Genomic DNA, 165,973 nt, shown 5'->3' on the forward strand with positions numbered 1-165,973 from the left:
AGTGAAGCTTATTCTGAAGAAACCGTTATTCCACTGGGGTTTGATGTCAACCCCAACACGCTTTATGTAAAAGCTTACCATGAAGACTTTTATGCCGTTTTCAAAGTGGATTTAACTGACCCTAAATTAACGAAAAAATTAGTGTATAAACAAGATAATGCTGATGTGAATGCCAGACTTATCCATTCGAAAATAACTCGTCAAGCCATTGGCATTGCGACCGGCACTGACAATGAATATCATTTTTGGGATAAAAACTATCAAAAGCTGAACAAGCGCTTAAAAGCGGCGTTACCCGATACCCAAAACTACCTGACTCAATTCAGTAAAAATGAACGCCGCTATATGGTGTTCGCCACCAGCCCCACTCAACCCGGATTGTTTTTGTATGGCGATCGTGATGCCAACCGACTGGAAGTGATTGCAGCTAAATATTCTCAATTAACACCCGCGCTATTAGTTGAGCCACAACAAATCAGCTATGAATCGAAAGATGGTTTAGAAATTCCAGCTTATCTCACCCTGCCGAAGGGCATTGAAGCCAAAAAACTGCCTACGATCATATTTCCACATGGTGGTCCTCATAGTTATGTCTCTGACAGTTTTGATTATTGGACTCAGTTTTTTGCCAACCGAGGCTACGCGGTATTGCAAATGAACTTCAGGGGGTCTACAGGCTTGGGCTATGAATTCAAGAAGGCGGGTATGCAAGGTTGGGGTAAGGCCATGCAGGGCGATGTTGATCAAGGCACACGCTATTTAATCAACCAAGGTATCGCAGACCCTGACAAAATTTGTATTGTTGGTGGCAGTTACGGCGGTTATGCAGCCATGATGGGCGCAGCCATGAACCCAGGGCTTTATCAGTGTGTCATCAGTTTTGCTGGTGTCGCTGATGTAGAGAATTTAGTAAAACTATCGCGTTTTTATACGACCCATGAATTAACTAAGAAAACCCTTGGTGATGATTATGATGAACTTTATGAATACTCACCTATTCGCCATGCTGACAAAATTAATGTGCCTATTTTATTGATCCACGGCGACAACGATAAAGTGGTTCAAGTCAGTCAAAGCCGAGATATGTATCGCAAGTTAGACGCATTAGATAAACCAGTTGAATATGTTGAAATTGAAAATGGCAATCACTACCTAAGCAATAATCAACATCGTTTAATGACTTTCAAAGCGATTGAGAAATTCCTTGCTACCAACCTATAAAGTGAGCTTAGCCCTCATTCTTGCTTTGCAGTATTTATCTAAATAAAAAAAGCCCTAACATCATCGCTGACGTTAGGGCTTTTCACTAAAACACGGTTTACCTGAAAGGCTGTTTTACACTTATCTTAGAACTTTGCTTCAAACGCTAAGCTAAAGTTTCTACCTTCACCCACAGTGACATCAGTGTTAGTACCACCACCTAAGTAGTCAGTATCAAATAGGTTTTTAACGTTAAAACGAACACTCATATCAGTGTTTTGCACGGCAAATGTATATGCTGCACCAAAATCAAAACGAACATAGTCATCTTTAACAATGGTGTTTTGTGTATTAGCAAAACGCTCACCCACATAAATTGCACCAATGTTAAACGCTAAATCTTCAGTGACTTCGTAACGTGTCCAAATATTAGCTGACCACTCAGGTGCATCAACAGGTGTTTTACCATCAAGCTGTGCAGTATCTTCTGCGCTAGTAATGTATTGCGCATCTAAGTACATCATTGAGCTCGTTATGAACACATTGTCGCTAACTTGACCTTGTGCACCCATTTCGAAACCACGGTGTTGCTGCTTACCACTTTGAGTTGTGATGTATTCTTTATCGCCAATTGGTTGTTCAAGTTGCTCTTGCACAGTCACGTTTGTCACAGTGGTATCGAACACCGCACCCGTTAACAATAAGCCACCATCAAACAGTTCCCACTTAGTACCGATTTCATATTGCTCACCGTACTCAGGCTCTAAGTTCATGCCTTCATTGACATCGTTATCACTACTCACGATTGATTGAGGGTTGAAGCTCTTTGAGTAGTTAACATAAATACTGCCATTCTCAGATGGTGAGTAAATCACACCAAACTTAGGTGATACGGCATAACTGTTCTCACCTTCACCATCTTTCTTTTGTTCATCATAACGAACGCCAGCAAGCACTTGCCACTCATCGTTGATGGTCATTAAATCTTGAACATAGAAACCATAATGCTTGTAGCTAGATTCTGACTTGGTCGGGTCATTGTTGTAATCAAGATCAGGTCTTGGAACATCTTGACCAGGCACGACAATTTGCGCATCGCCACTGTCTCTTAGCTGACCGTAGTAATAATCAAGAATGTTAGCACCGACTAATAATTGGTGCTCCATACCAAAGGCATTCACGATACCCGTGAAATCCATATAAGCTGTTTTGTGTTGCCAATCATCGTAACGGTCAAAGGCTTTAATTTGGTAACCTTCGGTCACAGGATCCATACCCGACACCATAGAAGGAGACGAATCTAAACGTTGGCGAGTAAAGGTTTGGTGGTTATAACCTGTGGTCATTTTCCAATCGTCAGAAATATACCAAGTTAAGTCAGCACCTAAGTTTTCTACGTTGTTGTCAGTGAATGCCCAAGACATATCCCAGATATCTTCACGGTCGCCAACTAAGTCACCGTTATCGTCTAACCAACCACCTCTATCGATACCTGTTTTGTCATCGGTGTAGTCATATTTAACCGACAGCATCACGTCATCGTGTAAGTCAAATTCAAGGTTGATGTAACCTAAAAAGCGGTCACGTTCTTGTTCTTGCTCACCGTTACCGTCTTGGTATTCACGCCAGTATTTCGTATCTTGCTTCACTAACACAGTGCGGTAGCGAATAGATTCTGCATCGTTTAACGCGCCGCCTGCATCTAACTGAAAACGAGTAGAACCGTGAGCATCGGTATCAAATGCGACATCAAATAGCGTGTCATAAGTTGGCTTTTTAGTGACCATGTTAATCAAGCCACCAGGACCTGACTGACCGTATAACATACTTGATGGACCTTTCAACACTTCAACTTGTTGTAGCGTTTCAATTGGCTGTACGTAGTGAGACCATTGTTGCTGACCATTAATTAAAAAGCCGCTACCTGAATCTAATTCAAAACCACGAATATTGAATACTTGGCGGTTCCACTTTTCACTACCACCGGTCACACTTGAATCGTTAACAAGTACTTCTGATAAGTTTCTTGCTAACTGCTCGTCGGTAACAAAATCAGGGATCACATTCACAGACTGCGGCGTGTCCATTAAGTCGATATCGCCACGCATTGCGCCAGAAGAAGAACCCACTTTGTAGTTGTTGAAGTTCATCCCAGTGACTTGAATGCGCTCAATTTCAGCGGTAAACCCCTGACTTGACTCAGTGTTATTCGCAGCTTCTTCTGCTGCAACTGATGCTGACGCTAAGCTTGCTAGAACAGCGAACGCAATTGGTGAAATTCTCATACAAAATAGCCCTTAATTTGGCAGTTATCGTTAATGAGATGGATTATCATTTGCGTTCTTTGTTTTGTGAAGTTTTATTTATGAATGGTGTTAAGAACTGTGAACAACCGCACTAATGAGAACAAATCCCATTACGGTTGTTGAATAAATATTGCGTATTAACTGTTTTTAATGTTAACAGAATAAAAAATTTTACTTTTCATCACAAAACCACCGAAACCCAAAACAAACCCAACAATCGATTAAAATCAACAATTAACAAAATCATAACAAAGCATGTAGGCTCGTATCTCTTATACAAAAAGGCTTTAATTGAAATAAGCGTCTTTTACCCACGTGAATAAATAGAGAATAGTTATGCACTTGTTAAAATACCCAATATTTAACATTCATTAAAAACTGTGACCTGTTTGGCAATCTTTCTGATTAAGTTGCGTCTTTACATTTCTTTAATTGTGTAAAGAAATGAGATTAATTATCATTCCCAAAATTTTTTGCTTTGACGGTCATTTATTGGCAGTGAAGCAGGCTTATCAATCTTTGACTGGCCATTAATAACGTACTTTGAGAACTTCACTATGAATGTAGTCCCTGCTTTAAAATGGTTTCATAACTGGGTTGGTTTCGTTATCAGTGTTTCTATGCTGATTGTGTTAACGACAGGTGTTTATCTTGGCGGCATGGATATGCTTAAAAGAATGGACGACAAAGGGCAGCAATATGTGCCGTTAACGTCTGAGCAAAAAGCGCACGTTACCGAAACACTTTTTGAACGTTACCCTGAAATGAGCACGGTTCGCTTTCCAACTGAATACTCTCCGTATGTCGAAATCGCTGCAAGAGGCCACTCCATTGCTTTTGATAACGATTTAAATGAACTATCAACCTATAAAATGAGAGATATTCCACTCTATAGCACCATGTTCTGGCTACACCGCAACTTCTTATTAGGTGATTTTGGTAAATACCTTAATGCATGGGCATCGATGATCGGTGGTGTTATTACCTTAGTGGGTATTTATCTTTGGTTGCGTGTTCGCAAAACATTCAGGTTAAAGCATTCAATCCCAAGCAATACTAAGTCAAGCAGCTTAGTAAAAAGCCACATTCAACTAGGACTTTTCATCTCAGTTCCTTTATTTTTACTGTGTATTACTGGCTTTTTAATTACTTACAAAGGGTTGTGGACAGGCGCACTTAAAACAACGCCAGATAGCAGTATTCAATACCCAATCAGCCAAGCAAAAGATTGGCAAAGCCAAATTCAAACGGCACAAAGTGTATGGCCAGATTCTGAGTTAGTATCAATCAGCAAGCCACGTCAGCCTAGACCGGATCCAAAAGCGAAGGCAGAGGCACCTAAAAAGCCTGTTGACGCAATTTATAGCTATCGATTTAATACCCATAATGACGTTTGGTTACGTCAAGCTGATAGTATCAACATGAACTATGATAAAGGCACAATTACGTCGGCACTGCTTCACAGCGATAGACCACTTTCAGGCCAAATCGCTACGTTTGTTAGACCTTTGCATGACGCAATGAATATGCCGTTTAAGTATGTGGCATTTATCACTGTCATCGCATTGATTGGCACAGTAATCTTAATATTCAGCGCGGTGACTTTTTACCGCCGAATCTTTAAAAAGAAACGCTAGTTACCGCTAAAATGACAACAAAAAAACGGCTTACTGGGAACAGTAAGCCGTTTTGTTTTATTAAACGTTGAAATGACACCTAACTCTCCCTGTGGAGTACGGGTTAATCTTCAATGAAAGGAGTGACAGTCCCTGCTACCGAATCATAAACAATCTTGATTTCTGCGCGATTTCGTCCTCTGGTATCTCCCAGTGTTCTTAATACATAAGTACATTGCGTCGCACCAGTACCGCCATCTGCACTGTGGCGATAGGATTCAAAATCAACTTCATCAGATGTATTTCTAATGGCAACGCTAGGTGGGTCTTCTATCAATGCATTCCACAAATCCACACACCCAGCCTGGCCTTGGCCAATATTAACTGGGTTCCCCATTGGATTACCTTTGCCTGTGCCTAATGGATAGCCAAAGGCATTCATATCTAAATCGTTATCAGCAAAATCAGGCAAATCATTCATTGGTTCACTTCCACCAATAATTTGCCAGCGAGTATGCGCAAAGGTAACTGACTGCTCAAACGAAGCCGCCACTGCTTTTACGCGGCTGATTTCAGCATCACGTTTCACATCAATGAACTGACTCGCTGCGATAACAGCTAAAATGGCCAACACAATAATCGCAATAACCAGTTCGATTATGGTGAAGCCTTTAGCAGAAGAAACATTACGAGTGTTTACAAAAAACGCCATTTGTTTCTCCTTAATAATACTTTCAGGTATAGCGCAAGTTTAATACTCATCAGCCATTACATCAAACAAAAGCATTACAAGTGTAACAAGGTAAAGAATAAGGAAGGGTAAATAACTGGCTATATTCAATGGCATTCAGCTTGAAAAAGCCATAAAAAAACGCGACATATATTGCCGCGTTTTTAGTATCAATATTGCGTTAACGCTTATTGATAAGAGTGAGCACCATGTTGGTGATCAGTCACGTCTTTAACGCCTGTTAGTTCACCTGGGAACATGTCTAATAGCTGCTTTTCAATACCATCTTTTAAGGTGATATCGACTTGAGAACAACCATTACAGCCACCACCAAATTGAAGAACAGCGGTTCCTTCTTCAGTGATTTCAACTAGCATGATGTTACCACCATGGCTGGCTAACTGTGGATTGATTTCTGATTGAATCACATACTCAATACGCTCTTTTAGCGGTGCATCTGCAGCCACTTTACGCATTTTAGCGTTAGGGGCTTTTAGCGTGAGTTGCGAGCCCAGCTGATCGGTCACGAAATCAATGCTAGCTTCTTCTAAAAATGGTGCACTCTTTTCATCAACCATGGCACTGAATCCATTAAAAGGAAGCTCAGTATCATCTGCTTCTACAGCATCTGGCGGACAATAAGATACACCGCACTCAGCTTGAGCGGTGCCTGGACTGATGACAAACACACGGATATGAGTGCCTTCAGGTTGATCGGCCAGTAATTTTACAAAATGCGCCTGAGCCGTATCAGTAATGTTGATCATATAACTGCTCCGTTGAAAAACTTAAAAAAATGCTACTTAGCTCAATCAGTACCCGTACAACATGGTGCACCATCTAAATAGTACTTGAGTGATTTACTAAGATTTAGCGCTATGATACTCCTACTTGCTCCTGCTTTATAGCCCTCATCTCGCAAGTGTGACAAAAAATATCCTATTTAAGCGGGTTTTTAATGGAGATTTAAGCTTAATCACTTTATGGTAATTGCATTGTTTTATTTTATGATGTTGTTTCTCCTATGATTAGTTTACCAAGCCACCTTGTTCGTCTACTCATTACTGTGATGGCAAGCTTGCCACTTTTTGTTTCTTTAAGCGCATCTTCACAGACGAGCGCGGCAGACACACGAATTAATCAACGATTACTCAGCGAAGACATCAACGCTGATATTACCTTACCAGCTGAATACTTAGGTTATCCGCTGGGTGAATGGCATTTAAGACACGATCAAATTAATCAGTACTTGCAGATTCTGGCCACTGAGAGCGAGCGTGTGTCGTTGGACTCAGCAGGTTATAGCCAAGAAAGACGTCATCAGCTCACTGCGGTAATTACCTCTGAAACCAACCAAAAAAATCTTTCTGATATTTTAGCTTATCGCAGTAATGTCAAATTCGGCACCATGCAAAATAGCCGCAGTAACACTCAACCTCTCGTCGTTTGGCTTGCCTACTCAATTCATGGCGACGAAGCCAGTGGTGCCCATGCGGCAATAGCATTAAGCCATTACCTTGCTTCTGCCAATGCGCCTTGGGTTAAAGACTTGCTTGAAGATACCGTGATTCTAATTACCCCAACACAAAATCCTGATGGCTTTGATCGCTTTTCAAACTGGGCCAATAATAACAAGGGCCAAGTGGTCGTCACCGATAACAATCATCGAGAACATAATCAAGATTGGCCTGGTGGCCGCTTTAACCATTACTTAGCGGATTTAAACCGTGATTGGTTATTTCTACGTCATCCAGCGTCTCAAGGCCGAGTTGCCTTCTTTCACAAGTGGCAACCGCATTATGTCGGTGACTTCCACGAAATGTGGCATCAACAGTCTTACTTTTTTCAGCCCGGAGTGCCTGATAGGGTTAACCCGCTTACCAGTAAAGCCAACCAGCAATTATCAAATGAACTGGCAGCATTTCATCGCCAAGCATTAGATCAGGTGAAGCAGGTGTATTTTAGTGAACAAATGTTTGATGATTTTTTCTATGGCAAAGGCTCAACCTATCCTGATATTAATGGCGCTGTAGGCATTTTATTTGAACAAGCCAGCTCTCGTGGACAAGCCCAAGCATCGCCAAATGGTGTAGTGACGCTAGCAAATAGCATTGATAACCAGTTCGCTACTTCAATTTCGAGCTTGCAAGGCGCGCATAACTTGCGCGAGAAACTGATGAAGTATCAAACAGACTTTTTCTCAAGCAATGCTAAGCGCACACGAGATGGCAAGCAAACGGGGAGATTGATTAAAGCTCATGGCGGTGCAGCTCATATATCACAACTAACAGATATCCTAAATCAGCATAAAATCAGCTTTAAATACCTTGCTAAACCAATAGAAGATGACGACATTATCTTCTCGGAGCAAGACAGTATCTTTATTCCCAAAAGTCAGCCACAGCACGACTTAGTTGAAGCCTTATTTGATAAGCGAACCGAGTTTAAGGATGAAACCTTTTACGATATTTCCACATGGAACTTTGAGTCGGCACTGGGGTTAACATTGATTGAAGGTGCTAAGCCGAGTATTAAATTCCTTGCAGATAAACCGGTAGCGAAAGCACTAACACTAAGTGCTAACACCACAAAAACCGTGTTCCCTGATGAGGCGGTTGCTCTTATTATAGATTGGCAACAAGCAGCTGCAGCCCCTTTTTTACAGCAATTATTGCATCAAGGAGTATTAGTAAAATATGCCCTCAAGCCATTTAGTCTCAGTGCAGCTAACAGTAAAAACTTGCCCGTTGAATTTGTCGCGGGAAGCTTACAAATTCCATTAAAGCAACCTGTATCAGAAGAGCAAGTCCGACAAATTGTCAGTGAGCTTGCCGCTCAATATCAAGTCAATATTGTGGCTGCCAGTTCATCGCATACTGCTGCAGGTATGGATTTAGGTAGCGATGACTTTATTAAAGTTCAGCCCGTCACACCATTATTGGTCACCGGCTCCGATACCAATGCTTCAGAAACAGGCCAGCTTTGGTACTACCTTGATAAGACCTTAGGCATCCCTGTCACTATGGTGAACAGTGAACGACTGACTTCAATCGATTTGTCCGCTTATAGCCATATATTTATGGCTGATGGACCTTATCATGTCATTAGTGATGCAACATCGAGACAGCTAGGAAAATACGTTTCGGATGGGGGGACTATTGTGGCGCAAAAACGTGCCTTAGTTTGGCTTAAAAAGCGCAATATTTTAAAGTCAGAGCCTAAATCTAAGCGTGAGCTCAATAATCTATTTAGTACTTCAGGACTTAAGTTTGGCGACAAGTCAAAGTTAGATGCTCGTCAGTCAATTGGTGGCGCTATTGTGTCGTTAACGTTAGACCAAACTCACCCCATCACCTTTGGCTTACCAAACCCATTACATGTGATGAAAAATCGCGAAATCAGCTTTGGCCCAACGTCCACACCATTTATTGTGGCGGCAGAATACGATAATGAACTACTGGTCAGTGGCTTTCTAGCAAAAGAATATCAACGCTCTTTTGCCAACACGCCGGCTATGATTGTCGAAAAGAAAGGTAAAGGTGAAGTGGTTGCCTTAACGGATAATTTATTGTTCAGAAACATCTGGCTAGGCACAGAGAAAGTGTATGCCAATGCCCTGTATTTTGTGCCATCAGCGATGTAATTTTATCTGAGCCTTCAGGGCATAATCTACAAATAAAAAAGAGCGCAAGTCGCTCTTTTTTAATATCAAAATATAAGCTAATTCAGTTTATGCTGTAAGTCAGGATCTTTATGTGCAAACTCAACTTGGGCTATTTTTTCTTCTGCTTGCTCTTTGGTGATCACATTTTGCTCTGCTAACCATCTAAATTTGTTTATCTCGCTTTCAGGGTCATTATCAGCATTAATATCACCATACCACTGCAGGAGTTGTGCTTTTTTCCGTTTTGAAATTTCGTCAATGATGTGATCATGCTGCGCATTTTGAATCACAAATATATTGCTGGTTTCAGTTTTAAATACCGAATACCTGACCTTAGTCACTGCAAACCAAATTAAGCAAATAATGCCTAGAAAAAGCCATAAACCAGTACCGGTAAGAGGATTATCACTGAATACCGCACGGCCAATATTCAATGCTCCCAATAAAAACCAAAGAATACCTACATTTCTTAGCCAATCATTTTGCTCAATGAGTAAAGATGATTTATCAGGAAAAGTCCCATATTCGACATCCACATCTTCTGCGCCCGATTTATTTTTAAAAGCAAAATTTAGGCTATGTTCATTGAATGTAAATGTGTGCTGATTTGATAATTTTTTCTGTTTAATTTCCATTTTTATCAGTAACTTCCATGTTTAGACGATATGTTTCGTATAAAAGGCTTATAGTGAATAAGGCTGTAAGATACTTTTATTATCAGTATTTAACAACTCCGCCATTGAAGCGACATACATTTATAATGCTCAATTTAAATCAGTGACTTACCTATCTACATTACAGCAGGCCTGGCGCTTCAGCTCGTGCTAAACACCAAGCTTGAACATGTACATAATCTGCCGCAAATAGCTTTCCAATTTCATTGACTGTCGTCCCTGTCGTTACCACATCATCAATTAATGCCACCCGCTGATAAGGTATGGCTTTTGTTGTATTAAAAGCATCGGCGCAATTGCGTCGCCTAGCTTGCCCATCTAGCCCTGCCTGAGCTTGGGTATCGATGCTTCGCACTAACAAACTGTCGTCCATAGGGATCCCCAATTGACGGCTTAATTCATCTGCAATTAGCCACGCCTGATTGAAGCCACGTTGCTGTAAACGGTTCTTATGTAATGGCACAGGCACGATCACTTGGGGCAATGTAATCACTCCTCTGGCAACCAGATCCATAACCCGAACCGCCAGCACATTCACTAACGCAGTAAGAGGCGCACATTGCTGTTGGTATTTTATTCCTGAAACTAACTCACCAAGACTTTGATGATAACTACAAGGTGCGATGACCATCATAGGTTTGTGTCGCAAACAGTGACCACAATAGGCTTGAAGTTGCTCCATACGCTTACCACAACCTAAACACACTTCGTGCTGATATAGCCCAGCAACTAAACAGTGGTGACAAATGCCCGTTTGAGGTTTCCCAGAATCAAACTGACGTATGTCTTGGCGGCATAATAGACATCGATTTGGTAAATGACGTCGAAGCCAATGGGCAAACGACGTTAAACGATGACTATAGGCTTGTGGGAGTTGCCAATCCATATAATATCCTTATCCTGTATGGCACTTACTTGTCTGTATCGTGATGATTTGAGGTAACCTTTGCAGCCCACTTTTTCTAAGCTACACGTTCACACTGTTGGTGAAGGCCAAGATCTAATACTGCTTCATGGCTGGGGAGTTAACTCAGCCGTATTTCATCCTTTAGCAACGGCTTTGGAACAGTATAGAGTGCATTTTGTCGACCTGCCGGGCTTTGGCGATAGTGAAGCCAACGAAGGCGATATCAACGCATGGGCTGAACAACTTGCTCACCAATTACCGCAGCAGGCAATTTGGTTAGGTTGGTCACTGGGTGGGCTGGTAGCCACTCAGGTTGCAATTAATCACCCTCACTCAGTTAAAGCCTTAATCACGGTTGCGTCATCACCTTGCTTTATGGCGCAGCAACTAAATAACGATGAGCAAAGCTGGCCAGGTATTGCCCCTAAGGTGTTGGCACAATTTTCGGAGCAACTCAGCATAAACTTAGCGAAAACCGTGGAGCGCTTTTTAGCGATTCAAGCAATGGGAAGTGATTCAGCCAAAGATGATATTGGGATGATAAAGAAACTGGTATTAGCAAAACCCTTACCCAGTCAGCCAGTGCTTGATCAAGGTTTAGGGATGCTTCGTACCGTAGATTTGCGTTCGCAGTTACATCATATTCAGCAGCCATGGTTACGAATTTGGGGCAAATGTGACAGTTTAGTTCCAAAAAAGATCATCTCTATTTTGCCGCAAGCAACAAGTATAAAAGACGTTATTCACAATAAAGCATCCCATGCGCCGTTCATTTCACATACAGATGATTTTTTGAACGAATTATGTACTTGGATCAATAAATATACAGACTAGCGCTATAAAACCACTTTAATATTGACTATAATTTGTACGTTATTATTCAATATCTAAGTGAGTTTTATGCTGGTTGTCACTAATTATCCCCAAGTACCGATAGCAACAAGTAATGTTGCGACGGATCTTGCGCGCGCGGATAATCAGCAAGCCAAGCCTATTCTGCCACCACAAGAGTTGTCTAAAGCCTTCCAAGAGCGGGCTTATAATCAGCAAAATGAACGGTTAACTCGCCACGAATTACTCGATCAAAAACAGCAGCAAAAACAATCTGCCGAGCAACAGCAAACGCAGCAACAAACCTTGGGACCTAAAGGTATTTTTCCACAACTATTACGAGTGGCAGCCAATAGTAACCCAACGATTCAACGTCGTGATATTCAGCAAAAAAGCCCAAATAACCCGAATGTTGAAACAGATAAAATCAGCGACAAGAATAATAGCCGAGCGATTCAAAGCTTGTTGCTTCATGATGCTAGCCAAGAACAAGAGCAAGCATTTTATGAGCAACTAGGTGAACGAGTCGGTCAGTTTTATCAGCAGCAAACAACGCCTGCTGAGCAAAGCCAACTATTCGCGTTAGTCTAAATCCTGCTTTACCTACCTTAGCTTAAACGCAACAACATGACCTGGTAGCGCCATGAAATATTGATCGTTATCAAGCAAATTTTGCTTTTGTATCTTGTAAATATTGAGTATTGGTAACTATTTAATTATATTGAATAAGCTAATATTCTGAAGGACTCAGTTAAGGCACTCTTTTGTCATTATTTAAGTACATACTCGTCATTGTTGTTACTTACCTATTTAGCTATTTCACAATAGCTCCCTTTGCTGTTGCCAAAGATATTATCATTCTCAATCAGCCAGCCTCTGCCAATGATATGCGTTACCATTACAGCTATGAGTTAATGCAGCTGATACTTGAAAACACCGAAGATGATTTTGGCGAATGGGAAATCACCCACTCTCCAATCTTTATGACCCGTGATCGGATTTTGACAGAAATGGTCGATGGCGAGCTCATTAACGTCATTGCAGAAGCCATAAAACCCGCTTGGAATGAAAAGCTGATTCCGATAAGAGTGCCTATTCGTAAAGGTATCCAGGGTTTTAGAGTTTTCATTATCAAAAAACAAACTCAAGCCCAATTTTCCAAGATCAAAACCATTGAACAACTCAAACAAATCCCAACAGGCAGCGGCATACATTGGTCAACAAGACTGGCATTTGAAAAGGCTGGGTTTGACGTGGTTGTCGGTTCAAGTTACGACGGTTTATTTCATATGCTAGACAAAGGCCGCTTTGAAAGTTTTGGCCGTGGAGTTAATGAAGCGCCAGCCGAGTTAAGTTCATTTAAAGTTAAATTTGCAGATTTAGTGCTAGATGAAAATGTGCTGCTACATATTCCGTTAGCGACCTTCTTTTATGTTTCACCCGATGAACCACAACTGGCTAAGCGAATCGAGGTCGGCATTAAACGTATTATGGCAAACGGCCAATTCGATAACACATTTTACCGCCAGTACTGCCAAGAGTTGATCTCATCAAAGCTCAGTGAACGACGCATATTCAGTATCGAAAACCCGTTAATGGATCCCAAGCTTCTAGCTGAAATGCAACAAGCTAACTACTTGTTATCGCCATACACTCATTTTGATGAAGCCTGCTCAGGTTACCTTCCATAAAAAAAGCCCTTAACCTAAAGCTAAGGGCTTAATCATTGATTTTAAATCGTTAATACATCAGCTAATTTACTTTTTTAGCTTAGCAAAGGCATCAGCAAATGCATTACCCATTGCCGCATTGGCAGGCGCTTTATTTTGTTTACGCTGACCGCCATTATGCTTGTTTGCAGCATGTTTAGCGCCACTTGGCTTATGACCTGAACCCGTCTTAGCGTTAGACTGAGGTTTAGATTTATTCGCTGCTTGTAATGGCTCGTCTAATCGCATACTTAACGCAATACGGCGACGTTCAACATCCACTTCCATGACCTTAACTTTAACCACATCACCCGCTTTCACAATCGTGTGTGGATCGCTGACAAACTTGTCTGTCAATGAAGAGATATGCACTAAACCATCTTGATGAACCCCAACATCCACGAAAGCACCGAAGTTGGTCACATTGGTCACAACCCCTTCGAGGATCATTTCGAGTTTAAGATCTTTTAGCTCTTCAACCCCTTCTTTAAAGCTCGCTGTCTTGAACTCACCACGAGGGTCCCGTCCAGGTTTATCAAGCTCAGCTAAAATGTCGGTAATGGTCGGTAAACCAAATTCCTCAGTGACAAATTCAGCGGCATTAAGCTGCGCTAATAATTCACTGTTACCCATTAGCTGTTCAACCGTCTGCTGTTTAGCTTTAGCAATGGTTTCCACTAACTTATAGGCTTCAGGGTGAACTGCTGAGCCATCTAATGGATTTTTTGCATGACGAATGCGTAAGAAACCGGCTGCTTGTTCATAAGCTTTAGGGCCTAAACGAGCCACTTTTAGCAACTGTTTACGCGACTCAAACTGACCGTTCTCATCGCGGTAACTGACCACATTTTTAGCCAAGGTTTTATTCAAACCTGCCACTTGAGTCAGTAATGGCGCAGACGCCATGTTCAAGTCGACACCAACACCATTTACACAGTCTTCTACGACGGCCTCAAGTGAACTTGATAGCTGGCTTTGGCTCACATCGTGCTGATATTGACCTACACCAATAGATTTAGGCTCAATCTTAACTAACTCAGCTAGCGGATCTTGCAAACGACGAGCAATTGAAACTGCGCCACGAATCGAGACATCAAGATTAGGAAACTCTTCCGATGCTAATTCAGAAGCAGAATAGACTGAAGCGCCCGCTTCGCTAACCATCACTTTGGTTAAACTCGGGTGTGTTTCTTTCATAAAGCTAATCACTTCAGCAGCAAGTTTATCGGTCTCACGTGACGCTGTACCATTACCAATAGCAATGATGTCCACTTTATGCATTTTTATTAAGTTAGCCAGCGTACGGATAGACTTATCCCAGACATTTTGTGGAGCATGAGGGAATATCGTCGTGTGTGCGACAAATTTACCAGTGTTATCAACAATCGCTACTTTAACACCAGTACGAAGTCCAGGGTCGAGACCCATTGTGGCTTTGGCTCCAGCAGGTGCAGCCATCAATAAATCACCCAAGTTACGAGCAAATACATTAATCGCTTCCGCTTCAGCACGTTCACGCATTTGGCTAATGAACTCGGTTTCCATTTGCAAAGCAATTTTAATTCGCCAAGTGGCTGTCACCACTGTTTTAAGCCATTGATCGACACTCGAATCAGATAACTTCAAATTGAAATGATCAGCAATGATAACCACGCAATAACTGCTTTGTGCCACTTCTGCTTTAGGGTCTGCATTCATCGACAGACTCAGCACGCCCTCATTGCGCCCTCTCAGCATCGCTAATGCGCGATGTGATGGCACCTTAGTTATGGCTTCAGTATGCTCAAAATAGTCACGGAATTTGGCACCTTCTTTTTCTTTACCTTTAACCATGCGACTTTCAAGCACGGCTTGTTGACTAAGGTGTTTACGAATTTTTTGCAGTAAGTCTGCATCTTCAGCAAAGCGCTCCATTAATATAAATCGAGCACCATCTAATACGGCTTTGGTATCCCCAAAGCCAGCCTCTGCATTCACAAACTCAGCGGCTTTGCTTTCTAAATCCGCTTGGCGATTCGTCAATAAAAAATCAGCTAGCGGTAGCAAACCTGCTTCGATAGCAATCTGGCCTTTAGTGCGTCGCTTAGGTTTGTAAGGTAGGTAGAGATCTTCAAGACGCGTTTTACTGTCAGCAGTATTGATCGCTTGTTGCAAAGCAGGCGTAAGCTTACCTTGGGTTTCAATGCTAGAAAGAATCACTTGCCTTCTTTCTGCCAGTTCACGTAAGTAGCCTAAACGACTATCGAGTGTTCTTAACTGAGCATCATCTAATCCCCCTGTCGCTTCTTTACGGTATCGAGCAACAAACGGGACGGTGGAGCCATCATCAAGTAACGCAATGGTATCTGAAACTTGTTGCTCACGGACATTCAATTCCTGAGCGATAATCTGAGCAATACTTAGCATAAAAGGTCTTATTCGGCGTTGAATAACAAATATCGCCCAAAGATAGCATAACCTGCTTAAAACGTTTATTGAGAAAGTGAATTTTTACAGGGTATTTTCAACCTAAATAGGATGACAGCTCAGTTTAACGGTAACTTAGCTCGGTTTTTTAGGCATTAGCAAAGCGACACAATGGACTAAATTCTTAAAACAGAACAATCACAATACAGGTTCGTATCAAATTTTAATTTAACACTAGTAGACTTACTTTTAGCAGGGTTATAAAAAACAATGAGTTATTATAGTTAATGAAAATTTAAAACGAGGAAGTTAATAAATAAAAATTAATTTATACCCATAAAGAGGTGTCCCGATTATCTTTATTTATTTGGTATTTTTTAAAATAAAAAATATACTAACAAAGGGCCGTAAATGATAACCATTATCAAATGTAACATTTGATACATTTATTTATTTACAAAAAATAAACTTATTTATCGTTAATTCGACTGACATATTCAGAAGGGCAACATCCGACATTATTAGAAAAGTGACGACTAAATATTGCCAAGCTTTTAAAACCACACTCATATGCAGTAACTTTTATATTATCTTGGTTCTTCTTTAATACTAATTTTAATCTATTTGCTTTCACTTCTTTAATGATATCTTTAACACAAAGACCCATAGATTTCACTTCTCGCTGCAAACTTCGTGTCGACATTCCTAACGCAATAGCTAATGTATCAACAGATAACTCAGCTGGAATCATACTCTTAGCAGCCGCATGAATCCTGTCCAAGCTAGTAATCGTTTCAATGCATAATGGCCTAATATCATACTGCTTACCTGGCGTTTTTTTGGCAAAAATTGACAGGTTCTGACAGTTGAATTTAACATTTTCTAAAATGGCAACATTGTAACCGTAAAAACCACACTCAAACGGTAACTCAATGATTATATTACTATTTACCTCTTTGTAAAAATTCAATATTTGCATCACTGAGAGATAAACAAATAGGTCATCATACTTAGAAGCACGTTCAATAGGATTACGCTTAGCCACTAGGCCAATGTAATCCCCCGCATCAATAGTAACCCAATTTAGATCAGATACCTGGCTATAAAACATTGTGAAATCAATCAATTTCTGAGCGATATCGACATCATCAGATAAGTCTATTTTAGTAAACTCAGTTACCCTTTTAACAAAATACTTCGCTAAATTCAGAAAGAAATAAGGGTCTTCAATATTATTCTCAATATAATTTAATAATTTGGTTATTATATTTATGCCAACCCATTCTGTGTCATTAAAATATTTAAAATGGGCAAATTCCACCGGCAAAAGAAAATCAATACTATTACAGTATTCACAAACAAGTTTTGTGTGAATTGCAGGTCTGCATTTATATTTTATCATTTTGGGAACTTTTTAAATAAAGGAACTATTGGAAAATATATTTTAGTTTTTTTTGCTACCTATGATGTAGATTCAGATCACAAATGTCGTTTTTTGATAATCACTATTCTTAGATCTGAAATCTCCCCTTCTTTAAAATACCTCCAATTGATTACTCCATTTTTATTTAAGATTTAATAAGGTCAGGTGACATTATGAATTGGTGTCGAAACTTAATCGCATCTATCAGTGTAACCCTTTACTTGTGCTCATTTGGTGTCGCTGCTGCGCCATGGGATGACATGACAGGTGAAGAGGTTTCTCAAAAACTCGTTGAGAAGTTCGCTGAAGGTAAGTATTCCCCTAAAGGAGCAGACAGCTGCTTAATGTGTCACCAACGTACCGAAGGTGTTACCGACATCTTTAAAGGCGCACATGGCGACTTAACCAGTAAAGACTCACCAATGGCTGGACTGCAATGTGAAGCCTGTCATGGCCCTCAAGGCAACCACAATCGTGGCGGCAAAGAGCCCATGATCCAATTTGGTAAAGACAGCAAATTAGATGCACCAACGCAAAATACTGTTTGCCAAGGTTGTCATAACGACCCAGAGCAAATGGCATGGCATAGCAGCACCCACAATCTTGAAGAGATTGCTTGTGCCGATTGTCACGTGGTACATGCAGCTAAAGACCCTGCCTTAGACAAGTTAACCGTTAATGACACCTGTACTAGCTGCCACACTCGTGAAAAAGCTGACATGAACAAGCGCTCATCTCATCCAATGAAATGGGATCAAATGACCTGTATTGATTGTCACTCTCCACATGGTTCTATGTCTGAAAGCGCCCTAAACAAGCCGACGGTTAATGACACGTGTTACAGCTGTCATGCTGAAAAACGTGGCCCAATGCTATGGGAACATGCACCAGTGACCGAAAACTGTGTCACCTGTCATAACCCACACGGCAGCGTTAACGAAGGCATGCTAAACAATCGTGCACCACAACTATGTCAGCAATGTCACGCTGATGACGGTCACGCAAGTCGCGTTGTTCTTCAACCTGGAATGGATGCCTTTGGCGGCGGAAAAAGCTGTTTGAACTGTCATAGCCAAATCCATGGTTCTAACCACCCAGCCGGCAGCTTACTGCAGCGCTAATTAGGAGCCATAACATGAACTTTAAACTGAATTTAATCACTGCTTCTTTATTACTGGCTTCAGCCCCTGCAATGGCTGCTGACTTTGCTGTTGGCAATGCCAATACTGAAAACCTTAATCAAGAAAAGTATGAGTGTAAGCGCTGTACTAACACTATGGGTTACAGCGGAAACGTTAACGTCTCTGCAGGCTACATCGACAGTGATGATGTCCATGCTGCCAATGCCTTTGGTACTGACCAAGACGGGTTTGTCACAGCAATCAGTGGCGACATTGAATACCAAGACGAAAACGGCTACCAAGCCAGCATTCAAGCGCACCAACTTGGCTTTGAAAACAGCACCGCTAACATCAGTGTTGGCCAAAAAGGCTTATTCAATGTTGATGCGGATTACGCATTAATCACCACGTATCAATCTGGTGATGCCCAAAGCAACTTATACTACGACGATGGCATGATGACGCCTGATGTACCGTACGTATTTGAGTTATCTCAGCAACGTGAAAAAGTGGGTATCGGCGCCGATTTCAAACAAGACTTTTATCAAGCCTATGTGCGTTTCGACTCTGAAGATAAAACGGGTTATAAAAGCAGTAGTTTAGTCAGCCCAGGCCCAATTAACTTTGGTCAACGTGTTGATTCAACCACTGACTCATTCACCGCTGGCGCAGCACTCACCGGTGATAACTGGTTAACTGAATTAAGTTATTTTGGCAGTCAGTATAAAAACAATACTGACAACCTAAGCTTACCAACTGAATACGATGTGTATGCTGCAACCCCAGATAATCAAGCGCACCAAGTCTCATTATCGGGTCAGTACCAGCTAGACCGCACTGTCATGTCTGGTCGTTTCATTGTCGGTCGTATGATCCAAGATGACGATTTGATTCAAGTGGCAGGCAACCCAATTCAAAACTGGGATGGCGAAGTCGATACCACAGATGCAAACTTCCGCATCACTTCTATGCTCAACAACCGTTTACGCCTTGGTGGTAGTTACGACTACAGCAATCGTGAAAACAACAGTTCAGTCTTTGAATTCCAACAGTACAACTTCGATGGCGTCAGTGGCACATTCAAAGAAAACGTCGCCACGGATATTGAGCGTTCAACCTTTAAGGTTAATGCCAGCTACCGTATTGCTAGCGGCTACCGCTTACAAGCCGGTTATGACCGCAAAGACATCGAACGCACTTACAGCGAACGTGAACAAACCAATGAAGATAGCTTATGGGCAAAACTGTCTATTCGTGCCATCGACAATTTCACTATCGATCTAAAAGCAGGTCACAGCAACCGTGGCGGCTCTGAGTATCAAGCAACAGAGCTAACGTCGAGCGAAGAAAACTCACTGATGCGTAAATACTATTTAGCAGACAGAGAGCGCAACGAAGTTGAACTGCGTGTTAGCCACACTCCCCTTGACTGGTTAAGCATCGACTTAACAGGTCGTTATGCCAAAGACGATTACGATGACACTGTCATTGGCTTAACAGAATCAGAAGATTACAGCTACGACATCAATCTTAATATGCAACTAACCAAGCAGTTCTCTGCTTACGGTTTTGCAGGTCAGCAATGGATTAACTCTGCTCAAGCAGGCAGCCAAAGCTACAGCAGTCCAGATTGGTACGCTGATATTGAAGATAAGTTTATCAACCTAGGTGCTGGCGTAAGTTATGGCGGCCTAATGGAAGACAAGCTGACACTTGGTGCTGATTACTTATTCAGTAACTCAAGCAGTGACACTTATGTCACCGCAGATGGCACCAGCCCATATGGGGATTACTACTCCTATAACCATAGCGCGAGCCTTTACGCTAATTATGCCTTGAGTGATGACATGGCATTAAAGCTGACCTACCGCTACGAACGCTATTACGACACCGATGACGCTCAAATGACCCCTGACCAAGTGCCAGGCATGGTTACCCTGGGCGAGCTTAATCACAATTATAACGCCCATCAAATCATGCTGAATTTCAGCTATGTGCTGTAGTCGTTTAACAAACGTGCTGAATTTATTTTAGTAAGAGGAAATAATAATGGAACGCAGAAGTTTCTTAAAAATGAGTGCTGCATTGGGTTGTGCTGCAACAGTAACGGGCTGTAATTCAAGCTCAAAAGATGCTGAGCCACTACCGCCGCAACCACCTGTTGATGAAACACTAACTTGGTCTGCATGTTTAGTTAACTGTGGCTCAAACTGCCCAGTTAAAGTGTACAGTCGCGACGGGATGATCACCCGCGTTGAAACTGACCATGAAGTAGAAGATGTTTACGGTATGCACCAAGTTCGTGCTTGTGCCCGTGGCCGCTCACTACGTCAACGTACATACGCATTAGACCGTTTAAAATCACCAATGAAACGTGTTGGTGAGCGTGGCGAAGGCAAATTTGTTCCAATCACTTGGGATGAAGCTGCAGAAACGATTGGTAGCAAACTAAACTCAGTGATCGCTGAGCACGGTAACAAAGCGATTTTCAGAAGCTATGGTTCTGGCGCTTACTACGGTTTTGCATCTAACGGATGTTTTAACCGTTTATTCAACCTAGTTGGTGGTTGTTTGCAATACTACGGTAACTATTCTTGGGCACAACAGATTGAAGCCGCTGCACATACTTTTGGTACTGGCAGTACATCAGGTTCAGCAACTGTCACATTAGAAAGCAGTGACTTTTTACTGGGTTTTGCTTACAACCCAAGCGAAATTCGCCAATCAGGCTCTGGCGAAGGTTATGACTACTTACAGGCATTGCAACGTGCAAATGGCCTTAAAGTCACCATGATTGACCCGCGTTACACTGACTCAATGACGGGTAAAGAATCATCTTGGTTACCAATCCGTCCAGGTACGGATGCTGCATTAGCAGAAGCAATTGCTTACTTAATGATCAGCTCAGGCTGGGTTGATGCAAACTCCATCGACTTCATCAACAAGAACAGTGTCGGTTACGACGCAGCGTCAATTGAAGCACAAAAGCAAATCTTCTTAAACAGTGGCGATGCGAAGAAAATCGAATACGCTGCTGCGATGGATTCAGAAGAAAACTACCACGATTACATCATGGGCCAAGGCAAGTTCGCTGACCGTGAAGCCCGCACTCCTGAGTGGGCAGCAAAAATCACGGGTATTTCTGAAGCTAACATCAAGAAAGTCGCTGATGACTTAATGGGATCTGAAAAGCCATACATCATTGCTGGCGCTGGTGTTAACCGTCAAGCTAACGGTGAGCAAACCGTTCGTGCTATCTACATGCTAGGTGTATTAGCCGGTAAATTAGGGCGTGAAGGTTCATCAAACGGTGAGCTACCCAACATGACTAACATGTTCCGTGGTTCTCTCCCAACCGGCACTAACCCAGTGAAAGAAAAAATCTCTTTCTTCACTTGGTCAGAAGCGATTCACAATGGCGAAACCATGACGGCACGTACCCACGGTATTACGGGTACTGATGACTTAGATACGCCACTTGGCACTAACATCAAAGTGATCATTTCAGCATCAGACAGCTCGCTATTAAATCAGCATGCTGACATCAACGGCACTGCAGAAATCTTAAAAGATGAAAGCGGCGTTGAGCTGATTGTTTCTTGTGATTGTTGGATGACACCAGGCACTAAATTTGCCGACATCATCATTCCTGATACCTCTTGGTTAGAATCTAACGACTTAGTTGATGATTCTTACGCTTCAGGTGCAATGGGTTACATCACAGCAATGAAAGCTGCAGTAGACCCAATCTGGGACTGTAAGTCTATGTACCAAGTATCAGCATTAATCGCTGAAAAAATGGGTGTTGGCGCTGAGTTTACCGAAGGTAAAACTGAAGACGAATGGCTAGAAGAGCTATACCAACAAACCCGTGAAAACAGCAAAAACTTAGGTGTGAGCCCTGCGTTCCCGTCAACTTACAAAGAAGCACAAGAGATTGGTTTCTTCCGTAAGAACATGGAAAACCGCAACGTTGCACTACAAGGTTTTGTTAACGGCGGTGAAGCACTAGGTACGCCATCAGGCAAAATCGAAATTCATTCTGCAGAACTTGCATGGCGCGCAGCTAACTGGGAACAAAACAAAGTTAAAGGCGACACCATCACTGCTATCCCTCAGTACACAGTAACGTGGGACGGTTATGAAGATGAAGACACTAAAGAAGATTACCCACTGCAATTAGCGGGCTATCACACTAAAGGTCGAACTCACTCTAGCTACCATAACGTACCTTGGTTACGTGAAGCAGTTGAAGATGCAGTATGGATGAACGCAATTGATGCACAACAATACGGCGTTGCTTCTGGCGACAAAGTAGAAATGTATAACGATCGTGGTTCAATTGAAGTTGTAGTACGTGTTACTCCTCGTGTTGTACCGGGTGTTGTAGCCCTTGGTCAAGGTGCTTGGTTCTTACCAGATCCAAACGGCCGTACTGGCTCAACAGGTAAAGTGGTTGATATTGGTGGCGCAATTAACTCGCTAACCAAATACATGCCTAGCCCAGTGGCTAAAGGTAATCCACAACACACTAACCGTGTTCAAATTCGTAAAGTTTTATAAGGGAGCGCTACAATGAGCGATGCTATCCAATATAGTTTTTATGTCGATTCGACTAAATGTACAGGGTGTAAAGCCTGCCATATCTCTTGTAAAGACAGACAAGGCGAGCAAATCCGTAATGCCACTAAGCCAGTTGAAAATGGCGTACCGAGCCTAAACGGCGTTAACTGGCGTCGTGTTTACGAATACGGTGGCGGTACATGGAATGTTGACCCTGCAACAGGTACTTTTGAGCAAGACGTATTTGCTTACTACATGTCTGTAGGTTGTAACCACTGTAGCGAGCCTGTTTGTGTTAAAGCTTGTCCTACTGGTGCGATGCACAAACGTCGTGAAGACGGTTTAGTGCTTGTAGCAGAAGAGCTATGTATTGCATGTGAAAGCTGTTCTCGTGCTTGTCCATACGATGCGCCACAACTTGATCAAGAACGTAAAGTGATGACCAAGTGTGACGGTTGTTATGACCGTTTAGCTGAAGGCCGTAAGCCAGTGTGTGTTGAGTCTTGCCCATTACGTGCACTAGACTTTGATACAACAGAAAACATTCAAGCTAAGTATGGTTCAGGTGACGGTCATATTGCACCATTACCAAACCCATCAATCACTACCCCGAACTTGATCATCAAAGCGAATCGCAATGGTCAACCAGCAGGTGGCGGTGCGGGTAATATCTTGAACCCGAAAGAAGTCTAATCAGATCTGGCAGTGGTCATTGACCACTGCCCTTTTTGAGGAAAAGTAACATGAGTATTGAACAGTCAGTTGAACAGTTATGTGAATACCAAGCCGTAGCCCGTATTCTGCATAACCTTTTTTGTCATTATCCTGAAGCAGAGCTTATTGCAAACTTCAAAGACAATGACGTTGCTGCTACTTGGCCTGAATTTGTCAATCGCAGTGGCAATCAACAAGGACGTGACGCTCTAACAGCGTACCTCAATCAATGGGATGAATCTGAGCACCTAATGGACTTAAAAGTTGACTATGGTCAGCTATTTTTTGGTCCAGGTGAACCTAAAGCGATACCACAAGGCTCTGCTTACTTAGGTGAAGATCAAGTACATTTTGATGCATCAACTATCGCATTAATTGATTTTTACAAGCAGTACGGCGTGAGTTTCGAACTTGAGATGCCACAACCCGTTGATCATATTGGCTTGTTCTTTAGCGTATTAGATTCAAGTTTTGCCCAACTCGTTGAGGCTAAAACCAATCCTGAATCTGATGTCGATGAGCAGCAATTAACCCAGTTTATTCAGGTGTTGTTACAGCAACACATGCTACCTTGGGCGGGTCGCTGTTTAGAGCTTGCAAAAATCAATGCTGAAACCGATTTTTATCTGGCCATTGCGTTATTGGCTAATGACTATTTAGCTGAGCTTACTGACGCATTTAAGGTTATACCAATGCCAAGAAAGCTATTCAGATAAACGCGTTTTACACTCATGTCATGTTGTTTTCGTAGGAGTTGTTATGTCAGTCATTCACGCAATGGGCGCACAGTGGGATAAGGCCGAGTGGTCGCATCAACTGGTCGCATTCTGGCAGCAAGATACCTACGTTAACAGCCTTTTTGCAGGCGCAACGAATGCCACGACCACTGCTAATCTAGTCGCCGCATTAATCGATCCATCTCGTCGTATCGCTTGCGAACAAGCTAAGTTCGATACCCCAGCAGTGTTTAGCGCATTATTCGACTGTTTTTTGCTGTTATTTGTCAAAGAAATCAACAGTAACAACCTGACTCAAGCAGAAGCCTTAATCATTCAAATTACAGAGCACTACGCCAAGCAGTGTCTCAAACAAGCTGACGAATTAGCCGCCAAATCACACCCCGACAACGATGCTTTGCAAAACAACCAACAAGCTCAAGGCACTGATACTAGACTCGCGGTGATATGTCATCAAAGTCAAAAAGTCATCTCTGCAATGGATCAGTTAGCACAACTGCGTCAACAACGTCGTAGTCAAAGCCGCAATATGGGCAGCTAACAACTGACTCGTATCGACTTAAGTGTCGACAACGGCATTCCTTTTAGGTAATTTCACTCATAAGCAATAACTCACCATCAGATTGAGTACACACCCAAGTGAAAACCAACCTCATCACCCCTGAAGGGATGACCAAACTCAAAAAAGAACTGAATTACCTGTGGCGAGAATACCGCCCAGAGATCACCAAAAAAGTTACCTGGGCAGCCAGCCTTGGCGATCGCAGTGAAAATGCAGATTACAAAGAAAATAAACGCCTGCTTCGCCAAATAGATGGCCGAGTTCGTTTTTTACGTAAACGTATCGAAACGTTGAAAGTCGTCGAATATGCCCCCGAACAAGAAGGAAAAGTCTTCTTTGGAGCCTGGGTTGAAATTGAAAACGATGACGGCAAACTACTCACTTTTAGAATTGTCGGCCCCGACGAAATCTACGGCGATGCCAAAGGCTATATCTCAATTGACTCCCCCATGGCACGCGCCTTACTGAAAAAAGAAGTCGACGACGATGCTGTCGTTCCAACACCAACAGGCCCACAAGATTGGTATATCAACAAAATATCTTATACAGCTTTATAGGTAGAGCTAATAACCATAAAGAAATAGAACAAAGCCCCATTTAGGCGCATCCACCAAGATTAATAAGACTTTGAGTCGATTTAGCTGGCATAAGTTTGCGCAATAGCGCTCATTTACTAAACTTGAGATCCTGTTTTTTATCTCTATTGTTTTTTGAGTGGCATAAAAATGGAGCTTTTATGTATGGGCAATGGTTAGTGCGATTTAACAAGAGCATCGTCTGCATATTGCTCATTTGTTGTGGGGTGGCCAACGCCTCGCCGCCGTCTCATATTGTGGGTAATTGGCTTAGTCAACAAACCGATCACATTGAAATTTTACAAATCAACGATGACCACAGTTACTTACAGATTGGTTTAGACCTGCAGGCACCAGATAACAGTTTTGCCGAATGGGGTTACTTTAATTTGTCTAACACGAAAGCGTTTTCTGAATTGCCGCTTTCTATCAGCTTTAATCCGACATTTAGCAATAATCCAACCAAAGGCTTTATCACCTTACTCACCCAACGAAATCAAAGCCATGTGTACCTCAACAGTGATGCCTCTCGCTTACAATTAAACATGGACACCTTAGGTGATAACTCAATTGATAACGTGATTGAGTACCAACAATTAGAACCAAGAGAAATTGAAGGCTATTGGTACAACCAAGACTATGACGACCTTTATGCAGTGCTAATGCTAGAAAACGGCCTTTATGTGCAACTGCAAATCAACTTTGAACATGATGACGAACTGACAGGGATGGAGTGGGGCCAATATCAGCACCAATCAGACTCTGGGGAAGTGTATTTTCAAACTCAATATGACGACAATCAACAAACAGGCTTTAGTCGTTATGGAGAAATCGCCTCAGCGGCTTTTAATGTCAAATTACATGACGACCAATTAATCTTTCTACTGGATCACAACGAAGATGGCATCATAGATACTTTTTCACGATTAATGCGCAAAAACTGATTTAGTTACAATTTCAAAAAATCAAATCCACTTCATTATTTATAAATAATTTCATAGACTTAATTATCATTATTAGTCATATTATCCTTGTTCTGCCATAATCGACAGTAACACCTCTTGTTTGCACTCTAATAAACTCGCTATATTGAACTGATTAATGGTATTTAGCGCCGAAATTTAGACTAAAGGATATTTCATGGGCCAGGAAACATCTAAAATTCTCGTTGTCGATGATGACATGCGACTCAGATCATTATTGGAACGCTATTTACTTGAGCAAGGGTATCAAGTGCGAAGCGCTGCCAATGCTGAACAAATGGATCGTTTATTAGAACGTGAAAACTTTCACCTTTTAGTGCTTGATTTAATGCTTCCGGGTGAAGATGGACTCTCTATCTGCCGACGTTTACGTCAGCAAGAAAACCCTATCCCTATTGTGATGCTGACAGCCAAAGGCGATGAAGTAGACCGCATTATTGGTTTAGAGTTAGGCGCAGATGATTACCTGCCAAAACCATTTAATCCTCGTGAATTACTTGCCCGTATTAAAGCCGTTATGCGCCGTCAAACCACGGAAGTACCTGGTGCACCAGCTCAGCAAGAAGAAGTCATCAGCTTTGGTGATTTTTCATTGAACCTTGCCACTCGTGAAATGTTCCACGACGATAAGAGTATTGCACTGACTTCGGGTGAATTTGCTGTGCTTAAAGTATTGGTATCACATCCAAGAGAGCCATTATCTCGCGACAAACTGATGAACCTTGCTCGAGGCCGTGATTACTCTGCACTCGAGCGCTCCATTGACGTTCAAGTCTCAAGATTACGTCGCTTAATTGAAGTCGACGCGGCTAATCCACGCTATATTCAAACTGTGTGGGGCTTGGGTTATGTGTTTGTGCCTGATGGCACCGCAAGAGGGTAACTCCCCATTAGCCAGAGTAAATCCATTAGCCAGCCAACGGCAATTAAACTGAAGTGGTGGCAGCGTTTTCTGCCACGCAACTCTTTCAGTCAAACCGTTCTCTTGATTGGCAGCTTGCTGCTTATCAATCAGCTAGTGTCTTACTTATCTGTCACTGTATATTTCATCAAACCTAGCTACGAACAAATTAACCAACTGATTGCCCGTCAGATTAATTTGTTGTTCATCGATGGCGTTACGATTAGCCGTGAACACCTCACCATGGTCGACGCCCTCAATGCAAAAGTACGCCACGATGAAATGAAAATCTACAATCAACAAGATGCCATCAAAGCAGGGCTTGATAGTGCAACGTATTATGGCTTCTTGTCTGAGCAAATGTCGCAATACTTAGGTGGCGAGGCTGAAGTTCGCTTTTCCCAAGGAACGCAATTACAAGTTTGGATCCGACCACCACAAGCACCCACCTTGTGGATAAAAGTGCCGCTTACTGGCCTCAATGAAAATGATCTCTCTCCCCTGACTCTATACTTATTAGTGATTGGTGCATTAAGTGTCGCTGGAGGATGGATATTTGCGAGGCGATTAAATCGACCGTTAAAACGCCTACAACAAGCAGCGGTGACAGTTTCCAAAGGTGAGTTTCCAAAACCTTTACCATTAAGCGGCTCATCTGAAATCGTTGAAGTGACCCACGCCTTTAACCAAATGTCTCATAGCATGAAGCAATTGGAGCAAGACAGAGCCTTGTTGATGGCAGGGATCTCGCACGATTTACGCACCCCGCTGACACGCATTCGTCTTGCCTCAGAGATGATGGTCGATGAAGACAAGTATCTTCAAGAAGGTATTATTAATGATATCGAGGATATGGATGACATCATTAAGCAATTTATTGCTTATGTTCGTCATGATCAAGAAAGCGTGCGCGAACCGAATCAGATTAATCGCTTAATCCAAGAAATTAGCCAGCAAGAGGTTAATCGTGATGGTGAAATCGAGTTAGATTTACAAGATTGTCCATTGGTGCCTTTTCAAAGTATCGCTATTAAACGAGTACTGAGTAATTTAGTCGAAAATGGCTTTCGCTATGGCGGCGGCTGGATAAAAATCAGCTCTAAACATAAGCCCAAATACGTCAGCTTTATTGTCGAAGACAATGGCCCTGGCATTAACGAAGCTAAAATCGATGAACTATTTCAACCATTCACCCAAGGCGACAGCGCCCGTGGCTCAGTGGGCTCTGGCCTAGGTTTAGCGATAGTAAAACGGATTATTGACCGCCACCACGGAAAAATTGAATTGAGTAATCGTCCAGAAGGCGGCTTAAAAGCACAAGTATGGTTGCCAATAGATAATAGTTAATGCTATTGAGCTTGTTGACTGCCCAAAGTTTGATACCAAAAAAGCGACTGCTATAGCGTAAATAGTGAGTCGCTTTTTCAGATTGGTTATTACTCAGTTTATAAGTCTGAATGTGGGCCAAACACTTCGTAATGAATTTGCGACTCTGGCACATTAAGCGCGAGTAACTGCTGCTTAATCGCCTTCATAAACCCAATAGGGCCACAGAAATAATACTGTGCATTTGGCACAATACGCTCAGCGATATTTTCCAGTGCAACTGTCCCTTCAAAATCAAAGTCTTCAGCGGGTAAATCTGTCGCTAACGGTTGACGATACCACACATAACTTTCAAGGTGAGTATTGGCATTGCGCTTAGCTTTTATCGCATCTTTAAAGCCATGCTGCGCACCGTCTTCACAGGCATGAACCCACGTAATATCTGCTTGGTGAGATTGAGACAATAACTGATTAAGCATACTCTTCATTGGTGTCACCCCCACTCCAGCAGACAGTAATACCACTGGCGTATCAGCTTGTGCAGAAAGTACAAAATCACCAGCTGGGGCTATAAGCTCAATCACATCACCAACATGATAATGATCATGCAGTAAATTTGAAGCTTTACCTTCCGCTTCACGCTTCACGCTAATGCGGTAGCTACTCCCGTTTGGCGCATCCGATAATGAGTATTGACGAATTTCAGTAAACTCAAGCTGTTCATGCTCAAGCGACACGCTTAAGTACTGTCCAGGCGTAAAATCGACAACCGATCCACCGTCCTCAGGCGTTAATAAAAATGAAGTAATCACTGAAGACTCTACTGTTTTAGCCTTAACAACAAAACGGCGCTTACCTTCCCATCCACCCGTTTTGGCAGCGGTTTGCTGATAAAGCTGCGCTTCACGATTGATAAAAATATCCGCTAAAAAACCATAAGCATTGCCCCATGCCGTCAATACTTCTTCGGTTACTGCATCACCGCCAAGTTCTTTAAGGGTCGCAAGTAGGTGACCACCAACAATGGCATACTGCTCTGGCTTGATTAAGAAACCAGTGTGTTTATGGGCTATACGCTCAACGGCAGCGCCAAGTGCTTCTAAGTTATCTATGTTTTTGGCATAGGCTGCCACGGCATTAAATAAGGCAACTGGCTGACCGCCAGTGTGTTGATGAGCCAAGTTAAATACATCTTTTAACTCAGGATTATGTTCAAACATACGTTGATAAAAGTGTGTGGTTAGCGCTGGGCCTGCTGCTTCTAATAACGGAATCGTGCTCTTAACAACGTCTTTGGTATGCTGATCTAACATAAACAACCTCTAATATGTATTTGAAATGCATGTTTTAAAAGGATACTAAACATGTATTTGACTTAGATCAATGTATTTCAGATTAATTTGAATTTATCTTGTTCGTAAATATCATACTGGTAGCTGAAAGAGTTGACTCGATTGCACCAAGATCAAGAATCAGTGATGACCCTAAAAATAAATCAATACAGTTATACGTTTACGACGCAACTCTTGGATAAGGTGGGTTAAATTTGAATAAAAAAGGCGACTATATCAGTCGCCTTTAAAAGCTAATCTCTCTCGTAATATTTACAAAACCGCTAATATCGCTTCTGCAGTACTGACTTCAAAAGATTTCGGCGCTTCCACATTCAAGGTCGTCACAACACCATTATCAACAACCATGGCATAACGTTGCGAACGAATGCCACCAAACCCAGCAGTATCCATATCTAAGCCTAGTGCCTTAGTGAAACTCGCATCACCATCAGCAAGCATGGTCAGCTCTGAAGCATTTTGCGCCTCTCCCCATGCTTTCATTACAAAGGCATCATTCACTGAAACACAGGCAATGACATCAACTCCTTTGGCTTTAAGCTGATCGGCATAAATCACAAAACCCGGTAAATGGGATTCTGAGCAAGTTGGCGTAAATGCACCAGGTACTGCAAACAACACCACTTTCTTATCAGCAAAAAAATCACTCACATTGTGATTGAGCATTCCGTCTGGTGTTAACTCAGATAAGATGCCTGCAGGTAATGTGTGTCCTTGTTCTATCATGGGATATCCTTAATCAAGTGAAATGATGATTAACATAATGACTAGCATAAAACGAAATCCTTCAAACAAACACCGAAGAATTGTATGGTTAATTTATCCAATAAACGTGAATGTAGCCACTAAAGCACTCGCTACTATTCTGGTATGCTCGCTATGCTTCACTTAACTTCTCGTGGCTCTTTATTACTCAGTATTCATCTTAGCTTTAGGTTTCATCGCCCGATACGCATGTCGGCATCCTTTACCGCAGCCCACAAGACATAATTCACACGCTAGGGATAATATAAAGCCAATGACTAAGCCTATAGCAATCGCTCTGGTGTCCAACATAATGGTATGGCTAAAATTTTGCCAAACCTCTTGGCGAATATCCTCTAATGGCTCGAAAGCCACTTGTTCAAAACCGCTGTAAGCGGTTTGGTTAAATTGATTTAAGGCGCCATTGAGTAATTGATACCGTTGATAAATGGCTTCAATGCTGTCTCCGCCGGCATTGACAACTTGATCAGGGTTTTGTTGATAATGCTGAATAAGCCGTTGGATATCACCCGCAAAAAACCGATCAGCATCTCGCTGAAATTGATCCAGACTTAATTTGGCTTCTTGAGTATGCGCTTGTAAACGTTGACCGTACTGATCGACAAAAGCAGGCACTTGCACCCCAAGCAGTACGCCACTAACAAACAAAATGAGCCGCAAATAATCCATTATCGATTTCATGTAAATGCCTTTAAAAAGTGTGAATGGCTTGGCTTATAACGTTAATTTAGGTTGGATAAAGTCAATGAAAGCAGAAATGCGCTTCGCCACAGAAGATGATTTATAATACACAGCATTGACCTGACGACAGCCAGCATTGACCAGTTTTTCAGACTCAAGCAAGGTCACCAACCGCCCTTCCTCAATATCTTTGTTCACCATAAACCCAGATAAACAGCCAATGCCATGGCCGGCTAACACCAATTGTCGAATGGTTTCTCCACTACTACATGTCATCGCAGGCACAGCTGTGTACCCGCCCTTTAGCGGCCATTGATTCAGCACTTTAGGCTCACTAAAACCGATTAAATTATGATAATATAACTCACAAACCTGCTTTGGAATATCACGCTTTTGCAAGTATTCAGGTGTCGCCACGAAATACAACATACTGTGACCCAATAAGCGGGCATGCAAAGTAGAATCAGCAAGTTCACCAATACGAATAGCGACATCCGTGTGCTTTTCTAATAAGTCGACATAACCCTCGTTAGAGGTGATTTCTAATTCAATATCTGGATATGCCTCTTTGAATTCATGAATTAATGGGATTAATTGATGAAATACAAATGGACTAGCTGCGTTAACTCGCAATCGTCCTTTGGGTAGATCGCCACGGCAAATCAAGTCATGTTCTGCTTGATTAAGGCATTGCAGCCCATTGCGAATAGACTCAACAAACTGACGACCTTCATCGGTTAAATCAACTCGTCGAGTGGTGCGGTTTAATATCGTCACACCAAGTTGTTGCTCTATTCGACTAACAGAACGTGATACTCGTGCCACTTGAATATCCAAGTGCTCTGCCGCAGCTGAAAAACCGCCACTATCGACAACAGTAAGTAATATTTCTAAATCATCTGAACGTGTCAGCATGTCGTCTCCAGCAAGATTAACCGAATGGCAGATACCGTTTACAAATTGTGATAGCCATTAATAACGGCTTGGTGAATGTCTACGATTGTAGCAAGCCCATTAAAATCAGCTAGTAATAACGCTTATGTTATTAGGCTATACTGTGTAGTTAGCGCTATAGCATTAGCGATCAATATGGACATTACATTAAAGGATTAATACATGAAAGCCGCGATTATTGTCACTCTGTTACTGTCATCATCTACAATGGCAAGCTCCCCCCTCTCAGAAGAGCTCACCGCTGAACAATTAGATATGGTGATTCAAATGTCCGTGAATCAAATGAAAGCGGATGATGAATTTACCAAAATGGCCAGCTGTGTAAATCAATCAGAAGCAAAAGTAGAATCGGTATTTCGCGAGGTGATGCGGGCATGTGTTGAGAAACATATGCTAGAGGAAGATGATGAGAAAACCACGGCTTGTTTGGTATCTAATTTTTCGGAAAAACTCGGCGTATCAGCTGAAAAATTTACCGCCTGCTCCGAACAAGAGTAATCTAGATTAACAGTGATTGTGGTTACTAACATCATGTAAAACGATGGGTAAAACCCTATTTACCCATCGTGAATGAGGCACCTGCCCTTAGAAAATGAATTGATATAAAAACCCTGCACAGATCGCCATTGAAATAATGACAAACAGAAATGCCGCAATCATTTGGTTTTTAAATATCGACTTAAGCAAAATCACTTCAGTTAAGCTCGCACCTGCACTGCCTATAATTAGCGCCATTACCGCACCTAATCCCATTCCTTTTGCTGCAAGTGCTGCACTTAATGGGATCACCGCTTCTGCTCGAATGTATAACGGAATACCGATAACTGCTGCCACAGGAATAGCTAATGGATTATCTTCACTAGCGATACTTGCAACAAACTCTGTCGGCATAAATCCGTAAATTAATGAGCCAATGGCAATACCGCCTAACAGGTAAGGTAAAACCGTTTTAAAGTCAGCCCATGTGCTGTTCCAAATCTTGCGCCACTTGCTTACAGGTACAGATTTAGCCCCACAACCACTCCCACAACCTTTTGACTCAGGTGCAATATAGGCTTCAGGTTTGACATACTTTTCAAACCCAAGTTTTTCAAGGGTAAAACCAGCAATGACAGACACGCCCATTGCCATCACAAAATAAAACAGTGTGACTTTCAAACCAAATGTCACTGCAAATAAACCAATAATGATTGGATTTAGCAGTGGGCTTGCAAATAAAAATACCATCATGGTGCCAAAGCCTGCTTTAGCACGCAGTAATCCTTTTAAAAACGGAATAGTTGAACAAGAACAAAATGGAGTAATGGCCCCTAACAATCCTGCTACCACATAACCTCGGCCATTTTTACTGCTCAGAATCCGCTGAATTTTTTCTGGTGGAATGTATTGCTGTAATACGCCCACTAAATAACTAATAGCAATAAACAGAATCGTTAACTCAACGGCTAAGAACACAAACATGTCGAGTGTTTCTTTAATCATAGTGCTATCAACTGAATTGAAGTCGAACATAGTGTAAACCTTATATCTATATTTCTAGAATAATCGAAATATAAGCGTTCTCACTAGATAGATCAATATATTTCTAGTATTATCGAAATATACTTTTGTTATACCGCTCCTAAGGAACTAAACAATGGAAATCGATACGGTTGCGAAAACACTAAAAGAATTAGGTCATCCAACAAGGTTAACCATATATAACAAAGTGATACGAGCAGGGTTTCAAGGTATTGCAGTGGGCAGTTTACAAGAAAGTCTCGGTATTCCAGGTTCAACCCTTTCACACCATATTGCCAGTTTAGCCTCTGCGGGGCTGATTTCTCAGCGACGTGAAGGGCGCACCTTATTTTGCGTTGCCGAATTTACCCAATTAGAGTCTGTCATCGTCTTTTTACAAAATGAATGCTGCGCCGATCAAACTTGCGGTGAAAAGCCCGTTATAGGCAAAACAAACGGATAATCAACACAAACGTACAATCAAAATACACCTATCGAACTCGTTTAAATTGATTGGTCACTAAGCAGCCAAGATGTTGTTGACTGCTTATATGCGTAAATTTAAGTGGTTCAGCTAAATCACCGAATAATGGAATACCACCACCAAGCAGCGTCGGTATAGTGGTAATGATTAACTCATCAATCATGTCATACTGCAAAAATTGTTGAATTGTCACACCACCATCAATATATAAGTCATTAAATCCCTTGGCGTTAAGCTCAGCGACCACTTGCGCAAGATCGCCTTTCACTAAAGACACCTTATTTGTCAATTCACTCGGGACTTCTGATAAGGTGCGACTCAACACGAATACGGGTTTGGTATAAGGCCAATCACAATCAAAGCTCAATACTTTTTCGAAGGTGTTTCGTCCCATGACCAAGCCATCAATGCGTGCCATAAACTCGCTAAACCCCATGTCCGACCCTTCTGGATTAGGCGTTTCATGAAGCCAATCAATGTTGTTATTTTTATCGGCAATATAGCCATCTAAACTCGTTGCAATAAATACGATATTTGCCATTGTGTCACCTCGATAATATTCACATGAGTGTAGCAAACTTATTCAGCAAATGATGAGTTTAAGAAAGCTCAAATCTACGTCGCTTTATTACTTTCAAGCTATAGCATTTTGAACAAGGATGAATTTTTATTGCAATAAAGCAAGCTTGTATATCGTCTGTTCTGGTTTCGTTATCAAGGTGTTTTGCTTGCCGATTTAATCAGCAATTTGCTATGAAAAAACGACCACTTATGACATTATCCGCCGCTGAAAAATAGCCCTATTTGGGCAAGCATTGGTTGCTAAATACTTTCCCCCTTTCAATAGCAAGGTCACACTGGTTTATATGAAATCTAATTCGTTAAAATTGAAAATTATCTTTCCGGTATTAATCGCCTTATCAGTCGTCATTGCCCTATTGTCTTGGCAAAGTTATTCCAGCCAAAAAACCATGTTGTTAACCTCAAATCTAGAGCAGGTTCAGCGACTCAGCAGCCAACAAACTGAAAGAATTAGTGATTGGTTATCATCTAAAAAAGATATTCTGAATGCGCTCAAACCACGGATTAACCAAGGCGACGACATTCATGTTTTGCAACAAGCATTAGATTCAGGTCGCTTCGAGTCCACATACTTTGGTAAAGATACCGGTGAGATGATCGATGCTGACACTAGCATTGATAATACAGGTTATGATCCTCGTACTCGTCCTTGGTATCAGCAAGCAATGACCAGCCAAACGATGATTCTTACCAAACCTTATATAGACTTCCCGACTAAAAAAGTCGTGATTACCCTTGCTGAAAAAATCCATAATGGCGTCATTGCCAGCGATGTGAATATTAACGACTTAGTCGATGATGTTAACCGTATGACCTTGCCTTCTAATGGCTTCGCTATCATGATGCATAAAGATGGTACGGTTATCGCTTATAAAGATGCATCAAAAGCAATGGGACATATTCGCGATATTGATAACCAACTGGATCTCAATGTATTGCAGCAACAGCGCCGCAGTGATCAATTAATTCCAATCCATTTTGAGCTTGAAGGCCGTGACAAATTAGTCTGGGTTGCGGATATTCCTCAAACGGATTGGGAACTGATTGTTCTACTTGATCAAGCAACGCTTGAAGCCCCTCTAGCGAGCCTACTTGTCAAACAACTTGGACTAGCTGCATTAGTGCTTTTAGCAAGTATGGCAGTGATTTCATGGTTAATGACTAAGTTACTTCTCCCTCTCGGTCGTGTCTCAAATGCACTGTTTAAAATCGCTGATGGAAACGGTGACTTAACCCAGCGTATTGACGTTGAGTCTAAAGATGAAGTGGGAGTGTTAGCAGATAGCTTTAATCGTTTTGTTAGCAGCCAGCACTTACTCATTAGTCAAATAAGAAAAGTGGCACACCAACTTGATCAAAATGCTGATAATAGCTTAGTGAACAGTCGTCATGCTGAAAAAGAAATTCAAACCCAGCAGCAAGAAGTCACTATGGTCGCCACTGCGGTAACTCAAATGGCCAGTGCGACACATGAAATTGCATCCAGTGCAGAAAATACCGCTACCGCAGCGCAACAATCCAGTAGTAGCAGCTTACAAGGCCAAAGCTTAGTGGATAATACTCGTCAATCAATTCATTTATTGGCCAATGAAGTCACCCAAGCAACGGATGTGATTAGTGAATTGAGCCGTCATGCTAATGCTATTTCCAGCATCTTATCGACGATTCAGGGAATTGCTGAACAAACCAATTTATTAGCACTAAACGCAGCCATTGAAGCAGCAAGAGCTGGTGAGCAAGGACGTGGGTTTGCCGTTGTTGCAGATGAAGTACGTGTACTTTCTCGTCGTACTCAAGATTCAGCCCAAGAAATCTATGAAACGATTGAAACGCTACAAACCACCACATCAAATGCTGTTGAGCTAATGCAAAGCAGCCAAGCACTCGCGACTAACAGTGTCGAAGATGCCAATGAAGCGAATAAAGCCATTGAAGAAATTACCCAAGCAGCAGCATTAATTTCAGATATGGCCAGTCAAATTGCTACCGCGGCAGAAGAACAAACCCAAGTGACAAATGAGATCACGCAAAATACAGTGGCAATTAAAGACGTCACGGATGAAATTGCACAAGCATCCGTCACAGCCCATCAAGAAGCGCAGCAATTAAAAGGGCAAGCAAAGGCACTTAATGACTTAGTGGCCACTTTTATTTTATAAGCAAAAATCGACAATTTTTGGCCAAGGCCTCAATAAGGAAAAGCCCAAGTTTACATTAAGTAAACTTGGGCTTTTTGCCATTAAAGTGAGCAACAAATCTTATTAAAACAATATCATCTTTTGGGGTTGAAGTTATTGTATTTGTTTAAGTAAAACCACAATAATGCAGTAGCACACTCACTTGTCATGGCAAATATCGTAACATCTAGAAATGCACTTAACTAGTACTAAATTATTACAAATATATTGCAAAAACATTACAAACCCCATGTCGAGAAAGTAGCATAAAACTCAGTTAACCTAGGCTAAATGAATTCTGATTACGCTTTTTCAGCAGGCTCTTTTGGGGTGCCATGATGACCATCACGCTTCCAATCTACATCAAGTAACTCTGCACCTGACAAGCTAAATGCTTGGCCAAATCCTTTAACGTATAAACCATGATGCGGATTTAGTTTAAATAGATTGAAGTCAGTTAATCCTGCTAGATTGTCAATCATTTCGCCAAAACGTGCCGACAATGCCGCCACACCTTTAGTGAATGTTTCACTATCACGGGCAACAATTTCAGCTGTCGCATCAAAGGTTAAACGCTTACGTGCAAACACACTTTTCGACTCAGACTCATCAGCAACTAGCATGACAGACAGTTTATTAGAGGCTTTTAAGTTAGTGCCGTGGCGTGCTAACTCGCTGACCAAAATATAAAAACCATCATCGGCCAATGCAAATGGAGCATAACTGGCGTTAGGTACACCATCAGCATCTTGCGTTGCCAATTGTAAGGTTGAACGTTGCGCTTTGAATTCTTCAATTTCTGGAAGAAGTTTCTCTCGTAAGCGTTGCTCTTTTTCTGTCGACATCACACATTCCTTTTCTCTATTTTCTATTCAGCAGCGATGACAAGCAGTCATCAAAAACGTTGTCATCAACAACTAAGCTGCAATGTTCACGCTATCTTTAAGTGCTTGAAAACGCTCAACCTGTTCACTTAATAACACGCGCTTTTTGTCTCTGCCTAAATACACTTTAAAAACCACTTCGCCTTGTGCGCCGAAGAAGTTAATTGAGTGGCTTTCAGTGCCTCTGAACGGCTTGCTGATCAGGGCAATTGCACTGATATCATCCAGCTTTAAGTGGCCATGTAAGCCTTCACCTTTGGTGATTAAGTTGTAGTAACCATGGGCATATTTACCTTTAGGGAAACTGCCTTTGAATTCAAAAATGCTGCCTGATGCCGACACGATTGTGGTCATGTTGCCCCACTCAGGTAATGATGCCAGTAAGTCATCTTTTTCTGTCAGTGGTAATAAAGCCAACTGCTCTGAAGGCAGTGCTTTAACAACTTCTAACTCTGTGATTGCTAACTCAGCTGCAACTTGTCCAGGCATCGCTGCTGGGTTGTCGGCGAGGTATTGCTTGATTTGTTCTACTGATACAGCCATGGAATATCTCCAAATATTTAATAACCCTAATATACGAATCTTAAATCCTGAAAAAGCCGCTCAAGCTTTTACCTTTGAGAAGCTTTCCAGATAAGAGAGCAAGTGTTATCCACACTATTGCTCTCTCAGCTCGGTCTAATTAATTCGTTTACAGGGTAAAAGAATTAAAACGAGTAACGCGCTGACAATTTGAAATTCCTGCCTTGCTCATACAAGGTTTGCCACGCTTGGCGATATTCCTCATCACCGATATTTTCTACTGCAAAATCTACACGCAAGCCTTCGAATGTCCCCATTGCTGGTTCCCAAGCTACGTAAACATCCCACAATTTGTACGAGTCATATTGCTCTAGGTTGTCAGTTGGTAACTGATCTTGCTCAGCAACATACGTAAAACGAGTACCAAACTTCATATCGCCTTCCATAATGGATTGCGATAAATCTAAGCCCATTTTCTTAGCTGGGATATTAGATAGATACTCATCTGACTCTTTATCTTTACCTTCAGTTTGACCATAGTTGAAGGTCAAACGAGTTTGCTTATAACGGTAGCGAGTGGTGAACTCAAAACCGGTTAATTTAGCTTCGTCGACATTATCCCAAGAGGTCGTTTGCTCAAGTCCTGGAATCCCATAAAGTGGGTTAGATACAGACTGTTCAATGAAATCATCAACATCGTTTCTGAATGCACTTAAGGTCACCACTAACTCATCATCGCCCGCTAAATCAGCAAAACGCATGTCGGCTTTGATCTCTTTGTTTTGCGCTTTTTCAGCTTTCAGATCTGGATTAATCTCAAAAGTGTTACATAAGCCATCTGGCAAGAAACCTGGGATAGAAGGAATACAGTAATGTGTCCCTGTTGAGTACATTTCTTCCATGCTTGGTGCACGGAATGCTTCGTCGTAACGTGCACTTAAGGTTAACCAATCCGTCGTCTTCCACACTAAGCCAACAGATGGCGTAAACGCATTGTCGTCAGATGATTGGTTTAAGTTGTTACTTTCATTTTTGAAGGTGTCGTAACGTACTGCAGCATCCAGTGCCAAGGTATCGGTTAGGCTAATATCGGCTTTAGTGAAAGCCCCCCAAACCGTAGACTCACCGTCGATATCATCAGGACGTTCACCGGCTTGGCCATTATCGTCACGTACAGTATTAATGGTGTCTTTGTAACCATCCACACCATATGTCAGCACAGTATTGCCAAAGGTAGAGCTGTTATTAAGGCTAAAACCTATGGTGTCGTATTCCGTGCTATCAACTTGGTCTTTCGTCACACGATCTTCGTCGTAATTAGTGCTATTCCAATATAGCGTCGCGTTTAAATCCAACAATGGGTTATCTGTTGGATTTAAGCTGTAATCTAACGTCACGTTTTGATCTGTCGTATTGCGTTGAACTAATGGTACTGAGCTGCCCACGTTAGTCGCTGGATTACTTGGTACTAACTCATCAGTATCTGAAAAACGTGCAGAAAACTGTAGACGCTGATCATCAGTTGGTTCCCAACCTAATTTAGCTAAACCGCTCGTCGCTTCTGAAGCACTGTTTTCAAGAGTTTGGTCGTTACCAATCTTGATATTGTTGCTGTCGTGGTAGCTACCACTTAATAACCAATCAATATTGTCAGCTAAACCATATAAGGTACCACTGGTTTTGATCTTGTCGCCGTTCGTTTCAAAACCTTGTTTGATGTAGCCACCAAAGGTATCGCCTTCATCTAAAAAGTCTTGGGCTGATTTGGTATTTTGTGCAACCACACCACCAATCGCACCACTGCCCCATAAGCTACTTGCAGGGCCACGCACAACTTCGATTGAGCTTAGTAGCTCAGGGTCCATGAAATAGGTGCCACGGTGACCAGAATTGGTGTTTTGACGCGCGCCATCAATAGTTTGTAGTACTCGCTGTCCACTTAGACCACGGATTTCAACACCTTGAGACGAAGCACGAGGACCATTAGTCACACTCACGTTAGCTTCGTTTTTCAGTGCATCTGCAACCGATGAAGGTTGTGACTCTTGCATTTTTTCTTCGCTGATCACTGTCACGCTTCGGCTAGTATCAGAGACTTTTTCACTGATACGCGTTGCTGTGACTAAAACTTCATCAAACTCGGTGACTGTTTTGCTTTCTTGTGCATATGCGGTGGTACTGAAAACCATTGCCATTGCTACTACGAGTGGCTTCTTGGTCATGATTAAATCCTCAAAGTATAAATACAAAATTCGGCTTAGTTCGAGGGAAGTAATGACCACTTTGTGTTAGTGAAAAAGCTAATGAATCATTCAGAAAAACTAATCACAAAGTATTATTACCGCCTAACTAATTGCCGCACTTTACCTGAGAATAAAACTTAGATCAAATGAAAATCATTATCATTTGCGATCTCATTACTTATGTTGTATGTTTAGCGATATATTGATACTTACTATTATTAAGTGATTGTAATTATTAGCTTTGTAAAGATTGTAAAGATTTTCAGCTAACTGATTGCTTTTCTTAAAAATGGTCAATATCTAACCGAATGCTGTTGTAGAAGAATATAGATCATGACACCTAGACGATATTTTGCTTTTGGATGTTTAACCGTTTTAATCCAAGGAGGCGTTCTCGCCTCTCAAAATACTGAACCTGAAATTCAGCTCGCGGCAGGGTCTGCAATGGGGTCAAATCAAGCTGTTAGTGTCATGGTGGCAATGCAAGCAAGTGCACAAGCTCAAAGCACTGAGCAAACCATTGAAGAAGTGCTTCCAGAGCTTAAGCCAGAAATTAAACCAGAGCCGAAGCCAGAAGTTAAACCAGAACCTAAGCCAATTCCTGAGAAAGTCGTCAAAACCGATCCTAAAAAGCCAGCACCCGATAACGTCATCGCAAAAGTTGAAGAGGTCATTGAGCAAGAAGTCGTTGAACCCACACCAACGCCTGTGACCGAGCAACCTCAAAACGAAATATCAGATACCGAACTTGCCAGCACAGATGCAAGTGCAACCCATGAACAGCAACAAGTGGAGGCCCAACAAGGCGTTACTCAACAAACCGTCGCGTTACAGAAACCGACATTTTCAGCGCCGCCATCACAACCTAATTACCCAAGAAAAGCACGTAAAAGAGGCTTTGAGGGCACAGCGACAGTGGAAGTCATGTTTAATCAAATTGGTGAGCAACTTTCGCTCACTTTAGTTAATAGTTCAGGTTATAGCCTACTTGATGCAGCAGCGATTGATGCTGTTGAAAAGTGGAAATTTGCCGCACCTTCACCGCAAACCGCTTTTGCTTACACAGTAAGAGTCCCGGTGAAGTTTGCGCTAAATTAATCTGAAGATAGGAAACCAACATGTCTCAACCACTATATTTGCAGCTCTCAGAGCAATTAGGCTACTTAACTTGGCCACTGTTTATTTGCGCTTTTTTAGCATCACTTATCATTCTTGAACGACTTGCGTTAATGGCCAATGAGTTATTAAAACGTGACGCTTGGTTAACAGAACTGAGAAAACAAACTCGCAGTGCGACAACAGAGCAGCGTCAGCAATTAATTGCTCAACTAAGCCAAGGCCGCAGTATGTTGGCTAAAGGAACGGGGCTATTGTTATCCCATGGTGACCATCCTAGAGCCATGCGTGAAGAAATTTTAAATTTATGGCTAATCAAGCAAAAAGAAAAACTGCAATCGGGCTTAAAAGTATTACATATTATTGGTGTCATCACCCCGTTACTCGGCCTATTGGGCACTGTATTAGGTCTTATTGAAATGTTCAGCCAGCTGGGAATTTCAGACGGTCCCGTCACTCCATCACAATTGGCAACAGGACTTGGACTAGCAATGAATACCACAGCTGCAGGTCTTATCATTGCCGTGCCAGCCATCACCATGTCACATTTGATTGGGTTATGGGCTGAAAAACGCTGCAACAAAATGGCTCATGCTCTCAACCAACTTAACTTATGGTTAGAAGGCTTCGACCAAGCATTAAATATTGGTTGTGAAGTCCCTTGCGGCGCAAATGCACCTTGCCTTAAAGCCAGTAATACCCACGCAAGTCAGCAACAGACATCATCAAACATGACACCACCAATGGCAGCAACCTTGTCGGAGTCAAACTGATGATTGGCTCTGAACAAGGCATAGGATCGTCGGCTCAAAGTAGCATTGGCATCGATCTTACGCCGCTTATCGACATCATCTTTATCGTATTGGTGTTTTTGCTACTGACAGCCAATACCCAGTTACTGACGCTACCAGTGGATGTCCCCACTGAAACCAAGTCAGAACTGGTGGGCTTATCTCAGGAAGAACACCTTTCAGTCAACATCATGGATGAAGCACCACATTGGGCACTCGACGGACAAACGTTTGACCAATTTGACCAGTTTGAAGCAGCCTTTATTAGTGCGTTTAATGCTTCACCTGATCTCAATGTGGTGGTTGCTGCAGATAAAAATGCGCCAGTACAACCATTGATGACCGTACTTGCTTTATTACAAAGACAGCAAATCAGTAATACCCAAATTTTAATGGAACCCTAATGACTGCGCTTCTAATACTGACAATCGACTCACAGTAAAAGAAACGCATAGGGTTTCCACAGTAATTTTTGAGCCTTTATCATATTTATTCGGAGTTTTAATTATGCTCAAGCAACAAACACGTCAATCTAAAACCTTTTTATTCGCCAGCTTAATGGCACTTTCTGGGGCTATTTTTAGCTCAGCAACTATGGCTGAACAACGCGTTGTCAGTGCAGGTGCTGGTATCACTGAATTAGTGATTGCCTTGGAGGGGAGTAACGAGTTAGTTGGTGTCGATTCTACTAGTCAAGTCCCTGAAGAACTCACCTCGGTTGCAAAACTTGGCTACCATAGAATGCTGTCGGCCGAGGGTATTTTAGCGTTATCACCAACGTTATTATTGGGCTCCGATGCTATGGGACCTAAAAATACCTTAGAGGTTTTAGCTGGCGCCAATGTTGAAGTGGTATCGCTACCTAATGCCAATACTAAAGAACAACTCCTGCAAAATGTTGAAAAAATGGGGCAGCTACTAGAAAGAGAAACTCAAGCGGCAGCACTCACAGAGCAAATTCAACAGTCTTTTGCAGAAATTGATGCTAAAAAACACACCATCGCCAAACAAGGTGATGCCCCTAAAGTCCTTTTCCTACTGCTACAACCTGACCGTCCAGCGCGTGTTGGCGGCGACGACACTGCTGCAGATATCATTATTAACCTTGCTGGCGGCAATAATATAGCGGGTTTCTCAGGTTATAAGAGCGTTTCTCAAGAAGGTATTTTAGCCCTGCAACCTGATGTCATTCTGATTTCAAACCGCAGCGAAGAAGTGGCAGAAGATCCTGCAGAAACGCTATTAGCCCAAATGCCATTACTTGCTCATACCCCAGCAGGCGAACATAAGCTGATTAAAAACTTGTCAGCTAAAGCATTGCTCGGCGGATTGGGGATCAGTGCTGTCGAAGCTGCCGATCAGCTTGCCAGTGATTTTATTGAGATCCAACAGCGCTAAGTTTGTTGAACGGCAATAGCAAATATTAAACGTGCTGCATTCACGCACTAGGAACTATCATGGAAAATCAACGTTGGCTTTGGCCCTGTTTACTCACCGCTTTGGTGATAACAAGCCTGTTGTCTGTCAGCATCGGACCATTACAAATTAGCCCTTCCACCAGCTTCAATGCCATGGTGAATTGGGCAACTGGACAAGAATTAGCTGCGGTTGCTCCCCACGAGCAACTGGTGATTAATAACGTCCGTTTACCCCGAACTCTTTTAGCGCTAGCTGTGGGCGCAACATTAGCCCAATGCGGCGCTGTCATGCAGGGGTTATTCCGCAATCCGCTGGCGGATCCTGGCATTATTGGTGTGTCCTCTGGAGCAGCACTTGGTGCAGCAATTTGTATTGTGTTATTCCCCCAAGGTGGTGAATACCTTGTGGCTTTTAGCGCCTTTTTCGCTGGGCTTATTACCACCTTGATTGTATACCGTTTAGCATCGAGCCCAAGCGGTACCTCTGTTGTGCTACTGCTGCTTTCAGGTGTTGCCGTAGCCGCACTTGCAGGTGCTGGTATCGGAGTGCTGACCTATATGGCCAACGATATGGCATTACGTGACTTAACCTTATGGCAAATGGGCTCGGTCGCGGGAGCACAATGGCATTATGTTGTACTGAGCTTAATCGCCCTAGCCTTAATCAGTTGGCAATTTAATAAAAGTGCTAAGGCATTAAATGCATTACTGCTAGGCGAAGCAGAAGCAAGGCACCTTGGCCTTGATGTTGATAAGCTCAAACTCAAGTTAATTGTTTTGTGTGCTATTGGCGTCGGTATTGCTGTTGCAGCTACTGGGATTATTGGCTTTATCGGTCTTGTTGTTCCGCATTTAGTGAGAATGATGATAGGGCCAGATCACCGCTTATTATTGCCTTTAAGCGCGATGTTAGGTGCTGCAATATTGGTGGTTGCAGACATAGGCGCACGCTCTATTGTTGCACCATCTGAGCTACCCGTTGGCCTTGTCACGGCACTGTTAGGTGCGCCTTTCTTTATTATTCTATTACTCAAACAGCGCAATAAGTTGGTGTAATATGATGAGAAATCTAGAATTAAAATCCATGCTTAAAACACATAAATCTGCGCCTGCATTATCAGGATTAGAATTGGCTGGCGCTGATACCAACAACACGCCATTGACTCAACATAAGTCAAAGCCCGATGCATTCAGTCACTCTGCGGTGCAAGCCTCACCATCGGTTATTAATATCAGAGATTTATCTGTTCATATTGGCAAAAAAGCCGTGTTAACAGATATCAATCTAGACATTATGCCCGGCCAAGTGACGGCGCTGCTTGGCCCTAATGGCGCGGGTAAATCCACGCTGTTGAAAAGCCTTTGCCAAGAAGTGGCATTAACCTCTGGTGAGATCACTTTACAAAACAAACCACTCGCCAAGTGGGATCGTGCAGAGCTAGCGAAATCCCTTGCCGTATTACCACAGCATGCGTCACTCACGTTTCCATTTAAAGTCCACGAAGTGGTGCAGATGGGGTTATACCCATTAACCCTTAATCAGCAACAAGGCGCTGAATTGGTGGATAAACAATTAGAACAAGTGGCACTGTCTGCATTGAAATATCGCAGCTATCCAACGCTTTCAGGTGGTGAAAAACAACGTGTGCAATTAGCGCGAGTGTTAACCCAACTTGCTCAGGCACCGAGTCACCCAATTTTGTTTCTTGATGAGCCCACATCCGCATTGGATTTAGCTCAACAGCATCGCGTCCTAGAACTGGCTCAAAGCTTGGCTCGTGAGCAAAACTATTGCGTTATTGTGGTATTACATGACCTCAATCAAGCTTGCCGTTATGCCGACAGGTTAGTGGTACTTGAACAAGGTGAAGTGGTCAGTGATGGCGCACCTTATGAAGCGCTAACCGCTGAAGTGATCGAGAAAGTTTGGCACTACAAGCCCACCTTAGTTATCGACCCTAAAAGCAACCTTCCACTTATATTTTAATTTACAGAACTTCAAATGTCGCGCAACCTCCTAGCCATTGCTAGGAGGTCACTGCCATTTGGGTTAAGGACGCAACTTTGCAACAACCTCATCCACAGCTTAATTGGGCTTGGTTAAAACAAAAGATTCTTGCTCATAAACGGCAACTATTTCAGGCAAATATGATAGCCGTTGCCGCCACGTTATTAAGCTTACCTATCCCAATGCTAATGCCATTTCTAGTAGACGAAGTGTTGCTAGAAAAACCAGGTTGGCTATTAAACACCTTGCTCCCAATTTTGCCTGACAGTATGCACAGTGCTGGCGTGTATATTGTTATTGTTTTAGTGGCTGTGATTGTGCTGCGGTTACTGACGATGGTGACACAAGTTATCCAAGCCAGAGAGTTCACCAAAATCGCTAAACGCATCAGTTTAGATGTGCGTGAGCGCATGCTAATGCAATTACCTAATATGCAAATAAGCGCGTTTGATAAATACGGTAGTGCAGGATTGGCATCTCGCTGTATTACTGATGTTGATACTCTTGAGCGCTTTGTGAGTGACACCTTGTCACGGCTGATCATCAGCGTATTGACCATCGTCGCCATTGCCAGTGTCTTGCTATGGCTCAACTGGCAATTGGGTTTGATGATCATTTTGCTCAATCCATTGGTTATCTACTTCTCTTCTCGATTTGCTGAACACGTCAAAACATTACGTCGTAAAGAAAACGCAGCAACTGAGGCCTTTCAACAAGCCCTCGTCGATACCATTGATGCCACACGAGAGTTACGCTTAGCACAGCAAGAAAAGCACTATTATCAACGTGTATTTGGCTTAGCCTCCAATTTAAGCCAGCATGCCATTGCCAACCAATGGAAAACAGATGCGCTCAATAAACTCAGCTTCACCACTTTCTTGCTGGGATTTGAATGCTTTCGTGCGATGGCCATCTTTATGGTGTTGGTTTCAGATTTATCCGTCGGCCAAATTTTTGCCATCTTCAGTTACCTTTGGTATTTGATGGGACCCATTCAAGAGTTATTGAACATTCAATATGCTCGATTTGGCGCACAAGCCTCGATGGAACGACTCAATCAGTTATTAGCGTTAGACACTGAACCCGCAGAAGTGGAAACGCAACAGCCAAAACAAGTGACTCGACCACAACGACTTACTGAAACATCAGCACAACAAGCCATGGGCTTAACCATTGAATTTGATAATGTCAGCTTTGGTTTTGCCGAAACGCCAAACTTGTTCCACCAGCTTAACTTACATATTGCTGCCAATGAATCCGTTGCCTTACTAGCAATGAGTGGCGGCGGTAAATCAACCTTAGTCAATTTACTGCTCGGCTTTTACCCTGCTCAATCAGGGAACATCTTAGTAAACGGTCAGGCTATCGATGACTTTGGTATCAACGCATTAAGGCGTCGAGTCGGTTACGTGCCGCAACACCCTAAGCTTATCGCTGGCACATTACGTGAAAACCTGACTTTCGGCGCAGATGTAAGTGATTCAACACTATGGCAAGCCCTTGAAAAAGCGGAATTATCAACCACTATAGCCAGTTGGTCGGAAGGGTTAGATACAGACTTAGGTCGCAGCGACACACGATTATCAGGCGGGCAACTGCAACGTCTAGCGATTGCCAGAATGTGGATCTCAGCACCTGATTTAGTCATTTTAGATGAGGCGACTTCAGCCCTTGATGCCGCTACAGAAGCCAAAGTACTGCAAAACTTACACGCATTTTTGCAAAACCGTAGCTGCATTATTATTGCCCATCGACTGAATAACCTAGATTTAGCCGATCGAATTCTGGTGTTAGATGACGGCCAAATTGTGCAGTCAGGTAACCAGACGCAACTCAAACAAGAGGCGGGATTGTTTAAGCAATTGTTTGCCACGACTTAGTGCAAATAGCATAGCAATAGGCCATTTAACGTGACTAAAAAGGCATGCATTAGCATGCCTTTTTTATTTAATAGCAATCCAACTACTCGCCTTACAACAAGATCACTAACGCATCTATTTAACCCGGTTTCGCTGACAATCTTTACAATGCAAAGCGGCAAAACTTGATCTAAACCAAGCAAAATGCAAATGATAATGGTTATCATTAACTATATTTATTTTTACTTGATGTGAGTAACCATGATCTTAACTTCTTCCATGACAGGCATTGCAAGCCCAGACCCTTTGCAACATGCATTTAAAGTCAAAAGCGCTCCCCATGCAGGTCGAAGTGGTAGCCGTCCAATTAAAGTTGATGAACAGCTTTGGCAACAATGGTGGCAAACGGAAACAACTGCAGATAAACGTGCCTTGTATATTCATATTCCATTTTGTCGTAAGCGTTGTAGTTTCTGTAATTTCTTTGAAAATGGCGCTAAACCTGAGCGCATTAGCCACTACATGGAAGTATTGTGTCAGCAGTTAACGCTCGCATCGCAAACAAGGCTGGCACAAAGTCAGCCCTTTGACACGGTTTACGTCGGTGGTGGTACACCAACTGATATTACCGCTGAGGAAATTGCCAAGTTAGGCCAAGCTATTCAACGATTTCCATTAGCTGATAATGCAGAAGTCACCCTAGAAGGCCGCCTAAATGGTTTTGATGACGCTAAGTTTAACAATGCGCTAGATAACGGTTTTAATCGTTTTTCATTTGGTGTTCAAAGCTTTGATACTGCTGTACGCAAAGCAGCAGGTCGTTTTGATGATAAAGAGACTTTGCTTAAGCGATTACAACAGCTTAGCCAACATCCAAGCGCCAGTATTGTCATCGACTTGATCTTTGGTTTACCTGGGCAAACCATGGATATTTGGCAACAAGATATTCAAGCTGCAATTGACTGTGGAGCCCATGGCGTCGATTTATATCAGTTAATTGGTTTAGCGGGTAACCGTATCGATAAAGCCAGCGAAAAAGGCAAAGTATTAGGTACTGAAACCAGTGAATTTCAGGCTGATAGCCAAACCCGTGCCAGCATGTATGCCTATGGTGCTAATGCACTAGAAAGCCAGCAATGGCAAAGATTATCTAGCTGTCATTGGCGCAGAGATGACCGTGAGCGCAGTGTGTATAACTCACTCGCTAAAAGCGGTATCGAAATTTTGCCTTTTGGTGCTGGCGGCGGCGGTAGCATTCATGGTCATGGCATGATGAATGCCAGAGAGTTAAGTGAGTGGCACCAAGCACAAGTTGTCACTGAAGATGCAGAGTCGAGCAGCCAGACACGATTGCCAGCACAAGTACCAGGCATGGCGCTCAGCCCAAATCCATCTGCCGCATTTGATGCTATTTTTAAACGTGGCTTAGACTCAGGCACATTATCATTCGATGGGATTGAAACCGATGTTGTTATTCATTTGCAGCCATTGTTTGAAGCATGGCAGAAAAATGGACTCGCAACGATAGATGACGGTTGCTTGAAACTCACGCTTGCAGGCCGTTTTTGGAACGTGAATATGCAAACGGGTTTATTTGAGTATTTAGCTAAAAACCCAATGAATGCAGAAGCACAGTTAGCAAGCTAATTGACCAACTGAGGCGAAGCAGATATACCAATAAACTGTGATATCTGCTGGATCAAATACCGCTTGTTCATATCGTGAATAATGGACAAGTTATGAAGCTGGCATATGCTCCACCAGCATATCAATGAAACTTCGCACCTTTGGAGTTAAATGCTTGCGACTAGGATACACAGCGTAAATATCCACTTCAGGTTGCACATAGTCACTAAACAACACCGTTAGCTTTTTCTGCTCTAATGCCTTAGATAAATAAAAAGAAGGCAGGCGGCAAATACCATGATCATCAAGCACCATTGCTAATTCCATATCCGCATTATTGCAACCGATAACTTGGGGAACATCGACCGTCACTGTCGCTTTTTCAGGGTGTTCAAATACCCAACGACTAGGATGCTTTAAATTGGTGTAACAAATACATTGATGAGTAATAAGGTCTTCTGGAGACTGCGGCGTCCCATGTTTTGCTAAATATGCTGGCGTTGCTACCACTAATGCGTGAAATCGACTGAGGCGCTTACAAATCAAATTAGAATCATCGAGCTGTTGGGTTGCTCTTATCGCTAAGTCATAACCATCTTGAATTAAGTCGACATGGCGGTCACTAAAATCAATGTCTAAGTTTATTTGTGGGTATTGCTGCATGTATAAGGACAATATCGGTTGTAAGTGCATTAAACCTAAAGTGACCGGGCAGCTAATTTTTAACGTGCCACTAGGCACTTGTAAGCGACTATCTAACATAGCGACAGCTTGCTCTGCATCTTTGACTATCTGCACACACTGCTGATGAAATAACTTACCTTCTGGCGTTAAACTCAATGAGCGTGTACTGCGATGTAACAAGCGGGTTTGTAATCGCTGTTCTAATTTTGTCACCACTTTACTGATGTGCGATGTCGAGTGACCGGTTTTTTCGGCGGCAATTGAAAAGCTACCAGATTCGATAACTTGACTAAAAATTACCAGGCCATCAAACAATTTAGGGTCAAGATTCATATGTCACTCTCTCCATCAAATTAGCCAGACACACAGGTCGACATTCATTCCAAAATAACACCAATTTTTAATATAACCAAGAATTACAAGTCATATGGAAATAATCATTTACCTTATACCTACTTAATCCCACGCCGTGATATCGCTAAAGTAACCACATCAACGCACGAGGGCTCAAGCCTTTAAGTGGTTAACTATAAGGAAATAATCATGGAACAGATCACTCGAATTAATCATTATGGGTTACGCGTAAAAGACCTTGATATTGCTAAAGCATTTTACGCGCAACTTGGATTTAATTATGTGGCTGGTCCATTAGGGCCAGAGCCAGTAGCGATTGTCGAACACCCGAGTGGTATCAACATTAATTTTATTTTGAATGCCGCACAAACTGACACGAATGTACTAATGGATATTCCCACTAAACACACTGGCTATACCCATATTGCGTTAGAAATTAATGATGCTGACGTCATGATTGAGCAATTAAGCGAACGCAACATTCCACTCAGTGGTGAACTAATGCAGCACATTAATGGACGTTCATTCTTCATTCGAGATCCTGACAAAAATGTCATCGAATTTATTGAATACAAGCACGTAAATTGATGTTAAACATAAATAAATACGAGTAATTTACCCCAACATACGTTTTGTTTTAACTGACTTATTCTGGCTTAAAGAGCCTAAGGCAATAACATGAAAATTTTAGCATTTGCAGCAAGCAGCAGTCGTCATTCCATTAATAAACAACTCGCACAATATGCGGCTAACCATGCTGCGACATTAGTTGATAATGCCGAAGTTGAATTGCTCGATATCAATGACTATGAAATACCATTATTCAGTGAAGACCGTGAGAAAGAATTGGGTCAGCCAGACTTGGCTAAAGCTTTTTTCAACAAAATTGGTCATGCGGATGCTATCGTTATTTCATTTGCAGAGCATAACGGCTCATACACCGCAGCATATAAAAACCTGTTTGATTGGACATCACGCATTGATCAAAAAGTATTTCAGGGTAAGCCAACATTACTACTGGCCACCTCGCCTGGCCCTGGCGGCGCGAGTACAGTACTTGCAGCGGCGACAGGTTCAGCCCCTTACTTTGCCGCTGAGGTCAAAGGCTCAATGTCAGTCCCTAGTTTTTATCAAAACTTTGATGCCGAGAAAGGTCAATTAACCAATGCAGAACTTATCGCAGAACTGAATCAAGCTGTGGTTCAATTAGTTAGCTAAGTCATTCAAACCACTCGATAACGCTGTATTATTGCCGCAGCGTTATCTGAGCTCTGATCGTCTGACAATGATATCTCTGACGCTAGTATCCCACCATTTACCATTATCATTTTTGCTGAAGCGACATTGTGCTTATAACAATGAATATGTAGCTCAGTAATGCCTTTGAGTTTTGCCTTAGCAATAACCAGCCCCATGAGTTCAGCTCCTAAGCCTTGACCTCTATAACTTGGACGAATGCCCAAGCCAATGTGCCCACCACAATGTCTAATAGCGTCATTTAACCGCAAGCGTAAGTTGGCGACACCAACTAACTCAGCCTCATCAACTAACCAATAGGTTTCGCTGGCGACATACCCTTGAGGCAAGTTAACCCCATCAGCAAAGTTCTGAATTTTTTGCAACATGGCTTCAAAATCTTGATGATCAAAATCCAGTGGAAAAGGATAACGCTCTTCATCGGCTAGTTCGGCAATATAAGCAAGATAACTCGATTGGTATTCTGCACTGGGTTTAACGAGTTTCAATGATACTTTCCCTATATTAATTGAGACAAAAAAAGAGCCTTACGGCTCTTTAATGTTAACGCCTAATGAGCACTTACTTGCGACCTAAAATACGTAAAATTCTTAGGAATAAATTAATGATGTCCATATACAAGGCTGCGGCACTATCTATCGCGTTATCAACTGTTTTAGGAATTTGATTTGCGCGCCCCCAGTCGTAGCCAATATAGCCACAAAAGATCAGCACGACTATCCAATCTAATATGCCATGGTGGATCCCAAACACATAAATTTCAATCAATTCGATGACGATAACCAACAACAGCGCAATGGTTAACGCTCCGGCAATTTTACTGAAAAAAGCAGGGAACAATGTGCCTAAACACATCATTGCAATAGTCACTAAGCCGGTAATACGAATGGCTTCAGACACGAGTGCAGCGTCATATTGACTCACAACCAAGTTAATAATGAAACCAAATGGCACGACCACGAAGTTGTAGCCAATAAAGCTCACCACAGGTTTATCTGACGATGAAAATAGGTAAATACCTAAAAAACATGACGCAAAGTAACCAATAAAAAATACCCAAGAATTAACAGATGCAATCGCTTCTGGGGAAATATTAGTCACCATCCACCAGTTAATGCCAAAGCCCCAGCATAGGGTTAACCCAATCAGTAAATTGTATAATGGCCCACTGATAATCTTGTCTGTGGTATATGTTCGATCAAATACATTTGTTTCCACTTAGCTTTCCTTGTCACTCAATCATTCTTCAACTTACGTTCAAATAAAAATGACGAAAGCGCAGCTTTCGTCATTGAGCCTTTCTGGTCATACTGACCCAGTGACGTTTATTTAATTAAACGTAAGATATAAGGCACTTTAAAGTCTTCTGCTTTTGATGCCGCAATCGCACCTAAAATACAAAACACTAAGTTAAATATCCCAACAGCAAACATGGTCAACATGCCAATAACGATAATAAATAGAAGGCTTGAAATAAAGTAACCAATGATAACGGTGATCGAGAGGTTTAACGATTCTTTTGCTTGCTGGCGAACATATTCATCATCAGTCTTGACGAGATATAAAACCAAACCAGGAATAAAACCAAAAAAGATGGTGCCTATCCAACAAAGTAGCGCCAAGTTTTTAGAGTCTTGACTCACTTCTTGAGTTTGTAATGTTGTTTCTTCACTCATTTTTGCAATCCTTATTTGCCTGATTTAGGCACTTTTCTTTTAGAGTTGTTGTGGTTATCGAAGGCATATTAAGCAGAGTTTATGACAGGAATATGCAAAAGCTGGTGTAAGGATAAATCTGAAAGCTCCTTTTCACGTACTCGATAGCAATCCTTCACGTCTCGAATGACAATATGTTTCTTAACTTAGATTACCCAGCTCACCACGTTAGTGCAATAGTACTCTTTGATTAAAATCACACTTTACAATTATCATTAAACATTTAAAAACATCATCTTATAACGCTTACCTGACTCTCCTTCCTTGCGTCATTGTTTAAAACTACAGCGTCATCAGCCTCAATAAAAAGTCGTAACAAGGCTCTGTGGCATTAAATGGTAACTCTTTAATTACGGCTTTTATTAAGCTAGTTATCACCCAAGAGCGGCTGTTTGGTGACGTGCTGCCATATTGATTATCAACTTTTTATCATCTAAGTAGGCTTATGCAACAGACTCAACGAAGAAAAAATATTCGCGTATTCAAGCTGATTTTTAGTGTCATATTGATGTTCAGTATCAGTGTGGGGTTTTACATATTTAATCAGTACCAAAAAATTGAAAATGACGAAATGAAGCGTATCAATGACAAGCACAGTCAGCGATTAACGTTTTCAACAGACAAGCTCGCAGCTGTTATTGAGGGCGTTGATGACATCATCAAAAAGCTCACTACCAGCCCGCAAATCATGAAATTTACTGAGCACCCTAGTCAGAGCAGCCGCGATACGCTTGAAAATATGTTTTATTTTGTAGCAAAAAATGAAGCCATATACTCGCAGATTCGTTATATCAACAATGATGGTATTGAACTAATTAGGGTTAATAACCTAGGTGTTCAACCCTTGCGAGTGCCTACAGCGCAATTACAAAACAAGTCTCAACGCCCGTATTTTGTGTATGCAAAGCAGCTAAAACAAGGTGAAGTTGGTACTTGGCCTGTCGACTTAGAAATTGAAAATGGTGAGTTATCACAACCTATTCAGGCAAGCATGCGTATCATCTCGCCTGTTTATCACCAACAAAAACGTCAAGGGTTTATGGTAATAAACCTGAGTATTTCTAACATGCTAAGCGCCATTGATGGGATTCATCAAGATAATGTCGTGACAAAAATATTTGAACATCAAGGCCACTTACTTGCAAGCGATCAACCTAATGAAACATTAGATAATTTACTTCATAACAAAGCTGGCTCTAGCTTGGCTGAGCTTATGCCTAATTTATGGAAGCAAATTCAATCGTCTGAAAATGGCCGCCTAACTCAAGATGATGCAATCTACTCTTATGCAAGGCTATCCCTTGGAGAGGCCTACAGCCCACTTGGTCAGTATATTGTTATATCGAGCCCGACAGATTCACCTTATGTGCAACAACAAAAACAACACCTGCTGGTGAATGGCTTACTCATTTTGCTACTGATTGCGGGTATTTGTGGCTACATTTTCAAATTATACAACCAGCATGAAAATGAATTGGCTAACAGCCAATTGATTGAAGCCGCTTTTAATGGTGTTGCGGGCGTGATTATTACTAATCCACAGTTTGCATTGATAAAAGTGAATCAAGAGTTTGTGCGGGTTTCGGGTTATACCCAAAAACAACTACTCAATAAATCACTGTATCAATTAAACCTGTCGCTCAATGAGCATCAAGTTGCCGCCATAAAAATACAATTAGAAAAGGATGACTTATGGAAAGGTGAGATTGTCGGTCATAACAAATCAGGCCTGCAATATACGCTGATAACCCGAATACAAACGTTAAAAAACAACATAGGGCAAGTCAAAAAGTACGTGATTACCTTTATCGATATTACGCAACGAAAACTGCTTGAAGAAGAGTTACGAAACCAAAGTGAGTCGGATCCTTTAACCGGAGTCTGGAATCGTCGTAAGTTTGACAAGGAGCTAGATAATCTCACGGTTTACACTAAACGTTATCCTGATTACCAAGCATGTTTAGGGATCATCGATATAGACCATTTTAAAGTCATCAATGATAAGCATGGACACGATGCAGGTGATGTTGCATTGCAAAAGTTAGCCCATTTTTTAAATCAGCAATGCCGTGAGACAGACATTGTCGCTCGCATTGGTGGAGAAGAGTTTGCAGTGTTAATGCCACACACCTCAGCAGCTCAAGCTGAGGCTGTGCTTAATCGACTTTGCCGTATTATTGATGCCAATTCGCAGTTCCCTTTCACCATTAGTGGTGGAGTCACTAAAGTAAAAGACGATGCAACCTTAGCCTATAAACATGCTGATATCGCCATGTATAGAGCAAAAAAAGCGGGGCGAAATCAGGTTGTGCAATATGATGCGACAACGACGAGCAACACTCAGATGCGAATGACATCAAGCTCGAAACTGAGTGTCGTATAAAGCTAAAACGCTTGATTTAGGCCAGCGATACTGGCCTAAAATCACTATTTTAATGGGGTATCAAAACCGTATTTAGCCAAAATGGCTTGGCCATCCGATGATAAAATAAAGTGCGCTAAACCAGCGGCATCAGGGTTAGCCCCATTCACAAGCGTTAGCCCATATTGTGCGCCAACAGATAATGCTTCTGGCACGCTAATAATTTGTAACGCTGGCACTTCTTTTTGTGCCAATACCGCATTGGTACAGTAGGTTAAGAAGATATCTGCCTGATTATTTTCCATTACCCAACCGTAAGGGTTGCGCCCTTCAGGCGCTTTAGCTGAGTGTTCACCACCTGTTAGCTGTAACGCTTTTTGTTGTAATGTTTGCTCAGCACCAGTTTGTAACTGTTCAGCTTTGGCAAATAACTTCCAAGCATAATCACCCGCAGGATCCGCTTTGGGTGTGGATGTGCCCACTCTAATATCCTTGCTTAGCATTTTATCCAATAACTGCTCACTGGTAAGTGAGACATTTTGCTGGGCAATGGCACAGAGCTTATTGCCAGCAAATCGCACTACAGGCCCTGCTTTATCAGCTTTATTGAGAGTCGTTGGGTGTTTCATGTTTGCAGAGGCATACAAATCGACATGCTCGCCTTGCTCAATTCGCTTACGTAGTAATCCAGATGGGGCAAACTGCGACGCCACTGCTACATCATATTGATCTTGATATTGAGCAACGACTTCCGTCATTGCCGTCTTTAAACTTCCTGCAGCTCTAAACTCTACTGTCTCAGCGGCAACCGTACTCGCTGAAAAGCTGCTCATTACAGCTAAGGTGACTAACCATTTTTTCATGTTAATTCGCTCACAAGTTAATATTTTAAGGTCAATGATTTGGCATTAATCACTATTGATTCATGCCGTTACATTATTATCAGTCGCTTACACTATGCTTTTCGGCACAAAATAAACTCGGTATTCATCGCAAAATCAAACATTCACATCAATAATTTACATAGAGGAAAACTGCGGTAAAGAACATAACGTTAGTGACTATCGCTCGCTAATTGCCATGACATTATTAGCCCAATGACACAGCACTTCTCGCTAAACTTTTTGTTATCTGCGCCGATATCTCTTTTATCAGTGCCAATAAACAATGTGTTTATGTCACCTCACTTAGCTCAACCAATTAACTGGGTTTGATTGGTGATGTAACGTGAAATTAATCAACAGATAAATCGCTAAAAAAAGATAAAAAACAATCAGTGACTGTCAGACTGAGATCTGTCTCGATTTATTCACTGGTAATACTCGGTAACATGCCAGCTTATTACATGTAACACTTTGTATTGATGAATTAAATTATCAATATAATTTACAGAATATATTGTAGGCACTGACCGCATTTGCAACTTAATGTCAGGGCTAGATTGTTGCTTTGACTAAAGGAATGCTCGACATGAAACAAATTAGCTTTCGTAAAGTAGATGCTGTACTTATTAAGCTCAGTTTAAACGGTAAGTTTTGGGTTATATGCGCTCTTGTCACCGCGATTACCGCCGCTATAGCTATGACTCAATACGTCAATTACACCAATCAAGTTAAATACAGTTCAGAGCAATTCGCCCAATCCAGAGTCAATGCTTTTGCACAAAGCGCTCAAGCTCAAGGGCTTGATGATCAGGCATTAGTTGATTTCGCTCATCTCATTGATGCAAAAGTTGGCCAATTAACTCAAGCTGCACGCTATCAAGACAACATTACCGTTAGCGCACCTGTCAATAACTCAGCGTTAATTCTAACAGTGAATGTCGCTAAATTAGAGGCAGACCCCTTATCCAGCGCAAGCAGCATGCTGATTTGGGCATTTGCCGGTTTATTGCCTCTGTACCTACTGTGTTATTGGATTTCGACTTCGTTAGGTGGCGGACTATGGGACATGTATGTTGCCATCAAACGTCTTGCTGAAGGTGACTTAACCTGCCGCCTTAATTTTTTTGGTACGGATGATTTCAGTCTTATTGCCCGAGAAATTGATCGCAGTGCCGATAACATGAGCGAAATGGTGACCGCCATTGCAGCCAATGCGCAAACCTTGTCTAATGCCGCACAAGAATTTAATCAGCAAGCGCAGCAAAGTGAGCAGCTTACTGAATATCAACATAACTTTTTAGATACAGTATCGGTGGCGATGTCGCAAATGACCACGGCGATTGAAGCGGTCTCGCACCATGCAAGCAGTACCAGTGAACAAACTCAAACAAGCTCATCGCAAGCCAACAATAGCCAAGTGCAAATCAGTGAAGCCGTCAATCGTATTGGCACTTTAACGGGTCGCATCTCGCAGGCATCTATCTCTGTTGATGAGCTATCAAAAGCTGCTGCCAATATTGGTGAAGTAGTCACCACGATTAATAGTATTTCAGAGCAAACTAACTTATTGGCGCTTAATGCTGCCATTGAAGCGGCACGAGCGGGTGAACAAGGTCGTGGGTTTGCTGTCGTTGCCGATGAAGTACGTACTTTGGCTAGTCGCACTCAGCAAGCGACAGTAGAAATACAAACCATGATAGAAGGATTACAGAAAGACACGGGCACCTTATCGCATATTACTGAAGACATTGTTAAACAAGCAGAGCAAGGGCAACAAGCCATTGCCTCGGTGGGTGAAGATGTTGATGGCATGGTCACTTCAATTAACCATGTGTTTGATATGAGCTCGCAAATCGCTTCATCTTCTGAGCAACAAAGCGCAGCTTCTCGTGATATTGCTCAGCAGCTGCATGACATTCGTAGCCAAGCAGAAACGATACATGAAACATCACATCGCTCAGTGACCATTGCAAACCAACTCACTCAAGCATCTGTTGGATTAGATGATATTTTAAAACAGTATCGTTTGGCTAAATCATAAGCCGACTTAGGTACTCGCTAACTCATTGAGGCGAATCGCATCTTCGCCTCATTGTATTTTTCGTTAATAAGCTTTGATCGTTAAGGTGCGTTACTAATCCAAACCGTTTGGTAAGGCTCTAATAATTGCGTAGCAGTAATATCGTGGATCACTTCGCCGTCAATCAAATCAAACCAGGTTTCGGTACCAATTAAGTTCAGCTCGGCCAAGGGTAAATCTATCGGTTGGTCTGAAATATTACTGATACAAAAAATGCTCTGTCTACGATCGCGGCTCTGACGCCAAAAGCCAAATAACTGCAACCCTAAGTGCAAGGTAAATTGAGTCGCATTAGGATTAAATGCAGCTTGATTGGTTCGAATAGTTATCAGCTTAGTCAGTGCAGCAAGCACTTTAGCATGGGTACTATTGTCATCGGCAAGCAAGCCATTCAGTTGCTCTGCATCCCAGCGATGACGATTAATAGAGCGATTATGAGAGGTATTAGCCAGTTTCTCATAATCATTTTCGGTGCCCAGTAAGCTATGAATATATATCCCAGGGATCCCTTCCAGCCCCAACATAATGGCATGGGCACAGGTAAAGCGCGCTAAACCAAATTGGTCTTTGCCTTTCGTTGTACCTTGCAAGGCATCGATGAGTGCGATGTTCATTTCATAGGGCTTTTTATGGCCATCTTCGCTCGTTCGGCTGGAAATCTTACCGCCAAACAACACCATGGTTTCTACTAGACTGTCAATTTCATCCTGCTCTAATATCCCTTCAACAGGCCTTAAACCCACACCATCATGTGAAGCAATAAAGTTAAAATAAGTGGTGCCATCCTGTGCTGGAGGCATGCTCATTTGCCAACGTTTTAAATACAAACAGCTTCCTGTAATCAAAGTATTAATCAGTAATGGCGGCAATGAGAAATTATAAATACAGTGCGCTTCGTTGGCGTTGCCAAAATAAGTCAGGTTTTGAGTATTGGGAATATTGGTTTCGGTGATCACGACTGCATCTTGTTGAGCATGCTCTATTAATGTGCGTAATAAACGGATCACTTCATGGGTTTGCGGTAAGTTAATTGATTTCGTGCCGACAATTTTCCACAAGAATGCCACGGCATCAAGGCGGAAAATATTCACGCCGGCATCAAGGTATTGCCTAATGATACGTGTAAATTCGATAAGCACTTGTGGATTTCTAAAGTCAAAATCCACTTGATCATGACTGAAGGTACACCAGACATGCTGCCAGCCTTTACTTGTATGAGTTGGCCTTAATAGCGCAGAGGTTCTTGGGCGAACCACTTGAGATAAATCATCGTCAACATTGGCGGTAAAAAAGTAATCATGCCCAATACCTTCACCCTTGATAAAGTTCTGAAACCAAGCACTTCGACTAGAACAATGATTGATGACTAAATCAGACATGAGTCTGCGCTTTGACGCTATGGCGGTAATATCAGACCAATCACCCAAGCCATCATTGACGCTTGAGTAATCGATAACAGCAAAGCCATCATCCGAACTAAATGGGAAAAATGGCAGAATATGCACCGCATTAATGCATTCAAGATGCGTATCCATAAAGTCGGATAACGTGGCCAACGGTTTTTGATCTGCTGCAATAATGCTATCGCCGTAGGTTATCACTACCACATCTTTTTCAGACCAATGATTACTGTATGGTCGAGGAGTAAAGCCACCTTGAGTAATGCGCATAATATCGACCAACACATCAGCAAGTTCATCATAACTTTGTGTTAGCTCAACATCTTTATAAATGCATCCAAGCTGTTGAATCAGTTTATGCTTTAAACTTTCTATTTCTGTCATAAGCCTATCTTCTAACGTTTATCAGATTAGACTGGCAGCCCACCAGCCTTATCGACCTTATTCATTACATAAACTCAGCGTTATCCGCTTCTACTGCCGATTTTAGCTGCTCAAGTACGTCAGGCATAGCACTGATCACTCGGCTCCATGTTGGCATGAATGGCGTTTCCATTGGGTTATCTAAAAAGCGCTGACCTGCTGTCACAATGTTTTGAGTAAACATTTCAACGGCTTTCTCTTCGGTATGAATATCGGTTGATAACCCGTTCATCAATGCGTCATTATGGTAAGTTTCCACGTAATCTAAGGCGATACGATAATAGGTTGCTTTTAATGTTCTAAAGGCTTCTGTATTAAAGGTTTCACCTTGGGTAGCCAGTTTGCGATAAAACGCCTTAGTAATATCTATCGACATTTTTGATAATCCCGCTTCGGCATTATCGAGCGACAAATCTTGATGCTTATGATCATAATTATCGGCAATATCGACTTGGCAAATACGGTTGTGGGCATAGTTACGGTGCATTTCACTGAGCACGCCAATTTCTAAGCCCCAATCACTCGGAATACGTAAATCATTTAGCACATCACGTCGAAAGGAGAATTCACCTGCCAGTGGGTACCGAAAGCTGTCCATGTATTCAAGGTAATCGTTATGGCCAACGACTCTTTGCAGCGCTTTGATCAATGGCGTGACCAGCAGACGTGACACACGACCATTAATTTTGCCGTCTGACATGCGGGCGTAATAACCTTTACTGAACTCATAATTAAACTGCGGGTTAGCAACAGGATAAAGTAAGCGTGCTAACAATGACTTTTCATAGGTGACGATGTCACAGTCATGTAGGGCGACTGACTCAGTTTTGCCTGATGCTAAAATATAGCCCATGCAATACCAAACATTTCGTCCTTTCCCTAACTCTTTGGGCGCTAAACCCAGTGCACTGAGTTTTGCATCTAGTGCTTGTAACCTTGGCCCATCGTTCCATAATACTCGGTGATGTTGCGGTAATTGATTGAAGAATTTTAGCGCTTGCTGATACTGCGCTTTATCAGCTCGGTCTAAGCCTATTACCACTTCAGATAAATACGGCACATCTTTCAATTTATTAATGATATTGGGTAACGCTTCACCTTCTAGCTCTGAATATAGCGAAGGTAAAATTAACCCCAGTGGTCGAGTTTTGGCAAATTTCATGAGGTCCTTTTCCATTTCCTCATGAGTACGCTGGGTTAAATTATGTAATGTGGTCACAATGCCATTCTGATAAAAGTCAGCCATGTTATGCCTCCTCAGCTGTAAATAAACTTGGGGTGGGAGAATCAAGTAATAACGCTTGCAAGCATTCAGCCCAACCCTTGGGACCATAGTGGCGGCTTTGCATGGTTTTATTGCTGGTTTGAATTGTTGGAAAAGTATGGGTTGGCGACTTAATTTGAATCGCAATATCGGCGGCTTCAAGCATGGCACTATCATTTCCGCTATCGCCCAATGCTATTGTGTTAACCCCTACCTGATATGCGTTAGCATAAACCTGTGCCAGCCAGTTCATTGCACACCCTTTGTCGGTATGGCCGCCCACATGCAAAAATCGACCACCTTGCAACATATTGGCACCAAGCTTCTGCATATGGTCAATAAAGCGTTGCTTGCGCTCTTCATCAGCCGTCCACAATAGCGGCTCTGAGTAATGCCTTACTAAGGCAAGTTCTGCTTTCTCTGCGGATAAGTCGGTGAGTTCACATAGCTCATCAGCACTGAGTGATGAAAAGCCAATGAAGTCTTCTGCAAATTCACTTGCTTGATTATCTAATAGACTGAGCCAATGTTGCCTTGTTTCACAAAAGGCTTTAACCCAGTAATACCCCTCGGTCACAGTATCTTCAGGTTGTTGTTCAAAGTAACCAATTGGGATATATACCACGGCGCCATTTTCAGAAATAAATGGAGAATTAAAACCAATGGTTTGTTGAATTTTTTCCATTTCAGCAAAGGTTTTACTGGTATTGGGAATAATAGGAATTTGTTTTTCAACCAACGCCTCTATCACGCCAATTGCACTCGAAAAACTATAGTCATAGTGGTCGAGTAAAGTGCCATCCATATCGGTAAAAATAAGCGGTTGAGTCGTCATTTTCTTCCCCTGCCATTTCGCTAATCATTGTGTGATTAAATTAAACGTTACAGGGAACATGCCAGCTTGATATAAAATGCACCAAATTGGTTAATTACTGACTTTAGCTATTGATTTTAAATATTAATTTATTAACGCACGGAATCATAAATAGGATTAAAAATTCAAGATTCAAACAATGTTGTGCTGACTTTTACATCATCGATGCACTATAAAGGTGCAATTTTACATTGTTCACACTATCGACTACACCTTAATAAACTGTCATTACATTAGGGCTGAAATTTAACCTAGAAATGGCTTATTTGAACTAGCGAAACCCGCTATGTAAGGAGTGAGCATGCGATTTAACCAGGCTTTTGAGGTATTAGATCATTTGATTGATGTTTATGAAGCTATTTCGATGGCGTGTGAACGCTTATTAGATGAAACAGAAACTGAACGATCTCGGATGTTGCTGCATTATTTAATTCAAAAACAACGTGAAAATATCCAGTACATACGCGATATAAAATTGAGAATGCCAGAGTCACTGCTTAACACATGGATAGATGAAGATATCGAGAAAAGCATTATTAGTGCGACAAAAGATATTCATGTTGCCTCTAATGTCAAAACCCATGAGTTGATGGAGCACGTCGACACGCTTCATGAAAACATCATCGTTTGGCTTAATGTCACAACCAACGTAATCCCCAATCAAGATTTGCTGATTCAATTACAGAACATCACTGATTCGCTTAATCAACGCCATCGACAATTAGCTCAAGCTGTTAATCGTATGGATGATATGTAGGTGAGGATCTGATCCTTCAAATGCGAGTTTGGCCTTTGCAAGCTTTCACTTATCATTCTGACGTCGAAAGACATTGGCAGGCAACGAGAATGTTTAACTCAACTAAACATTGCATCCACTCCAAGGGTTTCGTTGCTTGCTTTTTTATCTATTTCTCTGCACTGTTGGATATACCCTCGCCTCGTTAACTGGGCTTTAAGCACATTGGGGAGCAAGGTAGACTTTATTCTTACCAGAAAACTTCGCTTGGTATAATGCATCATCTGCTTGCTTGGTAAGATCGGATAAATTTGATGGCTGACCAGCACTCAATGTCGCGACCCCTAAACTAATCGTAAACTCCACTTCAATCCCATCAAAGTGAAATGATTGAGCCGCAATACCGTTTCTCAACCTATCTGAGATGGTAAAGGCTTCGTCCAGCGTGGTGTTGTCTAATACAATCAAAAACTCCTCTCCACCAATACGCCCGACTAAGTCTTGTTTTTTGAGCCAACTGCTTGCACGTTTGGCAGCCGCCTTAATCGCTAAATCACCAATATGATGCCCATAGCGATCATTAATTGCTTTAAAGTTATCAATATCAAAAATTATCACTGAGGCTGGGCGCTGTTTTTTGATGGATCTTTCTATAATGCGCTGGCCTTTTCGGAAGGTATAGCCTCTATTTGATAATCCGGTGAGATAATCGGTTTGAGCACGTTTTTTCAACGTCTTTCGAGAATGCAATAACACTAAAATCACACTAAACAATACAATGGCCAAGACCAGAAATAAGGTTAGCTTTAAATCGCTAATGCGTTCTTTATCAGCAACGGCGGCCCAGTTGAGTTCATTAATGGCTAAGCGATTGGCTAATAACTCATTCTCAAAACTCGCTAGTTTTATATTATGATCAAGTGACGTTGTCAGTACCTTATTATCGATAATGCTTTGATTATCTTCTCTTTCAACATCAATAACTTCCAAAAACAAGTTAGCAGCTTTATTCGACTCGCCTGCCGCAAGGGCAATAATCGCATCCGCTTTTAAAAACATGGCTTTCATGTTGGCTGGGAAGTTTTTATTTTGCCTAAATATCTGTGCCATTTCCGCAGCGCGAGGTAGGTTACCACTACGAACATACGCAATCGCCAGATACAAATAACCACTTGTGACAAAATACTGCTCTTTAGTGGTGTCTTTTAACGATATGGCTTTTTCGAGATGCAATACCGCTTGATTAAAATCAAAAGTTCTTAGCGCCACTCTGCCAGCATTAAGATGGGAGAAAAATAACAGATCATTTGGCTTTGTGGCCTGACGGGCAAGTTCAAATTGCTGCTGAATATTGTCTTCGGCTTTATCCCAGTCACCTAGCTTAATCGCTTGGCTCACCATGTTGTGCTGCATATTGAACATGTCTTCAATATCGTTAATGGTTTTCCAAGTTTCATACGCTTTTTGAAAGTTTTCGTAGCCGCGTTGGTGTAAGCCTACACGACGATATAAGCTGCCTGTGGCGTTATATATCATTGCCTTACGATTGACATTCAAACTGTCACTTCTATCCACAATCAGCAATGCTTCATCTAATAAGTCTATGCCCTTATAGACATTGTCAGGTTCAATAAAGCAAAAGGCAGTTTGCGTCATCGCCTTAGCTAATAATTCTGCGTTGTCATAGTTACGAGCATATTCGAGTGCTTGGTGTCTATCAGGACAATAGCTTACGGGGTCATTCGCTTTAAGATACCAAGCAAATGAACGCTCTAAATGGCTGTCGATTAACACCTCACTGATCGAGAGATATTTTACTAGAGCAATACCTTTATCATAACTACTGATGGCGAGGTCGAGCTGGCGTAGCTTTTCGTGTATCTGTCCATACAGGAAGTACACTTTAGCCTGCTCTTCAGGTGTAAAATCATGATTGTTCAGATCAAACTGATCCAGCAAGTTAATTGCTTCGGCGGGAGTAACGGCATAAACATCAGTTTCTAACTGATTAAGTGTGGGGTTTGCTAATCCTTCAGTAGTGAACATCAGAAGGCATCCGCATAAGCAGAAGATCCACCCTCTTGATAACAATACATCCATATACCGCCCCAATTTTATCATCCTTTCGTATTATGCTTGCCAGCAGGGTAACATGATAATACGTCTATATTAAAGCATTGATTGTATGGGGATAATGTTACCTTTAGTTACATTAATAACGAAGTGCCTAGTTAACAGTTTTTAAAATAATTTATTCATTTTTTGCATAGCAGATATCAAGGTTTCAGCCTCTGACGGAGACATCTCTAAGGTTAAATCTTGCATTAACTCGACATGTAGCTGATGGTGCTGGCGATGAATTGCCAGGCCCTCCTCGGTTAAGTTCAATAATGTGGCTCGACCATCTTTAGGATCAGCACAACGTACCATCAGCCCAAGCTTCACTAATTTATCGACTTGTACAGTTAACGTACCTGTGGTGATCCCCAGTTTTTGCGCTAATGCATTCATTCTTAACGCGCCAAAGTTTCCCAACACTTCTATAGTGTGAGTCTGAGCTAAACTGTAACCAGTCTCTTTTACAACCGATTGCTCCCAAGAGGACATCTTGTCATAAAATTCAGTAATGGTTTGATTTAGCAGTTCAGTATTTAGCATCGCTTATCTCATAGGGTGTACTTCAAGTGTCAGGTGATGGATTTTATCAAACTGATTTAATAAGGTCTTATATTCATGCAAAGAATAAGTTGTTTGTTTAGCAACTAATGTTATCGCCGCCGAATAATGATGACCACTGACCTTCCAAACATGCATGTCTTTGACATCTGCATAAGGGGCTAATGCCTGTTCAATTTGCTGTTTATATTCAGCATCAATACTCTCATCTAATAACACAGGACTGGTTTGCTTCATTAATCCTAGCGTCCATTTAGTAATCACAATTGCACCCACCATCCCCATCACGGCATCAAGCCAATGCCACCCATAAAACTTACCGAACACCAGCGCCACTATCGCTAAAACAGAGGTTAATGCATCTGCTAACACATGCATGTAAGCCGCCCGTAGATTATGATCATGGTGTTTTTCACCTGATGCGTGATGATGACCGTGTGCATGCTGTTCATGATGGTGCTCATGGGAATCAGAATGTGGTGTGTGGTCATGGGCATGAGAATGACCGTGTGAATGGCCGTGCGAATGATCATGATGGTGATGATCACCTAACAAAAAGATACTTGCCACATTAACCGCTAAACCAATAAAAGCCACCATAATAGCTTCATTAAAATGAATATCATGTGGGTTAAATAAACGATTAATTGATTCCACCATCATTAATAGTGCCACCACACCAAGTACAATCGCACTGGTGTAACCGCCTAAAACACTCACCTTACCAGCCCCAAATGAAAACTTATCAGAATTGGCATGTTTCCTAGCATAACGGTAAGCAAACAATGTAATGCAAAAAGCGGCGGCATGGGTGCCCATATGCCAACCGTCAGCTAACAAAGCCATAGAGCCGTATACTGTGCCAGCAATGATCTCAACCACCATCGCCGTCACAGTCAATATCAATACGTAGAGGGTTCTCTTTTCACCGGAACTTTGTTGGGCACAAAAGTCATGTTGATGTTCTGTAGTAAATCGCACGCTGGCACCTATAGTTTGACAATCAAAGTATTCTTTAGAATTTAACTTGATTATCAAACTATTTCAACACCATCCTTTTAAACCAATGACATAGATAACATAACGTAGAAAGCTACCGAGTGGATAAAGCCAATAATGGCGCGACTTCGGCCGTTATTTAGCAAACGCTAACTTGAAAAGAACGCTGACAATCTTTACAATGCCGCTGTCTTTGGGGAGTAACTTGCCACTCATTTAAACAGCCTTTAAATAAGTTGGTTTGTTCGTCAACATAATTGATGCAAAATCATCATGGCGTTCAAGGCTTTGTCACCACAGAGCTGAGTGAGACCATAGACAACAATCGCAACCCGAGGTGGGGAGCGAGTGTTGTCTTGGTTGTTAATTTCCCCCACCTCTAAAAAGAGAGCCTCTTGAGCGTACTTGCCATATCAATTACCACAGTCGCATTAGCCGAAATTGGTGATAAGACTCAACTATTATCATTACTGCTTGCCAGTCGGTACCGTAAACCTATCCCTATAATTGCAGCGATATTTTTAGCCACTATTGCAAATCATGCCTTGGCTGCCTATTTAGGTGTCATCATTGCCGATATCATCACTCCAACAATGCTTAAATGGGTTCTTTTTGCCAGTTTTATTGCTATGGCTGGATGGATTTTAGTACCAGATAAACTCGATGATGATGAGAAAGTGTCAAATAGAGGGCCATTCGTAGCCAGCTTTATCGCTTTTTTTATTGCTGAAATAGGTGATAAAACACAAATAGCGACATCAATATTAGGCGCTCAATATGCCGATGCATTATTGATGGTGGTGTTAGGCACTACCATAGGTATGTTACTTGCCAATGTGCCAGTGGTGATCATTGGTAAACTGTCAGCAGACAAGCTGCCGTTAAAACTGATACGCCAAATCACCGCTGGGTTATTTGTCATTCTCGCTATGTCGGCAATCGCTATTACATAATGTGCTGGGCGCCTAGTAGCCTGAATAAGGGGTAAGTCTTAACATCAGTGATAGTCAATGCCATCACTGACTAACAGAGGCTGTGATATTAAGTCAATCTTGAACGGCGAATAGGCAATGCATCGAGCACGCTAGAAAGCACGTTACCCTGCCTTCATCGCCGCTTTGACGTAAACATCAAAGCGATTTTTCTTCTGCGCGAGCACCATACTGGGTTTCACTCCATCAAGGTCTTCCGCATAATCAGGGCGTTTAACCACAACTCTTTTTGTCGCCAACGCTTGCGCAGGTGTTAATAGAGCATCAGCATCTAAGTCTGCGCCAACAAGAGTTTGAAACACACGCATCTCTTTTTTAACCAATGCTGATTTTTCACGATGAGGGTACATAGGGTCAAGGTAAACTACATCAATTTCTTCACCCGATGCCGCCGCAGCATCGGCCAGAGCTTCAATACTTGACCCATGAAATAAGCTCATTCGTTGTTGCATCCATTCACCAATTTCAGCATCTTCATACGCTCGGCGTAAACCATCTTCAAGTAACGCAGCCACTACGGGATGACGCTCTACCATAATCACTTTACAGCCCAAACTGGCTAATACAAATGCATCACGACCTAAGCCCGCCGTACCATCGACCACTGTGGGACTAATCCCTTGCTTTAAGCCCACAGCTTTAGCAATCGTTTGCCCGCGGCCACCACCAAATTTACGACGGTGTGCGACGGCACCAGAAACAAAATCTACACTAATACCATCTAGCTTTGGCTCATCACGTTTATGCAAACTTAAGGTGTTGTGTTCAAAGCGCAGTTCAAATAGCGCGGCTTTATCCCACTCCAATCCCCAACGTTCACTAATATCGACCAGTGACGGATATTGCTGATTAAAAAACATTGGTATGTGCAAAAGTATTTCCAGTATTTATGAGACTCAAGCCTATTATGCCAAAAGCCTGCAACAGTGAATACCTATACCTGCTATGACTTAGCCCCTATAATGTGTCCATCTTGCAGTTTTACTGCTTACTCATACTCGGACATTCTCATGTTAAGTTACCGTCACGGTTACCATGCTGGCAATTATGCTGATGTACTCAAGCACACTATGTTGCTGCAAGTACTTAAACTTATGCACAAAAAACATAAGCCTATGGCTTACATTGATAGCCATGCGGGTGCTGGCGGCTATGCTCTTACCGATGAGTTTTCAAAAAAAACGGGCGAGTATTTAGACGGTGTCGCCAAACTGTGGGGCAAAGACGACTTACCTGAGCCTTTGCAACAATATGTTGATGATGTAAAACATTTTAATCAAGGTGAAGAAGAACTGGCTTTTTACCCAGGCTCACCAGCATTTGTTGACATGAATATGCGCGAAAAAGACCGCATGGTATTACATGAGCTACACGGTACTGACTTCGCTTCCCTTGATGAACAATTTTCCAATGACCGCCATATCCGAGTTGTAAAAGGTGATGGTCTTAAAGGCTTAATTGCGGCTGTACCGCCACTTGAACGTCGTGGTGTTGCGCTAATTGATCCAAGTTATGAAATCAAAACAGACTATCAAGATGTCGCCAATGCAATCATTAAGGCTCACAAACGTTTTGCCACTGGGGTTTACATGCTTTGGTATCCTGTTGTGGATAGAGCGCAAACAGAGGCCATGTTAAAAATATTGGCTGATAGTGGCATTAAAAATCAATTGCGAATTGAGCAATCCATTACCCCTGACAGCGATGCTTTTGGTATGACTGCTGCTGGATTATGGATTATTAATCCGCCTTGGCAGTTAGATATTGCAGCAAAAGAAACCTTGGATTACTTAGAGCGATGCTTAGGGCAAAGCGGCGGTAAGACCGTGGTTAAGCTAGAAGTACCAGAATAGGGCACTCAATCTAGATTAACAGGGCCTGCAAACAATCATTTAGGTCAGGTCATTTAGTGAATTGATGTGCCTTCATATAAAAGCCCATGTCGCTCTTTGTGATAAAAGAGAGTACATGGGCTTTAATACTTCGAGCCAGTTTAAACTAAGCAGCTATACAAAAAGCGACTTACAAAAGCGATATACCAGCACTAAATACAACTGGATTCATCATTATTCAATGCGCGGCCCAGTGCACCAAACATGGCACTAAAAAGACCGACAGCCGCATCTTGTTTGTTGTTATCACTAGAAGACACACGGTGAGAGCGCGATTCCCTCTCCTCTCTGTCTTTAGCATTCCCGTATGCTCCTGTGACAAAGTCACAACCAGCATTTGACGCAGAACGAGACGAACATCCTGTCATCATCATTGGCATTAGTAGACATATAAACAGCATCCATTTCCGCATCTATCTCTCCATTTACATTAACAAGCTCATGTCACACTAATCAAAATAGGCACCTGCAGCCCCCGGAAATACGACTGGACTGCTATTACCATTTTTACCCACAGCGGCAACACCGTACAGGTAGTTATCTATGACCATGTTTTTTAACAAAAATTCATTAACGTCTCCCACATAGCGACTATGAGTCCATTCAGGCTCTGTGGTAAGGCGCCAATAAACACGGTATCCCGCAATGGTATCATCATCCGCACTTGCCCAGCTTAGGGTCGTATTCGCCGAGACTTGCCCCTTAATACTCACCTTTGTAGGCGGCGCTGGCGCCCATGCCATAGAGGCTAGACTAATGGCATTCAATCCGGTCAGTTTGGCATTAAAATCAAAGTCGACACCTTCAATCACATCACCGTATTCAATGCCATTTTCGGTGCGTAAATCTTGATGTTGGCGATCATAATGCTCGTTAGTTTCCATTACACGTACAGCGGGTAAGCCTGCTTTATTAAACGGTAAATGGTGTCCACCGCGACCAAAGCGGTCAAGACGGTATACCAACATAACATCTAAATTTGTCATGTATTGATCAACCAAGGCTTTAATATTTCGAGCTAAATTGCGCGACGCAGAATCATTCTCTCCGCCGCTAAAATAACGCTCTTTGGCTTCTTCTTTCGTTTCAGCAATTCTGACGCCTTCCGAAAAAACCCTTACCGTTGAATTGTTTATCACCCCGTTAATACCAGCAATATTACCAATCATGTCGTTATTCAAGACAGCCTGAATTTGCCAATCATGCTTATTGGCATAATTGATTAACACATCACCGCCATATAGACCTTGCTCTTCACCAGACAGTGCTGCGTAAACAATGGTGCCGTTAAACTGATACTTTGATAACACTCGAGCCGCTTCTAGTGCACCAGCAACGCCTGAAGCATTATCATTTGCCCCAGGAGAGTCTGAGGTAGCGTTCATCGGATCGGTTACCCTCGAATCAATATCGCCACTCATCATGACGACTCGATTAGGGTCAGTTTTACCACGTTGAATGGCAAATACATTGACCACTTCGGTCGGTTCGGGAATCCGTTTTCCAGATACGGTTTCCCCTACCATAACGACTTCAAGACAACCGCCACAGTCGGCAGAAATTCGCTCAAACTCAGATTTAATCCAACGCCTTGCTGCACCAATCCCACGAGTATCAGATTCAGTTTCAGATAAAGTATGTCGAGTACCGAAGCTGACTAGCTTAGCGACATCGTCATGCAATCTGCTTGCCTGCGGCGCCTCAGCAATATCATATAAACGTAAGTCTTCTTGCGAAGGCGCTGGCGTAGCGCTCGCGCCTAAACTGAATAATGATATGAGCCCAGACAATGCAGCGGCCATAGGGGTTAATTGTAATGTTTTTGTCATAGTTTCCTCTAACTTTGCAGTGCAGTGCGGTAACGTTTTAAGAGTATTTTGACTCGCTCTACATAGGCTTGGGTTTCAGGATAAGGCGGTATTCCTTGGTATTTCGTCACTGTTGTCGGTCCAGCATTATAGGCAGCACAGGCTAAATCAATATCGTTATCGAAGCGTTTAAGTAAATACGCTAAATACTGACTGCCTCCCCAAATATTTTGTTTAATATCATAGGCATCACTGACACCTAACTCTTTTGCCGTTGCTGGCATCAATTGCATTAACCCTATCGCCCCCACTTTTGAGCGCGCTTTGGCATTAAATGCAGATTCCGCATGGATCACTGCCCGTATCAAAGCAGGATCCAAGTCAAACTGCTCGGCAGCATCGCTGACAAAGTCGCTGTGTTTAGAAGCGAATAAGGGAATACGATGCCAATCGACTTGTGAGTTCACTTGGCAAGCAAAACAGTCGTAAAGTAAGACTTCAAAGTCCGCTGAGTCAGGCACAATATTTGAGAACGTCGTAATCCCACCCTGCTCATATTGGTAGATTTTACGTTTGGGTTTATTACCGGTATTGAGGCTTTGATCGGAAAAAGAAGCGGTTTTTGATGGCTTAACCCACTTAGGCTTGCTCACGGATTTACTGGGCGAGGATGGGGCAACGACCACCGCTGGTTGGGCGATAACTTTAGGTTGCAGCACTAGCATAGGTTTAGGTGATTCATCAGGCAGTGCCACAACAGCCGGATGGAGCACTTGCTGCTTTTTAGGTTTTAAGTGTAAGCGGCTTTCAACATCTTGATTATCATCTTCTGCTGGCAGCACCACAATAGGCGCTAATAAAACTTGTCGTGACTTAGGTTTATCTTGATTGCTTAATGCAACTTGAGGCACTGACACCCGAGTCGGCTTATGTTGAGCTAGGGATGGTTGTAATTGTTTTTGTGCTTTGGTTTTGGTTTTGGTATTGGTTTTGACGATAGCTTGATCTTGGATATCAGCAACAATATCTGTGTTATCCACAACTGAAGGCGAAAGCGTTTTTTGCGGTTTTAATGTAATGACTTCATCATTGGCATCGTTAGCTTGCATTGACACTTTGGCTTTTATCACAGCCTTAGGTTCTGGAAGATATGCACTGTTAGGATCAGCCAGTGCACTACCACACAACGCAGCAATGGCATATGTCACAACAGCCTTGTAAATTACACACACAATTTTATTCATTTTCTTATAATTATCTAATAAAACACATTATTTTAGTTTGTTTAAGCAGTAAATTTCTTGCCACTTTTTAATATCGAATCGCCCCACTAAAGCGTAAGGCTTACTGCTATCACTTCCCCATAATAGCCATATTTCAGTACAAAATTCATCTTAGTAATACAATGAAGGTGTTTTTTTATTAGTCATTTTTTCACAACCTTGGCTAAAACCTGACAAAAATAAGGGTTAAAACCTTACAAAATGAATGCTTTACAAATAGCTACGACGAAATACTGATTAAGCAATAAAATCATGAACAAAAAATATCGTTTGTTTTTTTTATTATTTAAAAACATAAAGCTAACTCAAAACAGCAGTGGGTGTTTTTTATACCCTCTTACAAAAAAATCATGGTTTAAATACCAATTTCAATTAAAATGAGTTGTCATTACGTTGCGTTGATTGAATAACTGTTGTTAAGTATTATTTATCAACTGTTTCATCGTTAATTTAAGCTTAATTTAAAATTTATCAGCTAGTCTGTAAGTTGGCAAAATCTCAAACTCATAATAAATAAGCCAAGCTAAAGGGAAGATCATGTCCGTTACTCCATCAAATACCACGCCGCCTAACAACGGGGCGCCACCAAGCAACACGCCACAAGATCTCGCTTCAAGTGGGGCTTTCGTAAAATTTCTCAATATCGTTGAGCGTCTAGGTAACTTATTACCTCACCCAATCACTTTATTTGCCATGTTTTGTTTAGCTGTAATCGCTATCAGTGGTATTGCCGGATATTTTGAATTAACAGTGGTCGATCCAAGACCTATTGGCAGCTCAGGTCGTAGCGAAGATGGTCTTATTCATGTCGTCAGCCTAATGAATGCTGAAGGCTTAAGGATGATCGTATCTAACTTAGTTACCAACTTTACAGGCTTTACACCACTAGGTACGGTATTAGTTGCCTTATTAGGTGTCGGCATTGCTGAGCGCTCTGGTTTGCTATCAGCTGCAATGCGTTTATTAGTTATGGGGACTTCAAAACGCTTAGTTACCTTAACAATTGTGTTTGCAGGTATCGTTTCAAATACAGCTGCAGAACTTGGCTATGTGGTATTAATTCCAATGGCTGCCATGATTTTCCACTCCCTTGGTCGCCACCCTCTTGCTGGACTTGCTGCTGCATTCGCAGGGGTATCGGGTGGCTACAGCGCTAACTTGCTTTTAGGTACAGTTGACCCTTTATTATCGGGAATAACTGAAGCTGCAGCACAAATGATTGATCCAGATTACATGGTCGGCCCTGAAGTAAACTGGTATTTCATGTTCGTTTCTACTTTTTTAATCACTATACTCGGTGCTTTAGTTACTGAAAAAATTGTTGAGCCCAAGCTAGGTAAGTACGATGTATCTGAAGCATCTGCAGATTTATCCGAACAAAAGATGGATAAAGTCACACAGGTAGAAATACAAGCACTGAAAAAAGCAGGTTTAGCGACTTTAGTGTTAGGCGGCTTACTGGCATTAACCGTGGTTCCTGAATGGGGAGCGCTGCGCAATCCTGATACTGGTCTAGTGGCTGGTTCACCATTTTTAAAAGGGATTGTTGCCTTTATCTTCATCTGCTTTGCAATCCCAGGACTGGTATACGGTAAAGCCGTTGGCAGTATGAAAAAAGACACCGATGTAATCAATGCCATGTCTCATAGTATGAGTAGCATGGGTATGTATATCGTATTAGTCTTTTTTGCTTCACAATTTGTGGCGTTCTTTAAGTGGACTAACTTAGGCGCTGTATTAGCGGTTTCTGGTGCTGATGCTTTGAATGCCATCGGCCTAACTGGCCCACTCGTGTTTGTATTGTTCATCATGATGTGTGGTTTCATTAATTTAATGCTAGGAAGTGCTTCGGCGCAATGGGCAGTCACCGCACCTATTTTTGTGCCTATGCTGATGTTAGTGGGTTATGCTCCTGAAACCATTCAAGCAGCGTATCGTATCGGTGATTCAGTCACAAACCTAATCACCCCAATGATGAGCTATTTCGGCCTAATTTTAGCTGTCGCTTCTCAATATAAGAAGAACCTAGGTATCGGTACTCTGGTAGCAACTATGCTGCCTTATTCAATTGTATTCTTTATCGGCTGGACTTTATTCTTCTTCCTATGGGTATTCGTACTTGGCTTCCCGGTAGGCCCTGGTGCAGCGACTTACTACACGCCGTAATGACATAGGTTAAGCTGACAAATAAAAACCAGTAACACAAAATATGTTACTGGTTTTTTTATGTTCGCTCATCGCTTTATAAGCTATTTAGGTTGTAAAAGCTCAACCAATTCTTGTTCATATTGCTCGAGTTTATCCAAGTTAAACCCTGTATGCTGCTGCACTAACTCACCTTGGCGATTGAAGATAAAACTGCTTGGCATACCTTTAAGTGCAAATAACCTTGCGACCTCACTATCTGGATCGTAACGAACGGCAAACTCAGCAGGAAAGTCTTGTAAAAACTGCTGTGCTAACGACAATTCAACATCTAAATTAATTGCCACTACAGCTAACCCTTGCTGTTGATATTTAGCATGCATTTGATTCATCCACGGAAACGACTTACGGCAAGGTCCGCACCATGAAGACCAAAAATCCACATAAACAACTTTACCTTCAAACTCATTCAAACTGACTTGCTCACCCAGTTCGTTTTGTACCATGTGTGTTAACGACGGCGCGGCGTTAACTTGATTCGATACTGTTATTGCAGCTATCAGCATAAAACCAAAGGCCATTAACTTAACAGGCTGTGTGTTTGTCATATATTTACTGTCCCTATATGCCGATGTCTATTCAGTTAACCCTCATAAAAATGACGACTTGCATCAATTGCTCGTATTGACCACTTCTATCAGTTAACGACTCGCTGTTAATAACTACGTTTATAGCCCATGCTAAAGATCAATGCGGCTCAATGTATCGCTATATTTTATGTTCGGACATAAAAAAGCCTGCTTGATGCAGGCTTTTAGTATGAACCAGTTAAGAGGGTTTATTAACTCTTATCTGATGTTTCAGTTTGTGCTTCCGCTTCTGGCGGCTTGTAACCTTTGCGCTCTTTCTTACTGAATATTTTCTCTACCACAACGAAGAATAGTGGAATTAAGAAGATACCAATAAAGGTTGAGCTCATCATGCCACCAAGTACACCTGTACCCAATGCATTCTTACTACCTGAACCTACGCCAGTACTGATAGCAAGTGGCACAACACCTAAACCAAACGCTAACGAAGTCATTAGGATTGGACGTAAACGTACACGCACCGCATGCAGTGTTGCTTCAATCAAGCCAGCACCTTTTTCGTAGAATTCTTTAGCGAATTCTACAATTAAGATCGCATTCTTGGTCGCAAGCCCCACCGTCGTCAATAGACCCACTTGGAAGAACACGTCATTAGGTAAACCACGGCCATTCATCGCAAGTAGTGCACCAATCACACCTAACGGTACGACTAGAATAACCGCAAATGGTACAGACCAACTTTCATATAGCGCTGCAAGTACTAAGAATACAACTAAGATAGATAAGGCATAGAGCGCTGGCGCTTGGTTACCTGATAATCTTTCTTCGTATGATAAACCGTTCCATTCGATACCGAATCCTGGTGGTAATTGCTTCACCATTTCTTCGAAATCTAGCATTGCATCACCTGTACTATAGCCAGGCATTGTCGCACCTTGGATATTGATTGCAGGTAAGCCATTAAAGCGTTGTAGCTGTGGTGAACCAAATTCCCATGTACCTGTTGTAAAGGCAGAGAATGGTACCATTTCACCTTCAGCATTTCGTACATACCACGTGTCTAAGTCGCTTGGTTGCATACGGTATTCAGCTTCACCCTGAACATATACTTTCTTCACACGACCACGGTCAATAAAGTCATTCACATACGACCCACCATAAGCGGTAGCCAGTACGCTGTTGACGTTATCAATATCAACACCTAAAGCACGAATTTTAGCTTGGTCAACATGGATCTCGTACATTGGTGCATCTTCTTGTCCATTAGGACGAACACCAACTAGGTTAGGGTTTTGTGCAGCCATACCTAACAACTGATTACGAGCATCAATCAAGGCTTCATGGCCCATACCACTACGATCTTGCAGGTACATATCGAAACCATTCGAGGTACCTAGCTCAATTACCGCTGGCGGTACAAATGCAAATATGAAGGCTTCTTTAATTTGCATGAAGCGACCCATTGCACGATTTGACAATGATTGAACATCTTGGCCAGGTTCAGTACGGTCAGCCCAATCTTCTAGACCAACGAATGAAATACCCATATTCTGACCAGAACCTGCAAAACTGAAGCCCGCAACACTGAATACAGATTTAACCGTGTCACCTTCTTCATTAAGGTAATAGTCACTCACTTCTTCCAGCACTTTAATGGTGCTTTCTTGTGTTGAGTTAGTCGGCAAAATAGTTTGAGTAAATAAGATACCTTGGTCTTCATCTGGTAAGAATGCCGTTGGCATACGCATGAAAATCCATGCCGTTGCAATCACCAATACAAGATAAACACCCATCATACGAACTGTGCGCTTCAAGATAGCGGCAACACTCGCTTCATAGCGCGATGTTAGCTTGTCAAAGCTGCGGTTAAACCAACCGAAGAAGCCTTTATTCGTGTGAGTATGGCCTTTTGGAATAGGCTTAAGCATGGTCGCACAAAGTGCTGGAGTTAAGATCATCGCAACTAATACAGATAATGCCATCGCTGACACAATCGTGATTGAGAACTGACGATAAATCACACCCGTAGAACCTGACATAAATGCCATTGGAACGAATACAGCAGATAGGGTTAAACCAATACCAATCAATGCGCCGGTAATTTGATCCATCGATTTACGGGTTGCTTCAAGCGGGCTTAATCCCTCTTCGGACATAACCCGTTCAACGTTTTCCACCACAACAATGGCGTCATCTACCAGTAGACCAATCGCCAGTACCATCGCAAACATGGTTAAGGTGTTAATCGAGAAGCCTGTGGCCGATAAAATAGCAAAGGTACCCAGCAGTACCACAGGTACAGCAATTGTCGGAATCAATGTTGCTCTGAAGTTCTGTAGGAACAGATACATAATCAAGAACACTAAGATAACCGCTTCAACTAGCGTATGAACCACACCTTCAATTGATTTCTCAACGAACGGAGTCGTGTCATATGGATAGTAAATTTCTAAGCTATCTGGGAAGTAAGCTTGTAATTCAGCTAATTTTTCACGCACGTTATCAGCAGTTTCAAGTGCGTTAGCACCTGTTGCTAATTGAATACCGATACCTGCAGCAGGTTTACCATTGAAGAAAGACTCCACCGAATAACTTTCAGAGCCTAGCTCAACACGAGCCACATCATTCAAATAAACGTTAGCACCTGAAGAATCAGACTTAAGGATAATCTCACGGAATTGTTCAGGCGTTTGCAAACGACTTTGCGCCGTCACTGTCGCATTCAATTCTTGACCTGCAATTGATGGCGCACCACCTAATTGACCAGCAGAAATCTGCGCATTCTGCTCTTGAATTGCCGCCATAACATCAATACTAGTTAAGTTGTATTGCGTTAGTTTTAACGGGTCAAGCCAGATTCGCATCGCATATTGCGCACCGAAAAGCTGAATCTCACCAACACCAGCAACACGACTTAACGGGTCTTGAATGTTAGCAGCAACATAATCGGCAATATCGGTCTTTTGTAGCGAGTCATCTTCAGATACGAACGCTGCAACCATTAAGAAGCCAGCACTAGACTTAACAACGTTAACCCCTTGCGACTGTACTTCTTGTGGTAACAAAGTCATTGCTGCTTGCAACTTGTTTTGTACCTGAACCTGAGCAATATCTGGATCGGCTTCAGCATTGAAAGTTAAGGTAATAGTCGCATTACCAAAGCTATCACTGCTAGACGAAATATAGCGTAAGTGGTCAATACCTGTCATACGCTGCTCAATAACCTGAGTTACCGTGTCTTCCATGGTTTTTGCTGAAGCACCAGGGTAAAACGCAGTAATCTCAACGGTTGGCGGCGCAATCGTCGGGTACTGTGCGACAGGTAGGTCTTTAATCGCTAAGACCCCTGCCAACATAATTAAGATTGAGATCACCCAAGCAAAAATAGGGCGATCGATAAAGAAACGAGCCATAACGTTACCCTATTTAGTTGCTGGAGTGGCAGATAAAACTTGTGGTGTCACGACTGCGCCAGGACGGATTTTTTGCAAGCCATCAACAATCAGTTTATCACCCGCTTGTAATCCGTCAGTCACACGCCATTGGTGGTTTATGACTTCAGCAGTAGTCACAATGCGTGTCTCTACTTTGTTTTCTGCACCAACTACCATAGCAACAGCTTGGCCTTTGGTGTTTCGTGTCAGCGCTTTTTGAGGAACTAAAATCGCTTTTGGATCTTGCCCTGCATTAAGAATTGCACGTACATACATACCAGGTAATAACACGCCATCTGGATTCGGGAACTCAGCTCGTAGTGTCACAGAGCCTGTTGCTTCATCCACACTCACTTCGGCGAATTGCAATGTACCTGTTTGCTCATAAGTCGACCCATCTTCAAGAATCAACTTCACTTCAGCATTCTCGCTTTGCTGTAGCTTGCCAGCTTTCAACTTGGCCTTTAAACGCAGTAATTGCGCGCTTGATTGAGCAATATCAACATTGATTGGATCAAGCTGCTGAATTTTAGCTAAGGTGTCAGACTGGTTAGCTGTTACCAAAGCGCCTGGAGTTACACTTGATTTACCAATACGACCTGAAATTGGTGCTTTAACTTCAGTGTATTCAAGGTTAATGTTTGCTGTGTTAATTGCCGCTTTAGCTACCGTTACATTGGCAATCGCTTCTTTATAAGCCGCATCTGCTTCATCAAAATCTTGTTTACTAATCGCATTGGTTTGTACCAATGCAGCATAACGATCAGCTGTCGCTTTAGCCGACGCTAAAGACGCATTTGCACTTGCTAAATCAGCTTCTGCGCTAATCAGCGCCGCTTTATATGTTGCTGAATCGATTTGATATAGTGATTGGCCAGCTTCAACGTCCTTACCTTCAACAAAACCACGGTTCGTGATAATGCCAGAGACCTGTGGACGCACTTCAGCTTCCAAAAATGCACGACTACGACCAGGTAACTCAACATGAATAGCTTGAGATTGCTCAGTCACACTCAACACGCCAACTGGAACGGGTGGTGCTTCTTGCGGGGCCTGAGCCTTTTGGGCTTGACCACATGCTGTAATCCATAAAGCCGCAGTGATAACTGAGGCTATTTTCAGTGCTTTATGCATGACTGTTCTTACTCCTAATGACATCATCAGTAACCTTACGCTTCATTACGTAACGATTGCTAAATAGCGATAATCCTAACGTTTTAAATTGACTAAACTTTATGGGCACTGTTATCGCATACCCATGTGAACTCAACAACCACTTAAAATATTATAAATTGTAAACAAATAATAAGTTTTGCGGCTTTGTTTCAAACTTGTTAACAAGGCTGTGCTAACAAAAATTAAACAGCCTTGAATGTTACTATAACGTTACAACTGAATGAGTTAAAAAAACTCCAATATACAACATAACGTTAAAAAAAATGCATATGAAATAGTATTTTATTTGGTTTATTGTAGGTGAAACCAGATATTTTTCTATCTCTTAGTAAAAAATTATTGAGATTGTAAAATCCATTCATCATTCGATAGCATCTCACGCCACCAAGCCTGTGTTTTTTGCGGTGAGGCGACATTAACCGGCTCTCCGAAAACGGGAGTAATCACTGACACATTGGCCTGTTTGCCTAAGTCGCTAATCCACTCTAAAGGTTCAAACCAATCATGTAGCGCCAAGTCAAAGGTGCCATTATGAATTGGCATCAACACACTGCTTTCAAATTCAGAACCATTTAAATCAATATGCGCTTGTAGGCTTTGTTCAGGCATCATGTGGATCTGACTCCACATTTCATTATAGGCGCCAGTTTCAATCATCGTGATATCAAAAGGCCCATAACGTTCTCCAATTTCTTTAAAACCTGAAAAATATCCGCCATCACCACTGAAAAATAGATTGCTGTTAGTACCTTTAATAACCCAACTTGCCCACAACGTTGTATCACGATCACGTAATCCACGACCTGAAAAATGCTGTGCAGGTGTTGCCGCTAAGGTTAACTCTCCAATAGTGAGCTCTTGCCACCAAGAAAGCTGACTGACTTTACTCGGCTCAACACCCCATTCAATTAAATAATCGCCCACCTTTTCGGGCGTGACAAAATGCTCCACTTTATCGCTTAATTCGGTAATGGCTGATTTATCAAGGTGATCATAATGATCATGACTAATGATAACCGCTTTGATTGGCGGTAATTGCTCAATACTGATCGGCGATTGATGAAAACGCTTAGGCCCAGCCCATTGTACTGGCGAAGCACGCTGACTGAATACGGGGTCTAACAGGATATAGTCACCATCAAGACGAATAAGTATCGTTGAATGACCTAGACGAAAGAGCTGATCTTCATTACTAAAGCTTAAACTCGTTGCCGTTATCGGTTGTACAGGTACGTCAACCACAGGAGCAGGGTGTAAACGTTTGGTAGTCATGTAGCTTTTAGCGATATTCCAAATATCACTGAAGCCTGATTGGTATTGAATATCGGTATTTTCAAATTTTACAGCGTCAGTTTTATCAGCTGCAAAAAATGATTTAATTGAAAAAGCCATCACCAATACCCCCACCAAAATCAAAAAATATTTCATTGTAAAACCCAAAAGTAAACTGCACGGTGCAGTTTATTAAAATATGATTGAAAAGTAAACTACCCAGTGTAGAATGTCTCGAGATTTACATTACGAGTAAAAACCATGCCGACTGAAAAAATGACTTTGAGCCAAAAAAAACGTGCTGCCATTATCAACGCAGCCAAAGTGACCTTCACTGAATTTGGTGTTGCAGCAACCAGTATGGACAAGCTGGCCGAAGTTGCCGGCGTGTCTAAGCGCACGGTTTACAATCACTTTGCCACGAAAGAAGCGATTGTTATGAACTTAATAGCTGATCTATGGGACCGCTCTTTCAAACATAATGTTGCAGAATACCAAAGCAATACACCTTTGCTTGAGCAGTTATCGGAAGTGGTATTTAAAGAAATCAATTTTATCAGTAGCCATGAATACATAGAGCTGACACGTATGGCTATTGGGCATTTTTTCTATACACCAGAGTCCATGAACCAAGAGTTTCAACGTGTTAAAAAGCAAGAAAGCGCCACAATGCGCTGGATAAGAGCAGCCATGGCCGACAAAAAGATTTCAGTCACTAATGAGGAATTGGCGCTACAGCAAATACATAGCTTGATTAAAGGGAGTTGTTTTTGGCCTCAAGTCATGCAATTTGCTGACAGACTTAACCATAATGAGCAGCAAGAAATAGCCAATGAAGTCGCCAAGATGTTTTTGTGTCGCTATCAAAACGTATCAACTTAGCCCGTCGTTAGACGCGATTGTCACCCACACCTAATGAAATGATACGGCTGATTTGAGCTTGGCTTAAGCCAGACTCTTGTTGCCAATGGTTAAACGCAGCTTGCGCCTGTCTTAGCGCAGTTTGCGAGGTAAACCCTGCATCAACGACCTTGTTGGCTTTTAAATAAGATTGCACATCATTGGTCAATAAAAAGGTATCTTTACCAACCGTGCGCAAAAAATAAGGCCCAGTATTACCACCCAAGCGACTGCCTTTTTTCTTCAGCACTTGCCAAAGCCCAGTAATGTCATCTTCTGGCCAGTTAGCAATAAACTCAGCAAAGCTGCCATGCTCTGCTGCCAATTGCTGCACCATATAAGCATTATCAACAATGGATTGGGTTTTCTTTTGATGACGGATAAGCGTGGCATCTGTGGCACGCTCTTGAATTTGATCAGGAGACAACATTAACACTTTAAAAGGCACAAAGTTAAAAAAAGCTTCTTCATAAGCAGGCCATTTATTCTCAACCACTCGCCAAACAAAGCCACTTTGAAACACTTGCTTGCTCATTGCAGATAACAATTGGGCATCGGTAAATTGCCCAATCTCATCAGCATCTAATGTTTGCGGCATTAATAAGCCTAGCGCTTTAGCACCACCTTTACGTTCGGCTGCGCGGTCAAAAATATCGCTAAACTTCTCTAATGTGGCCACTTGGGTTACCTACTCAATACATTATTATCTTTGGATATAATAACGTTTACGAAGCTAAACTCAATTTAGGAGCAAGATTTTGGTCTTTCTTAACTTGTAAAAATTCTTTCCACTTAACCAGCTCCGGAGGCATAGCGGGTGTCGGCCCTTCATAGCCCGCAGCAGCAACTAAATCAGTAATCGGAACTTGTTTACCCTTACAAATAAACACGCCACGCACATGCATGATGCAATGTAAGCCTCTTGCGGTAACAAAGCGTTGTTCAATATAAAAATATTTCTCATCCCACCCAACAATCCGAGTTTCGATTTCAAATTTTTCCATCGGTTTGATATCACGGAAAAAAGTAAACTCTGATGCATTCACAATAGGCAGCCATTTCAGCTTCAGAAATTTCTGCATTAGGCCCATTTCTGCAATCATATGAGTACGAGCAAGATCCATAAACGCAGGATAACGAGAGTTGGTTAAATGCATATTGATGTCGCAATCTAGCGGCAATGCACGGTAACTAATACGGCTGGTATCTAAAAAACCAATTTTTTTAGCTTGGCGATTACGCCACAACATCAACCAAATGAGACGAAAATATAAATTCATATACTGCTTACTCCTTATGAACACATCAGGCTAACAGAGGTCATACCAGCTATCAAGTCCACTCACTAAATTAACAAATCATTAAATAGAACAACTTATACGAAAATGTCTCCGCCAAAGTTCAGCCACCTTGATGATAAAAATATTTATGAACTCTGAGTGCCTTATCACTTTTTAAATCCAAACTTTTGGCTTACCATGACGGCGCTGTTTAGCACATAGGGTGTTAAGCAGATTATTTTAATTCTCAGGGCGGGGCGAAATTCCCCACCGGCGGTGATGTTAACTTACCTTTATGTAATATTAACTAAGCCCGCGAGCGCTCGATTCGTCGAGGTCAGCAGATTTGGTGATGTAGATGTAATGTCTACGATTCCAAAGCCGACGGTTATAGTCCGGATGAGAGAGAATAGAAATACGCCAGTGAGCATTGTGCTTGCTGGTGTATTTCGGTTGGCGTAAAAACCCTCTTTAAAGCCCTGATTCTGGTATTTTTTAGGAGTTAACCATGAATCAGCTATCACTACTTTCGCCATTTGGCGATCCTATCGAACGTGTCGAAAAAGCCTTATCTGCTTTACGAGAAGGTAACGGCGTATTATTGCTAGATGATGAAGATCGCGAAAATGAAGGCGATATTATTTATTCAGCAGAGCACCTCACCAGTCAACAAATGGCATTGATGATCCGTGAATGCAGCGGCATTGTGTGTTTATGTTTAACTGATGAGCAAGCCAACAAGCTAGAACTGCCGCCAATGGTGGCGGATAACAATAGCGCTAATCAAACGGCTTTTACCGTATCCATTGAAGCTAAAGAAGGCGTGACCACGGGCGTTTCAGCTCAAGACCGCGTGACAACAGTTAAAACTGCCACGGCAGCTGACGCTAAAGCATCTGATTTGGCTCGCCCAGGACATGTGTTCCCACTTCGTGCACGTGCTGGCGGCGTTATGTCACGTCGCGGTCACACTGAAGGTACGGTAGATTTAATGCAAATGGCAGGGCTACAACCAGCTGGCGTACTATGCGAAGTCACTAACGAAGATGGCACTATGGCAAAAGCCCCTGAAATAGTCGCCTTCGGCCTTAAGCATAATATGCCAGTACTGACGATTGAAGATATGGTGATGTATCGTCAGCAATATGAATTGAAACTGGCGTAAGCTTATATCGATAGTATATCGACAATAAAGCGACTGTTATCAGTCGCTTTTTTATAATCTAAATCTGAGTTCAACCCTGCATTACAAATCAATATATAACTGAGTCAGTAATGTTTTGACTTGCTCATCATCATTTTCAAACTGAATACCAACATTCACTTTGCCATGCTCAAACCGGCTATTGCACACCTTGGCAGAAATATAAATATCTTCGTTATTGGTATTACGAATGGTAACTGTGATGTCTTTTTGGCTCACTTTCACTTTAGGGTTGTCAGCTTTAAAGACGAAACCGCAACCTTTTATAGAAATATCAGAAATAATACCTCTTAGCTGAGAACCATGAGCGGTGTCGTTTTCACCTTTGGCTTGAATCATTGCAGGCAAATGGGTGGTATAACGTTGATGGGTGCGTAACTGACGGTTTTCTATCTGCTTAGGGTACGACAGAAAAATAAACTTTTCTGGAATTTTAGTGATATTGCGAATAATCGATTTAAATGCATAACATTCGCCTTGCTGCCCTTCTAGCAAGTAACGTACAACCACACCATTACCTTCAACGAACACATCTTTATAATTGTTCATTTGCTGCGGAGCAGGATGTTTTAAAATGATATATTTACCCAATTCATAGCCTACCAAAGTGGCTTTAATTCTGAATTTGACTGGGAAATCAATTTGTAAATCTACGGTTCTGCCCGGAGTTAAGGTGAAGAATACTGGCTCTTCTGGAGATGCTTGCTCTGTCAAAGTACGAGTCCGTTCAATTTATGCTATCGATAACATAGTAATGTAACTTTACTGAATTAATAAGTTCATCAGCAAAATTAATTGACCTAAGTAGCATAAAGACAAAAAAGGCACCCTTGAGGTGCCTTTTATCATTTAATTTTTGCGGTGCCTAAACAATCACTTATAACTGTGTGCTTGTTTATTTCTCACAAGATTACGCATTAATGCCTGAATGACGTAATAGCGCATCAGTATTTGGCTCACGCCCCATAAAGCGCACAAATAAGGTCATAGGCTCTTCACTGCCCCCCATTTCAAGGATGTTGTTAAGGAAACTTTTGCCTGTTTCTGGGTTAAAGATCCCTTCATCTTCGAAACGAGAAAATGCATCTGCTGATAACACTTCTGCCCATTTATAGCTGTAGTAACCAGCTGCATAGCCACCAGCAAAAATGTGTGCAAAACCATGTTGGAAACGGTTAAAAGCAGGTGGTACATTCACAGCAACTTGGCTACGAACTTCATCTAAGATACCTTGAATATCAGCGCCTTTCTCAGCATCAAACTCATGATGCATTCTAAAATCAAACAACGAAAACTCTAACTGACGAAGCATCATCATGCCTGACTGGAAATTCTTAGCCGCTAGCATCTTGTCTAATAAGGCTTTAGGCAAAGGCTCGCCCGTTTCAAAATGACCCGAGATCTCAGCTAATGCCTCTTCTTGCCAGCACCAGTTTTCCATAAATTGACTTGGTAACTCTACGGCATCCCAAGGCACACCGTTAATCCCAGCAACACCACCGACTTCAATTTTAGTCAACATGTGGTGAATACCATGGCCAAATTCATGGAATAGGGTTGTCACTTCATCATGAGTAAAGAGCGCTGGTTTGCCATCAACTGGACCATTGAAGTTACAGGTTAAGTAGGCAACTGGCTTTTGCAGACCATTGCTTGTTACACGGCGGCCACGGCAATCATCCATCCATGCCCCACCTCGTTTACCCGTGCGTGCATATAAATCTAAGTAGAAGCTACCACGATGCACGTTATCCGCATCATAAATATGGAAGAAACGCACATCATCATGCCACTTATCAAAACCATGTTGCTCTTCAATGGTTAAACCAAATAAGCGTGACACAGTGTAGAACAAACCTGATAAGACCTTGTCTTCTGGGAAGTATGGACGTAATAACTCTTGTGACATTTCATACTTATGCTGTTGTAGCTTTTCAGCATAAAAACTCAAGTCCCACGACGCCATCTCTGTCACGTCAAACTCTGCTTTAGCAAAGGCTTTAAGCTCTGCTAGCTCGGCTTTACCTTGCTCTTTTGAACGCAAGGCTAATTCATTTAAAAACGATAATACTTGGCTAGGATCATTCGCCATTTTAGTTGCTAAAGATTTATCAGCATAGCTATCAAAACCTAGTAGGTTAGCAAGCTCATGACGCAGCGCTAGGATTTCGTCCATGTTAGCACTGTTATCAAACTCGCCCGCATTCGGGCCTTGATCTGACGCTCGAGTGACAAATGCACGGTAGCACTCTTCACGTAGCTCACGGTTTTCACTGTAGGTCATCACGGGTAAGTAAGATGGGAAATCTAGCGTAAATAACCAACCTTGTTTTTCTTGCGCTTCAGCCATCGCCTTGGCCGCTGCAATCGCAGAGTCTGGTAAGCCTGCTAGCTCAGTTTCATCAGTAATCAATTTAGTCCACGCTTGTGTGGCATCTAATAACTGATTAGAAAAACTGCTAGTCAGTTCAGAAAGGCGTTTAACAATTTCGCCATATCGGATTTTTTGCTGTTCATCGAGTCCAATGCCCGACAACTCAAAATCACGAAGGCTTTGAGTTAATAATGTTTTTTGTGCCGTAGACAGCGTATCAAACGCCGCCGACTCTTGAATGGATTTGTAGGCTTGATACAAGCCTTGGTGCTGGCCAACAAACGTACCGTATTCAGACAATAACGGCAGACAAGCATCATGAGCTTCACGCCATTCATCAGTGCTGGTCACAGAATTCATGTGTGATACAGGCGACCAAATTTTACTGAGCTGATCGTCCACTTCTTCTAATGGCTCAATTAAGTTTTCCCATGAATATGTGCTGTTTTCAGCTAAGACTTCATCAATTTTACTGCGACATTGAGCAATAGCATGTTCTACAGCTGGTTGAATGTGCTCCGCTTTAATTTTCGAAAACTGCGGAAGCTCGCTCTGCTCGAGTAAAGGATTATCTAGCAATGTATTGCTCATAGGTGATTCCTCGGGGAAATAGGGTAATTGTGGCCTTTACCCATTAATAAGGGCAACAAGCTTTAAATTCAAGTCTATAGCAGTTTTGAGCTCACCGATTTGGTATTGTCTATACACTAAACACGTATATTAAAATAAGCTTAAAAAATGTGAGTAAACACCCAGATTTTTTTACGCAAACTTTACACTGAAGATATTGACAACTCGATCGCAAATCTAACTCGTTATCATTTCCCAAAAATGTTTTTCAGGTATTCTTCTTTATTGAATATATGACTTTGAGAAAGGTTGTCGAAATGCGAACTAAATTATCCCCTTTATTAGTGACAACGCTAAGCCTGATATCAACATACCTAACCACATCGTTTCATGCCCATGCCGAAGACCTTAGTTTTGGCATTGCTTTAGGTTGGGATTCAAAATACATCTCGGAAGGGCGCAACAACCTAGAAAGTGGTGGCATATATTCTGGTGCTGCTGCAGTATCAACAGGTGATTTAACAGCATATGCAGCTGTAATCAGAGGCGATTCAACGCATTACATTGAATATAATTGGGGGCTTGAGTATGAGCTTCACCTCCATGACAATCTAGAAACCATTATAGGTTATCAACGTCTTGAGTTTTACGGCGATGAACGCGCTAACGACAACGAGTTGTTTGCTGAGATGACTTATACCGCCGTTGAATGGTTAGTCCCTTCTGTTGCTTATACCTATTCAACGCAAGCTGGCGGCTACTTTGTTGAAGTGAGCCTTCATAGCCCTTGGCAACTCAGCGAGCGATTTACTGTCACGCCATATATTACCCAAGGATTTGATTTTCAATATGCAACTGAAGAGCATAATGGGGCAAACCATTTCCAAATGGGAATTGAAGCCAATTATGAAATTTCAGATAACCTTGCTCTTAGTGCTCAATTCAGCCATGTCATCGCTATGGATGATATTAAACAAGAGGCCAAAGCCGAAGGTTATACAGGGAGTTTAGACGAAAGCTTTGGCGGCATTTACTTAACTTGGCACTTTTAATTATCAGTAATACCTAAAGTGCCTGACACTTAGCTCAGACTAAAACATCTCTGTGTTTGGCAAATCCCCCTATTCCCTTCTAAGCTAAATGAGTCGTACCACACGATGTGGTACTCGTTTAACTAAAGCAAAGGAATGCTGATGAAACACACTCAGGGATCATATCGCCTATTATGCTATTGGTTTATCCGCCAATTTCCCCATCATATTCATATACTGGTTACCCCTTTTATTATCACTGTATTGCTATTGTTTAGTCTTCAAACGCAAGCAAGTGATTTAACCCAGCTGCGTCAATCAAAAAATATCAATCAACAAAACCCCACAAATGCGCTTCCCATTGGCAGCGTGCTAGACAGCCAAGGTCAACCCATCGCCATACCACAGTCACAAAGTGCGCTTGAATATGCTGCAGATGAAATGCAGTTAGATAGAGCGGACACCATAAAAATGTCATCAAACCCAGTTTCAATGCGCGATGCCTCTGCTGCCAAGGCTTCTCCCAAGATGGTGGTTGCCAACGACCCGAGCTGCCGCTGGTTGGCTAATCGCATCAAACAATTATCAACACAACTCAAGCACAATAAAGATGCCAGCTATTTGCAAACTGAATTATCCCATCGACAAGATGAGTGGCAATGTATGGACTGCCAAGGTTCAGGCCCAGCTCAAGGCCAACAGGCTGAATGTCAATATCGCCGATAAACCTAGTACTTGGTCATACTGAGTGAGCGTACTTGAATTAATAATGCGTTACTTTCTCAAGTTTAAGCACCATTGATTGAGCGTTTGCAGGTACAGTGTCAGCTTTTCGCTGCAATAAATTAGCCGACTTTACGGTCTTAGAAACTAGCTTGTGATGACATTCCCCCCTACAATGGCTGCAATAAAAATTGTCAAACTCACATAAACGCTTAATAAAAGTCAGGTTGCCGTATTAGCAATCTGATTCAAGTATCAATAATAGAGAGGGTTAACATGGCTCAACATTATGACTATATCTGCCTTGGTGCAGGTAGTGGTGGTATCGCTTCAGGTAATCGCGCGGCAATGCGTGGCGCAAAAGTTTTAGTTATTGAAGCAAAACATGTTGGCGGAACATGCGTCAACGTGGGTTGTGTACCGAAAAAAGTCATGTGGTATGGCGCTCATGTTGCTGAATCCATGCATTTATACGCCAAAGATTACGGTTTTGACGTTACAGTGAACGACTTTAATTGGAATACGTTAGTCGATAACCGTGAAGCCTATATTGGCCGTATTCATGAGGCATATGGCCGCGGATTTGCCAGTAATAATGTCACCCTATTGAACGGTTACGGTAAGTTTGTTGACGGTAATACCATTGAAGTCAATGGCGAGCATTACACGGCTGATCATATCCTTATCGCCACTGGTGGTGCGCCAACTATTCCAAATATTCCTGGCGCTGAATACGGTATTGATTCAGATGGCTTCTTTGCATTACGTGAGCAACCTAAACGTGTTGCTGTTGTGGGTGCAGGCTACATTGCCGTTGAGCTTGCTGGCGTATTACATGCACTCGGTAGCGAAACCCATTTATTAGTACGTAAACATGCTCCACTACGTAATTTTGATCCTATTTTGACCGACACGCTTGTAGAAGCGATGGCGACAGATGGCCCAACCCTGCACACTCACAGCATTCCAAAAGCTGTGGTTAAAAATGCAGATGACAGCCTAACCCTTGAACTTGAAAATGGTGAAAGCATCACTGTTGATAGCTTAATTTGGGCTATTGGGCGCTCTCCTTCTACAGGAAACATTGGCCTTGAAAACACTGATGTGAAACTGAATGACAAAGGCTACGTGGTCACTGATGAGCAACAAAATACGACAGCAAAAGGTATTTATTGTGTCGGTGACATCATGGAAGGCGGTGTTGAATTAACACCAGTTGCCGTTAAAGCGGGTCGCTTATTATCAGAGCGTTTATTTGGTAATATGCCAAACGCTAAAATGGACTACAGTGTTATTCCAACTGTTGTTTTCAGTCACCCACCAATTGGTACTATGGGGTTAACTGAACCAGAAGCTGTTGAACAGTTCGGCGAAGACAACATTAAAGTGTATACCTCTGGTTTTACTTCAATGTACACCGCTATTACAGCTCACCGACAAGCGTGTAAAATGAAGCTGATTTGCGCAGGTGAAAATGAAGTGGTTGTTGGTATTCACGGCATTGGTTTTGGTATGGATGAAATCCTCCAAGGCTTTGGTGTTGCCATGAAAATGGGCGCAACAAAAGCAGACTTTGATGCAGTTGTAGCAATTCACCCAACTGGCGCAGAAGAGTTTGTAACTATGCGCTAAGCACTGAATCATTTGACGGATTCAATTCATCAAAAGGCGAGAATAATTTCTCGCCTTTTTTGTGCCTAATTTCCACAGAACTCACTGAATTGCTTTACCTAAAAAAGCTAAGCCGTTGTGACTCAAACCGCAGTTTTATAGACAAAGTCACTATTCACGATATCTATTCACGGTTCTTGATATACAAGCAGTGCTATTTGGCCGCACATTTTTTATAATCGACAAATACGTTTAACACATATTGTTTAAACAGAAATACGCTCTTTAAGGATATTGCATGACCCAAGCTAACGAATTGACCTACATGAGTTTGACTCAGGTTGCAGAGTACTTGTCGCTCGATGAAGACTCGGTCAGCTCAATGGCCAATGAGCGTATTTTACCTGCCACAAAAGCCACGGGGAAATGGCTATTTCCCAAAATACTGGTAGATCGATGGCTGATGGAATCTTGTCATAGCGGAATGCTATCTGATCGAATGCACATCACGGGCAGCGACGATCCACTACTGTCTATGTTGGTTGCTAAGACCATGTCACAGGTAGGTACCACTGAACTCATTAGCTATAGTTCAACAGGTTCAGGCTTAGGGTTAGATGTATTATCTCAAGGGTATGCTGATATCTGTGCATTGCATTGGGGAAGCCTTGAAGACGATAGCCTGAGTTATCATGAATTATTAACCAGTTACCCAAATCATAAACAATGGTTGTTGGTGCATGGCTATAACCGCAAACAAGGGTTAATGATGCGCTCAGAGACGTTTGAGCAATACGAAGCATTAGCAAACGCTGCCACCAATACCTCATTTAAATCATGGCGTTGGGTCGCTCGTCAAGCAGGGTCTGGTAGCCAACAACACCTAGAGCAATGGTTGTTAAAACAAGGTTTTAACTTCAAATACCTTAACTCTACCTTGGTGGCGCAAAGCGAACGGGAATTAGCAGGTTATATCGCACGACATAATGCCGATATCGGTTTTGGTTGCCAATCTGTAGCGCTTGAAAGCGGATTAAGCTTTGTGCCGATTTTAACGGAATCCTTTGATTTAGTGATGCCACAGGGCATTTACTTTAGACGCCAATTGCAGCAGTTGCTAGATTTACTGCAACAACCTGAATCCATCAGACTAGCTGCCACGTTAGGCGGATACGACCTCACCAATACAGGCAAATTATTGTGGAACGGCCAAGAGTAACTTGCTGCTTGGCTATGTAAGACTTCTACTAATCAATGCACAACGCAAACAGCAAAATTAAAAAGAGATGGCTAACTCATCCTGTGTTAGCCATCTTATTAGTCGTTACTTATCTTTAATTAGATGAGTTTAATCTGGCTTGAATCGCTAACTTCACTTCCTCTTGTTCGAGTAGCAACTCTTGTTCTTCTTTGCTGCGCATCAAATCATTAAATGATGTTCTGGCTTCTTGCGCCAGTGTTGAAGCTGCAAGTTTAGACTCTTTGGCTTTTGCCGCATCAGCGGTTAATTGTTGTAGTTGCTCGATAATATCATCGGGTGCATTGCCTAATTCTACACTCGACTCACCACGTGATAATGCTTCTCGACGTAACTGCTTTTTCAGCAACCATATTGCCTCATTAGCTTCTCGTTCGGCATTGGCAGCATCAATAGCATTGTCACGTAACAATTCAAAGCGTGCTAAGGCTTGGCCTTCTTTACTCCAAGGATCAACATCGGGTAAATCAGAAATATTAATCACAGGATCGACATAGTCATCTTGATGGCTTAAATCCAATGACGCGGCTTTAACACCTGAAATCATCAACATCACAGCAATAACGAGGAGCGGTAAACCACCAACAATTGCGGCGGTTTGCAAGGTAGCTAAGCCCCCCATAAACATCAAAGCAGAAGGCATAAAGGATAATGTAAACGCCCAAAATAATCGGTTCCAACGCATCGGATCTTCGGTCACATTGGTTTGTACTACTGAGGCTAAAATGTAGGAAATCGAATCGAACGTTGTCGCAGTAAAAATGATGCACAACAAAGTAAAGACTGCGATGACCACAGTGCTAAATGGCAGCTGTTCTAAAATAGCGAAAATGGCCCTAGTTGCCCCTTCGCTATTCAACAGGGCGACTACATCAAGTTGTCCAGATAACTGCAAAGACAAGCCATAGTTACCCAATATAATGAAGTACATTGAGCAACCCAAAGAGCCAAAAAAAACTGCTCCGGTGATCATTTGCTTAATGGTTCTGCCACGAGAAATTCGGGCAATAAACAAGCCCATACTCGGCGCAAATACCAGCCACCAAGCCCAATAAAAAATTGTCCAATCTTGTGGGAAGTGAGTATCTTCAAAGGTACCAAGGCCACCAAACGGCTCAGCCCATGTTGCCATAACAAAAAAGTTAGATAGCATTCGGCCAATGGAGTCTAGACCGGTTTCCAGCATAAAAATTGTTGGGCCACAAACCAATACAAAGACTAACAAGCCTAATGCGCCCCAAAAGTTAATATTACTGAGAATTTTGATGCCTTTATCCATGCCCATATAAGCTGAATAGGCAAAAATAGCCGTACACAACATCAACACACAAATTTGACTACCCGTTGTTGCAGGGATGCCAAACAAATAACTAATGCCTTCGTTAATTAATGGCGCAGCTAAACCTAATGTTGTCGCTGCACCACCTAATAAACCAAAAATAAACAATACATCAATCACTTTACCAAGCTTACCAAAGCTATTGGCTTCACCAATTACAGGCATTAATGCAGCTGACACCTTTAATACTGGCTGCTTGCGCACATAGAAAAAATACGCAATTGGAATAGCTGGGATCATATAAATACACCAAGCGATAGGTCCCCAATGGAACAAGCCATAAGTTGCAGCCCAGCGAATTGCCTCTTCACTTCCCGCCGCTAATTGAAAAGGTGGGTTCTGGTAGTAATAGGCCCACTCAATGGTGCCCCAATACAAAATGCTTGCGCCAATACCACCACAAAACAGCATGGCTGCCCATGAGGCTAACCCAAACTCAGGTGACTCATCAGGGTCTCCTAGTTTAATCTGACCTATATCTGAAAAAACGATATAAATCATAAAGAAAAAAGCAGCAATACCTAGACCTAAATAGGCAAAGCCCAGTTTATCTGTCATAAATGTTTTAGCGATAGCAACCCACTGTGCCCCTTCAACTGGGAAAATAAGTAAAGGGATAACCACAGCAAAAAGTAATATCAACGCACCGAAAAAAGTCGGTTTATCAATAAGTTCGAAGTGTTTGTTCATTTTATTTGTCCGAAACAATAAAACTGATTAAGAGAGTCCACACCACAAGTGCTTCCCCGTGCTGCGAGACAGCCAGGTTGGTTTACTGTTTGAAGAGTTGGAATACTGTGCGTGAACCGTTTTCTATAAAACGCCAGGTCGTTTAATGTTTGTGACATTAACGGCAACACAGGCACGCTAAAATAATGTTAATCACGTAAACTGTCGACTAACTTATATTAACAATCGATTCATATTGTGAGCGAGATCTCACCAAGGTTTAAGGGTAACCATGTGCTGATTTAGCACGGTTATTTCCTGTACAACAACCTACAAGATTTTGGCTGGCATTTGGTTATCTAGCAGGTAAAGAGAGTCATAGATTAACTAATCAATAGCACAATAAACTCAACATATTGAGAATAATAAAGCCCGATAAACTCACCACAAATTGCGGGGCTTACCGGGCTTATTGTGTCATCAGCGATGGATTACTTTGCCGAATCACCAATGTGCTTTTCTAAGAAAGCTAAAATCGCTTTGTTGGCCTCTAGAATATTTTCTTCATTATAAAAACCGTGTCCTTCTTTATCTTTAACTAACCATTCATAGGGATGGCCTTTTTCATCTAACGCCTCTTTAAGTGCTAACGCATGCTCAAAGTGAGCACGTTGATCATCCTCACCATGAATAATAAGTACTGGCGCGTTAAGTTTATCGACATTACGACTTGGAGACTGGGCAATAAGTTCAGCAGGGTTAGTACCGAGAGTTTTATTCAGGTAAGACCCTCCCCAAGTTAATGTCTTAATATCCCCTTCATCAAACATCATAGGTAGGTCATAAACCCCTACGTAGCCAATTGCGCACTGATACATATCCGGCTCTCGGATTGCACTTTGTAAAGCGCTATAACCACCAAAACTCGCACCAAAGATGCATACACGATTTTTATCGGTCACACCGGTTTGAATAGCGTAATTTAATGCCTGAGTTATATCATCTTGAATACCCGTTCCCCACTCGCCGTAGCCAGCTTCCATAAAGTGTTTTCCGTAACCATCTGAGCCTCGAAAGTTCACTTTAATGACAGCATAACCGGCGTTTGCGAGCATTTGAGCTTGGGGATCGAATCGCCAATAATCTCGAAGATGCGGGCCTCCATGAGGCAATACCACCGTGGGTAAATTTTGTTTTTTACCGATAGGAAGGGTTAGGTAACCGTTTAGCACTAAACCATCAGAAGATTTAATTCGAAAAGGTTCCGTTTCAGCTTGCTGCTCTTTTTTAATCCATTGTTTGCTCGACAATAAATAACGTGCACTCATTGTGTCTGTATCGAATATATAAAATGAGCCGGGATTGCGGTCACTAGAAACACGCACCACCATTTGCTTACCGTCTTTTGTTTTACTGGTAATTTCGACACTGTCGCCATTGAACGCTTGAATTAATGCTTTATGGAGTTTGGCTTCTTGGGTGTCAGGTTTGATAAAGATATAGCTAGAATAATCTTCATCTACTCTCAAACCATACACTTCGTTTAAATCAGAGCTAATAGCATAGGTAGGATCTGCAATATCACTGCGGTACAAAAACGTTTCTTTTTGAGTATCTAAATCGTAGCGATACAGGCCTTTCGGTTTATTTTCTTCAGTTTTTAATGCGTAAACTGACTTATTATCACTACTAAAAGTCAGCGGAGTAAACTCACCGTCAAACTTTGTATTAAACACTTGCCAATCTTCTCCTTTACCCTCTGAGTAGTACATTTTAGTGTCATGGTTTTTATCTACTCCCACAACAAACCTAGGCACACTATCATTATCAACTAAAAACTGACTGTAAGAGATTGGCGCACGTTTAACTTTACGCTCCTTGCCTGTATAGACATTAAGTCTAGTCACTTCAGGCAGCACATCGCCATTTCGACTTAGCAAACGTTTGGTAATTAAGACGTGCTTGTTATCACCTTCAAGTTTATCCAATAAAAAACCACCGTATCCCGACAGCACAATACCTGGTTGAGATCGGATACCGAAAATCATTTTACGCTTACTGCCGTCATAATTAACGGCAAAGATTTCACCTAAATTAATCGGTAATTCTAATCTGCCACGGCTCTGTACCACTTGAACGATGACACGTTCATTATTGACCCAGTAATATTCTGCAGGTTGATCCCGACCACTGGAATTGAGCGCAAAAGTAACTTCAAAGTTGTCGGTGCGTAAAAAGGCAAGTCTCTTTCGACCTTCATCATTCATTAAAACAGCTAAATGCTTGCCGTCAGGGGATATTTTTACATTGTAGTAATCACTATGGCGTGAATAATCTTCGACAGAAGCGGCGAGACAAATATTTGAAATACACAATAGCATTCCCCATATCATCAATTTGATGTACATCATGGAAACTCCTTTAATCCATCTCAAAGAGACAGCTTTATCCTTAAAACCTTGAAGCGATATGGCACAAGAAGTAGATGAAATAACATTGAGGTAATGCGATATTCCCTAACTCCTTGGGATCATACTTCCTAAACATAGATAGTCATGTTTCAATTAATTTTGCAGCGATACCCACATTGATTCAATAGATTAGCGGCTATTTGGCATATTTAACCGACAAAACAACATCTCTCACTAGGCTAGGTTGACTCAATAGTTAATCACACTGGCTGAGTCATGACGGAATTTCCCCTGTTAATCACTGAATGCAAAAAGTGACGTCCAAATATTGAGGGGGAGTGGCAATGTTCATCGTTAAAAATTTGTAGTAAAATTGTGTCTGAGGACGACCTCAACCTGTTGAGCACCACAATCAATCACATCGAATTGATGAATTTGGCAAACAGGCTTCCATCCGGGGACGGCCCCTTCTGACTAACTTCCAGATAGGAGCCCATATGAGAATCTCTCATTACTTTTGCGTTATTGTTACCAGCCTCATTTTTTGCATATCCCCCGCAGCCTCTGCGAATGAAAGCCATATGGGCTTACATGGTATGACTCTATTTGGCGGAAAAGATGGCTTATTTGCCTCACATTTGCCTATGTATCACCATCCCCACAATGTACAAATGGTCATGCAATTTCACTTTGCCGATCCTGAAACTGATCATGCAATAAAACAGCAGCTTGAAGCAATGGCGACAGCACCAGAGCAGCTTTGGACTATTGTACCCAAGCCTTTTGACTTAATGCGTCTCAGCCCTCTGGCAACCGACCCACTCGAACAACTGCAAGTTGATGTTGTAAAAGGTCACTTTGAGCGAGGAGGCATTAACCAGTTTTCTCAACAATCACTCATCATTGATCGCATCATTATGTTCACCGAATTAAGCATGAAGGCAGGGCAAGATAAGGCGCCAAATGCACAATACCGAGTCATTACACCAACTGAAAATAGCCCAAATCAGTTCTTAGTTAAGGTCATTGAAAATCGTCCTGAAGCCGACCACTTGCTGCGAGTGATTCAACATGATTTCATTAAAACGACTCAAATAACCGTGCCACTCAAAGGTAAACTGCATCCTAGTCCAAAGGATTTAGCGGATCAGCTATCAATTCCCCTCGAGCACATCATTGAAATCTATCTAGAAACTGGCGAGTTACAGTAATGGTTTCACTGTCGCTGGCAATCATTCAGCACCATCAGGCTGAAGGACCAGGGCGCATTTCTGACTGGTGCAAACTGTCGGGACATAAGATCACCCGCTTCATGGCGCCCGATGGTTGCTTGCCCGATCTAAACCAATTTGATGGCATCATCATTTTGGGCGGCCCTATGGATGTAGAAGATAACCCAAGATGGATGCAAAAAGAGCGCTCTTTGATTCACTCGGCGATTGAAATCAACAAACCGCTAATCGGTATTTGTTTAGGCTCGCAACTATTAGCATCGGTATTAGGTGCTAAGATTTACCCACTTAAACAGGCTGAATTAGGTTGGTATGATCTCAGAGTTAATGCCAACGTAAGCTCAGCAAGTCTAGCGAAAAAAAATTTGATTAATTTAGCCGTACCTCAATGGCATTATTTTGGGTTTAACTTTGATAGTCACTTAGCTCCGCTAACCCATAAATCGGTTGAGATAAAAGCCTACTCATCATTGTGCCCTCAGCAGGTGTTTCGGCATCAACAGCAATATGGCATTCAATTTCATCCCGAATGGGACGCTGTGCAACTGGCTTATTTACAACAAGCATTTAGTGAGCAGTGCCCAGAAGATTTATATGCTAAATCACGTATGAACGAACAGACACAGTTACAACACTGGTTTTTTAACTTGTTAGATACTGTGTTTCGTTCTGCAATAACGAGCGATGACTAAGGGTAGTAACGCTAATCGGGACAATACAGCGATAAGCTGTTAATGAAAAAGGCGGTAACTGACTGTTACCGCCTTGTCGATACAAACAATGAATTCAATGCTGCAAGCTAACAATGATCAACTTTACAGTATCACTTCACTCCTATGTTATGTGTGGCGCTATGAAGCTGGACTTGAAGCTACAGTGTTATTTACCACCTCAGATTCTGCGCCATTCAATGGCATAGCCGTTTGAATATTAGCTTGTTTAATCGCTGCACGGGTTTGATCGGTCAAACTATTCTCGCCATTTAATAAATCGGTTAACGTGCCAGTGTCGCCATTCACTAACCCCAGCTCCTGTAACATGGCATCGACTACTGGCGCATTCGCACGATAGTTTAATGCTGCCGCTGTGATTTGTTCGGCTACGCCACCAGATTGTCCCTGCATGACTTGGTTACCATTTGCGGTTGCAGCGCCAGCGCCGTGGTAACCTTGTAAGATCTTAATGCCTTCAATGTTTTCTAGTGGTTTGACTGCATTAGCAACCACTTCTGGTAACGCTTGCAGTACAGCCAAGGATTTTTGCAGCTGAATTTGCTCATCTTTCAGAGTATTTTCTGCTTCATACAAAGCTTGTTTACCTGCCGCTTCAACTGCAAAGACTTTTTCATCCGCTTCGGCTTTTAGCTTTTTAGCATCAGCATCAGCGCGAGCTTCAGTTAATATGGCTGTTGCCTTATCTTCAGCCGCTTGCTTATCTGCAGCGGCTTGCACAGTAATCCCAACGGCTTCACGTTCTGCTTCTTTTTTCGCATCAATGACTTCAATTTCTTTTTGACGATTTGCCATTGCCACTTGCTTGGCTGTGATTACGGCCTCTTCTTTTTCAACTTTACCCTTTTCAACATCTGCGGCTTTAGCACGTGCAGCTGACTCTTCTTCTGATTTTTCTGCTACCGCAATCTGCTTATCTTGTTCAGCGACTTCAATATCACGCTGCTGTTGAATACGAGCTTGCTCAAGGGCTTTTCTTTTAGCAATTTCACGGGTTTCAATGTCTTTTGATTTTTCAATTTCTGCCGCTTCAATCGCTTGCTCTTTCGCAATCTCAGCTTCGCGCTCTTCTCGCTGTTTATTTTCACGCGTTTTAGCAATTTCCGCTTTTTGCTCTGCACGTTTAAATGCCAAAATTTGCTCTTGGCTTAAACGAGCTTCTTCCTCTTCTTTTTGAATCTCTAAAGATTGACGCTCTGCCTCTAAATTCCGACGCTCAATTTTAACGCGGTTTTCTTGTTCAATATCATTGGTTTCTTTACGCTTTTCTTCAATGATTTTTGCAAGACGTGCACGACCTTCAGCATCAAATGCGTTATTTTCATTAAAAAATTGTAGGTCTGTTTGGTCAAAGCCAGTTAATGAAACAGACTCAAGTTCGAGCCCGTTTTTCTCTAAATCATTGGCCACATTTTGCTGAACCTTTTGGACAAAGTCAGCACGCTGCTCATGCATTTCAGTCATGGTCATTTCAGCAGCCACAGCACGAAGTACATCAACAAATTTTGATTCCATTAACACTTTAAGTTCTTCAACGCGCATGGTACGTGTACCCAAAGTTTGCGCAGCCATCGAGATGCCTTCTTGGCTTGGTGCCACACGAAGGTAAAAATCCGCTTTAACATCGACACGCATTCTATCTTTGGTGATCAGCGCATCTTTTTGTGTTTTCTCAACTTCGATGCGTAATGTGTTCATATTGACCGGAATAGTTTCGTGCAACACAGGTAAACACACTGTGCCACCATCTTTAACGACTTTCTCCCCACCTAAACCAGTTCGGACAAATGCAATTTCCTTAGTGGCTCTAATATAGAGTTTGGCAAATATTAACCCTATGGTGATAAACGCCAACATTGCCACGCCAGACATTATTAAAATAAAGGTGGTATTTGACCCTGCAGATAATTCAATCCCTTCCATTTTCTTTCCTTGTATTACTACTATAAAAATCTTGGTTCCATGAATAAACGGCTAAATACTTTCGAGTTTTGCTGCTATCCAAATATTATTTTTTTTATTCAGCAACACGACTTGGTCATGCTGGTTAAAACTTTCTTCTGCAAACTCTGGCGCGACCATCACGTAATGTTTCTGCGCATGTTGATCCACCAGCACCGCCTCTGCAGGGCTGTTTACTCTGGCAGTGCCCACGGTAATTTTGGCCAATAAACCACTAAAACTAGTATTAGAAACGGCATGGGATTCATTTTTGGGGAGGATTTTTGCCAAAGGTCTACCAATGATGGATGTGCTGAGCAGACTCAGTACAAATACAATTGGAGCACTAATCATTGGGGAAAGTAGATTACTAGCGTATTGATAACTAATAAAATTTAAACTGTAGCCAATGAGTGCAAAACAAGTAAGCAATAACACTAGCCAGATTAATAACGGTAACTTATTCAGGCACAGCCAACCAACTAATGGAGTCAGCCCAGTATTAGCCACATTAAGGTCGGCATCGACATCAAGTTCAACAGGAGAAAGGTGGTCGATCAGATTTGAAATGCTAAAGCCTATCACTAAGCCAACACCTTCTAACAGTGCAAGCATCAACACCATCGTCATCGCAATCGCAAATGGGGTATTGGCGTTTATGAGTAAAAAATCGAGCATGACTGTATTCCTTTACAGCTAGATTAATCACTCAACCCTGGCAGTCATCCTATGCCAAGTTTATAAGCAATTAATATAATTAGATTATATCTGTCAAAAGCAACATCACCTTAACAAAAACTTCCTTAGAAGTGAATTAGATTATCAGTCTTTGTGATGACCAACTTATTCGCACTGTGCTTGACCACTGGCATAGCAGCTAGGTTGTCGTGGGCATACTGCGCCACGGGAGCAAATCACTCTGGCATCGTTTTCTATACCACGTTCAATCCAATTAATATTCAAGATTTTAGCCACGCTAACCAGATCTGCTTTGATGTGTTTTGGAATGGCGACTAAGCCACCGTTTTCAACACACGTTTGCTTTAAATCTTCGGTAATTTTTGCAGCATCTTTACCTTGCGCTTCAATGGCGGGGTTTAAATCTATCCCTGCACATAACACATGTGGATTACCCGCTGAATCATCGACTTTTATTGATTCACAACAGTAAATTCGCGGCTCATTACCTACATTTAATATTGAAATTTGAGCAGATGTTCCCGATGTCGGCTCGTTAATTTTCCTAAATACAGCCCAATGGTGGCAAGGGTCTTCAACTATTCGCATATTGCCCCAAGGCAGTGGAATGCCATTACCGCGATAGACCGCTTTAAGCTTACCTGGTGCATAAGCATCAAAGTAATGCCAATGAGGGTAAGGAGAGACAACTGTCATTCTGCGCATGGCAACCGACGCCGACACCTGTAACTGTTTATGGATATCAATCTCGTAGCCGTGACGATCTAATAGCTGTCTGAATGGCACTTTAGGGCAGAGTAATGCCCCTGCAAAAAAGCTTGATTCAAAATCACGCCATGCATGCAAGATATCTTGGGCATTAAGTGTGTTTGACTGCACAGTTGCATCATCATCCGCCTCAACTCGACGCCCCGATGTCATGACACTTTTCAAGCCGTCTTTATTGTGGAGCACGCAATGACCAATGTGCACAGCCAAGTCATATTTAAGCCTTGGCGCATTGGATTTGAGCGCTTTATTGATAAAAATTGTCGCCGGTGGTTCAAAAAAAGAAGTGGTTAACCGAGAAGAACGAGCGCCAGTTTCATCTAACACTTCAGTCGGAACTTCATCAATCCATTTGATTTTAAGTCCCATACTCTTAGCAATGCTAAGCATCTCATCAGCACTTAGCGGCATCTGTTTTCTGCCAATTTCTTCAGCGGCGCGTTCTAAATCAGGGAAATGATTTTGATGGTGTTCTTGGTGTGCGCGAATTAATAACTGAGCAAACTGCCGACCTGATGTGCCTGTTTGTGACAGCATTTCAGGTATCGCGATTTGTAAAATGTCATTAGAAAATAAAAAGCTTGGTTCGAGTGGCATACCGCTAATACCGCCACGGCGTCCCTTTTCTGGGGTGATTGATTGCTCCTCTGGCATGTCATCTAAAAACCAATCGACATCTTTTTGGAACACGGTGGCAATCACCACCAGCATGCCAGCACTGGGCACTCTTTTACCTCGTTCTATCATTGATAGATACGACACCGAAGGCGCAGAGCTCGAATCTACACGTATACATCTGGCTGACAAGTCTTCCATTGTCAGATGATTACGTTTACGCAGATTTCGAATCTTTGTACCCAGGAAATGTGACTTTCTCATCAAGCTTTGTTCATTACGCATTTTGTAAAATTCACACTGTAAAATTTTTATTGTGAAATTGTAGTGAAAAATACACTAGACTACAAATTAAGCAATCGGGAAACAGTGTTCATCATTTTGATTCCCATTGCGACTAAGGCAATCGATAACAAAAGATGTAAGCACGGCCTAATGATATGAATATTTAATTAGCCCCGTGTAATGACCCAAGCGAAGAGGATAAGGTTATGACTATGACAACAATGCACACCAACACAGCCGCTCACAACCTTAACAGCTTCATTGAGGAACAATTTGTGGCAACCAGTACCAACGCAGACAAAATTAACAATGCAAAGGTATTTTTAGATGACAACTTCCCACTTACTGAAGGCTCACACGCCGATGTGAGTAGCTATGTTATTTACTACACTCATCTTCTAGCCTTTATGAAAGATGGTAGCCAATGTGGTTTACAGAACCCATGTCAATTTGTTGCTTTAACAGGTCATAAAAGCGAACCAACATCGATTGTCCTTAAAAATAACGATACCCATGTTGAAGTCAGCTTTGACAGAAATGGCGAGTTAGGCTCGAAAGATCCTGCGCATATTGAAGATATTCAAGTGGCGCTGCCAATTAAAAACTTACCAACGCCATATAAACAATGGGTTAGTATGCTACATTCTCGCTGCCTGCCTACTGAAGGTAACTGCAAAGTATTTACTGCAAAAGATGGCACTGAATACGCCATGCATCAACGTTAATCAGCGCAATAAGCCGCTAGATTACATTGCACTCTCAAGGTCGGCATTATTGCCGGCCTTTTTGTTAGTGAATAAAAACGTCTTCTCCTGTCGCACCAACAATTAGCTAATAATGCACTAAAATAGCCGTACGCCTATCCTATAAAAAATTAACCTATTGATTAATATATTATTTAATAGTGGTCTAACTCTTGCGAGTTCTTATAGACGTTTATCATGCCTATAGGAATTTATAATGAATAAAGAACAAGTGGTTGAAGCGATTATTTTAGCGAAACATGCCCGCCAGCTAAGTTGGCAAAATATTGCAGATGAATTAGAAATGGGCTGTGTTTGGGTCACCTCAGCATGTTTAGGCATGAACAGCATGCCAGAGAACGTCGCCAATAAATTGTGCCAGCTACTTGAGCTTCCTGCAGGTTCACAAGCTGCACTCACGGCTTACCCAACCAAACAATGGCAACGTGATGTGCCACAAGATCCACTGGTCTATCGCCTCTATGAGGTGGTTGGTGTATATGGCGACACATTAAAAGAAGTCATTCAGGAACAATTTGGTGATGGCATAATGAGCGCCATTGATTTTTCAATGGATGTTGCAAAACAAACTGATCCTAAGGGCGATAGGGTCGTGATTACCATGAACGGTAAGTTTTTACCTTATAAAGCATGGTAATTAATCGTTGGTAGCTTGATAAAAGCTCAATATCGGGTTTGTATTAACGCAGTACTCTTGCTGCTGCGTTAATACAGACAAGCATTAAGGTCGTGCTTAATAAAATAAGGCTATCACTAACCCTAGAGCTAATAAGAAAGATAAACGCTGCCAAAATAAAATGGGGTCTTTATCAATATAAGGCGTGTGCTCACGTATTGATTTAGGGTGAGGATGTTTAAGGTTATAAATAAACTCCGATACTTCAGCAGTGCGTTTCGACGGGGACACTTCAAGGGCTTTTTCAAGGGCATAATCTACCCACTGAGGCACTGCGGCATTCCTACTTCGGGCAGGAACATAGCGTAAGCTTTGCTGCGCTTTTAACGTCGTTGCCTTGGCAACATCCACCCCGTAGGGCAGCTGACCTGTCAGCATTTGATAAGTTATTACCGCCAAAGAAAAAATATCACTGCGACCATCGCCAAGCTCGCCCACAAAATATTCAGGAGCACTGTATTGGGCCGTTCCCAAAATGTGGTCATCAATCCCTTGAGTTTCAATGATTCCTGCAACAGCTGTCGCACCGAAGTCGATAATTTTGACCACACTTTCTGTAGTGATCATGATGTTTTCAGGGCGTAAATCTTGGTGCACCATCTCTTGTCTGTGCATAGCTTGTAACCCCCGAGCGATTTGAACCACTATCGTTCTCACTGAATCTAAATCGGGCTGTTCATGATCGTGGATCCATTGGGCTAGCGTGCAGCCTTCAACATACTCTGTTGCCGTGTAAAGGTAACCCTTAGGAACACGCGACTTAACAGGTTTTAATAAATGCGTGTTAGATACCCTTTGCGCTACCCATTCTTCCATTAACAAGGTTTCTAAGTGGTCTTCATTTTGGCGCATTTCATCAGAAGGAACCTTAATTGCTACACGCTGACCAGAGGCTTTATCTTGAGCTAGGTAAACTCGGCTGCGACTACTCACATATAGTTCACGTTGAATCACCACATCTTCGAATTCTTGGCCGCTATGTAATGGTGGCGGTAAAGGGAGTCGATTCAATAACTGTTTGAACTCATTGACGTCTGGATCAGGTAGAGAATCTACCCGCACAATTTGAATACTCAAATTATCATCGCTACCAACATCAAGCGCTTGCTGAACCAGTTCTTGCGCCACATTGGTTAAATCTCTGTTTTGCTCTAGTGCATCATTAATGGCATTGGTAATGGTTCTCGTGGTTAAAAACTCGTGCACACCATCGGTGGTCAATACAAAAATATCGCCCAAATTAATCGAGCAGGAGTGATAATCACTATTGAGTAACGGGTTAATGCCTAAAGCTTGATTAAGGTAACTGACTTCATCGTCGACATAACGTCGATGATCTTCCGTTAATTGCTCTAAACTATTCCCGCTCAATTGGTAGATGCGAGAATCACCACAATGAAAAATATGTGCTGTATTTGATTTAAACACTAACCCACTAAAAGTGCAGACATAACCTTTATTCAAGTCATGACGATGCGGGCCATTTTGGCTTTGGGCATATAGCCAATGATTAAGTGCCTGCAGCACTTTAAGCGCAGACTTTTTAACTGACCAGGCTTCAGAAGTTGCATAGTAATCACTGATAAAATTACTTATCGCACTTTCACTAGCAACACCACTGACGTCACTAGAACTAATACCATCAGCAATCGCAACCACTGCGCCTTTACTATGTATCAGGGCATTATCTGGTTGCATACTGCCACAGCAATCTTGATTGATCTGTTTTAGTCCACAAACGCTTTGTTGTGCAATGGTGAGTTTTAGCGAATTTTGCATTAAAGCTTCCTTGCCGCCACAACAATTACAGTGCCATTAAGGTAATCGTGTGACGGTAAGGACTCACTTAACTGTCCAATATTAAGCAAGCTTTTCACGACGAGCTTCTGCTTGTTTGCGCTTACGCACAGGACTTTCTTTCACGTGAGTTAAATACAGCGGTAACCCAACAAGTGCAAATCCACCCACTAAATTACCCAATGCGGTAGGGATTTCATTCCAAACGAGGTAATCCATAACCGTAAATTCACCGCCCATGATCATTGAGAATGGGAACAAGAACATATTGACAATTGAATGCTCAAAACCCATGAAGAAGAACAGCATAACTGGCATCCACATTGCCATCATTTTGCCGCTTGCAGAAGTAGAAATCATTGCACCAACGACTCCCATCGATACCATCCAGTTACACAACATGCCGCGAATAAAAATGGTCATCCAACCTGCAAAGCCATGTTCTTGATAACCCAGAGTACGTGACTCACCGATGCTACTCACTTTCGCAGCGAGTACGCCACCATCAGTGTTATAACCATAAGTTAAAATAAACGATGCAAAGAAAGCAACCGTGAGGGCACCAGCGAAGTTACCCACAAACACTAGGCCCCAATTCCGCAGCATTTGGTCGACGGTACAGCCATTTCGTTTATCCAAAACCGCCAATGGCACTAAGGTAAATACCCCGGTTAACAAATCAAACTTCATTAAATACAGCATGATAAAACCAACAGGGAACAAAAGTGACCCCGTTAATAAGCTGCCAGTTTTAACTATCACTGTAATGGCAAAAAATGCCGCTAGACCTAAAATAGCCCCCGCCATAAAAGCACGAACAAATGTATCTTTCGTTGACATGAAAATTTTTTGTTCACCAGCATCGACCATTTTGGCTGCGAACTCTTTTGGTTCAATATACGACATAGCTTCACACTCCTAGATTTAATTCTGATCATGTTTTGCGAGTTCTATGCCACTATAAAAAAGTCAAATTAAACAACTTGTTAACATAAAGGTGTACCATAAGCTAATTAGCTAAAGCACTATAATAGTTCATTTTTTATTCACTCCGCCCTATATTGGAACGTCATCAAAGAGCTCAATCAAGTTGTATTTATCCTTAAGGTTGTATGACTAAGGCCTAAAAAAGCGTGAAGCTTGAGCTACTTGATTAAGCGGTTTTCCTTGAACAATTTCACCACCCGAGTTCACTTCGGTGATAAAAAATGTCAGCGCTTCACGTGTTTGAGATAACCCCTGTTTATCTGGATGCTTTATCGAGCTGGTGACTGTAATAGGGTATTCAAGTTGCTCAGCCGCTTTAATCAATACCAAGGTATTATTGGTTATTTTGAAATCATGAGCAGATAACTTATCGGAGCTAACACTGATCTGATAAAAAGCGGCTTGCTGGGTTTTATTACGTATTTTCAGTAAATAGCTATTTTCGATGACGGGGTTTGTTGGCTCAGTGCTGACAACACGATATAAGCTTTGGCGATCTCGAATAACGTTAAGTTGAATATCCGATCGGCTTTGTAAATCTAAAACAATCATGACTAGCATCACCATTAATGCACCCGCATAACCTAAGGCTTTTAATGACCACATTGACGAAGTGCGGCCCGTTTTTAGGGCGTTTTCACTGGTAAAGCTGATCAAATTGGGCAAATAGCCAAATTTACTCATCGTTTGATTGCAGGCATCGACACAGGCACCGCAGTTAATACATTCATATTGCAGACCATTTCGAATATCAATCCCTGTTGGACACACATCTACACAAAGATGACAATCAACACAGTCGCCTAAGCCATTGCCAGACTCTGTCGTTGCCTGAGTCTTGGTGCTTTTTTTATTACGTTTTCTCGGACCACGGTTTTCACCACGAGCAGCATCATAGCTAACGGTTTTAGTATTCGCATCGAACATCACTGCTTGGAAACGCGAATAAGGGCAACAATGTAAACACATCATTTCTCGCATCCATCCAGCATTAAGGTAAGTACATAGTGCAAAAAACCAAACCCAAACTCCTGTCCAAAAGCCGCTACTAAAACTAAAAATATCCACATAAAGCGCCCTTGCAGGCATAAAGTAAGCCATAAAACCACAGCCAGTCACCAATGCCATTAACGCCCAAACACTGTGCTTCGTGACTCTTTTAGTCACTTTATTCACTGACATTGGCGCTTTATCAAGGGCGGCACGGTGATGATGGTTACCTTCAACTTTTGCCTCTACCCACATAAACGCAGCTGTCCAAGCGGTTTGAGGGCACATAAAACCACACCAGACTCTGCCGAAATACACAGTAATAAAAAACAATGCAAATGCTGCTGCCATAAAAAACCAAGCAAGCACGGTAAAGTCTTGCGGCCATAAGGTGACATTAAAAAAGAAAAATTGCTGCTCTGTTACATCGAATAGAATGGCCTGACGGCCCTGGAAATTGATAAATGGAATAAGGAAAAATAACGCAATCAACACCGTATTAGTGTGCAACCTAAGACGCTGAAATATTCCTTGCTGCTCTCGCACATGAATCTTCCCCGAATCGCTAATATTGATAACAGGAATACGTTGCTGCTGCACCGCAGACGTGGCTTGTGATGGTACTTGTGATGGTACTTGTGATAGTGAGGGTGTTTGCTGACTCGCTATTGGCTCTGACATATCTAAGATCCTACTGCTCTAGTAACTTGCTTTCATTCGCAAAGCTAATAGAGCAAAACCTGAGCCAACCCAAAATAAAACCTAAAACACTGATTAATAGACACTTACTAATTTTTACCAAACAAAAAAGTCACGATATATCACGTTTCCGTGAAATACCGTGACTTTATCGTATCGACAGTAACTTAACGCTGTATGCCAAGCTTTTTCATTCTTGAGCGCAGCGTACTTGGCGGCATATTCAGCACTGCAGCAGCACCTTGTGGCCCCGAAATACGCCACTGAGTATGTTCTAGGGTCTGCTGTATATGTTCTGCTTCTGCTTCAGCCATCGTTAGCGGTTGTTTAAGCTTGGTTTCATCGGCATGTTGCGAACCGCTAAGCGATAGGCTATTAAATTCTAGCACTTGATTTTGCGATAAAATAATCTCTCTTTCGATGAGATTTTGTAATTCACGCACATTGCCAGGCCAAGTATATTGCTGCAGCTTTTTTAACCCTTTAGCACTGACGCGAGTCATTTTTTTTCCGAGCTTTTGACTTAACGATGTGACTAAGTCACTAACTAAGGACGGGATATCCTCAGGGCGTTCACGAAGTGGCGGCACCACAATTGGAAACACATTTAGACGATAATACAAATCCATTCTAAACAAGCCCTGCTCAACCCTTGCCTGCAAGTCATGATGGGTGGCAGCAATGAGTCTAATGTTCACTTTAATGGTTTCGCTACTGCCAACCCGCTCAAAAGACTGCTCTTGAATCACTCTCAGTAACTTGGATTGTGCTTCTAAACTTAACTCAGCAATTTCATCAAGAAATAAGGTGCCATTATGCGCCAACTCAAAGCGGCCTTTCCGGCGACTTGTCGCTCCCGTAAAGGCTCCCTTTTCATGACCGAATAATTCACTTTCCAGTATCGATACTGAAAATGCAGCGCAATTGACACTCACCATGGGTTGCTCATTACGGCGACTTAATTGATGTAAGCTTCTTGCGACAAGTTCTTTACCTGTGCCATTTTCACCACAAATAAGCACCGTACTATCAGTATTAGCAACCAAATTAATTTGCTGAGTTAAATGGTAAATAGCGTCACTATGCCCTGATAAGCCCATTGCACCTTGCTTGCCCTGCAACTCGGTTAGTAAATATTGATTTTCTGAGGCGAGCTTCTCTGATAATGCCTGTACTTGCGCAAGCGCTTCTCTCAGCGATGTTTCAGTGTGTTTTTGTACACTGACATCACGAAATATCGCTACCACACCAATCAATTTATCTTGGTCATAAACGGGAGTTGAGCTGTAATACACTGGAAAACAACTGCCATCTTTGCGCCAAAACACATCCTCTGAAACCTGCCGCGCAATACCATCATGCAATGTTCGATAGATTGGACAGTCATGTTGTGGATATGGGCTACCATCGGCATGGCTATGATGATGACAATCATGAATATTTTTGCCAATCAACTCTGCACTTTTCCAGCCAGTCATCTGTTCTGCAGCTGGGTTGATAAATACCGCATTACCGTTAAGGTCAAAGCCGTATACCCCTTCCGTGATGGCATTCAGGAGAAGGGTATTTTCAGGTAAAAAGTGACTGGTGGTGACACTGGCTTTTGAATTCATCGCTGATGGCCTCAACTTTCGTGATATCTAGCATATTACATTAGATCACGATATTTCGTTACATAAATGGGCTCTAATTCAAAAGATAGCTCGATAGATACAGTTGTTGACCAATTTTCACTATCAAATATCGTTCATCAGCCTGCATCTTGCTACAATAAGGCATCTGTATTTAGGCGATCACCATCAGCATGCAAATCTCTTCCACATTTAAACTATGGCTATTTATCGCCATGGGTTTGATTTGTTTAACACCCATAATTTCTTCTCCTATCGCCTTGCTGATGGGCTTTACATTGGCGAGTTTAGGTATGGTACCGACTCATATCGACTTAAATAAGCTCACTAAAAAACTATTGGCATACTCAATTGTTGGTTTAGGTTTCGGAATCAACTTACCTGAAGCAATTGCAGCAAGTAGCAACAATTTAGGGCTAATTGTCGGTTCGATATTTTTAACCTTAGTATTAGGTTTTGGATTAACGATACTATTGAAACTTGATGATAAAACGGGTCATTTAATCAGTTGCGGCACCGCAATTTGTGGCGGTAGCGCTATTGCCGCCGTTGCACCAGCAATTAATGCTAAGAACGATCAAATTGCGGTATCGCTTGCCTGCATTTTCTTATTAAACTCAGCCGCGTTATTCTTATTTCCGACAATTGGTCATGCATTATCATTAAGCCAATATGACTTTGGTGTGTGGAGTGCGATTGCGATTCACGATACCTCGTCCGTTGTGGGCGCAGCGTCAGCTTACGGTGACGAAGCGTTAAAAACGGCCACCACAATTAAACTGGCTCGTGCACTGTGGATTATTCCTATTGCACTGCTCAGTGCGATTATCTTCGGTGGCGACAAGTCAAAAATATCTATTCCATATTTTATTGGCTTTTATTGTCTCGCCATAATTACGGCCTATTTATTTCCTCAGGGGCAAGCTGTTTATCAGGTGCTCTTTAGCGTTTCGAAGCAATTACTTATCGTGTGCTTATTTTTAATTGGTGCAGGTATCACCGTCAGTAAAATGCGAGCGAATGGGCCTAAGCCACTGCTATTGGGCGTGCTATTGTGGTTTGCAATTGGTGGAATATCGTTGGGAGTGATTCTCTGGCAGAGTTAATCGCTTTTTAGTTGTTCATTGAAAAGTAAATTAAGTTAGGCTAGTTAAATTGGTCTCTTCAGCACTAAGCCGACTATTGCTGACAACAAATATTAATCACTCTTCTTCGTTTATCTCTTGCTGTATATAAGGTTTTGCCAAAGCCAGGGCAATTAACCCACCAAAAGCTAATAGTTCAATTACCGCACGAGTAAGCCCAGAGGTTTGCACAGATGCCACTACCGCAATAATGCAAAGGCATATTATCGCAATAGCTTTAAATGTCTTACTTTGTATCAAGGACATCATCATGGTCTCCAATTAAGTAGACCATTATCTAAATCCCAGTATTTCGCTGCCAATATCAAATATGACTATGTTATTCACATAATCACTTTTGCCCACTGTTACCAGGCTAGATAACGCATTAAGTCTTTTTGTCTGTGGCTATCCAAGCTGACACAAGCCTATGACTTACAATAGAAAACACGCAATAAGCTGTAAAATAATAAAAACCAATTTCGAATGAAGCTGTGGTTTTTAACATCTCTCCCATTCCAGCGGAGGCATTTCCAGCCATGTAGACAATAATTAATGCCACAACAAACACATCAGCCATCGACCATTTACCGATTGCACCGATAAACCGGTTCACCGCTGACTGATACCTTGCCGTAGCAGGAATACACATCGTCAACAGCAGTAATAATTTAGTGGCGGGAATGACCACACTAAATAAGCCAACCAGCCCAGCCACCAGCACGTTATTAGATAGGTAAAGTTCTTTCACGGTATCAACAATACTGCGGGTTTTGTAAAACACTTCCACTTCGCCTTCGAGGTTATCAAAACCAAACATACTCACCGCCATGTCGAGCATGCTGCGGGCATTACCACGTGCTCCTTCAGATAAACTCTCGGTAAACATCGTCACGCCAGTTTCTACCAATTCAGCTTTTTCAATACTGCCTTGTATCGTCAAAATGGGTTGAGTGACTCCAGGGAGCAGTAACGCCAATGACAATATAATGACCAATGAGCTAAATAAGGGTTTCATAGGTACTCCATGTAAAATCAAAGCCAATCACATTAAATGAGGGGAAAATAGTACGTTAAACGCCATAAAATAACGGATCGCAACATTAAGTCCAGTGGCGACACCGCACTTTACAAAGTCGTATCCTGTTTAGGAAAGGTAATTAGTAGAAAGGACTTGGATCAACATCAAGTGAACGTGGTGAAATACCTCGTTCAATATGTAAATCTGACTTTTTCAAATCCACAAAGGTCACTTCGGTATAGCGTCGATGTTTTAATGAATAAAAACACTTAACGACAGGGTTTAACGCATCCCGCCCTTTTGACTCCCAGACAATGCCAACCCGCTCATCAGATAACTGAACTAAAGAACCTACAGGGTAAATCCCTACGCAACGAATGAACTCGTAAACTAATGTTTGGTCCAGATGAAAAGGCGTCAAACTCATTAAAATTTTAAACGCTGCCGCTGGGCTCATCGCCTCTTTGTAACAACGAGTAGCCGTTAACGCATCAAAAATATCCACAATACAACTCATGCGGCCATGTTGAGGAATTTCATCACCTTTAAGGCCCTTAGGGTAACCCTTGCCATCTAGCTTTTCATGATGCATCAAGCACACATCTTTGCTCACCTGCGAAAGGCCAACGGTTTCATTCATGATATCAATTGCATAGGTTTGATGCTTTTTGATTTCTTCGAACTCTGCTTCGGTCAATTTCCCAGGTTTATGCAAGATTTTATTATCAACTTGAATTTTGCCTATATCATGCAAAATGCCGCCGATAGCCATTTCTTTCAACAATGACTTATCTAAGTTCAAGTGTTTACCGAAAGTCACCAGTAAAAATGCGACATTCACGGAATGCTCCAGTAAGTAAGCATCTTTAGTTCTAAGCGCTGACACACATTTAAGAGCATCGGCATCATCCATCACCGATTCAATCATGTTATCGGCAATGTCTTCAAAGGGGGCAACTTCAACCGCTTTGCCTTCATAGGTTTCTGAAAGCACTTTGCGAACAAGGGTCTTTGCTTCGGTCAGGATATTTTTAGCTTGTGCTTGTTTGGTAGCTCTGGTGATAACCGGTTTACGCGCCTTTAACGGAGCAGCCTTTTTCTTCAAGCCACAGCTATCCGATGAGCGCTCAACGTCTACCCACACACTTTTAATGCCGGCTTTTACTAATTTCGCAATCGAATCTTTATGTTTTATCTGGCCAGCATTACTGATAGCCACTTTGCTCTCTTTGCGATCGATAGCAACGACAAACATCCCGAGCCCTAAACGGCTAACGGGAATACGGATAACGTCTTTAGATTCTTCAACGGAGGACATTAACGATTAACTCTCCAAACGACAACCAAAACACCGACAAGAATGATAATACTTATGATGGAATTTAGTGACAATGTAACAATGTTAATGACATTTTATCTTGTCTCGACTAAATACTCCAAATTAAATGTTATATTTTGTAACCCCCTTAAAATACAGTCACTTAGCAGGCTGCTCTTTTTAAAAACCGCCGATACTATGATTATATTAGCATTTCAGATCACAGCATGAGCGGCTTGGCATTGACAGTTTTTGAACCCTTCATTAACTTAAGGCATAATTTACTAAAACGAATACCTCTCTTTATCATTTCACCTGTTTGAGATATCAACCTTTGGAGTCTTTGTTGCCTAGCCAAATTTTTTCTGAGCAATTTAGTCAGTTAATCGAAAAGCTAAACGCTATGAAGTTGGCCGTTGCCAAAGAACCTATTGTGCAAATATCTGTCGAAGCGAAGTCGATCCCGTTACTGTCATGGTTGGGCGCACAAACCCAATATCCACGTATTTATTGGCACGGGCGAGAAAAGCAGGAAGAAATTGCCGCCATTGGCGCCTGTAAAGATTTCAAACAAGAGCAAGAGATTGATGATGAGTTACTCTCAAGCTTATACCAATCTCAACGAGGTAAAAGCAGCAATCAAGATATCCGCTATTATGGTGGCGTTGCATTTGATCGTACCGTAGAGTGCTGGCCAGACTTTGGCAGAACGCGTTTTGTCTTACCGCGTATTGAGTTACGTCGTCACGGTACGATTGTAAAATTACTCATTAACTTAGATTTTGAAAATAACTCGCAAGTTGATGAGTGCGATGCCGCGATTGATGCGATTAAACAACTTCAACCAGCAAAGCCATTATCGCCACCCAATAAACTGCCCCTAATGGGCCGCAGTGATTTGCCAAACTATCAACGCTGGAAAGAACTTGTAGAGCAAGTCACTCATCCCAAGTTTAATCAAACGACACCCAAAGTCGTGTTATCTCGACAAACTCAGCTTGAGATTAACGATGCGGTCGACCCTTGGATGGTGTTGGCCTGTTGGCAAGGGCGTAACCCGAATAGTTTTCAGTTTGGGTTTCAGTTTAGCCCAGATAGAACGTTTATTTCTTGTTCTCCTGAACGCTTGTACTTACGCAGGCAAAAAGAATTATTTACTGAAGCACTAGCTGGCACAACTGTGCGTGGGCTCAATCAGGAAGAAGATGATTTTCTGGCTAAGCAATTACTCGAAGACACCAAAAACAGTTATGAGAACCAATTAGTCAGGCAGCAAATTGTTGATGTGCTTACGCCACTCAGTAACTACATTGGCGCAGACGAATCAGCTAAAATTTTTAAACTGACTCATATTCAGCATTTACACCGCTCTATTCGTGCTGAATTAAAAGCGGGCGTCAATGATTTTCAGCTGCTGCAAGGCTTACACCCAACACCAGCTGTCGGCGGACTGCCAAAACAGTCAGCACTAAGCTTTATTCGTCAACGTGAAGGGTATAACCGTGGATGGTACGCTGGTGCTTGCGGTTATCTCAACAAATACGAAAGTGAATTTTCCGTGGCGATACGCAGTGCTTTAATTGAACCTGGGCGCATTAATTTGTTTGCAGGAGCAGGCATTGTTGCTGGCTCAGATCCCTTAGCTGAGTGGCAAGAACTAGAAAATAAACTCGCGACTATTTTATCCATATTAGTGGAGCTCTAACCTCCCATATCATCGCTGACATTTACCTTTGTTGTTGCCAATTCATTTAGGCTAACTCCATTTTATGAACTTGAGAGTTGCATCTTATTTTTCGATCACTATAATGCGTCCTCCTTGGCAACAGCCGATAGGCTATGATTAAGCCAGTTTATGGCATATCACTAATCAGCTTTCTAACAATAATACTGCCATCCTTAATTCAATACGGGTTCCCTCACCCCGTCTAACCCAATAAAAAGGCTACAAGATGTTAAAACTATCTCAGGCGCAATGTCGCCGTGCACTGATGTTTCTAGTCAGTTTTCATATCATCATTATTTGCGCAAGCAACTACTTGGTGCAGCTTCCATTTCAAATATTTGGTTACCATACAACTTGGGGCGCATTTAGCTTTCCTTTTGTATACCTAGCAACCGACCTAACGGTACGTATATTTGGCCAGAAAGCCGCGCGGAGTATTATTTTTAAAGCGATGCTACCTGCGTTGCTGATTTCCTATGTGATGGGAGTTATCTTTCATCAAGGCGCATTTCAGGGCGCTGCATCATTAGTTGAGTGGAATCAATTTGTGTTCCGAATTGCTTTTGCAAGCTTTGTGGCCTATCTCGTAGGACAACTCATGGACATCACAGTATTTGCTCAATTACGTAAAGCAAAAGCGTGGTGGATAGCACCAGCATCCTCGACCCTTTTTGGTAACCTCGTTGATACTATCGTCTTTTTCAGCGTCGCCTTTTACGCTTCAACCGACGCATTTATGGCTCAACATTGGCCTGAAATTGCGATGGTCGATTATGGCTTCAAGCTAATCGTTAGCTTAGGGCTATTTTTGCCTGCTTATGGTGTTTTGTTAAAAGTGCTGAGTGATAAACTTATCGAGACACCGGCTGAAAATTTGATTTTGACTAACGAAACTAAGTCGTAAACATCACTTAGCTGTCGATTAATTGATCAATGCAGCATTTTTCATTCAATCCTGCCCGCCAACTGGTACGATGAGATATAATAATCCAGTGTTTATTCGCTGCTAACCAAGATTCAGAAAGACTTTCATAGTTTTCAATCATTTGCTAATACATCGCAAAAGATAAATTGAAAGCACGTGAAGGTCTCTTTAATAACAAGTCTACTCACCTTGAAGTAACTTGCTGTATTAAGGTTCTCAGCCCTGCGGAAGATAAAATGTTAAATATCCAAATCGAAGCTCATACAGAGCTTTCAGCTGAAGTGTCAGAAAAACTGGCTTTATTAACGTCTCGTATTAGTGAGCTCGATCGCACTCAAAGTGCCGAGTCGCTTGTTGAACGCATAGGTGATAAGCCTAGTTTAATTCTATTTGCTTATGTTGAAGGCGAATTAGCGGGCTTTAAATTAGGTTATCAGTCTGAAGAAGATTGCTTTTATAGCTGGCTAGGGGGTGTTGATGCAGATTTTCGTCAACTTGGTTTAGCAAAGTCTATGCTTGAATATCAAGAAAAATGGGCAAAAGCACAAGGCTATACTCGCCTAAAAGTGAAAACCCGTAATCAGTTTCAAGCCATGCTAAATATGTTGGTAGCTAATCAGTACCAAATTACGCAAGTTGAAAGCCACCCTAGCATCGACAAAAACAAACTTCACCTTCAAAAAGTGCTATAAAACAAACATTTGAACAAAGAGTTATGTTCCCTATTGTTAGTGCTAACCGGTTAACGATTAAGGTTAGCGCCTAATGTAGACATATATTTGGAAAAAAATTGAGCAATTACCTTGCAAACGCAAATGATAATGATTATTATTAACTTGCGTTCCAAAACTCAGTTATCAACATTAATAGCTTCATCTCCTATTAATCTAACTGAGTCTGCAAGCACAACATTGCTCCAACACTCTTTTAGCCAGGCTCATCACCTGGCTTTTTCTTGCCTGCAATTCACACAATGATTAAACCAGCCCCCAATGTAAACACTATGTAAAGCCGATAACAATATATAATAAAAACTTGCCAACGATAATGAGAATGATTATTATTTATTGCTTTCCAAAACTCAGTTATCAAATTAATAGCTTCATCTCCTATTAACTTTTCTGAGTATGCAAGCACGACATTGCTCCAACACTCTTTATAGCCAGGCTCATCACCTGGCTTTTCTTTGCCTGTTTTTCAGATATTGACAGCTCTAAAGCTTAAAATCACTCATTGTCCACACAAGTACCTTTCAGTATTTTAGACGCGAATTTCTTATGCTTATGTGTAAATCAAGGAAGTGAATGCCACTGTAACGGGCTGAATTTGCCATTGTAAAAAACTGGATGTAAAGGGAATGTAAAGTAAGTGAAAAAGCCCAATTAATATTTGCAAACGATAATGAGAATGATTACTATTTATGTGCGTTCCAAAACTCAGTAATCAAATTAATAGCTTCATCTCCTATTAATCCCCTCTGAGTATGCAAGCACGACATTGCTCACACACTCTTTGTGGCCGGACTCATCATCCGGCTTTTTTTTGTCTATTTTTTATCGTCTAAGTTAACGCTCAACTTTAGCTATTATTATTGACGATAAATTCAGTCGATGTCATTTAGCCTTAATTAGTCATCTAATCGCTTAGTATCTCCAAAATGTAGCCCTTCATAAGGGTTATCACCTTGTTCTTCTTTAGCTTTGTGATACATACCAATGGTAAATACGGTTCCTTTACCTAAGGTCGACTTCACTTCAATTGTGCCGCCTATGCGCTTAATAATGCCGTAGCTCAGTGACAAACCTAAACCAGTACCATCTTTGCGTGTGGTATAAAACGGATCAAAAATACGACTTAATCTTTCTGGCGCAATCCCGACACCTTCATCTTCCACTTCAACTTTTACACCCACGACTTGTCCTTGCTCAACCCAATCATTGGCTCTTATCCAAATGCGGCCTTTACTTTCAATTGCATGGGCTGCGTTGACCACTAGATTAATCAAGACTTGAATAACTTGAGGGCGATTGACTTGAACATCTGCAGTGGTATTAATCTCTTGAATCAACTCAACTTCTTGTTTTTCAATCGAGTGGCGAACCAATACTAATACTTCTTCAATCATGGATTGAACTTGATGCATTTCAAGCGGAGCATTAAATTCACCTGGACGACTGTATTGCAACAAGCTTCGAATAATAGTGCTGATCCGTCCGACTTGCTGAATGACTAGCTCTATCTCTTCTTCAACCACATTCGCATTGGATCCAAGTTCATATTTCATTAGCTCCATATTGCCAAGGATCACCGCTGTTGGGTTATTAATCTCATGAGCAATACCAGCGGTTAACTCACCAAGAGCTGTTAATTTCTCATTGGTGACAAGTTGTTGACGAGTCTCATTGAGTAAAGCAACGTTACGTTGTAGCTCTTCTGTCTTGTCTTGTAAGCTGCGAGTACGTTCTTCTACTTTCACTTCTAATTGTTCTGCTGCGGCTTGAATTTGAAGATTACGTCTCTGCAATAAATCCAGCATATGATCAAACTGCTCTGCCAAATTAGACAGTTCATTATCTCTGTCTAAGCCAAGTTCACCAATGCGAAGATCTCGACCGGACTGTACTGCTTTTACAACATGATGGATGCGCTCAATAGGCTCTAATAAACTGTTAGCACCTCGGTATACTAAAAAACCAGAGACTAAAAGCACTAACATTAATATCGTGCCGAGTTCGATAATATTGAGAATATAAGTATGAATAAAAGGCGCTTCAGAGAAGCCTGTGTAAATCATGCCAATTCGATTACCACGTACATCTTCTAACGGCGAATAACCAGAAATAAACCAGTCGTTTAGTACAAATGCTCGGTCTACCCACGGCGTGCCTTCAACCAAGACTTTCTGTCGTACTTCATCAGATACCAGTGTCCCTAAAGCACGTGATTGCGCGGCTTGCTTAGTTGAAAACAAATCCATCGGCACATTGGTACTGACACGGGCATTATCTAAGAAAATCGTCACAGTACCAATCGAGCGCTCTGGCAGTGTACCTTGGTCGTACACTAAATCTCGAATATGATCGACAATAGCCGTATCACGGTTAAATAACGTGGCCCCATCAAGGTACCAGCTCACTTGCCCATCTTGATCAACTATCGGTAATAATGTCCGGCTGAGCATGCCACGAGTCTCTTCTGACTTTTGCGGTTCTTGTGCTCGCAAAGTCGCAGACAAAGGCACTCTAGCAAGATCGGCTAAATTGGGGTCAAGCCGATCTAACCTTTTAGCAGATAACACCATTAGCCCAGAATAAGCCTGATTATTACTGATTTTGGGTAATAGCTGCCTCAAGTCCGGATCAGCATTGGCTTCTTCAATTCTAATGAGTCGCAATACATCTAGATCAAGAATCTTTTTTTGTTGTGCTAAATAGCCGTCAATTATCGCTATAGGCTCTTTGTCACCCTGCTGAATTCGTTTAAATGCTTGCTGAAAATCCCAAGATTGACTGACATTGTGCAACTGTATTTCTTGCTGCTTTTGCACTTGTTCTAAGGTGTTTATGGCAACGGTCAAGTCCGCCTTAACCTTCATAAACAACTGCTTACCTGTATAACTAATATTCCAATAAATCGTAATAAACACGAGGCTAATTAACGTCAGCAAAATAGGAAGCAAGGTTAGAATCAAAATACGATAACGCACCTTGGCTTGCATTTGCTGCCAACTAACACCGAAGAACTGACGAAAAACAGACACGATTTAGTCTTCCTTATCCGATTCGATTTCGAACCATTCTTTGTATTTTCGATCTAACGTTTTACGAGAAACCCCAAGATCACGTGCAGCAGCAGATTTATTGCCATTATGGGCATCAACCACACTCATGACATGCTGTTTTTCAACTTCTTTTAATGGCCAGTTTAGTGGGTAACCCGCTTGAGTCACTACTTCCGTCTCTTGGGATTTTTTCCAATATTCTGCAGGCGGCTTGCCCAATAAAATGCATCGCTCGATCATATTACGTAATTCTCGAATATTACCTGGCCATTCATGTTGTTGCAGCACTAACAAATCTTCATGGCTCCATACAACTTCTTTTACGCCTAACTCACGTGCAAGTTGCCAAGTAAAATGATGAGTTAATTCAATGACATCTTCAGGGCGAGTGCGTAATGGAGGAATAAGAATATTGAGCACATTAAGGCGGTAATATAAGTCGCTACGGAAATTTCCTTCTGCCACTTCTTCGGATAATTTTCGGTTGGTTGCAGCCACAACTCTGACATCAATCGCCACTTCTTTTTCGCTGCCCACAGGGCGAATCGCTTTTTGCTCAAGCACACGTAGTAGTGCGGTTTGCATTTTCATTGGCATTTCACCAATTTCATCTAAGAAAATCGTTCCGCCGGTGGCAAAATTAAATAATCCTTCTCGATTACCTTTAGCTCCAGTAAAGGCGCCAGCGGTGTGACCAAACAGCTCACTACCTAACAATTCTGGCGCAATAGCACCACAGTTAACGGGTACAAACGGGCCTGTACGTCCGCTAAGTTGATGTAATTGCCTTGCAACGAGCTCTTTACCTGTACCAGATTCACCTTCAATCAATACCACGGCATTGGTTGGCGCAACACGTTCAATAACTTGTTTCACCTCCATCATGGCGTCGCTATTACCAATCATGGTGGTTGAGTGACCACTTGATAACTCACGACGTAACATGAAGTTTTCACGCTTTAATAAACGGCGCTCAATACAGCGGTCAACTGATGTCATCATTTGTTCTAAGTGAAACGGCTTCATGATGAAGTCGGATGCGCCAGCACGCAGTGCTTTTATCGCTACGTCCATATCAGCATAACCGGTCATAAAAATAATATCTGAACGGCGCTCTTTTTCATTGAGTGCTTCATGCCACTCAATACCTGAACGATCTGGTAAGCGAATATCAACAATTAATAAATCAAAATGGCCACGACTACGAAGCTTTTCAGCCTCTGCAATGGTAGAAGCGGTTTCAACTAATGCGAACTTCTTGGAAAGCGCTTTTTTTAAAAAACTGCGCATGCCTGGCTCATCGTCAACAATCAAAACAGATACCGCTGTCGGAAGTGGTTTTGAGTTTGATTCATTATTATTCATATGGCTTCTACTTTGGACATTTTGACTATATTAATCATTATCGTATCACTAAAAACCCATAAATGGGTCAGTTTGCCCTGCAGAATCCTCGTTTTGAGACAATTTGTCTATAAAACCGAAACTTGCGATGTGAGGGTGATCACAGTTTCATTTTAGTCGTGATCCATATTTTTTTTGTTACTTTTGGCATACCTCTTGCTCTGTGAGTTTTGTTACGGGCAACGTTGCCCGAGTTCATTAAAAACCATCAGCAACACAATCACGTTGTATAGCAGGTTACTTTTTTATCAAGGAGATAAAATGTTTAATTTAAAGTCAGGTTTAACTGCTTTTTTAGGTATGGCACTAATCAGTAGTGCAATGGTCAGTGATTCAGTTGAAGCGACAGAAACGATTAAGTTAGCAACCACAACCAGCACAGATAACTCAGGTTTATTACGCGCAATTTTACCGACATTTGAAGCTGAATCTGGTTACAAAGTACAAGTGATTGCGACCGGAACGGGCAAAGCATTAAAGCTTGCACGTCAAGGAGATGTAGACGTAGTCATGACTCACGCTCCAGCTGCGGAAGCAAAATTTATCAATGAAGGTTATGGCACAACCCCTCGTGGCATTATGGAAAATGACTTCGTAGTGCTTGGACCTAAAAACGATCCAGCCAAAATGAACGGCAGCAAAGATGTTGTTGAAGCGTTCAAAAAAGTAGCAGAAAGCAAGAGCACCTTTATCTCTCGTGGTGACAATTCAGGCACCAATATGAAAGAGCTCGCAATTTGGAAAGAAGCTGCTGTTACCCCAGATTTTTCAGGCTATACTTCAATTGGCCAAGGCATGGGCAAGACATTATTAATGGCTGATGAGAAACAAGCTTACACATTAACTGATCGTGGTACGTTTGTTGCTTATAAATCTAAATTAGATTTAGCAATCACTTTTGAAGGTGGCGCTGCATTAGCCAACCCTTATCAAATCATGCTAATTAGTGCAGAAAAATATCCTGATTTAAATCATCAAGGAGCAAAAGCTTTGAGCGACTGGTTTATTAGCCCTCAAGCACAACAGATGATTAATGATTTTAAAGTTCAGGGAGAACAATTGTTTAAGGCAACATATAAGTAATGAATGATGGCTGGTTAGCCCTAACGCAGCAAGCTTTTAGCTTGCTGCTTTCTTTAGACCCAGACGTATGGTCTATCATAAGTGTATCTTTTTCAGTTTCTTTTGCGGCATTAATCATCACATTAATCCCGTCAATCATGCTTGGCTTTCTGCTTGCATCATACCAATTTCCTGGTCGCTGGTTTGTCACTAACATAGTTCAAACTTTGCAATCAATTCCTACTGTTGTCATAGGCTTACTTGCTTACATACTGCTAACTCGAAACGGTCCTTTGGGCGATTTACGCTGGTTGTTTACTCAACAAGGTATGATCCTCGGTCAAATGATGATTTGTGCGCCAGTACTGATTGCATTATCTCAAGCAGCCTTTAGCAGTATTGATAAACGTGCTTACGAAACCTCACGTACCTTAGGTGCATCTTGGTCTAGAGCTATTTGGACGGTTTGCCGCGAACTCCGCGTGCCATTATTATTGGCAGTGATTGCCGCATTTAGCCGTATTTTAACTGAGGTTGGTTGTTCGATGATGGTCGGTGGCAATATTCTGCATCATACTCGTAATATTCCCACTGCCATTGCGCTTGAAACCAGTAAGGGTGATTTTGCCCAAGCTATTGCACTAGGACTGGTTTTATTAATCTTGGCGATTGTGATTAATTTCGCTATCGGTTCATTGCGTGGTAAAGCCATGCCTAGGAGCCAATAATGACAGTCAAATTAGTTGCAAAAAATATACGTAAAAACTTTAAAGACAGACTGTTATTTGAATTTGAGCAACTCACATTTTGCCAAGGGGATGTTATTTACCTTCAAGGCGACAATGGCTCTGGCAAATCAACATTGATGAAATTGATTGCTGGCATTATTAAACCTAGCGCTGGCACAGTTACAGCTGAAGGTTTTGAGCCAACAAAATGGTGGCGCAAAAATTCATTGCTTGGCAAGGCGGTATACTTACATCAGCATGCTTATTTATTTGATGGCTCTGTAGAGTATAATATTCGTTATGCTTTACCAAAAAGTCAGTTATCACCTCAGCAACAACAAGAGCGAGTTGAGCAAGCAATTAACATGGCACAACTGGGCGCATTATTAAAAAGCGATGCAACAGATTTATCTGGCGGTGAGCGGCAACGTTTGGCTGTTGCTAGAGCCTGGATCACTCAGCCCAAATTGCTCATGCTCGACGAACCAATTTCTAATATGGATAAGCAATCGCAAAAATTAGTACTTGCGATGATAAATCAGCTCAAACAAGATGGTACAGGATTGCTAATTAGTAGCCATCAAACTTGCGGTTTAACAGCTTTATGCCAAAAACACTGGCATATATCAGAGCACAAAGTTGTTGAAAGTAACCATATACCTCGCTTTGAACAATCTCAGGAGTTTCACTATGTCAGTGCAAATTGATGCGGTGATTTTAGCTGGCGGTATGGCCAGAAGAATGGGCGGTATTGATAAAGGCTTAGTTGAACTTAGCGGTAAGCCAATGATTGCTCATACTATCGCTCGGGTTCAGCCACAAGTTGATCGTATAATGATTAATGCTAATCGCAGCCAAGCGCAATATGCTGAGTTAGGCTTTGATGTATTAAGCGATCAAGAAAGCGGTTATTTAGGCCCATTAGCCGGAATGGTCACAGCCATGAACAATACCGATGCTGACTTATTGCTAGTGGTGCCTTGTGATAGTCCGATGCTCCCGACTGATTTGTGTGAACGTATGTATGCATCGCTTAAAGAAGCCGATGCCGATATTGTGGTCGCCAGTGACGGTGAACATCATCAGCCAGTGGTTTTACTGCTCAAACCACACTTAAAAGATTCTATGCAGGCATTTTTAGATGCAGGCGATCGTAAAATTTTCCTTTGGTATGAACAACACAAATATGTGGTCACAAGCTTTGCTGACCAACCAAATGCATTTGTGAATGTGAATACACTTGAACAAAAACTTGTCATCGAGAATGCCAAATAATTTGTGGCTAAACGCCATGATAAGTCAACAATGAGGTCTATATGAGTATACCGTTTTCCAATCCGCTTAATATTCCCGTTCTCGGATTCTGTGCCTATAGCGGCACCGGTAAAACCACCTTATTAAAACAACTTATTCCTGAGCTTAACCGCCGCGGGGTGCGTCTAGCGGTAATAAAACACGCCCACCATAATTTTGATGTCGATATTCCAGGTAAAGACAGCTACGAAATGCGCAAAGCAGGCGCTAAACAAATGTTGGTCGCTTCACATGTTCGTTGGGCTTTAATGACCGAAGATGCCGTTGAGGGTGATCCGCAATTACCGCACTTATTAGCGCAAATTGAAGCGGATAAAGTCGATATCGTTTTAGTTGAAGGCTTTAAAAAGCTCGAGCTACCAAAAATTGAATTACACCGCGCAGCGCACGGCAAGCCCCTCATTCATACTCATGATGACAACATTGTGGCTATTGCCTGTTGTGACGAAACTGAAACGCCAGCAGAGCTAACTCGTTTAGATTTAAATAATGTCAGCCAAATTGCTGACTTTGTAATTGAATACCAAACAAACTGGCAAGCACCAGACATCGAACTGCCGATTCCCGCTGAAGCAACACCAGTATCAGACGAGCAAAAGTTCTTATCTGTTGCTCAAGGCTTAGAACAATTAATGGCGATGGTGAAGCCACTCACTGACAGTGAGCAAGTTGCGATTGATGATGCCGCTAACCGTGTACTGGCAAGCGATGCGATTTCTCCCGTAAACGTACCACAACAAACAAACTCAGCAATGGACGGTTATGCCTTTGCTTATAGTCAAGATAACAGCCCTGAACACCCAGTTGCACCACTTACATTAATGGGTGAAGTGCTGGCAGGCCACGAGTACCCAGGCACCTTAGCAGCAGGTGAAGCTGTGCGCATTATGACGGGTGCAACCGTACCCCAAGGTGCTGATACCGTTGAAGCTCGAGAATTAGTCGTCGAGCAAGATGGACAAGTACAGCTACAAGGGCCAGTTATTGCGGGGCAACATGTACGCTTAGCAGGTGAAGATATTGCTAAAGATGCCTTAGCATTAGCAAAAGGTCACCGCATACATGCCGCTGAACAGGGGTTATTAGCCTCATTGGGTTTAGCCACTGCCGAAGTGGTCAAACAGCCTACTATTGCCGTATTTTCTACAGGCGATGAAGTCAGCCAACCAGGTGAGCCACTAAAAGCCAACTGCATTTATGATTCAAACCGCTACACCATCAAATCAATGGCGCAAAAGTTAGGTTGCCATGTCATTGATTTAGGCATTATCGAAGATAGCGAAGAAGCATTAACAACCGCATTGTCAAAGGCTTCAGTTGATGCGGATATTGTTATCAGTTCAGGCGGCGTATCTGTAGGAAATGCAGATTATATTAAGACTGTCCTCGCTAAAATTGGCGAAATTAACTTCTGGCGTATTAACATGCGTCCAGGTCGCCCTCTCGCATTCGGAAAAGTGAATGAGAGTTTGTTCTTTGGTTTACCGGGTAACCCTGTGGCTGTAATGGTGTCATTTTTACAGTTTGTTCAACCTGCTATTCGAAAACTCGCTGGCGAAATCAATTTTACACCACAGTATTTACCAGCTATTACCGATACTATGTTGCGCAGTAGAACAGGACGAACTGAATTTGTTCGTGGTCAGTATCATTTAAGCAATGATGGACGTTTACATGTTGCCTCTACTGGGGCGCAAGGTTCAGGGATGTTGAACTCAATGGTCAAAGCAAACTGTCTGATTGTTATCGGCGAAGCCGAAGATTCAGTTATGCCAGGCCAACAAGTCTACATTCAGCCTTTTGCTGAACTGTTATAACTAACCAAAAGATGTGCTAATTCATGAGTTTAATAGTCGACAAGTTTAACCGAAAAGTAGAATACTTACGTTTATCGGTCACTGACCGTTGTGATTTTCGCTGTGTATATTGCATGAGTGAAGATCCCAGCTTTTTACCAAGAGAACAGGTATTAAGCCTTGAAGAACTGGCATGGATTGCACAAGCTTTTACCGAATTAGGTGTAAAGAAAATTCGCTTAACTGGCGGTGAGCCTTTAGTTAGAACCGACTGTGACAAGTTAATTGAGTTACTCGGTCAACTACCGGGCTTAGATGACTTGTCGATGACCACTAATGGTTCGCGCTTAAGTAAGCTTGCTCAGCCAATGCATGATGCAGGCCTTAAGCGTCTAAACATCAGTTTAGATACCTTAAACCCTGCTCTCTTTACCGAAATGACTCGCAATGGCAAAGTAGAACGAGTGATTGCGGGAATTGATGCAGCAAAAGCCGCAGGCTTTAAACACATCAAAATCAACGCGGTGATTTTGCGTGGCAAAAACGATCACGAAGTGATTGATTTAATTAATTTTTGCCGTGACCGTGAGTTAGATATTGCTTTCATTGAAGAAATGCCATTAGGTGTAATGGATGAGCGCAAACGTAGTCGTCACTGCTCAAGTGAAGAAGTCAGAGGACTAATTGAAGAAGCTTATCCATTAATTCCATCAAGTAAACGTACTGGCGGGCCTGCTCGCTATTACAAAATGGCCGACAGCAATATTCATATCGGTTTCATTTCACCTCACAGTAATAATTTCTGCCACGAATGTAATCGTGTTCGCGTGACGGTAGAAGGTCGTTTATTGTTGTGCTTAGGCAATGAGAACTCGGTGGATTTGAAATCAATCGTTCGTGAATTCCCTGGGGATATCGGCAAACTCAAAGAGGCCATATTAGAAGGAATTCAACACAAGCCAAAAGAACATTACTTTGGCACCGATGATGACGTGCAAATCTTACGTTTTATGAATTCAACAGGCGGCTAGTGAACATCAACTTCAGTTAACGAAAGGTGATGCTAAATAATGCATCACCTTTTTTTTGGATGACTCAGTCAACGCCATTTTCAACTAACGATAACTATTCACTTTTTGCTCACCAGTATTTTGCTATACACTTAGGGACACGATCGGACTCACAAGCAGTAATGCATTAGTTTATGGCTTTATCTCGTAAAAAATGGAACAACATTCTCATCATTGCCTGTGTCTTTATGGTTGCAGTGTTAACCTTTATCGACTCCAAAACCAATAAAATGCCAAATGATGCTCATGCATTATTTGATGAAAGCAACCAATTAACCCAATTGCAATTTAATGGTATTTGGCTTAATAAGTCAGCCTCTCAATGGCGTTGTGACGATAGCGTACTCAATTGCCAACCCCTTGCTACTGCTTGGTCAAAACTAATGGTTTCAGCGGTTCAAATGCCTGCGAATGAGATCCAATTGCTTACCGCCCCCGTAACATTGACCATTTCCATTAATCATCAACAACAAGCGCAGCATTGGCAGTACTATCCTGCTGAAGGGCTTTTACAATCGGCATCAAGCAATTGGTATCAAATACCACCAAGCTTACGCAGTGAGTTAGCACCGATTATCTCAACCCAATAATTATCATCATCTAGTGAGTAACGATAAAGACCAAGTAAACGCCACCAGCGTCAAACTTAGCTAATAGACAATAAATGGATTCATATGCCTGAGTTACCAGAAGTAGAAGTCACTAAGCAGGGTGTATCACCGCATCTTGTTGATCAAACCGTACGCGATTTAGTCATTAGAAACGCCTCTTTGCGTTGGCCTGTACCTGATATTTGTAAAAACATCATAGGGCAAACGATTAAGCAGGTTCGCCGCCGAGCCAAATACTTATTAATCGACACCGATGCGGGGATTACCATTGTCCACCTTGGTATGTCTGGCAGCTTGCGCATCCTGCCAGCGAATACTCCCGTCGAGAAACATGATCATATCGACCTCGTATTAGAAAATGGCCGAGTTCTGAGATACAACGACCCTCGGCGATTTGGGGCTTGGCTTTGGTATGAGCTGCCAGAAGATGGACATCCGCTATTGTCAAAATTGGGTCCAGAGCCTCTTAGTGACGGCTTTAACCCACAACAGTTACAACAGGCATTAACCAATAAAAAGAAAGCCATCAAACTGTGTTTAATGGACAACCATATCGTCGTTGGCGTTGGGAACATTTATGCCAATGAGGCGCTATTTGCAGCAGGTATTCATCCACAAGCAGCGGCAGGAAATATCGATATAGAAAGACTGACGATATTAGTCGCTGAAGTAAAACAGATCCTTGCCCAAGCAATTAAGCAAGGTGGCACCACGTTGAAAGATTTTACCAATGCCGACGGTAAACCTGGCTACTTCGCTCAAAAGCTCCATGTTTATGGCCGCGGCGGTGAAACTTGCAGCGTATGCGGTAACTTACTCAGTGAAATAAAACTGGGGCAGCGGACTACGGTTTTTTGTGGTGTGTGCCAAAGCCATTAAGCTCACTAGACATTAGCCTGTGGAATTTTTCAGAAAGTAATTTAATGGAATAACGCTAATAAAAAGCCTCAAACAATGTTGAGGCTTTTTTAGCAAATCATCTTAGAACTTGTACTCGTAGCGCGTAAATAAAGTACCGTCGGTTTCAGAATCTTCCACTTCAAATTCAGATTGTGACACGGTTCCGCCAAAGGTCATCATACCGCTCATCAGTGGCATTCTGTAAGACAGCTCTAACATCAACAAATCTTCTTTAGGCGGCTGCGGCGCCCAGCCATGGCTTGGGCTTTCTCCATCTTTATTTAACTGTGCATACCTAAATATTGAGGTAAATGCATGGCTGTTTTTAAATTGCCCTACTAACCCTAAAGCATATACCTGCGCATCGCTGTCATAAGTACTGCCAAAGGCTCGGCCATGATAACGTGAGCCACTTTTATAGGTACTATGCTCATAAAAACAATTAAACTTGGTCGAATCTTCACCACAATAAACCATGGTGTCTGTGTACTCAAAAAACAATTTGTACTGTTGAGAGTCGAAACTAAAGCGGGTATCTACGCCGTACATTTTTCCACAATCGACAATTTCCCATGGGTCGCCTTTAGAGTCTTCACAGGTACGCTCTAAAAAGATCCCCACAGGGACATCCCAGAAGGTTTCTGAATAGCGTACATCGAAGCCTGCCATTTGGTTGCCATAGTTGGAACAGTCACCATCTTCAAAGCCGCGACAATCACGCTGCCCTGTAATGGACTTCCATGCACTGTCTAAATCACACTCCTGACCTTCACCGCAAAATTGTGTGGTCCAAGAGAGGCCAATTTCAAGCTGTCTTAACGGTTTAATAGAAGCTCGTAAGTTCCATAACAACGCATGAGGAGCATACCTTTCTTCTTCCATCATGCTGATGCCACCAGTTAGTGTCCACGTACCTAACCATGATAACCAAGGTGTCTCAAAAGCTTCTGCATTGTTACGAGATACCATTAACGAAGGCATTGGACGGGCATTATTTGATTTATGTAAACCAGAATCAAACCCCGGCCCCCACCATTGCTCTATGGTGCCTGCCGTAACAATCCAGTTGCCTAACACCACGGCCATATATGAATCATCTAATCGAAATGTCTTATCATCTTGTGGGTCGTAATTTGCTGACGCTGTAACCTTATAAGCGAATCGCTCGCCAAGATATTCATGGGAAGCGGTGAGTTCACCTTTTTCACGATAATCTGAGCCAAAATGCTGAAAACGAGCTTCATCAGTTGCTGCCGTTGCGGCAATTGTCGTATTACCTCTATTTTCAATTGCATTTTGGTAGTAAAAGTTAACCCTCGCAAAAGCATCAACTAGCGCCGGAGACATAATTGATGGCTCAGCTTTTCTCAAATCATTACCGATACCTGACCACATGAGCGGAAAAGTATTAATGGGGACAGTAATCACACCTGCATCGGCAAGCGCTTGAATGTCGGCACGAAGATAAATATCAGAAGTATCGACCCATGGGGCAGCCACAACAGAAGAACTTAAACAACACCCTGCTAGGCTCAGTGTGGTGAGATGTTTTCTAATAAATCGTTTTGATAACGTACACTTTTGAGATAACGACTGAGATAGTTTCATGCTGTGCTTAATAGGTAATTAAAAAGATTAACGTATTTGAAAAGTCCATTTCACGTTACGTTGCTAAGACTTGGTCGAGGCAATTTTATCCAACAAGGAAATCGCCACATCTTGGTGCACAAATTGACTCACATCACCGCCGTGCAAAGCAACCTCTTTAACTAAAGTTGAAGAGATAAAAGAGTTTTCTTCGGCAGGTGTTAAAAACACACTTTCTAAATCCGGGCTTAATCGACGATTCATATTGGCCAATTGAAATTCATATTCAAAGTCCGACACAGCTCTTAAACCACGCACAAGTACACTGGCTTGTTGCTCTTTAGCAAAATCAACCAACAATCCAGTAAAGCCGACAACTTCTACGTTGTCTAAATGTGCCGTAACAAGGTTCACTTGCTCAACTCTTTCTTCAAGCGTGAACATAGGCTTTTTGGACGGGTTTGAGGCAATACCAATGATAACGTGACGGAAAAGTCTCGCAGCACGTTCTATCAGATCAGCATGGCCATTGGTAACAGGATCAAACGTTCCTGGATATATTGCACGTCTATGCATGTAAGTATTCGCTATATCAGTGAATTCAGTCCGTTGAAGAGTATATCATTCAGAACTAAACAAGGTTCATTATCGGTCAATTAAGCCGCCAAATAATACTACAAGGCCGACAATGACAGCAAAATTAATATCGATAAAATGGCTCGATAACGTAAATCAAATACTTTCAGTGCATGGTTATCATAAAAAATAACAGGTAAAATCAGCATTAATCCTATTTCGACCTGTATAGCTATTCAATTGAACTTACTCCCCTTTAAAGTTTTACTGGTTTTCGGCACCCGCCCAGAAGCAATTAAAATGAGCCCACTGGCAAAACTACTTGCTCAGCACCCTAGTTTAGAGGTGCGAGTTTGCGTTACAGGTCAACACCGAGAAATGCTAGACCAAGTATTAGGCTTATTTAATATTACCCCTGATTACGACCTGAACTTGATGAAGTCGCAACAATCTCTTGAATGGTTAACTTCCGCCATTATTGAGGGAACAAGCCATGTTATTAACGACTTTCAACCTCAACTGGTGTTAGTTCATGGAGATACAACTACTTCATTTGCGGCTGCACTTGCCGCCTTCTATAAAAAAGTCGATGTAGGTCATGTTGAAGCAGGCCTCAGAACCGGCGATTTACAATCACCTTGGCCAGAAGAGGCCAATCGAAAACTGACAGCCACACTCGCTAAACACCATTTCGCGCCCACTCAAACGGCTGCAAATAACTTACTCGCTGAGGGGCATCAACCTGATAATGTCCATATCACAGGCAATACCGTGATTGATGCGTTACTGCAAACAGTTGCTTCAAATCATGAAAATGGATTTCAGCCAACGGCATTAACTGAGCTACTTAACAGCGTAAGCTATCAAAAAGTGATACTGGTTACAGGCCACAGACGGGAAAATTTTGGCACAGGTTTTGAGAACATTTGTTTGGCATTACAAAAGATAGCCACTACATATCCTAATGTCGCTATCATCTATCCAGTACATTTAAATCCACAGGTGCAAGCCCCTGTGAATCAATACCTTAGTAATATTGATAACGTTCATCTCATTGCGCCACAAGATTACCCTTCTTTTGTTTATCTCATGGATCGTGCAGATATTATTTTAACCGACTCAGGAGGCGTCCAAGAGGAAGCACCAGCACTTCACAAACCCGTATTAGTGCTTAGAGATAAAACCGAACGTATTGAGGCGCTTGAAGCCGGAACCGTCAACCTTGTAGGAACCGATACTGATCGTATCGTTAACGCTGTCACGACCTTACTTGAGCAACAAGAACAGAATACAAAACCTAGTAACCCTTATGGCGACGGACAAGCCTGTCAACGAATTCAAACGCAAATATTGCGCCATTACCAACTCATTTAATGCAGGCTAGTCCATGAAAAATATTTTTATCATCTATCGCTCAATGTTTACCCCACAAGGTGAGATACACACCATTGGCGGTATTGAAAACTATATTATGAGCCTCATTGAGACATTTAAGACTCAGCAATGGCGAACTCAAATTGTTCAACCTGCGAAAACGTCTTTTTGTCTTGAAAGAGAAGACGTGATTATCAATGGAGTCACAACAGGCATATATCGGGGAAATAATAAAAAGTTTGCGTTAGCGCAATGGGTTAAACAGCATGCTACAGAAGGGGATGTCGTTATCTTTGCCACTGATTCTTATGCAGTAAAAATACCTGGACTCGCCACAGTCGGTATTCAACATGGAGTGTCATGGGACAAGCCCCAAACTAACTCGTCATTTTTAGGGCAGTTTGTGTCTTCGCTGTTAAATCATTATAAGTATCTAAAATTTGCTAGAAAAAGCGATACACTCATTTGCGTCGATCATAACTTTGTAAACTGGTATCGCACTTGGTGCAGCCCCCAAGCTCAACAAATCAAAGTCATCTATAATTTTTATCAACAACGATTAGCCACAGACCAGTTGCTACAGAAATGGACTCAATCGCCGCAACCTCTCAAACTCATCATAGCAAGACGGTTCGTTGACTACCGAGGTATTGCGATGATTGCGCCAGTGATTAAAAAACTGTTAAATCAATTTGAACACCTCGAGGTCACATTCGCTGGAGAGGGGCCACTTCAGCCTTTACTCGAAAAAGCCTTTGCAAAACATCCTCGAGTTACAATCACTCAGTATCAAGCGCAAGAAAGTTTTCACATCCACCAGCAACATCATATAGCGGTTATTCCAACCTTAGGCTCAGAAGGCACATCATTGTCCATGATTGAAGCCATGGCAGCGGGATGTTTGGTGATAAGTAGCAATGTAGGTGGCCTTTCAAACTTAATTATCGACGGCTATAACGGCCATTTGGTTATGCCTAATGCCAATGAGTTTGAACGGGTTATTTACCAAGCAATTAATGATATACACCAAACTCAACAGTTGGCAATCAATGGATATGAGTCAATTAAACACGTCTGCTCGCAAGCGCAATGGTCTCGGGCTTGGGTTGATGTCATAAACAGCTTACCTTCTAAAGCTTGTCATTAAATCTTGTTTATCGACTAAAAATCACAGCCACAAGAATCAAAAAAAGCGACAATATTGCTATTGTCGCTTTTAACGTAAAAACATTAATATTTAACGCTTTAACTGATTAATATCAGGTAGCTTATTTCTATTTATCCGCACGTTCGCTTCAAAACACACCTTTTGCCAAATACGTCTCACTGGATGTTTTTTAGCATTATTTCTATTTTCTAAAGTGCAGATTTCACTTTCAAAATCAGCCTCTAATACCGGAAAAGGTTTAACGACATAGCAAGCTAATGATTTTTCATACCAATACTGTATATCGATATCAATTGGCCTCGTAATCGGAGTGGCGCTAGCTAATAACTTTTGGGCCCCTGATAACGATACAAATTGCCCGCGAGTCGAAGACGGTAACTTTAAACAAGTCGACAATGAAAATAGCTCTGTTAACTCAATACTATCAATGACTTTTTTCTGCTTTCGTCCATGACATAACTTAATGTAATCCCATGAAGAAGGTAATTGGCTAATGCTCTGTATTAGTGAGAGTAACTCAGGGTTAAGCACTGAGTCATCCTCTAGAATAAGCGCAAAATCTAACCCTTGCGACACCATCATGTTCCAGCAGTTTATATGGCTCAGATAACAGCCAATTTCACCCACGTTAAGCACTTTATCGTACTTTACAAGATTCGCTTTTTCATTGAAGACAGCGTGGATTTCAGCATCATCTAGGTCTTTGCCATATACAGCCGGTACTCTTTCATAGTCTATATTGAGTAGTTCTAGCTGTTGACGCATAAAAGCCATTCTTTCGGTGCTTTTATCAAGATTTATTACAAACACTTTAAACTGCATAATGTCTCTTCTACCATCCTTGGGCTTATCTATATAATATTCTACACAGTCAAAAAGCGACTCATTGATGGTTCTTCATTTTGTCTGTAATACTCTACTTTGGCGTGATATTTAATTTTTGCTTTAACACGGTTGAACTAACATTAGGCGTGTAATCAAAATAAACCATTTCACACGTAACAGGTGGGTATTTCCCTTTCCAATCTGAACCAACTGAAATTGCATCAATATTATACTGATCAACAATATCTTGTTTATTTTTGTCAACTTGAGGAATAACCTCATCAACAAATCGATTTGATTCTAAAATCGAAATTCTTTCTTCAAAAGGGATAATTGGCGGGCGCCCTTTTGACTTAATAATCAACTCATCGGTAGAAACGCCAACAATTAAATAATCACACAGCTCTTTGGTTTTCTTTAAGATATTCAAATGCCCTTGATGAAAAATATCAAAGCAGCCAGAAGTATACATTCTTCTATAAGGCTTTTTAGAGTCAGCAACCACTGTTTCAGCAGCATTACAAAAATCGCTCTTCAATGTCTTAAGCAATTCATCACGATAAATGGCTTCTAACTTTAATTCATCAATGAGACTTGGTGGTTTAGGCCAATTTGAATCGACGTAGTCTTGACCACAAAAATCGACAGGAAATTCATAGCGAGGAATAATGTGGAAATGAACTGCTGGGTCCACCATCATCAACATTAAATAGTTAACTTTATTACAGTCAAAACGATACTTTAATACCCTTTCAATGTCTGAAATAATCTGCTTTTGCTCTTCAGCAGCCGCATTTGAAATACCAGAGTAATGATGAACACTTTCTTTGCACACCAATACCATTGAACCTAACGTCGGTTGATCTGGTCTGAGTAACAGGTGCCAATGCTGATAGCTTTTTATTAAGCTTGCAGGGTAATCGAAAGTTCTCAGGGTAGATTGAGGCATAGTTAACGTATCTTGTAAAAATGAGAAGGTTATTTTAATTGAATTACAGTAAACCGTCTATAAAGACCCCATTAACTCACGCATTCATCCTGCTTTTGTAATTTAATTAAGATCAAACAAGTTTCAAAGATGAAAGCATAGTGATTAAGGTTACTTTCTCCCATATTTACTGTCTAAACGAGGCTTAGACTCGATTAGATTAATTTACAGATAATTTTCTGATTATATGGTTTCAGTCGCTATGCCTATTCTTTCACTTTCATAAATATTGTTACATAATGAGTCTCTGTTAAAGAGATAACACTAGAGATGCTAAGCATCACTGTGATCACATCCTCATTAATTATTTCTGTTTTAAAACAAAATAACAGAACAACATCTAACTATAATGGCGACAGGGCCATCCATTATTAAAATAATAATTTTAAAGAGAATGCTATGTTAATCGTGTTTGACACATTGAATGTATATTATTTACCTCAATACGTTCCAATCATCGAACAACTAAAGAAACGCAACCATCAGGTTAAGCTAGTTTGTTATAGCAATAAAAACGATCAACAAACATTCTCAAACACCATAGAAAATCTACAGGTAGAATGTATCTGGGTTAAAGATAAGCATGAAGCGAAACAGACTTACTTGTCTCTCAAACCTGAGTGGATCTTTTTTGGGAATGAATCTGACTTTCTCGATGAAGTTCATCAATATTCTAAAACAGCGCAATTAGGCCATGGCGTTGGCCCTAAGCCCAGCTATTACCATAAATCAAAAACCCCAATGACAGTTCGCTTTATTGAAGGTGCACTGAGATTATCCAAGATTAAAGAATATTACCCAAAAGACGAATTTGTCCAAGTCGGTTTTTCTAAGTTAGACCCTATGTTCAATCAAACAGAACCAGGGTTTGATTTAGCCAAACTTGGTTTAGATCCAAATAAACAAACCATCTTGTATGCACCTACATTTAATCCAAGTTCATTAGAGTGCTTTCCTGATAACTGGCCTACTGACTTTAAAGAATACAACATCCTCATCAAGCCACACTCTTTAACCCAGGTGCGAGAGCAATATAAAAAACAAAGAGATAAATTGGCAAAGTGGTCAAAATACGACAACGTCTATGTCGCCAAGGAGCAAGATATTTCTTTGCTGCCTTTCATGAAAAATGCCGACATTTTATTAAGTGAAGCATCAAGTACCTTGTTCGAGTTCGCCGCATTAAATAAACCAGTGATCGTATGTAATTTCTTCAAGTTGAAATGGTCATATCGCGGTATTTTCAAATTCCGATTCAATAACCGTTTTGGTAAAGATAATGTTTTATATTCGGAAATCGGCTTTCACGTAAATGATTACACTTCATTACTAACTGCAATCCCTCAGCAATTGAATCAACCAGATGAGTTTAAAGAAAACCGTCTAAAATACACTTCGGACCATGTGGGCCCAACCGACGGTTTAGCATCAAGTAGAATTGTCGATTATTTAGAGCTGAACGCCTAAATTATTTATATTGAGTAATAATAAATTGAAGTGACAATAAATTTAGCTTCAATTTATCACAATTTCGATTATACGATTTTATTCATTTTACTTTCAGGTTATGCTTTATTATTACTTTTAAAGCATTAAACCTACATATGTCTATCATCTCTTCTGAACAGTTATCAAATAGCAAACGCTTGCTATTTATATCACCTTTTGCATTAGGTGATTTTCTCTATTTTAAAACTTTTCTTATTGCTCTCAAGCATCAGTACCCTCATATAGAAATTGATATCTGGTTAGATGACAACCGTTGTAATAACGATGCATGGCGTTTGTCACGCAGTAAGATTTTACAGCAGTGGATGGAAGCTGAAGGAGTGTTTAATCAAAGTTATGGTTGTACTGACTCTGTGAGTGCTCGAGACTCTCAAATTAAGCAAGCTAATCAAAGAAATTACGACATCATTGTTTGTCATTCGCCGGGCAGTAAAGCAAATCAATTTTCTGATATTGCCAGAAAAATATCCCCCAAAGCCTTTGTCGTATCCAGTGTTTCCAAAGCACCGTATAAAGGGTTACTTAACTTCGTGCTATTTCGAAATAGCGATAAGGTGTATCAGCTCGATACGGACTCATTGCCGGCTAATCACCACATTACAGATCGCTTTATGAAAGTAATGAAGAGTATTTTTGGTTTGCAACTTTCAAAAGAGCAAATGATGCCAAATTTAGTTGTCCCGGACCAAACGACAACTGACTCAAAAGGATGGTTAGCTGACAAATTTCCAACGACAAATGGTAAACTCTTCTTTTTGAATCACCTATCAACAAATACTAAAAAAGACTGGCAATTAACTCAGCTATTCTCTTTGATAAATTCGCTTGAACAAACTGACAAGGGTCATCGATATATCATCAATGTGACACCAGAAAACTTCGAAGCAGTGAAAACTGCAGCGCACGCATTTTCACAAGAAAATAATATCCAATTAGTGGTGTTTACTGTTGATAAGCACTTCTTTGAATTACCTTCATTGATTGCATTATCTGACTTTGTAATAACAGTCGATACCGCAATTTTGCACTTTGCATTTGCAGCTAAACGTCCGCTTTTAGCCATGATGCGCCAGAAAAAACCTTATTGGGCACCGCCTGAAAGCCCAACATCTCATGTTATGTACGCCACCGAAGGCAAAGGGCATGTTTCAGATATTAGTGTAGACAAGGTATTTAATAAGTATTTGAACATGAATTCGCATACATGAAATTAATTTAAGAATAAAGGCTCTATAAAAATGAAAAAGGCAATATTTACTTTAGCGATTGGTGACAATCCAATGTACAAAGCGGCACTTGAATCATTTCAGGCTTATGCAGATAAAGTAGGTGCTGATTTAATCGTTTCGGATAAGTTGCATTTCCATATCAATATTAAAGATCCTATATATTCTGCAAGCCCAGCATGGCCAGAAAAGCTATTTACAGCAGAGCTACTTAAAGACTATGACCGTATTCTTTATTTAGATGCAGATATCTTAGTGACACCCCATGCGAGAAATATTTTTGAAGAATATACCGATCTTGAAACCGTTTATATGTTTGATGAGGGCCGTCATTTAAATAGAGACCTACCTATATCTCAAATCAATGAAGCTTTAGGTCCTGCAGATAACTGGCAAACTGTAGATGGCAAACAAAGTTATTATAATTTCGGCATGTTTTTGGTTTCAAAAGAGTGCAAACTCTTTCAGTTAGCGACCTTAGAAGGCATGCAGAAGGTTTGTAATACGGTCAAATTTTACGACCAAACATACATTAATTACATCATCCAAAAACATAATATCCCAAACCAATGTGTAGATGCTGAGTTTAATCGTATGGAGTTTTTAGGACAGGAAAACTACAAAAAAGCGAGCTTTATTCACTATGCTGGTCGCGGGTACCGCATCAAATGCCCAAGCCGAGAAATTCGTTATGTAGATGACTACTGTGAGTTATACCCAGAAAAAGTCACCGCTCAAGAAAGACAACAAATGAAACTCAGTGCTTGGAACCTATTCATTAAAAATCTTAGTAAAAAGAGTTATGTGCCGCAAATGTTGCTACACATTATCGGTAAACCCACACTTGGTCGACAATGGTTATAAGCCATTATCGACCCAAGATTTCACTATCAAGTATGCTCAGTTTTTCAATGACGTCCTTTACTTGAATCCGCATCATTAAATCCGCACCTTTTGCTCTAGAGCCCCATTTTATAGGGGCATTTTTCTGCTCATTTATCACTTCGTCATAAACACTAACAACATTATCTAGCGATGTATAAGGCCCCGTTCTTCCAGGGTTAGAGTGTGCGTATAACCCTATCACTGGGGTGCCTTGAGTAACGGCCATATGAGCAGGGCCGGTATCAGGAGCAATCACTATAGAGGCCCTATTTAACACAGCTAATAATTGAGTCAGTGTAGTTTGCCCCACCTTGTTTTCTATCGATTGCGAGGCAAAATGGTTAATTGATGCCGCTAAATCAACTTCGAGCTGACTAGGGCCGCCACACAATATGACCCGATAGCCTTTTGACACTGCATAATCAGCAACTGCAGCATACCTTTCTGGTAACCAGTTGCGTTCAGCTTTACTGGCAGCAGGGCAAATCACTAAGACTTTTTCATCCTTACCAATCAATTCATTAGCAAATTGAGTATCAGCAGCAGGAACAGGAATATGCCAATTAGGTGTGAGGTCCTCAACACCTATGGCTTTTGCAAATCCCATAAAGCCTTCTAGTACATGTGGGGTTGCTAACGCTTCTACCGCGTGATTAGTCACTAACCATTGACCTTCTTTAGCCCGCGCTTTATCAAATCCAATGCGGACTTTTGCTGAAATCATTAACGATGCAATTGTGGCTCTTAATGCCACTTGCATGTGCAGTAAAACATCAAACTCTTGTCCGGATAAGGCTTTTCGTAAAGTTGTATAACTGCGCCATCCTTGGGATTTATCAAAAATAACAAACTCAACCCCAGGAAGGTGCTTGAGTAGTTGATATTCGACTTTACCAATCACCCAGGTGATCTTTAACTGTGGATATTGCTTCTGAATCGCTTGCACCATGGCAACGGCATGACAAACATCGCCAATTGCAGATAGTCGAAGTAAACATAAGGATGTCATTGATGCAAAGTCAGCTTTCATGGGCCATTAACCAGATAAGTACAAGAGTTCGATCTTAATGTAGAATAAGCGATATAGCCACAGACAAATCGAAGCTTTGTAATTCATTTATGCAAATAAAATCAACAAACAAAGGTGTTATCGCTTGGTGCGATGATCTCGCTAAAGACCTTACGCCAGCAAACTTCACTCCTGAGTATTGGCATGAAAATAACGCCGTTATTGGCCAATCTAAAGGCCGCTATACCACTTGGTTTGTTGAGCATAAAACCCAACTGTGGGTTTTAAGGCATTACTGGCGTGGTGGCTTAATTGAGAAATTCAGTAAGGATGCTTATGTATTTACTGGATTTAACCGCACCCGCGCCATGGGTGAACTTGCGATTTTAAATACCCTTTATCAAGAGGGTTTCCCAGTACCTAGGCCTATTGCCGCCAATATTGAGCGCTTTGGTATTTGGTATCGTGCAGATTTATTAATTGAATTAGTGAACGGTGCGAATGATTTAGTCGCCTTGCTGACAAAATCAGAGTTAACTGCGGAGCAATGGCAACAACTGGGGAAAACTATTGCTCAATTTCATGTCCGCGGTGTTTACCATGCCGATTTGAATGCCAAAAATATCTTATTCGCTAAAGAGCAGTTTTATCTGATTGATTTTGATAGAGGTGAACTTAAAGCGCCGAATTCAGCTTGGCAGAAAGCCAACTTAAGTCGCTTATTACGCTCATTTAATAAAGAGAAAGCCAAACTAGCCGCATTACAATTTGAGCAAGAAAACTGGCAGCAACTTTTATCAGGCTACAACCAGTTTATGAGTCAAAAATCTTAATCCTACAAACTCTTATCTCTAAAAATTATTAACTGTATCGAGTTTTATTTATTCGCTGGCGGTAAATAGGACTCAATAACCTGCAGTTGTTTAGCCAATGCCCCACGGTTTTGACTAACTACGGTTAAACAAGCCTTAGCAGCATTGTCATATTGCACTTTATCGACAAATAAGCCCAATAGATGCTCAACTAGCTCATTTTTGTCTTTCACTACCTCTAGTCCACCAGCTTGTTGTAATAAAGCGGTAATCTCAGCAAAATCCCAATGGTGTGGCCCTACGCTCACAGGTAACCCCATTGCTGCAGGTTCAAGCGGGTTGTGACCGCCATTTTCTATCAGTGTCCCGCCAACAAAAGCAGCATCAGCTGTGCCATATAACATTAGCAATTCACCCATGGTGTCACCCAATAACACTTGCGTATTTTCGCTCACAGGTTCATTCATACTGCGTCTTGCTAGTGATAAACCAAACTGCGTCGTTGTTACCGCTGCCACATTAAATTGCTCTGGATGACGTGGAGCCATAATCATAAGTGCATTCGGGTATTGGGATAATATTTGTTGATGAGCAGCAAGCATTATTTCAAACTCACCAGGGTGAACGCTACCAGCGACCCATATTGGCGTTTGTACTCGCCCCCACTGCTGGCGTAACGCTTTGGCTTGTTGATGTTTACCCTCATCAATCTGTAAATCAAATTTTAAGCTACCGCAAATATGTAACTGTTCAGCATGCACACCTAAAGACGCAAATCGCTCCGCCTCTGCGCTTGTTTGTACAGCTATCGCATCTAAACTCGCTAGCATAGGCTGACTTAACGCAGGTTTCTTTTGATATTTAGCCGCTGACTTTGCAGATAACCTTGCATTAGCTAACACCATTTTCACCCCGCGCTTTCGGGCAAAATGAACTAAGTTTGGCCATAACTCAGTTTCCATAATTACCATTAGTTTCGGGTTAACTTGACCTAAAAAACGCTGCACACTCAGACTAAAATCTAATGGCAAATAACAATGCTGCACCCGGTTACCTAAATGCTGCGCAAACGCTTTACGCACTTCATCTGAACCGGTTGGACTGGTCGTGGTAATCGTAAACGATAGATAGGGATATTGATCCATTAGATGGTTAATCAGTGGAATCGCCGCCAGCGTTTCACCCATTGAAACACTATGAATATGCACATCCGTTTCATTAAGGCGCGTAATACCGAAACGCTCATCCCAACGTAAACGATACGCAGGACTTTTGATGCCACGAAAAGCAAAATATAGCACCACTAAAGGTGATAATAGGTATAAGAGGATAGAATATAGGCCACGAGTCATGAAAAGAGTCTTAATCAATTTTGCTTGTCAGATAAACACAATGTTAACATAAACCAAAACCACATGAATAAGTGTTACAGCAACATATTCTTCGTATAGTGAGCTATGTTGTATAACCTAAATGCTGTTGTTTATGTCGCCTTCAAAACTGCCATTGGGCATCAAGACGTAGTTCTCAATGTGATTAAGGCTGAACTGACCAGATGTAAGTGTGTTTTAATATAAGATTCATAAGGATATGCATTAAGCGTCTTATTGGGTCACCAAGACTCCTATAGTTAGCAATTGATAATTGGAACCGATATGAAAACCCGCGATAAAATTGTTTTTGCCAGTCTTGAACTCTTTAATGAACACGGTGAACGTAATATTACCACCAACCATATTGCCGCTCATCTCGGAATAAGCCCTGGAAATCTTTATTATCACTTCCGCAATAAAGAGGACATCATCAACTCTATTTTTGCTCTGTACGAAAGTCACTTAGAGTCTGGCTTTAAGCCATATGAAGACACAACAGTCGATATTGAACTATTGATGGGCTATTTTGACGCCATGTTTTATACCTTATGGCAGTTCCGTTTCATGTACGCCAATCTTGCAGACATATTGAGCCGTGATGAAGCACTTAAAACACGATATTTAACTGCGCAAGAACAGGTATTACGTCGTTCAAGTGATGTATTACGCAAATTGATTAGTGATGGTTTTCTTGAGATAGAAGACGCCAAGGTTACTGCTTTAGCCGATACGATAAAGATGATGGTCAGTTTTTGGATTAGTTATCAACTTACACAATCAAGTACATCTACTATCACTAAAGCCACGCTATATGAGGGCTTGTTACGAGTGCTGATGATCTTCAAAGCCTATTCAACCCAAAGTTCAGAGCCAACATTCACCCGCCTTGAACAACATTATCTTGATATAGCGTCTCAAGAACGTGACGCAGCAGCATAAAAGCCAGCAAACATACGCATACAAACCGCCTTTTTACGACTAAAATATAGCTGTAAATTGGCGGCTCACTGACTTTTAACATGATAAGCCCTTCATTATTCAGCACTTAATAAAACGGTGTTAATGATTAGTATATCTAATGTGAAAACAGCCCTAGCCCTAATCATTTTTATATCGCTACGCAGGTTAAAAAAAACACTGTAGAGCCAGTAAAATTAAGGTTAGAATGCCGCCAAAGATTTCCATATTAAAACTATATTTAGGAGAAATCAGGTGGCCTCTACCTCATTTTACGACCGCATAAATCAACAACTTGTCGACGTTAAAGCTGAAGGCTTATACAAAAGTGAACGTGTTATCACTTCAGCCCAGCAAACGGCGATTAATGTAAATAGTGAAGAAGTCATTAACTTCTGTGCCAACAACTATTTAGGCCTAGCAAATCACCCTGAATTAATTAATGCTGCTCAAAACGGGTTAAATACTCATGGTTTTGGTATGGCATCTGTTCGTTTTATTTGTGGAACACAAAATATCCATAAACAACTAGAAAATAGCCTCAGTGAATTTTTAGGCATGGAAGATACTATTTTGTATTCTTCTTGTTTCGATGCCAACGCAGGTCTATTTGAAACCTTACTAGGCCCTGAAGATGCTATCGTGTCTGATGCATTAAACCACGCATCAATTATTGATGGTGTCCGTTTATGTAAAGCCAAGCGTTTCCGTTATGCCAACAACGACATGACTGATTTAGAAACACAATTAAAAGCAGCGAAAGAAGCGGGTGCTCGCGATATTCTTATTGCGACAGACGGTGTGTTTTCAATGGATGGTGTTATTGCCAACCTTCAAGGTGTTTGCGATTTAGCTGATAAATACGGCGCACTGGTTATGGTTGATGACTCTCATGCAGTTGGTTTTGTCGGTGATAACGGTCGTGGAACTCACGAATTTTGCCAAGTAATGGATCGTGTAGACATTATCACAGGCACACTAGGTAAAGCGTTAGGCGGTGCATCTGGTGGGTTCACTTCGGGCAAAAAAGAAGTCATTGATTGGTTACGTCAACGCTCACGTCCTTACTTATTTTCTAACTCTTTAGCACCTTCAATTGTCAGCGCATCAATTCATGTGCTTGAAATGCTGAAGTCTGGTCATGCGCTTCGTGAAGCAGTATGGGAAAACAGCCGTTATTTCCGTGAAGAAATGACCAAAGCAGGTTTTACCTTAGCAGGTGCAGATCATGCCATCATTCCAGTCATGATTGGTGATGCTAAATTGGCAAGCGACTTTTCAAATCGCCTTTTAGCTGAAAATATTTACGTGGTCGGATTCTCATTCCCTGTTGTACCAAAAGGCCAAGCACGTATCCGCACACAAATGTCAGCAGCACACTCTCGTGCTCAAATCGATAAAGCGATTGAAGCCTTTACCCGCATTGGTAAAGAAATGGGCATTATTTAAGGTCTAAACAATGAAAGCACTTAGCAAGTTAAAGCCTGAAGAAGGTATTTGGATGGTTGATGCGCCTAAACCTGAAATGGGCCATAACGATCTATTAATTAAAATTCGTAAGACCGCTATCTGTGGCACTGATGTGCATATCTACAACTGGGACGAGTGGTCACAAAATACTATTCCTGTGCCTATGGTAGTGGGCCATGAGTATGTCGGTGAAGTCGTCGATATGGGCCAAGAAGTCCGTGGGTTTACCGTCGGAGATCGCGTGTCAGGTGAAGGTCATATTACCTGTGGTCATTGCCGTAACTGCCGTGGTGGCCGTACCCATTTATGCCGCAACACTTCAGGTGTGGGTGTAAACCGTGATGGCGCATTTGCTGAATATCTTGTTATACCTGCATTTAATGCATTCAAAATTCCGGATGATATTTCTGATGATTTAGCATCGGTGTTCGACCCATTCGGTAATGCTGTCCACACCGCATTATCATTTGATGTGGTCGGTGAAGATGTACTGATTACTGGTGCTGGCCCTATTGGTATTATGGCTGCTGCGGTTTGTAAACATGTCGGCGCCCGTCATGTTGTCATCACTGATGTCAATGAGTACCGTTTAGATCTTGCCCGTAAAATGGGCGCGACTCGTGCTGTGAATGTCGCCAAAGAAGACTTAAAAGATGTCATGAAAGACTTAGGCATGACTGAAGGTTTTGATGTAGGACTAGAGATGTCAGGCGTACCTTCTGCATTTCATTCAATGCTCGATACCATGAATCATGGTGGCAAAATTGCCATGTTAGGTATTCCTGGTGGCGACATGGCCATTGATTGGAGTAAAGTGATCTTTAAAGGGCTTATCCTTAAAGGTATTTACGGTCGTGAGATGTTTGAGACATGGTACAAAATGGCAAGTCTAATCCAGTCTGGTTTAGATTTATCACCTATTATTACTCATCACTTCTCAATTGATGACTTCCAACAAGGCTTCGATGCTATGCGTTCAGGTCAATCAGGTAAGGTCATTTTAAACTGGGATTAATTCCCATCGTAAATTACCGCAATAATAAAGGGGTTGTATCAATACAGCCCCTTATTAGATACTTCAGTTATTACTTTTATCCCATTTCACATAGCAGCGGTATAGCATGAGCACATTTAAGCACCTTTCAATCAATGAATTAATCCATATGACAGCAGACTCAAGTGATGTCCAAATCGTCGATATCCGTGATGCTGCGAGTTATGCAGCAGGTCATATTGAAGGATCAATTCATCTCACTAATGAGAACATTGCTCATGTAATAGCAGAAGCGGACATGGATATGCCATTAGTCGTTGTCTGTTATCACGGCATTAGTAGTCAAGGTGCAGCAGGTTACTTAATTGAACAAGGATTTGATGACGTATATAGCTTAGACGGTGGCTTTACAGCTTGGAGCGCAGCGCACGCATGATTGAAATCGGCCAGTTACCCCACGCACGCGCAGCTCAAGCCTTTATCGACTACTTGAAAGGGTTAGATATTGAGTGTGTACCCGTTGTGACTGCAAACGGGGTATCTCTGGTCGTGTATGATGAAACAAAAGCTGAACAAGCCAAGCATGAATTTGAGCTTTTTAGACAAAACCCATATCAAAAGAAATATTTAGAAGCCTCTTGGGATAATGGTTCAACCCAAACTAAGCTCGATTATGGCTCGTCCTCTTTAGGCCTAGTGCAACAATTTATTACCGGAGCAGGCCCTTTAACCCTAATCACTTTTTTTGTCTGCATGGTTGTCTTTGCTGCGATGAACCTCGGCTTTGCTAATCACGTTTTTAGCGCTTTGTCCTTCTTTGGGGCAGTTCCTGGTAGCGACTTTAGCCAAGTTTGGCGTGCCTTTACCCCTAGCTTAATGCACTTTTCAGCCATGCATCTTATCTTCAATTTACTTTGGTGGTGGTATTTAGGCGGTAAAATAGAAACAAAACTTGGCACACGACCACTGTTGATATTACTGGTCGTTGCAGGCACCTTGCCAAGCCTAGTGCAATATATGATGACAGGCCCTAACTTTGGTGGTTTATCTGGCGTCGTTTACGCCGTTGTTGGATATACTTGGATTATGGGTCAACGAAAACCAGATGCAGGTATTGGCTTACCCAATAGTTATATGACTTTTATGCTGATTTGGTTAGTTTTAGGCTTTACCGATCTATTGGGAATGCCAATAGCCAACGGCGCACATATCGGAGGCTTGTTAGTCGGGTTAGCGCAAGGCTTTTTTGATAGCCAAAGGCAAAGCAATACTCGGGTCGATCAGTAACTCCTGTCTCGATAGCTTCACAAGTTAAGCTATCGAGAATCGAATATGTCACTTCATTCCAGTTCAGCGTTAAGAGTAATGTATGACACGTACATTTTTTAATCACGTCATTTCAAGTACTTTAGCCACTAGCTTTTCAATACCTACATTTGCCTCTGCAATGCTATTCGCAAGCATGTAAGCAGGTGTGGATACGATGTTATTGTGTGTATCAACGATAATATCTTCAACGGTAGCATCACGGTGGTCACCCCCCATTTCTGTGAAGGCCTGGGCGGTTCCACTATCATTACCGATCGTGCCAATAGGGTTGGTTTTAAAAATGCTAGGGATCATAACCGGCGCAATACACATAAACCCGATAGGTTTCTTCACTAAAGCAAATTCTTGAATAAACGCTTCGACACTAGGCTCAACTGTACTGCCACTTCCTGCGACGGCGAAATCGCATAAGTTTTTTGCCGCACCAAAACCGCCAGGCACAATCAAACCATCATATTCAGTGATATCTAATGACTGAACGTTTAGCACTTCACCGCGACAAATTCTGGCAGACTCTTGCAAAACGTTACGAGTTTCTGCACCATTTATTTCGCCATTAAGATGATTCACCACATGCATTTGTTCAACATCAGGTGCAAAGCATTGATAATTAGCCCCTGCTTTTGATAACGCCAGCAAGGTTAACACTGACTCGTGTATTTCTGCGCCATCATAAACACCACAACCGCTCAGTAACACAGCAATATTTTTCATTTTAGATCCCTATAAAGTGGCTTAATTTAACTTTTTTCAAACAAATCTATTGATCTGATTAAAAAACATGCTAACTTAGTTTCTCGAAATTATTTCATGGTTTAAAAACTGTACCAAATAATTGACTAAATCAAGAAAGATATTAAAAAAGTCCACAAATTAGGAATATTTTTAAAAACTACAATTAAACTCACAAAAATATTAAAAAACATTTATTTTCAATAATTTAAACGTTTTATTCCCAGTCGTAATTAAAACACCTTTATAAGATAAATTAATTCACTCACAGAGTTATCCACAGCCTGAGAGTTAATTTTCCGTGGCCGAAAATCCTTGTATGTGGCATTCTAAGGCCATCTCAGAATACTGAAAATGAAAACAGACTATGCCAACAATCCCCAATAACCCACTCGTCCTTGTGGATGGATCTTCTTATCTTTATCGTGCGTTTTATGCACCACCACATTTGACTAATTCAAAAGGCGAAGCAACAGGTGCTGTTTATGGTGTAGTCAATATGCTTCGCAGCTTAATGAGTCGCTATAACCCTAGCCATATTGCAGTGGTTTTCGACGCTAAAGGAAAAACCTTCCGTAATGATATGTATAGTGAGTACAAAGCGCAGCGTCCTCCTATGCCGGATGATTTACGCTCACAAATCGCCCCACTTCACGCCATTATTCATGCGCTGGGATTACCCCTAATTTGTATTCCAGGTGTCGAAGCTGATGATGTCATCGGTACTATTGCACTAAAAGCCAGCAAAGAAGGCCGCGCCACCCTTATCAGCACGGGTGATAAAGATATGGCGCAATTAGTTGATGACAATGTCACACTCATTAATACCATGACAGATACCATTATGGGCCCAGCTGAAGTAACCGAAAAATTTGGCGTTGGACCCGAGCTCATTATCGACTTATTGGCCATGATGGGTGATAAAGCCGATAACATACCAGGCTTACCAGGTGTCGGAGAAAAAACCGCCTTGGCAATGCTGACAGGTGTAGGAGGTGTCGATAAGCTAATTGCAAATCCACAAAGTGTTTTAGATGTGACATTCCGTGGCTCTAAAACCATGCCTAAAAAGATTGAAGACAACAAAGAAATGCTTCAATTATCTTACGATCTTGCGACCATCAAAACCGATGTTGAATGGGATGATGATTGGGCGCCTCTCGAAATTCAGCCACAAAACCGTGACGAGTTAATTAAACTGTTCGGGGAAATGGAGTTTAAACGCTGGTTAGCTGAGGTGTTAGATAACAAATCTGCCTTTTCTACAGCTACAGCCACCACGACTAACGAAGTCCAAGAGGCCACTCCTGCCATTGATGTTGAATATGAGACAATATTAACCGAAACTGATTTAGCTAATTGGATTAGTAAACTGTCTAAAGCTGAACTCATTGCAGTTGATACCGAAACCACCAGCTTAAATTATATGGAAGCTAAGCTAGTTGGCATTTCGTTTGCCATTGAAGCGGGCAAAGCCGCTTACCTTCCACTAGCACACGATTATTTAGATGCGCCTGAGCAACTTCCTATGAAATATGCTTTAGAGCAACTAAGGCCTATTCTTGAAAGTGATAGCATCAAAAAAGTCGGCCAAAACCTTAAGTACGACATCAGTATTTTTGCCAATGCTGGGATCACCCTAAAAGGGGTCCAGTTTGATACTATGCTTGAATCTTATGTCTTTAACTCAGTCGCTTCACGCCATGATATGGATGGATTAGCGCTTAAATACTTAGGCCATAAAAATATTAGCTTTGAAGAAATTGCAGGTAAAGGTGCAAAGCAGCTGACTTTTAACCAAGTCGAATTAGATGTAGCCAGCCCTTATGCAGCAGAAGATGCTGATATTACCTTACGTTTGCACCAACATTTATGGCCAAGAGTAGAAAAAGAAGCCAAGCTAACTTCGGTATTTAACGATCTAGAGCTGCCGCTTATTCAAGTGTTATCAGACATTGAACGCCAAGGTGTATTGATTGATAGCATGCTGCTGAGCCAGCAAAGTGATGAGTTAGCCCAGAAAATTGATGAGCTTGAAACCAAGGCCTATGACATTGCTGGCGAGAAGTTTAATTTAAGCTCTCCAAAGCAACTACAAGCGTTATTTTTTGAGAAGCTCGGATACCCGATCATCAAAAAAACGCCAAAAGGCGCACCATCTACAGCTGAAGATGTATTGATTGAATTAGCATTAGACTACCCGTTACCTAAGTTAATTTTACAACACCGCAGTTTATCCAAACTGAAAAGCACATATACCGATAAGCTTCCTTTAATGGTCAATGCTGAAACGGGCCGAGTACATACTAGTTACCACCAAGCTAATGCCGCTACAGGTCGATTATCATCAAGCGAGCCTAACTTACAAAATATCCCTATCCGAACAGAGGAAGGCCGTCGGATTAGGCAAGCGTTTATCGCACCAGAAGGTCGTAAAGTTCTGGCTGCTGATTACTCTCAAATTGAACTGCGTATTATGGCTCACTTATCTCAGGATAAAGGTTTATTGACCGCATTCGCTGAGAATAAAGATATTCACAAAGCTACCGCAGCTGAAGTCTTTGGCGTTCACTTTGAAGAAGTCACCACTGAGCAGCGCCGCCGCGCTAAAGCGGTTAATTTCGGGCTAATCTACGGTATGTCAGCCTTTGGACTGGCTAAACAATTGGATATTCCACGTAAAGAAGCTCAAACCTATATCGATACCTACTTTGCTCGATATCCTGGAGTGCTTAAATACATGGAAGACACGCGCGCGCTTGCTGCCGAAGTCGGCTATGTTGAAACCCTATATGGAAGAAGATTGTATCTGCCAGATATTAAAGACCGTAATGCTATGCGACGCCAAGCCGCTGAGCGGGCAGCAATTAACGCCCCAATGCAAGGTACAGCAGCTGACATCATTAAAAAGGCGATGATTACCATCGACCAATGGATTAAGTCAGAGACAAACGGCGAAATAACCATGATCATGCAAGTACACGATGAGTTGGTATTCGAAATTGATGAATCAAAAGCAGATGCACTACAGGCAAAAGTATGTGAATTGATGGCTCAAGCAGCAAGCCTTGATGTGACCTTATTAGCTGAAGCTGGTATCGGTGACAACTGGGATGAAGCGCATTAGCCATATCGAATATGTTATCTCGGTTTATATAAGTTGTCCTAACATATAAAAATCACAACAGCTTCAATACAAAACCCGACAATCCCGTAGTTTTATCACTGCGGGATTGTTTTTTTTGAAGATAATTTCATCGACAAGGCGATTTTTTCAACGACATTTGTGTCAAACTTCACATTATTGTTCATTTTTATAAAAAACAGTTTTTCATTTTAAGGCTAATGACGTATTATCATCTGCGTAGGGTACAGAGGTTAAGATGTTCCATCTTTCAGACCTTTTTTATTCGCTAGAAATAGTGACAAGCCGAATTATGGCGCTCCAGCATTTTTGTGCTGGAGCTTTTTTTTGCCAAAAATTTATTTTAGAGTAAATACTTTAAATCTGTGTAAAAAACGATTACTATATCGTTATTGAGCGTCATCGATGAGTAGGTGGCACTTGAGTCTTGTTGAATTTAGCTTCTCCCCAAAAGAGCTAATTTTTTTAACCGGTGACATTATGTCGTCGGTTTTTTTTTGCTTAATATTCACCGCCTAGTGCCAATATACCGTTATATTCAAACCTTAAGCACAAAAAAGCCGCTGAGTGAATTAACTCAACGGCTGCATTAAAGCGGTTTACGCTATCAGTTATTCTTTATCTTGCTCTGCCTGCTGCTCAGCTTCAGTCAACCAGCTGGGATTGCACCACTCGTTTAAAATACCTAAGACTTTAGGTTTTCCAGTGCCTTTTAATGATGAGAAAGGCTCAACTTTTACCCAGTCACCAAATTCAGCCAGCTCTTTGCGCACGGCATTAACTGTTTTCATTTTGACATTTTGAGCAAGTTTATCGGATTTAGTCAGTAATGCTAAAACGGGGATTTCACTTAATACCGCCCACTCAATCATTTGCATATCTAAATCTTTTAACGGATGTCGAATATCCATCAACACAACGACACCGCTTAGACAGGCGCGCTCTTGCAAATATTCACCTAAGGCTTTTTGCCATTTATTCTTCATCGCTAAAGGTACCTTAGCAAAACCATAGCCAGGTAAATCGACTAAGCGACGGTTTTCATCTAACTCAAAAACGTTAATAAGTTGAGTTCGCCCAGGGGTTTTACTGGTTCTCGCTAAGTTTTTTTGCTCAGTAAGTGCATTTAAAGCACTAGACTTACCCGCATTTGAGCGGCCAGCAAACGCAATTTCTACTCCAGTATCACCAGGCAAGTACTGATCGAGATGTGCAATGTCTGGCGCACTAATTAAAAACTTGGTTTTTCGAAAATCTATACGCGTTTCTGACACGATTTACTCCAATAATTTTTAGGTAATACCTTAATTATGTAAGATTTGCTTACTTTTCCACATTTTCGTGTAAAATATTAGCCTGATCACAGTTTGTAGATTTTACCACGCTTGCGGGTCTTCCTAGTAAGCTCAGGACAATAAATTAAACAAGAAGTTGGAACGCCATGAAAAAGTTAGCTCTTGCGCTGTCTGTATTTGCCGCTATATCAACGCCTGCAATCGCTGAAGGTGATGTGGAAGCGGGTAAAACTAAATCAGTTATGTGTTCTGCCTGTCACGGTGTTGACGGTAACAGCATTGCTCCTATATGGCCTAAATTGGCCGGACAGCACGCATCTTATCTAGAAAAACAATTACATGATTTCCAAGCGGCAGCGAAAAGCGGCGGCAAAGAAGGTCGTAATGATCCTACCATGACTGGCATGTCATTGCCTTTATCTGAACAAGATATTAAAGATGTTTCTGCTTATTACGCAAGCCAAACTCAAACGGTAGCTGATGTGGCCAATGTGCCAGCCGAAGGTGAGGCTTTATATAAAGGTGGAGACATGGCTCGTGGCATTACTTCATGTATGGCTTGTCATGGACCAGACGGAAAAGGCGGTGAGCTAGCAGGCTTCCCTGCGATTGGTGGTCAGCATGCTGATTACATCAAGATTCAGTTAACCAAATTCCGTGATACAAGTCGTAACAATGATTTAAATGGCATGATGCAGGATGTGTCTAAAAAGTTATCTGACAGTGACATTGAAGTTTTATCTCAATACATTTCAAGCCTTAAGTAATTTTTTATTCATAAATTGATGAAGCTAAAAGGGTGATTATTCACCCTTTTTTATTACGCAATGTTTACGTTTACGTAAACTTATCAATATTCACGCTTGACAGAGATCACGCTTTTAGGGTTAAATAGCCCCGTACCGAGATGAACCCAACTGTGAGAACAAAAATATTAATTCTACTTCACAGATTTCGGATACGTTTACATTTAAGATATAAGAATAAAATTAATAAATAACAATAATATAAATAAGACCACTCACTAATAATAATAAGAGTCGTGATTTCAGCTTGAAATCCAGGTCATACAGAATTTGTAAGGAACAGACCTTATTGGTCGATACGCTTAAATAGCACTCCCTTACGCAACAGAGATAGAACCCCATAAGGACACTACTTTAAGGATTAAAGTAGCAGCATAGGAAGCTAATTTGCTTAGGATGCACTTGCGGAGGCTTGTTTATCACTGGAAGGTACTTTTAAACACGGATTGTTTACTCATGTCATTGAAGACAACTAAGGATATTGATGAGTCATTGAAGACCATCTACGGAAGCTGTGGTCAGGACGGCAACAGGATATAAAAAAAGTGTCATTGAAGACCGATAACAACTAAAAATGCACGGAAAGCTCTAAAAATAAGATGGATACTGACCGGGATAGTCACATAGCAAGTATGGATACTTGGAATCAAAATTTGGTGCGATAAGCACTATCTTTCAAGGTGGCAGTTTACTGCCACCTTTTTTATTTCTTATTTTCAAAAAATCTGCTATTGATTGATAATTATCATCTTTGTTGGGTCACATCTTATATCAATGATTAAATGCCCGTTGTGCAGCAATGCTGCTGAGTTTTTTATTCAAGACAAAAAAAGAGCATTTTATACCTGCTCTGACTGCCATCTAGTCTTTGCAAACCCACAATCATATCTAATGCCTGCAGCGTTAAAACAACGCTATGGCAGAGCCAATAAAGCCTCAAAGCAAAAACAGCTTGTTCAATTCATCCAACCTTTACTTACCCAAATTAGCGCTCAGCAACATGGTCCATTAACTGGCCTTAATTTTGGCCGAGTATTGGACAGTAATAGTTTAGATAAAATAGAACATGCAGGACACTGTCTTTATCAATACGACCCATTTATAAAAATTGATCAGCATATATTTAATCGCCAATATGATTTCATTTGTTGCTATCGAGTACTTGAGCATTTTCAACAACCCGCTAAAGAGTGGGCTTTATTATCTAGCTTATTAAAAGAAGGCGGCTGGTTAGCAATCAGCACCTCACTGCTAACTGATTTAAGCCTTTTTTCGAAGTGGCATTTTAAAAACAATCCCAGCCACGTGAGCTTCTATAGCCAACAAACTTTCGAGTATTTGGCACAAAATAGCGAATTTAAGCTATTATTTGCAGCTAAAGAGCTCGTATTGATGCAAAAAACATCAAAGTCTGATATAAAGCGCATCCTTATTTAGTGCGAGGTGGCTCATACCCATCTAGCCAAATTTATACAACTACATGAGATCACCGATGGCTCGTAGCAAAAAATCGCGCAAGGGCGGCGAAAATGGCCCTAAACAAGCACCAAGAGTCAAAAAATCTGAGCGTAAAGCCATTGGCGGCAAAAAAACAGAAAGCGGCCGTAAGTCTGGCAGTCGTCATAATGAAGCGCTAATTGAAAAGCAATCACCGCATATCAAAACGACGAAAAATAACGATCCTCGCCATGGCAGTAAAAAGCCTGTTGCGTTAAATATTGCGCCTGTCGCAGAAAAAGCCGAAGCAAAAGTAAAACAGCCAAAGCTAACAGATGAGCAAAAATTACTTAAGCTTGAAGAAGACCCAAGATTTAACCAATTACTGGACTTATTAGAAGAAGGTAAAAACCTATCCGCTGACGATCAAAAGTGGTTAGATGGTCAACTTTCTAAAATTGAAGCCTTAATGGAAAAATTGGGTATTTCAGATGCAGAAGAACTTCCGCCTCAAACAGGTAAAGTGGCATCTGATGATGATTTATATGATCGCTTTGAAACAGGTGCCGATGTCTTAAAAGACTACCAGTCATAAGAGTGTTTTAGATGGCATGCTTTAGTCGGCATGCCATTTTTATATCTTGCATAGTGAATAAGTTAATAAGGATAGTTTGTGTCTAGCATTGTTATTGTTATCGCCGTTGTTATTGTAGTTCTATTAGCGTGTTACGCAGTTTTCCTATTAAGCAAACTCAACAAACAGCAAAAAGTAGCACAAGCGGCCAAGCAGCAACGTTTAAACGATGCCAAACAAAAAAAGCAGAAAGTATTGGATGATATTAAATATATCGCTTCAGCAATGCTTGAAGAACGATGTGAGCCTTCAGAGGGTGTCATGCGTATCGCTAAATTATTTGAAGCATTATCCATGTCTGAACAAATGGCTGTTGAGTTCCCGAGCATTTTTGAGCATTACGACTGCATCAAAGCGCATCCTATTAAAGAAGAGCGTAAGGCATTAGCCAAACAACAGCGAATGAAGCTAGATTTAGCGCGGATGAAATCTGAAGCTAAACTGGAACAAGGCATACTGGATGATGCAAAAAAAATCACACAATTTCATTTCGTGCATTAGAGTTTATTAACGACTAAGACCTCTATTTGATAACAAGTCTCATTATTATCAATAAGTTAATATGAGGCAGGTTTCTGCCCCAAGTGCGTAGCTAAGGCTGTGAGCCATTGCACAAATTCACAAAACTTCACAGCTTTCTGGCTAAATATGGCCTTTCTAGCAACATCAAGTTTCAAATTTACAACGTAGTTCAAGGTTTTTTGTCAAAGATGGCTGCATACTTCGTCTATTGCTAATTTACTCGGAGGACGCGCCTTGAAGCAGCCCACACAAATAAGTTGGGATCAGTCGATGATCGAAAAATATAACTACAGTGGTCCACGCTATACGTCGTATCCAACGGCATTAGAGTTTGATGATACTTTTACTGAGCAAAACCTACTATCTGCTATCGAAACCAGTAAAAGCGATAAGCTGTCTTTATATATTCACATCCCCTTCTGCGCCAAGCTTTGTTATTACTGTGGATGTAATAAAGTCATTACTCGTCATGCTCATAAGGCTGATCAGTATATTGAATATCTTGCCAGCGAAATCATAAAACGCGCTCCTTTATTCAAACACTACACAGTGACTCAAATGCACTGGGGTGGCGGTACACCGACATTCTTAAACCCAGAGCAAATCTTAACCCTGTCTAAATTAATAAAAAGTCACTTTAACTTTGCTGATGAAGGCGAGTTCTCAATTGAAGTCGATCCACGTGAAATCGAACTATCGATGTTGGATACACTTAAAGAAGCTGGCTTTAATCGTATTTCTATTGGTGTTCAAGACTTCAATAAAAAAGTACAAGTTGCTGTTAACCGTGAGCAAGATGAGAAATTCATTTTTGACCTAATGGCTAAAGCAAAAGACATGGGGTTTGTGTCTACTAATGCCGATTTAATTTACGGCTTACCACATCAAACACCAGAAACTTTCGCTGAAACGATTCAGCGTGTTATTGAGCTATCACCTGATCGTTTATCAATCTTTAACTATGCTCATTTACCGTCTCGTTTTGCAGCACAGCGTAAAATTAAAGATGAAGATATGGCATCGCCACAGCAAAAGCTCGACATGCTGCACCAAACCATTGAATCATTGACCTCTGCAGGTTATCAGTTCATTGGTATGGATCACTTTGCTAAGCCTGACGACGAGTTATCTAAGCTACAAAACGAAGGTAAGCTTCACCGTAATTTCCAAGGTTATACAACGCAAGAAGAGTGTGACTTGCTGGGCTTAGGTGTTTCTTCAATCAGCCAGATTGGTGATTGTTACGCTCAAAACCAGAAAGATATTCGCCCTTACTACGAGTCAATTGATGAAACTGGTCATGCATTGTGGAAAGGCTGTAGCTTAAATCGTGATGACGAAATTCGCCGTGTCGTCATTAAGCAAATGATCTGTCACTTCGATTTAGATTTAACTAAAATTGAACAGCAATTTGACTTGAACTTTGAAGAATACTTTGCAGAAGACTTAAAGCTGCTACAAACCTTCATCGATGACAAACTGGTTGATATTACAGATCGTAAACTAACAATTAGCCCTACAGGCCGTTTATTGATTCGTAATATTTGTATGTGTTTTGATGTTTATTATCGTCAAAAAGCACGTCAACAACAGTTCTCACGTGTTATCTAATACACGGAAATGAAAACAAAAAAACCGCTGATTTCAGCGGTTTTTTATTATCTAAACATTCATTACTTTTTTGATGCGTATAGTGCTTTTCTTTCACTGTCTGATAAAAATGCCATTTCAACGCCATTACGTTGTACTTGGGCAATTTGCTCATCAGATAGGTTAAGTTCAGACTTGGCAATACGATATTCATGCTGAATATCAATATTGCTCACACCAGGGTCATCGGTATTGAGTCCAATCAATACACCCGCATCTAAGAATTGCGTAAATGGGTGAGCATCATAATCAGCCACTGTAGAAGTATGTAAGTTACTGGTAGGGCAAGATTCAATACCTATTGAGTGTTTAACCAAATACTCCATCAACTTAGGGTCATGAATAGCATTTACACCATGCCCTATCCTAGTCGCACCTAGCTCTTGAATCGCTTGCCACATGCTCTCTGCACCTGCAGCTTCACCAGCATGTGCTGTAATCTGTAAGCCAGCATCACGGACTAATTTAAAATGTTCATTAAATAAGTCACCAGGGAAACCCAATTCATCTCCGGCTAAATCCATACCAACTAATGCATCACGGTGAGCAAGCAGACCTTCAAGCTCTAAGCGGCATTTTTCTTGACCAAACGAACGCGACATAATGCCAATAAGGTTAACTTTAACATCGTGCTCCTTCACACCAGCTTTGACACCATCAATGACAGCCTCAACCACACCTTCAATCGGTAAATTGTGATTCATTGCCATATAATACGGGCTAAAGCGTAACTCGGTATAATCTAATCCTGATATCGCTGCATCTGCGACATTTTCATATGCGACACGTTTGACTGCATCTAAGTCCGCTAATACAGCTACCATCCAATCCAGCTTTTTTAAAAAAGCGACTAAGCTGTTTTCCTTACCTTGGATCTGAACAAACGGAGCAAGAGCTTCTAACGTTTGTGCAGGCAGCTTAATTCCATGCTGATGTCCGAGTTCCCAAATGGTATTGACTCTAACGTTGCCATCTAAGTGACGATGCAAATCAACTAATGGAATGGATGTATTGATCATTATTAACCCCTATTAATTTTTTAAGCTAAATCTGTTTTCTTTATAATGAACATCTAGCATGGCGAAGTTTAACACGCCTCCACAAAAAAATGACGTTTTAATCGCCTAAATAGTACAATCAGTAACAAATATTTCCGCCTGAACCGCTAGCGTGCTAACTGTTGAATTGTTATGTTGTAACTGAGAAATTTAACCCAAAATTCAAAGTCTACATAGGGATACAACATGCGTAAGCTAATCTTGCCCGCGATAATCATGCTGTCAATAACTGGCTGCAAAATGACCACTGGCTCAAAAGCCCAATATTATCTTGGCGATAATTACAAAAGTGAAGAAGTCGCAAGCGAAACGCAAAATGTCTCAGCCAGCAAAAAAGTTGAAGACATGGATCTTCAATCAATTATAGATAAAGCCTGGCAAGTTAACTTAGATTTTTCTCCTCAGCTCGCTTATTCACTTGGTGATGAATCCAAAGCTTCACAACTACCCAACTTGTCGCCTGAGACACTGGCAGCCAAAAACATACGTCAGCAAGAACTCCTTTCATCTTTAAAGCAACTTGACCAAAACACGCTATCGGCAACAGGTAAGATAAATGCACAGTTGCTACAATACCAACTGCAAAATGAGGTTGATTTATACCGTTATAAAGATCATTACCTACCAATAACGGCAGAAAGTGGTTTCCATGCATATGTCGCATCTATGGCTAATGCCACATTCAACACAACTCAAGATTATGAAAACTACTTAACCAAATTAGCAGCGTTATCAAATTACTTTGCTCAACAGACCTTTTGGCTAAAACAAGGGCTAAGTAATGGTATTACACCAGCTAAAGCGACTTTAACAGGCTTCGAAGATAGCATTAGCGCGTACATTGTGCCTGTAGAGCAAAGTCGATACTTCAAACCATTTACCCAATTTCCAAGTCACTTTACTGCTGAGCAAAAAGCGAAACTTGAGAAAAAAGGCAAACAAGTGGTCAGTGAACAAGTGCTCCCCTTGTATCAGCAGTTTTTTGACTTTATGACGCAAGAATATATCCCGAATGCGCGAACCTCGATTGCTGCTAACGATCTACCTAATGGCAAAGCTTTTTATCAAAACAGAGTTGCTTACTACACAACTCTGGATATGACAGCTGATGAAGTACACGCGCTCGGTCTTGAGGAAGTAGCGAGAATCAAAGCGGAAATGGAACAAGTGATATCAGATGTTGAGTTTGAAGGCAGCTTCGCTGACTTCTTACACTTTTTACGTACAGATCCTCAGTTCTACCCCAAAACGGCAGAAGAACTATTAAAAGAAGCGGCTTATATTGCCAAAAAAGCCGATGCCGTATTGCCTAAATACTTCGCAACGCTACCCCGCACGCCTTATGGTATTAAGCCAGTACCTGCGGAAATAGCGCCTAAGTACACAACAGGTCGCTACTCTGGCTCCAATAGAGACGATGAGCCAGGCTATTACTGGGTCAATACCTATGCCTTAGATAAACGTCCACTTTATGAAATGGAAGCACTCACTTTACACGAAGCTGTACCGGGTCATCATCTGCAAATATCATTAAACAAAGAGCTAACTGATTTACCTAACTTCAGACGATACAGTTATATCTCTGCATTTGGTGAAGGTTGGGGTTTATACTCTGAATATCTCGGCCTTGAAGCAGGTTTTTATCAAGACCCGTATAGTAATTTTGGTCGCTTAACATATGAAATGTGGCGCGCTGCAAGACTTGTCGTCGATACTGGCATGCATGCTAAAGGTTGGACAAGACAAGAAGCCATTGACTTTATGGCAAGTAATACTGCGCTATCAATGCACAATGTGACCACAGAAATCGACCGTTATATTTCATGGCCAGGACAAGCATTATCATACAAAATCGGTGAGCTCACGATTAAGCGTTTACGCAATAAAGCTGAAGAAGCATTAGGCGAAGACTTCGATATCCGATTATTTCACGATGCGTTACTAGAAAATGGTTCAATCACCATGGAAATTTTAGAGCAAAAAGTAAATGAGTTTATAGCGGAACAACAGAAACAAGCTTAACTAAGTCAACGCTATATTGACTGGTTCTCTAAACCAGTCAATATAGCAAGTTTCCTCGCAACACATCACTTTCACTAAAATATCATCTGTTAGTTTGCTACACTGCCCCAATCTTATATCAATATATTTTCAGTTAACCAAAGGTGAGTGATTTGTATTTTTCGTCAGAACAACAACTCAATAGCGATCAACAACAAGCATTCTGGCAAACAGTCACGCAATCCACCATGGTCAAAGAGAACATCTCCATCGCCTATGCTCATGTTATTCACCCACATAGTCGCAAAGCGATTGTAATAAGCAGTGGTCGAGTTGAAAGCTATTTGAAGTACAAAGAACTAATGTTCGATCTTTATCAACAAGGCTTTAGTTTATATATTCTCGATCATAGAGGTCAGGGGCTTTCAACTCGAACAACCACCAACAAGCATCAAGGGCATATTAATAAGTTCCAAACATACATTGATGATCTAAATGACTTCGTTGAGCAAGTGGTAAAGCCCCAAGCGCACCAAGATTTATATTTAGTTGGCCACTCAATGGGGGGAACAATTGGAACCTTATATATGCAGCAACATCCGACAGTATTTAATGCTGCTGTGTTTTCCGCCCCCATGTATGGAATAAAGTTGCCATTTAATAAGGCTTTCATCCGCTCATTGGCAACACTATTAGATACTTACAATGAAAAACAACCAAATAAACAGCCTAACTACGTACTCGGCGGTACCAATTACCAAGCAGTTGAGTTCGAAAAAAACCATCTGACACATAGTCAAGCAAGGTACCAACAGATTGTAGATGTGTTTGCTCAACACCCTGAAATTCAACTAGGCTCACCCACTAATCATTGGTTACTTGAAGCAATTGATGCCGCAGAGCGCGCAATAAATGCAGCAGCATTAAGCATTAAGCCAATCCTGATACTCCAAGCGCTAGATGATGAAATTGTCGATAACATGGCGCAAAATAGAGCTGAGAATAACCTTTGCCAGATAAAAAGGATTGCTAACTGTCGTCATGAAGTCTTTGTCGAAGCAGATGAGGCACGCAACCAAGCACTAAGTAGCTTAGTCACTTTTTTAAATCAGTATTGAATTAGGCACTAAGACAAGGCATTAAAAGGCACCTTCCAAACCACACTTAAGGTCAACTCTGACTCTAGAAGGTGTTTTATGTCCTGTTGAGTTAGCGGTCGGCTAATCACATATCCTTGGAATAGATTACTCTTCAGCTGACTGAGTGTGGTTAATTGCTGTCGGTCTTCAATTTGTTTTACCACGACTGGGTAGTTAAGCTCTGTAGTCATATTAACCAATGAGGTGAATATGTTTCTCGAGTCTTCAGAAATCGTAATATCGTTGATATAACTCGCTGCAAACTTAACTTGTGAAAAATGGATCCCATGTAAGCGATATAGCGGACACAATCCTGAGCCAAAGTCATCCAAAGCGACTCTGACACCTAAACGTTGCAACGTTTGTATTTTAGCTTTCGCCGTCACTGGATTAATCGAAAAAATATCCTCTGACAACTCCAATTGAATATATTCCGGTTTTACACCTCTAGACTCAATTTTTGATTGGATAACACTGACAAACATATCTTGATGAAAGTGCCTCGAGGAAATATTGATAGAAAAACAAGGACAAGAAAGTTCTGTATTGTGCAAGCTATCGATGAAACGACACACTTCATCTAACATCCATAATTCAAGCTCAAAAATAGAGTTAGACAGCTCTGCGACTGGAATAAACTGCTTAGGACTAATGTAACCGAACTCAGGATGATGCCAACGCATCAGTACTTCGACACTTTCTGTATTACCATCAATATCAACAACCGGTTGATACACTAAAGACATTTGATTGAGCTTAATGGCTTTCTTTAATTCTTGATGAAGCTTTTGAGGTTCATGATGACTTCCATCTAGTTGCAAACTATGTAACACGCAACTGTTATTGGGACTCTCAATTGCTTTACCTAAAGCAGTATCTGCCCTAGATAATAACTGACTCGGGTCTAAAGACTCCTTACCATCAAATACCACCATGCCGATTTGAGTAAAAACAGAAAAGTCTTGTCCTGAGAGATTAAAGCTTCGTCCAACAACTTGCCTGACTTCGCTCGCTAACGCTAAAGCCCGTTTGTTAGCATGTTCTAAGTTCGCCCCTAAGTTTTTAGCTGCAATAACAAACTCATCATCACCTAAGCGGCTCAATAAGCAACTTCCTGCAAAAGCCCCCGCTAATCGTGCTGATATCTGCATTAATAATCTGTCACTCAATTGCTCGCCAACAGCTTCATTAACCAGCTTAATATTGCTCAAATTAATTAGCATCATAGTGCAATACTGACCAGACTTACGTGCATAAGCCTGTAAATCAAATAGTTCATTTGCTAATGCTTCACGGTCTTTAATATCAGACACACCAGCATGACTTTGGCGCTCTACAGTAATTTTTTGATTTTGCAGCTCTGCAGTGACATCAGTAATAGACCCAATCATGCGAATCGGATTACCTTTGTCATCCCACTGAATAATCTGTCCTATATCCAGCACCCATATGTACTCGTTACTTTTATTGAGTAACCGGTGCACGCTCTCATAGTGATCGGTCTTATTAGCTAAGCATTGCTCAATAGCGCGTAGTACAGTGTTTTTCTCATCTGGGTGCAATCTAGATTCCCACGCGTCATAATTATTTGTAACTTCATTCGTCTCATAACCTAATATTTCTTTCCAATTATCAGATAAGAAGACCTCATTCGTCTGGGTATTCCAATCCCATATGCCATTATTATTAGCACTGATTGAATACAGCCAACGCTGCTCAGAGTTGGTCACCTTTTGGTTATTATCTTGAATTAGCTTTTCGGCCTGTAATAACGATTCGCCAAGGTTATACACCTCTTCAACTAGACAATTAATTCTCGTGTTATCTGGTTTAGATTGCAGAACATTTTTTGCTCTTGTAGTTAATTGCTTTACCGGTCTGACTAATAGCCAATATAAAGCCCAACAGAAAAATACGACAAGTAAGCCACCTGCTCCCCAAATGAAAACAAAGCGCTTTTGTAACTGATCTGATGCATCAGCAATAAGTGAAGAAATATCATATTCTAGATAAATCACATCTACAGCACTTGAGTAGCTGTAATTAGAAGATGTGTTAATAGGGTAATAAGCTTGAATTGATAAACGGTCTTTATTGACCTTGATAAAAGACTCACCATCGGCAACAACTTGTTGATGAATATCGTTTGAATAACCTTCAACAACATTCTGCGCATCACTTTCTCGCCAAATTACATGGTTAGCAAACTTGATCCTACTAGAAGCATCAAGAATGACATACACCATCATATGGCTATCAGTAGAAACTAAGGATACTTCTTGCTCAATTCTCGAAATATCTTGTACAGACAGAGCGGACTCTACCACATGGATCATCCTAAATAGATCTTTCTGAATCTGTTTAGTCTCTCTTGCTGCGACCTCTGAACGTAATTCATCTCTCTCATAGTAAAACTCTCCGCTAACTAATAATAAGTACAGAGAACATAAGAAAAATGGCACTAAGAACGATAGTGAAAAAGAAGGTCGCTTTGGCAAATGTACACCGTTAGTTGTTAATAAGAATGTATCGCATTGATAACATACTAAAGACAAACACAATCAACAACTATAAAAACGACTTTAACCAAAACATAATACATTTGTCTGATTATTAAGGGATATTAACGCTCTTCCAGCATTTTTATATACGAATTAATTAGCTATTAGATAAAAACACAAATAAGAAATTTCGTTTGCTTAAGTGACACATTGTGAGGAAAAATCTACCAGTGCTCATAATGAGCTCACACAAAAATGAGAATAACTTTCTCAACAATCTGCCTCAATGATCAAACACAAAAAAGCCCGTTACGTGAGTAACGAGCTATCTGCTCTCTTAAAAGAGAAATTAGGCACTTAGCAATGACGGACTTTCACATTGGCATATCAATCACACGATTAGCAGTTGATGTGTCTAAACTTAAGCTATAGCTTTGTTTCCGAGGATGTATTCTTAAACTACAGACACAAAAAAGCCCGTTACGTCAGTAACGAGCTATCTGCTCTCTTAAAGAGAAACTAGGCGCTTGGTGATGAGCTTCTTACACATGGGCATATCAATCACACTATCAGCTGTTGATGTGTCTAAAATTGAGCTTTAGCTTCGTTTCTGAAGATGTATATCTTAAATTACAGACACAAAAAAGCCCGTTGCATGAGTTACGGGCTATCTACTCTCTTAAAAAACAAATTAGGCACTTTACCATAGCTGACTTTCACATGGGCATATCGTCCACACTGTCTTTCGCTACACTCAATCCACTTAACAAACAGACACAAAAAAGCCCGTTACGTC

The 165,973-nt window shown here is 41.5% G+C and carries 139 protein-coding genes and 1 riboswitch (1 of these 140 running past the window's edge); of the genes, 76 read left to right on the forward strand and 63 right to left on the reverse strand.

Going from position 1 to position 165,973, the window contains the following annotated elements; all coding sequences use genetic code 11:
* Nucleotides 1-1,221: the 3' portion of a S9 family peptidase gene (locus J8L86_RS10315; RefSeq protein WP_211030146.1), read on the forward strand. The gene continues 729 nt to the left of window position 1, outside the view; only the last 1,221 of its 1,950 coding nucleotides appear in the window; its start codon lies off the left edge, out of view; it ends in the stop codon at nucleotides 1,219-1,221.
* Nucleotides 1,222-1,346: 125 nt separating this feature from the next.
* Here the strand turns inward: J8L86_RS10315 and J8L86_RS10320 are convergent, their stop codons facing one another.
* On the reverse strand, nucleotides 1,347-3,485 hold the full coding sequence (locus J8L86_RS10320; RefSeq protein ID WP_211030148.1) for a TonB-dependent receptor: 2,139 nt from the start codon (nucleotides 3,483-3,485) through the stop codon (nucleotides 1,347-1,349).
* A gap of 578 nt (nucleotides 3,486-4,063) precedes the next feature.
* On the opposite strand from J8L86_RS10320, the gene J8L86_RS10325 reads away from it, so the two are divergent.
* Entirely contained in the window at nucleotides 4,064-5,143 is a 1,080-nt protein-coding gene (locus J8L86_RS10325) for a PepSY-associated TM helix domain-containing protein (protein WP_211030150.1), read from the forward strand.
* A 103-nt stretch (nucleotides 5,144-5,246) separates the two neighbouring features.
* Here J8L86_RS10325 and J8L86_RS10330 read toward each other — a convergent pair whose 3' ends face one another.
* A complete protein-coding gene (locus J8L86_RS10330) occupies nucleotides 5,247-5,834 on the reverse strand; it encodes a type II secretion system protein (RefSeq protein WP_211030152.1) in 588 nt (195 codons plus the stop codon).
* Between the two features lie 206 nt (nucleotides 5,835-6,040).
* Complete coding sequence (gene nfuA, locus J8L86_RS10335; RefSeq protein ID WP_055025978.1) at nucleotides 6,041-6,619, reverse strand: Fe-S biogenesis protein NfuA; 579 nt, start codon at nucleotides 6,617-6,619, stop codon at nucleotides 6,041-6,043.
* A 257-nt stretch (nucleotides 6,620-6,876) separates the two neighbouring features.
* Between nfuA and J8L86_RS10340 the strand changes: the two genes are divergently transcribed.
* A complete protein-coding gene (locus J8L86_RS10340; RefSeq protein WP_211030154.1) occupies nucleotides 6,877-9,495 on the forward strand; it encodes a M14 family metallopeptidase in 2,619 nt (872 codons plus the stop codon).
* Between the two features lie 77 nt (nucleotides 9,496-9,572).
* On the opposite strand, the gene J8L86_RS10345 is transcribed toward J8L86_RS10340, so the two are convergent.
* Together J8L86_RS10345 and J8L86_RS10350 are read right to left on the reverse strand one after the other, a co-directional pair.
* Nucleotides 9,573-10,151 carry a hypothetical protein gene (locus J8L86_RS10345; protein WP_211030156.1) on the reverse strand — a complete coding sequence of 193 codons (579 nt, stop codon included), beginning with the start codon at nucleotides 10,149-10,151 and terminating at the stop codon, nucleotides 9,573-9,575.
* Between the two features lie 160 nt (nucleotides 10,152-10,311).
* Nucleotides 10,312-11,076 (reverse strand): ComF family protein, encoded by a 765-nt coding sequence (locus J8L86_RS10350; protein WP_211030158.1) that lies wholly within the window; start codon nucleotides 11,074-11,076, stop codon nucleotides 10,312-10,314.
* Nucleotides 11,077-11,136: 60 nt separating this feature from the next.
* Between J8L86_RS10350 and bioH the strand changes: the two genes are divergently transcribed.
* From bioH to J8L86_RS10365, 3 genes are all read left to right on the forward strand, one after another.
* Nucleotides 11,137-11,931, forward strand: coding sequence for a pimeloyl-ACP methyl ester esterase BioH (gene bioH / locus J8L86_RS10355; RefSeq protein ID WP_211030160.1), 795 nt, complete (start codon nucleotides 11,137-11,139; stop codon nucleotides 11,929-11,931).
* Between the two features lie 66 nt (nucleotides 11,932-11,997).
* A complete protein-coding gene (locus J8L86_RS10360; RefSeq protein WP_211030162.1) occupies nucleotides 11,998-12,519 on the forward strand; it encodes a hypothetical protein in 522 nt (173 codons plus the stop codon).
* Between the two features lie 173 nt (nucleotides 12,520-12,692).
* Nucleotides 12,693-13,619 carry a hypothetical protein gene (locus J8L86_RS10365; RefSeq protein ID WP_065110211.1) on the forward strand — a complete coding sequence of 309 codons (927 nt, stop codon included), beginning with the start codon at nucleotides 12,693-12,695 and terminating at the stop codon, nucleotides 13,617-13,619.
* Nucleotides 13,620-13,685: 66 nt separating this feature from the next.
* Here the strand turns inward: J8L86_RS10365 and J8L86_RS10370 are convergent, their stop codons facing one another.
* The gene (locus tag J8L86_RS10370; protein WP_211030164.1) at nucleotides 13,686-16,043 is read right to left on the reverse strand and encodes a Tex family protein; all 2,358 of its coding nucleotides are present in this window, start codon (nucleotides 16,041-16,043) and stop codon (nucleotides 13,686-13,688) included.
* A 469-nt stretch (nucleotides 16,044-16,512) separates the two neighbouring features.
* The gene (locus J8L86_RS10375) at nucleotides 16,513-17,445 is read right to left on the reverse strand and encodes a helix-turn-helix transcriptional regulator (protein WP_211030166.1); all 933 of its coding nucleotides are present in this window, start codon (nucleotides 17,443-17,445) and stop codon (nucleotides 16,513-16,515) included.
* A gap of 194 nt (nucleotides 17,446-17,639) precedes the next feature.
* On the opposite strand from J8L86_RS10375, the gene J8L86_RS10380 reads away from it, so the two are divergent.
* The 10 genes from J8L86_RS10380 to envZ all read left to right on the forward strand — a co-directional run bounded on the left by J8L86_RS10380 (nucleotide 17,640) and on the right by envZ (nucleotide 28,969).
* Nucleotides 17,640-18,587 carry a DmsE family decaheme c-type cytochrome gene (locus J8L86_RS10380; RefSeq protein WP_055025971.1) on the forward strand — a complete coding sequence of 316 codons (948 nt, stop codon included), beginning with the start codon at nucleotides 17,640-17,642 and terminating at the stop codon, nucleotides 18,585-18,587.
* Nucleotides 18,588-18,601: 14 nt separating this feature from the next.
* Nucleotides 18,602-20,590, forward strand: coding sequence for an MtrB/PioB family decaheme-associated outer membrane protein (locus tag J8L86_RS10385; RefSeq protein ID WP_211030168.1), 1,989 nt, complete (start codon nucleotides 18,602-18,604; stop codon nucleotides 20,588-20,590).
* A gap of 46 nt (nucleotides 20,591-20,636) precedes the next feature.
* Entirely contained in the window at nucleotides 20,637-23,150 is a 2,514-nt protein-coding gene (locus J8L86_RS10390; protein WP_211030170.1) for a DMSO/selenate family reductase complex A subunit, read from the forward strand.
* Nucleotides 23,151-23,162: 12 nt separating this feature from the next.
* On the forward strand, nucleotides 23,163-23,843 hold the full coding sequence (locus tag J8L86_RS10395; protein ID WP_055025968.1) for a DMSO/selenate family reductase complex B subunit: 681 nt from the start codon (nucleotides 23,163-23,165) through the stop codon (nucleotides 23,841-23,843).
* A 50-nt stretch (nucleotides 23,844-23,893) separates the two neighbouring features.
* Nucleotides 23,894-24,580, forward strand: coding sequence for a molecular chaperone TorD family protein (locus tag J8L86_RS10400; RefSeq protein ID WP_211030172.1), 687 nt, complete (start codon nucleotides 23,894-23,896; stop codon nucleotides 24,578-24,580).
* Nucleotides 24,581-24,623: 43 nt separating this feature from the next.
* Complete coding sequence (locus tag J8L86_RS10405) at nucleotides 24,624-25,142, forward strand: hypothetical protein (RefSeq protein ID WP_211030174.1); 519 nt, start codon at nucleotides 24,624-24,626, stop codon at nucleotides 25,140-25,142.
* A gap of 98 nt (nucleotides 25,143-25,240) precedes the next feature.
* Nucleotides 25,241-25,720 (forward strand): transcription elongation factor GreB, encoded by a 480-nt coding sequence (gene greB / locus J8L86_RS10410; RefSeq protein WP_055025965.1) that lies wholly within the window; start codon nucleotides 25,241-25,243, stop codon nucleotides 25,718-25,720.
* 179 nt (nucleotides 25,721-25,899) lie between these two features.
* Nucleotides 25,900-26,682, forward strand: a complete 783-nt coding sequence (locus tag J8L86_RS10415; protein ID WP_211030176.1) for a hypothetical protein — start codon at nucleotides 25,900-25,902, stop codon at nucleotides 26,680-26,682.
* A 196-nt stretch (nucleotides 26,683-26,878) separates the two neighbouring features.
* Nucleotides 26,879-27,604 carry a two-component system response regulator OmpR gene (gene ompR, locus J8L86_RS10420; RefSeq protein ID WP_055025963.1) on the forward strand — a complete coding sequence of 242 codons (726 nt, stop codon included), beginning with the start codon at nucleotides 26,879-26,881 and terminating at the stop codon, nucleotides 27,602-27,604.
* Nucleotides 27,605-27,646: 42 nt separating this feature from the next.
* Nucleotides 27,647-28,969: a two-component system sensor histidine kinase EnvZ gene (envZ, locus tag J8L86_RS10425; RefSeq protein ID WP_055025962.1), complete on the forward strand. Its 1,323-nt coding sequence runs from the start codon at nucleotides 27,647-27,649 to the stop codon at nucleotides 28,967-28,969.
* A gap of 98 nt (nucleotides 28,970-29,067) precedes the next feature.
* On the opposite strand, the gene hmpA is transcribed toward envZ, so the two are convergent.
* From hmpA to J8L86_RS10445, 4 genes are all read right to left on the reverse strand, one after another.
* On the reverse strand, nucleotides 29,068-30,261 hold the full coding sequence (gene hmpA, locus J8L86_RS10430) for an NO-inducible flavohemoprotein (RefSeq protein ID WP_055025961.1): 1,194 nt from the start codon (nucleotides 30,259-30,261) through the stop codon (nucleotides 29,068-29,070).
* Nucleotides 30,262-30,552: 291 nt separating this feature from the next.
* Nucleotides 30,553-31,026 (reverse strand): peroxiredoxin, encoded by a 474-nt coding sequence (locus J8L86_RS10435; RefSeq protein WP_055025960.1) that lies wholly within the window; start codon nucleotides 31,024-31,026, stop codon nucleotides 30,553-30,555.
* A 183-nt stretch (nucleotides 31,027-31,209) separates the two neighbouring features.
* Nucleotides 31,210-31,746, reverse strand: a complete 537-nt coding sequence (locus tag J8L86_RS10440; RefSeq protein ID WP_055025959.1) for a DUF2937 family protein — start codon at nucleotides 31,744-31,746, stop codon at nucleotides 31,210-31,212.
* Between the two features lie 33 nt (nucleotides 31,747-31,779).
* Nucleotides 31,780-32,661 carry a LysR family transcriptional regulator gene (locus J8L86_RS10445; protein WP_211030178.1) on the reverse strand — a complete coding sequence of 294 codons (882 nt, stop codon included), beginning with the start codon at nucleotides 32,659-32,661 and terminating at the stop codon, nucleotides 31,780-31,782.
* A gap of 201 nt (nucleotides 32,662-32,862) precedes the next feature.
* Here J8L86_RS10445 and J8L86_RS10450 point away from each other — a divergent pair, with 201 nt between their 5' ends.
* Entirely contained in the window at nucleotides 32,863-33,198 is a 336-nt protein-coding gene (locus J8L86_RS10450) for a hypothetical protein (RefSeq protein ID WP_065110221.1), read from the forward strand.
* An 87-nt stretch (nucleotides 33,199-33,285) separates the two neighbouring features.
* On the opposite strand, the gene J8L86_RS10455 is transcribed toward J8L86_RS10450, so the two are convergent.
* On the reverse strand, nucleotides 33,286-34,212 hold the full coding sequence (locus tag J8L86_RS10455; RefSeq protein ID WP_211030180.1) for a permease: 927 nt from the start codon (nucleotides 34,210-34,212) through the stop codon (nucleotides 33,286-33,288).
* Between the two features lie 124 nt (nucleotides 34,213-34,336).
* On the opposite strand from J8L86_RS10455, the gene J8L86_RS10460 reads away from it, so the two are divergent.
* Nucleotides 34,337-34,663 carry a metalloregulator ArsR/SmtB family transcription factor gene (locus tag J8L86_RS10460; RefSeq protein WP_065110223.1) on the forward strand — a complete coding sequence of 109 codons (327 nt, stop codon included), beginning with the start codon at nucleotides 34,337-34,339 and terminating at the stop codon, nucleotides 34,661-34,663.
* 28 nt (nucleotides 34,664-34,691) lie between these two features.
* On the opposite strand, the gene J8L86_RS10465 is transcribed toward J8L86_RS10460, so the two are convergent.
* Nucleotides 34,692-35,225 carry a dihydrofolate reductase family protein gene (locus J8L86_RS10465; protein ID WP_065110224.1) on the reverse strand — a complete coding sequence of 178 codons (534 nt, stop codon included), beginning with the start codon at nucleotides 35,223-35,225 and terminating at the stop codon, nucleotides 34,692-34,694.
* Between the two features lie 325 nt (nucleotides 35,226-35,550).
* Between J8L86_RS10465 and J8L86_RS10470 the strand changes: the two genes are divergently transcribed.
* On the forward strand, nucleotides 35,551-37,425 hold the full coding sequence (locus tag J8L86_RS10470; RefSeq protein WP_211030181.1) for a methyl-accepting chemotaxis protein: 1,875 nt from the start codon (nucleotides 35,551-35,553) through the stop codon (nucleotides 37,423-37,425).
* 320 nt (nucleotides 37,426-37,745) lie between these two features.
* Here J8L86_RS10470 and hutZ read toward each other — a convergent pair whose 3' ends face one another.
* From hutZ to J8L86_RS10485, 3 genes are all read right to left on the reverse strand, one after another.
* Entirely contained in the window at nucleotides 37,746-38,288 is a 543-nt protein-coding gene (gene hutZ, locus J8L86_RS10475) for a heme utilization protein HutZ (protein WP_055025952.1), read from the reverse strand.
* A gap of 72 nt (nucleotides 38,289-38,360) precedes the next feature.
* Nucleotides 38,361-38,870, reverse strand: a complete 510-nt coding sequence (gene hutX, locus J8L86_RS10480; protein ID WP_211030183.1) for a heme utilization cystosolic carrier protein HutX — start codon at nucleotides 38,868-38,870, stop codon at nucleotides 38,361-38,363.
* 164 nt (nucleotides 38,871-39,034) lie between these two features.
* A complete protein-coding gene (locus J8L86_RS10485; RefSeq protein WP_065110227.1) occupies nucleotides 39,035-41,071 on the reverse strand; it encodes a TonB-dependent hemoglobin/transferrin/lactoferrin family receptor in 2,037 nt (678 codons plus the stop codon).
* Nucleotides 41,072-41,425: 354 nt separating this feature from the next.
* On the opposite strand from J8L86_RS10485, the gene J8L86_RS10490 reads away from it, so the two are divergent.
* The 8 genes from J8L86_RS10490 (at nucleotide 41,426) to hutW (ending at nucleotide 49,931) form a co-directional block, all read left to right on the forward strand.
* Nucleotides 41,426-42,190 carry an energy transducer TonB gene (locus J8L86_RS10490; protein WP_211030185.1) on the forward strand — a complete coding sequence of 255 codons (765 nt, stop codon included), beginning with the start codon at nucleotides 41,426-41,428 and terminating at the stop codon, nucleotides 42,188-42,190.
* A 20-nt stretch (nucleotides 42,191-42,210) separates the two neighbouring features.
* Nucleotides 42,211-42,981 (forward strand): MotA/TolQ/ExbB proton channel family protein, encoded by a 771-nt coding sequence (locus J8L86_RS10495; RefSeq protein ID WP_119968100.1) that lies wholly within the window; start codon nucleotides 42,211-42,213, stop codon nucleotides 42,979-42,981.
* Nucleotides 42,981-43,403 (forward strand): biopolymer transporter ExbD, encoded by a 423-nt coding sequence (locus J8L86_RS10500; RefSeq protein WP_055025947.1) that lies wholly within the window; start codon nucleotides 42,981-42,983, stop codon nucleotides 43,401-43,403. Before J8L86_RS10495 ends, J8L86_RS10500 begins: the two co-directional genes overlap by 1 nt.
* 103 nt (nucleotides 43,404-43,506) lie before the next feature.
* Nucleotides 43,507-44,397, forward strand: coding sequence for an ABC transporter substrate-binding protein (locus J8L86_RS10505; protein ID WP_055025946.1), 891 nt, complete (start codon nucleotides 43,507-43,509; stop codon nucleotides 44,395-44,397).
* Nucleotides 44,398-44,456: 59 nt separating this feature from the next.
* On the forward strand, nucleotides 44,457-45,473 hold the full coding sequence (locus J8L86_RS10510; RefSeq protein WP_055025945.1) for an iron ABC transporter permease: 1,017 nt from the start codon (nucleotides 44,457-44,459) through the stop codon (nucleotides 45,471-45,473).
* A gap of 1 nt (nucleotide 45,474) precedes the next feature.
* Complete coding sequence (locus J8L86_RS10515) at nucleotides 45,475-46,404, forward strand: heme ABC transporter ATP-binding protein (protein WP_247663324.1); 930 nt, start codon at nucleotides 45,475-45,477, stop codon at nucleotides 46,402-46,404.
* A gap of 77 nt (nucleotides 46,405-46,481) precedes the next feature.
* Nucleotides 46,482-48,305, forward strand: coding sequence for an ABC transporter ATP-binding protein (locus J8L86_RS10520; protein ID WP_247663325.1), 1,824 nt, complete (start codon nucleotides 46,482-46,484; stop codon nucleotides 48,303-48,305).
* A gap of 240 nt (nucleotides 48,306-48,545) precedes the next feature.
* Complete coding sequence (gene hutW, locus J8L86_RS10525) at nucleotides 48,546-49,931, forward strand: heme anaerobic degradation radical SAM methyltransferase ChuW/HutW (RefSeq protein WP_065110231.1); 1,386 nt, start codon at nucleotides 48,546-48,548, stop codon at nucleotides 49,929-49,931.
* Between the two features lie 90 nt (nucleotides 49,932-50,021).
* On the opposite strand, the gene J8L86_RS10530 is transcribed toward hutW, so the two are convergent.
* Nucleotides 50,022-50,927 carry a LysR family transcriptional regulator gene (locus J8L86_RS10530; RefSeq protein ID WP_080914568.1) on the reverse strand — a complete coding sequence of 302 codons (906 nt, stop codon included), beginning with the start codon at nucleotides 50,925-50,927 and terminating at the stop codon, nucleotides 50,022-50,024.
* A 210-nt stretch (nucleotides 50,928-51,137) separates the two neighbouring features.
* Between J8L86_RS10530 and J8L86_RS10535 the strand changes: the two genes are divergently transcribed.
* Together J8L86_RS10535 and J8L86_RS10540 are read left to right on the forward strand one after the other, a co-directional pair.
* The gene (locus J8L86_RS10535; protein WP_065110233.1) at nucleotides 51,138-51,536 is read left to right on the forward strand and encodes a VOC family protein; all 399 of its coding nucleotides are present in this window, start codon (nucleotides 51,138-51,140) and stop codon (nucleotides 51,534-51,536) included.
* Nucleotides 51,537-51,626: 90 nt separating this feature from the next.
* Nucleotides 51,627-52,166 (forward strand): NAD(P)H-dependent oxidoreductase, encoded by a 540-nt coding sequence (locus J8L86_RS10540; RefSeq protein ID WP_211030187.1) that lies wholly within the window; start codon nucleotides 51,627-51,629, stop codon nucleotides 52,164-52,166.
* Nucleotides 52,167-52,171: 5 nt separating this feature from the next.
* Here J8L86_RS10540 and J8L86_RS10545 read toward each other — a convergent pair whose 3' ends face one another.
* From J8L86_RS10545 to J8L86_RS10555, 3 genes are all read right to left on the reverse strand, one after another.
* Nucleotides 52,172-52,693, reverse strand: coding sequence for a GNAT family N-acetyltransferase (locus J8L86_RS10545; RefSeq protein ID WP_082972450.1), 522 nt, complete (start codon nucleotides 52,691-52,693; stop codon nucleotides 52,172-52,174).
* Nucleotides 52,694-52,766: 73 nt separating this feature from the next.
* Nucleotides 52,767-53,423, reverse strand: a complete 657-nt coding sequence (locus tag J8L86_RS10550) for a Bax inhibitor-1 family protein (protein WP_055025938.1) — start codon at nucleotides 53,421-53,423, stop codon at nucleotides 52,767-52,769.
* A gap of 107 nt (nucleotides 53,424-53,530) precedes the next feature.
* Complete coding sequence (locus tag J8L86_RS10555) at nucleotides 53,531-53,881, reverse strand: DUF4870 domain-containing protein (protein ID WP_055025937.1); 351 nt, start codon at nucleotides 53,879-53,881, stop codon at nucleotides 53,531-53,533.
* A 484-nt stretch (nucleotides 53,882-54,365) separates the two neighbouring features.
* Between J8L86_RS10555 and J8L86_RS10560 the strand changes: the two genes are divergently transcribed.
* Nucleotides 54,366-56,303: a sensor domain-containing diguanylate cyclase gene (locus J8L86_RS10560; RefSeq protein ID WP_211030189.1), complete on the forward strand. Its 1,938-nt coding sequence runs from the start codon at nucleotides 54,366-54,368 to the stop codon at nucleotides 56,301-56,303.
* 44 nt (nucleotides 56,304-56,347) lie between these two features.
* On the opposite strand, the gene J8L86_RS10565 is transcribed toward J8L86_RS10560, so the two are convergent.
* Nucleotides 56,348-57,145 carry a molybdate ABC transporter substrate-binding protein gene (locus tag J8L86_RS10565; RefSeq protein WP_065110237.1) on the reverse strand — a complete coding sequence of 266 codons (798 nt, stop codon included), beginning with the start codon at nucleotides 57,143-57,145 and terminating at the stop codon, nucleotides 56,348-56,350.
* 607 nt (nucleotides 57,146-57,752) lie between these two features.
* On the opposite strand from J8L86_RS10565, the gene J8L86_RS10570 reads away from it, so the two are divergent.
* Nucleotides 57,753-59,207: a methyl-accepting chemotaxis protein gene (locus J8L86_RS10570; protein WP_211030191.1), complete on the forward strand. Its 1,455-nt coding sequence runs from the start codon at nucleotides 57,753-57,755 to the stop codon at nucleotides 59,205-59,207.
* 80 nt (nucleotides 59,208-59,287) lie between these two features.
* On the opposite strand, the gene J8L86_RS10575 is transcribed toward J8L86_RS10570, so the two are convergent.
* From J8L86_RS10575 to J8L86_RS10585, 3 genes are all read right to left on the reverse strand, one after another.
* Nucleotides 59,288-61,030: a sugar phosphorylase gene (locus tag J8L86_RS10575; RefSeq protein ID WP_065110239.1), complete on the reverse strand. Its 1,743-nt coding sequence runs from the start codon at nucleotides 61,028-61,030 to the stop codon at nucleotides 59,288-59,290.
* 64 nt (nucleotides 61,031-61,094) lie between these two features.
* Entirely contained in the window at nucleotides 61,095-62,315 is a 1,221-nt protein-coding gene (locus J8L86_RS10580) for a hypothetical protein (protein WP_055025932.1), read from the reverse strand.
* A 1-nt stretch (nucleotide 62,316) separates the two neighbouring features.
* Nucleotides 62,317-63,168 (reverse strand): HAD-IIB family hydrolase, encoded by an 852-nt coding sequence (locus tag J8L86_RS10585; RefSeq protein WP_055025931.1) that lies wholly within the window; start codon nucleotides 63,166-63,168, stop codon nucleotides 62,317-62,319.
* A 340-nt stretch (nucleotides 63,169-63,508) separates the two neighbouring features.
* Between J8L86_RS10585 and J8L86_RS10590 the strand changes: the two genes are divergently transcribed.
* Nucleotides 63,509-63,964: a hypothetical protein gene (locus J8L86_RS10590; protein WP_065110240.1), complete on the forward strand. Its 456-nt coding sequence runs from the start codon at nucleotides 63,509-63,511 to the stop codon at nucleotides 63,962-63,964.
* 195 nt (nucleotides 63,965-64,159) lie between these two features.
* Here J8L86_RS10590 and J8L86_RS10595 read toward each other — a convergent pair whose 3' ends face one another.
* The 3 genes from J8L86_RS10595 to dmeF form a co-directional block, all read right to left on the reverse strand.
* The gene (locus tag J8L86_RS10595; protein WP_247663327.1) at nucleotides 64,160-65,989 is read right to left on the reverse strand and encodes a tetratricopeptide repeat-containing diguanylate cyclase; all 1,830 of its coding nucleotides are present in this window, start codon (nucleotides 65,987-65,989) and stop codon (nucleotides 64,160-64,162) included.
* A gap of 195 nt (nucleotides 65,990-66,184) precedes the next feature.
* Entirely contained in the window at nucleotides 66,185-66,601 is a 417-nt protein-coding gene (locus tag J8L86_RS10600) for a MarR family transcriptional regulator (RefSeq protein ID WP_211030195.1), read from the reverse strand.
* Nucleotides 66,602-66,604: 3 nt separating this feature from the next.
* Nucleotides 66,605-67,600, reverse strand: a complete 996-nt coding sequence (gene dmeF, locus J8L86_RS10605) for a CDF family Co(II)/Ni(II) efflux transporter DmeF (protein ID WP_348772652.1) — start codon at nucleotides 67,598-67,600, stop codon at nucleotides 66,605-66,607.
* Nucleotides 67,601-68,013: 413 nt separating this feature from the next.
* On the opposite strand from dmeF, the gene J8L86_RS10610 reads away from it, so the two are divergent.
* The gene (locus J8L86_RS10610) at nucleotides 68,014-68,571 is read left to right on the forward strand and encodes a TMEM165/GDT1 family protein (protein WP_211030197.1); all 558 of its coding nucleotides are present in this window, start codon (nucleotides 68,014-68,016) and stop codon (nucleotides 68,569-68,571) included.
* 143 nt (nucleotides 68,572-68,714) lie between these two features.
* Here the strand turns inward: J8L86_RS10610 and J8L86_RS10615 are convergent, their stop codons facing one another.
* The gene (locus J8L86_RS10615) at nucleotides 68,715-69,470 is read right to left on the reverse strand and encodes a class I SAM-dependent methyltransferase (protein WP_055026389.1); all 756 of its coding nucleotides are present in this window, start codon (nucleotides 69,468-69,470) and stop codon (nucleotides 68,715-68,717) included.
* A gap of 150 nt (nucleotides 69,471-69,620) precedes the next feature.
* On the opposite strand from J8L86_RS10615, the gene rlmJ reads away from it, so the two are divergent.
* The gene (gene rlmJ / locus J8L86_RS10620; RefSeq protein WP_211030198.1) at nucleotides 69,621-70,463 is read left to right on the forward strand and encodes a 23S rRNA (adenine(2030)-N(6))-methyltransferase RlmJ; all 843 of its coding nucleotides are present in this window, start codon (nucleotides 69,621-69,623) and stop codon (nucleotides 70,461-70,463) included.
* 191 nt (nucleotides 70,464-70,654) lie between these two features.
* Here rlmJ and J8L86_RS10625 read toward each other — a convergent pair whose 3' ends face one another.
* The 3 genes from J8L86_RS10625 to J8L86_RS10635 are packed head-to-tail and all read right to left on the reverse strand — an operon-like array spanning nucleotide 70,655 to nucleotide 73,035.
* Nucleotides 70,655-70,915: a hypothetical protein gene (locus J8L86_RS10625; protein ID WP_082972451.1), complete on the reverse strand. Its 261-nt coding sequence runs from the start codon at nucleotides 70,913-70,915 to the stop codon at nucleotides 70,655-70,657.
* A gap of 36 nt (nucleotides 70,916-70,951) precedes the next feature.
* Nucleotides 70,952-72,331 (reverse strand): M28 family metallopeptidase, encoded by a 1,380-nt coding sequence (locus J8L86_RS10630; RefSeq protein ID WP_211030200.1) that lies wholly within the window; start codon nucleotides 72,329-72,331, stop codon nucleotides 70,952-70,954.
* 8 nt (nucleotides 72,332-72,339) lie between these two features.
* Nucleotides 72,340-73,035: a lytic transglycosylase domain-containing protein gene (locus J8L86_RS10635; protein WP_082972460.1), complete on the reverse strand. Its 696-nt coding sequence runs from the start codon at nucleotides 73,033-73,035 to the stop codon at nucleotides 72,340-72,342.
* A 1,095-nt stretch (nucleotides 73,036-74,130) separates the two neighbouring features.
* Here J8L86_RS10635 and J8L86_RS10640 point away from each other — a divergent pair.
* Nucleotides 74,131-75,759 (forward strand): AbgT family transporter, encoded by a 1,629-nt coding sequence (locus J8L86_RS10640; RefSeq protein WP_247663330.1) that lies wholly within the window; start codon nucleotides 74,131-74,133, stop codon nucleotides 75,757-75,759.
* An 83-nt stretch (nucleotides 75,760-75,842) separates the two neighbouring features.
* Here J8L86_RS10640 and J8L86_RS10645 read toward each other — a convergent pair whose 3' ends face one another.
* The 4 genes from J8L86_RS10645 to J8L86_RS10660 form a co-directional block, all read right to left on the reverse strand.
* Nucleotides 75,843-76,304 carry a TlpA disulfide reductase family protein gene (locus J8L86_RS10645; protein WP_119968226.1) on the reverse strand — a complete coding sequence of 154 codons (462 nt, stop codon included), beginning with the start codon at nucleotides 76,302-76,304 and terminating at the stop codon, nucleotides 75,843-75,845.
* Nucleotides 76,305-76,579: 275 nt separating this feature from the next.
* The gene (locus J8L86_RS10650; protein ID WP_065110246.1) at nucleotides 76,580-79,741 is read right to left on the reverse strand and encodes an efflux RND transporter permease subunit; all 3,162 of its coding nucleotides are present in this window, start codon (nucleotides 79,739-79,741) and stop codon (nucleotides 76,580-76,582) included.
* Nucleotides 79,742-79,750: 9 nt separating this feature from the next.
* Nucleotides 79,751-80,896, reverse strand: coding sequence for an efflux RND transporter periplasmic adaptor subunit (locus tag J8L86_RS10655; protein WP_055026394.1), 1,146 nt, complete (start codon nucleotides 80,894-80,896; stop codon nucleotides 79,751-79,753).
* A 378-nt stretch (nucleotides 80,897-81,274) separates the two neighbouring features.
* On the reverse strand, nucleotides 81,275-82,366 hold the full coding sequence (locus J8L86_RS10660; RefSeq protein ID WP_055026395.1) for an MBL fold metallo-hydrolase: 1,092 nt from the start codon (nucleotides 82,364-82,366) through the stop codon (nucleotides 81,275-81,277).
* 105 nt (nucleotides 82,367-82,471) lie between these two features.
* On the opposite strand from J8L86_RS10660, the gene J8L86_RS10665 reads away from it, so the two are divergent.
* On the forward strand, nucleotides 82,472-83,092 hold the full coding sequence (locus J8L86_RS10665) for a TetR/AcrR family transcriptional regulator (RefSeq protein WP_211030201.1): 621 nt from the start codon (nucleotides 82,472-82,474) through the stop codon (nucleotides 83,090-83,092).
* 7 nt (nucleotides 83,093-83,099) lie between these two features.
* On the opposite strand, the gene J8L86_RS10670 is transcribed toward J8L86_RS10665, so the two are convergent.
* Nucleotides 83,100-83,789 carry a DNA-3-methyladenine glycosylase I gene (locus J8L86_RS10670; RefSeq protein WP_211030203.1) on the reverse strand — a complete coding sequence of 230 codons (690 nt, stop codon included), beginning with the start codon at nucleotides 83,787-83,789 and terminating at the stop codon, nucleotides 83,100-83,102.
* Nucleotides 83,790-83,835: 46 nt separating this feature from the next.
* On the reverse strand, nucleotides 83,836-84,390 hold the full coding sequence (locus tag J8L86_RS10675; RefSeq protein WP_055026398.1) for a thioesterase family protein: 555 nt from the start codon (nucleotides 84,388-84,390) through the stop codon (nucleotides 83,836-83,838).
* Nucleotides 84,391-84,629: 239 nt separating this feature from the next.
* Nucleotides 84,630-84,805, forward strand: a riboswitch (FMN riboswitch).
* Between the two features lie 93 nt (nucleotides 84,806-84,898).
* Between J8L86_RS10675 and ribB the strand changes: the two genes are divergently transcribed.
* Complete coding sequence (gene ribB, locus J8L86_RS10680; protein ID WP_055026400.1) at nucleotides 84,899-85,555, forward strand: 3,4-dihydroxy-2-butanone-4-phosphate synthase; 657 nt, start codon at nucleotides 84,899-84,901, stop codon at nucleotides 85,553-85,555.
* A gap of 81 nt (nucleotides 85,556-85,636) precedes the next feature.
* Here the strand turns inward: ribB and J8L86_RS10685 are convergent, their stop codons facing one another.
* Complete coding sequence (locus J8L86_RS10685) at nucleotides 85,637-86,308, reverse strand: flagellar brake protein (protein ID WP_082972452.1); 672 nt, start codon at nucleotides 86,306-86,308, stop codon at nucleotides 85,637-85,639.
* A 196-nt stretch (nucleotides 86,309-86,504) separates the two neighbouring features.
* A complete protein-coding gene (gene prlC, locus J8L86_RS10690; RefSeq protein ID WP_211030205.1) occupies nucleotides 86,505-88,559 on the reverse strand; it encodes an oligopeptidase A in 2,055 nt (684 codons plus the stop codon).
* 296 nt (nucleotides 88,560-88,855) lie between these two features.
* Here prlC and J8L86_RS10695 point away from each other — a divergent pair, with 296 nt between their 5' ends.
* From J8L86_RS10695 to J8L86_RS10710, 4 genes are all read left to right on the forward strand, one after another.
* Nucleotides 88,856-89,590 (forward strand): hypothetical protein, encoded by a 735-nt coding sequence (locus J8L86_RS10695; RefSeq protein ID WP_211030207.1) that lies wholly within the window; start codon nucleotides 88,856-88,858, stop codon nucleotides 89,588-89,590.
* Between the two features lie 141 nt (nucleotides 89,591-89,731).
* Entirely contained in the window at nucleotides 89,732-90,295 is a 564-nt protein-coding gene (locus tag J8L86_RS10700) for a hypothetical protein (protein ID WP_211030208.1), read from the forward strand.
* Between the two features lie 273 nt (nucleotides 90,296-90,568).
* Nucleotides 90,569-91,924: a glutathione-disulfide reductase gene (gorA, locus tag J8L86_RS10705; RefSeq protein ID WP_080914544.1), complete on the forward strand. Its 1,356-nt coding sequence runs from the start codon at nucleotides 90,569-90,571 to the stop codon at nucleotides 91,922-91,924.
* A gap of 277 nt (nucleotides 91,925-92,201) precedes the next feature.
* Nucleotides 92,202-93,122: a helix-turn-helix transcriptional regulator gene (locus J8L86_RS10710; RefSeq protein ID WP_065110277.1), complete on the forward strand. Its 921-nt coding sequence runs from the start codon at nucleotides 92,202-92,204 to the stop codon at nucleotides 93,120-93,122.
* A gap of 115 nt (nucleotides 93,123-93,237) precedes the next feature.
* On the opposite strand, the gene J8L86_RS10715 is transcribed toward J8L86_RS10710, so the two are convergent.
* Both J8L86_RS10715 and J8L86_RS10720 read right to left on the reverse strand, forming a co-directional pair.
* Complete coding sequence (locus tag J8L86_RS10715) at nucleotides 93,238-95,190, reverse strand: BCCT family transporter (protein WP_065110278.1); 1,953 nt, start codon at nucleotides 95,188-95,190, stop codon at nucleotides 93,238-93,240.
* A 470-nt stretch (nucleotides 95,191-95,660) separates the two neighbouring features.
* Nucleotides 95,661-97,580, reverse strand: a complete 1,920-nt coding sequence (locus tag J8L86_RS10720) for a S9 family peptidase (protein WP_231919217.1) — start codon at nucleotides 97,578-97,580, stop codon at nucleotides 95,661-95,663.
* A 497-nt stretch (nucleotides 97,581-98,077) separates the two neighbouring features.
* On the opposite strand from J8L86_RS10720, the gene J8L86_RS10725 reads away from it, so the two are divergent.
* On the forward strand, nucleotides 98,078-98,791 hold the full coding sequence (locus tag J8L86_RS10725) for a hypothetical protein (RefSeq protein ID WP_211030211.1): 714 nt from the start codon (nucleotides 98,078-98,080) through the stop codon (nucleotides 98,789-98,791).
* Nucleotides 98,791-99,504: a type 1 glutamine amidotransferase gene (locus J8L86_RS10730; protein WP_211030212.1), complete on the forward strand. Its 714-nt coding sequence runs from the start codon at nucleotides 98,791-98,793 to the stop codon at nucleotides 99,502-99,504. Before J8L86_RS10725 ends, J8L86_RS10730 begins: the two co-directional genes overlap by 1 nt.
* A gap of 159 nt (nucleotides 99,505-99,663) precedes the next feature.
* Here J8L86_RS10730 and J8L86_RS10735 read toward each other — a convergent pair whose 3' ends face one another.
* The 3 genes from J8L86_RS10735 to J8L86_RS10745 form a co-directional block, all read right to left on the reverse strand.
* Nucleotides 99,664-101,466, reverse strand: a complete 1,803-nt coding sequence (locus J8L86_RS10735) for a flotillin domain-containing protein (RefSeq protein ID WP_119968080.1) — start codon at nucleotides 101,464-101,466, stop codon at nucleotides 99,664-99,666.
* Between the two features lie 51 nt (nucleotides 101,467-101,517).
* A complete protein-coding gene (locus J8L86_RS10740) occupies nucleotides 101,518-102,162 on the reverse strand; it encodes a YqiJ family protein (protein ID WP_065110282.1) in 645 nt (214 codons plus the stop codon).
* A 165-nt stretch (nucleotides 102,163-102,327) separates the two neighbouring features.
* On the reverse strand, nucleotides 102,328-103,851 hold the full coding sequence (locus tag J8L86_RS10745; RefSeq protein WP_211030214.1) for a DUF3612 domain-containing protein: 1,524 nt from the start codon (nucleotides 103,849-103,851) through the stop codon (nucleotides 102,328-102,330).
* Between the two features lie 206 nt (nucleotides 103,852-104,057).
* Between J8L86_RS10745 and J8L86_RS10750 the strand changes: the two genes are divergently transcribed.
* Together J8L86_RS10750 and cynS are read left to right on the forward strand one after the other, a co-directional pair.
* Nucleotides 104,058-104,576 carry a hypothetical protein gene (locus J8L86_RS10750; RefSeq protein ID WP_055025856.1) on the forward strand — a complete coding sequence of 173 codons (519 nt, stop codon included), beginning with the start codon at nucleotides 104,058-104,060 and terminating at the stop codon, nucleotides 104,574-104,576.
* A gap of 235 nt (nucleotides 104,577-104,811) precedes the next feature.
* Nucleotides 104,812-105,252, forward strand: coding sequence for a cyanase (gene cynS, locus J8L86_RS10755; protein WP_065110283.1), 441 nt, complete (start codon nucleotides 104,812-104,814; stop codon nucleotides 105,250-105,252).
* Nucleotides 105,253-105,348: 96 nt separating this feature from the next.
* Here the strand turns inward: cynS and J8L86_RS10760 are convergent, their stop codons facing one another.
* The 4 genes from J8L86_RS10760 to J8L86_RS10775 form a co-directional block, all read right to left on the reverse strand.
* The gene (locus tag J8L86_RS10760; RefSeq protein WP_211030216.1) at nucleotides 105,349-107,070 is read right to left on the reverse strand and encodes a bifunctional protein-serine/threonine kinase/phosphatase; all 1,722 of its coding nucleotides are present in this window, start codon (nucleotides 107,068-107,070) and stop codon (nucleotides 105,349-105,351) included.
* Between the two features lie 81 nt (nucleotides 107,071-107,151).
* Complete coding sequence (locus tag J8L86_RS10765; protein WP_065110285.1) at nucleotides 107,152-107,994, reverse strand: formate/nitrite transporter family protein; 843 nt, start codon at nucleotides 107,992-107,994, stop codon at nucleotides 107,152-107,154.
* 210 nt (nucleotides 107,995-108,204) lie between these two features.
* Complete coding sequence (gene ccoG / locus J8L86_RS10770; RefSeq protein ID WP_211030218.1) at nucleotides 108,205-109,746, reverse strand: cytochrome c oxidase accessory protein CcoG; 1,542 nt, start codon at nucleotides 109,744-109,746, stop codon at nucleotides 108,205-108,207.
* Between the two features lie 185 nt (nucleotides 109,747-109,931).
* Nucleotides 109,932-111,377 (reverse strand): sigma 54-interacting transcriptional regulator, encoded by a 1,446-nt coding sequence (locus J8L86_RS10775; RefSeq protein WP_211030220.1) that lies wholly within the window; start codon nucleotides 111,375-111,377, stop codon nucleotides 109,932-109,934.
* Nucleotides 111,378-111,568: 191 nt separating this feature from the next.
* Between J8L86_RS10775 and J8L86_RS10780 the strand changes: the two genes are divergently transcribed.
* A complete protein-coding gene (locus tag J8L86_RS10780; RefSeq protein ID WP_211030222.1) occupies nucleotides 111,569-112,501 on the forward strand; it encodes a putative sulfate exporter family transporter in 933 nt (310 codons plus the stop codon).
* Nucleotides 112,502-112,597: 96 nt separating this feature from the next.
* Here the strand turns inward: J8L86_RS10780 and J8L86_RS10785 are convergent, their stop codons facing one another.
* The 3 genes from J8L86_RS10785 to J8L86_RS10795 form a co-directional block, all read right to left on the reverse strand.
* Nucleotides 112,598-112,789, reverse strand: a complete 192-nt coding sequence (locus J8L86_RS10785; RefSeq protein ID WP_211030224.1) for a hypothetical protein — start codon at nucleotides 112,787-112,789, stop codon at nucleotides 112,598-112,600.
* Between the two features lie 118 nt (nucleotides 112,790-112,907).
* Nucleotides 112,908-113,537 carry a paraquat-inducible protein A gene (locus J8L86_RS10790; RefSeq protein ID WP_211030225.1) on the reverse strand — a complete coding sequence of 210 codons (630 nt, stop codon included), beginning with the start codon at nucleotides 113,535-113,537 and terminating at the stop codon, nucleotides 112,908-112,910.
* Nucleotides 113,538-113,679: 142 nt separating this feature from the next.
* The gene (locus J8L86_RS10795) at nucleotides 113,680-114,858 is read right to left on the reverse strand and encodes an HD-GYP domain-containing protein (protein WP_211030228.1); all 1,179 of its coding nucleotides are present in this window, start codon (nucleotides 114,856-114,858) and stop codon (nucleotides 113,680-113,682) included.
* Between the two features lie 403 nt (nucleotides 114,859-115,261).
* Between J8L86_RS10795 and J8L86_RS10800 the strand changes: the two genes are divergently transcribed.
* The 3 genes from J8L86_RS10800 (at nucleotide 115,262) to J8L86_RS10810 (ending at nucleotide 118,201) form a co-directional block, all read left to right on the forward strand.
* A complete protein-coding gene (locus J8L86_RS10800) occupies nucleotides 115,262-116,563 on the forward strand; it encodes an isochorismate synthase (protein ID WP_055025873.1) in 1,302 nt (433 codons plus the stop codon).
* 247 nt (nucleotides 116,564-116,810) lie between these two features.
* Nucleotides 116,811-117,488, forward strand: coding sequence for a 7-cyano-7-deazaguanine/7-aminomethyl-7-deazaguanine transporter (locus J8L86_RS10805; protein WP_055025846.1), 678 nt, complete (start codon nucleotides 116,811-116,813; stop codon nucleotides 117,486-117,488).
* A 257-nt stretch (nucleotides 117,489-117,745) separates the two neighbouring features.
* Nucleotides 117,746-118,201 (forward strand): GNAT family N-acetyltransferase, encoded by a 456-nt coding sequence (locus J8L86_RS10810; protein ID WP_065110334.1) that lies wholly within the window; start codon nucleotides 117,746-117,748, stop codon nucleotides 118,199-118,201.
* A gap of 935 nt (nucleotides 118,202-119,136) precedes the next feature.
* Here J8L86_RS10810 and J8L86_RS10815 read toward each other — a convergent pair.
* Together J8L86_RS10815 and J8L86_RS10820 are read right to left on the reverse strand one after the other, a co-directional pair.
* Entirely contained in the window at nucleotides 119,137-121,269 is a 2,133-nt protein-coding gene (locus tag J8L86_RS10815; RefSeq protein WP_055025845.1) for a cache domain-containing protein, read from the reverse strand.
* Nucleotides 121,270-121,272: 3 nt separating this feature from the next.
* Complete coding sequence (locus J8L86_RS10820; protein WP_211030230.1) at nucleotides 121,273-122,655, reverse strand: sigma-54 dependent transcriptional regulator; 1,383 nt, start codon at nucleotides 122,653-122,655, stop codon at nucleotides 121,273-121,275.
* Nucleotides 122,656-122,955: 300 nt separating this feature from the next.
* On the opposite strand from J8L86_RS10820, the gene J8L86_RS10825 reads away from it, so the two are divergent.
* From J8L86_RS10825 to mutM, 8 genes are all read left to right on the forward strand, one after another.
* Entirely contained in the window at nucleotides 122,956-123,777 is an 822-nt protein-coding gene (locus tag J8L86_RS10825; protein WP_055025843.1) for a substrate-binding domain-containing protein, read from the forward strand.
* Nucleotides 123,777-124,484, forward strand: a complete 708-nt coding sequence (locus J8L86_RS10830) for an ABC transporter permease (protein ID WP_211030232.1) — start codon at nucleotides 123,777-123,779, stop codon at nucleotides 124,482-124,484. The genes J8L86_RS10825 and J8L86_RS10830 overlap by 1 nt, the downstream gene beginning before the upstream one ends.
* Nucleotides 124,481-125,191, forward strand: a complete 711-nt coding sequence (locus J8L86_RS10835; RefSeq protein ID WP_119968074.1) for an energy-coupling factor ABC transporter ATP-binding protein — start codon at nucleotides 124,481-124,483, stop codon at nucleotides 125,189-125,191. The genes J8L86_RS10830 and J8L86_RS10835 overlap by 4 nt, the downstream gene beginning before the upstream one ends.
* The gene (gene mobA / locus J8L86_RS10840) at nucleotides 125,175-125,759 is read left to right on the forward strand and encodes a molybdenum cofactor guanylyltransferase MobA (RefSeq protein ID WP_055025840.1); all 585 of its coding nucleotides are present in this window, start codon (nucleotides 125,175-125,177) and stop codon (nucleotides 125,757-125,759) included. The genes J8L86_RS10835 and mobA overlap by 17 nt, the downstream gene beginning before the upstream one ends.
* 41 nt (nucleotides 125,760-125,800) lie before the next feature.
* The gene (locus tag J8L86_RS10845; protein ID WP_211030234.1) at nucleotides 125,801-127,615 is read left to right on the forward strand and encodes a bifunctional molybdopterin-guanine dinucleotide biosynthesis adaptor protein MobB/molybdopterin molybdotransferase MoeA; all 1,815 of its coding nucleotides are present in this window, start codon (nucleotides 125,801-125,803) and stop codon (nucleotides 127,613-127,615) included.
* Between the two features lie 23 nt (nucleotides 127,616-127,638).
* On the forward strand, nucleotides 127,639-128,625 hold the full coding sequence (gene moaA / locus J8L86_RS10850; protein ID WP_211030236.1) for a GTP 3',8-cyclase MoaA: 987 nt from the start codon (nucleotides 127,639-127,641) through the stop codon (nucleotides 128,623-128,625).
* A 173-nt stretch (nucleotides 128,626-128,798) separates the two neighbouring features.
* On the forward strand, nucleotides 128,799-129,254 hold the full coding sequence (locus tag J8L86_RS10855) for a hypothetical protein (protein ID WP_211030238.1): 456 nt from the start codon (nucleotides 128,799-128,801) through the stop codon (nucleotides 129,252-129,254).
* A gap of 84 nt (nucleotides 129,255-129,338) precedes the next feature.
* A complete protein-coding gene (gene mutM, locus J8L86_RS10860; protein ID WP_211030240.1) occupies nucleotides 129,339-130,154 on the forward strand; it encodes a bifunctional DNA-formamidopyrimidine glycosylase/DNA-(apurinic or apyrimidinic site) lyase in 816 nt (271 codons plus the stop codon).
* 102 nt (nucleotides 130,155-130,256) lie between these two features.
* On the opposite strand, the gene J8L86_RS10865 is transcribed toward mutM, so the two are convergent.
* Nucleotides 130,257-131,783: a capsule assembly Wzi family protein gene (locus J8L86_RS10865; RefSeq protein WP_211030243.1), complete on the reverse strand. Its 1,527-nt coding sequence runs from the start codon at nucleotides 131,781-131,783 to the stop codon at nucleotides 130,257-130,259.
* A 63-nt stretch (nucleotides 131,784-131,846) separates the two neighbouring features.
* The gene (gene coaD / locus J8L86_RS10870; RefSeq protein WP_055025835.1) at nucleotides 131,847-132,338 is read right to left on the reverse strand and encodes a pantetheine-phosphate adenylyltransferase; all 492 of its coding nucleotides are present in this window, start codon (nucleotides 132,336-132,338) and stop codon (nucleotides 131,847-131,849) included.
* Between the two features lie 240 nt (nucleotides 132,339-132,578).
* On the opposite strand from coaD, the gene wecB reads away from it, so the two are divergent.
* Complete coding sequence (wecB, locus tag J8L86_RS10875; protein ID WP_282098411.1) at nucleotides 132,579-133,712, forward strand: UDP-N-acetylglucosamine 2-epimerase (non-hydrolyzing); 1,134 nt, start codon at nucleotides 132,579-132,581, stop codon at nucleotides 133,710-133,712.
* Nucleotides 133,713-133,725: 13 nt separating this feature from the next.
* A complete protein-coding gene (locus J8L86_RS10880; RefSeq protein WP_211030247.1) occupies nucleotides 133,726-134,859 on the forward strand; it encodes a glycosyltransferase family 4 protein in 1,134 nt (377 codons plus the stop codon).
* A gap of 90 nt (nucleotides 134,860-134,949) precedes the next feature.
* On the opposite strand, the gene J8L86_RS10885 is transcribed toward J8L86_RS10880, so the two are convergent.
* Both J8L86_RS10885 and J8L86_RS21155 read right to left on the reverse strand, forming a co-directional pair.
* A complete protein-coding gene (locus J8L86_RS10885; protein WP_065110295.1) occupies nucleotides 134,950-135,702 on the reverse strand; it encodes a glycosyltransferase family 25 protein in 753 nt (250 codons plus the stop codon).
* Between the two features lie 94 nt (nucleotides 135,703-135,796).
* Entirely contained in the window at nucleotides 135,797-136,654 is an 858-nt protein-coding gene (locus J8L86_RS21155) for an adenylyltransferase/cytidyltransferase family protein (RefSeq protein WP_247663331.1), read from the reverse strand.
* A gap of 438 nt (nucleotides 136,655-137,092) precedes the next feature.
* Between J8L86_RS21155 and J8L86_RS10895 the strand changes: the two genes are divergently transcribed.
* From J8L86_RS10895 to J8L86_RS10905, 3 genes are all read left to right on the forward strand, one after another.
* Complete coding sequence (locus tag J8L86_RS10895) at nucleotides 137,093-138,160, forward strand: CDP-glycerol glycerophosphotransferase family protein (protein ID WP_211030250.1); 1,068 nt, start codon at nucleotides 137,093-137,095, stop codon at nucleotides 138,158-138,160.
* Between the two features lie 137 nt (nucleotides 138,161-138,297).
* Nucleotides 138,298-139,410 carry a glycosyltransferase family 9 protein gene (locus tag J8L86_RS10900; RefSeq protein WP_211030251.1) on the forward strand — a complete coding sequence of 371 codons (1,113 nt, stop codon included), beginning with the start codon at nucleotides 138,298-138,300 and terminating at the stop codon, nucleotides 139,408-139,410.
* A 30-nt stretch (nucleotides 139,411-139,440) separates the two neighbouring features.
* Entirely contained in the window at nucleotides 139,441-140,292 is an 852-nt protein-coding gene (locus J8L86_RS10905; protein ID WP_211030253.1) for a glycosyltransferase, read from the forward strand.
* A 4-nt stretch (nucleotides 140,293-140,296) separates the two neighbouring features.
* Here the strand turns inward: J8L86_RS10905 and J8L86_RS10910 are convergent, their stop codons facing one another.
* Nucleotides 140,297-141,343 carry a glycosyltransferase family 9 protein gene (locus J8L86_RS10910; RefSeq protein ID WP_211030255.1) on the reverse strand — a complete coding sequence of 349 codons (1,047 nt, stop codon included), beginning with the start codon at nucleotides 141,341-141,343 and terminating at the stop codon, nucleotides 140,297-140,299.
* 89 nt (nucleotides 141,344-141,432) lie between these two features.
* Between J8L86_RS10910 and J8L86_RS10915 the strand changes: the two genes are divergently transcribed.
* Nucleotides 141,433-142,155 carry a 3-deoxy-D-manno-octulosonic acid kinase gene (locus J8L86_RS10915; protein ID WP_065110300.1) on the forward strand — a complete coding sequence of 241 codons (723 nt, stop codon included), beginning with the start codon at nucleotides 141,433-141,435 and terminating at the stop codon, nucleotides 142,153-142,155.
* Nucleotides 142,156-142,199: 44 nt separating this feature from the next.
* Here the strand turns inward: J8L86_RS10915 and waaA are convergent, their stop codons facing one another.
* Nucleotides 142,200-143,486: a lipid IV(A) 3-deoxy-D-manno-octulosonic acid transferase gene (gene waaA / locus J8L86_RS10920; RefSeq protein ID WP_211030257.1), complete on the reverse strand. Its 1,287-nt coding sequence runs from the start codon at nucleotides 143,484-143,486 to the stop codon at nucleotides 142,200-142,202.
* 303 nt (nucleotides 143,487-143,789) lie between these two features.
* On the opposite strand from waaA, the gene J8L86_RS10925 reads away from it, so the two are divergent.
* The 5 genes from J8L86_RS10925 to glpG all read left to right on the forward strand — a co-directional run bounded on the left by J8L86_RS10925 (nucleotide 143,790) and on the right by glpG (nucleotide 148,215).
* Nucleotides 143,790-144,446 (forward strand): TetR/AcrR family transcriptional regulator, encoded by a 657-nt coding sequence (locus J8L86_RS10925; RefSeq protein ID WP_055025827.1) that lies wholly within the window; start codon nucleotides 143,790-143,792, stop codon nucleotides 144,444-144,446.
* 273 nt (nucleotides 144,447-144,719) lie between these two features.
* A complete protein-coding gene (locus J8L86_RS10930) occupies nucleotides 144,720-145,913 on the forward strand; it encodes a glycine C-acetyltransferase (RefSeq protein WP_065110302.1) in 1,194 nt (397 codons plus the stop codon).
* A 10-nt stretch (nucleotides 145,914-145,923) separates the two neighbouring features.
* Nucleotides 145,924-146,949, forward strand: coding sequence for an L-threonine 3-dehydrogenase (gene tdh / locus J8L86_RS10935; protein WP_211030259.1), 1,026 nt, complete (start codon nucleotides 145,924-145,926; stop codon nucleotides 146,947-146,949).
* Between the two features lie 106 nt (nucleotides 146,950-147,055).
* The gene (gene glpE / locus J8L86_RS10940) at nucleotides 147,056-147,364 is read left to right on the forward strand and encodes a thiosulfate sulfurtransferase GlpE (RefSeq protein ID WP_055025824.1); all 309 of its coding nucleotides are present in this window, start codon (nucleotides 147,056-147,058) and stop codon (nucleotides 147,362-147,364) included.
* Entirely contained in the window at nucleotides 147,361-148,215 is an 855-nt protein-coding gene (glpG, locus tag J8L86_RS10945) for a rhomboid family intramembrane serine protease GlpG (RefSeq protein WP_065110304.1), read from the forward strand. Before glpE ends, glpG begins: the two co-directional genes overlap by 4 nt.
* 102 nt (nucleotides 148,216-148,317) lie before the next feature.
* Here glpG and elbB read toward each other — a convergent pair whose 3' ends face one another.
* A complete protein-coding gene (gene elbB, locus J8L86_RS10950; RefSeq protein ID WP_065110305.1) occupies nucleotides 148,318-148,971 on the reverse strand; it encodes an isoprenoid biosynthesis glyoxalase ElbB in 654 nt (217 codons plus the stop codon).
* A 385-nt stretch (nucleotides 148,972-149,356) separates the two neighbouring features.
* Between elbB and polA the strand changes: the two genes are divergently transcribed.
* On the forward strand, nucleotides 149,357-152,116 hold the full coding sequence (gene polA, locus J8L86_RS10955; RefSeq protein WP_211030262.1) for a DNA polymerase I: 2,760 nt from the start codon (nucleotides 149,357-149,359) through the stop codon (nucleotides 152,114-152,116).
* Between the two features lie 629 nt (nucleotides 152,117-152,745).
* Here polA and yihA read toward each other — a convergent pair.
* Nucleotides 152,746-153,408, reverse strand: a complete 663-nt coding sequence (gene yihA, locus J8L86_RS10960; RefSeq protein WP_055025820.1) for a ribosome biogenesis GTP-binding protein YihA/YsxC — start codon at nucleotides 153,406-153,408, stop codon at nucleotides 152,746-152,748.
* Nucleotides 153,409-153,575: 167 nt separating this feature from the next.
* On the opposite strand from yihA, the gene J8L86_RS10965 reads away from it, so the two are divergent.
* The 5 genes from J8L86_RS10965 (at nucleotide 153,576) to hemN (ending at nucleotide 158,439) form a co-directional block, all read left to right on the forward strand.
* Entirely contained in the window at nucleotides 153,576-154,196 is a 621-nt protein-coding gene (locus J8L86_RS10965; protein WP_055025819.1) for a c-type cytochrome, read from the forward strand.
* A gap of 813 nt (nucleotides 154,197-155,009) precedes the next feature.
* Nucleotides 155,010-155,672 carry a methyltransferase domain-containing protein gene (locus J8L86_RS10970; protein WP_055025818.1) on the forward strand — a complete coding sequence of 221 codons (663 nt, stop codon included), beginning with the start codon at nucleotides 155,010-155,012 and terminating at the stop codon, nucleotides 155,670-155,672.
* Between the two features lie 55 nt (nucleotides 155,673-155,727).
* Entirely contained in the window at nucleotides 155,728-156,267 is a 540-nt protein-coding gene (gene yihI, locus J8L86_RS10975) for a Der GTPase-activating protein YihI (RefSeq protein WP_065110308.1), read from the forward strand.
* A gap of 78 nt (nucleotides 156,268-156,345) precedes the next feature.
* Nucleotides 156,346-156,807: a DUF2489 domain-containing protein gene (locus tag J8L86_RS10980; RefSeq protein ID WP_055025816.1), complete on the forward strand. Its 462-nt coding sequence runs from the start codon at nucleotides 156,346-156,348 to the stop codon at nucleotides 156,805-156,807.
* 255 nt (nucleotides 156,808-157,062) lie between these two features.
* Complete coding sequence (hemN, locus tag J8L86_RS10985; protein WP_080914512.1) at nucleotides 157,063-158,439, forward strand: oxygen-independent coproporphyrinogen III oxidase; 1,377 nt, start codon at nucleotides 157,063-157,065, stop codon at nucleotides 158,437-158,439.
* Between the two features lie 62 nt (nucleotides 158,440-158,501).
* On the opposite strand, the gene add is transcribed toward hemN, so the two are convergent.
* The gene (gene add / locus J8L86_RS10990; RefSeq protein WP_055025814.1) at nucleotides 158,502-159,497 is read right to left on the reverse strand and encodes an adenosine deaminase; all 996 of its coding nucleotides are present in this window, start codon (nucleotides 159,495-159,497) and stop codon (nucleotides 158,502-158,504) included.
* 225 nt (nucleotides 159,498-159,722) lie between these two features.
* Here add and J8L86_RS10995 point away from each other — a divergent pair, with 225 nt between their 5' ends.
* Both J8L86_RS10995 and J8L86_RS11000 read left to right on the forward strand, forming a co-directional pair.
* Nucleotides 159,723-161,558 carry a DUF885 domain-containing protein gene (locus tag J8L86_RS10995; protein ID WP_211030264.1) on the forward strand — a complete coding sequence of 612 codons (1,836 nt, stop codon included), beginning with the start codon at nucleotides 159,723-159,725 and terminating at the stop codon, nucleotides 161,556-161,558.
* A 152-nt stretch (nucleotides 161,559-161,710) separates the two neighbouring features.
* The gene (locus J8L86_RS11000) at nucleotides 161,711-162,655 is read left to right on the forward strand and encodes an alpha/beta fold hydrolase (RefSeq protein WP_247663332.1); all 945 of its coding nucleotides are present in this window, start codon (nucleotides 161,711-161,713) and stop codon (nucleotides 162,653-162,655) included.
* An 8-nt stretch (nucleotides 162,656-162,663) separates the two neighbouring features.
* On the opposite strand, the gene J8L86_RS11005 is transcribed toward J8L86_RS11000, so the two are convergent.
* Nucleotides 162,664-165,174, reverse strand: coding sequence for a bifunctional diguanylate cyclase/phosphodiesterase (locus J8L86_RS11005; RefSeq protein WP_211030266.1), 2,511 nt, complete (start codon nucleotides 165,172-165,174; stop codon nucleotides 162,664-162,666).
* Nucleotides 165,175-165,973: the final 799 nt, after the last annotated feature.

It is taken from the genome of Shewanella sp. MMG014 (genome assembly GCF_018100775.1).
Classification (GTDB): domain Bacteria; phylum Pseudomonadota; class Gammaproteobacteria; order Enterobacterales; family Shewanellaceae; genus Shewanella; species Shewanella japonica.

Bases quoted from the DNA above. Each gene is read 5' to 3' on its own strand.
- J8L86_RS10320 (WP_211030148.1), bottom strand. From the start codon at position 3,485: ATGAGAATTTCACCAATTGCGTTCGCTGTTCTAGCAAGCTTAGCGTCA.
- J8L86_RS10325 (WP_211030150.1), top strand. From the start codon at position 4,064: ATGAATGTAGTCCCTGCTTTAAAATGGTTTCATAACTGGGTTGGTTTC.
- J8L86_RS10330 (WP_211030152.1), bottom strand. From the start codon at position 5,834: ATGGCGTTTTTTGTAAACACTCGTAATGTTTCTTCTGCTAAAGGCTTC.
- nfuA (WP_055025978.1), bottom strand. From the start codon at position 6,619: ATGATCAACATTACTGATACGGCTCAGGCGCATTTTGTAAAATTACTG.
- J8L86_RS10340 (WP_211030154.1), top strand. From the start codon at position 6,877: ATGATTAGTTTACCAAGCCACCTTGTTCGTCTACTCATTACTGTGATG.
- J8L86_RS10345 (WP_211030156.1), bottom strand. From the start codon at position 10,151: ATGGAAATTAAACAGAAAAAATTATCAAATCAGCACACATTTACATTC.
- J8L86_RS10350 (WP_211030158.1), bottom strand. From the start codon at position 11,076: ATGGATTGGCAACTCCCACAAGCCTATAGTCATCGTTTAACGTCGTTT.
- J8L86_RS10360 (WP_211030162.1), top strand. From the start codon at position 11,998: ATGCTGGTTGTCACTAATTATCCCCAAGTACCGATAGCAACAAGTAAT.
- J8L86_RS10370 (WP_211030164.1), bottom strand. From the start codon at position 16,043: ATGCTAAGTATTGCTCAGATTATCGCTCAGGAATTGAATGTCCGTGAG.
- J8L86_RS10375 (WP_211030166.1), bottom strand. From the start codon at position 17,445: ATGATAAAATATAAATGCAGACCTGCAATTCACACAAAACTTGTTTGT.
- J8L86_RS10380 (WP_055025971.1), top strand. From the start codon at position 17,640: ATGAATTGGTGTCGAAACTTAATCGCATCTATCAGTGTAACCCTTTAC.
- J8L86_RS10385 (WP_211030168.1), top strand. From the start codon at position 18,602: ATGAACTTTAAACTGAATTTAATCACTGCTTCTTTATTACTGGCTTCA.
- J8L86_RS10390 (WP_211030170.1), top strand. From the start codon at position 20,637: ATGGAACGCAGAAGTTTCTTAAAAATGAGTGCTGCATTGGGTTGTGCT.
- J8L86_RS10395 (WP_055025968.1), top strand. From the start codon at position 23,163: ATGAGCGATGCTATCCAATATAGTTTTTATGTCGATTCGACTAAATGT.
- J8L86_RS10400 (WP_211030172.1), top strand. From the start codon at position 23,894: ATGAGTATTGAACAGTCAGTTGAACAGTTATGTGAATACCAAGCCGTA.
- J8L86_RS10405 (WP_211030174.1), top strand. From the start codon at position 24,624: ATGTCAGTCATTCACGCAATGGGCGCACAGTGGGATAAGGCCGAGTGG.
- J8L86_RS10415 (WP_211030176.1), top strand. From the start codon at position 25,900: ATGTATGGGCAATGGTTAGTGCGATTTAACAAGAGCATCGTCTGCATA.
- ompR (WP_055025963.1), top strand. From the start codon at position 26,879: ATGGGCCAGGAAACATCTAAAATTCTCGTTGTCGATGATGACATGCGA.
- hmpA (WP_055025961.1), bottom strand. From the start codon at position 30,261: ATGTTAGATCAGCATACCAAAGACGTTGTTAAGAGCACGATTCCGTTA.
- J8L86_RS10435 (WP_055025960.1), bottom strand. From the start codon at position 31,026: ATGATAGAACAAGGACACACATTACCTGCAGGCATCTTATCTGAGTTA.
- J8L86_RS10440 (WP_055025959.1), bottom strand. From the start codon at position 31,746: ATGAAATCGATAATGGATTATTTGCGGCTCATTTTGTTTGTTAGTGGC.
- J8L86_RS10445 (WP_211030178.1), bottom strand. From the start codon at position 32,661: ATGCTGACACGTTCAGATGATTTAGAAATATTACTTACTGTTGTCGAT.
- J8L86_RS10450 (WP_065110221.1), top strand. From the start codon at position 32,863: ATGAAAGCCGCGATTATTGTCACTCTGTTACTGTCATCATCTACAATG.
- J8L86_RS10455 (WP_211030180.1), bottom strand. From the start codon at position 34,212: ATGTTCGACTTCAATTCAGTTGATAGCACTATGATTAAAGAAACACTC.
- J8L86_RS10460 (WP_065110223.1), top strand. From the start codon at position 34,337: ATGGAAATCGATACGGTTGCGAAAACACTAAAAGAATTAGGTCATCCA.
- J8L86_RS10465 (WP_065110224.1), bottom strand. From the start codon at position 35,225: ATGGCAAATATCGTATTTATTGCAACGAGTTTAGATGGCTATATTGCC.
- J8L86_RS10470 (WP_211030181.1), top strand. From the start codon at position 35,551: ATGAAATCTAATTCGTTAAAATTGAAAATTATCTTTCCGGTATTAATC.
- hutZ (WP_055025952.1), bottom strand. From the start codon at position 38,288: ATGTCGACAGAAAAAGAGCAACGCTTACGAGAGAAACTTCTTCCAGAA.
- hutX (WP_211030183.1), bottom strand. From the start codon at position 38,870: ATGGCTGTATCAGTAGAACAAATCAAGCAATACCTCGCCGACAACCCA.
- J8L86_RS10485 (WP_065110227.1), bottom strand. From the start codon at position 41,071: ATGACCAAGAAGCCACTCGTAGTAGCAATGGCAATGGTTTTCAGTACC.
- J8L86_RS10490 (WP_211030185.1), top strand. From the start codon at position 41,426: ATGACACCTAGACGATATTTTGCTTTTGGATGTTTAACCGTTTTAATC.
- J8L86_RS10495 (WP_119968100.1), top strand. From the start codon at position 42,211: ATGTCTCAACCACTATATTTGCAGCTCTCAGAGCAATTAGGCTACTTA.
- J8L86_RS10500 (WP_055025947.1), top strand. From the start codon at position 42,981: ATGATTGGCTCTGAACAAGGCATAGGATCGTCGGCTCAAAGTAGCATT.
- J8L86_RS10505 (WP_055025946.1), top strand. From the start codon at position 43,507: ATGCTCAAGCAACAAACACGTCAATCTAAAACCTTTTTATTCGCCAGC.
- J8L86_RS10510 (WP_055025945.1), top strand. From the start codon at position 44,457: ATGGAAAATCAACGTTGGCTTTGGCCCTGTTTACTCACCGCTTTGGTG.
- J8L86_RS10515 (WP_247663324.1), top strand. From the start codon at position 45,475: ATGATGAGAAATCTAGAATTAAAATCCATGCTTAAAACACATAAATCT.
- hutW (WP_065110231.1), top strand. From the start codon at position 48,546: ATGATCTTAACTTCTTCCATGACAGGCATTGCAAGCCCAGACCCTTTG.
- J8L86_RS10530 (WP_080914568.1), bottom strand. From the start codon at position 50,927: ATGAATCTTGACCCTAAATTGTTTGATGGCCTGGTAATTTTTAGTCAA.
- J8L86_RS10535 (WP_065110233.1), top strand. From the start codon at position 51,138: ATGGAACAGATCACTCGAATTAATCATTATGGGTTACGCGTAAAAGAC.
- J8L86_RS10540 (WP_211030187.1), top strand. From the start codon at position 51,627: ATGAAAATTTTAGCATTTGCAGCAAGCAGCAGTCGTCATTCCATTAAT.
- J8L86_RS10555 (WP_055025937.1), bottom strand. From the start codon at position 53,881: ATGAGTGAAGAAACAACATTACAAACTCAAGAAGTGAGTCAAGACTCT.
- J8L86_RS10560 (WP_211030189.1), top strand. From the start codon at position 54,366: ATGCAACAGACTCAACGAAGAAAAAATATTCGCGTATTCAAGCTGATT.
- J8L86_RS10565 (WP_065110237.1), bottom strand. From the start codon at position 57,145: ATGAAAAAATGGTTAGTCACCTTAGCTGTAATGAGCAGCTTTTCAGCG.
- J8L86_RS10570 (WP_211030191.1), top strand. From the start codon at position 57,753: ATGAAACAAATTAGCTTTCGTAAAGTAGATGCTGTACTTATTAAGCTC.
- J8L86_RS10575 (WP_065110239.1), bottom strand. From the start codon at position 61,030: ATGACAGAAATAGAAAGTTTAAAGCATAAACTGATTCAACAGCTTGGA.
- J8L86_RS10580 (WP_055025932.1), bottom strand. From the start codon at position 62,315: ATGGCTGACTTTTATCAGAATGGCATTGTGACCACATTACATAATTTA.
- J8L86_RS10585 (WP_055025931.1), bottom strand. From the start codon at position 63,168: ATGACGACTCAACCGCTTATTTTTACCGATATGGATGGCACTTTACTC.
- J8L86_RS10590 (WP_065110240.1), top strand. From the start codon at position 63,509: ATGCGATTTAACCAGGCTTTTGAGGTATTAGATCATTTGATTGATGTT.
- J8L86_RS10595 (WP_247663327.1), bottom strand. From the start codon at position 65,989: ATGTTCACTACTGAAGGATTAGCAAACCCCACACTTAATCAGTTAGAA.
- J8L86_RS10600 (WP_211030195.1), bottom strand. From the start codon at position 66,601: ATGCTAAATACTGAACTGCTAAATCAAACCATTACTGAATTTTATGAC.
- J8L86_RS10615 (WP_055026389.1), bottom strand. From the start codon at position 69,470: ATGTTTTTTAATCAGCAATATCCGTCACTGGTCGATATTAGTGAACGT.
- rlmJ (WP_211030198.1), top strand. From the start codon at position 69,621: ATGTTAAGTTACCGTCACGGTTACCATGCTGGCAATTATGCTGATGTA.
- J8L86_RS10625 (WP_082972451.1), bottom strand. From the start codon at position 70,915: ATGCGGAAATGGATGCTGTTTATATGTCTACTAATGCCAATGATGATG.
- J8L86_RS10630 (WP_211030200.1), bottom strand. From the start codon at position 72,331: ATGACAAAAACATTACAATTAACCCCTATGGCCGCTGCATTGTCTGGG.
- J8L86_RS10635 (WP_082972460.1), bottom strand. From the start codon at position 73,035: ATGCTAGTGCTGCAACCTAAAGTTATCGCCCAACCAGCGGTGGTCGTT.
- J8L86_RS10640 (WP_247663330.1), top strand. From the start codon at position 74,131: ATGTCCGTTACTCCATCAAATACCACGCCGCCTAACAACGGGGCGCCA.
- J8L86_RS10645 (WP_119968226.1), bottom strand. From the start codon at position 76,304: ATGCTGATAGCTGCAATAACAGTATCGAATCAAGTTAACGCCGCGCCG.
- J8L86_RS10650 (WP_065110246.1), bottom strand. From the start codon at position 79,741: ATGGCTCGTTTCTTTATCGATCGCCCTATTTTTGCTTGGGTGATCTCA.
- J8L86_RS10655 (WP_055026394.1), bottom strand. From the start codon at position 80,896: ATGCATAAAGCACTGAAAATAGCCTCAGTTATCACTGCGGCTTTATGG.
- J8L86_RS10660 (WP_055026395.1), bottom strand. From the start codon at position 82,366: ATGAAATATTTTTTGATTTTGGTGGGGGTATTGGTGATGGCTTTTTCA.
- J8L86_RS10665 (WP_211030201.1), top strand. From the start codon at position 82,472: ATGCCGACTGAAAAAATGACTTTGAGCCAAAAAAAACGTGCTGCCATT.
- J8L86_RS10675 (WP_055026398.1), bottom strand. From the start codon at position 84,390: ATGAATTTATATTTTCGTCTCATTTGGTTGATGTTGTGGCGTAATCGC.
- ribB (WP_055026400.1), top strand. From the start codon at position 84,899: ATGAATCAGCTATCACTACTTTCGCCATTTGGCGATCCTATCGAACGT.
- prlC (WP_211030205.1), bottom strand. From the start codon at position 88,559: ATGAGCAATACATTGCTAGATAATCCTTTACTCGAGCAGAGCGAGCTT.
- J8L86_RS10695 (WP_211030207.1), top strand. From the start codon at position 88,856: ATGCGAACTAAATTATCCCCTTTATTAGTGACAACGCTAAGCCTGATA.
- J8L86_RS10700 (WP_211030208.1), top strand. From the start codon at position 89,732: ATGAAACACACTCAGGGATCATATCGCCTATTATGCTATTGGTTTATC.
- gorA (WP_080914544.1), top strand. From the start codon at position 90,569: ATGGCTCAACATTATGACTATATCTGCCTTGGTGCAGGTAGTGGTGGT.
- J8L86_RS10710 (WP_065110277.1), top strand. From the start codon at position 92,202: ATGACCCAAGCTAACGAATTGACCTACATGAGTTTGACTCAGGTTGCA.
- J8L86_RS10715 (WP_065110278.1), bottom strand. From the start codon at position 95,190: ATGAACAAACACTTCGAACTTATTGATAAACCGACTTTTTTCGGTGCG.
- J8L86_RS10720 (WP_231919217.1), bottom strand. From the start codon at position 97,580: ATGATGTACATCAAATTGATGATATGGGGAATGCTATTGTGTATTTCA.
- J8L86_RS10725 (WP_211030211.1), top strand. From the start codon at position 98,078: ATGAGAATCTCTCATTACTTTTGCGTTATTGTTACCAGCCTCATTTTT.
- J8L86_RS10730 (WP_211030212.1), top strand. From the start codon at position 98,791: ATGGTTTCACTGTCGCTGGCAATCATTCAGCACCATCAGGCTGAAGGA.
- J8L86_RS10735 (WP_119968080.1), bottom strand. From the start codon at position 101,466: ATGGAAGGGATTGAATTATCTGCAGGGTCAAATACCACCTTTATTTTA.
- J8L86_RS10740 (WP_065110282.1), bottom strand. From the start codon at position 102,162: ATGCTCGATTTTTTACTCATAAACGCCAATACCCCATTTGCGATTGCG.
- J8L86_RS10745 (WP_211030214.1), bottom strand. From the start codon at position 103,851: ATGCGTAATGAACAAAGCTTGATGAGAAAGTCACATTTCCTGGGTACA.
- J8L86_RS10750 (WP_055025856.1), top strand. From the start codon at position 104,058: ATGACTATGACAACAATGCACACCAACACAGCCGCTCACAACCTTAAC.
- cynS (WP_065110283.1), top strand. From the start codon at position 104,812: ATGAATAAAGAACAAGTGGTTGAAGCGATTATTTTAGCGAAACATGCC.
- J8L86_RS10760 (WP_211030216.1), bottom strand. From the start codon at position 107,070: ATGCAAAATTCGCTAAAACTCACCATTGCACAACAAAGCGTTTGTGGA.
- J8L86_RS10765 (WP_065110285.1), bottom strand. From the start codon at position 107,994: ATGTCGTATATTGAACCAAAAGAGTTCGCAGCCAAAATGGTCGATGCT.
- ccoG (WP_211030218.1), bottom strand. From the start codon at position 109,746: ATGTCAGAGCCAATAGCGAGTCAGCAAACACCCTCACTATCACAAGTA.
- J8L86_RS10775 (WP_211030220.1), bottom strand. From the start codon at position 111,377: ATGAATTCAAAAGCCAGTGTCACCACCAGTCACTTTTTACCTGAAAAT.
- J8L86_RS10780 (WP_211030222.1), top strand. From the start codon at position 111,569: ATGCAAATCTCTTCCACATTTAAACTATGGCTATTTATCGCCATGGGT.
- J8L86_RS10785 (WP_211030224.1), bottom strand. From the start codon at position 112,789: ATGATGTCCTTGATACAAAGTAAGACATTTAAAGCTATTGCGATAATA.
- J8L86_RS10790 (WP_211030225.1), bottom strand. From the start codon at position 113,537: ATGAAACCCTTATTTAGCTCATTGGTCATTATATTGTCATTGGCGTTA.
- J8L86_RS10795 (WP_211030228.1), bottom strand. From the start codon at position 114,858: ATGTCCTCCGTTGAAGAATCTAAAGACGTTATCCGTATTCCCGTTAGC.
- J8L86_RS10800 (WP_055025873.1), top strand. From the start codon at position 115,262: ATGAAGTTGGCCGTTGCCAAAGAACCTATTGTGCAAATATCTGTCGAA.
- J8L86_RS10805 (WP_055025846.1), top strand. From the start codon at position 116,811: ATGTTAAAACTATCTCAGGCGCAATGTCGCCGTGCACTGATGTTTCTA.
- J8L86_RS10810 (WP_065110334.1), top strand. From the start codon at position 117,746: ATGTTAAATATCCAAATCGAAGCTCATACAGAGCTTTCAGCTGAAGTG.
- J8L86_RS10820 (WP_211030230.1), bottom strand. From the start codon at position 122,655: ATGAATAATAATGAATCAAACTCAAAACCACTTCCGACAGCGGTATCT.
- J8L86_RS10825 (WP_055025843.1), top strand. From the start codon at position 122,956: ATGTTTAATTTAAAGTCAGGTTTAACTGCTTTTTTAGGTATGGCACTA.
- J8L86_RS10830 (WP_211030232.1), top strand. From the start codon at position 123,777: ATGAATGATGGCTGGTTAGCCCTAACGCAGCAAGCTTTTAGCTTGCTG.
- mobA (WP_055025840.1), top strand. From the start codon at position 125,175: ATGTCAGTGCAAATTGATGCGGTGATTTTAGCTGGCGGTATGGCCAGA.
- J8L86_RS10845 (WP_211030234.1), top strand. From the start codon at position 125,801: ATGAGTATACCGTTTTCCAATCCGCTTAATATTCCCGTTCTCGGATTC.
- moaA (WP_211030236.1), top strand. From the start codon at position 127,639: ATGAGTTTAATAGTCGACAAGTTTAACCGAAAAGTAGAATACTTACGT.
- J8L86_RS10855 (WP_211030238.1), top strand. From the start codon at position 128,799: ATGGCTTTATCTCGTAAAAAATGGAACAACATTCTCATCATTGCCTGT.
- mutM (WP_211030240.1), top strand. From the start codon at position 129,339: ATGCCTGAGTTACCAGAAGTAGAAGTCACTAAGCAGGGTGTATCACCG.
- J8L86_RS10865 (WP_211030243.1), bottom strand. From the start codon at position 131,783: ATGAAACTATCTCAGTCGTTATCTCAAAAGTGTACGTTATCAAAACGA.
- coaD (WP_055025835.1), bottom strand. From the start codon at position 132,338: ATGCATAGACGTGCAATATATCCAGGAACGTTTGATCCTGTTACCAAT.
- J8L86_RS10880 (WP_211030247.1), top strand. From the start codon at position 133,726: ATGAAAAATATTTTTATCATCTATCGCTCAATGTTTACCCCACAAGGT.
- J8L86_RS10885 (WP_065110295.1), bottom strand. From the start codon at position 135,702: ATGCAGTTTAAAGTGTTTGTAATAAATCTTGATAAAAGCACCGAAAGA.
- J8L86_RS21155 (WP_247663331.1), bottom strand. From the start codon at position 136,654: ATGCCTCAATCTACCCTGAGAACTTTCGATTACCCTGCAAGCTTAATA.
- J8L86_RS10895 (WP_211030250.1), top strand. From the start codon at position 137,093: ATGTTAATCGTGTTTGACACATTGAATGTATATTATTTACCTCAATAC.
- J8L86_RS10900 (WP_211030251.1), top strand. From the start codon at position 138,298: ATGTCTATCATCTCTTCTGAACAGTTATCAAATAGCAAACGCTTGCTA.
- J8L86_RS10905 (WP_211030253.1), top strand. From the start codon at position 139,441: ATGAAAAAGGCAATATTTACTTTAGCGATTGGTGACAATCCAATGTAC.
- J8L86_RS10910 (WP_211030255.1), bottom strand. From the start codon at position 141,343: ATGAAAGCTGACTTTGCATCAATGACATCCTTATGTTTACTTCGACTA.
- J8L86_RS10915 (WP_065110300.1), top strand. From the start codon at position 141,433: ATGCAAATAAAATCAACAAACAAAGGTGTTATCGCTTGGTGCGATGAT.
- waaA (WP_211030257.1), bottom strand. From the start codon at position 143,486: ATGACTCGTGGCCTATATTCTATCCTCTTATACCTATTATCACCTTTA.
- J8L86_RS10925 (WP_055025827.1), top strand. From the start codon at position 143,790: ATGAAAACCCGCGATAAAATTGTTTTTGCCAGTCTTGAACTCTTTAAT.
- tdh (WP_211030259.1), top strand. From the start codon at position 145,924: ATGAAAGCACTTAGCAAGTTAAAGCCTGAAGAAGGTATTTGGATGGTT.
- glpE (WP_055025824.1), top strand. From the start codon at position 147,056: ATGAGCACATTTAAGCACCTTTCAATCAATGAATTAATCCATATGACA.
- glpG (WP_065110304.1), top strand. From the start codon at position 147,361: ATGATTGAAATCGGCCAGTTACCCCACGCACGCGCAGCTCAAGCCTTT.
- elbB (WP_065110305.1), bottom strand. From the start codon at position 148,971: ATGAAAAATATTGCTGTGTTACTGAGCGGTTGTGGTGTTTATGATGGC.
- polA (WP_211030262.1), top strand. From the start codon at position 149,357: ATGCCAACAATCCCCAATAACCCACTCGTCCTTGTGGATGGATCTTCT.
- J8L86_RS10965 (WP_055025819.1), top strand. From the start codon at position 153,576: ATGAAAAAGTTAGCTCTTGCGCTGTCTGTATTTGCCGCTATATCAACG.
- J8L86_RS10970 (WP_055025818.1), top strand. From the start codon at position 155,010: ATGATTAAATGCCCGTTGTGCAGCAATGCTGCTGAGTTTTTTATTCAA.
- yihI (WP_065110308.1), top strand. From the start codon at position 155,728: ATGGCTCGTAGCAAAAAATCGCGCAAGGGCGGCGAAAATGGCCCTAAA.
- add (WP_055025814.1), bottom strand. From the start codon at position 159,497: ATGATCAATACATCCATTCCATTAGTTGATTTGCATCGTCACTTAGAT.
- J8L86_RS10995 (WP_211030264.1), top strand. From the start codon at position 159,723: ATGCGTAAGCTAATCTTGCCCGCGATAATCATGCTGTCAATAACTGGC.